This is a genomic window from Fictibacillus phosphorivorans, assembly GCF_007673525.1.
Classification (GTDB): domain Bacteria; phylum Bacillota; class Bacilli; order Bacillales; family Fictibacillaceae; genus Fictibacillus; species Fictibacillus phosphorivorans_C.
Genome location: NZ_VDZU01000001.1, coordinates 1604863 through 1835548 on the forward strand (window position 1 = coordinate 1604863; position 230686 = coordinate 1835548).

Consider the following 230686-nt stretch of genomic DNA (forward strand, 5'->3'; position numbering starts at 1 on the left):
CCATATTTGCGGTGAAAGGAAAATCCATACTAATGATAGATACGCTTTCGTTCGAAGAACTCTTAACGGTTTTTACATCCTCAACTTGCTTCAATTGTGTTTCAAGTTTGTCCGTTACTTGTTCGTTCACATCTTCAGGAGATGCTCCTGGATAAACGGTTTGAACGGTCAGCTGTGGAAACTCAACGTTTGGCAGCAAATCTACTTTCAAGTTCGTGAATGAGAAGACTCCACCAACAATGAGTAAAAATGAAAAGATGAATATTGCTACTGGATTTTTTAAGCTAAATCGTGTTAACCAGTTCATTGTTTCCTCTCCTACGTATGTTTTTATTTTTCATATGTGTATTTTCACATATGTTTATATATAATATAATAGCTGTATGAGATTTATATCAAGTATTAAGAATAAAATATTTGTGAAAAATGTGTTACAATGCAAAGCAGAACAGAAAGAAAGAAGGGTATCAAATGGCGTTAAGGTATGCGCTGTTAGGTTTATTGGCGAAAAATGAAGCAACAGGTTACGAGCTAACACAGCAATTTAAAGAAACAGTTATTCATTTTTGGACAGCCCATCACACGCAGATCTATAGAGAACTCTTAAAGATGGAGGAAGAAGGACTCACACAATCAAAGACTGTACAGCAAAGCGATTACCCTGATAAGAAGATATATGCGATCACGGACAAAGGTTTTGAACAGCTGCTCGAATGGATGCTGAATAAACCTGTAAATGCACCAAAGCTGAAAGATGATTTGTTATTAAGGGTATCCATGTTTCATTTTATCCCGACAGACAAAGCGATTGCTTTTTTAGAAAAGAGTAAAGAACACCATCAGATGGGACTGATGATGACGAAAAAATGGCAAGAAGAGCACTTTCCAAAAGGAACATATGGAAAAAACGAACTTGGCGAATTTTTAACAAGTGAATATGGCATTCGATATATGGAAAGCTGGTTATCATGGTGTAACTGGGCGATTAAAATTCTAAAGAAGAAAGGTGAGTCATAAAACAGTATGGAAATTGTATTTACAGATGCAGCATTAACTCGATTGGAAAAGAAGGTACAGGGAAAAGAAGGGTACCTGAAACTCAAACATGATACAGAAGGCTGTGGCTGCGTTGTGAGCGGTGTAGCTGCCCTTGTTCTCGTCGAGCAAACAGAGGAGAACGATACCAAAATTGAGACGAATGGTCCAGATCTATTCATGGAATACAATACAGCTGTATTCTTTGCTGAAAAGATGACAATCGATGCACCAGCAGGCAACCACTTTTCATTAAAAAGCCCTGGTGAGATGCTGAATCCTTCAATGAAATACTATGATAGAACGAAACAAAACACGGGCTTATAAAATGCCCGTGTTTTGTTTGTTAAGGCTGAGGAACATTTTTTAACAGTTGAAACTGCTTGCTTGAAACAGGTTTGGAAAGAAGAGGAGAAATGTAAGCTGCTGCTTCAAGCAGTTTGTCAAGATGAATACCTGTTGATATTCCCATTTGAGATAGCATGTGTACAACATCTTCAGAAGCCACATTGCCTGAAGCTCCAGGTGCGAACGGACAACCGCCAAGCCCTCCAGCCGATGTATCAAAGCGATCGATTCCAGCTTGCAGACTCGCAAAGATGTTAGCAAGAGCCATTCCCCTTGTATCATGAAAATGAGCGGTTAAAAGTGTTGTTCCACGCAGATGATGTTTTAAGAGTGTAAACAGTTCAAAACACTCTGCTGGATTGGCCATACCGATCGTATCTGCCACACTTAGTTCATCCACACCCATCTCTTCAAAATCAAGACAAATTTTTAAAACATCCTGTTCATCGATCTTTCCTTCGAATGGGCAATAAAAACTAGTAGAGATACAAGCCCTCACAAAGAATCCTCTGCGTTTTAAATCTTGAATCAGAGGTCGTAGTTCATTCATGCTCTCTTCTGTTGATCTATTAATATTCTTCTTATTGAACGTTTCGCTGACACCTACGAATACAGCAATATGCTTCACTCCAGATTCAACAGCTAAGTCAATTCCTTTTTGATTTGGAGCGAGGACAAAATTTCGTTGGTCGTCCAAGCAGTTATCAATAATAACAGAGGCATCTTGCATTTGAGGAACCCATTTCGGTGACACGAATGAGGTGAGCTCCATCTCTTGAAATCCGGCATTTTTTAATAGAGAAATAAATTCTATCTTATTCTTTGCAGGTATTAGATTCTTCTCATTTTGAAGACCATCTCGCGGTCCAACTTCTATAAGCGTAACCCTTTCAGGTAAGTCCACTAGTGTAAACCCCTTTCTTGAAAACGTTTTCTTATGGTTATTTTAACTAAAAAAAATCGTCTGTTGCAACACATTTAAATTGTTATGGTATGATAAAAAGGAATTTTCAGAAATTTAATAGAGATCTACAAGGAGGAGACTAGGAATGGTTTCAAGGGAGAGAGATGCTGTAGTTGTAAGCGCTGTCAGAACACCGATCGGAAGCTTTATGGGAAGCTTTAAAACGGTTGCGGCAACAGAATTAGGAGCAATCGCGATTAAAGATGCATTGAAAAAAGCTGGTGTCCCGCAAGATTCAGTAGATGAAGTCATCATGGGAAATGTTCTGCAAGCTGGACTCGGACAAAACCCGGCCCGACAAGCGGCTATGAAAGCTGGTTTGCCGAACGAGGTATCCAGTATGACGATTAATAAAGTATGCGGTTCAGGTCTCAAGGCAATTCATCTAGCGTGCCAAGCGATCTGGCTAGACGAAGCAGATATTATCGTTTGCGGTGGAATGGAAAACATGAGCCAAGCTCCTTATCTTTTGAACGGAGCGAGAGATGGTCTCCGAATGGGTAATGCTCCTATGGTAGATTCCATGATTCAAGACGGATTATGGTGTGCATTTGGTGATTATCACATGGGAATCACCGCGGAAAACTTATGCGAGACACATTCATTGTCCCGTGAAGAGCTAGATAATTTTGCAGCAGAAAGTCAAAGAAAATGTGCACAAGCACAAGAACAAGGAAAATTTAATGACGAGATCACGCCGGTAGAGATTCCTCAACGTAAAGGTGATCCGATTATTGTTGATATAGATGAATACCCAAAACCAAGTTCAACGGCTGAAAAGTTAGGGAAGCTTCGCCCTGCATTCAAGAAAGATGGAATGGTAACAGCAGGTAACGCGTCAGGCATCAATGATGGTGCTGCAGCACTTGTTGTGATGAGCAGAAAGAAAGCAGAAGAACTAGGGTTGAAACCGATTGCCGTTGTAAAAGCGAATGCAAGCGCTGGTGTTGCACCAGAAGTGATGGGAATCGGACCAGTGGAAGCTGTTAAAAAAGTTTTAAGAAAGACAAAGTTAAGCATGAAGGACTTTGACTTAGTTGAAGCAAATGAAGCATTTGCAAGTCAATCTCTAGCGGTTGGCAAGGATCTTGAGTTTGATAAAGAAAAATTAAACGTAAACGGTGGAGCGATCGCACTTGGACATCCGATCGGAGCAAGCGGTGCAAGAATCGTTGTGACATTGCTTCATGAGATGAAACGCAGAAACGCAAAACGAGGTCTTGCGACGCTTTGTATCGGTGGTGGCCAAGGAGTAGCGTCAGTTTTTGAGAACGAAGCAGAATAAATGACTGTCAAACGATAAAGATCGTATGAAAAGGAGAGAGAAAAATGAAACCAATATTAAACTCAGCACTTGAAGCTGTAGCGGAGATAAAAGATGGATCTACTCTTTTAGTTGGAGGTTTCGGGCTCGTTGGAATTCCAGAAAACTTAATTTTAGCTTTAGTAGAAAAAGGAACAAAAGATCTTACCGTCATCTCAAACAACTGTGGAGTAGACGACTGGGGTCTTGGTCTTCTATTGAAGAACAAACAGATCAAGAAGATGGTTGGTTCCTACGTAGGAGAGAACAAAGAGTTTGAAAGACAAGTGTTATCAGGTGAGATTGAAGTAGATTTGATTCCACAAGGTACACTCGCTGAGAGAATTAGAGCAGGCGGTGCAGGCATTCCTGCGTTTTATACACCTGCTGGAGTAGGAACACCGATTGCTGAAGGAAAAGAAACTCGTACGTTTAACGATAAAGAATATCTGCTCGAAGAGGGGATCGTTGCAGATTTCAGTTTGATTCGCGCTGCAAAAGGAGATAAAGCAGGCAACCTGATCTATAACAAAACAGCTCGTAACTTCAATCCAATGATCGCAGCAGCAGGAAAAGTGACGATTGCTGAAGTAGAAGAGGTTGTTGAGATCGGTGATCTGCACCCCGATTACATACATACACCAGGTGTATATGTTCAAAAGATGATCGTCGGAACTCAAGAGAAACGTATTGAACGACTAACGGTAAAAAAAGGATAAGAGGAGGGAAACCATTATGAATATTAGAGAAAGAATTGCCAAAAGAGCTGAGAAAGAGATCGAATCAGGATTCTACGTAAATTTAGGAATTGGAATGCCGACGATGGTTGCCAATTTTATTTCCGACAATAAAGAGGTTGTTCTACAGTCAGAGAACGGCCTTTTAGGTATCGGCCCTTATCCGCTTGAAAATGAAGTTGATCCAGATCTGATCAATGCAGGGAAAGAAACCGTTACGGCAATTAAAGGTGCTTCTTACTTTGACAGTTCTGAATCGTTTGCGATGATCCGCGGCGGTCACATTGATATCGCGATATTAGGCGGAATGGAAGTTTCAGAGAACGGAGATCTAGCCAACTGGATGATTCCAGGAAAGATGATCAAAGGAATGGGTGGGGCGATGGATCTTGTGCATGGAGCAAAGAAGATCATCGTCATCATGGAACATGTAAACAAAGCAGGTGAAAGTAAGATCTTAAAACAATGCCAGCTTCCACTAACAGGAAAAGGTGTCGTAGAACGAATCATTACAGACCGTGCTGTCATGGATGTATCTGATAAAGGTCTCCTTTTAAGAGAAGTAGCAGAAGGATACTCCGTAGAAGATGTAGTAAGTTCAACAGAGGCTAAACTAACCGTTGCAGAGGATGTTAAACTAAACGCCTATTAACAAAACCCATTCTCCGCTATATGCACTGCACGAAGAAAGTTTATGATCAATACAAAGTTCTTAATCTTTTAAATAAAGAGGTGCAGCCAAATGGCTATCTATATAATAGATGGGGCTAGAACGCCGTTCGGATCATATGGAAAATCATTGACCGGTGTGAGTCCGACAGAATTAGGTGAGATATCTGCCGTAGAGGCGATAAAACGAGCCAATATTTCCCCAGCAGATATAACGGATGTAGTTTATGGTAATGTTATACATTCGAGCAAGAATGCCGCTTATGTAGCGAGACATACTGCTTTAAGAGCAGGAGTGTCAGCGGATGTTCCTGCCATGCTCGTAAACCGCTTATGTGGCTCTGGCCTGCAAGCGGTCGTTTCAGCCACGCAGAACCTACGTGATCAGGAAGAAGGAATTGCGCTTTCTGGAGGCATAGAAAATATGTCACAGTCGCCACACGTTTCTTTTCACCACCGGTTTCATAATCAAAAGTTTGGCCAGATCACGTTTGATGATATGCTTCTTCAGACGTTAAGTGATGAATACATCGGGTGTGGTATGGGTATTACAGCTGAAAATTTAGCTGATCAATACACTATATCAAGAACTGAACAAGATGAGTATGCAAGTCTTAGTCATAGAAAAGCTGCTGAAGCAAGAGAGAGTGGAAGATTTACAAAAGAGATCGTTTCAGTACCTTTAAAAAACGGTGCTCTTTTTACAGAGGATGAAGGAATCAAACCAGAAACATCTGTTTCTTTGCTTGGAGAGTTGAGGCCGTCTTTTCAAAAAGACGGAACAGTTACAGCAGGAAATTCTTCTTCTATTAACGATGGGGCCGTGTCACTTATTCTTGCTCACGAAAAATCGGTTAAAGAGAAAAGGTTAAAACCGCTTGTAGAGATTGTTTCTTGGGCAGTAACAGGCGTCGATCCATCGGTGATGGGAATTGGTCCTGTACCTGCGATTCAGAAACTGCTGCAAAAAACAGGTCTTTCCATCGACGACATTGGGTTGTTTGAAATTAACGAAGCGTTCAGTTCTCAATACTTAGCTGTAGAAAAAGAACTACAATTAGATCGTGAAAAAACGAATGTAAACGGAGGAGCGATTGCGCTAGGTCACCCTGTGGGTGCAAGTGGTGCAAGGCTGTTGCTTACGTTGGGTTATGAAATGAAACAACGTCAAGAAAAGTATGGAATAGCGAGCCTATGTATTGGCGGTGGGCAGGGAATTGCGATGTTATTAAAATTAGTATAAAAAAAGTCCCGTGTAGCGATATCGCTTCAGCGGGACTTTTTCAATTGAATCATGCTCGGTGTGTTTCGTAGATTTCAGCTGGAAAAAGGGAGCGCAAAGACTCTAACTCTGCTTTACTTAAAGGGGTAGATTCAAAGGTTTTAATATTTTCTAAAAGTTGTTCAACAGAACTTGCACCAGCAGCTGCAGTTGCCACCGGCTTTTGACTCAACACATATTGCAGAGCTGCATGTGTGATGTTCTTATCACCTAATACATCTTTAGACATATCGATCCTTTTTTGGATGTCTGGGCCGGTGTAATGAAGAAACTTGCCATCAGCACTCTTTTGAAATGCTTTTTCACTCAACCATCCTTTTGCAACAGGACCTCTTGCGATAACGCTTATATCCTTTGTATCGAGATAAGGAAACAGTTCTTCAGGACGTCTATCCAATAAACTGTATTGCATCATGATACTTTGAATATTCGAGTGCTCTGCAAAATATTTAATGGTGTTAGGCCGTATTGAAGAAATACCATAATAACGGATATATCCTTCAGACACGAGTTCATCAAAAGCTTCGATCGTTTCATCAAGTGGATCATCGATCGTTCCTCCGTGAAGCTGGTAGAGATCAATATAATCGGTTTGTAGACGCTTTAGGCTTTCTTTTAAGGCAGATTTAATATAAGTTTTAGAAGGATTCCATTGCCATCCATCTCCTGGCTGGCTCCAATCGTTCCCACCTTTTGTCGCAAGAATGATATCATGTCTAACGTCTTTTAGTGTTTTCCCAATAAACTCTTCATTCCACCCGAAGCCATATAGATCTGCTGTGTCAAAATAATTAATACCATGATCGAGCGCTGTCTTCACGATTCTCTCGTTCTCGTTGCCAAGCTCAGGAGCAAGTGACATACATCCTAAACTCAGTTCACTCACATAAAGATCAGAAGAACCTAATCTTCTTTTTTTCATCCTTTTCACCTCAATTTCATTCAATTTGTATCTTTTCTAAACCTATCATATTGACCTGAAAAAAGAAAAAAGTCCGCACAAAAAAACGATGCGAAGAATGTTTCGCATCGGTCAGTAACTTTAAAGTTTATTTTTTGGGAGAAGTGGCGTCGATCCAGTCTTGGACAAGTTCATGCTGCTTCATATAATTTTGAAGCATATATTTGATCTGCCATGCCTTACCCACAAGCGTGATTCCTTTAGGTTGAAGATAGATCTTCATCTGTTATGCCTCCTTCAATGTCCTATTAAATGCAGTATTCCAAAGTATGATAGACTTTATGTAGAGAAGAAGTTAAATAGACCATTGGAGTGTGGAAAATGGAAAACCTATACGAAAAAACGATAAGCAAAGAACAGATATACAGCGGTAAAGTTATTGATCTATATATAGAAGAAGTTGAACTGCCGAATAAGAAGATAGGAAAACGAGAGGTTGTTAAACACCCTGGAGCAGTTGCCGTACTAGCAGTAACAGATGAAGGTAAGATGTTAATGGTAGAGCAGTTCCGTAAACCACTCGAAAAGACAATTATCGAAATTCCAGCAGGTAAGCTTGAAAAAGGAGAAGATCCATTAGAATGTGCCAAGCGTGAATTGTTAGAAGAAACAGGTTTTGCTTGCGAATCTATGGAGTCTATCGGTTCTTTCTACACTTCTCCAGGGTTTGCAGATGAACTGATCCATCTCTACTATACGAACACTCTTAAAAAACAAGGTGATCAGATGACAGATGAAGATGAATTCTTAAACGTCCTAGAATTAAGCATAGATGAAGCGAAAGAATTAATGAGAGAAGAAAAGATTCATGATGCAAAAACAGCTTACAGTGTTATGTATATGGAGTTAACTCGTGCACTTAAGAAATAATCTTCTACCGTTCTTTGCAGATATGCATATTCACATCGGAGCATCTCAAACAGGAAAAGCGATTAAGATTACAGGTTCAAGATCCCTGACACTCCGCAATATCTTACATGTAGCCAAACATGTAAAAGGAATGGATGTTGTAGGAATCATCGATTGTCATTCACCTGAAGTAATTCAAGAATTAAAAGAGCTTAAACTAGAAGGTTGCTTGAAAGAGTTAGAAGAAGGCGGCTTATCGATTGATGGATTAACACTCATACCTGGAGCCGAGATCGAAATTAACGACGAAAATTGTAAAGGCCCGATCCACGTTCTTGTATACATGCCTAGCCTTGCTGCGATGGAGAACTTAAGTCTTTGGCTATCGTCTCGAATGAAGAATATACATTTAAGTTCACAGCGGATGTACGGCAGTGCTCTTGACCTACAACACTTCGTGAAAAATTCAGGAGGATTATTTATTCCTGCTCATATTTTTACTCCATTCAAAAGTTTATACGGAAAAGGAGTAGCCATTTCTCTATCCGAAGTGCTAGATCCGACTTTGATAGATGGTGTTGAGTTAGGTTTAAGTTCGAATACTGAGATGGCATCCCGACTAGAAGAGCTTTCATCTTTCACCTTCCTAACAAATTCAGATGCACATTCATTAGAAAAGATCGCACGTGAATATCAGATGCTCTCCTTAAAGGAACCAACTTTTAAAGAATTTAAAATGGCTCTTCAAGGAAAGAACGGTAGAGAGATTATTGCAAATTATGGCCTAAATCCTTATCTCGGAAAATATTATAATTCAGTCTGTGAAACATGTTTGGAAGTTTATCTCCTGAACAGTGAGAAGTGCGATAAATGTGGAAGTAAGAAGTTCGTAAAGGGAGTTAACGATCGGATCAACGAACTTCAAGGAACACAGACAAGTAAAAGTAAAGTCACCAGACCACCTTATAAACATCAAATACCACTCGAGTTCATACCAGGATTAGGTCCAAAATCTTTATTTAAACTTCGTGAAGCGATTGGGACGGACATGGATATCATACATTCTTCTACAGAAAATCAACTTAAAGAAATTGTTAAACCAGCTATAGCAGAACAGATCCTATCTGCTAGAAACGGAGACCTCTCTGTTCAAATGGGCGGTGGTGGAACTTATGGAAAAGTAATTGTAAACCATCCTAGTAAAACGAAAAAATAAGACATACCTTCTCCCCTGATTCATAGAATAGGATTAAGAGATTCGGTGGAGGAGGCTTACATATGGAGAGTGCGCGCTATTACATGCAGCGGCATCTAGAAGAGAATAAGACCTTATATGCGTTTGTTGGTGTTCTCTTTTTAATGGGTGTCATTTTTGGAGCAATTATCGTAAATTCGTTGAGTCTGAATCAAAAACAAGATCTATACACGTACTTATCACGTTTTTTTGTTCAAGCTGCGGAAGGTGGCTTTACGAGCAAAACGGATATGTTCTTTCAAAGTTTTGGCCATTATCTAAAATACATGGGTCTGATGTGGATTCTTGGACTATCCGTTATCGGTCTGCCTGTTATCTTAGTTATGTTGTTCTTAAAAGGAGTGGTAATTGGTTTTACTGTAGGATTCTTAGTAAATCAAATGGGATGGTATGGATTTTTATTATCTTTTGTGTCGGTTCTGCCCCAGAACGTATTATTAATTCCAGCTTTCATCATTGTAACAGTTGCAGCAGTGGCTTTTTCATTTAAGATGATTCGTCAGCTGGCATTTAAAAGGCACCATATGCCTTTTTTGCCACAGCTGTTAAGATATACATTTTTGGTGGCAGGTGTCGGTGTAATGGTTCTGCTTGCCTCAACGATGGAAGCGTTCTTTACCCCAGCTTTAATGGAGCAAGTTATAAAATGGTCGATTTAGTTTCTGAATAATGATTCTTTGTTTATAATAAGTTTAAATCGTTAATTAAAATGAGTTTAAATTGACAACTTTTTTCTCCATGCTTATAATTATCTTGTGCGTACATAAGGAGGAAAAGGGTATGGAAAGCAGAATCGACCGTATCAAAAAACAGCTGCATTCACAAAGCTATAAGCTGACTCCACAGCGTGAGGCGACCGTTAGAGTCCTCCTCGAAAACGAAGAAGATCACTTAAGTGCGGAAGATGTTTATCTGCTCGTAAAAGAAAAGGCGCCAGAAATTGGTTTGGCGACCGTTTACCGTACTCTGGAACTCTTAACCGAGCTTAAAGTAGTAGATAAGATTAACTTTGGTGATGGGGTTTCCCGTTACGATCTTAGAACAGAGGGTGCGGATCATTTTCATCATCATCTCGTTTGTATCGAATGTGGAGCGGTGGATGAAATACAAGAAGACCTTCTTGGCGATGTGGAAAAAGTAGTTGAAGAAGGCTGGAATTTTAAAATTAAAGATCACAGACTGACATTTCATGGAATCTGTCACAGATGTCATCCTAAGGATAATAATGAAGGTGAAGGAAGCGAAGAGTAGCGCTTCCTTTTTGTTTTTTTGCTCAATAATGTCGATCTGGTAGGTATACTTGAAAAGGATTTATACTCATTTAGAAGATATTAGGCAAAGAATATTTACAAAGTCCGAAGAATCGGGTAACGTATGAGTTGTAGATTTAAGTTTTATGTATAATCGGGGAACATGTGGGCATAACCTGTACTATATGAGGACAGGGGTGGACATGATGATTTCCTGGATGAAAATCGTTTGGAATACAACAAAGGTGTTCTTTGCTTTTTCAATTTGCACGCTCGTGTTTTATTTCGGTTTGCTTTGGATTAATTCAGAATATGAAAACTATCATAGATATGACGAACCAAAAGGTAAAGCTGTTAAAGTCTTTAACTTGAGTTCTGATAAGGACTCAAACCCTGTAAAAAGACTTTTTTATTTTTATCAAACGGGTGAGTAAGGAGGGGTAGAGTGAACGAACATGTTCAGGATTTTCTTCAATACATTATTGTAGAACGAGCCCTCTCAAAGAACACAATCGACTCCTATAAGAGAGATTTAACTCAATATGTACGATATCTCGAAAAAGTCGAATCTCTTGAAACTATCCATGAGATTGACCGTAATCATATAATGGGGTATCTTTTATTTTTAAAAGAGAATGGTAAGGCTTCCACGACGCTAGCGCGCAACATTGCGTCTATTCGGTCTTTTCACCAGTTTCTTCTAAGAGAAAAAGTCTCCAGTCAAGACCCTTCTGTACATATTGAAACACCTAAAACAGAGCGAAAGCTTCCTAAAGTATTATCCACAGAAGAGGTTGAGGCATTATTAGACACACCTGCTGCAAACGATCCTTTTTCTCAAAGAGACAAGGGTATGCTCGAGCTATTGTATGCAACAGGGATTCGAGTTTCAGAACTTGTTCAGCTTAATATAGGAGATGTACACCTAGATATGGGATTCATCCGCTGTATAGGTAAAGGGAATAAAGAAAGAATTATCCCTCTTGGAAAAATGGCCCAAACAGCAATCGAACGATATCTGCAAAATGGACGTTCAATCATGTTAAAAAGCAAGAAAACGGATGCACTCTTTCTAAATCATCACGGAAATCGCTTATCTCGACAAGGATTTTGGAAGATATTAAAGCAACTAGCAAGAAAAGCTCATATTGAAAAAGAACTCACGCCGCATACACTTCGTCATTCGTTCGCTACCCATCTATTAGAAAACGGTGCGGATCTTCGTGCAGTGCAAGAGATGTTGGGACATGCTGATATTTCAACCACACAAATATATACGCATGTAACGAAAACGCGATTAAAAGATGTATACTCCGCCTTCCATCCGAGGGCGTGAGCTTTCTTTTTCAAACAAGATGTCAGACTTCTGACATCATGAAGGATTTGTTTGTTGTTTCTGCTAAAAGGAAATAGTAAATAAGTGAATGTACGAATTTCAGGAGGACAAGATGAAACAATCACGTTTTAAGAGAACTTTTTTAGTCGTAATGGATTCTGTAGGAATCGGTGAAGCGCCAGATGCAGAAAAATTTGGAGATAAAGGAGCTCACACGCTTGGCCATATTGCTCGTGAGATGAATGGCCTCAACGTTCCAAATATGGAGAAGCTTGGACTTGGAAATATTGATTCGACGATGGAGGGTGTTGAAAAGGCAACGAATCCAATCGGTCATTACGCGAAACTACCTGAACTTTCAAACGGTAAAGATACGATGACGGGGCACTGGGAGATCATGGGACTTCATATTAAGGAACCTTTTCAAACGTTTCCAGATGGCTTTCCTGATGAATTGATCGATATGCTTACTGAAAAATGGGGCAGAGGAATTCTTGGTAACAAAGCAGCTTCAGGTACAGAAATTATTACTGAACTTGGAGAAGAACATGTACAGACTGGTAAGTTGATCGTGTACACGTCTGCAGATTCAGTACTTCAGATTGCAGCTCATGAAGATGTTGTTCCTCTAGAAGAATTATATGAGATCTGTGAAACGGCAAGAGAAATGACACGTGATGGCAAGTACATGCTGGGAAGAATTATAGCCCGTCCTTTTAAAGGTAAGCCAGGAGCATTTGAAAGAACGTCTAACCGTCATGACTACGCTTTAAAACCTTTCGGAAGAACGGTAATGAACGAGTTAGAAGACGCAGGTTACGACAGCATCGCACTAGGTAAGATCTCTGATATCTTTGATGGTGAAGGTGTGACAAAAGCCATTCGCACGAAATCGAACATGGATGGAATGGACAAGCTTGTGAAATCTATGGATGAAGACTTTACAGGTCTTAACTTTTTGAACTTGGTCGATTTTGATGCATTGTTCGGACATAGAAGAGATCCTAAAGGTTATGGACAAGCATTAGAAGAATTTGATGCTCGATTACCAGAAGTCCTAGAAAAGCTAAGAGAAGATGATTTGCTTATCATCACGGCAGACCATGGAAACGATCCTGTTCATCATGGAACAGATCACACACGTGAATATGTGCCATTGATGGTATATTACAAAGGCATTAAAGAAGGTAAAGAACTTAGCGTAGGTAATACGTTCGCTGATATTGGTGCAACGATCGCTGAGATTTATGATGTGAAAAAACCTACTATCGGTCAAAGCTTTTTAAATCAACTTTAAGGTTAAGTTAAGGGGGAAATGAACATGTCAAAGCAATTACAAACATCTGCTGATTTTATCCAATCAAAACTTACTTCTGCTCCAAAAATAGGTTTGATCTTAGGTTCTGGTCTAGGAATTCTAGCTGAAGAAATTCAAAACCCGGTTATTATTCCATACTCAGATATTCCCGAGTTTCCTGTTTCCACTGTAGAAGGTCACGCGGGTCAGCTTGTTATTGGTGAACTGGCTGGAAAACAAGTAGTAGCGATGCAAGGCCGTTTTCATTATTACGAAGGATACTCTATGGAAAAAGTAACGTTTCCTGTCCGTGTGATGAAACTGATCGGTGTAGAAACAATCGTTGTAACGAACGCTGCAGGCGGGGTGAACAAGGATTTTGAAGCTGGAGACCTTATGCTGATCACAGATCATATCAATAACTTCGGCAACAATCCGCTAATTGGTGCAAATGATGATTCGTTTGGCGTTCGTTTTCCAGATATGAGTGAAGCTTACACGTTATCTCTGCAAGATGTTGCACGCAGTGTAGCAAAAGACTTAAACATCTCATTAAAAGAAGGAGTTTACGCTGGAAATACAGGCCCTTCATATGAAACACCTGCAGAAGTAAGAATGCTTCGTGTATGGGGAGCAGATGCTGTTGGCATGTCTACGGTTCCGGAAGTAATCATCGCTCGCCATGCTGGAATGAAAGTTCTGGGTATTTCTTGTATTTCTAATATGGCTGCAGGTATCTTAGATCAACCGTTAACACATGATGAAGTAATGGAAACAACAGAGATGGTAAAATCCAATTTCCTTTCTTTAGTTAAAGGAATCGTAAAGGAAATCTAACAGTTCAGTAGTATAGATTCAAAAAGTATTTTAATTAACTTTTTAAAAAATATCTTCATATGTAAAGTGATAAGAAAGTGGTGCTATTAACATGAGAATGGTTGACTTGATTCAAAAAAAGCGTGATGGAAAAGAACTAACAAAAGCTGAGATCGATTTTATTATTCAAAACTATACAAACGGTGAAATTCCAGACTATCAAATGTCTGCATTCGCCATGGCTGTATATTTTAAAGATATGACTACTGAAGAACGAGCTCATTTAACAATGGCGATGGTTGAGTCAGGTGATCAGATTGATCTTTCTGCAATCGAGGGGATTAAAGTAGACAAGCACTCAACAGGCGGTGTTGGTGATACAACGACTCTAGTGCTAGCTCCTCTAGTTGCTGCGCTTGATGTACCTGTAGCGAAAATGTCTGGAAGAGGACTTGGCCATACAGGTGGAACGATTGATAAATTGGAAGCTGTTCCTGGATTCCACGTTGAGATCGACAACCAAGAATTCATTGACCTTGTAAATAAAAATAAACTTGCTGTTATCGGACAAAGTGGAAACCTTACACCTGCTGATAAAAAGTTGTATGGCCTTCGTGACGTAACGGCAACGGTTAACTCTATTCCACTGATCGCGAGCTCGATCATGAGTAAAAAGATTGCTGCTGGTGCTGATGCAATCGTGCTTGACGTAAAAACAGGTGCAGGAGCATTCATGAAAACACCAGAAGAAGCAGAAGAACTTGCTAATGCGATGGTGAAAATCGGAAATGCGGTAGGACGTAATACCATGGCAGTTATCTCTGATATGAGCCAGCCTCTAGGTCTTGCGATCGGAAATGCTTTAGAGATCAAAGAAGCGATCGATACGCTTAGTGGCAAGGGACCAAAAGACCTGGAAGAGCTTTGCTTAACATTAGGTTCTCACATGGTATATCTGGCGAAAAAAGCCGATTCATTAGAACAAGCACGTGAGATGTTAAAAGAAGTAATCGCTTCTGGAAAAGCGCTTGAAACGTTAAAAGTATTCTTAAAAGCTCAAGGTGGAGACGAATCCGTAGTAGATCATCCTGAAAGAATGCCACAAGCTGCGCATACTTTTGAGTTGACTGCAGACGAAGACGGCTATGTTTCTGAAATTGTTGCAGATGAGATTGGAACTGCTGCTATGATTTTAGGTGCTGGACGCGCTACTAAGGAATCAGAGATCGATCTTGCTGTTGGTTTGATGCTGAACAAGAAAGTTGGAGATCGCGTTTCAAAAGGTGACTCACTCGTTACGATCTACAGCAACACTGAGAATGTAGAAGATGTGAAGAAGAAGATTCGTGATGCTTATACAATCTCAAAAGATGCTGTAGAAGCTCCTCCACTCGTATACAAAGAAATCAAAAAATAATGGATATGTAAGGTGACTCAAGAGTTCATACTCTTGAGTCATTTTTTTGTCTTCAAGAACTTTGAAATGGTTGGAAGATCCGGTATAAAGTGAAAAATTATGGAAAAAATATAACTATATGAATGGAGGGAACTGTATGAAAGGCGTTATTTCAGGTCTACTAAGTATTTGTTTGCTGGCTTCGTTTGCAATTCCAAAAGCTGATGCAGCAGAAAAAGCAAAAGAAAAAATAAAGCTTGCAGAACAGAGCCACTCAGCCATTTTAATGGAACAAGATAGTGGGAGTGTACTGTTCGAAAAGAATAGCCATGAGAAGCTGCCGCCAGCGAGTATGACAAAAATCATGACGATGATATTGATCATGGAAGCTATCGATAAAGGAAAAATCAGCTGGAACGATAAGATCCGTGTAAGTGAATATGCGGCAAGCATGGGTGGATCTCAAATCTTTCTTGAACCTGGTGAAGAGATGCGTGTAGAAGACATGGTAAAAGGTATAGCGATTGGAAGCGCTAACGATGCATCAGTCGCTATGGCTGAACATATCGCTGGGTCTGTTGATTCTTTCGTGAATCGTATGAACGATAAAGCGAAAGAACTCGGTTTAAACGATACGTTCTTTAAAAATCCTACGGGGCTTCCTGCAGCAGGTCATTACACATCTGCTCATGATATGGCAATCATGGGAAAAGAACTTCTTAAACATGAAGAAGTTACAAAGTTCACGGGACTTTATGAAGATTATTTAAGAGAAGAAACGGAAAAGAAGTTTTGGCTTGTTAATACAAACAGACTTGTAAAATTTTATCCTGGTGTAGATGGATTGAAAACAGGTTTTACGAATGAAGCAAAATATTGTTTAACAGCTACAGCAAACAAGAACGGTATGAGAGTAATCGCAGTTGTTATGGGAGCACCTTCCCCTAAAGATCGTAACGCACAGGTCACGTCAATGCTTGACTATGCTTTTACTCAGTTCTCAACGAAAAAACTCTATGCAAGGCATGAGATTGTGAAAGAAGTTAAAGTTCAGAAAGCAGAAAAATCTAAGCTTCCTGTAGTTACTTCTGAACATATTTCTCTTTTATTGAAAAAAGGCGAGACTGCGAAAAAAGTGAAAACAGAAGTAAACGTGGATAAAGATTTAAAATTACCTGTTAAAAAGGGACAGCAGATTGGTTCTTTAAAAATTTATAACGGGAACAAGCTGATTACTGAAAGTCCAGTTTTGGCATCAGAGACGGTGAAAAAAGCATCTTGGTGGAAACTATTTAAACGAACAGCAGGACAAATGTCAAAATCCTCATAACTTACAAGGTTTCTTGACAGTTATAGGCGAATTCCCACTAGTTTTGTCAAGAGTGAAGGAATTCGTCTTTTTTTATAGAAAATTCACGTTATCCAAAAAAGAAGGAGAGGATAGCGTGGGATTAGCTGTCAATTTGGAACTTAAACACACCGTATTATGCATCCGCTTAGACGGAGAACTTGATCACCATACAGCAGACATGCTTCGGTCACAAGTTGAAGAATATTTGAGGAAGCATACGGTAAATCATATTGTCTTAAATTTAGAAGGTTTGAGTTTCATGGATAGTTCAGGGTTAGGCGTTATATTAGGGCGTTATAAACAGATCAAGAGTCAGAATGGTGAGATGGTGGTATGTGCCATATCTCCAGCGGTAAAACGTCTTTTTGAGATGTCAGGGCTATTTAAGATTATCAAGCTTGAAGAAGATGAAGAGCTTGCCCTTCAGGCTTTGGGGGTGGCTTAAAATGAGAAATGAGATGAAGATTCAGTTTTCAGCGTTAAGTCAGAATGAATCTTTCGCGCGTGTGACGGTTGCTGCGTTTATCGCACAGATCGATCCGACTGTTGATGAACTGACAGAGATCAAAACAGTTGTTTCTGAAGCGGTAACGAATGCGATCATTCACGGGTACGAGAACAAAGCAACTGGCATGGTTTATATTGAAGCCGCTATTGAAGAAGATACGATTCACCTCACGATTCGTGACGAAGGATTAGGGATTCGTGATCTTGATCAAGCAAGGCAGCCCCTTTATACGTCTAAGCCTGAGTTAGAACGCTCAGGCATGGGTTTTACGATCATGGAGAATTTTATGGATAGTGTAGAAGTCATCTCAGAACCGTCTTACGGAACAACGATTCATTTGACAAAATACTTAACCAAAAATAAAGCTATGTGTAATTAAGGGAGTATGTCTATGGATGTCGAGGTGAAAGGCAGCAAAAGTGAACCGTTTCTTAAGGATGAAGAGATTAAGTTATTGATCAAACAGAGTCAGGATGGAGATCAGTCAGCACGTGATACGATTGTTGAAAAGAACATGCGGCTTGTCTGGTCTGTGGTTCAGCGCTTTTTAAACAGAGGTTATGAAGCAGATGACCTCTTTCAAATCGGCTCTATCGGGCTATTAAAATCTGTTGATAAATTTGATCTTTCGTATGATGTTAGGTTCTCCACCTATGCAGTACCTATGATCATCGGTGAGATACAACGCTTCATCAGAGATGATGGAACAGTTAAAGTCAGCAGATCATTAAAAGAGACCGGTAACAAAGTGCGTAAAGCAAAAGATGAACTTTCTAAATCGCTTGGGAGAACACCTACCATTTCAGAAGTGGCAGAATTTCTAGAGATCGCAGTGGAAGATGTTATTATGGCGCAGGATGCTGTGCGAGCACCACAGTCGATTCATGAAACTGTTTATGAGAATGATGGTGATCCCATTACGCTACTCGACCAAATTTCCGATCATTCGGAAAACAAGTGGTTCGATAAGATCGCATTAAAAGATATTATGGATAAACTTGATGAGAGAGAACGGCTGATTGTTTATTTAAGGTATTTCAAAGACCAAACGCAATCCGAAGTAGCCGACCGGCTGGCCATTTCTCAAGTACAGGTATCCAGGCTCGAAAAGAAAATATTATTGTTTATGAAAAACCAGATGGAGACTTAAACGTCCTATCTGGTTTTTTGCTTTTTTCAAGAACTTGTAAGAGAGTTGACCTCCTCCCCAGGTTGCACGCTTTCCATGGGGCGAACGGTGAGCCTCCTGTCTAGTTGCAGTGACTAGCCCCTCGAGGTCAAAAGGTAAACGGTCAAGAAAGCAAAGTGCGCCTTCCAAGCCCATTTCCCTTTTGCTTGTCGGGGCTGAACGAGTCACTTCCACTTTTCGGACTGCGCTTTGCGCCGTTAGGAGTCTCCACCTGCACGCTTCAAGGTTGTCTCTCTGCTCCAGCGTCTACAAGTTTATGCTCACGAAGTGTACTTCCTCGTCGCATGCCTTACGAGAAGCTCCTCATGTGGCAAGCAGGCAATCTTCCTCTACAATCAACTTTCAATGAAGTAGAAAAAAACATCTAAAAGCAAAAACGCTTAGAAAAAGTTTTTTTTCAGGCGTTACATCAAGAGGCCTCGTTCAAGTTATTCCATATTAGTTGAAAATTTCAAATAAAAGTTCCTACAGCCATTAGCGATACCTTATAAACATCATTGATTAAGTTGATTGGAGTGTAAGGTGCGAGACTCCTGCGGGACGAGCGGTCAGGTGAGACACTTAGAGGCGCAAAGCGGCAAGTGGCTCACCGGTCGCCCCGCGGAAAGGGAGCACCTGAAACGGAAATCAACCACTTTCAAATACATCAATGAGCCCCTGAACGTTTTTTTTGTGGTAGTTTTTGGATGCTGTTATATGTGAAGCATGATAAGAATTCCATCATCGCATACTAAACACAAATGCGCTTAGAAAGAGGTGAAGTGAAAATTGGATAAAACAGTATACCTACGTATGCGTCAACGTGTACAGGTCATTCAGCATCAGAAAGTCACAATTGGTGAAGTTGCACAGATTGTAGCATCTGATGAATTAGAAGAAGCCATCAAAGGATATATTATCCACGAAGTAACCCCTGAAGATAAGCATTTGATTGTGATCGATGTCATGCGTGTGATTGCGACGATTCAAAAGAAAAAGCCAGGTTTAGACGTCCAGACCATCGGTCCAGCACAATCGATTCTGGAGATTCAGATGCAACAAAGAAAGCTGGCTCCAGTGTATTTTGTTTTGGTGTGGCTTCTGCTTTTTACAGGCTCGGCTCTTGCAATCATGAATTTTCATGAAGATGTAAGCATGCAGCTTGTTCATCAAAAAATCTATTTCATGATCACGGGGCATTATAAGGAGCAGCCTCTATTACTCCAGATTCCATATTCGTTTGGGCTTGGTCTAGGCATGATTCTTTTCTTTAACCATCTTTTCCGAAAAAGACTTAATGAAGAACCAAGTCCTTTGGAAGTTGAGATGTTTAATTATCAGCAAGACCTTGATCAGTATGTGATCGTTCATGAGAACAAAGAAACTGAGAAGAAGATCAATGGGAATTAAAGTATTGCTCGTTGCCTTTATCGGTTTTGGTGGTGGAATAACAGTAGGTTCTGGTCTTGTCGCTCTTATAACGGTTCTTGGAATCGTACCTAGGCTGATGCAGCTCTCTAAAACGTATCGATACATCAGAGGTTATGAGTTGAGCATCATATTAGGTGCTGTAATCGGAGGTTGGATGAATTTAAGAAACAGTTCGGTAGGGTTTCCCGCTTTCTTTCTAATACCGATCGGACTGTTTACCGGGATCTTTATTGGGATGTTAGCTGCAGCGTTAACTGAAGTATTGAACGTACTTCCGATTCTTGCCAAAAGAGTAGGATTTGGCGAGAAGATCATCATTATACTAATGGCAATTGTACTTGGGAAAATCTCAGGATCTTTGTTTCATTGGATGTACTACATTAATCATTAGGGATGTGATTGTACTTATGGCAACTAAAGAAGAACAACAGGCATATGCCGAAAAAATTAAATCGATACAGCCAAAACCACCGTATGTTCTAAATTGTTTAAAAGCTTTTTTAATAGGTGGAATCATCTGCACGATCGGTCAAGCGATACAAATGTTTTATATGACTTACTTTAATTTTACGGAAGAAACAGCAGGAAATCCGACTGTTGCTACGCTCATTTTAATCGCAGCATTATTAACAGGACTCGGAGTATACGATAAGATCGGTCAATTTGCTGGAGCAGGTTCTGTCGTTCCGGTAACAGGGTTTGCTAACGCCGTTACGAGTGCGGCATTAGAACATAAAAGTGAAGGACTAGTACTTGGGGTCGCGACAAATCTCTTCAAATTAGCTGGAGCTGTTATTGTATTTGGAGCGGTTTCCGCCTACGTTTTCGGTATGATCCGTTACATCTTTCAGCATTTGACATAAGGAGTGAAGGCATGAACTTATTAGGAAGACAAACATGGAAATTTGCAAACAACATTTACTTAAATGCTGCGGGTACTGCAGTAGGACCGATGGAAAGCGAAGGACCTCTAGGCAGCTATTTTGATAAAACGTATAACAACCTTCACTGCGGACAAAAGAATTGGGAACTTGCGGAACGTCAGTTGATGGAAGATGCGATCAATGCATGTTTGCACAAAGTAAAGATGAAGCCAGAAGACATCAACTTCTTGTTGGCGGGTGACTTGTTGAACCAAATTGTTTCGTCAAACTACACAGCTAGAGGAAACGGTATACCGTTCCTAGGTGTATTCGGAGCATGTTCAACATCAATGGAGTCTCTAGCATTAGGTGCAGCTTTAGTGGATGGCGGGTATGCGAATCGAATTGTCGCTGCAGTAAGCTCACACAATGCTACAGCTGAAAGACAGTTTAGATATCCTACTGAATACGGCGGGCAGAAGCCAGATACAGCTACGTTTACCGTAACAGGTGCTGGTGCTGCACTTGTGAGCAAAGAGGTCTCAGATATAAAGATCACATCGGCAACTGTCGGAAAAGTAGTGGACTTAGGAATCAAAGATCCTTTTGACATGGGGTCAGCGATGGCTCCTGCTGCTGCAGACACGATTGCGGCTCATTTTAAAGAGATGGATGTTCAACCAGATGAGTACGATCTAATCGCGACAGGTGATCTATCTGGCGTTGGTGCACCGATCGTTAAAATGTTATTAAAAGAGCAAGGTTATGATGTGTCAGACAATCATCGAGATTGTGGATTGATGATCTATCGAAGCGGGCAGCAAGTTTTTGCAGGTGGAAGTGGCTGTGCGTGCTCTGCAGTCGTTACGTATGGATATATTTTAGACGAGATTCGAAAAGGCAATCTGAAGAAAGTCTTAATGGTCGCTACAGGTGCATTATTGAATCCGGTGATGGTTCAGCAAAAAGAGAGTATTCCAACGGTTGCTCACGGCGTGGTTTTAGAGCGAGCGGAAGGAGGGCAATAAGATGGAATTTTTTTGGGCGTTTGTAGTAGGTGGAGCCATATGTGTTGTCGGCCAGCTGATGATGGATGTAATGAAGTTGACTCCGGCTCATGTAACGACTTCCTTCGTAGTAATCGGTGCACTTCTTGATGCTTTTGGTATCTATGATAACTTGATCAAATTTGCAGGTGCAGGTGCTACGGTTCCGATCACAAGTTTTGGTCACTCCCTTCTACACGGAGCGATGGCTTCAGCTGAAGAACATGGCTTTATCGGAATCGCTATGGGGATCTTTGAGTTAACATCTGCAGGAATCTCATCCGCTGTTTTGTTTGGATTTTTAGTAGCAGTAATCTTCGAACCAAAGGGGTGATCACATGGTGAAGAAACGGGTCATTTTCATAACGGATGGAGATCTGTATGCACTACGAGTCGTCGAGCATGCGGCTAAACAAGTTGGAGGACGTTGTATTTCGCATTCTTGGGGAAATCCAACACGAAAAAGTGGTATAGAGCTTGTGGAGATGATCCGAAAAACACCTCATGACCCTGTACTTGTGATGTTTGATGACTGTGGATATAAAGGAGAAGGTCCTGGCGAACATGCGATGAGGTATATTCATCAGCAGAAGGATATCGATGTGATTGGTGCTGTAGCAGTTGCTTCCAAAACACATTTTACAGAATGGACAAAAGTTCATTGTTCGATGGACCGATATGGAGAATTGACCGAATTTGGTATTGATAAGAGTGGAATTCCGGACCTTGAAACAGGAAGGATTAACGGGGATACCGTCTATATCCTCGATGAATTAAACCTTCCTTTCGTAGTAGGTGTCGGGGACATCGGAAAAATGGCAGGTTTTGATGCAATAGAAAAAGGAGCTCCAATTACTGTAAAAGCAATTCAACTCATTTTAGAAAGGAGCGAATCAATTGGCAACCGAAAAAAATAAAACACCAATCAGTAAAAACATTGAAGATACGGAAAGGTTTCTAAAAGAGCGACTCGGCATTGGTGTAAGTTTTGATGTTGGTGTCAGAAAGATCTTTGTTTTAAAAAAGGAACTTCAGCTGTATTATTGTACGGGACTTTGTGACAGTGAGTTCATTATCATGATCTATCGCGAACTAATGGATATGGATCATGGTCATCGCGCACCAAGTAAAGTAAAAGATCTTGTACATAACCACCTTGCCCATCAGCAAGTAGAGATTACGAAGTCGTTGGATGAAGCTGTAGACCGTATGCTCTCAGGTCTGATCGTTATATTCATTGATGGTGAAGAAGAAGCATTCGTTGTGGATGTAAGAAGTTATCCAGGAAGATCACCAGAAGAGCCAGACATTGAGAAAGTGGTAAGGGGAGCTCGTGATGGATACACGGAGAATATTATCATCAATACTGCTCTTACGAGAAGGCGTATTCGAGATGAACGATTAAGACACGAAATTCTTCAAGTAGGTGAGCGTTCCAAAACGGATGTGTGTCTGGCTTATATTCAAGATGTAGCTGATCCTGGACTCGTTGACCTTATTAGAAAAGAGCTAAACTCTATTGAGATCGACGGAATACCCATGGCCGATAAGACGATAGAAGAATTTGTAGTAAAACAAGGCTGGAATCCGTTTCCTTTAGTCCGTTACACAGAAAGACCCGATGTTGCTGCTCAACACTTGATGGAAGGTCATGTTTTAATCATCACAGATACATCGCCAAGTGTCATCATCACACCTACAACACTTTTTCATCACGTACAACATGCAGAAGAGTTTAGGCAGACACCATTCATAGGTGCATTTTTAAGATGGACCCGTTTTACAGGTATGCTGGCATCGGTATTCTTAGTACCAATGTGGCTATTGTTCTCGATGGAAGAACAGTTGCTGCCACCTTTTATTGATTTTATAGGGCCCAATAAGCACACGAACATACCTTTGTTTCTCCAGATTATTTTTGCAGAGATCGGTATCGATATCTTAAGACTTGCCGCCATTCATACACCTAGTGCACTCTCAACTGCCATGGGTCTAATTGCAGCTGTATTGATCGGCCAAATTGCAATAGATGTAGGTTTATTCGTTCCAGAAGTTATTTTATACGTTGCGATTGCAGCGATCGGAGCGTTCTCTACACCTAGTTATGAGTTAAGTATCGCCAACAGGGTTTTGCGCCTCTTTCTGATAATAATGGTCATGCTTTTCAAAGTTCCTGGGTTTATCGTTGGTTTTACGATTATGATTATTTATATGGCAACGATTAAGAATCTGAACACGCCTTATCTATGGCCGTTCATTCCATTTAATCCTAAAGCATTCCTGCAGATCGTTATTCGAGTAGCCGTTCCACTATCTAAAGTTCGGCCAAGTATCGTACATCCGCAGAACACCAAAAAACAGCCAACTAATTAATCTGTCCCTTGCTGATTGTTGAAAATTGTGTTAAATTCATAACTAATTAAATATGCCTCATATGAGGTAGAGGCGCAAAACGAATGAGTAGCATATGGAGTTTGTGGATGACGATGAAATATGTTGAAAGGTCAATTTGCCGAAGTGTAGAAAGAGCTCCATCTCTTTTTATGCTGGGCCGCTGCTGAACAAGCAACGGACTGTCACTACAACTGTAGTGGAGAGCTATTCCGACATGAGGGTACGGTTATGACAGCCTGCCTTAGTTGCGGCTGTCTTTTGTATTTGTCGGGATTGAATTCTCTATCAACAACGAGAGGGGATTTTTTGTGAATTTACACGGAACATCAAAAATTGGAGATAATCATCATCTATGGATCGGTGGTTTAGATACGGTAGATCTAGCGAAAAAATACGGAACGCCGCTTTATCTGTATGATCTATCCTTAATTAAAAATAGAGCAAGAGGCTTCAAAAAAGCATTCGAGGAAAATGAGGTAGGATATCAAGTCGCTTATGCTTCAAAAGCTTTTTCATCGATCGCTATGTTTCAGCTAATCGAGCAAGAAGGATTGAGTCTCGATGTAGTTTCAGGCGGTGAACTTTACACAGCACTTCAAGCCGAATTTCCACCTGAGAGAATACACTTTCATGGAAACAACAAGAGCTTAGCAGAATTAGAATTTGCACTTACCGCTGGAGTCGGCTGTATTGTAGTGGATAACTTTCATGAGATCTCATTGTTAAAAATGCTGAGCAGTAAGCTGAACAAAAAAGTAAACATCTTACTACGCTTAACTCCGGGAATTGAAGCACACACACATGATTACATCATAACAGGTCAAGAAGATTCTAAATTTGGATTTGATCTAGGAAATGGTCAAGGAGACAAAGCACTTCAAGAAGTACTTGCATTTGAAGGCTTTCGAGTTTTAGGCATTCACTGTCATATTGGCTCTCAAATCTTTGAAACAGAAGGGTTCACCCTTGCGATTGAAAAGTTATTCGGTCACTTTAAGAAATGGGAAGAAAACTATAGCTATTTTCCAAGTGTCGTAAACCTTGGAGGCGGGTTCGGCATTCAATACACATCAGAGGATACACCGCTTTCTCCTGAACAGTACGTTTCGGCGATGATTGTAGAAGTGAAAAAGCAGATGATTCACTTTGAAGGGCAAGAGCTGCCTGAACTTTGGATCGAACCAGGCCGTTCACTCGTAGGTGATGCAGGTACGACGATCTATTCGATCGGCTCACAAAAAGAGATCGAAGGAGTTAGACACTATGTGTCTATTGATGGTGGGATGACAGATAACATTCGTCCTGCACTCTATCAAGCAAAATATGAAGCATTCGTAGCAAATAAGATGAACGCAGAACCAACACAAACGGTATCTATCGCAGGCAAATGCTGTGAGAGTGGCGATATGTTGATCTGGGATATTGAACTTCCAAAAGTTTGTGATAACGACTTCTTGGCCGTTTCCTGTACCGGTGCTTACGGTTATAGTATGGCGAGCAACTATAATAGAATCCAGCGGCCGGCTGTGGTTTTTGTAGAGAACGGTGAAGAACAGCTGGTAGTTAAGCGGGAAACGTATGAAGACCTTATCAAGAACGATGTTCCGTTAAAATCGAATGTTTTTGTGTAAATTAGTTTACGGAGCAGCCATTTAACCGTACAATGGAAGTTGAATGAAGTAGAAGGAGGCCTGTTTTTTATGAAAAAAGGTTCGATTGAATTTGAAAACGGCGAAAAAATTGTATTTGATCTGTATCAGGAGGAAGCACCTGGAACAGTAGAAAACTTTGAAAAACTTGCAAACGAAGGATTTTACAACGGTGTAACGTTCCACCGTGTTATCCCTGGATTTGTTGCTCAAGGTGGAGATCCAACAGGAACTGGAGCTGGCGGCCCTGGTTATTCAATTCCTTGTGAAACAGAAGGAAACCCGCATAAGCACGTAGCGGGATCTCTTTCAATGGCGCATGCTGGCCGTGATACAGGTGGAAGCCAATTCTTTATCGTACACGAGCCACAGCCGCACTTGAACGGTGTTCATACTGTTTTTGGACAAGTTACAGAAGGTTTGGAAACAGTACTTCGTATTAAACAAGGCGATGTAATGAAAGAAGTTAAAGTTTGGGAAGAATAATTTCCAAATAAGAAAAGCTCCGGATTTTTCCGGAGCTTTTTTATGCTTTAGGCAATTATAAATTTCTGTTTTTCATAAGTTTTTGTCTATTTCGTTCATCAATAACAGTGGATCGGTCTCTTAAAAAGTGTTTATTAACGATGTTTTCATCCACTACGGTTGATAAAGACCACTCTTCTTCCGTCACACCAGCTTTTAATAAACATACGCGCATTAGGTCAGTTGAAAGTGGAAGTGCTATCGACTCAAAAGGTTGCTGTTGCACAATTTTTTGTGTAATTCTATCGAGTACTTCATAAAATGGTTCAGCTTCTATCCCGAGTTCTTTCAGTGCTGATTCCTCTTTTTGCAGCTTCACTTTACAACTCAGGATCATTCGTTTAGCTCCGTTATTGTTGCCGCGCCGATGGTGATAAAGAGCTACTGCAAGCTGAATCAATCCAGGCCACAGATCCCCTTTCATTCCCTCGTTCTTCCAATGCTCCTCAAGCACCTCATGACATTCAAAGTAATCTTGATCTCTATGAAAATGCACCAAGTATTCAATCCATGGTTTTGGATAAGTCACTAATCGTTCACGCCCCTTAATAAGCTCAACTTTAAGTTTACCATATGCACAGCATGAATAAAAACAAGCCGCGAGACTCACAAAATATGATATAATTTTATAATACAAAATCGCTTAAAAACTGGGGAAATGTTATGCAATATAGTGTGAAGCTTGATGGATTTGAAGGTCCGCTAGATTTACTGCTTCATTTGATACAAACCTACGAAGTGGATATTTATGATATTCCGGTAGCCATCATAACTGAGCAATACCTTCAATATATACATACGATGAAAGAACTTAAACTTGATGTAGCAAGTGAATTTCTAGTTATGGCAGCTACTCTTCTTGCGATTAAAAGCAAGATGCTGCTACCAAAGCATGAAGAAGAGCTCTTTGAGAACCAAATGGAACTTGAGATGGAAGATGATCCAAGAGATGAGTTAGTAAGAAGACTCGTTGAATATAGAAAGTACAAGCACGCTGCTGATGAACTTAAAGAAAGAGAATCGGCAAGAAGTTTAATATACACCCGTCAGCCAGCTGATCTCTCTCAATTTGAAAAAGAAGAGTCGGCAAAGCAAGTGACGAATGTAACGCTTTATGATATGTTGCAAGCTATGCAAAAAGTCTTTCAAGAAAAGGTCACGCGGGCACCAAGACAAACGACCATTGAACGGCAAGAGATTCCGATCGAAAAAAGGATGGAACAGATAAAAACCTCTCTTCTTTCAGTAGGCGGACGAAAAAAATTCACAGACCTTTTTGATAAGAGTACAAAAGAACATGTTGTTGTTACCTTTCTTGCTATATTAGAACTTATGAAAGTAAAATCAATTAATTGCGAGCAACAAGATCATTTTAGCGAAATATATATAACGATGTTAGAGGAGTAATATGATTTGGAACGAAATGAATATAAAGCGGTTGTTGAGGGTTTGCTTTTTGTCAGTGGAGATGAAGGCATCGACAGAAAACAGATCGCTCAAGTGCTGGAGATCGACAGCAAAGAACTTGATCCCATCATTGAAGAATTAAAACTAAGTTATGCTTCATCAGAGCGAGGGATGTCAATTGTTGAATATGCAGGATCCCTTCAGTTTGTAACAAAGCCTGAACATGCTTCCTTTTACGAACGCCTCGTTGAAACACCTGGTCATGCAACACTTTCTCAAGCTGCCCTTGAAACGCTTGCAATCATTGCTTATAAACAGCCGATTACAAGGTCAGAGATCGAAGAAGTAAGAGGTGTAAAAACGGAGAAACCGCTGCAGACTCTTTCTGCAAAAGGATTAGTAAAAGAAGTGGGAAGAGCAGAAGGAACAGGACGAGCAATATTATATGGTACAACGAAAGCATTCTTAGAACATTTTGGGTTGCAAAGTGTAAAAGAGCTGCCTCCACTTCCAGAGAACATCCAGGAAGAAAATGTAGAACAAGAAGCAGATCTGTTCTTTTCTAAGTTTCAAGAATCACTATCTACCGATGAATAGCAAGGGGGAGTCATGCGTTGTTGATTCAACATATTAGTGGTATGGAGTTAGAAAAAGAAAAGCCGAATACATCAGAAGATTTTTTTAACCGTTCAGAAGTGACCTATGAACTTGGCGGAAAAACTCAAACATTTCATCTTCTTTATGTAAGATACTTTGAAGAAAAACTTCAAGAAGAATTAACGCATCATGACTTTTGGAAAAATTATTTGGACTTCTATAAGATTACAGATATTGCAGCCCTTACCGCATTGCTTAAGGACCCTGCCTATCTAAAACGTAAACGAAGCTATATCAACAACTATGAGGAATTTAGAAAACTATTCATCCAACCAAATGAAGAGTTGCTAAGTTCACACCTCAATACTCTAAAACAAATAACAAAGTAAACAGCCTTTATTCATTTAGGCTGTTTTTTTTTCTTCCTAGGCAAGTTGATTGAAGCGTCAGGCGTAAGGTGGCTGACTCCTAAGCTGGAACGGAAATCAACTCTTCCACTACTGCGACGTTCACTCAAAAAACAAACGAATCTTTTAAGTCTTCGTTTTAAAAGGCTGTTTAAGGGTAAATTACTAAAAAAGGATTTGCAACCGAAGGAGAGAGATCAATTGCCAAGAATAGCAGCAGTAGAAACAATAAATCCACCTCATAAACTTTCTCAAGATCAAACAATGGAATTTGCAAGAAACCTATTTCAAGACGCGTTCTCAGATATTGAACGCTTGCTCAAAGTTTTTCAGAATGGTGAGATTGAATCACGGTATTTCGCGATGCCTATAGAATGGTTTAAAGAAAAAAGAAGTTTTCAAGAAAAAAATGATTTATACATAGATTTTGCAACAAATTTAGGAGCAGAATGTATCGAAAAAGTCATGTCTGATCAAAGATTAAACATGTCATATGAAGACATTGATGCTATTTTTTTCATTTCTAGTTCGGGTTTATCCACTCCGAGTATTGAAGCTAGGATCATGAACATCCTGCCATTTTCATCACATACAAAGAGGATCCCAATCTGGGGATTAGGATGTGCTGGTGGTGCATCAGGTTTTTCAAGAGCTTACGATTATTGTAAAGCATATCCAAAATCAAACGTCCTCGTTTTAAGTGTGGAACTTTGTTCGCTAACATTTCAGCACGAAGATCTTTCTAAGAGCAATTTAGTAGGAACATCTTTGTTTGCGGATGGTGTTGCTTGTGCGCTAATCTGCGGAGATGAGTCTGACACGGCCAAAACATCAGAAGTATCTCCTTACATAAAAGACACGATGTCCACATTGAAGCCGCATTCTGAAGATGTGATGGGTTGGGAAGTAAAGGACACGGGTTTGTATGTTGTCTTTTCAAGAGATATTCCAAACGTCATCCGTACGTGGCTTAAACCAAACGTAGATGAGTTCTTAGACCGAAATCAGCTTGCTGGAGAACAGATCAAACATTTTATTGCACACCCTGGCGGTAAGAAAGTATTACAAGCATACGTGGATGCGCTAGGAATTCCGTTGTCCAAGACAGATGTGTCGAGAGACGTCTTACGGGAAAATGGAAATATGTCATCTGCGACCGTTTTCTATGTCTTAAAAAATTTTATGCAAACAAAAAAAGATGAGGGAGATCTTGGTGTGATGGCTGCTTTAGGACCAGGTTTTTCTTCTGAACTTCTTTTAGTGGAATGGAGGAAGTAGATGAACTGGTTTCTTCTATTTTGGGGTTTTCTTATCGTACAGAGATTAGCAGAAGTAAGGGTCGCTAAATCTAATGAAAAGATGCTTTTGAGTAAAGGTGCTGTAGAAGCTGGGAAAGATCATTATAAATGGATGGTTTCGATGCACGTAGCTTTCTTTGTTGTTTTCTTTATTGAAGTGTATGTGTTTAAAGCACAGCCGCCTAGCTGGTGGACTGTTCCTTTTGTGCTGTTTTTAATGGCGCAAGTGATCCGTGTATGGGCCATTTCATCATTAGGTGAGTTTTGGAATACGAAGATTATTCTATTACCTGGTGCGAATGTAGTGGCAAAAGGTCCATATCGTTTTATGAGACATCCCAACTATACGGTAGTCTCCTTGGAACTTTTAGTCATGCCCCTCATTTTTGGCGCTTATTTTACGGCTATTCTTTTCACGATTTTAAATATCTTCATGTTAAGAGTGCGGATTCCAGCTGAAGAAAAAGCACTCATGGAACTAACAGACTACGAAAAAAGCCATGGTCAAAAACAACGATTTTTTCCTTCTCAATAATTTGCGGAAGTAAATCCCATTCATAACCTGTCCTTGTTTGCATAAACTTTTACAAAACACCTAAAGGGCGGGATTATGAATGAAACGAACCTTAAAACGAAAACCATTGCTGCTCGTTATGATCTGTTTGCTTATCCTTGCTGCATTCCCGCAAGAAGCAAAGGCTGAACCCGGTGTATCAGCAAATGCTGCTGTGTTGATGGAGCAATCATCTGGAAGAGTATTGTATGGGCGCAATGAACATCGCCCCATGAGAATAGCAAGTATCACTAAGATCATGACGGCAATCCTTGCGATAGAATCAGGAAAGATGAACGATACGGTTACCATTACGGAAGCTGCCTCACGAACTGAAGGGTCATCTCTCTATTTAAAACCAGGTGAAAAGATTCCATTAAAAGATTTAGTGTATGGCTTGATGCTTCGATCCGGCAATGATTCAGCTGTTGCGATTGCTGAGCATGTAGGAGGGAGTCTGGATGGCTTTTCCTATTTGATGAATCAAAAAGCAGAAGAGATCGGTATGAAGCACACTCGGTTTAGAAATCCACATGGACTGGATACTCATGAAGATCATTATTCAACCGCTTATGATATGGCTATTTTAACGAAGTATGCGATGAATAATGATACGTTTAAAGATGTGTCATCGACGAAGGTCTATCGATCAGAACAAACCGGTGAAAAGTGGGATAGAGTGTGGCGAAACAAGAATAAGATGTTAAAGCTTTATGAATATTCCACTGGTGGCAAAACTGGATATACTAAACGTGCAAAAAGAACTTTAGTATCAACTGCAGAAAAAGATGGAATGGAACTGATTGCTGTTACACTGAACGATCCAAACGACTGGGATGATCATCGGAATTTGTTTGAGTGGGGCTTTCATTCGTTTAAGATGACAGAACTGATAAAAGAAGGCGAAATTTCCGGCATTAAAGATAAAGGATACAAAGGGAAAGTAGAAGCGGCTCGAACGTTCACTTATCCTTTACAAAAAGAAGAGATCGGTCAGATCTCTTCTTCCATCCAGTTGTATGAACTTCCGAAGTCGGGCAAGTGGGAAAAAGATAAGGTGCCTAAACCCGTTGGCAGGTATTTCGTAGATTTAAAGGAAACGAGAATCGCTGATCTTCCACTTTACTACGATGGCAAAGCATTGATCAAACCTGATCAGGGAGGTCTATGGTCGTCATTTAAGAGCATATTCAACAAATTGTTTTTTGTAGCTAAGGAAGACAATCGCCTATGGTGAATTACATCTGGGTAGGAATGATGGTAATCGGCTTCATTGTGGCAGGAATTAATGGCACGATGGATAAAGTGAACGAAGCGATTTTCACGAGTGCAAAAGAAGCGGTCACGTTAAGTTTTGGAATGATCAGTATTTTAGTATTTTGGTTAGGAATCATGAAGATCGCAGAAAAAGGCGGCTTATTAGAAGTGTTGGCGATCCTGTTTCGCCCAATCGTTAAGCGCCTTTTCCCAGATATACCAAAGGATCACCCTGCTCAAGGCTACATCCTATCAAATATGGCAGCTAACCTGCTTGGACTAGGAAATGCTGCAACACCAATGGGAATTAAAGCGATGGAACAGCTAAAGATATTAAATGGCGGAAAAAACGAAGCAAGCCGGTCGATGATAACGCTTCTTGCGATTAACACTTCAAGCATTACGCTAATCCCTACTACGATTATCGCAATCAGGATGAGCTATAACTCGGCATCGCCGACTGATATTGTTGCGCCTACATTGATTGCAACTGCAATTTCAACGGTGGGTGCTATATTAATAGATCGATATTATTATTACCGCTCTCTACCTAAGGGAGGGAAATAGATGTCGATCGTCCAATCCTTTTCCATTTGGTTTATTCCTTTTTTGATCGGATTTATCCTTTTGTATGGTACTTATAAAAAAGTCCCGACCTATGAGACTTTTGTAGAAGGCGGTAAAGAAGGTTTTTCGATCGCGATCAACATCATCCCTTTTTTAGTCGGTATGCTTGTTGCCATTTCAGTTTTTCGGGCATCAGGAGCTCTGGATTATGTCATGATGGCGATGCGTCCGCTATTTTCATTGTTTCATATTCCAGCAGAAGTTGTTCCGCTAGGGCTTATGAGGACGATTTCAGGAACAGGCGCTCTTGGGATGACATCAGATTTAATCGCTACACACGGTCCTGATTCTTTTATAGGAAGACTCGCTTCTACGATACAAGGAAGCACAGATACAACATTTTATGTGCTGACCGTTTATTTTGGAGCGGTTGGTATAAAAAAGATGAAATACGCGTTAAAAGTAGGATTATTAGCTGATTTGATAGGATTTTTAGCATCGATAGCTGTGATCTCTCTATTGTTTTATTCATAATTCGACAAAAAAGAGCCGTTGAGGCTCTTTTTTACGTTTACTGAGGTTGAGAATTACGAATAATGAAGGTATGATGAGACATGAGGTGAAATCATGGAACGATTGCAAAAAGTAATTGCACAAAGCGGCGTAACTTCCAGAAGAAAAGCGGAGGAGTTAATTCGTGAAGGCAAAGTGAAAGTGAACGGAAATGTAGTGACCGAACTCGGCACAAAAGTAGGTACAAAAGATAAGATTGAAGTGAATGAGATTCAAATTCAACGGGAACAACCCGTTTATTTTTTGATGTATAAACCTTCAGGTGTGATCACGGCAGTTTCGGATGATAAGGGAAGAAAAGTAGTAGCTGACTACTTTAAAGACATTATTGAACAGCGTGTGTTCCCTGTTGGAAGATTGGATTATGATACGACAGGTGCCATCATCATGACGAACGATGGTGAGTTTGCAAACGTACTTATGCATCCACGTTATCAGCTCGATAAAGTATACATTGCAAAAGTAAAAGGAATTCCTTCAAGAGAAAGAATCAAGCAACTTGAAAGAGGAATTCGCTTAGAGGATGGAATGACAGCTCCTGCTAAAGTGAAAGTAACATCGATCGATAAGAAAAAAGGAACAGCGATCATCGAGCTTACGATTCATGAAGGAAAGAACCGTCAAGTTAAGCGTATGTTAGAAGCGATCGGAACCCCTGTTATGAAATTAAAGCGTGAAAGATATGGATATTTAGATCTTAAAGGCCTGAATCCAGGTGAGTTTAGAGAACTTACTCCACATGAAATCAAACAGCTTAGAAATCTGGCTGTCACACAAACGTCAAAAAAAAGCCGTAGATAGGCTTTTTTTTCAAGTTATAGTAAAATGGAAGCGGCTTAAAGGAGCGGATGGATGTTGAAAAAAAACAGGTTTTGGTTTCGCTCTGCTCTGCTTGCCATTTTAGTTGTTGCGGTCGGTTATACGATATACAACAGTATGAATGAAGAGTCAGGTACATACATAAGTAAAGGCGATACGGCTCCAAATTTTGTGCTAACCGATCTGAATGGCAAACAAGTAGAGTTAGAAGATTATCGTGGTAAAGGTGTTTTCTTGAACTTCTGGGGTACGTGGTGTAAACCTTGTGAACGAGAGATGCCCTATATGCAAAGGCAATACGAGAAATACAAAGATCAGGGTGTAGAAATCCTTGCTGTAAACGTTAGCGAAACAAACGTATCCGTAAAAAATTTTGTTGATCGCTATCGCATGAGCTTTCCTGTCCCTATGGATAAACAAAGAGAAGTAACAAAAGCTTACGGCATAGGACCGATTCCTACTACGATTTTGATTGATAAGAACGGAAAAGTAGTGGAACGGACAAGTGAATCATTATCAGAGAAAAAAATTATTTCCTTCATGGAAAAAATAAAGCCGTAACGGGGTGAAATGATGCAAACGATAACATGTGAATGCGGCCACTCTAACCCATACGGAACAAGCCTTTGTCAAGCTTGCGGAAAACCGTTGAAGCAAGATGTTGAAATACTATCAAGCATGAGATACGAAGGAAGCGCGCGGCGATCCCAAACCTATAAACAAACACTTGTAGATAAGATTTGGAACTTCTTTTCGTCTGTTAAAGTCGGAGTATGGCTCATTGTCATTATTTTAGTAGCAGCGGCGATCGGAACCATTTTTCCACAAGAGACGTTCATACCTCCAAATGTTGATCCTGCGACTCATTATGAAAGCGAATACGGTACGCTCGGACTTATCTATTATTTGTTAGGATTTCATAACCTTTATGGTTCTTGGTGGTTCATTCTTCTACTAGGAATGTTAGGACTCTCTATCATTATTGCCAGTCTTGATCGTGGTATACCGCTTTATAAAGCATTAAAGACCCAAAGAGTCACAAGACATGATCAATTCATGAAGAATCAGCGATTGTTCTCAAAAAGCAGTGATGTGGAACTTGATGAGATTAAGTACACGCTTGAATCTCTTCGTTACAAAGTTCGAGAAGAAAATGGCAACCTCTTTGCAGAGAAGGGCCGTTTTTCAAGATGGGGAGCTTATGTAAACCATGTTGGACTGATCATCTTTTTAACGGGGGCAATGCTTCGTTTCTTCCCAGGAATGTACGTTGATGATATCTTATGGGTGCGAGAAGGAGAAAAAGCATCGATTCCAGGCACTTCAAGTGAAGAAGGACAATATTATCTAGAAAACAACGACTTCATTCTTGAGATGTATGATAAGGAAGAAAAGAAGTTTAATAGTGCGCTTAGTTCTGTAGATGGAGAAGTCGCAAAAAACTATCAAAGTAATGTTACTCTCTATAAAACAAAAGAGAACCATACGATCGGAGCCGAGCCAGAGCTTGAAAAAGTTAAGAGTGGTGAGATTCGAGTCAACGAACCGTTTAAGTTCGACTCGTTTGCTCTTTATCAAACAGACTTTAAGCTTAACGAGTTTTACAAGATGAGCTTCGAACTCGAAGAAAAAGCAACAGGTAACAAATTTGGTAAATTAACAGTAGATCTTCATGACCCTAAGAAAGAGTATGATCTAGGCGATGGCTATAAAGTTAAGATCGAAGAATACTTTCCAAACTTCGTCCTAAACGACCAGAACCAGCCATCAACTGTTAATAACTTACCTGATAACCCTGCGTTTGTATTCTCTATGTATTCTCCCAAAACACCAGAAGGAGAAAAAGCATTTGTAGGAATTCAGAAAAATATTGATTCCGGTGAGAATCAGTTTAAAATGACATTCGCTGGTATAGAAACGAAAGATCTAACGGCGCTTACAGTCCGAAAAGACCATACGCTTTGGATTATCGCGCTTGGTGGAATCATCTTTATGATAGGTGTTACACAAGGTTTATATTGGAACTATAGAAGAATTTGGATCAAACAAAATGCAGGTGAAGTATGGGCTGCGGCGCATACGAACAAGAACTGGTATGGCTTGAAAAAAGATGTGGAATTTCTGTCTGATAAGACCAATCTCACACCTTTAGAAGAAAAAGAAACAGCTTCAAAGTAATGCTGTTCAAGCGGGAGGGTTAATGATGGCTGAAATCAGCAGTACACTTTTATATAGTGCATTTATTATTTACTTGTTCTCTACTCTATTCTTTGCAATGTCTATTTCAGATAAAAAAGGAAAAGATGCTGTTCATACAAAAAAGTGGGGAAAAATAGGGTTCATAAGTTCATGTGTAGGTTTTGCAGCTCAACTAGGCTATTTTATTACAAGGTGGATGGCAAGTGGACATGCTCCTGTAAGTAACTTGTTTGAGTTTACTACGTTTTTTGGCATGATGATGGTACTCGCATTTATTATTTTATACATCATCTATCGTACGAACGGCCTTGGTGTTTTTGCGATGCCAATAGCCGTTCTCGTCATCGCGTATGCAAGCATGTTTCCAAGAGATATCTCTCCGCTGATTCCTGCACTTCAAAGTGACTGGCTAAAGATCCATGTTACGACAGCGGCGCTTGGAGAAGGAATCCTTGCGATCTCTTTCGTATCTGGACTGATATATTTGATCCGTACAGTTGATCAGACGGTCTCGTCAAAAAAGACTTTATGGTTAGAGATCATCCTATACAGCTTGATTGCTGTTGTTGGGTTCATTTTTGTTTCCATCGGGTTCAAGGGTGTTGGGTATGAAACAACATTTGAGATGATGGATGATAACAATCAAGCAGTTAAAGTAGTTTACGATATGCCAGCTATCGCTGGACCTAGTAACGGAGAGCAACTTGACGATTCTTTTGGACCATTATTCAGAACTCCATCTTGGATGAACGGTGTCGATGCTTCTATTAAGCTAAATACGTTTATCTGGTCACTATTAGCAGGAGCTGCCCTTTACGGCTTGCTTCGCCTAATTTTAAGAAAACGAATAGCAGCAGCTCTTCAAACAAAAGTTAAGATGAAACCAGATCTTCTTGATGAAATCAGCTACCGAGCAGTTGCAATCGGTTTTCCTATCTTTACACTAGGAGCACTTATCTTTGCTATGATTTGGGCTCAGCAAGCTTGGTCAAGATTTTGGGGATGGGATCCAAAAGAAGTTTGGGCTCTTATCACGTTCTTGTTCTATGCCGCATTTCTTCATTTACGATTATCAAGAGGCTGGCACGGAGAAAAGTCTGCTTGGCTTTGCGTGTTAGGGTTCTGGATCATCACATTTAACTTGATCGCGGTAAACCTTGTTCTTGTAGGATTGCATTCATACGCTTAAAGATTTAAGAAGTCTCTCTTTTATTAGAGAGACTTTTTTAAAAGAGACGAACATGATGAACTACATAATGACCTTTAGGAATTGTTGTTTTAATCATTTTTATTAACTTCATTGATAAGTTTATTGTAGTGGAAGACGCGAGACTCCTACGGGACGAGCGGCCAGGTGGAGACTCCTAAGGGCGCGTAGCGTGCCAGCTACCTGCAATTTCTTCTGGTAAGGCATGCGACGAGAAAACTCGTTTCGATAGGGTTTGCTGGTAGACACAGGAGCACACGTACTTCTTCGAACACCGTTCGCCCCGTGGAAAGCGAGCATCTGTAACGGAAATCAACTACTGAATAAGTTGTATTCAAAACCATCCCTAAGTCAAAAGAAAATAGAGTTACAGCATGTCCGGTTTGTTTAGTGTAGTTGGTTTCATGTATGATAGAGGCAGGAAAAAAATCTTGTTTAACTGATTTTAAGTGGAGGATTGAATATGGATACAGAAGCTAAAATTCTAGTTGTTGATGATGAAGAAAGAATTCGAAAACTATTAACGATGTATCTAGAGCGAGAGAACTACGAAGTTCATGAAGCAGAAAACGGTGAGGATGCGCTACAGATGGCAGTATCCATCAATTTTGATCTGATCTTGCTCGACCTCATGCTTCCGGGTATGGACGGGATTGAGGTTTGTGAGAAATTAAGAGAAAAGAAAGCGACTCCTGTGATCATGTTAACAGCTAAAGGAGAAGAGCTTAATCGCATAGAAGGCTTCGAAGCTGGTACGGACGATTATATCGCGAAGCCGTTCAGTCCAAGAGAAGTTATTCTACGTGTGAAAGCACTGTTAAGACGGTCTTCTCCTACGAAGTTTCTTCAAACTGAGACGGTTGCAAAAAACGTGGTTGTATTTAAACACCTTACGATCGATCACGATGCTCACCGTGTAACAGCTGGCGGAAAAGAAGTTAACTTAACACCAAAAGAATATGAGTTGTTGTACTATTTAGCAAAGACCCCAGATAAAGTCTATGCACGCGAACAACTTCTTAAAGATGTTTGGAACTATGAATTCTTTGGTGACCTTAGAACAGTTGACACACATGTGAAAAGACTTAGAGAGAAGCTTAACAAAGTCTCACCTGATGCAGCATCCATGATTGCAACAGTTTGGGGAGTAGGGTACAAATTTGAGGTTGGGAATGAATGATTTGGAGAAGTGTAGTTGGTAAACTTTGGATCACGATACTCTTATTAGTTTCAGTTGTTTTAACCCTTCTCACCATTCTCCTTACGCAGTTCTTTGAATCGTTTTACGATGATCAAGCGCGAGATCAATTAACGAAGATGGCTGATCGAGTGATGTTGATTATGGAGAGCGATGAGAATAAAGAAGAAGCAATACGCATCACAAGTGAAATGGCCGAAGCATATTCTATGTCGATCATGATCATAGATGAAAATCAGGAATCCTTTATGTCTGAGAATACTTACGATGATGCACCTTATATCCCTGTCTCTGTTTTTAAAGAGAACGATCAGTTATCAACTGTTGCAGAAAGTGGAAAAAAGATCTACGTAAACGGAGAATTTCCCGTTCTGAATAAAAATGATGAGACGATGCAAAGGATGATTATCTATGGTGAACCATATGGATCAGGGGACAATGCAGGAGCTGTTTACGTCTATCAATCCATCGAGAATGTAGAAAAGACGACGAATCATACCAAGTATCTCATCTTTTTAGCAGCAGGGATCGCAATCATTTTAACTACGATTTTTGCGTTCTTCTTATCTACGCGTATTACCGCCCCACTAAGAAGGATGAGGGAAGCGGCGACATCTGTAGCTAAAGGTGAGTTTGATATGAAAGTACCGATTTTAACACATGATGAGATCGGCGAACTTGGCATGACGTTTAACCGGATGGGCAGACAGTTAAAAAACAACATCACTGCGTTGAACCAAGAAAAAGAGCAGCTAACGAGTGTTTTGAGTTCGATGGCAGATGGTGTGATCACTTTTGATAGAAAAATGAACATTCTTGTTACGAATCCTCCTGCTGATCGGTTCCTACAGGCATTCTATTACGAATCAGGCATGAAGACTGAGGTCAACGGAAACGTTCCTGAGACGGTCAAACAGCTCTTTGGACAAGTTGTTGCACTCGAGAGTGAGCAGATGACAGAGATCGCGATACAAGGCCGTTCGTGGGTAGTCGTAATGACGCCGCTGTATGACCAATCTTTAATACGAGGAGCAGTCGCTGTTCTTCGAGATATGACGGAAGAACGTCGTATGGACAAGCTTAGAGAAGACTTTGTTGCGAACGTTTCACATGAATTGAAGACGCCTATTGCGATGCTTCAAGGGTATAGTGAAGCGATCGTAGATGATATTGCAGAATCTGAAGAAGAGAAGAAAGAGTTAGCAGGAATCATCTTAGACGAATCGAAACGAATGGGAAGACTTGTTAACGAACTCCTCGATCTTGCAAGATTAGAGGCGGGTCATATGAAGCTTCACTACAGTTCTCTTCCGATCATTCCTTTCGCAGAAAGAATCGTTCGGAAATTTCAAGGACCTGCTAAAGACAGAGAGATTCAATTAAATCTTGAATTTAAGAAAAATCTCAAAAGTTTGCAAGAGGAGATGGATATCGATCCAGACCGGATTGAGCAAGTCTTAACCAATTTGATCGACAATGCCATTCGTCATACTTCTCAAGGCGGTTTTGTAAACCTTACTATAGAAGTGAGCGAACAGAACGTGAAGTTTTTTGTTAAAGACAATGGAACGGGTATTAAAGAAGAAGATCTGCCATTTGTTTTCGAACGCTTTTATAAAGGTGATAAAGCAAGAACAAGAGGAAAATCAGGCGGAACTGGCCTTGGCCTCGCTATTGCAAGAAACATTGTAGAAGCACATGGTGGTCAGATCAGCGTTCATAGTAAAAATAATGAAGGCACGACATTTTCTTTCGTTATTCCGCGAACGTTGAAATAAATTAGCAATACGTCCCGATTAATCTTGTTTCATAAGGAACAAAAGCAGTTGTTAAAAAAGGATTTCACAAATTTCTCCAATATGTTTATAATAGGAATTGTGATTTCATAAAATTTCATAAGTGTTAAACAGGTGCAGTCCTTTATTGGACGAGCTTAATAGGGAAAACGGTTAGATGCCGTTGCGGTCCCGCCACTGTAATTGTGAGGATCCTATAATATCGCCACTGTGAAAACGGGAAGGTGTTAGGAGACGATGATCAAGAGCCAGGAGACCTGCCTGTTTGTTACATGACATGACCTACGAGGATAGGGGGGTGTTTAACAGTACCGGGGCCGGTTGCTGTTTTCTGCCTGTATACTATTAATCTCCTTCGTAGCCGAAGGGGATTTTTTTAGTTGCGTGAAGTAAATTTAGTATCAAACAAAGTGTTTTTATAACAGAAAGAGGTTAATCATGAAGAAATTACTTTTAGTATTAGCAACAATGATGATGATGTTGGTGGGCTGTGGAACGACTGAAACGAAAGAAAAAGCGGATCAGCCGAAACAAGAAGAAACGAAAAAAGAACAAGTAACGGTTCAGATCACAAAGGATAACGGAAAAGAAAAGGTTACAGAAAAGAAAATAGAGATTGCAAAAGATGCGACCATCATGGACGTGATGCAAGATAACTTTAAGATTGAAACTCAGTACGATGGAGCATTCATAAGCAGTATTGAAGGTGTGGCCGGGAGCGAACAGGACAAAACATCATGGTTTTTCTCTGTAAACGGTGAAGAAGCGATGAAGGGTGCTAAAGAAATCACGTTAAAACCTGGCGATGTCGTAGAATTTGATCTTCACAAGTATGAATAAGCTGACAGTAAAAAGAATTACGATCATTGCCTTACTTGCTGCTATTTTAACTGTTGGAAGAATCGCCTTTGCTATGATACCGAATGTTCAGCCGAATACAACGATCCTCATTCTTGCTTCATTCGTACTCGGTCCAGCTCAAGGGCTCTTACTTGCGATATTAAGTACGATCACAACCAATCTATTTTTAGGACACGGCTTGTGGACGTTCGGTCAGATGTTTGCATGGGGGCTGATTGCCGTAATGAGTGCATACATAGGAAGATACCGACATAATATTCCTTGGTGGTTGCTCACTATCTATGCTGGATTCTGTGGCTTTCTGTTTGGTTTTATCATGTCCGTTCTCTTTGGCGGTATCATCATGCAGAAATTCTGGCCGTATTACTTAGCGAGTCTTCCTTTTGATCTAAATCACGCTATTGGTAACGTAGTATTCTTTATCGTTCTTTACAAACCACTTCTTTATGTGATGGAAAATTATATAAATAAGGATGTTAGTCAAAAAGCTGCCTTTGAATAGGGAGCTTTTTTTCTTTAAAAACCGGTTCAAAAAGTTGAAAAGCTGAATAGGATGATAAAGTTGATTTTACTTTTACCTAGGAGGACCCTATGCGAGATTATCTGAACCGTTTTTTTGCTGTGATTTTTTTAATGATGTGCTTAAGCGTCTTATTTATCGGAGGTAAATTGGGAGCATAAACACTTGAACGTTCAATGATTTCATGGTACATATGGTAAAACGTTTTAAAAAGGAGATTAATATGCTAACAGATTACCATTCTCATCTCGAAAAAGGGACATTGACGATCGATTATCTAAAACAGTTTGTAGACACAGCAAAAGAGAAGGGAATACAAGAGTTTGGGATCTCGGAACACGCTTATCACTTTTATGAAACAAAAAACATCGTATCAAGACCATGGATGGAAGAAAGACGCTATTACAAGATGGATGATTATGTGGATCTCTTTAAACGAGCAGATCAGTTGGAAATGGACGTTCGCATGTCGATCGAAATGGATTATACGCCCGGTAGACACGCTGAGATGAAGGCTTTCATAAAGTCCTATCCTTTCGATTATGTGATCGGTTCTGTGCATTGGGTTGATGATTTTGGGATAGACCTTGCAGAATACCGAAAAGAGTGGGATCGTCGTGATCTTTATGAAACGTATCGTTCGTACTATGATCAAATTGTAACTCTTGCAGAATCAAATCTATTTGATATTGTTGGACATATCGATCTAGTCAAGATCTTTAAATATGTTCCGACTGATCAAGAATTTCTCTTCGAACAGTATGAGCGCGTCACGGATGCGTTACAAAATTCAAAAACATGTGTAGAGATCTCATCTGCGGGTCTAAGAAAACCTGTCGGACGAATCTATCCAGAGCCAGAACTTCTATCACTTTGCTATAAAAAAGGGATACCGATCGTACTCTCTTCAGATGCTCATGAACCTCACCAAGTTGGAGAGAATTATGAGGAGACGATAAAGCTTGCAAAAGAGATTGGTTATACGAAGCTGATGACTTTTCAGGATGGGGAAAGAAAAGAAGTAGATTTAGGATAAACATATATAAAAAAGCTCTGCAATCATCATGCAGAGCTTTTTGCTTTCTCGATATTATAGATCCAAAGGTTTGCACACGAGAAGATCCTCAATGCTCCTGAGCTCTTTCTGAGTAGATTCTGGAAGCTGGGTGTCAAAGGTAAGGACCATCATCGCCTCACCACCTGCTGATTTACGCCCAACGTGCATCGTTGCGATATTGATGTTGCGTTCTCCTAAAAATGCTCCTACTTTTCCGATGATTCCTGGTGTATCACGATGCTCGATGTACAGAAGTGATCCTTGTGGAACAAAATCAACCGTGTAGCCGTTCAATTTGATGATTCGGCCACCAAATCCTTTAACGAGTGTTGCCGAAAGTGTAAATGTTGTGTTCAGACCTGTGACTTTTACATGGATGATATTTGGATAACCGTGATCATCTGTCCCATGCTTTTCACCGACTACAATTCCTTGTTCCTTCGCGGCCACCATGCTGTTTACATCGTTAACAGGGCGATCTAATCTCGTTTTTAAGAAGCCACACAAAAAACTGCGTGTAAGGGAAGAAGTATCGGTTTCAGATAAGGATCCGCCATAACCGATCGAAATCTCTGAAACGGGTTCTTTAAAGAACTGAGTCGTAAAAGAACCAAGAAGATTTGAGAAATCATAATAAGCAATCAGTTTCTCATACGTATCTTTTGATAGTGAAGGGAAGTTCACCGCATGTTTTAATGGTTGATGTAAAAAATGCGATCGAATCTCATCGCTCGCCATATAGGCTACATTTTTTTGCGCTTGCACCGTGGATGCAGCGATATGAGGTGTAACGATCACTTTAGGATGATCGACTAAAGAGCGACTGACGGGCGGTTCTTGTTCAAAAACGTCAAGAGCGCAGCCAGATAGATGTTCGTTATCCAAGTAGTGTAGAAGAGCTTCCTCATCGATGATGCCTCCACGAGCACAGTTTAGGATGAACGCACCTTTTTTAGCGTATTTTAAGTTATCAAGATTTAATAGTTTATGGGTATCTTTTGTAAGCGGGGTATGAACGGTGATCACGTCACTCTGCTGGATTAACGTATCAAGATCAACAGAAGTAACAGATAGTTCTTTTTGTTTTTCTTTCGGAAAATAAGGGTCGAATACGAGTACGTTCATGGAGAAACTTTTCGCGCGCTTTGCAAGCTCTGAGCCGATTCTTCCCATGCCGACTATACCGAGCGTTTTCTGGTAGAGTTCTTGGCCCGTATACTTTTTGCGGTTCCATTCACCTTGTTTTACAGATTGATTTGCTTGTGGAATGTTACGGACTAATGCCATCATCATGGCCCAAGTATGTTCTGCAGTTGAAATAGTGTTTCCTTCAGGTGCATTTACGACGAGTACACCTCTTTTTGTAGCTGCGTTCAGATCGATATTATCTACACCAACACCAGCTCGTGCGATGATCTGAAGCGCTGGCAGTTGATTCAGTACATCTTCAGTAATCTTTGTTGCACTTCTTACCATGATTCCTTGAATGTTTTCTGGTTGAGTGATTTCATCTAGTTTTCCGAATATCAATTCAACGCCTTCAAGTTTTACTAACGGCTCAACACCTTCACTCGTTATTCCATCACAGACTAATACGGTTGCTGTCACAGTTCCACCCCTTGGTTATCTTTATGAATAGCATCAATATTTTGATAATTTATCACATTCTGACGATAGGTACAACTATGATTTTTAAGATAGCGGTTTCAAAATATAAGAAAACTAATTGACAATGAGAATCATCCTTAATAAAATAAATAAAAACCCTCTAATGTAAGAGGGTTCCAGGTAAGATGAAAACTATTCGAATTTTAATGCATCACCATCGAATGACTCATCAGATACTTTAATGGAATCTGTAGGACAGCCTTCGAATGCATCTTGCATATCTTCTAACAATACATCTGGAATTTCAACGATTCCTTGGTTATCGTCTAGAGTTACAAACGCAATTCCTTCGTCGTCATAATCGTAAATGTCTGGTGCTGCAGCTCCGCATGCTCCACATGCGATACATGTTTCTTTGTCAACAATCGTATACTTTGGCATAATGAATACCTCCTAAGGAATTGAAAGAATACCCGCTTACATATTTAACCATTTTAAATTAAGGGTCTACTAATCATATTGTAATAAGTATCCCTCTACTTTTCAATAGAAAATTAGGACCTCGTCATATCTTTTATTCCCAATCTTCCTCTTAATATAACACTTTTACTCTTAAATTTCCTTAATTCTGATAAGATAGATTATATGATAAAGTGTGGTGATTTATTATTGATATTTGTCATGTTGTTTTATTAGATATCTTTCGAAAAATAAACGGTAGTAGAAAAAGCTCAGGCGTCTATTATATGGTTACTGGAAAGAAAACGGCACAATCATTGTCTGACAGTCAATGGTTTGGCATTGAACGATATTATTCCGCTTTTAAAGGCATGGCACATGATACTTTTACTGAAACCATTCATAGCTTGATAAAAGAAAAGTATATGGAGGCTGTAGAAGACCATGTTTATATCCTTACTGAAAAAGGTGAAGAAATTCTAGAGAGTGAGAATGATAGATTATCATACCTAAAGCATTTAAACGGACTTAAGTATGCCTCAATCGAGACTTCTTGTTGGCAAGTGATTACGTTATATGTACAAGCTCTTTCCAACTCGCTTTATGGTAATTTCAATTATTCACCAGTAATAAGGGACTTCTCAGTGATTCAAAAAGTCAAATCTGTTTTTCCTAAATCAAATTCAGAAAGAAAGGTTCAAGCGGAAAAACTCTATTCTGAAGTATCACGAGTACTGTTTGAACATGATAAGGTATCAGCGGATCTATTTGTTAAGAAATTGTCTGGATACAATAGAATTGGCAGTACATTTGAGCAGATATCCCGGGTTGAAGGCATAAGTCTGCAAGAGACTATCCTTCGTTTCAGGGCGGTCTTGCATTCTCTCATACAAAAGGTAACCTCAGAAAAGATTGATCTTCCAATGCTGTACTCCTTAATAGGTTCGTATACAGAAGCTCCAGCATTAACGAATTCAGCATCAATAACTTTTAAAATGTTAAAAAGCAATAAATCGATAGACGAAATCATGAGCGTTAGAAATCTTAAGAGCAGCACACTAGAAGATCATCTTGTCGAGATTGCAAGAGAAGTTCCCGATTTTTCGATAATCCCTTACATTGATGAACAAGAATTTTTGAAGGTAAAACACTATTACAGAAAAACGAATGAAACGAAGCTTCGCCCATTTAAAGATGCCTTTCCACATCTGTCATATTTTCAGATCAGGCTAGTACTTGCAAAAGAGGGTGGTAAACATGCAACTGGAAGCAGCACTTAAAGAATTATATGGATTTTCAACGTTTAGATCTGGCCAAAAAGAGATGATTACTGACCTGCTTTCAGGAAATGATGTGTTAGGTATGCTGCCGACTGGAACCGGAAAAACCTTAATCTATCAGATGACTGCACAACTATTAAAAGGAAGAGCACTTATCGTTTCTCCATTGGTATCGTTGATGGAAGATCAAGTAGATCAGTTCAAACAAGCCGGATTCAAAAGAACGGTCGCACTTAACAGCTTTTTAGACCAGGGTGAGAAACAGATCATCCTAAAAAGAATACAAGATTATCAGTTTGTGTTTGTGAGTCCAGAAATCCTTCAAAACCCATACATCCGTTCTATTCTGCTGTCAGTTAGTTGGTCGTTATTCGTAGTCGATGAAGCACATTGCATCTCAAAATGGGGTCATGAATTTCGTCCCTTTTATCTAGAGTTAGCAGATATGAAAAAAGCGATGAGAAATCCTCTTTGTCTTGCATTAACAGCAACGGCAACAAAAAAAGTACAAGATGATATCCTTCATCATCTAGACATGAAGACTGCAAACGTACATATTCATAGTGTGAACCGTCCGAACATATCTATCTTTGTTGAACGATTTGATGAGCATGATCAGAAAGTGGAGAGAGCAATGGAGCTGGTTCAACAGCTTAAGGGTCCGGGCATCATCTATACGAATACCAGGAATGCGGCAGAACAGCTAGTGAAAAAATTTCAAGATCATGAGATAGAAGGGATCGCTTATTATCATGGTGGCATGAATGCGGATGAGAGACTTCTTGTACAAAAGCAATATCTTGAATCACAGCTGAACATTATTATTTGTACGAATGCTTTTGGAATGGGAATAAATAAACCGGACATCAGATTTGTGATTCATTTTCACACACCCTCTACGATTGAAGGATATATTCAAGAAATAGGGAGAGCGGGCAGAGACTCGAAACCTTCTGCAGCTGTCCTGTTGTATCATCCAGCTGATCTTGAGATACCGTACCATTTTATTGATCAAGAACTGCCTGATCAAGTACAGATTGATTATTTGTTTTCCGATCAAGAACAGTTAAAAGAGAATACCTACAGAGAAAATCTGAAACTCGTAGGTTTATCTGAAACAGGTCAAAGGTTCATGGAATATCACTTGAAAAAAGCAGATGTTCTAGATAAACGAAATCTAGATGTTCACGAAAAAAATGTGCTGATCTCGACAATAAAACTCACGATAGAGAATAGAAAAGCTGATAAAATAGATGCATTGAAGGCGATCGAAAAGTGGGCAACAAGTAATGAGTGTAAACGAAGCGGATTGCTGAGATATTTCGGAGAATCCGGTCATGAACAAAATTCAATGTGCTGTGGTCATTGTGGAACAGACCTTTCTTACTTTTATGGAAAGCAAGCGTCACGCAACACTTGTTATGGATTATGGGAAGATGAACTAAGACGACTTTTAAGACAGGAAGTGTACAACTAAAGGATGAGAAATTCTGTGAAAAACAATTGGATCGACCAGATCACACCGAGAGAACTCTTGTTAAACGTCTATTTTTCACAAAGTTTGTTTATGATAACGGCGATTGGTCTTGCATTCTTCTTTAACGTATCATTTCCATGGGTGTTGCATGACCTTGATCTTTCGATAAACGAATGGCTGCTTGCGATAAGTACAGGGTTGTTCCTTCCATTTTTATCAATTCAGTTAAAAAAGAGGTTGCCGGAAGAAACGTTAGATGATGGCGGAATTAACGAAAAGATTTTTGGTTCTCTCTCGTATATCCATATCTTTTTTCTAACAGGCATAATTGCTTTTGCTGAAGAGTGGCTCTTCCGCGGAGTCCTTCAATCACTTTTAGGTCTATTTTTAACGAGTATTATTTTCGCTGTACTGCATGTTCGTTATATAAAAAAACCTGTTCTATTTAGTATCGTTTGTGGATTAAGCTTTTGGCTAGGTTTGATCTATGAGATGACAGATAACATTTGGGTACCTTTCATAGCTCATTTCTTGATCGATTTTATTTCTGGATGCTGGATAGCTAAACAAAACAATATCATTGACAGCGAGAGTAGGAGTGTGGATCTAGATGAAGAGTGATCAGGCGGAGAGTTTGAGAAATAAAACAGCAGATCATACCACTGCTGCTGTTCAACATGTTCATTCCTTGCCTTCAAGAACAGAAGTGCACGGGAAAAAGAGAGAAAACGAAAGAAAACAAAAAAATGCTAAAAAAGAAAAGAGAAATACAACTTTTTTAGTTACTCGATTACTCTTAGCTGCTTTTATTCTTTTGATCGGAATAACAGTGACTTATAAATTGTGGTCAAAAGATCTTTATATCCCTGTACAGAGTGAAGATCGAGAAGGCGTTGAACAAGTAGAGATCGAGGATTAAAGACCGCCTGGTTATGTATGTCCAGACGGTCTTTTTTTGATTGTAATATTCTTTTATTCGATTCCCTTTAAACGAATTTTGGTGTTTCTTTATCGTCTGCTTAAGAATGAAAGGAATGGCTTGTTACACGGACTAGCAATTATTAAAAAGCATGAATCTGCTTGTATAGGCATAGTTATGTGTACAGGAGGTAATGCGAATGAATGCACTGAATCACTGGAAGATAAAGCCCTTTGTTGATGAATTGACAAGTATAGTGTTAGCACAGCTTGTTGATAAAAAAGCTGAAAAAGACAAGTGGAAAAAAGCCATCAACCAATGGGGATTATCGATGATTTTTGTTGTACTAGCAACCTTCGTCTACCTTTACTACTATAAGCTTCCAACAGCCTCTAGATTTTCAAATCCATTAACGTTATTATTCTCTGATGAAATGGTATGGATCTGTACAGGTTTTATTATTTTTGCGAGCTTTTATATGATCTGGATGAAAAAGAAGTACAAAAAAGCTGATGATGATTTTGAAGCGATCAGAAAAGATTTTATAGATCGTAACGAAGAATGGTGGAGTGATGAGGAACAATGGAACCAGAGGCACGTCGTTTTTGAATTTATGAAACATGAATATAACATAAATATTCTTCACAAATAATGAGATTTACTGACAGGGGCATCCGAAAAATAAACAAGAATCTCGATCGTGGTGCTGACCTTGGATAACAACGGTCATTTCACAAAAATGATCGATTCTTCCAAATGCTAGCGTTTCGTGTTTTTCCATGCAATACACTTCTATAGGAAGACCGAGTCGCATGCTATAAGACAGCTCCGGATCTGTCACGAGAGATTTATTCTTCAATTTAGTTAATGTCATGATGTTTTTCCTCTCCTCTTATTTTGGTTAATCATGTAAATTAATCATACGTGAAATTTACATTTTTTTCAACAAATCTTTTTAAATATTCAAAAAATTAACACAGGGTCCATTCTACTTAGGATGCCGAAAGAAAATATGATATGATCATTTAAATTCATATCAGGAGGACACAATGATCTTTTTATATTTATTCATTTTAGCTGGTATTTCGCTAATACTATATATGTATATTGAAGCGCATCGAAATCGTGTCATTCACGATTCCATCAAGATTGCAAAACTGCCAAAGTCATTTGAAAATTTTAAGATCTTTTTTATTTCTGATGTTCATAAGCGGGAAATATCGGAAAAGATTATTAAAGAATCTGGAAAAGCTGATCTCGTTGTAATAGGTGGTGACCTTGTTGAAAAAGGAGTTTCAATGAAGAAGGTAGAAGATAATATCAAGCGCCTTTCAACGATTGGACCTGTTTTCTTTGTATGGGGTAACAATGATTACGATGTAGATACGAAACAGTTAGCTTTCACGATCGAAAATGAAGGTGCAAAGATTTTAGACAATACTAACGTCTGCATTAAAAGAAACCATGATGTTATCGACTTGGTTGGAGTAAATGATACATCCCTGGGTTTTGCCTCTCTGAAAGATGCACTTAAAGAATGCCAAACTTCTTGCAGGATATTAATTAGTCATAATCCTGATATTTCAAAACAAATCAACGGTGAAGATAACGTCCAGCTTGTTTTAACGGGGCACACGCATGGAGGACAAATCCGTGTTGGACCTTTCGGAATAGCAAAAAGAGGCGGCTGGTATGAAGAGTTAACACATACCTTATTAGTGAGCAACGGATATGGAGCAACACATCTACCTTTACGATTAGGGGCACCTAGTCAAACACATTTGATAACCTTAACGCGGTAAAAAGTTTACATTACAACGTTTTATTCGATATACTCTTCTTAACCTATTTATTGGAGGAAGAACGGATGCCTAGTGAAGGGAAATATAACATTAAAGCGGTTTCGAAGATGCTCGGCATTCAAGCAGGAACTTTAAGAGCTTGGGAAAGACGCTATTCAATCGTAAAGCCAAACAGAAATGAAGCTGGCCATCGACTTTACACCGACGAGCAAGTTTACATACTAAAATGGCTAGTGAATAAAGTAAATCAAGGTTTTACGATCAGTCAAGCGGTTGATGTTGCCCAAAATGGGGAACTTTATAAAGAAGCAGCTCCTTTTTCAATTGAAAATACAGATCGTGCAGCCGAAATGGGTAATTTGATTCTAGATGCTCTTTTATCCTTTCAGGAGAAGAAAGCAAACGATCTTTTGAGCCAAGCTTTCAGTATGTATAATTTGGAAAAAGTCATTATTGATATTTTGGGTACATTATTAGTACGCGTAGGACACCTTTGGGAAGAACAGAAAATTACTGTTGCGCACGAACATTTTACTTCATCCTTTTTACGTAGTAAGATTGGACAACTTATTCAATGGCTGCCTTCTGATCCATATTTACCAAAGGTTATTGCTGCGTGCGGATTAGATGAAGAGCATGAACTAGGGCTTCTGATGTTTACACTGTTCTTAAGAAGAAAAGGATTTGAAGTTATATACTTAGGACATGGAATACCAAAACGAGACTTTGAGGTTGTGATGAAAGAAGTAGAACCTAAGATGGTATTTTTCTCGTGTACGATCGCTGAGAACTCTAATAAAACCTTGGAGTGGGCAAACAGCCTGAAAAAAGAATTTCCGAATACCGCAATTGGTGTTGGAGGTGCAGCGATCAATCATATCTCTTCAGAAACGCAAGAGAAGTACGAGTCATTCTTAATTGGCAATACGAAGTTAGAATGGGACGACTGGATTGCTCAGAAGCTGAAAAATTAATAACCTAGGTTTTATATTTTGTTGGATGTTTATCACCAACTTTTTGCAAACTCATATATTGATATTAAGACATAATAGCGCCGATCGTAAGGGGGACCAGAGATGCGGGTAGAACGGTTAACCTATAACAAAATAAAAATCTTCCTAACTTTTGATGATCTGAATGAACGTGGTATTTCTAAGGAAGAAATATGGCAGGATATTCCTAAAGTACATCAGCTCTTCCGTGACATGATGACTGAAGCTGATGATGAAGTAGGATTTAAAGCTGATGGTCCTATTGCGGTTGAAGTTTTTTCACTTCCAGCTCAAGGTATGGTCGTAATTGTTACAAAAGGAATAAACGAGTATGAACTTGAAGAAGAATATGATGAAGATTATATAGAGATGCAAGTGACGTTAGATGAGAACGATGAGATTTTCTATGAGTTTTCTTCTTTTGAAGACGTTATTTTACTTGCAAAACGCCTACATTCTTTAGAGATTAAAGGTGGTACTCTGTATTCGTTTAATAATCACTTCTATTTAAAGTTTGAAGAAGATGAGGTCCAGCCAGTAGACCTTGATCTGTTCATTGCTCTTCTTGCTGAGTTCGGAAGCTCCTCGACGATTACGAGCTATCGAGTTATTGAGTATGGAAAAGAATTAATGAAGTCCGATGCAATAAGCGAACTGTATCGGTATTTTAAGTAACTGCAAAAGAGAGGGGCGCAAATTTTTGCGTCCTTATTTATTTTTGCGAAAAGCTTTTTTTAAATACTGTTGACTACTCGGTTTTTGTTCCCCTCCAATGCAAGTTGATTGGAGCGCAAGGTTGTCGACTCCTATGGGACGAGCGATCACTTTGAAATGTGGAAGTGGCTCGTTCAGCCCCGACCAGCAAAAGTTGAAGGGTCTATTTACCTTCTTGACCGTTAAACTTTTGACCTCGAAGGGCTAGCCACTGCAACTAGACAGGTGAGACACTTAATGGCGAATAGCGGCAAGGGGCTCACCGATCGCCCCATGGAAAGCGAACAACCTGGAGCAGAAAATAACCATTAGCATAGCTATAATTTAACTTAAAACAGTCTTGAAAACTCAAACAGCTTATAGATTAAACATAAACAAAAATGTCATGTATATATCATTGTGATTTTAGAGACAAAACGTGTTATGATTATTAATATTTTTTACATCCACTGAACCGATATAACGGCAGGGAATATAATATATACATAAACTTTTGGGCTAGGAGTGACCATTAAAATGAAAATAGCAGTATTATATGGCGGTGTTTCTGCTGAGAGAGAAGTATCCTTATCAACAGGAAAGCAGATCATCTCTGCGCTTGAAAGCAAAGGTCATGAAGTAACAGGAATTGACTTTCATCCTTCTCGACTTAAAGATTTGTTAGAACTTGAAGCTGACGTTGTATTTTTAGGTCTTCATGGAAAGTATGGAGAAGATGGAAGGTTACAAGGTCTTTTAGATATGATGGAAATTCCTTACGTAGGTTCAGGTGCTCTAGCATCAGGAATTGCTATGGATAAGGCTAAATCCAAACAGTTCTTTAAAGACGCAAACATCAATATCGCAAAAGAGAAAGTTCTTTACAGAAAGTCTTATGATGAGAACCAGTTGGAACTCTCTTTTGATTTTCCAGCTGTAGTAAAGCCGAATAGAGAAGGATCAACTATCGGTCTTACTATCGCTCAAAATCATGATGAACTATTAAAAGGAATCGCCGAAGCATTCCTTCATGACGATACGATTCTTGTTGAACAATTCGTAAGCGGGAAAGAGGTTACTGTAGCTGTTATGGGGGAACATAACAACTATAAAGCGCTTCCTGTCGTCGAGATCGAACCTAAGAATGCTTTTTATGACTATGAGTCTAAGTACGCAGAAGGTGGAAGTATCCACTATGTTCCTGCAAGACTTGACGAGAGTACAACGGCTAAATTACAAGAACAAGCAGTCCGTGCTCATGAAGTTTTAGGCTGTGAAGTGTATTCGCGAGTTGATTTTATCGTTCCACACGACGGTTCAGAACCAGTTATCTTGGAAGTAAACACGTTACCAGGCATGACACCGACTAGCCTGTTCCCTGATGCAGCGAAAGAGATCGGAATGGACTATCCTTCAATGATTGAAAAATTAATCGAGCTATCTTTAAAAAAGTAATAAAGAAAAATTAACGTGGTCTCCACCTCTGTTAAAGAGGTGGGGATTACATAATAAAAGCAGTGGACAAGCACTATAGGTATATTGGCAGAAAATTAGCTATTTTCTCAACAGTCCGTGACTTAAGAAAGCGTTTACTTTTTAGGTGAAAATCACTAATTTTCTCTTCTCTTTGCTTATACAAAGGTGTATACTGACGATGAAGCTTGACTAAACTCTAGAGGTGACGAATATGGGAGGTAAACAAATGACAGCCCAAAATAACACAGACCAAAAATCCGACAATCATCATGAAAATGACAATGTACTCCAATCCACGCAATCCGTAATCGCGGATGCGCTCGATAAATTAGGATACTCTTCCGAAGTTTATGAGTTATTAAAAGAACCGATTCGTATGTTGACCGTTCGAATTCCGGTCAAGATGGATGATGGAAGTACAAAGATTTTTACAGGATATCGTGCCCAGCATAATGATGCTGTTGGTCCAACCAAGGGCGGCGTTCGTTTTCATCCGAATGTATCAGAAACAGAAGTAAAAGCGCTATCAATCTGGATGAGCTTAAAAGCAGGTATTGTTGATCTGCCATACGGTGGAGGAAAAGGCGGAATCATTTGTGATCCGCGTACAATGTCATTCAGAGAACTAGAAAGATTAAGCCGTGGTTATGTAAGAGCGATCAGTCAGTTAGTAGGACCGACGAAAGATATTCCAGCTCCAGACGTATTTACAAATTCGCAGATCATGGCTTGGATGATGGATGAGTACAGCAGAATCAGAGAGTTTGATTCTCCTGGATTTATTACAGGGAAACCACTTGTACTAGGTGGATCTCATGGCCGTGAAACAGCAACTGCTAAAGGTGTTACGATCTGTATCCGTGAAGCAGCAGTGAAAAAGGGTATCCAGCTTGAAGGTGCTCGTGTAGTCGTACAAGGTTTCGGTAACGCGGGAAGCTTCCTTGCTAAATTCATGCACGATGCTGGTGCAAAAGTAATCGCGATCTCGGATGCATATGGTGGACTATACGATCCAGAAGGATTGGACATCGATTATCTGCTTGAACGCCGTGATAGCTTTGGAACCGTAACAAAGCTTTTCAAAGATACGATAACAAATCAAGAACTGTTAGAGCTTGATTGTGATATTTTAGTACCTGCAGCGATTGAAAACCAGATTACTGAGAAGAATGCTAACCAGATCAAAGCTTCGATCGTTGTTGAAGCAGCGAACGGACCAACTACACTTGAAGCGACTAGAATCTTATCTGAAAGAGGAATTCTTTTAGTACCTGACGTATTGGCAAGTGCTGGTGGAGTAACTGTATCTTACTTTGAGTGGGTACAGAACAACCAAGGTTATTACTGGACAGAAGAAGAAGTAGAAGAGAAGCTTGAACGAGTAATGGTAAAATCGTTTGAGACTGTTTATACAACGGCGATGAACAGAAAAGTAAACATGAGACTAGCCGCTTATATGGTTGGTGTTCGTAAGATGGCTGAAGCATCACGCTTCAGAGGCTGGATTTAAATTTTTGCAAACTCATACCAAATCTCCTATCATATGATGATAGGAGATTTTTTTTGGCATGCTAAGAAAATGAATAACAGTGTCTTTTGGAGTGGTGAAAAAAGTGAATATAGACGTTTGTATTATTGGTGGAGGGCCATGCGGATTAGCTGCAGCTCTTGCACTACAGAAAAAAGGAATTTCTTACTGTGTGATTGAAAAAGGAAACGTAGTTAACACCATCTATCAATATCCAACGCATCAAACATTTTTTAGCTCGAGTGAAAAACTTGAGATCGGCAACTTTCCTTTCGTCCATGAACAACGAAAACCTAAAAGAATTCATGCGCTAACGTACTATCGTGAAGTAGTTAAAAGAAATAACCTTCAAGTTCGAACATTTGAAAAAGCAAAATCTGTGACCAAACAATCTGATGGAACGTTCAAAATTGAAACAACCAATCGTAAAGATGAAACGATGAGTTACGATGCCAAATATGTCATCATCGCAACAGGGTATTATGATAACCCAAATCGATTGAACATCGAAGGAGAAGACCTGCCTCATGTTCATCATTATTTTAAAGAAGGTCATCCATATTATGACCTCGATGTGGCAGTGATCGGTGGGAAAAACTCTGCAATTGACGCAGCGTTAGAACTGCAAAAAGCAGGTGCTCGTCCTCACGTCTTTTACAGAGGAAGTACTTATTCACCGAGCATCAAACCATGGGTACTCCCAGAATTTGAAGCATGTGTGAAAGCAGGCAGCATCAAGATGACATTCGATGTTTGTGTAAATAAAATAACACAAGACGGCATGTATGTTACTGAAGGAGAGAGTGGATCTAAAACGTATCATCCGTTTCATGCCGTGTTTGCCATGATCGGCTATCACCCTGATCATTCGTTTCTATCAAAGATGGGTGTAGACATCGATACAGAAACTGGACGTCCTTCTTTTTCTGAAGAAACGATGGAAACAAATGTGGAAGGTCTATTTATCGCAGGTGTAATTGCTGCAGGTAACAATGCAAATGAGATTTTTATCGAAAATGGAAGGTTTCACGGGGAAGTGATCGGTGAAACGATAGAAAAAAGAGAAAAAAACCGATAACCTTTTTAAGTTATCGGTTTTTTTCGTGAATCACATATCCGATTCCCATGTCTACTAACTAAGTCTGAATTATTCATGGTCAATCATTTGATCAATTGATGAAAATATCCATTATTGAAGAAAAAGTCGTTGCAACTGAAGTGGTTCACTCGTATTTTCTAAAGCGATCATCAGTTTTAATCGTGCTTTTTGTCCGTTTAGTCCGTTTGAGAAGATCGCGCCAATTTCTTTTAAGTGCTTTCCTCCACCTTCATATGAGTAGATGTCTTGAGCGATTCCGTTAAAACATCTTGATACGAGTACAACAGGTATTCCATTTGAAATGAGTTCTTTTATGGCAGGAACTGTTGCAGGAGGCAAGTTCCCTTGACCTAATGCTTCGATGACAACGCCATCTGCTGAATTTGTTGCCGCTTGGATCAAATTACCGTCCATGCCTGCATATGCTTTAAGTAAAACGACGTTCTTAGAAAAGTTCTTCACATGAAAGAAGTCTGATCGAATCGGTGTGTGATGGAACAGAACTCCTCGTTTTGTTACGATTCCGATCGGTCCATATTGAGGACTCTGGAATGTCGCGATGTTGCTCGTGTGAGTCTTCGTAACATTTTTTGCAGCGTGGATCTCGTCGTTAAATACAACAAGTGTTCCTTTGCCTAACGATTGATCTTCACAGGCAACTCGTACAGATGAGATCAGGTTGTATGGTCCATCTGAACCATGTTCGTTACTTGATCGCATTGCACCCGTAACAATTACTGGGATTGATGTTTGAAGTACGAGATCTAATACATAAGCCGTTTCTTCGAGCGTGTCTGTTCCGTGAGTGATGACGATTCCATCGAATTGATCAGAATTTGTTTGTGTAGTAATAAATTGTGCTAACTCCAGCATATGGGAAGGAGTAATATGAGGAGATGGCAGATTCACATAATTTTTAACCGTTATTTCTGCTAGATCAGACAGTTCTCTGAGGGTCGCCTCTAGTGGGTGTGTTTCCTTCGTATTAACGCCGCCTGTGGATTTGTTCTCTTCCATAGCGATCGTGCCGCCAGTATGAATCAATAATATCTTTTTCAAGATTAACGCCCTCCTTATTCTTTGTGTTCGCTATTCCACTTCTTAAAATATCATGTTACGATATAAAAAAACAGTAGAAAAGAGGCAGGACATGCTAGCTGTAATTTCTGCAGCGGTGGCTCCGGCTATTGCTCTATTATCCTTTTTTTATCTAAAAGATAAATATGAGACCGAACCATTATCATTGGTGGTCAAAGTATATATATTTGGCGTTCTTCTCGTCTTTCCAATCATGGTTATTCAGTTTGGAATCAACGAAGAGATGAACGTACCTTCCTTTGTTGAGGCGTTTTTTGTTAGTGGTACATTAGAAGAGTTCTTCAAATGGTTCTTAGTGTTCTATGGAGCTTACCTTCACGAAGAGTTCAACGAGCCATATGATGGTATCGTGTATGCAACAGCGCTATCATTAGGATTTGCATCCTTAGAAAACATCTTTTATCTTTACACGTTTGGGATTGAAGAAGCGTTGGTCCGAGCGCTTCTGCCTGTAAGTGGTCATGCTTTGTTCGGAGTGATCATGGGCTTTTATTTAGGGAAAGGGAAGTTTTCAACAGGAAGAAGGAAGAAGATCTACCTTACTCTGTCACTCCTTTTACCGGTTGTTTTACACGGTACGTTCAACTTCTTATTAGTATCCAGCACAAAATATATTTTCTTCTATATGTTCCCATTTATGATTTTCTTATGGTGGTTCGCTCTTCGGAAAGTAAGAATCGCCAATACGGCTATAACTCCATACACAAATCCAGATGCGAAGACCGGAATATAACCGGTCTTCTTTTATTTCACTATCAGAAAGTATAACTTGTTAGCACGATGTCATTCGACGTGGCAACAAGTTAAGGTAGATAGTATAAGCGCAACTAAGGCAGACCTGAAGAGCTTGGCGTCAGCCAAGTTTTCTTTATTGTGAACCATGAGTCTTTGAAAGCTGAATAAAAAAAAACAGATTACAAATGATATCTGTATAACACGAAAATGGAGATTAAATTACAGGAGGCTTACTTTCTCATGAAAAGAAATTCAGCTTACATAAAGGGAGCATTTTTTGCAATTGCCCTTTGTTTTGGGCTATTAGCTGGATTTGGTCAGAATAATGCACATGCATTTTCAAACCAAGTCGTTCAAGTGGGAGCAACGGGTGAAGATGTAGTTGAACTTCAGTCGAGGCTTCAATATCTAGGTTTTTACACGGGGAACATCGATGGCGTTTTTGGATGGAGAACGTATTGGGCATTACGAAACTTCCAATATGAGTTCGGTCTACCGATCGATGGATTAGCAGGTGGTACGACAAAGAACAAGTTAGCAAAAGCTTCTAAATACGATAAAGCTTGGGTAAATAGACAGATTGACACCGGCAAGAAGTTTTCTTATTACGGCGGTGAAAAGAAAAGTGCAAAGAGTGGAGCGGCTAAAGGCGGCACTGCAAAAAGTGGCACACCAAAAGCTGGAACTGCAAAAGGAGCAGGGAAACCTAAAGCAAAGCCTGCTCAAGTTAAACCGGCAAAAAATATTCCTAATGGCTATTCTCAGAACGATGTGAATTTGATGGCTAACGCTGTTTATGGTGAAGCCCGTGGTGAACCTTACATCGGTCAAGTCGCAGTAGCAGCAGTTATTATCAACCGAGTAAATAGTGCTTCATTTCCAAACACCGTTTCTGGTGTAATCTTCGAACCAGGAGCATTCACAGCAGTTGCGGATGGCCAGATCTATCTAACGCCTAATGCACAAGCGAAAAAAGCGGTCATGGATGCATTGAACGGCTGGGATCCAACAGGAGAAGCTGAATATTATTTTAACCCTGATACAGCTACATCAGGCTGGATATGGACTCGTCCTCAAATCAAAAAAATCGGAAAGCACATTTTCTGTAACTAATAAAGGGGTGAACTGATATGATACGCACGATCCTAATTGTACTGTTGTTCGTGGCAGTAGCAGGAACAGGCTATTGGGGCTACAGTGAACATCAAGAAAAGAATGCTGTACTTCTTCAAGCAGAAAACAACTATCAACGCGCTTTTCATGACTTGAACTTCCATATGGATTCTCTTCATGACAAGATTGGCGAAACAATCGCTATGAATACACGTAATCAGCTATCTCCAGCATTGGCTCAAGTCTGGAGACTAACATCAGAGGCTCATAATGATGTAGGTCAACTGCCTTTAGCGCTATTACCTTTTAATAAAACAGAAGAGTTTTTAACAAAGATGGGCGAATTCAGTTATCGAGCAGCAGTTCGTGATCTAGACAAGAATCCGCTTAGTGATAAAGAATATAATACATTAAAAGAATTGTATGCAAACTCAACTGAAATCCAAAACGAATTAAGAAAAACAGAATCACTCGCGCAAAAGAACAACTTGCGTTGGATGGATGTCGAGATGGCACTAGCTACGAATAAACAGCCAGAAGACAACACGATTATTGATGGATTTAAGACTGTTGATAAATCAGTAGAAGGCTACTCAGACGTAGATTTCGGAACTGAAGTATCCAACATGGAAAAAATGAAAGACCGTGATCTTAGTCAGTTAAAAGGTAAAAAGATCACAAAAGAAGAAGCCAAAAAGATTGCGATCGATTTCTTCCAACTAAAGAAAAACGTGAAGATTACAGTAGAAAGCACTGGAAAAGATGCAAAGTACGACGCATACTCACTAACGTTATATAACCCAGATACAAAAGGCACAACATATATGGACCTAACGAAAAAGGGTGGATATCCACTTTACGTCCTTTACGATCGTAATGTTGGGAAGGCAAAAATCTCACTGAATGAAGCGATGCTTCAAGCTGATGACTTCTTGAAAAAGCATATGGAAAGTCAAATGGAGATGGTAACGAGTGACCAATACGATAACATCGGGGTGTTCACTTATGCTCGACTCGACGATGGTGTAAGGATCTATCCTGAGACCGTGTCTGTAAAAGTAGCATTAGATAATGGAGACATCATGGGGTATGAAGGTACAGACTTCCTTCTAGCACATGTAGACGATAGAACGCCTACGTTTAAGATCTCTGAACAAGAAGCAAGAACAAATCTTAACCCTAAGTTCCAAGTAAAAGAAACAAGCAAGGCATTGATTCGAAACGATATTAACGAAGAAGTGTATTGCTACGAATTCCTAGGAATTCTAGGTAATGATACATTCCGCGTCTTCATTAACGCAGAGAACGGAAACGAAGAAGAAGTAAGAAAGCTTAAAGAAGCAGAGCCATCTTACAACGATATTTAAAAGGGAATTATGGTTATCGTGAAAAAAGGTTTGGATTAATTGCTTCATTGACAAGTTGATTGGAACGGAAGGTGCGAGACTCCTGGGGGATCAGCGGGACAGGTGAGACTCCTAAGGGTGCGGAGCGCCGAGGAGGCTCACCGCACGCCCCCCGGAAAGCGAGCAGCCTGGAGTGGAAATCAACTACTTACTACTATTTCAGATTGATCAAATTTTTTTAAAAGCAAAATTTCGCAACTTGAAATTTTGCTTTTTCTTTTATTTTGAAACTGTCATAATAAGGTAGAAAGATAAGAATGCAATGTATGGGGGAAGTTTGATGATTACAGTGGGTGAACCGTTATATTTAGAGCCGTTGTTTTCGGACAAAAAAGATAAATATCGCTGTAAAGTGTTCGATGTAAAAGAGGATCATCTCTACATTGATTATCCGAGTAACGAGAAAACAAATCGCACGGAATATTTTTTTGATGGAACACAGTTTAAAGCCTCTTTTGTAGATAAAGAGAGAAACGTTTACACATTTCGAACAGAGCTTTTAGGTAGAAAGATTGAAAATATTCCCGTCTTGATGATCACTTCTCCAAAAGAAGAAGAGATCCATAAGATTCAGCGAAGAGAATTTGTAAGAGTTGAAACGATGATAGACACGTCTGTTGTTAACCAAGATGATGCATATCCACCATTTAACTCTGTTATTCTTGATCTAAGTGCAGGAGGAATGCTGCTTTCTCTTCCAGTCGAGCATGCCGTCAGGAGTGAGGATCGGTTGAACTGTTTAGTCGTTTTTCCTATGCAATCTGGAGAAAAACTGTATCTGGACCTAAAATGCACAGTGTTAAGAGTATTCGATGGAGGAGCAGGCGGACGGCAGAAAGCGTCCCTTCAATTTGAGAAGATCACACAAAGAGATCGTCAGCATATTATCCGATTCTGCTTCGAACAGCAACTGCTTAAGAAGAAAAAAGAGAGCGTGGGTCTATAGAAGTGCATAAAGTTTTTCTTTTTGGGAAAAATACTCCCGAAAAGAAGGTGACGTACTTATGAAACGATTTGAACGAATATTGATTCAGCTTGCCGTAGTTCATTTTATTTTACTAGTTGCCGCGCAATTTTTGCTTGAGATTCCTTCCTTTAAGTTATATACAAACAAGAGCATCTATTACGAAGGAGTCATCAAGAATGACCAACAACCAACTTTGGAAACCATAGACCGTTAAACAACATGTATGGTAATATACATATAGATTAAGTCTGATGAATTCAGATTTATACACAGAAAAAAAGCAGGGGATACTCACCTGCTTTTTATTGCTATGTATGCATAGTCATAGGTATGGGGTAGGAGGAAACATGAAAAAATTATTATCGATCGCCATTGATGGACCGGCTGGAGCAGGAAAAAGCACGGTAGCCAAACAAGTAGCTGAACGTCTTTCTTTCATTTACATTGACACGGGTGCTATGTATAGGGCACTTACGTATAAAGCTCTTCTAAAGGGAGCAAATCTTAATGATGGACGCGAACTAGAAATCGTTTTAAATGATACAGATATTAAATTAGTAATCACCGATGGTGGACAAGCTGTACTTCTTGACGGAAAAGACGTATCAGAAGAGATCAGAACTAGTGAAGTAACGAATAATGTATCATTTGTTGCAAGGCAGCAAGAAGTACGAACCGAAATGGTAAAAAGACAGCAGCTACTAGCTGAATCTGGCGGCGTAGTCATGGATGGCCGTGATATCGGTACACACGTTATGCCTAACGCGGAGCTAAAAATTTTCTTGATCGCTTCTGTAGAAGAAAGAGCGCGCAGACGCTATGAAGAAAATATAACAAAAGGGTTTGAAGCAGATTTTGAACTTTTAAAAAGCGAGATTGCTTTAAGAGATAAACGTGACAGTGAAAGAGAAGTAGCTCCACTAAGAAAAGCAGAAGATGCTATCGAACTGGACACAACAAGTATGACGATCGAAGAGGTAGTTTCAAGCATTCTTCATTATGCAAAAGAAAGGGCTTTGTAAAATGATGCTTTATTCTTTCGGAAAATGGCTATGTGGGACCTATTTTAAAGGAACATATAAGCCAGAAATCGTTGGAGCAGAAAATGTGCCGAAAACAGGAGGCATACTTCTATGTTCCAATCACATCCACAACTACGATCCACCGCTTGTAGGGGTCGCTTCACCACGAGATGTGCATTTTATGGCGAAAGCAGAACTCTTCTCGGTACCGGTTTTAAAACATATCCTGCCGAAGATCAACGCATTTCCTGTAAAGCGCGGGATGAGCGACAAAACGGCATTAAAAACAGGGATGAACCTTTTAAAAGAGGGAAAAGTTGTAGGGGTGTTTCCAGAAGGAACCCGCTCAAAGACGGGAGAAATCGGAGAAGGCCTAGCGGGAGCCGGTTTCTTTGCTCTTAAATCAGATGCTCACATCGTTCCATGTGCGATCGTTGGAGAATACCAAAAAGGAAAAAAACTTAAAGTCGTATTCGGTAAACCAATCGACTTTACACATTTTCGGGAGCAAAAAGCTTCCGCAAAAGAAGCGACAGAGCTTATAATGAAACATATAGCTCAGTTAAAAAAAGAGCATGAATAACTTAATCAATTATCTTTAAGAATTTACTTTTGAGTTGTTTTTATAAACTTCTTTGCAAATTGAATGGAGTGTAAGTTGCGAGACTCCTAGGGGATCAGCGGGACAGGTGAGACACCTAAAGGACACAAAGTGTCGAGGCGGCTCACCGCACGCCCCCTGGAAAGCGAGCAACTGTAACGGAATTCGATTTACTTTCATCCTTCTTTAAAAAACAACTCCATGATCGATGTTAATGTTCTTTCATACCGAAAGTTCAATAAATTACTTTTCTAATTTTTGAGGAGGTCACGAACATGACAGACGAAATGAGCACAAGTTTAACAAATGCTTCTATGGCTGAAAAAGGTGAAATCATTAAAGGTACTGTACTAAAAGTGGAAGACAAACACGCGTTAGTGGATATCAGCGCTAAGCAAGATGCGTTTTTACCGATTAATGAAGTATCAAGTCTTTTCATTGAAAAGGTAAGTGACGTGTTGAATGAAGGAGATCAGATCACGGTTAAAGTACTTTCTCATACAGAGGACAAGCTACTTGTTTCAAAGAAAGCTGTGGACACTGAAAAATCATGGAGTGAACTCGAAGAAAAGTTTAATTCTAAAGAAACGTTTGAAGTCGTTGTTCACGATGTAGTAAAAGGTGGACTAGTGGTAGACCTTGGCGTGCGAGCGTTCATTCCGGCTTCTATGGTCGAGTCTCACTTCGTTGAAGATTTTTCAGATTATAAAGGAAAAACACTTTCTGTGAAAATCGTAGAGCTTGATGCAGAAAAAGGTCGCGTTATCTTATCTCATCGGGCAGTTACTGAAGAAGCAGCTGTAGCAAAGAAACAAGAGATTTTAGACCGTTTGGCACCAGGCGAAATCATTGAAGGTAAAGTACAACGTTTGACTGACTTTGGTGCTTTTGTAGATATTGGTGGTGTTGATGGATTAGTCCATGTTTCACAGCTATCACATAACCGTGTTGATAACCCTTCAGAGGTTCTTAGCGAAGGTCAGACGGTAAAAGTAAAAGTTCTATCTGTTGACCGCGATAATGACAGAATTTCATTGTCGATAAAAGAAACGCAGCCTGGTCCTTGGGAAGAAGCAAGTTCGTCCATCCAAGCTGGAAGTGTTATTGAAGGTACGGTTAAGCGCATCGTTACGTTTGGTGCATTCGTGGAAGTGGCACCAGGTATTGAAGGCTTAGTTCACATTTCAGAATTAGCAAACCGTCATATCGGAAATCCGAGTGAGGTTGTTAAAGAAGGTCAACAAGTTTCTGTTAAAGTTCTTGAAGTTAACAGTCAGGATAAGAGAATGAGCTTGAGCATGAAAGCCGTTCAAGATGAAAAGGAAAAAGCTAACCTTAAAGAAAACCTTCCGAAAGAAGAAAAAGGATTTTCATTAGCAGACATGATTGGTGACCAGCTGAAAGGTTATAAATAATACCCCTTTCGACACAGCTCTCGATGATTAGATCGAGGGCTGTTTTTCTTGTGGTTAGAAGTGGACCTAATGTGGCAATAATGCTATCGAGGTGAAAGAGATGAACGATGGCATACTTTTTTATTGGTTCATGTGGATGAGCTGGGTTGTTTCTACCTTTCTTCTGCGTAAAGGAAAGATAAGAAATCAATGTGTACTTATAACATTGTTTGGAATTATATTGTCCGGTATAAATCTTCATTTTTCTGTAGGAAATATGAATGCTGCATTTGCATTCTTCTTGTTGATCGGGTTGATTCATGTTATCAGATTTAGTCATCAGCTCTTTTTTTTCGTTACTAGCAGTTTTATAGTGGCTACAGCTTATGTTTCAATCGAACTTTTTGCTTTATACGACCCCGCAAAACTGTTTCTGAACAAGAAAATAATACTCCTCATATTCCTGACACTTTTAACGATTACGTTAGCAAGAAGTAAAAAAGATCTTTTCAGTTTAATCGCAATAGGTCTTTTTATTGGCGATGCCGCTTATCAATTCATCATTCTCAGGCTCGTTGGCAAGGTCGAGATCGGATCTCTATATGTATTGGATTTGTTTGCCTCAACTTCTATGATGCTCTTATTTATGGTAGTATTGGTAGATATGTTCAAAAAAATAAGACGAACAACTTTTAAAAGGGTTACTTCAGCGAAGCAGATTTAGAAGAGAATCAGTTGTCTAAACCATAAGTAATTTGCTAAAATAAGTGGACTTGTCTAATTACAAGAAAATGATAGAGCATATAAAAAAAGAAAATTTGATGATTGACTTGATCAGGAAAAAAGGGAAGTGTCTACATGACGAAACCAGTTTTAGCCATAGTAGGAAGGCCAAATGTAGGAAAATCTACTATATTTAACAGAATTGCCGGAGATCGTATCTCGATCGTAGAAGATATGCCAGGTGTAACGCGTGACCGTATTTATAGCTCAGCAGAGTGGTTGAACACAGAATTCAACTTAATCGATACAGGCGGTATTGAAATCAGTGATGCACCATTTATGAGTCAGATGAAAGAACAAGCAGAACTTGCGATTGAAGAAGCGGATGTTATTCTATTCCTTGTAGATGGAATGAACGGAATTACAGCTGCTGATGAAGAAGTAGCAAAGATGCTGTTCCGATCTAAAAAGCCTGTTGTATTAGGTGTGAATAAGATCGATAACCCAGAACGTAAAGAATTGTTATATGAGTTCTATAGCTTAGGAATGGGAGAGCCGATCGGTGTATCAGGTACACATGGTATAGGTCTTGGAGACCTTTTAGACCAAGTAGTAAGTCATTTCCCTGAAACAGTTGCTGAGGAGAAAGAAGACGATACGATCTACTTTTCTTTGATCGGTAGACCGAACGTTGGAAAATCTTCTCTTGTAAATGCTATTTTAGGTAAAGAACGAGTTATTGTAAGTAATATTGCTGGAACAACGAGAGATGCGATCGATTCGAGTTTTGAGCGCGAAGATCAGAAGTATGTAATCATCGATACGGCTGGTATGAGAAAGCGCGGAAAAGTATATGAAACAACTGAAAAATATAGCGTTATGCGTGCGATGAAAGCGATCGAACGTTCCGATGTTGTCCTTATGGTCATCGATGCTGAAGAAGGAATCATCGAACAAGATAAGAAAGTCGCTGGTTTTGCGCATGAAGCGGGTAAAGCAGTAGTGATCGTCGTTAATAAATGGGATGCTGTTGAAAAAGACGATAAGACGATGCAGAAGTTTGAGCAAAAGATTCGTGATCATTTCTTATATCTTTCTTATGCTCCGATCGTATTCGTATCTGCATTAACAAAGCAGCGTCTTCATCAGTTGTATCCTGTAATCAATCAGGTTGCAGAAAATCACTCACTTCGTGTTCAAACGAACATCTTGAATGAAGTGATCATGGATGCCGTTGCGATGAACCCAGCACCAATGGATAACGGAAAAAGATTGAAGATCAACTATGCGACACAAGTGGCGTCAAAACCACCTACGTTCGTCATCTTTGTTAATGATCCTGAGCTTTTCCACTTCTCATACAAACGTTTTCTGGAGAACCGTATTCGTGAAACGTTTGGTTTTGTTGGGACACCGATTAAAATCTTTGCTAGAAAGAAAAACGACTAATCTTCCATGATGACGATCGTACTCTTCGTTATTTCTTACTTGATCGGAAGTGTTAGTTTCAGTTATTTGCTGACTAAAGTATTGAGAAATGAAGATATTAGGAATCATGGAAGTGGTAACGCCGGTGCAACGAATACGCTTAGAGTGTTAGGAAAAAAACCGGCGATCGCCGTTTTGCTATTAGACTGCTTCAAGGGTATTTTAGTTGTCTGGGTTGCCTTATGGTTCACAGATTCTTCCTTCATTGCAGTTCTGTGCGGCATGATAGCCGTCATCGGTCACAACTATCCCGTCTTTTATGGATTTAAAGGCGGGAAAGGCGTGGCTACAGCGATTGGTGTTTTTGCTGCGATTGCATTCTTGCCGTCACTTATAGCAGGTGTTATCGCGATCATAACCATTTGGATATCCAGATTTGTTTCATTAGGTTCTATTGTTTTTTTAATTCTTACTCCATTTTTCATGTTGTACCAATTTAATCTGTCACTAGAAGCAGTATTAACTAGCTTCGTTCTTTCGATTGTTTCAATCTGGAAGCATCGTGGAAATATAGCAAGGATCTGGAATGGGAATGAACGTAAAATTTAATAGTGGAGTGTGACACGTATGGATAATGTTGCTGTTTTAGGTGCTGGAAGTTGGGGTACTGCCCTTGCCATCGTTTTGGCTGACAACGGTCATAACGTTTCTCTATGGGGACGTAGAGAAGATCAGGTCAATGAGATCAACAACGATCATAAGAACGAAAAATATCTGCCTGGCGTTGAACTCCCTGAAAACATCCAAGCAACAACTCAGTTGAAAGAATGTGTGAAAGAAGCGGACACGATCGTACTCGTCACGCCAACAAAAGCGATGAGAGAAGTACTCGGACAATTGAAAAAAGAATTGAGCTCTCCTGTTACAATCGTTCATGCTTCTAAAGGCATCGAGCCTGGTACATATAAACGTATTTCTGAAATCATCGAAGAAGAGCTTCCTCTGAGTGTATTGGATTCTGTGGTTGTTCTTTCAGGTCCAAGTCATGCAGAAGAGGTATCTCTAAGGCAGCCAACCACTGTTACGGTATCTTCAGTAAACATGAAGTCTGCTGAAAAAGTACAAGATCTTTTTATTAATCAAAATTTCCGTGTCTACACGAATCCTGATGTTGTCGGTGTGGAGCTTGGTGGTGCTCTAAAGAACATCATCGCTCTAGGTGCGGGACTTTCTGATGGATTAGGTTATGGAGATAACGCAAAGGCGGCTTTAATCACGAGAGGTCTGGCTGAGATCGCCCGACTTGGTACACATATGGGTGCCAATCCTCTAACTTTCTCAGGTCTTACAGGAATTGGAGATTTGATCGTAACGTGTACGAGTGTTCATAGCCGTAACTGGCGTGCTGGAAATATGCTTGGAAAAGGTATGAAGCTGGAAGATGTTCTTGAGAACATGGGCATGGTCGTTGAAGGCGTTAGAACCACACAAGCAGCGTACGAATTGAGTAAACGTGAAGAAGTGGAGATGCCGATCACACAAGTGCTGTATGATGTCTTGTTCAACAACAAGGGTGCAAAACAGGCTGTTGACGATCTGATGCAGCGTTCTCGCACACATGAAGTAGAAGATGTATCTTCTTTAAAGAGCTAAACACACGAAGTCGATAGGCGAATGTCTAAAAAATTTTAGGCAATCGCCTTTTTTTCTTTCACGCTTCCAATCTCCCTGCATACGATAAGGTGAAAAGGAAGTGGGAGGAGGACTTCAGGTGGAACGTGAACAACACTTTTTTGATAAGATCGAGAAGAAAACAAGTGTGAAAAAGGATGATATTTTTAAACTTGCTCAATCCGTAAGCGGGTCAAATCTTCGTGACGAGCGCACGATTCGTATGCTGATTTCCCAAGTATCTTCTATGGCTGGAGTAGCGGTTTCGAAACAAAAAGAAGATCAGATCGTTCAAGCTGTTCTTAACAATAACATACCTCTCGACTTAGCAACATTATCTAAAATGTTTGAAGGTAAGTAGGCTCAATTTTTATAATTGTATAAAGTGGATTAGCACCTAAAAACATGGAAGTGTTCCTTCGGTACAGGAAGTATTTAGTCGAACACCCGGTCACGCCCGGGTGTTTTTTTGTTTGGTTTTTTTTATTGATATTGGCTGTTTCTTTGATGTTTCAAAGGTAATTGATTTCCGTTCCAGGTTGCTCGCTTTTTGCGGGGCAGGCGGTGAGCCACATTCGTACACCTTCAAAAAATGAAACGAAAAGCCCATGCCTTCAAGTTCAAATATAATAAAAAGATCGTCACTCAATCTTGAGGATCAAGTTTTCGATGATCAATATACAAGCCTAGTCTCATACAAAATTCCAACTTCCGAAAAAGTAAAGGAAATACCAAGAATTATGCTATAATGTACGCTGTGGACAAGGAGGATACATATGAGTGAAGGTTTGTTAAAAATGTGGGTGGCTCTATCAGCCATCGGTTTAATGTTTGTTGCTGTTTTCTCTATCATGTTTAGTCGAGCGAAATTATCTGGAATCTTTCAGACGGTCGTTTCACTATTTGCGTGGATCTGTATGATCGTAGCAGGTATTCTAATCATCATCGTTGTGTTCAGCGGACCTGTACAAGGTTAAAGGAGGAAGTCAATATGTCTAAAAAATGGTGGATTCCTTTATGTTTAATTTTATTCACACTTTCAGGATGTTTGTATCCGGAAGAAAGAAAAACACAGAACCGAGTTCCTTATCAAGATCAGATTACTGCGGTTCAGCAAGCCGTTGAGAGTTTTCAAAAAGATACGGGTGTACTGCCGATTAAAACAAAAGAGGCAGATACAGATATCTATCAAAAATACTTGATCGACTTTAATAAACTAGTTCCAAAATATATGCAAGAACCTCCCGGCAATGCTTTTGAAAAGGGTGGAACCTTTCAATACGTATTGATCGATGTAGAGACAAAGCCGACTGTAAAGCTTGCAGATCTTGTATTAACTGATAAGGTTCAGGATATACAGGTTGCTTTAAATATCTATATGGCCGAACACGACTACCCGCCTTTTAAAAAGATAGAAGCATCGGGCAGGCACACTCTTGATTTTAAGAAGTTAGGTTTTAAGGAAGATCCGTACGTCACAAGTCCTTTTACGGGGAAGAAACTGCCATTTATGATCAATGGTGATGCAAAGATTTTTATAGATTACAGGAAAGATCTAAGTGCAGCGATCACAAGCTACCAGGATGAATTGGATAAACACGAAGACATACGTCACCTACTAGCCGTTCATTCGTTTTTTGTGCCTGTCTATTCTGTTCCATATACAGTTGAAAATAATAAACCTATTTTTTTAATAAAATAGGCATGAACTCTCCCTTTTTCTAATACATTCATAGAAAAGGCGGAGAGATTTTTTTTGGAAATCCTTTTAACGAAACAAGCTTTATAGTTTCATCGGTAGGCACTCTAGTGCGCCCTCCCGTTTTTATGGAACTATACAACCGAGAAAAGCGAGGATCCAATAAAAATTTCCGTTCCTTTGTCATAATCAATAGGACAAAATCATACGATGTATTGTCCAAGACTAGCATCCGGAACTTTATTTGGATCGGGAGGGAAATGAATGGAGAAAATCGATATTTTCAAAGATATCGCCGAACGGACAGGCGGAGATATCTACTTGGGTGTAGTAGGAGCAGTTAGAACAGGGAAGTCCACATTTATTAAAAAGTTTATGGAGCTTGTGGTGCTGCCGAACATTGATAATGAAGCAGAACGCCAACGTGCTCAAGATGAATTACCGCAGAGTGCAGCTGGACGCACCATTATGACCACTGAGCCCAAATTTGTTCCAAACAATGCGGTGAAGATCAATGTAGGTGATGGGCTAGATGTTAACATACGTCTCGTTGATTCAGTAGGTTATGCGGTGCCGAGTGCAAAAGGGTACGAAGATGAAAACGGCCCAAGAATGATTCATACACCATGGTATGATGAGCCGATTCCGTTTCATGAAGCCGCTGAGATCGGTACTCGAAAAGTTATTCAAGAACACTCCACGCTTGGAGTAGTAGTAACAACGGATGGAACGATCGGTGAGATTCCAAGATACGATTATGTGGAATCAGAAGAACGAGTGGTCGAAGAGCTGAAAGAAGTTGGAAAGCCGTTTATCATGCTGATCAACTCTACACAGCCGCACCATCCAGACACGCAAAGACTTCGCAACGAGCTTTGTGAAAAATACGATATTCCTGTACTCGCAATGAGTGTTGAAGCGATGACGGAGCATGATATTAACAACGTGTTAAGAGAAGCGTTATACGAGTTTCCGGTGCTTGAGGTCAATGTTAACCTTCCTAGCTGGGTAATGGTCCTTCGTGAGAACCATTGGTTGCGTGAAAGCTATGAAGAAGCAGTTAGAGAAACGGTTCAAGACATCAAACGTTTACGTGATGTAGATAAGGTTGTAGGGTTCTTCGCTGACTATGATTTTATCGATGACGCAAGACTCGCAGGAATCGAAATGGGGCAAGGGATCGCTGAGATCGACTTGTTCGCACCTGATTACCTGTACGACCAGATCTTAAAAGAAGTGGTGGGCGTTGAGATCCGAGGCAAAGACCACTTGCTTCAGCTGATGCAAGAATTTGCATACGCTAAGACGGAATACGATCAAGTGGCAGACGCGCTAAGAATGGTTAAGCAAACAGGATATGGAATCGCGGCACCAGCGATTACTGATATGAGCCTCGATGAGCCTGAGATCATCCGTCAAGGATCTCGATTCGGTGTAAGACTTAAGGCGATCGCACCTTCCATTCATATGATTAAAGTAGATGTAGAATCAGAGTTTGCTCCAATTATCGGTACGGAAAAACAAAGTGAAGAGATGCTTAGATACTTGATGCAAGACTTTGAAGAAGATCCACTATCAATCTGGAATTCTGATATCTTTGGAAGATCGCTAAATTCTATCGTAAGAGAAGGAATCCAAGGGAAGATCTCACTGATGCCAGAGAATGCAAGATATAAATTAAAAGAGACATTAGAACGTATTATAAATGAAGGTTCAGGCGGTTTGATTGCCATTATTTTATAACTTTTGGACTCCTATCATCAGGAGTCTTTTTTTTGTTTTAACGATTAAGGTAACTGTGTATCTCTGTTTGTTTGACTAGAACAAATGACCTGTGCTAAGAGAGTGACTTTATTACCTCGCGAGGATAGTTTTTTTGTAAAAAAAGGTCAAAAAATAAGGAATTTTAAGGGTTGAATAGCGAAAAACGCCTAAAAAAGATTGAATTTCTCAAGGTAATCGTATAATATAAGGCTTGTTACAGATATAATTAGTAAAATCTTGTATATTACATAAATGAAAGAACCATGATTCAAAAGTGTAATGATGGTGAATAGTACCTTGAGAGGAGGTGAATGGAATGAACAAGACTGATCTAATCAATGCAGTATCTGAGCAAGCTGAGCTTTCTAAGAAAGATGCATCTAAAGCAGTTGACGCTGTTTTCGAAGCAATCACTGGTACACTACAAAGCGGTGATAAGGTTCAACTTATCGGATTTGGTAACTTTGAAGTTCGTGAGCGTGCAGCTCGTAAAGGCCGCAACCCACAAACTGGTCAAGAGATCGAGATCTCTGCTAGCAAAGTTCCTGCTTTCAAACCAGGGAAAGCCCTTAAGGACGCTGTTAAATAATTGATACATAGGGCAACTTAAAAAAGACCGTGAATCCATTCACGGTCTTTTTTTTATGGAATGGAAGAAGGGAAAGATATATCGGCAAGAATGAGATTATATCGGCAAGAATTTGAATATATCGGCAAAAATTCAATTTTATCAGCAACTCTACTCAAAGAATCACCCGTCATCCAATTCGAACCTTACTATTCAATCAGATCCACTCCGGACACGGCGTAAGGGTTTTCTCCTTTTGCTATTCTCTCTTCATTATGCTAAAATTTTTCTATTGTGTTAATGGAATTGGAGGACAACCGGCGTGGCAGAAGTTCAAAAAGAAAAAATTGAGTTAGCGGTAAAAATGATATTAGAAGCGATAGGTGAAGACCCTGATCGAGAGGGTTTAATAGATACACCAAAACGTGTTGCAAAAATGTATGAAGAAGTATTCCAAGGATTGAACCAAGATCCTAAAGAGCACTTTGCTACAATTTTTGGAGAAGATCATGAAGAGTTAGTGCTTGTAAAAGATATCCCTTTCTACTCCATGTGTGAGCATCATCTCGTACCTTTCTTCGGAAAAGCTCATATCGGATACATACCTAAAGGAGGCAAAGTAACAGGATTAAGCAAGCTTGCTAGAGCTGTGGAAGCTGTTACAAAACGACCTCAACTTCAAGAAAGAATCACATCGACGATTGCGAACAGCTTGCTAGAGACTCTCGAACCTCATGGTGTGATCGTTGTGATCGAAGCAGAGCATATGTGCATGACGATGCGTGGTGTTAAAAAACCGGGCTCTATGACGGTTACTTCAGCAGTTCGTGGCGTTTTTGAAAAAGATCCTGCTGCTCGTGCAGAAGTACTAAGTTTAATTAGAAACTAAGGAGGTAACTTCATGAAATCAGAATTTGATTTTTTCGTGATTAAAGCGAAAGAGAACGGCGTAAACGTGATCGGCTTGACTCGTGGTACAGAAACAAGATTTCACCATTCTGAAAAGCTTGATAAAGGTGAAGTGATGATCGCTCAGTTCACAGAGCATACTTCAGCTGTAAAAGTAAGAGGGAAAGCTGTGATCTACACGAAACACGGAGAAGTAGATACAGAATCGTAAAGATTACTTTCGGCAGTACATGTGCCAAAAAGCTGGGCTACAGATAAGCCTAGTTTTCTTTATGTCTTTTAAAGAGGTTGAATCCTAATAATTTTGGCGACTATGTTATAATAAGAAAGCACAATTTTGCTGTGTCATTGGAGGGATTTGATGAACACCATGGAACAGATTCAACGTTTAAAACAGCATACACTTTTATTGATGCAGCACAGTTATGTAGAACGATATATCCAACCTCCAGTATTTAATGAATTCAAAGTATTCATCACGTACTGTCTTTTGCGTGAACTAGAATTGGATGAAGCTGTAGAAGCAGAGTACTTCAGTTCGATTACTCTCATTCAGTCTGCATTGGACCGTCATGATGATATTTTGGAAGAGCAAATCAATAAGAACAAAAAGAACCGTCAGCTTGTTGTATTGTCTGGCGATTATTTTAGCAGTCTATACTACTTACTTTTATCTCATTGTGAAAATTTAGATCTGATCTCAAAGTTATCGAGCGCGGTTCAGGAAATTAACGAACTAAAGGCAGATCTGCATATTCATAGCAAGGACAAGTTTTCAACCACGAGTGTAGAATATTTAAAAGCCATACAGAAGATCGACAGTCTATTATTAACAAAAGCCGCTGAATCGTTTGGTCTCTATACATATATACCGTTTATTGAAAGGTACCTAACTGTGTCACGATATCACATTCTTGATAAGAGAAGAAGATTAAGTGAAGAACAGTTGAACTTCCTCGAGACATGCGAGGCTGAACTAAAGAATAAAGAAGTTGAAATGCCGCTGTTGTTTCATAGAGAAGGATACAACATGGTAGATGCTAGCAAAAATGACTTAATGTTAGGAGAGGGTTAATCCGATGTTGAGTAAAGAAGAACGGGTTCACTCTGTATTTGAAAAGATCTCGGATCAGTATGACTATATGAACGATCTGATCTCTTTTAAACAGCATAGTAAATGGCGTAAAGATACGATGAAAAGAATGAATGTACAGCCTGGAAACCAATGTTTAGATGTTTGTTGCGGAACAGGTGAATGGACGTTCGCTCTTGCTGAAAAAGTTGGTACAGAAGGGAAAGTAGTTGGCCTCGATTTCAGTCAGAACATGCTGAACGTTGGGATCGAAAAGCTAAGGAAGCGCCAAGCTCCTGGAGTCAGCTTTATCCATGGCAACGCGATGGAGCTTCCGTTCGAAGATAACAGCTTTGACTTCGTTACGATCGGGTTTGGGCTTAGAAACGTCCCCGATTATCTACAAACACTTAAAGAGATGGCACGCGTAGTGAAACCCGGCGGTAGAGTCGTATGTTTAGAGACTTCGCATCCCACAGTTCCGGTGTTCAAACAGCTCTTTAAATTTTATTTTACGTATATCATGCCAGTATTCGGTAAGTTATTCGCAAAAAGTTACCAAGAATACGCATGGCTTCAAGAATCAACAGAAGCTTTTTTAACAAAAGAAGAACTGAGACAACTTTTTAAACAAGCGGGTTTATCAAACGTTGAGGTTAAATCGTATGCTTTAGGTGCTGCCGCCATGCATACTGGGAAAAAACAGCAATAGAAGAGAGCGTTGCAGTGTGTGGAAGAAAATTAAAATAATTTTAGAAATGATAAAGTTTGAACATACCATCTTTGCTCTACCGTTCGCATTTCTTGGAGCGATCATGGGAAACCTCGTTGAAGAGGGAACAGTTCCATCTTTGATGGAATGGGTTTGGATCACTCTCGCAATGGTCGGGGCACGAAGTTCTGCTATGGCTCTTAACCGTGCGATAGATTCAGAGATTGATGGAGCGAATCCTAGAACGAAAACAAGAGCGATACCAGCTAAGCTTTTAAAAAGAGGCGAAGTCTATCTTTTTATACTCGTCTCACTAGCTTTATTATTTGTAAGTGCTTATCAATTAAACGCCCTATCAGTTAAGCTCTTGCCGCTTGCGGTCTTTTTTCTTGTTATCTATTCCTATACGAAGCGTTTCACGTATTTGTGTCATATCGTCTTAGGTGTGACGATCGCTATCGCGCCACTTGGCGGTTGGGTTGGTGCAACCGGAACATTAAGTCCGGAAGCCTTTTTACTATTTGTAGGGGTATTGTTTTGGACAGCTGGTTTTGACGTGATCTATGCTACACAAGATGCTGAATATGACAAGTCGCATGGGCTGTATTCCATTCCTTCTGCGTTTGGTATTGCTAATGGTCTAATGACTGCTAGATGGCTGCACGTTGCTAGTTTCATAGCGTTTGTCTCTCTTGGCGTTGTATCAGGAATGGGCTGGATCTATTATTTAGGGGTGTTCATATCTGGTGCGATCATGGTGTATGAGCATTCACTCGTTAAGCCTCATGATCTGTCTAAACTGGATGTAGCCTTCTTTACGATGAACGGTGTATTGAGTGTGGTCATGTTTATCTTTTCAGTAGGAGATTTGTTGATATGAAAACTTTTACAATCGGAATAACAGGAGCGAGTGGAGCTGTTTACGGAGTTAGACTTGCTCAAGAGATCTTAAAAAGCGGACACAAGCTACATCTTGTTGTTACTGAAGCAGGTTGGCAAGTGTTTAGAGAAGAATTATTGTGGGATACAGAGGACCGTGAACGCTGTATAGAAGAGAATTTTGCTTCATACGGAAAAGATCGTTTTCATTATCACACGCTTCGCGATTTTAATGCACCGATCGCGAGCGGATCGTATCAGAACGACGGAATGGTCATCATTCCTTGTTCGATGGGAACTCTTTCTGGGATCGCACATGGTGCATCAGGAAACCTGTTAGAACGTACAGCAGATGTTATGCTGAAAGAGAGCAGAAAACTGATCTTAGTACCAAGAGAGACACCACTTCACAAGATTCACCTGGAAAACATGTTAAAAGTAACAGAAGCAGGAGGAAAGATTGTTCCTGCGATGCCTGGTTTTTATCACTTGCCAAAATCGATGGATGATCTAGTGAACTTCTTGGTAGGTAAAGTGCTAGATAACTTAGGTGTACATCACGAATTGTTTACACGCTGGGGAGACTGATAGATTATGAACATCGGGGAAATCAGCTACACGAACATCATACCCCTTTATTTTTATTTGGATAGAGAGCGACTGATGGATCAAGGTGCGACGATTACACAAGCGGTTCCATCACGAGTTAACGCTTTAATGGAGAAACGGCTGGTCGACATAGGAGGCATCTCTTCATTTTCATACGGAAAGAACGCGGAGAACTATAGTTTAGTCCCAGATCTTTCGGTTTCTTCGTTCGGAAAAGTAAACTCTATCTTTCTTTTTTCAAAGTATAAGATGGAAGAGTTGGACGGTAAAAAAATCGCATTAACATCTAGCTCAGAAACATCGGTCGCTCTATTAAAAATCATCTTAGACCGTTTTTATGGTGTAGAGGTTACGTATCAAGTAGAAACACCGAACTTTGAATCCATGCTGAACACATATGATGCATGTCTCTTGATAGGGGACGATGCGATAAGTGCGAACCGTAAACGAGGCTCTTATCACGTATATGATCTTGGAGAGATCTGGTATCAACAGACAGGACTGCCAATGATCTTTGCCGTGATGGCGTATCGAAATGAAATGGAAACCGAACAAGGTGCGCTGTTATCGTATGTGGGTAGAAGTATGATAGAGAGCAAAGAAAGATGTCAGAGAGAAAATTTTGTTCCAGTCATCGAACGAGTGATAGAAGAACACGGAGGCACTTTTCAGTTCTGGAATTCTTATTTTAATGGATTAAATTATCAATTTAGTGGCGAACATGAAAAGGGACTCAACCTTTATTTTCAGCTAGCTGTAGAGTGCGGATTGTTAAATACAATGCCCTCTATCATTAAATATTCGTATAAGTAACGGGCGATAGGGTGAAACAAAAGTGAAGTTAAAGGACTTATACTCATTTCTAAAAAAAGACTTGCAGCAGATTGAAGATCAGCTCGTAGAATCCGTTCGTTCCGATCAGAAACAGATTCATACGGCAGGAGCTGAACTCTTAAAAGCAGGGGGAAAGAGAATCCGCCCTGTGTTTGTTCTGCTTTCCGCTCAGTTCGGCACATATAACATTCACCAAGTGAAAAAGCCAGCTGCAGCTCTTGAACTGATTCATATGGCTTCGCTCGTTCATGATGATGTAGTTGATGATGCGGATATGAGGCGTGGTAGAAAAACAGTAAAAGCAAAATACGATAACAAGATTGCCATGTATACGGGCGATTTTATTTTCGCATCCGCATTAAAACTAATGTCTGAGATCGAAATTCCGCGTGCGCATCAGATTTTGGCACAAGGCATGAAAGAGATGTGTCTTGGGGAGATCGAACAGATCAACGAGCAGTATGATACGGATCAAAACATTCGAAAGTACTTTAAACGAATCAAACGAAAAACCGCACTTTTAATCGCGCTGAGCTGTCAGCTTGGAGCGATTACGTCAAAAGCAGATGTTTCTCTGCAAAAGAAACTGTACGATTTTGGTTTCTCTGTAGGGATGGCTTTTCAGATTACAGACGATATCTTAGACTTTACCGCTTCTGAAAAACAGCTCGGTAAACCAGCAGGAAGTGATCTGAAGCAAGGAAACTTAACATTGCCTGTGCTGTACACGATCTATCAGTACCCAGAGATGAAAGAAAAGCTGGATGCTTATTATGATAAAAAAGAGCCCGCTCAGCTTGCAGAACTGTTAAAAGATATCAAAGAGTTAGGCGGAATTGATTACGCAACGAAGATATCTGATAAATATTTGAAACGCGCTAAATTAGCTGCCGAGTCTTTGCCAGAAACGGATGCCAGAGATAGTTTGTTAAAAGTAGCAGATTATATCGCTGGTCGAAAATTTTGAGTGATTGCTAATTTTTAAAATTTTTGGTACGATTTCTCTGGGGAACTTGTCCCACATATACATAGATGATAGGAGAGGGAATGCATGGAAAAAACGTTTTTAATGGTAAAACCTGATGGTGTTCAACGTGCGTTAATCGGAGAAATCGTATCCCGTTTTGAAAAGAAAGGTTTTCAACTTGTTGGTGCTAAACTAATGAACATTTCTGAAGATCTTGCAAAAGAACATTATGGTGAGCACAAAGAGCGTCCGTTCTTCGGCGAACTTGTTGATTTTATTACATCTGGTCCAGTATTTGCTATGGTTTGGGAAGGAAAGGACGTTATTCTTACAGCTCGTAACATGATGGGCAAAACGAACCCTTCTGAAGCTGCGCCTGGATCAATCCGCGGAGATTATGCTGTACAAGTGAGCAACAATATCATCCATGGTTCTGACTCTGCTGAAAGCGCTGTCCGTGAGATCGGTCTTTTCTTCAAAGAAGAAGAACTTGTTTCTTATGATAAAGCAGTGGCGGTTTGGATTTAATTTTACATGGAAATGAAAGCGTTTTAACCGGCCGATGTGCCGGTTTTTTTGTTATTAAGATAAAATTGAATGTGGTAGCGAAGAAAAAGTGGCTGAGAATGGGTCTATTCGTTCCGAAAATGGAAGTGAGAACGGGTTTTTGAGGCAATACGTTAAAAATTTTGATTATCGCATCAAAAGAGAGCGCCTGTTGTACATTTATCAACCATTTACATGGAGATTTCTTTAAAAAATCCGATGGAGTTTTCGCTTTATATCATCGAGTCGACATCTTAATAATGTCGCTCCGATAACGCAACAATTTAAATTCCGATCCGATATTATACATACATAGACTAAATATGGATAGCAGAAGTGAATTGGAGAGAGAAACATATGGATCGCGACTACGAAAGCTTTAAACAGAGCATTTATGATCAAACAGGAATAGATCTTTCCTTATACAAGGAAGCGCAGATGAAACGCAGACTCATTGCACTGAGGGACAAACGGGGATTTACAACGTTTTCTGAATATTTTCGTGCACTCACAAAAAATCCAGAATTACTTCTTGAATTTCTAGACCGTATGACCATCAACGTTTCTGAATTTTACCGAAATCCTGCTCGTTGGGATGTACTAGAGAAAAAAATCATTCCTCTGTTAGTTGAAGACAGGTCATCTTTAAAAGTATGGAGCGCAGCCTGCTCCACAGGAGAAGAGCCATACAGCTTGTCGATGCTGTTATCCGATTACAAAAAGGACGTATCAAGGTTTTCGATCCTTGCAACAGACTTAGATCAACAAGTGTTAGAGCAAGCCAAAAAAGGGTTTTATTTTGAAAAAGCGATCAAAGATGTTCCGAGCGATAAAATAGCACGATATACAACAAAAGAGGAACTCGGTATCAGCGTTACAGATTCAATCAAAAAACATGTAACGTTTAAGAAGCAGAACTTGCTTTCTGATCGTTTTGAATCTGATTTTGATCTGATCGTTTGCCGAAATGTAATGATCTATTTTACGGAAGAAGCCAAAACAGTCCTGTATCAAAAATTCAGCAAAGCACTTCGAAACGGCGGTGTTCTGTTCGTGGGAAGTACCGAGCAGATCTTCAATCCAGGTTTATACGACTTAGTATCGGTAGAACCGTTCTTTTATCGAAAACTGAGTTAAAAAACAAAAATACAACCATGTAAATCTGTTGACAGATTTCCTACAATGGTTTAATGTAACTGATAAGTTTAGAGCACACGTAACTGTGCACATTAGTATAGAGTTTAGAGCCTAGTTGAGACAAGTTGAGAGAGTTTGAGTGGAGCAGAGCCGAGAATGGATATGTACATATGCCATGCGGGTTATTTCTGCATGGCTTTTTTATATGCTTCGTAAAAGAAGGATGTACATGTTCCCGTAAAAGATCGACCTCTTATATCCCCCTCATTCTCCGTATAAAGCGGAGGTGCAGACATGATCATATCCCATCCGATCCCTCCTTGAACGCTTTTGTTTGTAGACAAAACAACCAAAACGATTAAGGGGTGTTCATATGATTTCAAATATCATTCAAAAAATAATGAAACACGAAACATTAACCGAAAATGAAGCTTTTTATTTTATGGAGAAATTAGCGAATGGTGATGTAACAGATGCGCAAGGAAGTTCTGTTTTAAGCATCATGAGCTTTCGCGGCGAGACGATCGATGAGATCGTTGGTTTCGTTAAGGCGATCAGAAAGCTCTCTAGAGCGGCAGATTCATCCCAGCACGGTGAGCTCATGGACACTTGTGGCACTGGCGGTGATGGAGCATCGACCTTTAACATCTCTACAGCGGTAAGTATCATACTCGCTTCTTTAGGAGTAAAGGTAGCCAAGCATGGTAACAAAGCAATCACATCAAAAAGTGGTAGCTCTGATGTTTTAGAAGCTTTAGGTATTGGAGCAGCCAGCAACCACTTTGAAGCGAACTCTCAACTGAATAAACACGACATCGCGTTTTTACACGCTCCATATTTTCATCCGGCACTAAAAAAAGTAGCGTCGTTGAGAGGGCAACTTCCATTTCGAACGATCTTCAATTGTATCGGTCCATTGTTAAACCCGATGGCACCTGCTTATCAACTGATTGGAGCAAGCAATGAAGAAGTTGCTGAAAAGCTTGCTAAAGTGATTCAGAAGCTCGGGATCAAACGTGCATTGATCGTTACAGGTAAAGATGGATTGGATGAATGTTCGATCACTGGCGAGACACGGATGTATTTAGTGGAGAACAACACGATTAATTCGTTCAACTACACACCTGAAGAAGCAGGGTTACATCGAGGAAATCTAAATGATTTAACTGTTTCAAACAAAAAAGAAAGTGCAGAACTCATACGTTCCATCCTACAAGGAGAAGGAAACGAATCAGCACGAAACATCGTCATCTTGAACGCGGCTGCCGCTCTTTTTGCATCAAAACGAGTCCCGAGTATTCGAGACGGTGTGGAGATCATCAAACAATGTCTACATTCAAAATCTGCATATGATCATCTAGAAGAAATGACGAAAGAAGAGGCGAATGCACATGTTAACTAAAATATTGAAGCAAAAAGAAAGAGAAGTAGCTATTCTTCCTTCGTTCAAAAAAGATGAGTTGGATTTTACTGATAAGGATCATCGCCCTTTTGCTAATAGAATCGCTAACTCTGTGAAAAGACCAGCATTGATCGCCGAAGTGAAAAAAGCTTCACCATCCAAAGGAATTATTAAAGAAAATTTTAATCCAATTGAGATCGCGATAGATTATGAAAAAGCAGGAGCATCTTGCTTATCCGTCTTAACGGACACCAAGTTCTTTCAAGGAGACCTTCAATATTTGAAAGATATTCGAAAACATGTTTCGCTTCCTCTCTTAAGAAAAGATTTCATCATCGATGAAAAGCAGGTTATTGAGAGTGTAGAAAATGGAGCAGATGCGATTCTGCTGATTGCCGCATGTTTGCCGGCTGAACGGTTAGGGACGCTTCACGCACTAGCTCTAGAATGCGGGTTAGAGTGCTTGGTCGAAGTACACTCAATTAGTGAGATCGAGCAAGTTTACGACGTTTGCGACCCTTCTATGATTGGAATAAACAATCGTGACCTAAAAACGTTCACAACAGATATCGAGCATACGTTTTCACTTCTTTCATCTATTAAAAACGAAACCCTCGTGATTAGTGAGAGTGGCATAAAAACAGCTTCAGATGTTAAAAGCCTACTGGATCACCAAGTGAACGGAATGTTGATCGGAGAAACATTGATGAGAGCGGACTCCATAGAAAATAAGATAAGAGAGCTTTATCATGACTGTTCAAATTAAATATTGTGGTTGTCAGTCTGAAGAGGACTATAAGCTGCTCATTGAATCAAAAGCAGATCTGATCGGATTCATATTCGCTGAAAGTAAAAGGAAAGTCGATCCTACAGAAGTGAACAGCTGGATCGAGAAGTACGGAAAACCTAAAAAGCTAGTAGGTGTTTTTCAAAATGCAACTCTACAAAAGATCAAGAATGTTATTAACACAGTACCGATCGATATCATCCAGTGTCACGGAACTGAATCGGTTGATCAGCTCAAGGAAATAAGAGTACATTGCAACAAAGAAATCTATAAAGCACTCCCTTTTAGTGAAAGCATCTTAAAAGAAATAGAGTTACACGGAAAAGTGGCAGATGGACTTATCATAGATTCTGTCTCTCAAGGTCAATTCGGCGGTACCGGCATTCCATTTTCGTGGGAGGAAGTTCCTAACATGATGAAAGCATCAGATGGGATAGGAGTTACGTGTTTCATTGCTGGCGGAATCAAACCAGAAAATGTTTCAGAACTGATGAAACTTCATCCACACGGAATCGATTTAAGTGGTGGTATCGAAGAAAATGGCAAAAAAAGCGTAAAAAGAATAGAAACTCTTGAAAGGATGATGATGAGATGACTACAGCAACAGTACCTGATCATAGAGGAAGATATGGAGTGTTCGGAGGAAAATACGTACCAGAAACAATCATGTTTGCACTCGAAGAGCTTGAGACAGCTTTCAACGAAGCCATCCAAGATCAAGAATTTAATGAGCTTTTTCAAAAAGAACTCGCGATTTATTCAGGACGTCCGACTCCATTAACAAAAGCTGACCGATTGAGTGAGTCGAATGGTGGAGCATCCATCTATTTAAAAAGAGAAGACCTTAACCATACAGGGGCACATAAGATCAATAACGCCATCGGGCAGGCACTCTTAGCTGTAAGGATGGGAAAGAAAAAGATCATCGCTGAAACTGGAGCGGGTCAGCATGGCGTAGCAGCAGCGACAGTAGCTGCTAAGTACGGATTATCTTGTAAAGTTTATATGGGAAAAGAAGATATAAGAAGACAAGCTTTAAATGTGTTTCGCATGAAACTGTTAGGAGCAGAAGTGATTGAGGTAACGAGTGGCAGCCAAACATTAAAAGATGCTACTAATGAGGCGATCCGGGAATGGGTTGCTGCGGTAGAAGACACATTCTATCTCATCGGATCAGCTGTAGGACCTTATCCATACCCGAAGATGGTCAAACAATTTCAACAGGTGATCGGTCATGAAACAGAGAGTCAGTTTAAAGAGATCCAACAAGGGAAGCTTCCTGACGCTGTTGTTGCATGTGTGGGCGGCGGCAGTAATGCGATCGGCATGTTCGCACCGTTTATTGAGAAAGATGTACCTCTGTATGGCATAGAGGCTGCAGGGATGGGCGTTGAGACTGCTCAACATGCGGCAACGTTATCTAAAGGGTCGAATGGTGTGATTCACGGTTCGTTGACAAAGCTTCTTCAAACGAGCGAAGGACAGATTACAGAACCATACTCGATCTCAGCAGGACTTGATTATCCAGGAATAGGACCGGAACATGCTTACTTGCATGAGACAAAAAGAGTAACTTATGAAGCAGTCACAGATGAAGAAGCGTTACACGCTTTGAAGCTTTTATGTGAGAATGAAGGTATTCTATGCGCGTTAGAGAGTGCACACGCCGTAGCATATAGTCTGAAGCTCGCTAAAGAAATGCAAAAAGATCAACATGTAGTCGTCTGTTTATCTGGAAGAGGCGATAAAGATGTTCATACATTGATGGAATTTGAAGAAGGGGGAAATGAGGATGAATAAGAGATGGGAAGTCTTTCAACATTCTTCAGATTATCGCTTCACTCCGTATATCATGGCTGGTGATCCATGTGAAGAAGCAACGATTGAACTGTCACTCGCTCTAGAAGAGTGTGGAGCTCACGCTCTCGAGCTGGGTGTTCCATACTCAGATCCTTTAGCTGATGGACCTGTTATTCAACGCGCGGGTATGAGAGGTTTGGCACAAAACATGAATCTTGAGAAAACGGTAAAGCTCGTTTCAAAGCTTCGTGAAAGAGGATTGAAGATTCCGGTAATTATCTTTACTTATTATAATCTTTTGTTACAATTAGGAGAAAATCGTTTCCTGAAGTTAGCAGAGAACAGTGGTGTAGATGGGGTACTAGTACCTGATCTGCCGTATGAAGAAAGCGGGTATCTACGGAAGATGTGTTCAGAGCATAACCTTGCTCTCGTCTCGCTTGTTTCACCGACAACACGTGAAGAAAAGCTTGCTAGACTCAGTAGAGAGGCAGAAGGGTTTTTGTATTGCATCTCATCTTTAGGTGTGACAGGAATCAGAAGTGAGTTTCGAGCTGGATTGGACGATTTCTTAAAAGCCGCGAAACGAAACAGCCGCGTTCCAGTCTTAGTAGGGTTCGGACTGTCTACACGAGAACAGATCCAGCAGTTTGATGGCAGCAGTGATGGGTTTATCGTAGGCAGTGCGATCGTTAAAAAGATTGAGGAGCTAGAGAGTGACCTGCTAACGAACAGAGAGGAAGCGATCAAAACGTTTAAATCGTATATTGAGTCATTGCTGCCTGTCTATAGTCGTTAAAAAGGAGTGGGAAAATGCAGCCGAAACAGCAGTTGTTATCTTTAAAACCATACAAACCAGGAAAACCAGTAGAAGAAGTGAAGCGTGAACTAGGTCTTGAAAGAATTGTGAAACTTGCTTCAAACGAGAACCCTTATGGATGCTCTGATCTTGCGAAAGAGAAAATAAATGAGGAGTTATCACAGCTTCACGTGTATCCTGACGGCTATTCAGCTGAGCTTAGAGAAAAACTTTCAAACCAACTTCAAGTGAAACAAGACCAGATTATTTTCGGAAACGGCTCAGATGAAGTCGTACAAATTCTTTGCCGAGCCTATCTATCTCCTGAAACGAATACTGTGATGGCCGCTCCTACTTTTCCACAATACAGACATAATGCTGTCATTGAAGGAGCTGAAGTGAGAGAGGTTGAGCTGATCGAAGGCAATCATGATCTAGGTGGTATGCTCGAGGCGATCGATCAAGATACGAGAATCGTCTGGCTTTGCAATCCGAACAACCCGACGGGAAACTATATTCCTGAGTCAGAGTTTGTAAGCTTTATGGAAAAAGTTCCGTCTGATGTAGTCGTAGTAAGTGACGAAGCTTATTATGAATATGTATCAGCTGCTGATTATCCAAACACACTAGATTACTTGGATAAGTATCCGAATCTAGTGATTCTAAGAACGTTCTCAAAAGCTCATGGACTAGCTGCACTTCGAATTGGTTATGGAGTCGCACAGTCTTCTATCATCCAGTCGATTGAGCCTGCTAGAGAGCCTTTCAACACTTCTCGTATCGCTCAAGCTGCAGCGATTGGGGCCTTAGAAGATGATACGTTTATTTCAGAATGCAAAGAAAAGAACAGAAAAGGTCTAGAAATGTTCTATTCATTCTGTGATGAAAAAGGGCTGTTGTACTACCCCTCAGAAGCAAACTTTATTCTGCTCGACGTAAAATCTGATGCTGATCAAGCGTTTGATTATCTTCTACGAAAAGGTTACATCGTGCGCTCAGGAAGTGCATTAGGTTTTCCTACCATGATCCGAGTAACGATCGGTGAAGAAGACCAGAACAAAGAGATCATCGAACACTTAGGTGCGTATATTGATTCTGTAGTAGAGAAAGTAAATAAATAAATGACCCACAACAAAAGCCCGATTATAATTAATTATATCGGGCTATTTTCATAATTTTCAAAAAAGTGTTGCATTTTAAATAAGCTCTATTTATAATGAATGTAATATGGTTTCTCTCCACTCCTATCCATATTATACTTTCCTGACAGCGCTTACATGTCAGGACTTTTTTTGTTCTCTTCTTTAGTTTCCTCTTAAATTTTCTATCATAAAAATAACATCTCTATCATAACTTGTCCTATAGAGAAAAAAAGGAGGCGAGCTATGCGATATATCATTGAGCGCCCGCTGCAATCGCTCGGTACAGACACTGTTCTTTCTTATCTAGTAGACTCTCAGAAAATCTCCTATGTCTCACAGGGCCCTCTTAGAATGAATGTGATGAAGATGTCTCTGCATGGTTTAAAGATGATTCCTGGGCATATCAGTCCTCTTATGTCATTGAATAGATTGCCTATCGAAAAGGTAAGACAGACCCTTAGCGAGAGAGTTAGAAGCGGCACGACTACGCTCTTAGCTTCTGCTGAAGTCAACTATCTGCATGAAGCAGAAACAGAGTTGAAGCGAACGAGGCATCTCTTAATATCCAGTTCAATAGACTATTGCATCGGTCTAAGTATGTCTCCAGAAAAAATCACACCACAAATGATGAGTTTTTGCCGAAAACAGAAAATCCCGTTCATCCAGTTGATCTGTAAAGATTTTGCTCAGTTAACACATGTGATCTGGGAGAGGATCAGTGAAGCTAATTTCAGTTATGGTACTGTAATCTTTCCAACCTTTCCAGCGAACATAGATCAGAAGTTGAAAAACACGTGGCAAAGAAAATGGAACGAGCTATCGGTCAAACATCAGATCCCAACTCTTTTTCATGATCTGTGTGAAACCGAACCAATCTCGTTACCAAGTTTAAAAATGCTTGGTCTATATCCTGTAAAAGGCGGTCTGTTCACAGGAAGTGATGCTGACTATTGCATCTATCGTATAGATGCAATAGGTGATACGCTGCAAGCTGTAATCGTAAGAGGCAAAATCGTTTTTACTAAGAATCTTCCAGAAACTCATCAAGGGTTTGGTAAAGAAATTATCGTAGTAAAGCCTCGTCGTTTTGGAGAATCTCTCGTATCTCGTGTATAATAGGCACAAGAATACAAGGGATAAGGGAGTTTTATCAGTGAACGAAATCCAAGATGCAATAAGGCTTGTTGAACATGGTGACGTAGAAAAAGGAATGTCGCTTTTAGAAAAAATAAAACAAAAAGCTCTAGATCCAGAAAAGTTCGAGATTGCCGAAGTTTATTTGAACTGGGGCCATACAACCGAAGCGATGAACCTTTTTAATGAGTTGCTAGAAAAGTACCCTGGGGACGGCGAACTGCTCGTTTCTATTGCAGAATGCTGCTTAGATGAAGGAATGGATGAGAAAGCGATCGAGTATTTAGATCAAGTAAATGAAGATGATGATGAATATCTTAGAGCACTAATTCTTCAAGCAGATCTGTATGAAAGTCTTGGACTGACAGAAGTAGCAGAACGTAAGCTTACTGAAGCGCATCAAAAGGACCAGAAACATCCTGTACTTGCTTATGCTTTAGGTGATTTTTATTTAAGGCAAGGTAAATTTGATTCAAGTTTGCCACTATTAAAAGTAGCGATCGATGAAAAAGCTGAAATAGAAGATGTTACATTACGATATGCCGAAGCATTAAGCAGAGCAGGTAAATTTGAAGAATCACTTCCATTCTATAGAAAAGGTCTGGATCACCATAAAGATCTTTACAGCTTATTTGGTCATGGAGTAACGGCCTTTAAAGCAGGTGAGTTTAAAGAAGCGATCGCAAGTCTTGAAGAACTAAAAGACATGGATCCTGATTATACGACCCTTTATAGCGTTCTATCTGAAGCATATGAAGAAGAAGGAGCTCTAACAGAGGCGTATGATGTTATCACTGAAGGATTAAAAAGAGATGAACATAACGAAAACATCTATCTACAAGCGGCAAGGTTAGCTTATAAACTCCACAATCCTGATCAAGGAGAACAGTGGGTGAAACAAGCACTTGAAATCAATCCAACACGGATCGAACCACTCTTGCGGTTAGGAGATCAATACATTCGTGAAGAACGATTTGAAGATCTGCTCAGTCTCTACAAGTCTCTGGCTGAAACGAAAGAAGAGATACCGCTCATGTACTGGCATCTAGCTACAGCAAATAAAGAAACCGAGAACTATACAGAGGCTGCAAAATGGTTCGAAAAAGCTTCTCTGTTGTTTACGGAGGACCCGGTGTTCTTAGAAGAATATGCATACTTCCTCATCGAGGAAGGAGAGCAGAAGAAAGCGAAGAGCATTCTGCAGAATTTGTTGAACCAAAGCCCTGAACGAGACGATATTGAGGATGTTTTGAATCGACTGGAAGATTTTTAAAACTTTCTGAAGTGAAGAAGGATTTTACGAGCAGTGAGAGAATATATTTATTATCAAGATGACGTGTTTTTGAATGATGGGGGGATTGCAATGAGCAGCACCGTTTCGGTCCTTGAAAAAAAGGATTTTATCAAATGGTTCCTTAATCATTATCAGTTAAAGAAGCGCGAATGTGTTTGGTTATTAAACTATTTAGTTAGTGATGACCAACTGATGGAGAAGGTACATTTTGTAGAGAAAGCTGAATATTGTCCAAAGGCCATAATCATGTCAACTCAATGCACAGACGGAGTTCCATTCCGTTTTTACAAGCAAAATGTTCTAACGACTGATGCCGAAAAATCATTTCACGACATCCGCTTGAACCAAGAAGAAGAGATCTATCTTGAACTTAATTTTAACGCATCACGTCTGACGCCCGAGTACGCTTCGGTTTTAGAAGAAAATCCACACTTGCCTCAGAATATGTCTATGGACAAAAAATACGGCATATGGGCGGAAATGGTATTAGAAAAGTCGATTGAAACCTACCGTAAGAATGATATTATGGCAAAGATCGATGCCGCACTAGACCAAAAGGATTATGACAGCTTTACAAAATGGACGAATGAACTAAAAAATTTAGAAAAACAGCCATCCTAGTTGTGTGAGGCGACTCTTAAGAAAGAGTCGTCTTTTTTGTGCGTTATATGACTTCTGTGAAAGGGTGCACACACGATATTGTTGGTCTCAGCCAAGCTTGTTTTGCAACCAATCCACAAATTCTTGCTTTGAATCCACGAGTTTTAGCCTGCAATCCTAAAGTTTGGTCACTTTATCCAGAAGTTTTTCGCTTTAATCCGCGAGTCGACATTCCTAGACATATTTCGACATCTGTAAAAATACCTATTTTCATTGAGAATCTCATTACCAGCCAGAGATATATGGTACGATAAGAAGCAGTACATACCAAGTAAGGAGATTTTTTTATGAAATGGAAAACGAAAGACGCAGATGTGTTCTTAAAATCTGGTGAGTATGTGGACTCGATTCTCATTCCGTTAACACCAGTCAGTTTCTCCCACGAGTTCAAATCCAGTGTGACGATGTCTGAGTATACAGAACTGTTAACATCAGAGATCGAGCGTCAGCTGCATGGCAGGTTGTTTTTATCACCTAATTTTACATATGTAAAGGATGAAAGTTCTCTGGATCTATTAACTAGTTTCATAGAGCACGTAAAAAACTCGGGACATTTTAAACATATCTTCCTCATGACAAGTGATGTGTATTGGAAAGAGTTCGAACAGCAACTTTCTGGTCAATTGTTCTGGGTTCCCGCTCTGCCACTAGAAACCATGGACGAGAAGTATAAACTTGAGGTGATAAAAGAGCAGGTAAAACCGTTGTTTCAACTCATTTTCAACGATTGGCAGAGAAGTATAAATTCGTAATATTTACCACATGTCATATTGACATTAAAAGACAACATAAGCTATCATGTTTATGTCCTAGTAATATGTGTGTAAAAGTCCGGATGGACCGTCATTTACAGCATAAGGGGGGGAAAACAATGTCAAAGGAAGATATTTCAAGACGTCAGTTCTTAAACTACACATTAACTGGCGTAGGCGGATTTATGGCTGCCGGCATGCTTATGCCAATGGTCCGTTTCGCCCTTGATCCGATTCTAAAAGAGGGAACAGATCAAGAATTGGTAGCGGTTACGAGCATGGAAGAGATCGCGAACGAACCAAAGCGTTTCGATTTTAAAATCAAACAAAAAGATGGCTGGTACGAGTCTGATGTCACTCAATCTGCCTGGGTTTATAAAGCGAAGAATGGTGATATTATCGCACTTTCTCCAATCTGTAAACATCTAGGTTGTACGGTAGACTGGAATACAGATCCATCGCACCCTAACCAGTTCTTCTGTCCTTGCCACTTAGGCCGTTATACGAAGGATGGAACGAATGTTAAGGGAACTGCACCTCTTGCACCGCTTGATGTATATGACAGCCAGGTGAAAGATGGAAAGCTTTATTTAGGAAAGGCAAAACCAAGAAAGGGGGCGTAATGAATGCTACAAAAGATTTATGACTGGGTAGATGAGCGCCTGGATATTACGCCGCTTTGGAGAGATGTTGCAGACCATGAAGTACCTGAACACGTAAACCCCGCACATCATTTTTCTGCGTTCGTTTACTGTTTCGGTGGATTAACTTTCTTCATCACGGTTATCCAAATTCTTTCAGGTATGTTCTTAACGATGTACTATGTGCCTGATATCGTGAATGCTTGGGAATCCGTATATTACCTGCAAAATGAAGTGGCATTTGGAGTGATCGTACGCGGAATGCACCACTGGGGCGCGAGCCTTGTTATCGTAATGATGTTTCTACATACATTGCGCGTATTTTTCCAGGGAGCTTATAAGAAGCCAAGAGAATTAAACTGGGTTGTTGGAGTACTTATTTTCTTTGTTATGTTAGGTTTAGGTTTTACAGGTTATCTATTGCCTTGGGATATGAAAGCGCTATTTGCGACTAAGGTAGGAATTGAGATCGCTATGACGATTCCTGTTGTTGGTCCGATCGCCAAGACATTCCTTGCCGGCGGAGAGATTATCGGAGCACAGACGCTCACGCGTTTCTTTGCGATTCACGTATTCTTCCTTCCTGCAGCATTGTTAGGCTTGATGGGTGCCCATTTCTTAATGATCCGTAAACAAGGTATTTCCGGACCGTTGTAAGAACAAACATAAGATTAAAAGTTTCATAAGAGCAAAGGAGGGAAATATATGCATCGCGGTAAAGGAATGAAGTTTGTCGGTGACTCACGTGTCCCTGCTGAGCGCAAGCCGAATATTCCTAAAGACTATTCGGAGTTTCCGGGAAAAACGGAAGCGTTCTGGCCAAACTTTCTTTTAAAAGAATGGATGGTAGGAGCCGTATTCTTAATCGGATACCTCATACTAACAATCGTCCATGAATCTCCTTTGGAGAAAAAAGCAGATCCTACCGATGCTGGATATATTCCTCTACCAGACTGGTACTTCCTATTTTTATACCAGCTTCTGAAGTACAAGTATGCGGCAGGGGATTATGTTCTTATCGGTACTGTTATTATACCGGGTCTAGCATTTGGTGCGTTAATGCTTGCGCCATTCTTAGACAAAGGGTTGGAGCGACGTCCTTCTAAACGTCCGATCGCAACTGGATTAATGTTATTAGGTTTGATCTCTGTTACATATTTAACATGGGAATCTGTTGTGACGCACGATTGGGAAAAAGCGAAGACTCAAGGTAAGATCGTTGATGTAAGTTTTGATGAAAACGACCCTGGATACAAGATCTACCAACAGCAGAGTTGCGTAGGCTGCCATGGTAACACGTTATCAGGTGGAGCATCAGGACCTTCATTGATCGGTACAGGATTGAAGCCTGAAGAAATCATGAAAATCGCAAAAGAAGGTAAGCCGCCAGGCATGCCGCCGAATGCGTTTAAAGGTTCTGATGATGAGCTAAAACAATTAGCAGAATTCATCTCAAAACTAGAACAAAAGTAAATGGTAGAAGCCGGCTCGGTATGGGCCGGCTTTTTTTCTGAACTTAGAAAAAGAAGGAGTATGTGATTATGTCTTGGATTCGAACGATCATCATGGATCGAATGTTTTTACTTTCACTTCTTTTAATCAACATACTAGGCACGATCTATGGCTATTATTGGTACCTGTATCAGCTGCAAGAGACACCTTGGTACTTTTTGCCTTTCGTCCCCGATAGTCCGACAGCATCTTTGTTTTTTATTTTTGTTATCATCGGTTTTTTGAGGGATAAACAGCATGGAGTGATCGAGGCGTTGGCTGTTGCGACGCTTTTTAAGTATGGCATATGGGCTGTTGGGATGAATCTTGGTGGAGCTCTTGTTGGAACTCCTCTCGATCTTATTAACTACATGCTTATCTTTTCACACCTTGGCATGGCGGTTCAAGGGCTGCTTTATGCTCCGTTTTATAAGATTAAGGGTTGGCACGTAACACTTGCTGCTCTCGTCCTTTTTCATAACGAGATCATCGACTATGTGTTTGATATGATGCCGAGATATGACATTCTTGATCCGTATCAAGATATGATCGGTTACTTAACCTTTTGGTTGTCTGTACTTTCAATCTTCATTGTTTGGAAAATGAGAAAAGCATAATGCACGCTCCCAATCCTTAATTATAGGTCTATCCTTGTCCCAGCTCTCATACGTTTTAATTATAAGGGTACAGGAGGGACAACGGATGAGAAGGTTTGGATGGGCATTGATGGTTCTTTGTATGGTTTTTGGACTTGCTTTGCCAGCACTTGCGTCAAATCATACAGAAACGAAGGATTGGTCTGAGATCAATGAACTAACGAGTGAGATCTGGGAGCTTGGTAAGATAGAAAGGTATGAAGAAGCTGCGGGTGTGTTGCAGTTTACTTCCGCCAACATCATTCATATTGAAGATGTCTTGTCCTTGAGACCGGAACAGAAGCGTCTCGTTGAATATACGTTCAGAGATGCTGTGTCTTCTCTTCAGAATCCCGAATGGTCAAAAGAAAAAAAGCTAAACAAGCTTACAGAGGTTCGATTATTAGTGGATGCCCTTCAGACTGATTATGAGCCGTTATGGAAAAAAACAGGGCTGATGATGCTAGAGCCTTTTATCACGATGGAAAAAGGAATCAGTGAGGATGATTCAGTAACCTTTCATCAAGCTGCTAACCTTTTACTCGAGAGGTACGAAACGGTCAGACCGGCACTCATGGTCGACCTGAAAGATGAAGATCTTCAAAAGCTGGATGAACACGTTTCTTACGTAGATACTAACCGCAGTCAAATACTTAAGGATACTGCTCATCAAAAACAGCTTGAGACAGCAGCTGCTGACTTTGAAGCACTATTCTTCGCGAAAAAAGATAACTCAGAACCGTCTCTCTTTTGGCTAATATTTTCAATCGGTGGAATCATATCATCAACACTAGCTTACGTAGGATGGAGAAAATACAAAGGTGATCAGCAGGATGAGTTGCGAGTGCCGGATAAACGGTAATGGGTCATGAGTCATGCGTATTCTTTGACAAACTGTGAGCTGAAAACGTAAAATGTGAGTATCAAAAGCTTTTTATATGGAGGAATGCCAACGATGGGTGGATTTTTAATCTACTTCGCAATTTTGCTTATCGTTCCAATCTGGGCTCAGATGCGAGTGAAAAGCACGTACAAAAAGTATTCAAAAGTCAGTAACAGCACAGGTAAGACGGGTGCAGAAGTTGCAAGAGAGATCTTAGACCAAAATGGACTTTACAGTGTTCAAGTAGAGCCAGTTAGAGGGATGTTATCTGATCATTACGACCCTCGCAGCAAAGTAGTTCGTTTATCTGAAGATAACTATTACGGAAGTTCGATTGCAGGTGCAGCGGTTGCAGCCCATGAAGTTGGGCATGCGATTCAAGATGCAGAAGGGTATGCGTTCTTACGCTTCAGACATGCGCTCGTTCCTGTAGCTAACATCGGATCTAACTTTTCGTTTCTATTGATTCTTGGTGGTATGCTTTTAAGCTCTATGAATATGTTCCTTCTAGGGATCATCTTCATGTCAGTAGCTGTATTGTTCCAGTTCGTTACTCTGCCTGTTGAGTTCAATGCAAGCTCTCGTGCGATGGACCAGATCGTTTCAACGGGTCTGATCCGTAACAACGAAGAGCGAGGAGCACGTAAAGTACTAAACGCTGCTGCCTTAACTTATGTAGCTGGTGCGCTAGTAGCATTACTAGAACTAGCACGATTCATCTTCATGTTCTTAGGGATGAACCAAGACGATTAATACAAGACTAACAAAAAAGCTCCCGATACATAATCGGGAGCTTTTTTTCTATCTGCCTATCGGATTCTTATCAGCATCTAAAGTGAAACCTTCTCCTATGACTTCATGAACATCATTTACAGTAACAAATGCATGGGGATCAATGCGCTCTATCACTTGCTTGATGCGGACGATCTCGTTCTTAGCGATAACGCAGTACAGTACTTCCCGGATATTTCCTGTAAAAGAACCTTTACCGTTTAAGATGGTCGCACCACGGTCCAATTCTTTGATAATATCTGCTGCGATCTCGGTATTTTTATCAGAAAAGATCATGACGGCTTTACCAGCATAAGCGCCTTCTTGCATAAAGTCGATCACTCGTGCACCGATGAAAACAGCAACGAGTGTGTACATCGCTTCTTTATAATCTAAGTAGACGAGAGAAATCGCGATAACCACGAAATCAAAGATGAACATCGTCTTACCCATGCTCCAGCCTAAAAATTTATGACCGAGTCTCGCGATGATATCCACACCGCCAGTCGTTCCACCAAAGCGGAAGATGATTCCTAGTCCGACTCCGATAAATACACCAGCAAATAATGCAGCAAGTGTCATGTCCTCTTTAAGGTTGATCGTAACGAATGAGAAACGCTGAAAGATAAACAAAAACACCGATACGGCAACTGTTCCGATGATCGTATAGATAAAGGCGTTTCTGCCAAGCAGCTTCCAGCCGACAAAGAACAATGGAATGTTGAGTGCCAGGTTAGAATAAGAAGGATCGATTGAAAAAAGAAAATAGAGAATAAGCGTGATCCCTGTAAAACCACCTTCTGCTAAATTGTTCGTCATATTAAAGTGAACGATTCCAAACGAGAAGATGGCAGCACCAAGTAAGATGAATAAAATATTTTTTAGTTTGATTGGATAAGTCATAGGAGGCCTACTTTCTACAAAAATACTGAGGTTATTTTTAGTCATGCCTTCCTATTATAAGCGAAATTTCATGAAATTTGTCAAACAGAAAAAATACCGATAACATAAAGAAGACTAATATTGAATGAGGAGTGTCAACATCATGGCCAATCGTACATTAAAAGAGAGTCAGGACGTTGTAGATCAATACATATCACAGTTTAAAGAAGGCTATTTCAGTCCTTTAGCTATGCTTGCACGATTAACAGAAGAATTAGGTGAACTTGCCCGTGAAGTGAATCATCACTATGGAGAGAAACCGAAGAAATCCACAGAGGATAAGAAGACGGTTGAAGAAGAACTTGGAGATATGTTCTTTGTTTTGATCTGTCTTGCGAACTCCTTGAATATAGATCTAGATGATGCGTTGAAAACCGTTATGCATAAGTTTGAAACACGTGACAAAGACAGATGGACAAAAAAAGAAGGAGAGACTACTCATGAATAATATTCGTATCATACTTGCAGGACCAAGAGGAAAGATGGGTCAAGAAGCGTTGAAGATGATCGAGGAAACTCCTCATTTTGAACTTGTGGCAGCTGTAGATTCAAAGAATGACGGTCTTCAAGTAAAAGATCTGTCAGGTGCACCGCAATCTATGGAGGCACCAGTGTATGATGATATGGAAAACTGCTTTGCTTCAATTGAAGCAGATGTCGTTGTTGATCTTACACGACCAGATATCGGCAAAAAACATCTTGAACTTGCTCTAAAGCATGGTCTGCGCACGGTGATCGGAACAACCGGCTTTTCAAATGAAGACCTAGAGCGACTAAAAGCGTTAGCTGAAGAAAAACAAACAGGTGCTATCATTGCGCCAAACTTTGCGATCGGTGCGATCTTAATGATGAAGTTTTCTCAAATGGCAGCGAAATACCTTCCGGATATCGAGATCATTGAAAAGCATCATGATCAAAAGCTGGATGCGCCGTCAGGAACGGCATTAAAAACAGCACAACTGATAACAGAAGTGCGAGATGAAAAGAAACAAGGTCATCCTGATGAAAAAGAGGACCTTAAAGGCGCACGAGGCGCTGAACTAGAAGGGATTCGTATTCATAGTGTAAGATTACCTGGACTGGTCGCGCATCAAGAAGTCATCTTCGGTGGTGAGGGTCAAGTCTTGACGATCCGTCATGATTCTATGAACAGAACATCATTCATGCCAGGGGTTCGACTTGCGGTAGAAAGTGTAATGAACATTGAAGGCCTTGTATACGGTCTTGAAAATATTATGGAATAAGAGGGGATACTATGAAAATAGCTCTTATTGCGCACGATAAGAAAAAGAACGATATGATTAATTTTACCGTCGCATACGCTCCGATCTTAAAGGATCATACACTGTTTGCGACAGGAACAACAGGATTTAAAATAAACGAAGCGACGGGGCTTGATATCAAACGTTTTCAATCGGGTCCACTAGGAGGCGATCAGCAGATCGGAGCGTTGATCGCTGAAAACGATCTTGATCTGGTTCTATTTTTCAGAGATCCTTTGACCGCACAGCCTCATGAGCCTGATGTATCAGCACTGATGCGTTTATGTGATGTGTATCAGATTCCGCTTGCAACGAACTTGGCTTCAGCAGAGCTTTTTATTCGTTCACTTGAACGAGGAGATCTGGATTGGAGAAAAATAATAGATGAAAGAGAGTCAGAGAAAAAATGACCGTAGAAAGCTGGCTTGCTTTTGGCGCACATTCAGATGATGTCGAGATCGGCATGGGTGCGACGATTAAAGCAGAAACAGAGAGAGGCCGTAACGTGATCATCTGCGACTTAACAGAAGCAGAACTGTCATCGAACGGTACTGTCGACATCCGAAAAAAAGAGGCTGAAAGAGCAGCTCGCCTTTTAGGTGTAAGGACAAGAAGTAATTTACAGTTGCCTGACCGTGGACTATACATGCAAGAAGACTATATTCTAAAGCTCGTGTCCGTGATTCGTGAGCATAAGCCGCAATATGTGTTCGCTCCCTATTGGGTCGATCGGCATCCAGACCACGGAAACTGTGCTCGTCTCGTAAAAGAAGCAGTCTTTTCTGCTGGCATAAAAAATATTCAAGATCCGAAACATCTGCCTTCACACAAAGTAAAAAATATATTTTATTACATGATCAACAGTGCAGAGAGACCACAACTCTTTGTCGATGTAACAGGGTCTTACAAAGCGAAGATCGAGGCACTGAAAGCTTATCCGTCTCAGTTTGTGAAAACATTGGATAGCATCGATACACCGCTGACGAATGGTTACATCGAACGTGTGGAATCCCGCGACAAACTGTTTGGTCTTGAAGCTGGTGTCAGTTATGCAGAAGGGTTCATCCCCGAACAAACGTATATAACTAACCATCTATAAGGAGAAAGTCTATGACGTTAAAAATCGGCATCACTTGTTATCCGACCGTAGGCGGATCAGGGGTGGTAGCGACAGAACTAGGAAAACTATTAGCAGAAAAAGGACACGAGATTCATTTTATTACATCAAGTGTTCCTTTTCGTCTAGGAAAATTTTATCCGAACATCTTCTTTCATGAAGTAGAAGTAAACCATTATTCTGTGTTTAAATATCCGCCATATGATCTAGCTTTAGCGAGCAAGATGGCAGAAGTGGCAAAACGAGAAAAGCTTGATCTTCTTCATGTTCATTATGCTGTTCCTCATGCCGTTTGTGCGGTATTAGCCAAACAGATGCTTAACGATGAGATGAAGATCGTTACAACTTTACATGGAACAGACATTACGGTACTTGGCTACGATCCTTCACTTAGTGAAATGATCAAGTTTGGTATCGAGAAATCGGATGTAGTCACATCGGTTTCTCATCAACTGAAAGCAGATACGTTAGAGTTGTTGAATATCAACAAAGATATCATCCCTGTACATAACTTTGTAGACGAAAGAGTGTATTACAGAAGAAGCAACAATGCTGAATTAAGACAAACGTACGGAATTGATGAGAACGAAAAAGTCATCGTTCATATCTCGAATTTTAGAAAAGTAAAAAGGTTAGAAGATGTTATCAAGTCGTTCGCTCTTATCCGAAAAGAGCTTACTTCAAAGCTATTGTTGATCGGAAACGGTCCAGAACTAACAACGGCATGCGAACTTGTGCGTGAGCTCGATATTGAAGATGATGTGTTGTTCTTAGGTAAACAAGAGAATGTCGGTGAACTGTTCTCTATTTGCGATCTGAAGCTCCTTCTTTCTGAAAAAGAAAGCTTTGGGCTCGTACTGCTAGAAGCGATGGCATGCGGTGTACCCGTTATCGGAACCAATATCGGTGGGATTCCAGAGGTGATCGTTGATGGCGAGACTGGTTATATGGTGGAGCTAGGGTGTCCAGAATCAGTAGCCGAAAAAGCGATAGCTCTGTTAAAGGATGAAGAAAAATTAATGGCGTTCAGAGAAAATTCCGTTAGACATGTAAAAGAGAACTTCTTATCTGACAAAATCGTCTCGATCTATGAAGATATTTATTATTCATTGATAGAGGATCGTTCGGTATGAACCAGATGTTCGAAAACGCATTGCCGGTATTAAAGAGGTTGGAAGAAGAAGGTTTCAGCGCTTATTTTGTTGGAGGTTGTGTACGAGACCTCTTACTTCAGCGTCACATCAAAGATATCGATATTGCGAGTTCTGCTAGACCAGAAGACGTTCAACGAATATTTCCTAAGACCATTCCGGTCGGTATCGAACACGGAACGGTTATCGTGAGACACGAATCTGTGTCTTATGAAGTTACAACGTTCAGAAAAGAAGATGAGTATAAGGATTATAGAAGACCGTCTAAAGTGTGGTTTGTCGATGACCTGAAAGAAGATCTCTCTAGAAGAGATTTCACCTTCAATGCAATGGCGATGGATACTTCTTTTCAGTTGATCGATCATTTTGGGGGGCGTGAAGATCTTAAGAGAGAGCAGATTCGGACTGTTGGAGATCCGAATCTGCGCTTTTCAGAAGATCCTCTTCGTATTATGAGAGCTTGCCGGTTCATGAGTGTATTTAACATGGTAATCGAAAAAAAGACCATTGACGCGATCAAAGAAAAAGCTCATTTGTTAAAGCGTATCTCGACAGAACGAATTGCCATCGAATTTATCAAACTGCTTCAAGGTGAACAAGCGGGTAATGTTCTCGAATTTATGAAGAAAACTTCTGTTTTAAATCACTTGCCTACTGAGCTGCAAGAAAAACAGAACGAACTTTATAAGGATTTCTTTTGGAACACGCTAGAATCCGATGAACAACGATGGACAGCGATCTTGTTATTATCTGATGTGAGCGATAGCAGAGCATTCTTAAAAAGTTGGAAACTTCCAAATCATATGATCAAAAAAGTTGGAGAGTTAATGGCCGCTTATCATATTGATGCTTGGAGCAAGTTGGATTTGTACCGCTATGGTTTAGAGACGGCTTTATCAAGCATCACGTTAAAAAGTGCGATGGAAAAGAAAGACTATGCTAACGTGAAAGAACAGCTTCATCAGCGATATAGTGAGATTCCGATCACATCTAGAAAAGATATTCCTCTAGATGGTCAGGATATTTTAGAGATCACCAATCGTGAACCGGGCATCTGGTTAGGAAAGCTTTTAGAAGAGATGGAGACAAAAATCGTTGACGGTGAACTAACACTCAACACATCCACACTAAAGGATTGGGTAAAAAGGTGGGAGCCATGATGAAAGAAGCATTGTTGCACATGCTTACAGAACAAGAAGGAAAGTTTGTTTCAGGTCAAGAGATCTCAAACAAACTGGATTGTTCGAGAACGGCGATCTGGAAACACATATCAGAACTACGTAAGAACGGTTATACGATCGAAGCTGTACAAAAAAGAGGATATCGATTGATCACATCTCCTGATGCAGTAACAGCAGAAGAAGTATCACTATACACAGGTGACGGAACATTCGGTAAGAAGATTACGTACAGAGAATCAGTAAAGAGTACACAAGAGATCGCACATACTCTTGCTAGAGATGGTGCGGTGGAAGGAAGCATTGTACTTGCTGACGAACAGACCGGTGGGAGAGGAAGGTTAGGAAGAGCGTGGCAATCTCCTAAAGGGACAGGAGTTTGGATGAGTTTAATCTTAAAGCCTAACATTCCTCTACAAAAAGCGCCTCAGCTAACATTGTTAATAGCGGTAGCAGTTTCAAAAGCGATTGAAAAAGTATCAGGCATTGAAGCAGCGATCAAATGGCCGAACGACATTTTGATCAGCGGTAAAAAATCGGCTGGTATCTTAACAGAACTTCAAGCTGAAGCTGATTCTATTCATTCGGTCATTGTCGGCATCGGGATTAACGTGAATCAAGAACGACAGCACTTTTCTGATGAAATCGCAGAGATTGCTACAAGTCTAGCTATTGAAGGCGGACAAACATTCAAGCGAGCTGAAGTGGTTGGTGTGCTTCTTCAAGAGATCGAAACCCTATACCATCAATATTTGGAGAATGGTTTTGGTGTGATCAAGCTGTTATGGGAATCTCGTGCGTTCAGTTTAGGCAAACGAATTACAGCAAGATCCATAACAGGAGCGATCACGGGTTATGCAAAAGGAATCACTGAAGAAGGTGTTTTGCTTTTAGAAGACGATCATGGCGTCGTACACTCCATCTATTCAGCTGATATCGAATTTCCTTCTACTTAAGGAAAGTCCGTGATAAAATAATGTTGTAGGCGGTATCCATGTGGAACTGCACTAATCTTGTCTAGTTTTAACCACAAACCTTATATCTGCCTAGATCCAAATTTAGGACCGGGACAGAGGGAGCAAACAATAAAAGTCTAGGATTTTTCCTATGCCTTCTTCCTCTATTTGGAAAGAAGGTTTTTTGCACTTCTGGCCCTGTTAGTTAAAGGCAATTCCGTATGCTTTGTTGCTTTTGAAGGATGTTGATTTCCGTTCCAGGCGCTCGCTTTCCGGGGGGCGTGCGGTGAGCCTCTTAGCGCTTTGCGCTGTTAAGAGTCTCACCTGTCCCGCTGATCCCCCAGGAGTCTCGCGACTTGCACTCCAATCAACTTGCCAAGATGAATCAGGTTCATAGAGGAATAACTCTCTATAAAGAACCCAATAAAAAAATTCAAAAACAACTGCTTATGGAAAAAGCCCAATTAAAAACAGGGAGGCTTTATGATGAAAACGACGAAAAGTTTTCTTAAGATGAAGAGAGATGGCGAAAAGATCACGATGGTAACGGCTTATGATTATCCGACTGCCGTTATCTGTGAAAAAACGGAGATGGATCTTTTATTAGTCGGAGATTCTCTTGGCATGGTCGTGCTTGGGTATGATTCAACGATTCCCGTGACGATGGATGATATGATCCATCATACGAAAGCGGTAAAGCGCGGCGCGCCGAACACGTTTATCGTAACAGATATGCCGTTTATGACGTATCACGGTTCGATCGATGAAACGCTGAACAACGCACGAAGAATTCTTCAAGAAAGCGGTGCATCAGCAGTCAAAGTAGAAGGCGGAAAACAGATCGTTCAAACTGTTGAACGGTTGACTGACGCTGGAGTTCCTGTCATGGGACACCTTGGTCTTACACCTCAGATGGTAGGTGTGATGGGTGGTTATGGTGTTCAAGGAAAAGAAGAAAGAGATGCAGAACGACTGATCGAAGAGAGTCTGTTGCTTGAAAAAGCTGGGGCGTTCGCTATCGTTTTAGAATGCGTTCCGCAACAGCTGGCTGAGATCGTAACAAAAAAATTAAGAATTCCTGTTATCGGAATCGGTGCAGGTAAACATACAGATGGGCAGGTCCTCGTCTACCATGATATGATCGGCTACGGTTTTCACCATGTACCAAAGTTTGTGAAAACGTATGGAAACGTGAAGGATGTCATGGTAGAAGGGCTTTTGAAATATAAAGAAGACGTAAGAACACAGCAGTTTCCTGAAGAAAGTCACAGCTTTAACATGAAGGCTGAAACGCTTCATTCTCTGTACGGAGGAGTTCAATCGTGAAACAGATCAATTCAATAAAAGACATGCAAAAACTGATCGCTGAAGAAAGAAGAGCTGGAAAAGTAATAGGATTCGTACCTACGATGGGGTATCTGCATGACGGCCACTTATCCTTGATCGAACGTGCGAAGAAAGAATCTGATGTGATCGTTGTCAGCATCTTTGTTAATCCGCTGCAATTCGGGCCAAATGAAGATTTTGACAGATATCCCCGTGATCTTGATCGTGATCAGAAATTGGCGTTGAAAGCGGGAGCGGATGTGCTATTTTTCCCTGATACGAAAGAGATGTACCCCCAAGAATCAGTCGTTACGGTTTCTGTAAACAAACGAGTGGATGCGCTATGTGGGGAAAGTCGAGTAGGGCACTTCGACGGTGTGGCGACAGTATTAACGAAGCTTTTTCATATCGTTTCGCCCGATTACGCTTATTTTGGATTGAAAGACGCGCAGCAAGTAGCGGTTATTGAAGGTCTTGTTGAAGACTTTAACTTCCCAATAAAAGTGATCGGCTGTGAGACGAAGCGTGAGACTGATGGTCTTGCGATGAGTTCTAGGAACGTGTATCTGGATGACACGGAAAGGGAAGAAGCGGTACATCTTAGTCAATCTCTTATAAAAGCGAAAAAATGGCTTTTAGAGGGTGATAGTGGTGAGACCGAACAAAAGATGATAAAATACTTGGAGGAACATACGAGCGGTATTGTAGATTATTGCAAGATTCTTTCGTATCCTGAACTTCTTCCTCCTACACCCCAATCGAAAAAGTTGATCGTTGCCGTAGCTGTAAAATTCAGCAGAGCACGTTTGATTGATAATGTCATCATAGACAACATTTTAAGTAGACTAGAAAGCGAGGAAGAAACATGTTCCGTACGTTAATGAAAGGCAAGATCCACCGTGCCACGGTGACTGAATCAAATTTAAACTATGTTGGCAGCATCACGATCGATGAAGATATTTTGGATGCTGTTGATATGATTCCGAACGAAAAAGTTCAGATTGTAAATAATAATAATGGTGCACGTTTTGAAACGTATATTATCCCTGGTAAACGAGGGTCTGGTGTGATGTGCTTAAATGGCGCTGCAGCACGTCTCGTGCAAGAAGGGGATGTTGTTATTGTTATTTCCTATGGAATGTATGATGAGACCGAAGCAAGACATCATGTACCGAAAGTTGCGATTATGGATAAGAACAATCGTGTACAAGAGATGCTCGGAGTTGAACCTGAGGCTACTATTTATTAATTTGATATAAACCAGCCACAGGGGAATGAGGTGAAGGCTATGACACGGCGATTTGTCGTTATCGATTTTGAAACAACAGGAAATTCAGCAGCAAAAGGAGACCGAATTATCCAGATCGGTGCGGTCGCCGTTGAGGCAGGACAGATAACGGACAGATTCTCAACGTTCATCCAGCCAGGCGTTCCCATCCCCCCATTTATTGAGCAATTGACGGGCATCAACGATGAAATGGTGAAAGATGCCCCGTTGTTTGAAGAAGTGGCACCAAAGCTCCTTCAGATGTTAGAAGGAGCTTATTTTGTTGCCCATAATGTTATGTTTGATTATTCGTTTCTGCAAGGTGAACTCGACCATGCTGGCTATTCCAGACTATCCATGCCGCTGATTGATACGGTTGAGATGTCAAGACTGCTTCTTTTAGGAGCAGACGGCTACCAGCTAGGGATGCTTGCCGATTATTTAGGGTTAGAACACCTTAACCCCCATCAAGCTGATAGTGATGCAGAAGTAACGGCGAGACTTTTAATTCATCTACTAGATAAGCTAGAAAATCTTCCGCTCGCAACACTTGAGAGGCTCACACCTTTTCTAAAGAAACTTCAAAGTTCATTAGAAAGCATCGTAGGGGATATGATCGCGGAGAAGTCAGCTTTTTTAGCAGATGAAGACACATATGATTTTTATCGTAAACTCGCTCTTAAAAAGAGACCGGATTTTGTACAATCTTCAGATGATGATTTTACGGAGTTTAAAGACGAAGAAGTTCATGATCAGCTTCAGCAGCATATGCAGCATTATGAAGTGCGAAAAAGTCAGCAGAGAATGGTCGAACTCGTGGACGAGGCGCTTCATACGAATCAGCACCTTGTGATTGAGGCGGGAACCGGTGTAGGAAAATCACTCGGTTATCTCATACCGGGTATACGACATGCGAAGGAAAAAGACCGTCCACTTGTCGTTTCAACACACACAGTCCAGCTGCAGCAACAGCTGTTAGAACGCGATGTTCCTCTCTTAAAGAGGATCATGCCGTTTGATTTTACAGCGACTCTTCTTAAAGGAAGAAATCATTATCTATGTTTGAGAAAATTTGAACATACGCTGATGGATCATCACGATGACAACTACGATATGAACTTCACAAAAGCGCAACTCATCGTATGGCTCACAGAAACGGAGACAGGCGACGTAGAAGAACTGTCGATGGCATCAGGCGGAAAGCTGTTTTGGAACACGGTCAAAAGTGATGCCAACTCTTGCTTGAACCATAGATGTCCTTGGTTCTCCAGATGTTATTATCACAAGCAGCGAAGAGCAGCACATGAATCAGATCTTGTGATCACGAACCATGCGTTGTTGTTTACCGACTTAAAGTCTGATAATCAACTGTTGCCCGCTTATAAAGAAGTCGTCTTAGATGAGGCGCATCATGTAGAAGAAGTTGTGAGCGATCATTTTGGAAAAGAAACCGATTATTTTTCATTCGTTAAGCTCTTAGATCGTCTATCGCAGACGGATGGAGACGGAATGATGAATACGTTTAGGGAGATCTGTGATCTTCTTGAGGTTCCAAAATACGAACATCATCTTGCTAATTGGGATACATTATTTTCTGATGTAAAGAATGAACTTGATGAGATCTTCAAGCAAATCAAGACAATCTGTCTAAAAAAAGCCAGATCATCTCGATCTACAGAGTTAACGAAATTAACGCTTCGTTATACAAAACAGGATATCGAAGCTGCCGCTTGGGAACCAGTTTTAGAGATGGAGGCACGCGCACGTCAGTTTATGGGTGATCTTGTGAAACCTGTAAAACGTGTATTGAAGAGCTTTGATCAGTACGAAGAACATCTAACGGTCCAGCAAAAAGGTTTCTTAGTCGATCTAGAAGGCATCTTAAACGATCTGCAAGATGAGATGGCAGATCTGAATCATTTATTGTCTTGCCCGTTATCTGAAGAAGTGTACTGGATGGAAGCAGAGTCAAAAGGGCCGAGACACGCGGTTACACTCTTTGCGAAGCCGGTTGAGATCGATCAGATTCTAGCTGATAAGTTCTTTGGTAAGAAGAGCTCGGTCGTGCTCACTTCTGCGACGATGAGTGTAAAGAACAGTTTCCGTTATCTGAGTGAGAGACTTGGACTTTTAGACTTTGGTCCGATCAGCGCACAGCTGCCTTCACCATTTCAATATGAACAACAAGCGAAGCTGATGGTTCCAACTGACATTCCGCTCATTAATGAAGTGGATCAAAAAACGTTCGTTAAAAAAATCTCGTCTTCTCTGTACGAGATCGCAAAAGTAACGAAAGGACGCATGCTCGTCCTGTTCACTTCATACGAGATGTTGAGAGAGACTCACGGAGCGTTCAAAAGTTTGATGGATGCCGAAGAGTTCGTATTGATCGCACAAGGCGTTGACTCTGGAAGCCGTGCGCGTCTTACAAAGAACTTCCAGCGATTTGATAACAGCATCCTGTTTGGGACGAACAGTTTTTGGGAGGGAATCGATATCCCGGGTGACGATCTTTCCTGTCTCGTGATCATCCGATTGCCGTTCACACCGCCTGATCAGCCTGTGATGGCCGCGAAAAGCGAGAAGTTGAAAGCAGAAGGCGGGAATCCGTTCTATGATCTTTCCCTTCCGCAAGCGATCATACGCTTTAAGCAAGGGTTCGGACGATTAGTGAGAAGCAGCCGAGATAAAGGAGCCGTGTTCGTGTTCGACCGAAGAATGATCGAGACGAGATACGGAAAATCCTTCATTCAATCACTGCCAAAGCTTCCTGTATCGATCAAACCGATCGATGAACTCGTGTCAGAACTGGATGATTGGATGGAATAAGATGAAAGAAGAAGCAGATTTTTTTGCTTCTTCTTTTTTTTGGCTGATTTCTTATTCATTGTTGTTTTCGACAGTAGCTGATTTCCTTTGCAGATGCTCGCTTTCCGAGGGGCAGGCGGTGAGCCACATTCGTACGTTTCCGAATAAGTGTCTCACCTGCGCACCTTTAGAGGTTTCTTGCTCCTGCGTCTACAAGTTAATACTACGTAGTAAGATTCCTCGTCGCATGCCTTGCAAGAAGTATCTCATGTGGTAGACACGCACCTTCCACTACAATCAAAAAGTCAAAGAAGGAAGAATAATAACTCTAAAGCAACAATCTTTTAGAAAACAGCCTTTTTTGCCCTCAACTCATGTTTCATGCAGAAAAGTGGGAATAGGAGGACATCTTTCTCCCTTTAACGAATCAAATACAACATAAAATATATAGAAGGAGTATCCAGTATGATTCGTGAAGCAGAAAAAAGGGATAAAGATAAATTGGTTGAACTTTACCGGATGTTAGTGCCGAATAGTAAGAAGATGAAAGTTAGAGAAGAACAGATCGAGACAATCAGGCGTGATCGTAACAATTTTCTATTTGTTTATGAGGAAGATGGAGAACTGATAGGAACACTGACATTAAACATATGCCTGCAAGCATTGCATGGTTATCGACCCTACGGAGTCGTTGAAAATATTATCGTACATGAGGATTTTCGTGGTCGAAATATAGGCAGAAAACTTTTACAACATGTTGAAGATTATTGCCGTTCGATCGACTGTCACAGAATCATGCTTTTGAGTAGTTCAAAGCGAGACAGAGCTCATCAGTTCTTTGAACGAGAAGGCTTTGATGGTTCTGTTAGTAGAGGCTTTAAAAAATATTTGTAGGCATTAACTTTAAAAGCAATCATCTCTTTCTACTAGAGATGATTTTCTTTTTGAAACCAAATAGTTACGTTTCTGATTTTTTTAGGGCGTTTTTTGGTTCTTTATATGTTCCTAATAATAATCAAACAAACTTGGCTTATTGCTTTTTGTTGATAGACAAGCTTTCCCTCTTTGGCATGTAACTTGCAATAAATAAAATGAATTTTCAAAAATTATTATAGATTCTCTTGTAGAAGCAGCTTTTTTGAAGAGAGATCTTTATGAATGGAGGAGAAGAAATCCTTGAACAAAAAATGGATGTCTGTAACGTTGGCTATGACGCTTGGCTTATCACTAACTACCTCATCAATAAGTTTTGCTAAGAAAAAGGATGATTGGAAAGGAAACCTTGTGATTGCTGGAGGAGCTCTAGGGAGTAGCAATAAGGAAGTATATAACGAATTTATCAGTTTAGCAGGTGGTAAGAAAACGGCCAAAATTGGGATCATACCTGCAGCAAGTAGTTCCTTAAAATCTTCCCAAAGCTTTAAAAAAGATCTCATTACATATGGTTTAAATGAACATCAGATCGAGATCGTTCCTCTAGCAAATCAAGATTTCAGCGGTACGCCAGAAGATGAATCCAAATGGAGAAAAAACGCAAACAGCAAACGAATAGCAAACAAGATTGAGAATTATAGCGCGATCTGGTTTGTGGGTGGAGATCAGCTGCGAATCACAGATACATTAGTAAAACCGAACGGACATCGGACGAAAGCATTAGACGCGATTTGGAAGATGTATAAGGAAGGTGGTGTCCTTGGAGGAACGAGTGCTGGTGCAGCCATCATGAGCGATGTGATGATTACCGGTGGTGACAGCTTAGGCGCACTAAACAAAGAGTTTGTTATGAAGAATAACCTAAAATCAGGTGAAGAATACGAACCTTTGCATATTGAAAAAGGGCTCGGATTCTTTAAGTATGGTATTGTCGATCAGCATTTTGATGAACGGGCACGTCTTGGGAGATTGGTGATGACGGCACTGAAAGAAAAAACAAAGAATCAATTTGCTTACGGTGTAGATGAAGATACGGCGCTTATTGTGAACAACAAACAACAAACAGTAAAGATCGTCGGAAGAAGCGGCGTATCTGTTGTTGATGTTAGTAAAGCGAAGGTTACCGACCATGAAAAAGCACATTTTCAAAATGTTCAAATCAGTCATCTCGTGTCAGGTGACTACTTAAATGTTTCTACTAAAGAATTTTTCATAAGCGATCATAAAGATGAGACGAACGAATATGAGTATTATGAATTCAAACCACTTGATGCAACAGGAGTTTTTACTTCTTATGGAAGGTTGAAAGAATATCTCTCGTATTCCCTGATTGATAATACGACAACGGATGCTGTGAAAAGTTATTTGTACGATTCTAAAGGTGAAGGATTTCAGCTTACTTTTAGAAAAACGGAAAACACAAAAGGCTATTGGGGTTATAAGGACGGTCAAAAAGACGATTATTCTTTTACAAACGTTGCTTTTGATGTAGCTCCTAAAAAGGTAAGTTTCAAAAAGAACGGTAATGCATTTACTGAGTACAAAAAGTCTTCATTTATCCCTCCAGTCATCGATCGCTCGGAACCGGTTAAAGGAAATCTGTTGATTGCTGGAGGTGCTTTAGGAAGCAGCAATCAGGACGTGTATAATAAGTTTATTGATCTTGCTAAACAAAAAGAAGATTCCAGAGTCGGAATCATACCTGCTGCAAGCTCAAGCTTGTCTTCATCTAAGGCGTTTAAAGAAGACCTTGTCCGATACGGGATGTCTTCAGAAAATATAGAGATTCTTCGCCTCGCTGTAACTGACGACAAAAAAACACCGGAAGATGAATCAAAATGGGCTGATTCTAATAAGAACCATCAAGAACTCGCAGAAAATGTTGAGAAATTAGATGCCGTTTGGTTTGTAGGTGGAGATCAGACAAAGATTACAGATTCGTTATTGAACAAGAACGGAACAAATTCAAGAGTATTAAACGCGATTTGGAAGACGTATAAAAACGGAGCAGCGCTTGGTGGAACGAGTGCTGGGGCAGCGATAATGAGTGATGTAATGATTGCTGGTGGAGGCAGTCATGATACACTAGCATCCGGGTTTACGAATACGTATGACGGAATGCTGCAACAAGAGGGAGGACCAGGTTATCTAGAACGAGGGCTCGGTTTTTTTGAACACGGCATCATTGATCAGCACTTTGATAACAAAGCACGTCTTGGACGCTTGATCGCGGTGGCAGATGAAAAAGGTGAACCTAAGAATTTATCATATGGTATAGATGAAGACACGGCCCTTGTCATATATAACGAAGAGAAAAAAGCTGAAGTTGTTGGAAGAGGTGGCGTAACGTTAGTCGATCTGTCTCAACAGCTAAAAGATCCAGATTTTGGCCAAAGCCAATTTAAGAATATTAAACTATCTTGGATCAATCAAGGAGATATGCTCGATCTAAGAACGAAGAACATAATCATTAACGAGAAGAAAGAAAGCACAAAAGGTTACGAGTATTACGAACATTTCGTCCCGCCTCATTCAGGTGTATTGAGTCCACACGGTATGTTAAACAAATTCATCTCTTACAATCTAGTTGATAATGCTGGAGCGGAGAATGTAAAAAGTTACAGTTTTAATAATGGAAAAGGATTTGAGTTGAACTTTCGTAAGAACGAAGAAACAGAAGGGTATTGGGGATATACGGATGGGCAGAAAGACGATTATTCTTTCGTGAATGTCATTCTTGATATAACTCCGGTAAATGTAAAAATCGATTCAAAAAAATGATCATCTCTATCCGTGACCGACCAACATTTATATCTGGTCGGTTTCATTGTGTTTACCTCTTAATAAAGGAAGCTAGTTTACTAAGTACGCAGAAAACAAAGTCATTTTTCCTTCTTATTAAAGGATTCTAAAGTACCTTTTTCGCTAATTTTCTGCTATAGTAAACAAGGAAAAGATTGATGTAAGAGGAGGAAGAACCGTGGAAAGCAAAATTGAAGTTCTTTCGACGCTAAAGGTGGACAAGTCGAGTGACTTGTATAAAGTAGTATCTGAACTGAACAAAACATTAAAGCATCAAGATTTAATGTTTGGACTCGCGTTAGATGACGAAAATAAAAATAAGATGATTTTTACGATCTATCGCACATAGGAAGGCTTAAATATGGGAAAAAAGTGGATACTTGTTATTATTGGCATTCTAATCTTAGCAAGCTGGCAAGCTTATTATCTGTTTAATGGTGTTCAAGCAAAGCCCGCTAAAAAAGAAGCTGAAGCGGTTGAGATCGCGAAGAAAGAAGAGGACCTCGTTTCTATTACGAATGTGGATCACTTTTATAAGAACGAGACGTATTATGTAGTAGAAGGCAAGAACAAAAAAGGCACAAACAAGATCGTTTGGGTTGATAAAGACAAAAAGGTAACCTCTTTGAACGCGAAAGAAGGACTTTCAGAGAAACAGATCCTGAATTATGTGAAACAGAACCATGATGCGAAGACGATCGTCGACAGCCGTTTAGGGATGGAAGACGGCATTCCGTTATGGGAAGTGGTCTATTATGACACGAAGGATCGATACACGTACTTTTACGGTTATTTTGAAAGTGGTGAACGATACGAGATCTATCGTCTGAAAGAATCAGATCAATAGAAATCAGATAAATAAAAACGTGGAGGGATTTAGTAGTATGAAGCTTGCAAAACGTGTGGAGGCATTAACTCCTTCAACAACTCTGGCAATCACAGCAAAAGCAAACCAATTAAAGGCAGAAGGGCACGATGTAATCGCACTAGGTGCAGGTGAACCTGACTTTAATACACCGATACATATTATCGAAGCGGCTTATGAGTCTATGAAAGAAGGACACACAAAATATACGGCTTCCGGTGGACTTTTATCATTGAAAAAAGCGATCGTGAACAAGTTGAAGCAAGATCAAGGTTTAACGTATGAAACGTCTGAGATCATCGTTAGTACAGGAGCGAAACATTCGTTGTATTCTCTGTTCCAAGCGATCCTTGATGAAGGAGACGAAGTGATCATCCCGATTCCGTATTGGGTGAGCTACCCTGAACAGGTGAAACTTGCAGACGGGACGCCAGTTTACTTAGAAGGAAAAGAAGAGAATGGTTTCAAGATCACGGCAGAAGACTTAAAAAAAGTCATCACAAAACAAACGAAGGCACTGATTCTAAACTCACCGAGCAATCCGACCGGATCTCTGTATTCAGCAGATGAATTGCGCGCGATCGGCGAAGTTTGTCTAGAGCATGGTGTGTTGATCGTGTCTGATGAAATCTATGAAAAGCTCGTTTATGGCGGAGTGAAGCACACGTCGATCGCAGAGCTTTCACCGGAACTTAAGAAACAGACGATCATCATCAACGGTCTCTCTAAATCTCATGCGATGACAGGCTGGAGAATCGGTTTTGCAGCAGGTGACGCTAAGATCATCAAAGCGATGACGAACTTAGACAGCCATAGTACATCGAACCCAACAACAACATCTCAGCACGGTGCACTTGCAGCCTATAACGGCACACAAGAGCCTGTTGAAGAGATGCGCCAAGCGTTTGAAGAACGTATGAACAAAGTGTACGAACGTCTGATCACGATTCCTGGCATCACTTGTGTGAAACCGAACGGAGCGTTCTATCTGTTCCCGAACGCGACAGAAGCGGTTAGAATGACGGGGTACTCTTCGGTAGATGAGTGGGTAGAAGCTCTTCTAGAAGAAGAAAAAGTAGCTTTAGTACCAGGTTCAGGATTTGGTGCGCCTGATAACGTGAGACTTTCATATGCAACGAGCCTTGATACGATCATGGAAGCTTTAGATCGCATCGAACGTTTTATCAACTCAAAACGCAAGTAATGATTGATTTTTAGAAAGTTCTCCTTCATAATTTTTTTGGTAGATATTGATAACGTACAGTGGAGGTACATGTAGTGAAAACAACGATTAATAAGCTTAGTGAACACGTAGGCAAGACCGTTAAGATCGGTGCTTGGCTCTCTAATAAGCGTTCTTCAGGTAAGATCGCTTTCTTACAGCTTCGTGATGGATCTGGATTCGTACAAGGAGTTGTTGTAAAGAGTGAAGTAGGCGATGAGATCTTTGCAAAAGCAAAAGGACTTACGCAAGAGTCGAGTCTTTACGTAACAGGTACGGTTAAAGAGGACGAGCGTTCAGCTCTAGGTGTAGAACTTGAAGTAACAGATGTTGAAGTGCTTCATCAAGCGGTAGACTACCCGATCACACCGAAAGAACACGGAACAGAGTTCTTGATGGACCACCGTCACCTTTGGATTCGTTCTAAGCGTCAGCACGCGATCTTAAAGATTCGTAATGAAATCATTCATGCAGTTAACGAGTTCTTCTACAACAACGACTTTGCAAAGGTAGATCCTCCGATCTTAACAGGAAGTTCTGCTGAAGGAACAACTTCATTATTCCATACGAAGTACTTTGAAGAAGATGCGTATCTTTCACAAAGTGGACAACTCTACATGGAAGCGGCAGCGATGGCACTTGGAAAAGTGTACTCGTTCGGTCCGACTTTCCGCGCAGAAAAATCGAAGACTCGCCGTCATTTGATCGAGTTCTGGATGATCGAGCCTGAGATGGCTTTCGTGGAACACGAAGAATCTCTTGAGATTCAAGAGCAGTTCATCTCACACATCGTTCAATCTGTGATCTCACGCTGTGAGAACGAGCTGAAGACACTTGGACGTGACATCTCTAAACTAGAGAACGTTAAAGTGCCTTTCCCTCGCGTTTCTTATGATGATGCGATCAAGATGCTAAAAGAAAAAGGGTTTGATGATATCGACTGGGGAGATGACTTCGGTGCGCCGCACGAAACAGCGATCGCAGAAAGCTTCGATAAACCAGTTTTCATCACGAACTATCCGAAAGACATCAAAGCGTTCTACATGAAGCCAGATCCTAACCGCGATGATGTTGTACTGTGTGCAGACCTGATCGCTCCTGAAGGATACGGAGAGATCATCGGTGGAAGCCAACGTATCGACGACCTTGCCCTTATGGAGCAGCGTTATGAAGAGCACGGCTTAACTGACGATGCTTACAAATGGTACCTAGAACTTAGAAAATACGGAAGCGTTCCACATTCAGGGTTCGGTCTTGGATTAGAGCGTACAGTAGCATGGATCTCTGGAGCGGAGCACGTTCGTGAGACGATTCCATTCCCTCGTCTATTGAACCGTCTATATCCTTAGTAAAATTAAAATCTCCCTGTTATGCGGGGAGATTTTTTGTTGTGTTAGAAGGTGTCTTAAGTGTTGGAATCGTGCAATTAAGTCGTTTTGAGGAAGAATTAAGTCGGTTTTGGATGCAATTAAGTCTAGAATGAAAAAATTAAGTCAAAATCGAACCTAATTAAGTCGAAAAAAGAAAATAAAGGCCGTTCTGCAAATTTCGACAAGCCCCTAGCCTTAGCTCATGACTTCCAAAACTACTTTTTTCTCAACATTCACCAGTACAGTGAAAATAAAAAAGCTAGTTATTTATGCTATAATGTAGCAAGAGGTGTTTTAGTGATGAACGGTAATTTATTTGAACGATGGATGGCTGAAGGAACAATCAGCATCCCTAATATGTTAATGAAAACGTACAAACAGATCGGTCTATCAGACAACGAATGCATGTTGTTTATTCAGCTTCATGTTTTTATAGAATCAGGAAACTACTTTCCGACACCTGTCGAGCTATCTGAACGAATGTCAGCTTCGAGTGACGAAGTGTCTGCTATGCTGCGAACACTAATCGGCAGAGGTGTACTTGGCATGGATCAGTTCGAAGATAAAGAAAAAGGCGTCTATTTTGAGGCTTACACGCTTCAGCCACTTTGGAACAGACTTCTTCAAAGCTTGAAAGAAGAAGAGCAGGTGAAAAAAGAGGTACATAAGGAGCATCAGGAACAGAACGTGTTTGTTCGATTTGAAAAAGAGTTTGGTCGTCCTTTATCTCCGATGGAGCTTGAAACGCTTAAGATTTGGATGGACGAAGATCATCAGTCTCCAGAGTTGATTCTTTCTGCGTTAAAAGAGTCCGTTTTATCTGGAAAACTGAACTTCCGATATATTGATCGTATTTTGTTTGAGTGGAAGAAAAATGGCATTGCAAGTCCTGAAGCTGCCAAAACGTATGGTGAAAAATTTAGAGTCAGACAGCTGCAAAGAACGGGGAAACAAGAGCAGCCTCGTAACGATACAGGTATCAAACGACCCCAATACAACTGGCTAGAATCGTAATATATACAAAAGTCCTTATATCCTAAGGTCTTTCTTTTTTATAACAGGAGGTAACGTAAACGTGTTAAACAAAGCACAGATTCAATTTTGTTTAGAGCAGATCGAGGATATGTTTCCAGATGCTCATTGTGAACTTCACCACTCGAACCCGTTCGAGCTGACGATCGCGGTGCTTCTGTCTGCGCAATGTACGGATGCGCTCGTTAATAAAGTCACACCAAAACTTTTTGAAAAATATAAAACACCGCAAGATTATCTGAACGTTACGATAGAAGAGCTGCAGGATGATATCCGATCGATCGGATTGTACCGAAACAAGGCAAAGAACATCCAAAAGCTGAGCGAACTCGTTATTAACGAGTATGGAGGAGAGATCCCGAAAGACCGGGATGAACTGACGAAACTGCCGGGCGTAGGACGAAAAACAGCAAACGTTGTAGTATCTGTCGCTTACGACGTTCCTGCTATTGCAGTCGACACGCATGTTGAACGGGTATCGAAGAGGCTCGGGATCTGCAAATGGAAAGATTCTGTACTGCAAGTAGAAGAAACATTGATGAAGAAGATTCCAAAATCGCTTTGGGGCGCTACTCATCACCGTTTGATCTTCTTTGGAAGATATCACTGCAAAGCACAAAATCCAAACTGCCCTGAGTGTCCACTTCTCTCGATCTGCCGAGAAGGCAAGAAGCGGATGAACCAAAAAGAGAAGAAGCTGACTCAGAAAAGATAGCTATGAACCATACCGTAACTCATGCAGTTACGGTTTTTTTATTGTCTTTGAGTTTGGTAGAGTGTGAATGTTATTCGGCACTCATTGGGGTATTTAGTGAGGTAAGGTTGTCTTGATTTGCAGACTCGTTGAAATATAGTGAAAACTCGCCGTATTATTGTCCAATCTCGTGGTATTATCAACAATATTTCGATGGAGGTATACGTGCCCACCCTATAATCAACTATTTTTAAAAAAACTCACAGTATTACTTGCGAAACCTAAATTCTGCACAAAAACCCCATATGTACAAGCAATCACTCTCTTTCTACATACCCTATAGAAAGGAGTGATGTTTTTGTGTCATATTCAATCACATATGACTATATTAAGTTAGGTAATGCAAGACCTGGTACGAAGCTAGACGGGCCATTCTTTGGAGTAGCTCATGATACAGGAAATCCAGGAACTTCGGCCAGAAGCAACCGAAACTATTTTAACAACCAACAACCGAGTGCGAGCGCTCATGTTTTTATAGATGATAAAGAGATCCTTGTGATCATTCCGCTTGATGAAAAAGCATATCATGTTCAGTATGGAACTCAGTTAGAAAACGTGCGTTTTGGCCGAGAATCAAATGATGCAGCGATCGGTGTTGAACTCTGCTGGGGAGGCGGGATCAATTTTCAAGAAGCGTATAGAAGATATGTCTGGTTCTGGGGTTATCTTTGTAAAAGATACAACTGGAGACCACAAGAAAAGATCGCGAGCCACAAACAATTAGACCCAGGGAGAAGAACCGATCCAGATAACGCGTTGAATCGTTATGGAATCACCTTTAATCAGTTCCTAAAAGATGTGGAGAATTCTATATCCAATCAAACAATTCCAACACCAGCACCGAAACCTTCACCTCAACCAACACCAGGGACTAATAATAGTATTCTGAAAAATGGGGACACAGGTCAAAGAGTGAGAGATCTGCAGAACAAACTTAAACGAGCAGGTTACTCTCTTACAGCAGATGGCGTTTACGGTCCAAATACAGAGAACGCCGTTAGATCATTTCAAAGAAAATACAATCTGACGGTTGATGGAATTGCAGGCCCAAACACATTAAATAAACTTAATGCTGTTTTAACGCAACCAACCAAACCAACTCAACCTGCACCGCCAAAATCAAGTAACTCAAACGGAAGTGCTGTAGTTCCTTATCCAGGATATGTAATTAAAATAGGTTCAACGGACTCAGCAAACATAAGCAGAATACAGCGTGCTTTAAATATTTCAGCAGATGGTAACTTTGGTCCACAAACAGAATCAGCTGTAAAAGCTTATCAAAAAAGAAAAGGACTAGCTGTAGACGGAATCGTTGGACATGCCACTTGGAACACACTGTTTTAAAGAGGTACAATAACTGTAGATAAGAGATTATCTTCTTTTGATAAGCTCTTTTTTTTGTATACAGAGCGGAGGCGTTTTAGATGAATGAGAATACGGAAAACATCTTTATAGAGTGGAATGAGAAGTCAAAGGAAATTGCGTTACACTTTAAAAATCGTAATAGACAAAAAGCAAAAGAACCAATGAAATTCTTCTTACAACAGCTTTTGAAAACGATCTATCTCGGAAATGGAGTGCAGCCTGATGAACTGATGAATTTTAGAAACGATCTAAAGGGATTCAAGCATCTACCTGTAAACGCGATCGAGCGGCTTTCGTTCATCGAAGAGCTGCCAGATCACTATCAATCGTACATACAGCTTAGTGAGTTATTTTCTGAATGGGAAAAGAAAAGTGTCATATTAAAAAAGCGCAGTACATAAGGACAAGACACTTGGACATATGATGATGACATGAGACGTTTTTTTAGGAGGGGTATCATGCAGATTCATGTGGTGAAACGGGGCGATTCTCTTTGGAGACTTTCGCAGTACTATAAATTGCCGTGGCAGGAGCTCGCTACGGTTAATCGATTGTCAGAAAAAGACGTGTTAACGGTAGGACAGACACTTTTCATTCCAACACCTTTTACGTATACCGTTCAGCTTGGTGATTCATTAGAGGAGATCGGAAAGAGGATCGGTGTAACTGTCGCCCAGCTACAGCAGGCAAATCCGGGTGTGACGGACAGCAACCTCCGGCCCGGAACGCAATTGAACGTACCGCAGCGTACGAAGAAAACAATCGTAACGAACGCGTTTGCCGAGCCTAATCCAAAGGCTCAAGCCAATTTTGATGCCGCTGCCAGAGCGCTCACGTACATCACGCTATTCAGCTATGAAGTGAACGAGAAAGGTGTATTCAAACCACTGAATGATTCTGAGTTCTTAAAAGATGCAAAAAATAAAAACGTACGCCCGATCATGGCCATCACGAACATTAAAGACGGTGAATTCAGTGAAGAAGTAGGGACAGCGATCCTAACGAAAAAAGAGATTACAGATAAAGTGATAAACGAATCTTTACGTATCATGAAACAAAAAGGATATGAAGGGATCTCGGTAGATTTTGAATACTTAGGAAAACAAAACAAAGAAGCTTACAATCAGTTCCTAAGGACGCTAACAGAGAAGATGCATCAAGAAAATTTTATCGTTATGACTGCGGTCGCGCCAAAAATCTCTGGCACTCAAGAAGGCGAATGGTATGAATCCCATGACTATAAAGCACACGGAGAGATCGTAGATTATGTGATCCTGATGACGTACGAGTGGGGATACAGCGGAGGACCGCCAATGGCAGTTAGCCCACTTCCTTCTGTAAAAAAAGTGCTCGACTATGCAGTGAGTGTGCTCGATCCGAGGAAAATTCTAATGGGCATCAATCTGTACGGTTATGACTGGACTTTACCGTATAAACCGGGCGGTGAGTTTGCGAAAGCATTAAATCCGGTTCAAGCAACCCAGCTAGCAGGAAAGCGGCAGGCTGCCATTAAATACTCAAGAAAAGATGAAGCTCCTTATTTCCGTTATTGGGATAAGCAGAAGAAAGAGCATGTGGTATGGTTTGAAGATCTTCGAAGTATGAGAGCAAAGTTTGACGTAGTCGATCAGTACGGCTTTGCAGGTGTGAGCTTTTGGAACCTATCGTTTGGTTATCCTGTATTTTGGAACTATTTGCTTGATCGGTATAACATAAAATAGGTGTTCTGAAAACAGCAGTAGATTGCTTTACTTATGTGAGAATAAAAAAGATCCGCCAGCTAAAAGTTGCTGACGGATCTTTTTTATTTATTGACCGAGAGGAGGAACGAGGCCTCCACCGTTTCCACCATTTTGTTGTCTGCCTCCGTTTTGACCTGGAGGTGTAGGTGTTGTACCAGGCTCACCTTCTGCAGGTGGCTCCGTTCCAGGCTCTTGACCTGGAGGAGTACCAGGTTGTTCACCTTCACCGCCTCCTTGATCTGGAGGAGTACTAGGTTCACCTTCTGCAGGTGGCTCTGTTCCAGGCTCTTCTCCCGGAGGAGTACCCGGCTGTTCGCCTTCACCCTCACCAGGCGGTGGCTCTTCACCTTCAGGGCCTTCGATTGTAATCGATGTTCCTGCTGGTTCGCTTTCTGTATTGTTCTCACTGTCGATCGCTATGACTTGGAATGAATATTTACCAGGAGCAGGAGCTGGAACAACGAATTTCGTATCGTTGATCGTTGCACGTTCCTGCATCGGACCGTCGTTATAGCTTGCGAGAACTCTAAAGGTTACACCTTTCTTCTTACCATATTTCCATTTTACTTCGATCTCGTTCTTATCTTCCTTGTACTTCGCTTCAAGCCCTTCAATCGAAGAAGGCTTTTCATAGCTATCACTTATACCAGGAAGGTCAGTTCCTTTAACGAAAAGCTCAATGATCTTCTCAGAATCAGGTGTGAACTCACTTGCTCGTTTGCCTGTTCCTTTTTCCATCGCGACTTCTGTTACGGATTTCGGCTTCTTGAAGTCGGTATTCTTATGATCTAACTCGCTCATGATGTCTCGGAAGATCTGTTTCGAATAATCCGCTTCATTGTCGTTTAGATAGAGACCGTTACCTTCTTTGTCTTTGTTCTCAGCATAACCGGTCCAAACAGCTGCTGTATAGGTTGGCGTATATCCTGCCATCCAAGCATCTTTAGTCGCACCATCTGGAAGACCGTACTTATCACGATCTTCTTTAGAGTAGTTAGTTGTACCCGTCTTACCAGCTAAGTTAAGTCCACTAACGTTCGCTTCACGTCCAGTTCCTCTGTCCATCACATCTTTTAGCATATCTGTGATCATATAAGCGGTGTAATCTTTCATAGCTGCTTTCGGCTCTGAATCGACTTCAACTACACGACCATCAGGGAACTCAACTTTACGTACCGTAGTTGGTTTTGAGTATATACCTCCGTTACCAAACGATGTATAAGCACCAGCTAGTGTAAGAGGGGAGATACCACCGTTAAATCCACCGATCGCGTAGGATGGATAAGTTGTATCTGGATCTAAGTCAAACCCTAATTTATTTGCAAAATCTGTTGCTTCTTCAGCACCAACTTCTTGGAACGCACGAACAGCAGTCGTGTTCTTCGATTCAACGAGTGCTTGACGCATCGAGATGTCACCAACGTTGCGATCGTTAAAGTTGTTGATTGTAATGTCTTTCAGTTCTACTGGTTCATCTTTTAGGATGTATCCTGTGTTCCATTTTTTATTCTCGATCGCAGGACCATAATCAAGTATTGGTTTAATTGTAGATCCAGGCTGACGTTTTATCTTAGAAGAGAAGTAGTTACTTAGTTGACCGCCGCGGCCACTTCCGACTGCGCGAATGGACCCTGTCTTCGTATCAACTAATGCAACACCAGATTGTAAGAATTCATGCTCTTCATTTAACTTCGCTTTTAATACATCTTCAGTTGTTTGCTGTGCTTTCGTGTCTAAATTTGTATAAATTTTAAGTCCGGATGAATAGATATCTGCCTCTTCTAGACCTTCAATATCTTTGAGATCATCAATAACCTGTTTAATGTAAGCATCATAAGGGCGAGTCTCAGTCTTAACTTCGCCTTCTTTAATCATGTCTTTAACAGAAATACTTTTTGCTTTTTCTGCTTCTTCTTTTGAGATGAATTTATGCTGAGCCATCAAGTTTAAAACGACGTTACGTCGATGTTCGGCTTCTTTAGGATTTCTTGTAGGATCATAATAACTTGGTGCTTTTGGCAGACCAGCTAAAAGAGCAGCTTCTTGCACTTCAAGTTGATCAACATCCTTGTTGAAATATACTTTAGCTGCTGTTGCAATTCCATAAGCATTGTTTCCAAAATAGATTTTATTTAAATACATCTCTAAGATTTGGTCTTTAGAGTACTTCTGTTCTAATTGAACGGAAAGGTATGCTTCACGAATCTTACGTGTAAGAGATTTTTCATTCGTTAGAACCGTATTCTTGATAACCTGTTGAGAGATCGTACTCGCACCTTCTGCTCCAAAACCTTCTCTAACGTTAGCGAATGCTGCGCCAGCAATACGACGTACATCTATACCGCTATGCTCACGGAAACGCACGTCTTCTGTAGCGATAAAAGCATTTTGTACAGGTTCTGGAATCTCATTAATCTTCACACGAATTCGTTTTTCATCACCGGCAACAAGAGAAACTTCTTTGTCGTTCATATCCATAATCTTAGAGGATACCGGTGTTTCTAGTTTCTTAGGATCTAATTTAGGTGAAGTAGCGGCAATAACGCCGATCGTTAACAGTCCTAAAACGCCTAATATAAGAGCAAGGATCAACAGAGTTTTCTTCCAATTGCGTCCTCGTCTCGGTTTTTTTGTTTTTGATTTATTTGCCAGCTTGGAACTATCACTCGATTGTCTGCGCTCCATACGGCTTCGGTAATCTTTTGACATTGTTTTACCAACCTTTCAACTTCATAAAAAAATGAACACGTTCAATTATTCGACGGCATTTGACAATTTATGAACGACTAAAAATAGACAGAATCTACCACTTGTAAGTAATTAAGCCGAGGTTGATACCCGATATTTATAGAATGTCCTTTTTCCTCGATTTCAGCCTTTGGTATAGATTTTCTGCCTTTTCTCTGTTCGTTCCAAAACGTGATCAAGTGAGAACTGTCGAATAAATAGCTCTCATCTGTTGCAGAGAAACGAAGGATGACGAACGAGATCCCACCATGATCTAAGATGTGCTGCATATGAAGTAACTGATGTTCATGAAAGTTTTTTAGTGGGAAGCTCGTCTTATTCTTTGTTTCTTTTGCCTCAAAGTCAATGTATCTTCCTTTATACACCCCATTGTAATCTGTCGTCGAAGCGAGTTTAAAGTATGCTTCACGAATGACAGCGGCAGATCGTTTTGGATATTCTACATTTACGATCTGAACCGGAGTAGGTTTCTTATGGATGATCGCTTGATTGGTTAAAAGATAATATTCGTTGCTCTGATTGATATCATCTTCTAACGACATTCCTCTGTTGCTGTACGAAATATCCTTTTTGATAGAAGATGAAGATTGTTTTTTCACGATAGAAGTCACTTTCTTACCGTTTGGATAATGAAAGGTACCCATGATTCATCTCCTTTACAACGAAAGATGGCTATGCGCATGAAAAAACGATACACATAGCCGTTGGATGTTTACTTTTTTAGTAGTCGAGAAAGTTCTTCTTCTACAAAGCCCATGACGACTTCTTTTGAGTCCTCCGTTTCAATAACGGTTACAGGAGTTGCAGAAGCGCCGAGGTCGATCACTTCTTTCATATAGGCATCGTTTTTACGAATATCTCGTTCTTCAAAAGGAATCTCGTTTGCTTTTAGCCACTCTTTTTCTGCAAAGCATGGAGGGCATGTTTCTTGTGTATAAAGTATTACTGTCTTCGCCAAAGGTCTATGCCTCCTTTTTCCAAATACATCTTTCATAACCATTAGTTTACTCTTTTTTCTTATATGACACAAATATTTTATAACATGAAAGCAAACGATAGAAAATAGGACAAAAAGCATGGAGGAAGAGCGTGGTACAGCATAATGAGGATATCATTCAACACATTTTGAGACGTACGAATTCACAAAATCGTGACAATATTTCACGTACCGTAAGCTATGCCACATTTTTTAAAAACAACCCTGAGATCAGGTGGGCGATGCTCGCAAGTCTTGTTTCAAGAAATGCAGGTTACAGCATGTGTGACTTAAAAGGGGATTGGTTGCCTAGGCTGTTGTCTAAAGATACTAGAAAGCATTTATTCCTAACGTATGAACGCGCAAACTGGCTGATCTTTCAGGATGCATATCCCCAGCTTTTGATCTATGAGTATTCGAAAAAACAAGATGAGCCATGTTTTCATCTGCTCAGATATTTTGGTGTTTCAACATTTATGGTGATGGAGTGGGAGAGATTTTGGAAAGAGAAAGATTTGAAGCGAATTTGCACGTCCCTAATCATTAATGAACAACACGTGATCGAAAAGCCAGTAATAGAGGATGGATTTTACAAAAAGAGAATTTTTTCAAAGGTGCCGTTTCTCTTACAAGATTATATGCACTTTAGTACTGTGCTTTTTCCTGTAGAGAGTGGCGAAGTGATAGGAATTTCCGTTCATGGATTTAAAAAGACAAGAAATAGGATCGAAACAGGTAAAAAACTGTATACCATCTTGTTTGAGTCAGAGTGGAGTGAAGAGATTCTTTCCTTTGCAGATAAAGTCACTCATACAGGATCAAGACATGATTTTGAAACCTTTATCTATCCCGGTAAAAAAAGAGAGACTCCTTTTTTACGAATCGCGTTTCCAATCATCGAGCACCATAGGTCTAACACAAAGGACTGGTATCGTAAAAAAGTAAACACTGAAAAGTTTTATGAACCGGTTAAACCTTTGCACCGGATTGTATTAACCGATTGGTACAAACAAAAGCAAAGGCAGCTTAAAATAGGAATCCTCTTAAAAGAGTGGATCTTGCATGCATAAAAGAAGACGGCTTTTTTGAGCCGTCTTTACTTGTTTATGTGCTAGGAATATCAGGGCCGTTCAGCTTTTTGTCACCATAGCCTGTGCTGTTCTTTTGTTCTCTCTTTTGAGTACCCGTTTCTTCTTGGGATGTATACTGATCCTGCTGTTTTTGTTGTTTGCTGTCTTGGTTCATGTTGGCACCTCCTTTTTGTATCACCTGAACTGTTCTTAGTTTTGGTGCTGTTGCGACTGAATATACAAACAATCAACAAATTGAGTGTCGAAATTGTAGTGATTACGTTGTATTCCACTTTCTTTGGCGAATGAAAACTAGTTTTGTCAGGTGTGAAGGGGATGGGAATATGATGCTAGAAAATAGTACTCACAAGAAAACGGGGAGGGATTCATGATGGAAATGGTGTTGATGAAAACCAAAACGGTCTCTGAGGAACTTGGGGTGAATCCAACAACAGTTCAGCGTTGGGTCAGACATTTTAACATACAATGTGACAAGAATGAGCATGGTCATTATCTGTTCAAACAAGATGATATCGATCAGCTAAGAGAGATTAAAGCACAGCTTGATAACGGACTTTTGATGAGTGATATTCAAGTTCAGTCCATGCAGTCAACAGAGCAATCAATGGAACTGCCAACCCAATTTGAAGATAAGTTCAATCGTTTGAACGCTGCGATAGAGGCATTGGAAAAGAAAGTGGAAGAAAAAGCAGATGGGGTCGTTTCCTATCAAATGTTACAGCACGCAACAGAGCTTGAAGAACTGATCAAAAAGATGGAGAACATGGAAGCCCGACTGCAAGATCTAGAAGTGGCACTTCTCAAGCAAGATTATCCAGAAGAGCGACTGTATGTAAAAGAAAAATCAAAGAAGAACTGGTTCGTCAGTTTGTTTACTTTATAAATTGCTCTTAATTTAAATGTCTTTCACAACCAAGTGACTACTGCTTTTCGGTTTTATATTACTTCATTGACTAGTTGATTGAAGTGGAAGATGCGAGACTCCTACGGGACGAGCGGTCAGGTGGAGACTCCTAACGGCGCAAAGCGGCAGGAGGCTCACCGTTCGCCCCGTGGAAAGCGAGTATCTGAAACGGAAATCAGCCACTTTCAAACACTCCAAAGAATATCAGAATACAGCTATTTAAAATCAAAAAGTGTAAGTCTCTTCATTCTTTGGTAGGATATAAAGAATGGGGGGACTTTTTTAATGGACCATTTATTTACATTAACAACCGAGCTAATCGCTGATATAGATGAAGCGTTTCATATTTATAAGACAGAAACCAAAACGAGAGAAACAGAAGCGGACTTTTTTACAGAGGTCAAACCTTTTGCCGATCGCATCCATTATCGTGTAAAAGACTGGGAGCCGCTCGCGAGAGACTGGGTGATCGCCAACAAGCCTAAATATCTGTACCCAATTCAGATCAAGACCGCTGCTGAAAACATTGGCTATCTTGGTGTTTACGTCTTTCAAAAGAAAATGAAAGATAAACGAATCACAGAAATGGTGAAATCTGTTCTCTATGTATTGAATCAGCTAAAGAATCAAATGGCGGAAGTCGAGAATAAATAATTTCACGTACCGTATTTAAATATTGTTTTTAAAAATAGGGAGAGAACAAGATGTATCATCCATCTGTTTATGATAATCTAAAGGTTGTGCTCGAAGGAGCAGTATATGACCTAGATTTTTCAGGAGAAATTGAGATCATTAATCGTAAAGACTTAATGGATCAAGCTATTATAGAAAGAAATTATTCGATTGACTTTGTAGTTTCAGCGATCGGAGAAGCGATGAAAGGGACGATCACCTTAACTTCAAATCTAGAAGACTTGGCTATGGAAAAGTTGAACGATAACCCTGAAGGGGCAGGAAGTAAACTTTCCTGCGTGATCGAGACTCCGGTTTATGAAATAGAAACAGATTGTAAACAGCTTCAATCCATACTGAAAAAATGGGGAAGCGGAGATTTAAAAGGTGACATTCAGCAAAAACTTACTTATATATATGGCCAACCAAGACACGTATTCACCAACACGATCTCTATACAACTTCAAAAGCCGGTTTCTGAAGAGGAACCAGAGCGAATTTCATCTGTACTTGAAGAGTTAATAGCGTCAATAAAAGAAATGAATGAATATTTTAAGGGGTATAAAAAATGACACAATCGCTACAGAATTTTCCGGAATTTATCCGAAACGCTTGGGACAAAAGCGGGTTTTCAGCATTTACAGACATTCAAGAACGATCAATTCCTGAACAGCTAGAAAATAAAGATTTAATCATTGAATCTCCAACTGGGACTGGTAAGACTCTTGCTTATGCACTACCAGCACTATCAAAGTTAAACCCAGAAGTAAAGAATGCTCAAGTCCTCTTTTTAGCACCAACACGAGAACTAGCAATGCAAATTTACGATGTATGTCAAAAGTTTACCGAAAACAGCGGACTAAGCGGGGCATCTCTCATCGGTGGAGCTAACATGCAGCGTCAGTTAGATAAATTAAAAAAGAAACCGCAATTTATCGTTGGTACACCTGGGCGAGTAAAGGAATTGATCCAAAACAAAAAACTTAAAGTGCATGAAGTAAAAACCATTGTGATCGATGAAGCTGACCACATTATTGAAGCTGGATTTAACGGTGACGTTGAACAAGTAATCGCAGCAACACTAAAAGATCGTCAGCTAGTATTCGTATCCGCTACGATCAATAACAAGACGGAAGATTGGTCAAGAAAATTAGCCGTTGCACCAGTTATCGTTAAAGTAGAAAAAGACTTGGTGAAGAGCGAAGTCACACATACGTTTATGGTGTCTGATTACCGTGACAAAGTTGAAAACTTACGTAAGCTGATTCGTCACACACCTGGAATTAAAGCGATGGTCTTCATCAATAGTTCGATGAAGATGGATGAGTTCGCAACGAAACTTGAGTATAAAAAGATCAAGCTAGGTGTATTAGCGGGTAATTCAACTAAACAAGATCGTCAAAAAGTAATCAACGACTTTAAGAATGGAAAGATTCCTGTTCTTTTAACAACGGATGTCGCGACGCGTGGATTAGATATTCCTGACGTAACACACGTGGTTCATTTTGAAATGCCAGAAGACGTAAAGCAATACGTCCACCGATCTGGAAGAACAGGGCGTATGGGAAAAGAAGGTACAGTCGTTTCTTTAGTAACGAAAGCAGAACTAACTTCTGTGAAAAAATGGACTGCCAAGATGAACGTACCCCTTCAAAAGCAGCTGCTTGAAAAAGGGCAAGTCATCGTAGAAGAAAGTGCTAGTAAAGGACCATCCACTAAACGCACTGCACCGAAAAATGAAAAAAGCATGCAGCGAAAAACAGACGGATCTAAAAAAAGAAGATAGTCGCAATTAAAGGATATTTCATGAATCGATAGAATTCTTTCTCTAAAGGGGAGAGATACGTTTGGAAATCACTGAATTTTTATATCAGATTAAGCCAGTTAGAGCAGATTTAATGGAAAATCAAATACAAGAGGAACAAGAAAAGCTTCAATCTCATTTTTCGTACCTTCAAGATTTGTTAGAAAAGGGAAAATTGGTATTGGCAGGACCATGTCTGGATGCATCGTTCGGTGTTGTGATTCTTCAAAATACAAATGAAGAAGAAGCACAAGAAATTATGGAAAATGATCCAGCAGTTAAGGGGAAGATTATGACAGCAAACCTGTATCCTTTTCGCGTTTCATTAATAAAGAAATAGCACATCTTAGCACTGTAACCCTCCGATGGTTGCAGTGTTTTTTTATGCTTTTTCACAAAGAATGTTGTTTTTAATGATATACGATTTTATTTACATTTTATGGTATCTTATTTATAAGAATAAAGAAAAGGGGGCAAGAATATTGGAGCCAAGTTTAGAAAAACTCCAAGTTCAAAAGAGAATCCTCACTTGGAAGCAAGTAGTAGGTATTTTAATTGTGATGTTTGGATGTATGGCTTTAGGAGTGGTTCTTTACAAGCAATCAAATATCAGGTTTATCACTTGGTATAATGGTTCTGGAATCATAGAATTGTCTTTTATAATAGGTCTTATATTATATCGCCCAACCCGTGCCTATTTAATGAGCTCTTGGAGCATCAGAGCGTTAATTAAGTGGACCAATTACGCTTGGCTCATTGGAGGATTTGTTTTAATGATCTTCTTATGCAGTTGGTTATTTCAAATCCCACTTGAAAGTACGTGGGACATACTTTCAAGTCCTATTTCTCAATACCCATTAGCCGAAAAATGGCAAATAGTCTTGTTTCTTTTGGGAACTGGAGTAATAGCACCTGTTTTTGAAGAAGCCCTTTTTAGAGGAATTATCTATCGGAAATTGTACGAAACAAGGGGAATGGTTATAGGACTCTTTGTATCTTCACTAACATTTACTTTCGCTCACTTTTCTATGTCCTTGTCTTACACAATAGAAATTTTTGTGTTTGGCATTTTATTGGCTATTATCTATCAATTTACTCGTTCTCTTTCTATTCCTATTTTATTGCACGGAGCTTGGAACATCTTTGCTGCTTTTTATTTCAATACCCTTTAAACAAATAGCAGTAATCTACATGAAAAGCCCCTTATTTTAAGAGGGTTCTCGTTGAATTCATAGAATTTATGTAACGGTAATGAAGTATTTCTGGAGGCGTTGGAAATGTTTGGTTTGTTGAATGTTGGTAGTCTAGTATTAGGGTTAATTGCTTAGATTTTGCCAGTTGTAAATTTATTGCGCAAGAACAGCAATAGTTGGATGACGTTATCCTTGATTAGTATTCGTGCATGCGCGATATCACTATGTTTTCAAATTTTTTATACATACTATAAGGTGACGATAGAGGATTGGAGCGCACTCATGGATACGATGTATACGACTGCGTTTGCTTCAGCTGTGCTTTTACTTATTACTATCGTATTGAATGTAATGACATTGGTTGTTAATCGTGGCAAAACAGCAAATTGAACGATCTTAAAAAGGAAATCAATCATGATTTCCTTTTTCTTTTTGTCTTTTCTTTTCATAATACTCATACCTTATCTTGCGGCTACGAATTTGTTCTACTTGCCAATCCACAACTTTAATAAGAGCTACTATGACAAGAATAGGTATTCCGATATATAAAAATAAAGTTAAGAATAAAATAAAGTATGTTATTTCCATAATTTATACATAACCTCCAGTGATACTTTTATAGATAAAACTTAATATTGTAAGATTAATGGAATTCAATGATGCTTAACCTTTAGAGAATATTTATAAAAACAAAGCAAACCGACTAGTTACTTACTGGTCGGTTTTTAGGCGTTGTTATATCTTAGTTGTTATTGCTCTACCACCAAACATTCCGATAAGGCTTAACGTACGGAGTTTCAGGATGCTGTTGAACATATTGCATCTGCTGATAGGTTTGTTCATGGTTTGCATGGTAGGTATATTCAGCGTTTCGCTGACAGTTCGTGTAAGGCCCTATATAAGTAGAAGGTTGAACAGGGGCAACGGTTTCTTTCCATTGATTCTCGTCAAGACAATAGGTATGCGCCATAACATTGGTAGGGGTGAATCTAAGTATATCTGAACCAAGAATAACTTGTGGAGTGGGTGCATTAAAAATGGCTAGAATATGAGTGTTATCTTCTAAAGCGATTTCATAATGCCACCACCCTTGAGGAATGTTTGCCACTTGGCCGGGTGTGATCTTAAAGTTCAATAACTGTTTGGTAAATGGATTCAGAATCGATACGAGAACAGAACCTGAAATACAGTAGACAAGTTCAGCTGCATTCTGATGATAATGAGGTTCAACTACATTGTTCGTACTCATAAATATGTCTAATAATGATACGTTCTCTAAAGTATTCAACTGGTTGATACCCAATACATTGATATAATTTTGGCTGTCTTTTTTGAATAGAGGACTCGTATTTACATCAAACGTATATTGAGCAGAGGGAGATGTATAATCCATATATGAAACCATAAGGTGCTTCACCTCTTCTTAGGCGTTTGCCAACTTTGTAAGTATGGTATGCAAACGCAAATAATTGGGTGTTTACCGAAAAGCTTCCTTGTATTACTAACGATTGTAGGACTAATTATTTGTAACTACGAATGTGCCTATTATAAACACAATGCCAGTAGAGATCAGTGAAAGGATTAAACCAATAATAGCAAGAATCTTTTTCTCTCTTCTCTTAAATAATGTGTAGCCACAAAGCAGTAATGACAGAGGAGAACCAATAGCAACTGTATAGATCAGAAAGTTGCCTCTTGTACTATACATGGTCAGAATTAATAATAGTGGAACCAATAAAGAAGCATAACTCAACCAAGAAAAACGTTTATTCTTCTCACTTCTATCCCTATACCACGCAAAAATACCTATTAATAATCCTAAAAGCATAAGTAGGATAAAAATTAAATCCAAAAAAATCCCCCCGATTCAGAAAATTTTCAAGCTTTTTCCATCCAGCATTATAGCATATATTGGAAATAATAATTGTAAAATTTTAGTATTTAAATAATAATAGTTTAAGAAGGGTCATTTGTCATAAAAACAAATAAGAATTAGATAACCAATATTTTTAATTAAGGAGGAGTAATGATACTTATAAGAAAAGTGATAGCTGCTATTGTTACTAGCTTCATTATGACCTTGATAAATATTGCGATTCTCGGTTTAGAGTTTAGTATTTTTATAGCGTTTAATTTAGTTCCATTCGTCATCTTATATGGATCTTTTTCGTCCATGTTGTCTGATTACATGATCAAGTGGGTACATCCATCTTTTAAGCTTTTATTATCAGGTGTTATTCATATTCTCTTTGGTTTATTTTTCTTAATTTATATTTTGATACGTGAACAAGGGTATTATGATCTGGAAAACATAGTATGGAATATAATCTTCATGCAATCTATACTTTGTTCTCTATTCTTTTGGATGATTGACGAAGTGTTAAAGAGAAAGGCCATAGTGATATGGTTTAAAGAGAAGTTGACTAGAATTGGTGAGTTGAGGTTATAAATGAAGGGACCAAATCGTGCACTTCTACTTCAAATAAGGATACACTCCTAAAGGACCATGTGAAAAAAGGGGATAGTCACAATGACAAAGACAAAAAAGCTAATTGGAGGCATATTATCGGCAGCTGTTGCTTTAAGTGCCTGCAGTTCTAGAGAAGATATAGCTGTTCAAGATGAATCAACTTACACTGAAGATGAAACCTACTCAACGTCTTATTCAGAAGAGCCTACCTACGATTTAGCTCATGAAGAGGAGATTGACCTAGATCATTTGCAATCTCAATATCCAGATATGGATTTAGAAGCAATGGAAAATTATATAGAAGAAAACGGACTGGAATTTCAAGAGGATGAGCTTATCACGTTCTTAGATGATGTCTATGAAAACGGGGAATCTACTCTGGATTCCAACTATTATGCCAATGAAAGCTCGTTTCCGTGGTGGATATTCTTGTTAGCAAATACAAGCAAAACGAAACCTACAGGTAAAGTTAACTTTACGAAACCAGCTACAACTGCTCCTTCCACAGTTAAACCTGCAACAAAGCCGAGTACGAACGTGACAACAACTCCTTCATCAACAGGTTCAGGCTTTGGATCAGGAAGTAAGTCGTCTGGATCTTAAAATGTCATACTCACTTTACTCACTTTGTAATCTCATACTTATACAAATCTCTTAAACCCATCATTGATGGGTTTTTTATAGTTTTACTTCGTTCAGTGATTGACGGTAATTTTATTAAATGATAGAATTCGATATGTAAATCGTAATGATTACGCTTAAAGTGAAAGTGAGGAGGGCAGCACTTTAATAACAATCAGAAGGGCGAGCATAAGGAACACCTTGTACAAAGGTGTCGTAGATCATAAGATCACTTCGCTTCTTAATGTTCATGATTACTTGATACATAGGTATTATTTCTCCATCTTTCAATAAAACTTCAAGTATTAAATTTTTTTTGATATTTAAACCGTAATGATTACGATTATAAACCAATAGGCAAGGAAGGTAAATGAATGAGAAATTATAAGAATATTTTAGTAGGAATGTTATGTTTGGTTCTTGTATTCATGGCTGGTTGTTCAACCACACAAAATAGCTCAGAAAAACAAGAAGAAAAAGAAAAGAACGTTAATATGATTTTCAGTTTTAAAGCAGCTAACTTAGATCCGCATACTGGCTTTATTCCTATTCGTGCTGGACTTACTGAAACGTTATTAAAACTGGATGATAAATCGAATATTGAAGGCTGGCTAGCTGAAAGATGGGAAACAACAGATAACGAGAAGTGGGTATTTGAAATTCGAGATGATGTAAAATTTCAAGATGGTAAAAAACTTGATGCTGAATCTGTCAAACAATCATTAGAAAGAAGTATTGAAGCTAACGAATCGTTAGGTGATTCTCTCAAGATTAAATCTATGGAAGCAGATGGACAAGCACTTACGATCCATACGACAGAGCCCTATCCTGCACTTCCATCCGAACTTGTAAATCCTTATACATCAATTGTAAACATAGAAGCAGCCAAGAAGGATGGAGAAGAAGCGTTTAGAAATAACCCAATCGGTACAGGTCCATTTAAAGTAAAAGAATTTAAATCCAATCAATTTGTTGAAGTTGAAAAAAACGAAGACTATTGGGCTGGAGAACCGAAACTGGACTCAGCCAAAATAAAGTTTAATGAAGACGCTAACGTAAGAGCACTTGCCCTACAGTCAAAAGAAGCTGATGTTGTGTACAATCTCCCTGCCGAAAGTCTAGATACGATAGAAAAGGATAATAAATTGAGAGTTGAATCCATTCCTGGACTACGAGCGCATTTTGTTCTATATAACAGTCAAAGTAAAAATGTTAAAGATTTAAAGGTTAGACAAGCTCTAGACCTCTTGATTGATCGCAAGAGTGTTGTAAATGACATCATGCTAGGACACGGTCTTGAAGCTAACGGTCCATTTAACAGTACTTTACCGTTTGGGCTAGATGAAGAAGTTTCAGAATTGAACGTGGAAAAAGCTAAAAGCCTTTTAACTCAAGCGGGCTACAAAGAGAATGCAGAAGGTTTAATGGAGAAAGACGGTAAACCGCTAACTCTTGAACTAGTTACGTATAAAGCTCGTCCAGAACTGCCTCTAATCGCGCAGCTACTTCAATCTGACGCAAGTAAAGCAGGAATCAAAATCGATATAAAAACAGTTGAAAATGCAGATACGCATCTAGTTGAGAACAAGGATTGGGATCTAGCGACTTATAGTAACAATACCTCTCCAAGAGGAGACGGAAGCTACTTCTTTAATACTGCTTTCACAGAAACAGGAGCGTTAAATGTTGGGAAGATCAACATTCCTGAACTTAACACTCTAATTGAAAAGTTAAATAGAACGACAGATTTAGATGAGCGTACAAAGCTGACACAAGATGCGTCTAAGGTAATCAACAAAGAAGTTGCCCATAGTTATGCCGTTTATCCAAATATCATTATTGGAATGAACAAACGCATTGTGAACTGGGAGCCTACAGCAGAGGAGTATTATATTCTAACACACAATATGGATGTGAAATAATGTGCTTACGATTATAAAGAATAGGGTTACTCAGCTGGTTGTCGTTTTATTTATTCTATCCCTATTTACGTTCACATTAATGAAGATGGCACCAGGTGATCCGGTTCTTACCATTCTAAATGCCGATGAGATGGTCGTAACAGAAGAAGATCAAGCTGAGCTTAGAAATAAGCTTGGCTTTGATCAGCCTCTGTATGTACAATATGGCAAATGGATGTTCAACCTCATGCAGCTTGATCTAGGAAAATCATACATGTCTGGGAAACCAGTTATTGAAGAACTGTTAACGCGCATACCCATTACGGCTGAACTTACATTTTTTGCAATGACTATCATGCTATGCATTACTGTTCCACTTGGGGTATGGTCTGCAATATATGTTAACAAATGGCCTGACCAATTAAGTCGGATTTTAGCATTGATCGGAGCATCGATACCTAATTTTTGGCTCGGGCTCATCTTAATCTATCTCTTTGCGTTTAAATTAGGTGTTCTACCTTCGTCAGGAATAGGGTCCTATTCTCAGATCATCTTACCTGCCTTTACATTAGGTTTTACGTTTGCAGTAGTTTACGCAAGGCTGCTTCGAGCTGGCCTTTTGCAAAGTTTGTCTGAGGATTATATCTATGCAGCAAGAGCAAGAGGTGTCAAAGAGTGGAGAATTCTATGGTTGCATGCGTTTAGAGCTGCTGTTCTCCCTGTTCTGACCATTTTCGGCTTAAGTTTAGGTAGCTTCTTAGGTGGAGCAGTAGTAGTTGAAATTTTATTTTCTTGGCCAGGATTAGGAAGCCTTGCCGTAGACGCTATATTTAACCGAGACTATCCGGTTATCCAAGGATATATTTTATTAACTGGGGTATTTGTTGTATTAACAAATCTCTTAGTTGATTTATCTTATTATGTGATCGATCCAAGAATGAAACGAAAAGAGGAGGCATTATGAAGATGAATATTCAGATGCCTAGAATAAATCGAATTCCATTTTTCTTTAAAAATCAAAACTTACTGATTCAGTGGGGAATCATATTTTTTCTTATCATCACTTTGATTACATTGATTGGACCGTTTATCGTTCCGAATGATCCCCTCACAGCGAATATGTCTGAACGGCTTGCCCCACCAAGTTCAACTTATCCTCTAGGAACTGACCACATGGGAAGATGTATATTTTCCAGGCTCATAGTCGGTGCTCAGTCAACACTTGGAATAACGGCACTCGTTGTTGCGACGGTTGCAATCATCGGGATTCCGATCGGTCTCGTGATCGGTTATATTGGTGGTCGATTGGATACAGTGTTTATGCGTGTAGCAGATGGTATACTTGCTCTTCCCGAATTTATTCTAGCGATTGCAATTGCTGGATTCTTAGGTCCGAGTTTGACGAATCTTATGATTTCGATTGTTTTTGTTAAGTGGATTGCTTATACAAGGGTCGTAAGAAGTATTGTAATCACTGAACGAAACAAAGATTATGTCCAAGCTGCAAAAGTTGGGGGAAGTTCTAGCTGGAAGATTATACGAAGACATATGTTTCCGCAAATTGTTTCTCCTGTCCTTGTTCTAGCTACTCTGGATATCGGAAAAGTGATCCTTACGATCTCTTCCTTATCTTACCTTGGATTAGGTGCGCAGCCGCCAGCACCAGAATGGGGAGCGATGTTGAATGATGGAAGACCTTATTTTCAGAGTGCGCCAGAATTAATGATCTATCCAGGTTTAGCTATCTTTTTTGTGGTTTTAGCATTTAACTTAATGGGTGAAGGATTGCGAGACAAATGGGATGTTAAAAGTCGTTAGAGAGGAGGTTTGCAATGATTGAGAACAATACGCCAGCAACTTGTGAAAATAATCTGCTCGTTGTGGAAAACCTTTCAGTGATTATCCGTAACAGCAGGGAAAAGTTAATTCGCAATCTGCATTTTTCCATTTCTCAAGGTGAAATATTTGGGTTAGTCGGAGAGAGCGGCAGCGGAAAAAGTTTGACAGCCACCGTGATTTTGGGAATGATTTCTAAGTCTTTGGAAGTTACAAGCGGATCTGTTAAACTTGGTCAATCAGAGATCACATCGTTAAGTGAAAGAGAGTTAAGAAACATTCGTGGTAAAGAGATTGCTTACCTTTCACAAAACTACCAAAGCTTCTTCACTCCATTTATAAAAGTTGGACAGCAGTTTATTGAAATTATAAGATGTCACACTGATATAAGTAGAAAAGAAGCAAAGAAAGTGGCTATTCATTGGCTGAACAAAGTCCACTTACCTGCAGAACGTGTATTTAACAGTTTTCCCGACGAACTAAGTGGCGGACAATTACAGAGAGCTTCAATCGCATCTGCCATTATGTTTCAGCCGAGACTGATTATTGCAGATGAACCAACAACAGCTTTAGACGTGTTAACCGGAGAAAGAATTCTCGATCTACTGTCTGAGCTTAAAGAAGAGTTGAACTGCTCTATTCTCCTAATCTCACACGACTTGAAACATATTATTAACCGAACACAAACAGTAGGCGTTATGTACGGTGGACAAATTGTAGAAATAGGAAAAACCAGTGCTGTATTATCGAATCCTATCCATCCTTATACGAATCTATTACTTCAGTCGAGGCTAAGATTGAATAAGCATATCCAACATGAGTTGCCGACTATGCTAGGTGAACCTGGATCAATGGCTGAAGAGGGGTGTCCTTTTTCTAAAAGGTGTCCAAGTGTTATGAAATCCTGCAGCAACATAGTCCCAATGAGTAGCTTAGGATCACACCATTCGGCGGCTTGTCATCTGATGAATGCAGAAAGGGAAGAACGATATGTTACACGTTAATTCAATCTCGAAGACGTATCACTCAAAAGCAGCTTTAAGTGATATTTCACTAACCGTTCAACCTGGTGAAAGCATAGGGGTAATTGGAGAGAGCGGGAGCGGTAAGAGTACGCTTGGTAAGATCATATTAGGGCTAGAGAAGCCTGAACAAGGAGATGTCCATTTTAGAGGGAGTAACCTGCACACGCTAAAAGGACAAGCTTTAAAAGCATCTAGACGTCACCTTCAAATCGTGTTTCAAGATCCTGCCGGGTCATTAAACCCCAAACTTCTTGTATGGAAGTCTGTGGTTGAACCGTTAGAAAATTTTCCAGACGTTATCCCTTCATTTTTAAAAGAAGTAAGACATGATCGTAAGAAGATGGCCGAAGTCTTGTTTCAAAAAGTGGGTCTATCATCTGAACTTCTGGAGAGATATCCACATCAGCTAAGTGGTGGACAAAAACAAAGAATTGCTGTAGCGAGGGGAATTAGCTTAGAACCAGATTTGCTGGTCTGCGATGAACCTACTTCAAGTCTTGATGTTTCTGTACAAGCACAAGTGCTCAACCTGTTAAAGAAGTTGCAGCGAGACTTGAACCTCTCTCTTCTATTCATCTCACATGATATTGCTGCTGTCCAATTCATGTGTGAACGAATTGTAGTATTAAAAGAAGGACTCGCAGTTGACTCATTTTTAACAGAGGATCTTTTTTCAGAGTCTCGTCATCCCTATACCAGACTATTGGTGGAGATGAGTATGGAACAAGAGTATAAATAGAAGAGAGCCAACACTTTTACACGTGAAGTGCTGGTTTATTTTTTGTGGGGGAGGATGAACGTATTTGAATCATTCAAGATATCTTGGATTGGCACTACCGCTGATTCTAACAACCATAACGACTCCTCTTCTTGGTGCAGTAGATACGGCTGTTGTGGGACAGTTAGATGATTCCTCTTACATAGCTGGAGTAGCTGTCGGCACGATTGTTTTTAATACGATGTATTGGCTGTTTGGATTCTTGAGGGTAAGTACATCTGGATTTGCTGCACAAGCACTTGGAACAAAAAATGAGGACGATCTTATACGTTCCCTAAGTAGGCCATTGCTCTTAGCACTCAGCATAAGTGCCATTTTAGTAGCGCTTCAATACCCGATCAAAGAACAGTTTTTGCCGCTGTTGACATCAGATCCAGCCGTTAAGTCTCTAGCCATAGAATACTTTGCGATTCGTATATGGGGTGTACCATTTGGACTGCTCAATTATGTCATCATAGGATGGATGATGGGACTTGCCATGATTAAGAAGACTTTGTTTCTTCAAATGTATATGAATGTAACGAACATTGTACTTGATATTCTATTTGTTAAAGTCTTCTCATGGGGTGTGGCAGGTGTTGCGGTGGCTACATTGATTTCGGAGGTTTCCACTTTTATAATCGGTCTTTTTATCGTTTGGAAAGCGATCCCCGCAAAGCGGCGTAAGAAGATTTTCCAGATAAAATCAATCGATCTGTCCTCGTATAAAAAAATGATGAGAATGAACAGAGATCTATTCATTCGAACATTATGTTTATTAACTGTGTTTAATGTTTTTACGGCAAAAGGTGGCACTTTCGGGACAGAGATTCTAGCGGCAAACGCCATTTTGATCCAGATCCACTACATTATGGCTTATATGTATGATGGATTTGCCAATGCTTCAAGTATATTAACAGGCAGAGCAATAGGTTCTAATGATAAGGCACTTTATCGATCAACGATTAAGCTTAGTTTTCAATGGGCTGTTATCTCATCACTAAGCATCTCGAGTGTTTATTTTGTATTTAAAAATCAGATACACCTATTGTTTACTTCTTTACCTGAAGTGTTGAATGTCGTTGGAACTTATGAAGCGTGGATTATCCTCTTTCCGATCGTATCCAGCTTTGGTGTCGTCCTTCACGGTATTTTTGTAGGAGCAACAGAAGCGTCTTCGCTACGAAACTCTATGATTCTAGCTTTACTCGTTTTCTTAGTTTCGCTTTATTTAGCAGCACCACGTTTAGATAACCATGGATTATGGTTAGCGTTTATTCTTTTCAGCACCGCCAGATCGTTGTTCCTAATTCTACATGTGCCAAAATTAACACGGACACTAGGATTCCATGAAGTTCATTATGATGGAAAGAATAAGGTATTCAATAGATAAAAGGTAATGGCGCACATAAATATTGGCATAAAAAACTGCACCTCCAATTGTTAGTTGTGTCTAACACATGGGGGGCAGTTAAAATTGTAGTGCTTTTAGCCTGTTAAAATGATATCTTTTCTTAAGATAAAGTTATAAATAAACATAAAAGAAAAGCGATACTTGAAAATGGTGTCATCATACGCCTTTCTTTTTTACTCTGTGACAGTAAGTTCGCTATGGTATTTAAACCGAGAAATATCGTAATAATCCAAACTAAAGTGTTCGTAGGTAAAAAACTAAAACCATATATAACATCAGTATGTTTTAGAAATACAACGCCCATAAATAATAGAATGATAGCATTTATCATACTCATAATACGTAATTTTATCGGTAAAACCTTATAAAAACCTCCCATCGCAAATTCACCTAATGGATAACCGAGCGAAAGTAATACCTGGAAGACCGAGATGCACACAAACATAATGGCAACAATAATCGAAGATAAATAGACAAACTCTGTGCCCATATTTTACCTCCTCACTTATTCCTTCTTAAACTTATATTCAACCTTAATTAAAATTATTTGCATCGGTCTGAACTCAATAGCAGCATACGAAAAAAATCAGATGTTATTGTAACCACTTCGGCACAGACTAGAGCAATTAATGCCATTGTTTTCTATCATAGTTGGAAAAAAATACAACTCACCCTTGTAATACGATGTACATCGTATTAATATACAATTAGAAAATATTGGAGGGTAAACATGGATAAAGAACTATTGAAGGGAAGTATTGAAATTTTGCTTCTTTCACTTTTGGTGGATGGAGATAGTTATGGATACGACATGACAAGGAAGCTGCGAAAATTAAGTAACGAAGAATTCTCTATGAATGAAGGAACCCTTTATCCAGCTTTGAAACGCCTAGAGAAAAAAGAGTGTGTGACTTCGTATTGGGAACATGGACCTGACGGAAATCGTCGTAAATATTATTCTTTAACAACAACTGGACGAAGGATATTAACAGAAAAGCGTAGAGATTGGAAACAAATTAATGACCTGATGGATAAGACGCTGGAGGGGTTGTTATGAAGAATTTAGATCAATATATTAATGTGATCGTAGCGGGCTTGCCAATAGAAGAACAAGAGGACATACGAGAAGAGTTAACACAGCACCTCAACGATCATATGAATGAGTTAATGATAAAAGGATACACAGAGCAAGAATCGTTAAAAATTGCAATAAAGGCGTTCGGAAACGGAAAAAAGATGAATTGGGAAATGAAAAAAGCAGTCTATCCTTTTTATAAGATTACGCGTTTTCTGTGGAACACCGTATTCGTTACCTTCGTCTTTTGTTTACTTTCATATTTTATCATGGAACATTACAACCCCGGAGCGGATAACACTGCACCTCTTTCCAGTGTAATAGGAGGTTTCTTTATCATTCTCTTTATAGCTGGGATGGCTGAACTGGTTTATGAGGCGATACAATTAAGCCAAGTGAAGATGAAATATATAATGAATCCTTGGATATTCTTTTTTACTCCCTCCATTTTTATCGGTGGCATAATGTTTTTAGCTTACTTTCAGCAGCCAGAAAACTATCAAAATGGAATGTGGGTTGATTTATTGGTAGTTCCTATTGGAGCCTTTTTCTACGTGATAGCCAGACAAATTTATAATCAACTTTTTACCGTTCTATCTAAACGGTAAATGGGAGAGGGGAAGGTGCATGAAGAAACAATGTCTACATGTGTTAACAGGGTTTTTGTTCATTCTATTATTAACTGCTTGTATAGCGGAAGACTATGATGCTGGACCGCCAGAGTTAAGACTTAGTGTTGAAGAAGATTTAGATTTATACCCCTTAAAAGAAGCAAACGTTAACTGGAAAACAGAAAACAAGGAATATAAGAATAAAGTAAAGAACTTCATATTGCTAGGCAACGAACAAAGAAAAATCACGCTTCTACCTAATGAATCTGCGCAAATAATTTTACTCGAGAACAAAGAGAATGGTGGAGAATTTACAAAAGAGACAATGGAAATATCTTTATGGAAGGGAAATGAGGAAATAGAGTTGACGACGAAATCATCAAGTGATTACTCCTTTTCCTTCCCAAGTGATCCGGGTCGATATGTGTTAGAAGTTAATTTTCGCACCAGCAATGGTCGTTCGCAATATGTAGGAAATATCACATTAAAATAACGTAAAGAAGGGGCAACCACTAAGTTGCCCCTTCACGTCTATTAATGACAATCCCAGTTAAATAATACGCTAGAAAATTCTTTTTTTCTTAAATCTTCTTTCTTGATAAAGAAGTTACCTACACCAGCATCTCCCCACATGATGTCGTTTTCACCTTCATCATCTGTATCAATCTGAAGCAAAGTAATGCGGTAATCATCAAATTGCGTTCCATAATCACGTGGATCTGTTTGTGAAAAGTACGCGTATCCGCCTATTTTGTGTCCCATGTTCTCAACATGTTCACAGAAAAGGTCATAAAGCGTTTCTTCCCCCCACATATTTTTTTCACCAGTAGCCTGGTCCATATCAATAGGTTCATAACTTTCTTCAAATTGAAAATCACTTACACCAAGGGCTTCTTTTGACAAGGAAAAAGATAAACGGTATTCACCATTAAACGGAAGGTGTTCCTCTTCTGTATCTGAGGGAACATAAGAATCAGAAGTGTGAGACAACGTTATATCCTCATGATAAACCACACGAAAGTTACTTTGATTTGTAGGGTTATCAAAATCCATTCCCATCACATCATCATTTTTAGAAAGAAAGAATTGCAGAATCCCTGTCTTTGGGAAGTGTTCGAGGTGAGGAATTTCATCAAAATTTAGTTGGCAAAGAAGAGCCATTGGTTTTTCAGAAGAATCTAGCGGATAAGAAAATCCTTCAGGCAAGTAAGGTGATCCTCCAATTTTGCTGTCTTTTACCTCTGTAGACTGACGCGTTGCTTGTATAGAAACAAAAGGAACAACTGTGTCCTCAATGTCTTTTCGATAGGGTTCTAATGCTTTTGGAAGTGATAAAGTCATGGTATACGAATCTCCTTTTCTTTTTAGTGTAAGTTTCCTGTAATTGTATTACAATACAAAATACACTGTAGTAACTTAATCTAGAGCTTTTATCTGTATAATTGAGGTGTGAAAATGGGGATAACCCGAAAAAGTTTCTATTATTTTATATCTATTTATTTAACCCTTATTGCGTTCGACTTTTTCAAATATAAAAGTCTACAGTTATTAGAAAATTTAATTATACCTTCTCTTTATGTGCTGGTCATCTTGATACTAGAGTGGTCAAAGCCTAAAAATAAGAGCTAAAGCATCAAGTAAGAGATTTTATTGCAGGTAATTTGACAAATTTCTTGAATGTATGAAGTAAGTTATTCATATTGGAGGGATTTCAATGACAGAGAAGCATTCAGTAATGACTGAAGCTCAACCTTTTTACTTTGAAGGAAACAAAGTGGGTATATTAATTTCTCATGGTTTTACTGGTTCTACCCAAAGTATGCGCCCTTTAGGAGAGGCATACGCTAAGGCAGGATATACAGTATGTGGTCCGAGGCTCAAAGGGCATGGTACCCACTATGAGGATATGGAAAAGACTACATATCATGATTGGATTGCTTCTATTGAAGAAGGTTACCAATGGCTCAATGAACGTTGTGATACCATTTTTGTTACGGGTCTCTCAATGGGAGGAACACTAACGTTATACGTTGCAGAAACGTATCCAAATATTAAAGCAATCATTCCAATCAATGCTGCAATCGACATCCAAGACATGGAAAACATGCAACATTCCAACCAACGATTTCTAGACGCCATAGGTTCAGACTTAAAGAATCCGGATGTGAAAGAACTTGCTTATGACAAAACTCCGGTTCAATCTCTAAAAGAAATTGTATTGTTAATGAAAAAAGTAAAAGAAAGTCTTCATACTGTCACATGTCCCGCACTCATTTTTGTATCAACAGAAGATCATGTTGTACCACCTGAAAACTCTCAAACCATCTATGATTCCATTTCATCCCGTAACAAACAGATTATTTCTTTAAAGAACAGTTACCATGTGGCTACACTCGACAATGACCAACAGCTTATTATCGATGAAACACTGAAGTTCATAGACAAAATATGTAATAAAATTAATGCGTAAGGCATTAAAAGAAACCCGAACGGTAAGCAACAATTCGGGTTTTCTTCGTGTTTAAAACTTAGTATCATTATTCAAATAATGGCGGGATGAATGGGAAGGAGAAAAACTTACAGTATAGGTATCTCCGAGTTCTTTCTGTATTTTTGCTGAAAGAGTTTGACCTAGCTGATTATGCTCAGTTTCCAGCTCTACACCTTTTTCACGTATTCTATCGTTCGCCCAATCTATCCATTCTCCGTATTCTATGGTCCAATTTTGCAATTCCTCTTTTAGTTCTAAGGAAATAGGAAGTTCATCAAGGTCTAGATTAGAGCCGCACAGATTGCACCAAACAGGATCAGTATCAACATCAGCTTCTAATTTTAGTTCATAGATTTTCATATTTTCGCAACAACATTCCATATGCAACACTCCATCAAACGTTCTGTTAGTTTTGTATCCTAATCTATAATAATCATTAATAACCATAAAGGAAAGAAACAGCGTAACGAGAATGGATCGTATAAACTTGAATGAAAAAAGTTAGTCAAAAAGGTAGGAGAGTGAAACGTATGGTTCATGTAAAACATCTATTAGCCGACCAACTGTTAGCCAATGCCAACGACGCTAGCTGGTATCTGCCATTTAATGAATCAGTAGAAAATCTTTCTGAAGAAGAAGCATTTTGGAAACCGAACAATCACTGTCACAGTATCGCTGAAATTGTTCAGCATCTTCTTTATTGGAATAAGACGTGGCAAACCCGTTACATTGAGTCTTATGTTCAAGCAGTGCCTTCCATTGGAGATAACAACAAAAGTTTTGTGATTCCAAAACATCAAAGTTTCTCACATTTAAAAGAAGAACTTCTAGACGTTCTTTTACAATGGCAAAATCTACTTTCAGAAGAGAAGGTAGAAAGTGAAGTAAATGGTTTTCCTGAACCAGCTAAATGGTGGGAAATCATCGGGAATGCGGCTACACACAATGCGTACCACATCGGACAGATTATCATGATTCGAAAGCTGCAGAAAAGCTGGAAAGTGGATACAGTAGAAGCTAAATAGGAATAGTAATTAAGGCTGCATCTCCATCAATAGAAGGGGGATGCAGTTTTTTCATTCCTTAAAACTTAAGAAATCTTAAGGATTATTCCTCTTAATTCTTTAGGTTTGAATTATAGAATGACTATACATTCAAACAATCGGAGTGAATAATCGTGAAATTTTTGTCCTTTTTAGCACAGTATATAAGTAATCCCCGAACAGTGGGAGCCGTACTTCCAAGTTCAAGTTATCTAGCTGATAAAATGGTAGAGAGTATTAATTTTGAGCAGGCAAGATACATTCTAGAATACGGACCGGGAACTGGCGTTTTCACAGAAAAGCTACTTCAGAATCGAAATCCTAACACGGCTATTATCTTATTTGAAAGCAATGAGGAATTCTACAAATTACTTGTACAGAAATACAAAGACGTGGATAATCTCTTCATATACAATGGATCAGCTGAAAAGGTTGACTGGTATCTTGAAAAGTGTGGCATTCCCTATGTAGATTACGTGTTATCAGGACTTCCCTTTGCCAGCTTACCAAAGGCTGTTTCACATCGTATCTTGTTTAAAACTTCAAAAATTTTAAGAAAGAATGGAAAGTTTGTTACGTTTCAATATTCAAACGTAATGAAAACATATATTGAACAGTTCTTTACAAAAGTGGACGTAAGTATCGAAATCAGAAATGTTCCGCCTGCCATGGTATTATGTTGTTCAGTAGAAGAAGAAAAAATGGAGGGAACTTATGCAATCTAGAGTCTTAATCGTTGATGATGATAGTGATATTCGGAATTTGATTTCCGTTTATTTAGAAAATGAAGGAATGTACACCGTTCAGTCAGAAAATGCAATAGATGCGTTAGAACAATTGGAGAAGAAGGATTTTGACCTTATTATATTAGATATTATGATGCCTAAGATGGATGGGATACAAGCGTGTATGAGAATAAGGCAGGAGAGAAATATGCCGATTATTATGCTATCCGCCAAATCTGAGGATATGGACAAGATTCAAGGACTGGCTGCAGGTGCGGATGATTACTTATCCAAACCGTTTAATCCTTTGGAATTAATGGCACGTGTGAAATCACAGCTCAGAAGATATCGAAAATACAACCAGGATACTGATTCAAGTAGGGAGTTCATTGAGATTGGGGATCTGAAGATCAATACAGAAACCCGTCAAGTATGGGTGAGAGGGAAAGATGTCAGACTCACACCGAAAGAGTTTTCTATTTTAGAGCTTCTTGCCCTCAATAAAGGAATCGTTATGAGCATTGAGAAGATATATGAAGCGGTGTGGCAAGAAGAATTCTATAAGTCAGACAGTACGGTCATGGTTCATATAACAAAGATAAGAGAAAAAATTGAAGAAGATCCGAAGAGACCCATCTATATCAAAACGGTTTGGGGAGTCGGCTATAAAATATGAGAATAAAGCGGATAAAAATATCGTTACTTGTAAAACTTCTTGCAGCAGTTGCTGTTAGCTTTTTTGTTTCAACTGTGGTTATGATCATCATCTCTCAAATTATTTTGCATGTCTTTAATCTTCAATATCTTACGATTGAAGATATTGGTGCAACTACCTATAATGTTATCGTTTTTCTGATATTTACTTTTGTTATTTTTTCTTTTATTGTTACCTTCTTAGCATTGATACGAAACAAAATACTTTATATAAAGCGTATTACAGAAAGTATTAATGAAATCGCCAACGGAAAATTGGGATTGACGATTAAAATGGAGGGAAACGATGAATTAAGCAAGCTTGCCGAAGATGTTAATAGTATGTCTAAGGAATTATCAAGTAAGTTTGAATATGAAAGGCAACTTGAGATAGCGAAAAATGAATTGATTACAAATATATCCCATGATTTGCGTTCCCCTTTAACATCCATCATAGGGTATTTGGACTTGCTGAGAAAGGGGAATTATTCGGGCGAAAATCAACTAAAAGAATATCATGATACGACATACTCAAAATCAAAGCAGCTTGAAGCTCTAATTAATGAGCTTTTTGAATATACTCGTTTAACAAGTCCAGATGTAAAATTAGACATTAAAGATGTAGACATGACGGGTTTATTAGAACAATTGATCGGGGAATACGTTCCGATTTTTGAAAAGGAAGACCTAACTGTTGTAAAGAAGATAACAGAAGATGAAGTTCTAACTTCTATGGATATTGAAAAAATGGTCCGTGTTTTTGACAATCTTTTTATGAATGCTATAAAGTACAGCACGAAACCTTCTATTGTCAAAGCTACCTTTGATATACAATCGAATTATGCTGAATTTAGGCTGTCCAATCAAACAGAAAGACCAGAAGTACAAGATATTAATCAATTATTTGAACGGTTTCTAGTAGGAGACAAAGCCCGAAGCGAGCGTGAAGGAACGGGACTTGGACTTGCTATTTCAAAAAGGATTGTAGAACTCCATGGCGGTCATATTAGAGCGGAGTATATGGATGGCTGGCTCACGATTATAATCAAACTTCCAATTTGATCAAAGCTTATGAAGCATGCTTCATAAGCTTTTTTCGTTGGAAAAAGTTAAGAATCGTTAAGAATATTCCTAAGCTTTTCTTAAGATTTGTTTTACATAATAAATGTAACAGAAAGAAAAGGGGTTGGATGTTCATTGAATTTAAAAATGCAACGAAACATGTTTTCATATAAAATCGTTAATCCAGAAAGGTATGGCTTTATAACACATTTAGGAATACTGTTCATTTCTATATTTCTTCTCTCTCAATCGCTAGCTACGTTTGAATCATTGTATAGGACAATTTTATTAATCACAGGGTATAGTGTTATTATCCTTTTGATAACATCTTATATATTCAAACGGGAATTATTTTTCGAAAAAATAAAGACAATTTCTATCGTATATAGCATAGTTATGGCTGCTATTTTTCTCACATATAGTATGAGTCGAATAATGGTTACCATTGATAACAAAGGGTTAGAGACGATCTTAAACGAGAACATGGAGCTTGCCAAGCTTATCTATTTTTCTGTGTGTTATGCTCAACCCATTATCTTGCCCGTTCCAGAAATCGTAACTGTCGTTGCTGGAAGTGCTGCTTTAGGTCCGTTCACCGCTTTTATATTAGGCTTCATGGGAGCTGTACTAGGAATTCTCACGATGTTTTATTTATCTCGAACTTTTGGGATGAAGCTGGTGCAACGATTAGTAAATGAAAAACAATTAGATCAATATCATCGTTTTGTTAAGAAGAATGAAACCTGGATCTTAATTTTGTTGTTCATTGTTCCTGTATTGCCAGATGAAATCATTTGTGTTGGCGCAGGAGTGAGTGGTGTTAAAGTGAAACGCTTTGTGCTCATAGCAGTACTCGGAAAAATTGTTACTACATTCTCTTTAGCTTATTCTTTACGATTGACGGAGTTATTTTAAATTCAAATCAATTTTTTCCTATAAAAAGGCCGATTCATCAAAAATGAATCGGCCTTTTTATAATATTTCTATGGAATTTATATCATGTTTTTGGAAATGTAAATCCTTCTCCAAACACATCTCTAACATCATGGACCACAACAAATGCTTTATCATCTACGCGTTGAATCATTTTCTTTAACAGAAATAGTTCTTGTTTGTTGATTACAACGTAAAGGATGTCTTTAGCTTCATTTGAATAATGACCTCTTGCATTAATAATGGTAACGCCCCGATCCATTTCATCGCTTACTTTTTTAGCGATTTCGTCTGTACTATTAGAAATAATCGTGACTGCTTTTCTTGTGTCAAAGCCATCAATCAAGTAATCCAAAATCTTCGTACTAATATAAATAGATATTCCTGTGTACATCGTATTTTCGATCCCAATAACAAACGCGGAACCAATAACGACCAGAATATCAAAAACAAACATTGTCGTACTAACACCCCAGCCAAAATGCTGATTTAACATTCGAGCAATAATGGTAGAGCCGCCAGTTGTTCCACCTGATCGTAAAACGAGACCTAAACCGATACCGATAAATACACCTGCAAAGACCGTTCCGAGCATGATATCTACAGAATTCCCCATACCTTCTGTTAAATGAATGAAAAGGGAGGTAAAGAAAATCGCAATCATCGTATACCACGTTACTCGTTTGTTTAACACTTTATATCCGATAGCTAAAAGGAAACCGTTCATGATAAAGTTTGTAAGCCCCGGTGACCATCCTAATACATAATACAGAGTCATCGAAATACCGGTAACCCCGCCTTCGCCTAATTCATTGGGGATGGCGAACCAATTTACCCCTAGAGCAAAGAACAGGGATCCTATAATAATTAATGTAATTTCTTTTCCTGTGTGGTTCATAATATCACTCCGTTCAACCTGAATACCTAGGATAATATATCATAGAGAACTATTTCGAACAAGATTGTTCTACAATTTTGTTCGTTAAATGATCATCTATGTTAGAATAAGGGAAAAGGACGGTTAGGCAGGTATTTAAAAATGCGTAAAGAAACAGTTGAACAAAGAGTTTATCATTTGATTAAAAACGCCATCTTAAATAGACAAATTGCGCCTGGAAATCAGTTATTTGAAAATGCGATCGCAGAGAAAGTGAATGCGAGCAGGACGCCAATTCGAAGTGCAATTATGAAGTTAGAATCAGAAGGATTAGTCAATATTATTCCGAATAAAGGGGCATTCATCGTTCAGCCGACGATCGAAGAGATGGTTCAAGCCTTTGAAATGAGAAAATCGCTAGAGGAAATGGCGATTCAAAAAGGGTTCACTCATCTTGCTGCGGAAGAAATCAAACAACTTAAACAACTTCTTAACGAAATGAAGATGGCTTATAAGGAACGTAAGATCGTCCCTTACCAAGAGAAAAATAATGAGTTTCATCTTGTTTTAGCGAATGCCACTGGGAACAGATATTTAATTGAATTTATGAAAAAGATATTGAGTCAGATAACCATCTATATGGTTCTTTATGATGTTTTTAATGGCAAATCGAATAACGAAGAACTCGACATTCTTGAGCACGAGCAGATGATTCTTTACATTGAAAATGGAGAAAAGGAAAAATTAAAAACCTTAATTCTTCAACACCTTGATAACAGTTTAATGAAACTTCAACAGGATAAATTAAATTATCAATCTCTAACAACATTATTTTAAAGGTACCTTAAAAAAGGAGATCTTGTATGAATCAAACAGAAGTGCAGGGAAAAGTTATCATCCTCAATGGTACACCCCGATCAGGAAAATCCAGCATCGCCTCTGTTATTCAAAACAATTTTGAAGGAGTATGGATGAATATCGGGGTGGATCGGATCATGGAAATGACACCAGAGAAGTTTCAACCAAGCATAGGCTTAAGGCCAGGTGGTGAGCGTCCTGATTTAGAGCCCCTCATACAGAAACTTTATCTTGCCATGTACAAATCAATTGTAGCATTCAGTCAAGAAGGGTTGAATGTCGTTGTGGATATAGGGCATCATGATGGATACTCTGTAAAGCGAAAATTTCTATATCAAGCCGCTCAGATTCTTAATGGAACGCCAGCATGGCTGATCGGTGTTCGCTGTCCGATCGAAACGGTGATGAAGCGTCGGATTGAGAGTTGGAAGAAGGGTTATACTCCTGAAGGGAAGGTTCCACCACCTGTAGTACTTTGGCAGCAGCTTGTTCATGAACCTGGTCTGTATGATTTAGAAGTTGATACCTCATTACTCACATCAGAAGAATGTGCAGCTCAAGTGTACGAAAGAGTTTACCAAGGTCCTCCACCTAGAGCACTTCTAAACATACAGAATCTCAAACTTTAGAATAGTTTATCGTTTTTATATTTGAATACACATGATTTATAATAGTAATTATAATAACTTGTAAAATCTGAGGGATGTACAATTGAAAATGAAAGATAACAAATCCAAATATTATGCGAAAATATCATTAGGAATCATGGGTGGAGGTTTTTTGGCTACCTTTCCTTTTCAGGATTCTATTGCTGGTCAAGTTCTTCAAGGAGGATTTGAAGCAGGTTTAGTAGGAGGCTTGGCAGATTGGTTTGCCGTTACGGCACTTTTCCGTCATCCTCTTGGTCTTCCAATACCGCATACCGCGCTGCTTCCTAAAAATCGGGACCGGATGCTTAAAGCAATCATCAATATGCTTGAGAACGATTGGTTAACGAAAGAGAGTATCCAAAATAAAATAAAAGATATGAATATATCAGACAAGGCAGTACACGAATTAGAGCAAAGGTTAGAATCACCTTCCTTTCATAAAGGGGTACAGTCTATAGTTATTCATCTCATAAACGAAATGGATGCTGAAAAACTTTCACCCGTTTTACAAAAAGAGTTAAAAGAATATTTACATGGTGTAGACATTGAGCCTGTTCTAGATAAAATGGTGAACGAAGTACTTAAAAGAGAATTGGATGCAAGAGCATTAGACTTTGTTTTAGCTGAAACTGAAAAATGGTTAAGAAAAGAAGATACAAAGAACAAAATTGGAGTCTTTGCTAAACAATTGTTAGACAATACGAAGGCAGACGGCTTCATGAAGATGGCTATTCAATCTTTTAGTCAAATGATCAATGCAGAGAAGTTAGGAAACATGTTACAACCCTTCTTTCTTAAAAGAATTGTGCTTCTTCAAGAGCCAAATAATTCATATCGAACAGCGATTCTTGATAAAATTCACAGTGAGTTAAAAAATGTGAAAGAGCGAAGAGAACTATTAGCAGAACTTGGAGACTGGAAGAATAATATTGTAGAACAGTGGAGTCCTACTGATCAGTTAAGTTCACTGATCGAAAAAACGAAGATAAAATTCATTCAACTAGCTCAAGATGAAGAATGGATAAAGCGTCATATAATTACAATGATCAAGAACCAAATTCAAGTTCTTAAAGAAGATGCAGGCAGAATGATGAAAATAGAAGGCTGGATTCAAAACCAACTATCACTCATGGTTGAGAAGTATCATGCTAAGATTGGACAACTGGTTAAAGAAAACCTTGAAAAACTGGATAATGAGACACTCATAAACATTATTGAGAATAATGTTGGGAAAGATCTGCAATGGATTAGGGTAAACGGGGCGATCTGTGGATTTTTGATAGGAGTTCTTTTAACTACTTTTAAGATGGTAGTGTAATTTCTGTAGTTACTTATTGAAATCGTAATTTTTCACCAGTTTAAGGTAAAGAAAAGACCGATCAAAGGTTTGTTTGGTAACCATTTGATCGGTCTTTTCTGATGTTTACTTACATTTAACTTAAAGATTTATCCGATACGGGTGATGAAAGTCTCATTAATGTAGAAGGTTGTCCGAATTTCATAGAATCATCTATGAAACATTCTAGAGATTGTACGGAATGAGTGACTACTTTAATGAGATAGTTATATTGTCCAGCTAAACGGTGGCATTCAATCACATCAGGATGTTCTTTGCAGAATTCAACAAAAGGCTTACATTTTGTATTGTCGTACAGAATAAACGCCATAATCGGTTTATTCATTTTTTCAGGATTAATAATCGCCTTATAACCTTCAATAATTTGTTTATCCTCAAGCTTCTTTACGCGTTCATGAACGGCAGGATTCGAAAGACCAATTTTCTTTCCTAATGCCGTTATTGATGTGCGAGCATCTTGCTGCAAGTGTAAAAGGATCTCTTTATCAATTTCGTCCATCTTTTTCTCCTCGACTTTAAATATTCAGGTATAATTCATCTTTTTCCGAGAGTTTTAATGAAAATCATTGGAAATAGCGTAATTATTCCATGTAAAAGCATTTCTGGAAAAAATATAATATATGTAGTGAGTAATTACAACAAAAAGGGGTTATAAGCTATGTTAGAGATGAGAAAGAAATGTGAAAAATGTTCAGTTGAGCTTCATGATCAGTCGGATGCATACATATGTCTTCATGAATGTACGTACTGCGAAACATGTACGTCGGAAATGAATCATATTTGCATGAATTGTAACGGTGAATTAGTTAGACGTCCAAAACCGGGAGCGCAAATTGTAAGTTGTCCATTAACTTAATGATGGGATTTTAAGTATCTCCTTAAGCTATTCATAAAAAAATGACTAGAATGGGTTTAATAGTTTACGAGTTTGGTAATATTACTAATAACAATAAACTCATTTTAGGAGGAACTAAAATGCTAACGACAACTGTAAACTTGACTGAATATGCTGGGAACAAGGATTTTGACTTAAATGGTTACATATCTCAATTAATTTCTACACCTTCACAAAAGAAATAACAAATGGCAGCCTGTAAGGCTGTTTTTTTGTTTTACACAATAAATTCCATAAAACTGTTAGAGAAGAATCATTGGAAAACCCTACCTCTTTAAGTAACATGAAAAAATAAAGTTAAGATATTAGGAGGTAATATGATTCTAGATACAGATTTTAAGTGGTTTATGTTTATTAATGAACGTGTTTCAACCTATCCGTTAATAGATAATTTAATGATTTTCTTTGCCGAATACGTTCAATATGCATTTGTTTTATTATTGATTATGCTGTGGTGGAGAAATAAAAAGAATGATAGGGTAATCGTCTTTCAAGCCTTGTTTGCATTCTCATTATCATACTCAGTGAATCGACTGTTTGAGTTGTTCCTCTATCGAGAGAGGCCATTTATAACTCATGACATCGTACAATTAGTAGAGCATGCTGCGAACTCGTCTTTTCCTAGTGATCACGCATCTTCAGCAATATCAATTGCTGTAACGTTAATGTTGGTAACATTAAGGTATAGATATTTATGGTGTTTGTCCGCTGTCTTAATCACATTTTCAAGGGTATGGGTGGGGGTTCATTATCCATTCGATGTAATGGCTGGCGCATTGAACGGGGTCCTAATCGCACTTGTTACACATTTTTTACTTATTAAAATGAAACCCATCGCTCAATTTCTCAGAAGACCTGTTTTTAATCCATATTAATACACATCCAAAATACCAGAGGCTGAGTTATTATCTTAGCCTCTGGTATTAACTTGTGCTCTAAAGTAAAATCATTTTCTTGTTCCTTTAATAGACACTGTATGAAAACCCCTAGAATCAGGACCTCTTACTAATGAAACATCCTTAAAGCCAGTTTCCATCATGAATGGCATTACTTGATTTTCTGAGAGATTCTTTACACCTTGCCACGTTTCATTTTCCTTACCATTTGAAAAAGTAATAACGACCATTCCACCTGGCATAAGAACTCTATAAATTTCGGAAACAATTGTATTAATATCATCCCAAAAATAGATCGTCTGAATGCTGAACACCTTGTTGAACATCTTATCAGGAAAAGGAAGATCATTAAAATTCGCTTGAATCAGTTTTGTTCTCTCATTATTCATTGTCTTTTTGTTGCGTGAGGTAGCCGACCGTATTGCGGTTGCAGAGAGATCAATACCGACAATTTCCTTTACAAGATATCTATCAGTTATCATTTGTATCGCATAGCCTGCACCACAACCAAGCTCTAAGACATGATCTTGATCTTGCAGTTCTAATAAACCTATGGTCCATTCTGTTTCAGGTTTGTGTTGTCTGACCATCTTTTTTACAATATAAGTACCAACCAACCCTTTTGGCGTTTGATAGTTCTGATCAATAAACTCTTTTATTGAAGTAAGGAATTTCATTGTATTCTCCTTTAATATAAAAGCTTGTAAATTTACTTATTCGCTCTATTCGAAATATAACCCTTTAAACGTAGGTTGAGAAATAGGTAAGGCTAACAAAGCACATTAAACGTAATAGATTGGATAACGGAAAAACTATAATGAATGATTTAGAAAATGAGCAGAGGTGATAGTATGAAAGAAATCATTCAACTTTTTTTGGAAACAGAAATTTCCGATCAAGACTATTATGATGGAATCTTGTCTTTTATCCTTTCTAGTAATATTAGACGTGGCGAGTATGAATGCAACCAGTTTATTATTAAGAAAATGGATTTAAATAACTTTCTGGTATTTGAAGAATTTGAGATAAACAAAAAACGCGAAATTCATAATGCATTTTCTATATCAAAACATGCATTTACAAAAACGATAAATGAATATGCAAAGAAACAAGGAATTACGGTGAAAAAACATATGGGAATTTCTGATTGAAAGGGAAGAGATAATTGGATAATAAACACGTTAAAATCATTCCTTATATACCTGAATACGCGGAACAAACCGTTAAAATGTGGCGCGACAGTAAATTCAAAGCTATCGGCGTGAATGAAATACATAGTTTTGAAAGTCATATCTATTTCCTGAAGAACATCTTAATTAAAGAATTTATTGTTGAGTTAGCGATCGTTAATGAAAAGGTTGCTGGAATGATCGCTTATCATCAATCAGAAATAAGCCAGCTGTATGTACATAATCATTTTCAACAATTAGGGATTGGTAAAATATTGCTACAACGAGCAAAGGAACAATCTACCGGAAGGCTAACTTTACGCACATTTGAAGTGAACAAGAACGCACAACGTTTTTATGAAAAGAATGGGTTTACGGTTATTGGAAGAGGACATGAGAATGAAGAGAATTTGCCTGACCTGCTGTATGAGTGGAAAGCATCAGTATGAATGACTAGAGAAGATGCATAATCTAAAATGTTATTCTTTGTTTCGAAGTACAGAATGTTTTTTAAAATAAAAGTTTGAAAAAAGTGTGCTTTTCAAGAAGTTCACTTTTTTTATAGTTAATTGGAAGAAGAAGGGATTATCGATTGAAGTTTAGAATTAATCCATATACTCATGTCCAACCAATGAGGAGATAAGGAGATGTTCGATAAATTTAGGTTTGATACCATTTATGATGAACAGAATGCGATAACACCTTTAGTCGTGATGATGTGTGGCGTAGCCGGTTCTGGGAAAACTACTTTTTCACAACAGTTAGAGAAGAATGGTTTTGTTCGTCTCTCAATTGATGAAGAAATATGGGCTACCCATGGTCGTTGGGGCATTGACTTTCCTATGGAAAAATTCGAAGAATACAGAAGAGACGCAGAAAATAAATTACGTCAGAGGCTAATTAAGCTCATTTACAATAAACAACAAGTGGTCATCGATTTTAGCTTTTGGGATCAATCAAGAAGGATCGAGTATAAAAAGTTAATTGAAGAAGCTGGAGGCAAATGGATGTTGATCTATTTAAAGGTTCAGCCGGATGAGTTACGAAAGCGCCTAAAGTTACGAAACAAACGCTTTGATGCAAATTCTTTTCCCATTTCTGAGGAACGATTGGCTTCTTATCTTAATGGTTTTGAAGTTCCAAGGAATGAAGGGGAAATCGTAGTAGAAAATTAAACCAAACATTTGGAAAGGAAGTTCATATGTTATCAACTCATTGTTATACCTACAAAACTAAAGGTGTAAGAAAAGTAACAATAAGGAAGGCTTCCATACATGATGCTGAAAGGATATTAATGGCTGCTCCAAAAGCGTTGGTGGATGCTCCTTATATGCTAAGTACCGTGGAAGACATTGAAAAGTTAAGTTTTGAAGATATTAAAAGGGAGTTGAACTACTACTCCACAAACGCGAATTATCTCAAACTCGTGGCTGAATATGAAAATGAGATTGTAGGTGTGATTGATTTTAAAAACGGAAACAAAGAAAAAGTCGCACATCAAGGTTCTTTTGCGATGACCGTGTTACCCCAATATCGAAATCTCGGTGTTGGAAGAGCACTGGTAGAAACAATGATTTCTTGGGCAAGAAACAATGAAACGATTGAAAAGGTTTGTCTAGAGGTCATGGAAGACAACCACGGAGCCATACACTTATATAAATCACTGAATTTTATTGAAGAAGGAAGAAAAGCGAGAGCTGTAAAAATAGATGGCCGATATCAAGATTTAATCCAGATGGCTTTATTTGTTTAATCACTTAAGAGCTTCCATACATCCATAGAGAATATCTTGATAGTTAAGAAAAGGTGGGTGATGAAGTTGGCATTTGTAATAGCTACAGGAATTTTAGTCGTTTTAGTAATTTTGGCAATAAGTCTTACTAAAGGTAAAACAGCAAAAAGAAAACTCATCGTTTGGGGTTCCTTCATTATGGTGGGTTTTAATCCGTTCTTAACTTTTCTCATTTCTATTCAAGTTGGTGCAGCAGTCGGTGATGGGTTTGCTGCTGTGGGTATGATGATGTTATTATTACCTGCTTTCTTTGTCATTGGATTGATAACTTTGTTGGCAGGGATCTTTGCAACAAGTAAGGTTGAAGATGCATAAGAGCATTACGGAACATTGAATGCATTTCATTTGATGATCCTAGATTCAGAGAATGATTATTGGATTTACAAACGAAATGGTACAATAAGAAGAAAGCTAACGGATATTATCTTGAAAACTTCTGAGGGAGTCCCATACATAAAACCAGAAATTCAGCTTTTATATAAGGGTGGAAGTTCGGTGATACGGGATAAAGATATTCTGGATTTAGAGAATGTCTTACCTACATTAAATGATGATAGTAGAGAATGGTTAAGAGATTCATTGACCATTCAGTACCCAAACGGGCATCCATGGATCGAACTAATAAACGCGTACATAGAAAGCTCGCATAATAAGAAACGAGAGTAAGGGTGGTCTATCGCTTCCCTTATTTTCTTTTTCTAGAAGTAAAATTTATCAGTAAATAGGTGAAGTCTTATGAGTAAAATCGTCATTTTAGCAGAAAAACCATCACAAGCTAAGGCTTATTCAGATGCCTTTACAATAAAAATGAAAGATAAAACGTTTATCGAATTAAACCCATGCAGCACCTTTCCAAATGGCGCAACCATTACATGGGGAATCGGGCATTTAGTTGAACTGAAACAACCTAAAGAATATAAATCAGAGTGGGGAACGTGGCGCTTGTCTTCTCTACCGATCTTACCTGAACGCTATGAATTCAAGGTCGCAACGGGAAAATATGAACAGTTTAACGCGGTAAAACGCTTATTTAAAGAAGCGGATATCATCATTAACGGATGTGATGTGGATCGTGAAGGTTCGAACATCTTTTATTCGATCTACCATATGACAGGTGTGAGAGGCAAAACCATTAGACGACTTTGGATTAACTCTCTAGAAGTCGATGAGGTCCGTAAAGGATTTTCTAACCTTCATGATAATGAGAAGGATCTATTGCTTTATGCTGAAGCCAAAACACGTCAGATTTCTGATTGGCTCGTTGGCATGAACGGAAGTCGCCTTTATACGTTACTTTTACAGCAAAAGGGACTCACGGATAGCTTAAGCATTGGTAGGGTGCAGTCGCCAACAACGTACTTGATCTACCAGAGGCACCTCGAGATCGAGAATTTTGTGCCAAAACCTTTTTATGAGATTGAAGGGAACTTTACCGCCGCAAACGGAAAGTATAGAGGCAAAGCGAAAATTAAAAGTGAAAAACAAGAAGAAGTCCAACAGCTGCTAGAAAATCACAAGATTACCGGCAAAGATACGGGTATTATTAAAGCTGTTTCAAAAAAGGAAATGCGAATAAAATCTCCAAAGTTGCATGCCCTCTCAACATTGCAGGCAACAGCGAACAGAAGATGGAAATACAGCCCGAAGAAGGTTTTGGATACCGTTCAGAAGTTGTACGATAAGAAAATCCTATCGTATCCGAGAACAGATACTCAATACATTACCGAAAATGAGTTTGCCTATCTATCGGCGAACCTTGAGTCTTATCAAGATCTTATAGAGAATCGGTTTGATGCAGCTTCCAAACGTCCTAGTAAAAGATATGTAGACGGATCGAAGGTTCAAGAACATTATGCCATCATTCCGACAAAACAGGTTCCAACTCGTGCGAAGATTCAAGGATTATCGATAGAAGAAAAGAACATTTATTTTGAAGTGTTGAACACTACTCTTGCGATGTTTCATCATGATTACGTGTATGAAGAGACAAAAGTAACAACGAGTGTGAACGGCTTGGACTTTGAATCAGTAGGAAAAACAGAGATCAACAAAGGATGGAAAGAACTTTTTAACTATGGATCAAAGGACAAAGAAAACCCAAATGCTAAAAAAGATGAAAACGCAGCACAAGCTCTTCCTAAACTTGAAAAAGGGGAAGAAGTAAAGAGTATTATCAAAATGAAGGAAGGGATGACTAGCCCTCCGAAACCTTATACAGAAGGTCAACTCATCTCGATGATGAAAACGTGTGGTAAGTCAGTCGAGAATGAAGAAGAAATGGAAATTTTGAAAGAAGTAGAAGGCTTAGGTACTGAGGCAACGCGAAGTGGAATCATTGAAACCATTAAAAAGCATCAATACATTGAAGTGAAGAGGAACATTGTACACATTACCGAAAAAGGGAAAATTCTGTGTCAGTCCATAGAAGGCAATCTGCTTTCCAGTCCATCCATGACCGCTAAATGGGAAACCTATTTGAAGAAGATTGGAAACGGAAATGGGACACCTCAAGCTTTCTTAGGAAGTATCGCAAAGTTTCTCAATAAATTGATTGAAGAAGTACCTGGACAATTGAATGCTGCACCTATCCAGCAGAGCATTGATGGAGTGAAGAATGTGAGTCAGAAACCGATTGCTACTTGTCCACGGTGTAAAAAAGGAAAGATTAGCGTAAGTCGGTCTTATTATCGATGCTCGGAACATGATAATGGCTGCAAACAAACTTTTCCAGGGAAATTACTCGGTAAGACGATTAACGAAAAACAGGTGAAGGATCTGTGCACGAAAGGGAAAACAAGTCTTATTAAAGGTTTTAAGCCTAAAGCGAAAGAAAAGAAAAAGTTCAGTGCGACGCTCATTTTGAAAGATGATTTCACGATAGGTTTTGAGTTTGCTAATAATCAGTTTGTAAAGAAGTAAAGATTGATTTAGTTTAGGACAGGTAGAAAGAATATTGCTACTTTCGCTCTCTGTTAAGTTCATCATAATTTGAAGACTCGTCTGAGACGAGTCTTTTATAAACAGTAAAAATTTATTTTTGGAAAACAGTTGACATTTCTGGTACTCAGTCATACAATGTAGAGGTAATAAGTAATACTAAATAGCAATCGTGACTTTAACTCTATTTTTTTTACAACGGTACTAAGTCATACTTATTATAGGTCAGATGAAATAAAGGAGGCTTTTGACATCGAAAATTTAACAGAAATGCTTAAAGGTTCACTTGAAGGCTGCGTGTTGGAAATTATCAGCCGTCATGAGACCTATGGCTATGAGATTACACGCCGCTTAAACGATCTTGGATTTACAGAAGTAGTGGAGGGGACAGTATACACAATCCTCGTCCGATTGGAAAAGAAGAAACTAGTAGACATCGTCAAGAAGCCATCAGATATGGGACCACCTCGAAAGTTTTACACGCTTAATGAAGCTGGCAGACAGGAACTTGAATCATTTTGGAGAAAATGGGATTTCGTTTCATCAAAGATTAATGTATTGAAATCACAATAAACTCATAAAGTGTTTCGGTAGCATGATGAATGGATAAAAGGAGGAAAGAAATATGTTGGAATGGATTAAAAAGATGATCGGTGATAAGAAAGAATACAAAATGATGATGGCTCGTGTTGAAGCTCTTCCAGAGGATTATCAATTTGTATTTAAAAAGATTCAAACGTATATGTGGAACTTTTCATCTGGAAACGGTATGGATATGCTGCACATCCAATATGAGTTAATTGATTTGTTTGAAGCAGGAGCAGCTGAAGGAAGACCCGTGCTCGACATTACTGGAGAAGACGTGGCATCTTTCGCAGATGAACTCCTAGCAAACGCTAAAACCTATTTTGCTAAATATCGTGAAGATCTGAACCAAAGCATTAAGAAGGAATTAGAAAAAGAGTAACATATATGGCTGAATAGCTTGAAATGGGAACTATTCAGTTGTTTTTTTGCACGGTACTAAGTATTACTTATTATAAGTGTTACTGAATAGTGGGAGTCATAATTCATTAGGAGGAAAAACATGAATCAAACAGCGATTTCTATAAAACGCTTGAAAAAGTCTTTCAAAAATAAGGAAGTCTTAAAAGGAGTAGATCTTGAGGTGCAGAGGGGTGAGATCTTCGCATTATTGGGATCAAATGGAGCGGGAAAGACAACGATCGTCAACATTCTTTCTACGTTGATGAAAGCGGATGAAGGGGAGGCGATAATCTGCGGATTCGATGTCGATCGTCAACCCAATGGAGTTCGTCAAAGCATTAGTTTAACAGGGCAGTTTGCAGCCTTAGATGGAATGCTTACGGGGCGGGAAAACCTTATGATGATTGCTAAATTAAGAGGTGTTAACAATCCAGGTGAAGTCGCAGATCATTTACTTGCAAGATTCAGCTTAACGGAAGCTGCGAACAAACGTAGTGACCAATATTCTGGGGGTATGAAACGAAGGCTTGATATTGCCATGAGTCTGATTGGAACACCGGACGTTATTTTTCTTGACGAACCAACAACAGGACTTGATCCTGAAGCACGTATTGAAGTTTGGAATACTGTAGAAGAACTTGCCAATGGTGGAACGACGATATTACTGACCACACAATACTTGGAAGAAGCCGAGCAGCTCGCAGATCGTATCGCGATATTACATGGTGGGAAAATCATCAAGACCGGTACGCTGCAAGAACTAAAAAAGATGTTCCCGAAAGCGAAAGTGGAGTATGTTGAGAAGCAACCATCACTAGAGGATATTTTCCTCAACATCATCGGTAAAAAGGAGAGTGTGTAAATGAAAAGTATAACAGGAACTTTATTAGGTCGATTAATGCGTAATATCATGCGAAGTCCGGATACGATTATCACGGTGGCTATTACCCCGATTATGATGATGTTATTGTTTGTTTATGTATTTGGTGGAGCGATTGAGGCAGGGACAGACAACTATGTGAATTACTTATTACCAGGCATCTTGCTGATGGCGATCGCATCAGGTGTGGCTTATACCTCTGTTCGGCTGTTTACAGATGTGAAGAGCGGGTTAATGGCACGTTTCATTACCATGCCAATCAAAAGATCGTCCGTATTGTGGGCACATGTTTTAACATCACTGGTTTCTAATGCCCTTACGATTTTGATTGTAATCCTAGTCGCCTTGCTGATGGGTTTTCGTTCTAACGCAGGACTTTTAGATTGGCTGTCTGTAGCCGGAATACTTGGACTTTTTACGCTAGCGCTAACATGGCTCGCCGTTATTCCGGGTTTAACAGCAAGCTCAATGGAAGGAGCAACAGCTTATTCGTACCCGCTCGTTTTCCTACCTTTTATTAGTTCAGCATTCGTACCAACAGAAACGATGCCTAAGGTCGTGCGGATCTTTGCTGAAAACCAACCCGTAACATATATTGTGAACGCGATTCGTGCTCTATTGTATGAGGGACCAGTTGGAAATGATATTTGGATTGCGTTTACTTGGTGTATCGGAATTATGGTGGTTGCTTATTTCTTTGCTAGTAAAAAGTTCAAACGACAGTTGGGATAAATGAAGTGAACAATAAAAAGAGACAAAGCGATAGTTGCTTTGTCTCTATTGATATTAGTTTTTAAAAGGAAGGTCATCTTCAGAGGAAGATTGATAACCATCTCCAATGATGTAGATGCTTTGGTTATCTGGACTAGAAACTTTGGTATATAGAACATTTCTAGGAGATAACACCGTGCTAGCTGTACCTGCTTTTATAATATTAGAACTTGATCCTAACGTTGGAGAATATTGATAATAAGTTGTATCTGTATCAATTTCAAAGTGAAGGTGCGGCCCCGTTGAATACAAACCTGTATTTCCATAGTTACCTAATCGCGTATCTTTTGTAACACTTTGTCCTTTAGACACAGCAATTGAAGCTAAGTGATTATAACGGAACACAAGATCTTTCGTTGCTTTCGTTGAATGAATGTATGCTGCAGGATATTTCACAATGACGGTGTTTCCTAAAACGTTATCGTAGCCTGTAGCTAAGACTTTTCCAGATCCACTTGCCCAAACCGCTCTGCTGCTGTTAGAGGATGTTAAGTCCCATCCATAGTGTTTGAAACCAAATTTCTTTTGATAGTTAGCATTTAGAAACCCGGCCGTAATATACGCGTTGTTGATCGGTTGAATCAACTTTTGAGCTGCCGAGGCAAACGATGGAGCAACGAGCACGAGTGAAAAAACAAACAGTGTGACTAGACTTAGAAACTTTTTCATAATAACTCTCCTCCTCTTAATGTGTTCCAATATAATACAGAAAAGGAAATGTGTATATGAATTTAAGAGAGGTTGTTGAAAAATGATCATGTCTTACTATAGAAGCATTTTCGCATGATCCATCTTTAGTAGTTTTAGTATGAATCTATGTAACTACTTAAGTATTTTAAAATAGTTGAAGGGTTTTGTAGGATTTATTTAAACAAAAAGGATAAAGAGAAGTTCAATAGAATATTTCTTATGAGCTAAAATGAACTCTTGGAGGAAGCGATTATGAAGGTGAATAGAATCGATCATGTGAGTATAAATGTAAACAATCTTTCTGAAGCGAAAGCTTTTTTCCTTGATATAGGTCTTGAAGTAAAAGCGGAATGGGAACTTGAGGGAGACCAGTTGGACAGGATTGTTGGACTAAAGAATGTTAGAACACGTTGTGTAGGACTAGGAATGCCTGACGGTCACACTTGGTTAGAGCTCGTCAAATATTATACGCCTGCAGATGAATCTCACCCACAACTACATTCTCCAAATACACTAGGCATTCGGCATATTTGCTTTGCTGTTGAGGATCTTGAGGCTATTATTGCTATTTTGAAAGAGAAAGGCATAGAGACTTTTATTGAGATCGAGCAATATGAAGACAGCTACAGACTTTGCTATGTTCGTGGTCCCGAGGGGATTATTCTAGAGTTAGCGGAGAAAATCTTGTAATTTAAAAGACCAGACTAATAATCTGGTCTATTTTAGCTGGCTAGATTAGGGTTTATTCCAAGTTACGATTAAGAAAAAAACAGTGATTATCACGATTAATCCTGATAAGGTTAGCGTCCGTTTTCCATTTCCCTTTACTAGAGAAAAGTGTTAAGATCCAGGCTACAATATAGCCCCAAAGCGCAAACCATGCATAAGAAGCTGCAAAGAATTCAATGTATTTTCCAAGCCAAGTTGGAATCAAACCCATGATAAAAATGATTATTGCAAATAACCCCATGTACTTTTTCATAAGTGGTTGCACCTCTGTTTATGGTATATGTTACTAAATTACCATATTATGTATGTTAGTGGTGAGAAATTTACTGCCTTTCAAGAATTAATTTGCCTTAGAGTAAAATATAGTCAAATAGTAGTAAGCAACGAAAGGTCTCACATGGTAAAATAAGGTACATTATCAAGCGAGAGGAAATCTACTTATGTCATATGTTATTCAATTTGTTTTAGCAGTTATTGTGTTTCTTGTTTCAACGTTTTCAGCATGGTATGAAGGAAGTGAATTAAGAGATACACAGTGGGAATGGAAGTACTCGGCTATTTTTTCGAAATGGAAACATGGAACGGTAACAAACGTCTCTGAGATATCAGGATTTGATCATTTCATTTATGCCGCAAAATTTAAACCACTGTTTCCAATACTCATGACAATCAGTTTACTGTATATCTTTGTACTACTGGCTACATGGCTTTTAAGTAATCACACAAACAAACTGAGCTTGTTTTTCACAATACTCGGTCTTACATTATTTGTGGCTAGTTCGTTAACCTTTAGATCTCCGACTGTGGGTCTGGAATGGTTTACTTGGCTGTTTCTGTTAGCTGGAATGTCGAGTAGCATTGTTGCAGTAATATTGAGGATAGTATTTACATCGAACAATCAAGAGGCATTTTAAGCATGGATAAACATTAAATGACTGCATTTCCTCTAGAAGAGGAAGTGCTTTTTTGTTATAGAACTAAGTAATTTCGCTATGTAATCTAATGTGATGGTGATAATCTCAGTATGGAAAATAAAGAAAGAATAGCAAATAATATCAAAAAAACAGTTTCTCCTTCTATTATGATAATAGTGAGGTGAGCAGGATGTATAGTGAAGTCAAGAGGGAGACCATTCGTTATACATTCCATTTGCAAGATTACTGGTTCCTAGAACATTATGCAAAGTAGGTTATTCGATACTTAATATTGAAAATTATGGTAAATTAAGAGAGTGACAATACTTTAACGACTGGAGCTGCGGTAAATGATCTTAAATACATACACAGCAGGAGATGGAGAACCTATTGTTTTCATTCATTCAGGAGGTATGACGGGTTTAACAGAGTATGAGGAGCAAAAGGATTATTTTGCAGAAAATCATTTTAAAGTGATAAGACCTGATTTAAGAGGTCATGGAAAATCTGAAGGAACTCTTGAAGATTATTTCAATCAATGTGTGATTGATTTAAAGGACACACTCGATTCGTTAAACATTGATGAGTGCCATATTGCAGGTGTGTCTATTGGTGGAGTTGCAGCATTAATGTTTGCCAAAAGATATCCTTCTAGAGTTCAGACGCTAACATTTTCTGGTGTATTCCCAAAACAACCTGACAACTGGGAAGAACTTAGTAGACAAGAAGCAGAACATCATAAAAATCTATTCGATAATCCAGAGATTGTAGAAGCACTTAATCAAATGCATGGAAACAATGATTGGAAAGCATTGCTTGAATCATTTAATTCAGTTGATTTTTACCCTTTTCACGAAACGGGTGAACTTTCAGATGTGACAGCTCCCATCTTGTATATGGTAGGTGATAGGGAAGAACTCGAAGTGGAAGCAGCGGTTACGTATAAGAAATTACATGCTAACACGCAAATAGCTGTCATCCCATTTGCTGGACACTTGGTACATAGAGAGCAACCGGATTTATATTCAAGAACTTTATCTGCGTTTATAGAGAACAGTAAAGTTTTAATCTAAGAATGAGGATTAGTATATGAAAGAAATCATTTTAGTAGGGACTTATCATTTTGAACAGCAGAAAATAATAGTAGCCGATAAAATAAATGAAATTATAGAACTAGTTGACTATTTAATGAATTTTAATCCATCTAAAATAGCATTAGAGTGGGAAATGACACAGAATGAAGAGTTAAATAGAGAATATGAGCAAACAGATGATAACTACCCCATATGCGAAATTCATCAGATTGGATTTAGATTAGCACAACGACTGCAACACGAAAGGGTATATGCAATAAATTGGACAGGAAATTTAACTGAAGAAGATTTAACTGATCTCAACAAATCAGTTAAGTTTTATCCAAACATTGAAAGTGAGATGTTTAGTTTATTAGAACAAACACCTGAGATAAAATCTGATGTGAGTATACTCCACTCATTTAAAGAGATAAACGATACCAGCTACATTAAAGAGCTAGAGAAATTGTATTTATCTTTTGTGGAAATAGAAGATGAAAAAGGAGAAAAGGTAGGTTTCTCCTTCTTAAATAAATGGTATGAAAGAGAACTCATGATTTTTAAGAATTTGGTTGAGCTCGTGACAAATCATGTTGATGAACGTGTACTTTTGGTAATAGGTGGTGATCACCTTTGGTTGTTAAGAAAATTATTTGAAGGTTGTGGATGGAAAGTGATTAATCCGTTTACAAGTATAGAATAACTACTCATAGAATTTTAAAGACTCGCCAATGACGAGTCTTTTTTTTATCTATCTTTTTTCATAACCTTCCAAAACTCTTTAGCAATTATCTTATATCCCTTAACGTTTAAATGGTTATCCTCAGGATTTGGCATGTATTTCTCAAAATCAGGATCGATAACATGAGCTGTAGGCACATAAGTATCACCGTTTTCTATAGCTCTGACTTCTATTTCATGATTCAAGGACTCAAAAAGGGGAACAAGGAAATCTTGAACTTCTTCTGGATAATAAGCAAAGGGATTGTAATAGCCCATGATATAGATATCTGCTTTAGGATTTAGTTCGTCAATCGTTTGTAAGGTCGTGTTTAGATTTGAACTTGCTGCTGCAATTCCTTGTTGGGCGGTTGATGGATCGGATAATAGTTTTTGAAAGAGATCGTTAGCCCCAATAGTAATTGTAATATGAGTAGCCTTGCGTAGTTCTTTACGAATACGGGAGTTGTTTTCAACATCGTCCTTTAATTGCTCTGAGAGATACCCCGAAATCGAAAAGTTATCATAGTCTTTAAGTTTCGAGTTCGAACGCTGAAACATATTTCTTAACATATCGGGATAACTTTCATCATAGCCACCATAAGGCGTCATTCCTGCAGCTATAGAATCCCCTAATGCAACATATTCTACATGTTTCTGTTTCGAAGGGTGAGCCCAAGTAGATGAACTGCAGCAGAATATTAGACCGAATGTGATCAGACTAGCCATACGTTTCTTCATCGTGATCCCTCTTTTCAATAATTTGTTCGTTCTATTTCATTATAAAAGCAGCGTTGTTAAGTATCCTGTCATTCTATGCTTTCAACGAACAGGTTCGAAAAGAGAATAGTAGCAGGTTTATATGGAAGAGGAGCGAAGATATACCTTTAAATAATTGCCAGGATGATAGAGGTGGTACAGTATGGAATGGATCAAACGGATGGAAGCGGCGCTAGATTATATGGAGAGTACGATGGAGGAACCTTTAAATATCAACGCAATTGCAAAAATAGCATATTCTTCGCCATTCCATTTTCAGCGGATGTTCTTTATGATTTCGGGCATGACAGTAGGGAGTATGTGCGAAAACGCAAATTGACTTTAGCCGCACAAGCATTAGCCTGTGGTTCATCAAAAGTAGTTGATGTTGCATGGAAGTTTGGATATAAAACACCTGAATCTTTTTCTAAATCATTTCGTAAAATTCATGGTATTTCTCCATCAGAAGCTCGTCGATCAGGAGCACCGTTAAAGGCTTTTCCGCGGTTATCGTTTCAATTAACCATTTCTGGTGATCGTGAAGTGGATTATCTAATAGAAAAGAAAGAATCGTTTACAGTGTTTGGCAAAGCGACAACTCTAGCTTGTGGAAATGAAGGAAGAACTCGACAAGATTTCTGGGGAGAGTGTAAGCGCAATGGAACCATTGAGGATATCTATCTAGAATCCATAGACACTTCCTTACTAGGTCTAACTTTAAATTTTGATGAAAATTTCACTTATATGATCGGATGCGAACCAAAGTCAGTTACCGTTTCTGATACGTTTACTATTACGAAGATTCCATCAGCTACTTGGGCTGTTTTCCCGTGCCCAGGACCACGTCCTAAAGCTATATTACATGGGTTTCGTCAAATCTACCGAGAATGGTTTCCTTCAACCGACTTTCAACATGCTGGTTTGCCAGAGATTGAGGTTTATTTTACAGGGGAGATACAGAATAAAGCTGAAATATGGATTCCGGTCGTAAATAATTAATAACGTTTATGTATGTAAGCCTAACTTCATAATTGAAGTTAGGCAATTGGTTGTTAGCCAATTCTTTTCTTGTTCTTTTTACTCTTACGCACTTTTTTATCTGCCAACAAACCGTTTAATAAACTTAAGAAACTTCGCATAAAAGACACCCCATTATCTTTAAATACATTCTAGAGAATGAATACTCTCTATTCCATAGTTTATGATGAACATCTTACAAGGGATTGGACAAACTCATTATCTGTTTTTAAAATTTCTACTCTATAAAACTAGTAAATGTACAAACACTTTAATAGACTTCATCATACTATGAATAATAGGGGTGATGAAAATGGTGAAAATATTTATTGATCCGGGTCATGGTGGTACTGATCCAGGAGGGGTTGCGAATAACCTCACAGAAAAAACGCTAACTTTAAAAATAGGACTTCGAATCAGAGATCTTCTACTAGCGGAATATAACAACGTCTCAATCCTGATGAGCAGGACAACAGATGTTACGAAGTCATTAATAGAACGAACAAATGCTGCAAATGCTTGGGGAGCTGATTTTTTCCTTTCCATTCATACGAATGCGGGTGGGGGAACAGGATATGAAGATTACATCTATCCAGGCTCTACAGCACCCACAACGACGTACCAAGATCTTGTACATGCAGAAATTTTGAAACTCGTGAATTTCAGTGATCGTGGACAAAAGACAGCAGATTTTCATGTGTTACGTGAATCAAACATGCCTGCACTGTTAACAGAGAACGGCTTTATTGATAACGTAAATGATGCAAATAAATTGAAAACAGCTTCGTTTATCGAAAGTATTGCGCGTGGACATGTGAATGGGATTGTGAAGTGCTTTAACCTTCCTAAGAAAGCGATCTATCACACAGTTGTAAGTGGAGATACGGTCTATGCTCTTAGTCAACAATATGGAAGTACCATTCAGCAGATTAAAAGCTGGAACAGTCTTGATAATAACTACAGCATCTATCCGGGTCAGGTTTTGAGAGTGAAGTAATACCAAATACACTGAAGCTAAAGTGTATTTGGTATTTTTTTTTGACAACTACGCCAGCTTTATTCCTTTTCTATAAGCTTCAAAGAATGAGAATGCTAAAAACGTAAAAGCTCCCCATAAGATCCAAGCTGCACCATAACTTACTTGATCTGAATTCGTACCATAAACCTAAGTTCCCCAAGTAAGTACAATTCCATCAAAAAATGTGGCTGTAGCAAGCCCTAAACTGATACCTGGAACAATTTGAGTGGGCTTTAGTCCTGCACCTTTTACAATAAGCAAAACAGATAGCCAAGACAGTGGTAAAGCAAGTATGAAGGAAAATAGACTTCCCGTCTCGCCAAATAACCCAAAGGCATACCCAAATTTAACTGCCATTGCGCCACTAAACCAAAAGACAATTCCGAATGCCATTAAGATTCCAGTTTGTTTCATACTAAAAAGCGTGTTTTCTCTGATTGCATAACTTCTGCTACTGCATTATTCTTCATCATCTAAATCCCTCCTGTATTAAAAATGTAGCACTTGCTACATAATAAAAATGTAGCATATACTACATAAAAAATGCAACGAGGAAAATATGATGAAAAAAGGCGAACTACGTAAACAAGAACTACAAGATAAAATGGCTGAACACATTCTGTCTAGTGGTCTTCAGGCCATAAGTTTAAGAAATTTGGCAAAAGCAGCAGGAACGAGTGATCGGATGCTTCTTCATTATTATCAGGACAAAGAAGAGCTTATGACTGAGGTATTGACACAGATTTCTGATAACCTGATTACCATTCTGGAACAAGCACAAACAACACCCATTCCGTTTAATCAATTGGTGCCGCATCTATATCTATTAATTAAGGAACCTGTAGTAAAACCTTATATTCAGCTGTGGCTTGAACTAATAGCACTTGCTTCCAAAAAAGAAGATCCCTATTTTTCAATTGCAAAACAAATAGGTGATAGCTTTATCCATTATTGCTCTGAACTCATTCAAGCGGATGAGGAAGAAAAAGAGAAGTTAGCACCATTAACATTCATCATTGTTGAAGGCATTGCTATGCTTGATGCGATTGATTTTGATCGAAAAATTGGAAAGGCATTAGAAGGTCTTTCTGATTTTCAGAAATAGTGAGTGTTAATGAACTTCAATTGATGAAGAATGGAGGGTCCTTGACTTGAATAGATTAAAGAGAATTCGTCAAGAAGAAAAAGAATATCATGATTATTGTTATGACAATTATAAACTCTTTGAAAAAGGGTCATGGCTTAACAAACCTGTCAGAACTGTGATGGAACTAGTCCCTATGTTAAATGAATTACATAATATCCAGATATTAGATTTAGGGTGCGGTGTGGGGAGAAATAGCATCCCTTTAGCTCTAGCATTAAAAGAAAATGGTGTTCAATTACATTGTGTAGATTTCTTAGATTCAGCTTTAGAAAAAATAGAGCTGTATAGTACAGCATTTGGAGTGAATGACCAGATCTCCTTGATAAATGCAGACATCGGCTCATATGATATCAAAGATAATAGATATGACCTTATCATAGCTGTTTCAAGTTTAGAGCATGTGGATTCTGTTGAATCCTTAAGGCTTGTTCTTCAACGAATGGAAAAGGGAACTCGAAACGGAGGTGTGAATTGTTTAATTGTAAACTCCGAAGTCACTGAGACTGATTTAGAAACCCAAACGCCACTTGAAGCCCTTATTGAAATAAATTTGAGTACGAATGATATGAGAAATTTGCTAGAGGACACCTATACTGACTGGGAAATTTTAAAAACAACTGTGAATTCATTACATTATCAGATTGTACGCAATCAAAAACCTGTCGTTCTTACGACTAATGCCATTACTTATGTCGTAAAGAAAAAAACAGTGTGAAACCTGCAGCCCATGTGTATGCAGATTTTTATTTTGGGAAAATGTTATAGGGTTATCGACTCATGACAAATATGGAATATCCTTTTTTCACACCATTCACACCAAAATTAGTCCTATCTGCTCATTAAATTAACCCAACTCATATCCTCTTCCTATTTATAAAAGTTTTTGAGATGATTAATTCAACGAAAAAACATAATTTACCAAGTGGTGGAGTAAGGTGATATGCAGTGCAGATTTTACTTCTTCGTTTGGAAAGAAGGAAAAGGAAGGTAGAACATATGAAAAGCACGGGGATTGTGAGAAAAGTAGATGAGTTAGGAAGAATCGTTATTCCAATTGAATTGCGACGAATGATGAATCTAGACATTAAAGATGGTATCGAGATTTTTGTAGAGAATGACCGCATTATTTTAAAGAAATACATACCGAATAACTCGTGCGTGATTACAGGAGAAGTGACAGATCAGAATGCCACGTGTGCAGGCGGAAAATTTGTACTCAGTCCGAATGGTGCAAAAGCACTTTTAGAAGAATTAGAATTAAAGTTTTAAGTGTGGAGGAACACCAGTGACAACAGAACATTCAGTAACCATTTATCTCTTGTCAGGACCTGCAGGAGTCGGGAAATCAACAACGGCAATCGAGCTTGTAAAAAGTCTATCCAATAGCGCATATCTATCTGGTGATGATATAAGTCATATGCACATAAACGGCAGAGTGAAGCCTTGGGAAAGTAAACAGGAGCATGATTTGATCTGGAATAATATTCTGAAACTTACAAGGAACTTCATTGATTATGGCTGTGACGTTGTGATCGATTACATAACCTTTCCAAAGGATGCTGAATGGTTAAGTAACCAGGTGCGCGACCTTGGTGTTACGATTAAATACGTTGTTCTTTGGGCAGAGAAGGATACGTTGGTAAAAAGGGATGCCATGCGTATTGAGAAAGAACGTATGGGTGATAGGTGTTTGGTTCTTTTTGATGAGTTCATACATTCGGGGCTAAATCATAACCAACTTCTTCATACAAGTCTACTTACTCCTCATGACATACAGCATGTCGTTCGTGAGATAAAAACAGATAACCGATTCATACACATATAAAAAAACATGCGGCCAGAAAAGCTGCATGTTTTTTAGTGGAAAGTCGTGCGGAAGATCCTTATTTTTTAAATAATTGTACCCAAGCTCCCTCAAAATAACCTACCCCGATAGAGTCGTAGCTAGAGCTTAAAATGTTCTGGCGGTGTCCAGGACTGTTCATCCAGTCTGTCATAACAGCTTGTGGTGAAGTTTGTCCTTTTGCAATGTTCTCACCTGCAGCAGTGTAATCGATTCCAAAGCTGCGCATCATGTCAAACGGAGATCCGTAAGTCGGTGAGTTATGATCGAAATAGTTATTCTGGATCATGTCTTTAGCTTTTGCTAAAGCAACATTGCTGAGTTCAGCATCAAGTGTTAATGGGGCAAGGCCGGCTTTTTGACGCTCTGCATTTACAAGCTGTGAAACTTGAGTAGCAGTAGAACCGACTGAAGGTTGTGCTGGAGCTGCTGATTTTGGTGCTGGCTGTTGTTTAGCAACAGAAGCTGGGAGCTCGATCACTTGTCCAGGATATACCCAGTTGATCTCTTTGATCTGTGGGTTTGCCTGTTGAATTGCCCATAAACTAACATTTGACGCCGAAGCGATTTTGTTAAGTGTCTCTCCATTTACTACTTTGTGTAGATTTGAAGATGACGGAATGTATAACGTTTGACCAGGATAGATGTTATGGCTCGTCAATCGATTCATTCCGATTACATTTGATACGCTTACATTTTGATGCTGTGCGATCTTCCACAGTGTGTCATTTTGCTGAACCGTATATGGTGTTGAAGCATGTGCTGCAGTTGTCATTACGAGAAAAGCAGCCAATGATAAAGATAATATTTTTAAACGCATAATATCCCCCGAATATCCAGTTCCCCCAACGACTTTCACTATTTAAATGTTCACATAATTTAGACCGCGAAACAACTGGGAATGAGAGAAAAATTTTGTAAATAAATGTATGTAAAAGGGTTTTCGTGTCGGGAAGTCGAAGTAGTCTTACAACAACGATCAGAAAGGGTGGATACTATGAATCTGCACCAAGCAGCAATGGATGGTAATTTGACAGTGGTTGAAGAACTTTTGAAAAACGAAGAAACAAACATAAACGCACTGAGTGAAGGGTGGTCACCTCTTCATCTAGCTGCACACTTTGGACATATGGAGATTGTGAGACTGTTGCTTGAACAAGGAGCTGATGTTCATGTGAAGTCCGGAAATAATATGGCGAATACTCCGCTTCATGCAGCTGCAGCAAATATGAAGAATCGCCAAGAAATGATCAGTCTCCTATTATCACACGGAGCAGACATTAACGAAAAGCAGAGCGGAGGCTGGACCATTCTACATCAAGCCGCTCAGCACAATGATCCTGAGATGATCGCTTACTTTGTTGAAAAAGGAGCAGACCCTTACCTTGCCAAAGAAGACGGGAAAACAGCACTTGAATTGGCAGAGGATGAAGAGGCACATGAGGCAGCTGACATCTTAAGAAACTGCACATTAAATAAAATCTAAAATACAGGATGCTTCCTGTATTTTTCTTTTTCTCATAATTTGTTATTATAGGAAAGGTAGTTTTTTAAGAAGCATAAGTAGGTGGTAATGATGGACTTTCAAGTATTATTGTATTATAAATACGTAACAATCGAGGACCCTGAAGCGTTTAAAGAAGAACATCTTGCTCTTTGTAAAGAAATTGGACTCAAAGGCAGAATCCTTGTAGCGAACGAAGGGATCAACGGAACTGTATCAGGAACGGTGGAACAGACTGAAGCATATATGAAGGTGATGAAGAATGATCCTCGTTTTGCAGATACCGTTTTTAAAATAGAGGGATCGAGCGAACATGCCTTTAAAAAGATGAAGGTTCGTGTCCGTCCAGAGCTCGTACACTTAAGTCTTGAAGATGATGTGAATCCAAACGAACTTACTGGCAAGCATCTATCACCAAAAGAATGGCTGGAAGCAATGGAGTCAGAAGATGTCGTGATTCTGGATGCGCGGAACACGTACGAGTACGATCTCGGTCATTTCAAGAATGCGATCAGACCGGACGTGGAAACTTTTCGCGAGCTGCCACAGTGGGTGAGAGAGAACTTCAGTCAGTTCAAGGATAAAAAAGTCCTTACGTATTGTACGGGCGGCATTCGTTGTGAGAAGTTCTCAGGATTCTTGGTAAAAGAAGGTTTCAAAGACGTTTCGCAACTCGAAGGCGGAATCATCTCTTACGGATATGATGAAGAAGCCAAAGGAAAGCTGTGGGACGGAAAATGTTATGTGTTCGATGAGCGTATCTCTGTACCTGTTAACCGAACAGGTGAAGAGGTTGTGGTCGGAAAATGTTATCACTGCGGAAACCCTGAAGAACGCTATGTAAAATGCGGAAATCCAGAATGCAACGCGCATCTGTTGATGTGTGAAGAGTGTGAGCATGAACATAAACGCTCGTGCAGCAAAGAATGCAGAGAACATCCGTGGAATCGTTATATAAAAGAATGTGAAGCAGAAAGCGAAAGTTCTCCTTTGTAGGAGGGCTTTTTCTTTTTGAAGAGTGAGTTGATAAATTCGCGTGTACTCTCCAGGAGGAAAATGGATGATATGTGCGTTTCAGGGAAACACAGATAAAGAATTCCGTAGTAATCTCAATTAATTACGTAGTAATCGGATTATTATACGAGGTAATTTGAATTAATTACGTAGTAAATTAATTTTTATCCGTAATCCCCCGAATTGTTATTCCTAATATTGGATGACCTGAAGTAATATGAGATGTAGGGGGAATAATAATGAAAATAACTTTGAGTTTATGTATGTTAATCTTTGTCAGTCTTTCATTTTATAGCTCAAGTTTCATAACAACTTTCGATTCGAGTTTGAGAGAGCTTGTTTTAAATCTCCGAAGAGATCGGTTAAATGAAATCGTACTAGCCTTCACTCACGTAGGGGACGCCAAAGTGCTCGCTGGATTCTGTTTACTCGGTGCAATTGTTCTTTTCATAATGAAACAATGGAGAAACAGCTTGTTACTGATCGGAAGTATTCTGGTTTCTTATGGTCTGAACTTGCTAGTGAAATCCATGTTTCAAAGAGAACGGCCGCTAGATTTCCGCCTTCTTGAAGAAGACGGATACAGTTTTCCGAGTGGAAACGCTATGGTAGGGACAACGTTTTACTTATTTGCAGCCGTTCTTCTCTATCAACGGTATCAAAAGCGCTGGATCCTAGTGTCAGGTGCGATTCTTCCGTTCCTACTCGGCTTAAGTCGTGTCTATGTTGGTGTTCATTATCCATCTGATATTTTGGCAGGATTTGCGTTAGGCATCGTTATTGTGATCATTCTTATCAAACTCACAGATAAACGTATCAAACAATCAGAAAGCGTTAACAGAAACAACACAAATAGAGCTGTATAACATATCAATTATTGTTCGGATTTGGTATAATAAGACGGAATTGTTTACCGAAAGGGTGCAAAGATATGTTACCAATCGTATTTCCAGAGAACAAACTTGAGTACATACCGGCTTTGATTACACTTGCCCTCTTTACGATTTTTGCTTGGAGAACGGTAGTCTTTTTTAAGAAACATTCTGCAAAAGAGTTAAAGAGAGCACAATTAATAGAAGAAGATTTGTTGAGCCAAGAGCTGAAAAACAAGGACTTATGACGAGTTCTTGTTTTTTTTTGAAAAAAATTTATATTTCTATGAATAGGTTTTCAGAATTAACCCATACTACATTTAACGGAAAACAATTCAGTTTTTCGTACATATTATCCCAAAGGAGGGAAATCGCATGGCACGTAATAACAGCAACCAAATCGTGGTTCCTGGAGCACAAGGAGCTCTTGACGCAATGAAACAAGAGATCGCTGCTGAGTTCGGAGTACATCTTGGACCAGACACAACTTCTCGTGCAAACGGATCTGTAGGTGGCGAAATCACTAAGCGTCTTGTAGCTCAAGCGCTAGGCGGACTTCGTTAATCAGTAACCTCCTTGTAAGAAGAAACCCGGAATTCGTTCCGGGTTTTATTTTTTTGTCCAAATATAAATCTCAATACACCCCTAAGAATCATGTATAATGAAAGCGGTGACAAAACCAGTAATTTGTCGGGGGAGTGGATTTCAATGACAGAACAGAAAAAATTGGACAGCAAAGAAACAGAAAAAGGACTTCACACGGACTTTATTAATTCAATGACGTATGGCGAGTATCTGAACCTAGATAAGATCTTGTCTGGTCAGAAAAGGCTTTCCGGTCATCATGATGAAATGTTGTTTATCATTATCCACCAAGTTTCAGAGCTATGGATGAAGCTTATTCTTCACGAAACGCGTTCGGCGATTTCTTCTATTGAGAGTGGAAACCTTCATTCGGCGTTTAAAATGCTTGCGCGAGTTTCTAAGATTCAGTCTCAGATCATTGAATCATGGGATGTACTCTCAACCCTAACGCCAGCAGAATATATGGAGTTTCGCGATAAGCTTGGACAAGCATCAGGCTTTCAATCGTATCAATACCGCATGATCGAATTTGCACTCGGTTATAAGACACCGCATATTTTAGAAATCTACAAAAAAGACGCAGATCTTCATGAACAGCTAACGGCTGCTCTTCATACACCAAGTTTGTACGACGTTTCCATTCAGGCACTCGCAAAAGCGGGGCTTCATATCGACGAAGAAGTGCTAAACCGTGATGTAACAAAGCGTTATGAATACAACGCATCAGTAGAAGCAGCTTGGTTAGAAGTGTACCGAAACGTAGAGAAGTATTGGGATCTGTATGAATTAGCAGAAAAGCTTGTAGATATCGAAGACTGGCTGCAACAGTGGCGATTCCGCCATATGAAGACTGTAGAACGCATCATAGGTTTCAAAGTTGGAACAGGCGGATCATCAGGTGTGAACTATCTGAAGAAGGTATTAGATCAACGCTTCTTCCCTGAGCTTTGGGATCTGCGTACGAGCATATAAGTTTTAGGGTATTTTTTTAGGGTCTGAATATTAGAAAAAGCGTACTGTTTTTACACAGTATGCTTTTTTTCTTCTGATCCATTTTTCTTTTTATATAACTTCTCAGTGCCATAGAAAACCCCGGCGCATACTACTCCTACAACAAGTGGTTTCAATATAAAACTTTGCTCGGTCCAGAACAAATGTATAAGAAATACAATCACAAAAGTTATTGAACAATGAATTATGATTTTTATAATGATTCCTCCCCGTTATTAGTTGTTTAGATTTTAACATAATTTGTTAAGTGTTTTTAAATTGCTTGAATGATATCCTTGAATGATATCTGTGTAGTGAAACTACGTCTTGTTAAAATAGAAGTTACATAAAAAGACACATAAATGGATTAAATTTACATAACTAAATGATAAAATGAAGACAAAGAAGAAACACTTTCCTTTATTTTCAAACTAAAAAATGGCTTATGATAAGGGAGATTTATTATGAATGATAGCACCATGATTTTATCTGACGGAAGACGTTTAGGATACTCAGTATATGGTGATCCAGACGGAATTCCATTATTATTATTTCACGGAACACCAGGATCAAGAGTGTGGTTTACAGAAGATGATTCTATCGCAAAAGAATTATCTATTTGTTTGATCGCTACTGATCGCCCTGGTTACGGTTTATCAGATAAGAAAAATAATGGCACATTGTTAGATTATGCTCAGGATATTAAAGAACTTGCCGAGCATTTACAGTTAGATAAGTTCTCGGTTTTAGGTGTTTCGGGAGGTGGAGCATTTGCTGCAGCTGTTACATCTGCTCTTCCTAAAAAAGTCGACACATGTATTTTGGTCTGTACGGCTACACCGTTCAAAAATGGAAAACCTCCGAAAACCATGTCAAAAGAGAATCGTTTGGCCTTTTATCTTACAAACCACTTTCCTTGGTTGCTTAAGTTGATAGAGAAGTCGAAGAAAAAGTTAGTTGATCACAAACCTGAAGTATACAAAGAGAATCTGAAAAAAGGTGGTTCTCATCTCTCGGATTGGGACAACAAAATATTATTAGATGATGATGTGCTTGAAAATGGAGTGCTGCATTCTAAGGAAGCCTATCGTCAAGGAGTAGATGGAGTTATTGATGAAGGAAAATTATTAACGAGAGATTGGGGATTTAAAGTAGAGGACTTAGAAAGACCTGTAATCGTTTGGCATGGCGAGAAAGATACATTTTCACCTATCATTGAAGTGAAAAACATGGCTAACAAGATTCCTTATGTAAAAACCAATTATTTAGAAGAAGCTGGACATTTCTTAACGGAAAGTGAAGAGGTATGGAAGTCGATCTTAGTTAACTTTAGAGAATCACTAATTAAATATTAATTATCTTTAGAGATTAGACTGAAGGAGAAGAGAGAGAAAAAGCAGATTGCAGCACTTATCTTTGGTGGAATGAGGAAAGAACTATGAAAGACACCTTAATCGCTTTTTATATCATTCTATGTGCAGGTATAATAGGTTGTAGCTTTTTGTTGTATTCTATTACGTACGCCCTCTTTCTTTTGTTTGTATTTATCTTTATGTACTCAGATATCTTTAATCAGAACAGATCTAATGTGGCTGTATTTTTAATAGCACTATTAAAATTATGCATTTTTCTGTTAGGAGGATATCTTTACGTAGAAAATGTACCTGTTTATAATTTAATGGGTTTTGATTTCCGATTTCCTTTTTTAGTGTTCTTTCCAGGGGTATTATACTTTGTGTTAGGTTTGCCTTTTTTGTTACTCCGTAGGAAAAAATGAGTTCACAAATTTATGGTTAAAAGAAAGTGACCTTGAATTTAAGGTCACTTTGGAGGAATTGCATCATTTTTTGTGACTTTCAATGTTTTCAAAACTAACATAGTTCCTACTACGTTCAATATAATGCTAGCTCCTAGTAAAAATACCCATAAAATGAATGGCTCAGAAAAAGAAAAAGTGATCATTAAAAAGGTACACCCTATTAAAATACATATCAATCCTGCATTAGCTCTGTTCAAAATTTATCACCCCTCTCTCATTGAATATTACCAAAAATTAACTTTTTGTAAAATGAAAACTTTATATTTATCTGGTGGTGATTAATATTAATACTACTGTAGGTATTTTAGGTATGACTCACGATGAAGAATTACAGAAAAAGTATGACTATCCGTTGTCTCTCGTGAAAGAATTAATTTTAGAATTTGAGCCCGATGTCATTTGCGGGGAAGATCATCCATTAAGTTGGGAGTTATACTTAAACGAAGGAGAAACGAATGGCATTTTAGGAGAAACACAAAACGAATATCCTAGATTAATATTTCCTTTGTGTGAAGAAATGGGTATTGAGTTTGTTCCTGTAAATTGGTTTGAAGAGGATGTTTTTGAAGAAGAGCCTTTTGAACGCTATGATTCTAATGTCAAAAGTGAATTAGAGAACAAACTCGATGATTGGAAAAAGAAGCAGCTTTCATTATGGAAGTATGGAGAGATTCCATTTAACTCCTATGAATACGACGATGTTACAAAAGCTATGTACGAGTGGTTACATACCATAAATCCAGATGTACAAAATATTGAATGGAATGCTCGACACTATATAATGTTTGCGAGAGTAAAACAAGCGATTAAAAAGCATACAGGTAAAAGAATTCTTTGTATACATGGGGCTGATCATAATTATTGGTATTATGAATCCCTCGGGAAACTGAAAGATATAAAGTTGCTCTATCCACTAAGATGAAAAGTTCTTAGAGATTTTTTACGTAGAAATTACGTATCACTATCAGGAGAATTAAGACACCTTAGTAAAGTAATAGGTTCTTTTAAGGAAAAAACAAGAAAAAACAAATCAAATCGCATAGCAAATAACATCAAAACCGTAACTGAATTCTTTGCGGTTTTTTTCTTTAATATATAAGGGTTTATTATACGAAGTTTAAATGAAATATATAAAAGTTATAACGAGTGGATCTTATTCAACATATGAGTAATCAAATGGAATAATATGTTAAAGTTAACGTATGCCGATTTAGGAGGAGATTACTATAGATAGAATTTATATGCTACATGGTTTTATGGGAACTGCAAAGACACATTTTTCTAGCCAAATATCTCATTTTGAAGATAGTCATGAATTAATCTTATTAGATTTACCAGGACACGGCCAATCACCAGTAACTGCATCTGAAAATTATTTTGAAAATGCCGTTGAATTTGTTATATCTCAAATTAAGAAGTATGGCGATGGATTTATATTAGGTTTATCTTTGGGTGCTTCATTAGCAATACACATAGCTCTAAGAGAAGCAGAATTGGTAAAAGGGATTATAGTAACAGGTTATTCACCCTTCATTCCTGAAGATTTGAAACAAGTTATGGAAAACCAATACGAATACTTCTTAAATATTGAAGAAAACGACAAAAATATTGCAACACATTTTAATAATCTCCACGGTGATAAATGGCTTGACACATTAAAAAAAGTCCTTCACACGATGACTTTCAACTATCCTACTATGTCTATGGAGGACATCAAAAAAATTAAGCCTCCTGTATTAATGATAAATGGTAGTATTGAATTGCATGAAGTAGAAGCAGCTATATATTTAAAGAAACAAAATAACGAATTTGAAATTGGACTAATTCCTTTTGCAGGACATACTGCAAACATAGACCAACCTGAAATATATAATAGAATGGTTAGTAGTTTTTTAGAAAAAGCTCGTATTGGGATTACTCCATAACATGGTGCTTTAATTGAATACGGACATATGCTAACGATCAGACGAAAATCTGGTCGTTTTTGATTTTTTTTTATATTCAATTACCAGGCTAATTCACCTGTTAAAAATCTTGAGAATTACGATTTTCTCCTCCAAAAGAGAACCCGTTACAAGAAAAGAGGATGTCTTTTTTTGGTTCGAAGGCTAATCAGTTAAACAACCAATTATTTAAACACATGAACCAAAACACAACTTAAGGTATATGATAATAATCTCTCTAGAACCTAAAGAAAGAGGTGCATGTTTGAAGATATACTTTTGGTTTTTCTTGTTGATTTCCACGTACAACTTTCTGTGGATTGATATGAGCAATTTCCGTGAGTTAATGAATCTTATCATCACGGTGGTCGGCCTTTTAGGTATCTACGGATATGTTTATAAAAGAGAAATCTTTCGAAAGATCTTTTGGAAAATTTTCTTCGTATTTGACCTTCTCTACACAATTGGTTTTATGTTATTGGTTTCGCGAGAGAAATATATACGAATTCATTCAAACGATGAATTCATATTTTCGTCTTTAGTGGTTTTAATTTTTATTTTCGTATACTTCAGAACCCTTTATAAATACGCATTTAAGGAAACAGGTAAATAACTAATGAGAAGAGTACCGCAAGCTGGGTACTCTTTATAAAATTTTTGAGAATTATAGGATCCAACCGTTAAGAACCATCCCTATGTTTATGACAAAATGAAACAGGACCGCGGGATAGATACTCTTTGTCTTTAACACCACCAAAGCATAGAAAAGCCCTCCAAATGAAAAGGAAAGACTCATTAGAATTGGAATGCCTATGGATAGGTGTAACAGACCAAAACCGATGCTAGTAACGAGAACAGCATAAAAGGTTGAAATGTACTTTTTTAAAGAAGATAACAATAACCCTCTCCAAAGCAGTTCCTCCAATACAGCATTAATCAGAGAAAAGACCAGTGCAAAGATAAGAAGAGACCGCGAAATACTTGTACTATTCATAAGAAGTAGGGGTAAGAATATTGTCATGGATCCTAAGAAACCAAATCCTAAAAAGGTTAGAGTCTTAATGGTGTGATTTGGAAATTCGATTCGATCATTCCAGTGTGGCATCACGGTATAAAGATTTACTCCTTGTTTATTCCTTCTAATAGAGATAACGGTTCCTAATATTAGAACGAATAGCAGACTCCTATTAAGGATAATCTTTACTTCTTTAGAAATCCCCAACTGAGCGATTACGTCATTTCCTAAAATGAATAATACAAACCCAGAAAAAAAGAAGACGAAGAGGGATAAGGTAGGTCGATACTGAAAATTGATTCTATAGAGTAGAAACAAAGATAAAACTGTGAGTATGCCTAAACTGAACATCCTGTACGAAAAAAAGATTATGCCTAGTAAAAATAAGCATGTTAAAGCGATGAGTGCATAATTACTTTTCACGAGTTGTATAACTGATCTCTCCTTTATCAATACAAACAAAATATTCAAATACATATATTTCTACATTTTTGCGCAAATACCCTTCCTGTATTTAACAATTGAGTTTCATATCAACTATTTTCTTGGAAGAAATCATAAGCCCAAATATGCTTAAAAATCTTAAGGGTCTATTTATAAAACGTTAGTACAGACTCTGCCATTCTTTTAACCGATTCAATCAATGAGGAAGGAGAAATAATTTTTATCTGATCACCAAAACCGATGATATAAGAAGTTGCTTCTTGTTTTGTATCAAACGACAGTTTGACAGGAATCCACCCGTTTTCATTCGGTGTACTAGTGCTTACTACTTGTGCAAAGCGTCCGCTGAATGATAACCGTTGAATAATAGCGGGAGATGCCTCAACCTCTACCTCAAAGACAGGTAAACTCTGAACAAAATTTTGTTTTGATTTGTTCCAGTAATCAGCAAGTTGAAAGTTAGTTGGCCGGACAAAGGGTTCATTCGTTAATTCTACAGACTTGATTCGAGACACTCTAAAATTCTTAAGATCTGTATTAGATACCGCAACCAGATACCATGTACGTCCTTTAGCAACGAGCCCTAATGGTTCTATAATTCTCTCTGAAAATTCCTTGTTTGCTTTCTCATAAGCTATACGTATTTTTCGTTCTTCCCATATTGCTTGTTGTAACAAACCGAGTGCAGTGGTCTCTTGACTCGATTGTTTCCACGAATCGATATCTATATGGATGCGGTTCCACACGTTATCCGCTTGTGATTGAAGTGTGTTTGGAAGAGAGGCTAACAATTTTTGCCGAGCTTCTTTCCAGTCTTTTGTAATCCCTAGATCACTTAGAAGCTGAAAGGAAGGGGAGAGAAACAACGTTTTTAATTCGTTGTCTTTCAATCCTGTTAAGCGTGTTCTGTACTCATCAACAAGCCGCCATCCACCATGTTTGCCACGTTCGGCTAGTACTGGAATTCCTGCTGCACTCAACGCTTCCATGTCACGATGAATCGTTCGTTCTGTGACTTCTAATTCGTTGGCTAATGCTTTTGTTGTCATCTTTCCGTGATTCTGAAGCAGCAATAAGATGCTGATTAAACGGTCTGCTCTCATTTATATACTCCTATATTTTTAATATGACAATGGATGTCAACTTTAAGGGTTAAACTAAAGATAGATCAATGAAGGAGTGAATGCAAATGAAACCTTTAGAAGGAAAAATTGCACTAGTAGCTGGAGGAACACGAGGAGCTGGACGCGGGATTGCGATGGAGTTAGGAGCAGCAGGAGCAACAGTCTATATCACAGGCAGAACGACACGTAACGCAGTATCAGAATACAACCGACCAGAAACCATAGAGGAAACAGCAGAATTAGTAAACGAACTAGGTGGCATTGGAATTCCCGTTCGTGTCGATCATCTTGTTGCAAAACAAGTACAAGCCTTAGTAGAGCGAATTGAAAACGAACAAGGTAGATTAGATATTCTAGTGAACGATATTTGGGGCGGAGAGAATATCATTGAATGGAGTACACCTGTGTGGGAACATTCACTTGAAAAAGGATTGCGTATGCTACGCCTCGCTGTAGATACCCATCTAATAACAAGCCACTACGCGCTACCATTGTTGATTAAAAACAAAGGTGGGCTCGTGATTGAAATGACAGATGGGACAAAAGAATACAATGATAACAATTATAGAGTGTCCATGTTTTACGATTTAGCCAAAACGTCTGTTATTCGGATGGCCAAAGCTTTGTCACACGAACTATCACCGTATCAATGTTCAGCGGTTTCTCTATCACCAGGCTGGATGCGTTCAGAGATCATGCTTGAAGTCTTTGGGGTAACAGAAGAAAATTGGCAGGATGGTGTTAAGAAAGATCCATATTTCGCAATATCCGAAACACCGCGTTTTGTTGGAAGAGCCGTAGCAGCATTAGCGAAGGATGATAACCGACATGAATTAAACGGACAATCTTTCTCTAGCGGAGAACTCGCTAAGAAATATGACTTCGTTGATATCGATGGATCACAGCCAGATTGTTTCCGTTACTTAGTCGAAGTCGTTGAGACAGGTAAGCCAGCTAATGTAAAGGGATATAAGTAAGAAAATGAGCTATTCTTCTAAGAGGAGAATAGCTTTTGATATCGAAAATTCTCACAAATACAAGACCCTTGAAAACCATGTACAGGATAAATATGGAATGATAAACTGAAAGAACCTCGCAATGGATACAATGCTGTTTTTGGTGAGGAGTACATTTTTTTCACATAGCTTTATTATTTAGAATAAAGGTAGTGATGGTGTTGTTGATTTGGAGAGAAGATATTGAAAATGATATCTATAAGTTAAGTCCGATAAATGATGAAATAATTAAAAAAGCAAAGGTGCAATTCAGGATAGAATTACCCTTAGCATATATAGAAATCTTGAAAGTCCAAAACGGCGGTTATATAGTGGACAATTCCACAATAGCCCTCAACGATTCAATAAGGAACAATGCAAACTGTATTAACATCGATCATATTATGGGGATTGGTACAGACATTGGAATATTGGACACTTATAATTTAATTGATGAATGGGGTTTACCTCAAAATATAGTTCTATTAAGTGGAGATGGACACACATGGGTGGCACTTGACTATAGGAATGTAAAGGAACATCCTCCGGTAATTTATATCAATACTGAATCAGATCAAATAATAGAAATAGCTACTTCTTTCAGTGAATTCTTAGAAAAACTTATTTCAAATAAAGGCATTGAGATTATACAGAAGTGTGATAATCAAAAAGATAAATCCAAAGAGAAGTATTACCGTGAAATTGATGATTTAATGGTAAATGGAAAGCCTAACGACATTGATCGTTTATTCACTAAGATTATTTCAACAGATAAAGATGTAATAAGGTATATGGTAGAAAAAATGAGAAAGCACAATAATCCCAAGGTGCAACTTTACCTTATGTTATTTCTCTCGGAATGTGCTGAAGGTAATAATAAAGGTATTTTAACTAATAATTATTTATTTGAAGTATTAAAAGAAATATCTACTAGTAAAAATAAAGACGCAAAAGATTTAGCGGATTATAGTTTAGAAGAGTATAAGAGAAGAAATAACCTCCAGTAACTTCATACAATTTTTTAATTGTTGTTGTAGATTTGCTCTAACGATGATTTAAATTATAAAATAGAATTCATTCCATAAAAAAGGTACATCTCTACCGAGAGATGTACCTTTTAAAATTATTTAGTGATCGTTACAAAATATGGTAAAATAAGGTTAAAAATTAAAAAGCGAGATGACTATAGGTGTATTTAATTAATGGGGAGTTCTTTATTATTATCGGAGTCATATGTTATTTAGCTATTAGGGGCTTTATGTTCATAAAGAATAAGAAAAAGAAAAAGCCAACAATTTTATTGACCGAAATGACTAAACTTCTTTTTGTTACCTATTGTTTAGTGGTTGTCTCGGTCACTTTGTTTCCTTTTCCTATAGGATTTTCTGTTGAATATGAAAATCTATCAGCTTATTTAAATTTAACCCCACTAGTTTCCATTTTGAAACAAGTAAGTTTAATAGGTACAGCCTATGATGGGGACATACTCTTTATGATTGGGCTGATTATTCGAAATGTTGGAGGCAATATTCTACTATTTGTCCCTTTAGGCTTTTTAGTACCACTCATTTGGAAAAGTGTAATACATTTCAATCATATTTTCTTATATGCGATTGGAATCTCTGTAACGATTGAACTACTACAACTCCTTGAATCAATATTCGGGGGCTGGGGGCGTGTTACAGATATAGACGATGTGATTTGTAATGTTGCTGGAGCAATTCTTGGTTATTATATATACAAATGGTTCAGGTTATTAAGCGGTAAGTATCAATCAAGTTTTGTACATAGATTATTTAGAGTATAAATGTATGGAGGGGGAGTAAATATGGAAATTCTCTTTATTAGCATCATATTGCTCATCTTGGGACTTACTAATGTTATTGCATTTAAATGGGCAGGGAGAGATCGAGTAAGAAGAGTTTTATCTGGAGTTATAGTAATTCTTTTATCACCATTTATTTTTAAGCTTTCATTAGATGTTATAAGTTCATTTGATCCAGGTGGTTTTGGAGCTGCAGCTGTTACTCTAATCTATTCTACTTTGTTTTTTATCAATGGAATCATAATTATCCTTATAGGTATTGCAACGAGTAACGTGAAAAAAAGCACGTAAATATAGGGAGGTTATGAAATCGAATTACAGAAATAAATAGTTACTTATCTTGGAAACTCCGCTTTTAGGAGTTTCCTCTTTTATTTGAAAGATCTCATATATTTACAGCTCACTTATTATGCTAAAATTAAAATAGTTTTGAATGAGAGGGGGGATTAAGAAATTGCGGTTATTTTCTTTATTGGTTTTACTTTGCGTATGTTTAAAAATATCTTTTGTTCCAAATTACTTCCATATGGAAGGCGCAACTTCCGCGCAAGAGTATGAATGGACTGCAAGCTCAATAGCATCGGATGATATATCTATCATAATGACTAAAAACGCTATTGAGAGTAAAAAGGTTCAAAAGGCATTAAATCCGTTTCAGAACAAAAGTGTTAGAAAAGTACATGTTGAAAACAAAAATGATGTAAAACTAATCTTAGAAAATCCTCTAAAGAAAGCAGCGTTTCTTAATCCTTTTCTCTATCAATCCAGTTATCTCTAACCTCTTGAGAAGAATGAAATGATTTAATTTACTTCAAGAGAGAATAGGAGATAACGTAGATGAAAGAGATTACTTTATTTAGTGTTCTAACAATAGTATTGGTACTAATTGCTACACATTTCTTTAATCAGTACATTCCAGAGCATCAATATCCAACTCTATTTAAATTCCTAAAGAACATATAATTTGTATGGACCTGCTAAGCGGGTCTTTTTTTTTACTTATTCTAATATTTGGATTTTTTACCGATCCAACAATATTACCCTATCTTCAGGAAGGATAAGGAAAGTTTATATGGAATGGGATAATGAGAATTAAATGGAAAGGATGTGATCACGTTTATGCTTAAGGGACAAAAAGTAGAACTGCAACCTGTTTCACTAGAGGATTACAAACGAATTTTTGAATGGCGTAATGATGAGGAAACGGCCAAATTGATATCGGGTACAGGATATTACGCCTATTGCCATGTTTCAACAGAAAATGTTGAGGCTGATTACGAGAATGATGTGAAAAAGATAGATAAACGTGAAACCGACAAATTTTCGATTTATACGATGGGAGAGAATCCTCAACATATTGGAGGGATCCAGTATAGTGGATTGAATATTATCTCTAGAAGTTGTTCGGTCGGAATTGGAATTGGTGTGAAAGAATACTGGAGCAAGGGTTATGGAACGGATGCAATGAGAACCCTTATTCATTACTTATTTCAGACCATGAATTTGCAGCGTATCAAACTAGAAACATGGAGTGGGAACGAACAAGCCATCCGTTCCTATGAAAAATGTGGGTTTGTAGTAGAAGGACGTTTAAGAAATGAAGAGTTTATTGACGGAAAATATTATGACACGGTTGTCATGGGACTTCTGAAAGATGAATTTATATCCTAGTCATTATTGAGAGGGCGTTGATCCAAAGGGGATTAATGCCTTTTTTTGCATTTATCAAGCAGAATTGATTGGGCACTGTGATAGGTGTACAAGCACTTTCTGAGGGAATTCATAGAATATCATAATCGAAGGTATACCTTCGGGAACTAAGGGGGGATTAGTTATGGGTTGGATTGGAAATAATTCAGGTCATCGTTCTTGTGGATGTAACAAGCGCGTTGAACGTCACCATCATGAATGTGGATGTAACAAGCGTGTTGAACGTCATGAACATGAATGTGGCTGTCACAAAAAAGTAAAGCGTCACTCAGAAGGTCAGTTAAGAAGAGATATGTGCTGCAGATGTAATTGGGCTGAATCTCGAAATGACAGCGCTTGGAGAAAACTTTGCAGAAACAGAGTAGAAAGTGTTCGAGCGGTTACAGATGCTCCAAACTGTGCTTTGCGCAATCGATTTGGCAATGGAACTGGTCAATAATAACAAAGATTATAAAAAGTTAACGAACAAACACTGAAGAAACAAAAAAAGGACCTTATCACTAAGGTCCTTTTTTGTTGCGGAAGATGCTTAGCTATTCTCGCTTAGGTCACGAATTTCTCTTTCAATCAAATACAGGGAGAGTTCGAATGCATCTATACGTCTTTGCGCTAAGGTGATCTGAGACTTATACCGGTTCGGATTTTCTTTACCTTCCAGCGTTTTAACGGTTTCTTTTAGTTTATGAATCGTTGAGTCAATTTGACGTTTAGCTTCAACTAAGTTGTCCAACATAATCTCCATTTAAATACACCCCCCTATATTAAATTTCAACAATAATGTGCAACCCCGTGAGAAAGATTTGATGATTTGAAATTCAACGTGCAGATTAATTATTCACCCTATACTGTAGCGGCGTGCAGCCTGTAACATTCACAAAATTCCGTTTGTATGTCGATTCTAAACAATTATAAACTATAATAAGGGTACAACTACAATAGGGGGCTACTCCATGTATACGGAAGATCGAGTTGTATTAAAAGTAGAGCAATTTAACAATAATGATGTTTCAAGTCTAATAGAGCTTTCTTCATCTGTCGGATGGGACTATGATGAAAACGAAATAAGAACGATTCTGTCATCAGGAAAAATTTATGGACATAAAAATCCTGAAGGTAAAATCGTTTCAAGTGCTGCGATCATTCCATACGATACGAATCTAGCCTCAATCGGTATGGTTATCGTACATTCAGATTATAGGGGCCATGGATTAGGAAAAGAAGTCACTCAACAATGTATTGCTAGCGTGTCTAAAGAGACATCAATTATGCTAATCTCAACGGATGAAGGGAAACCGTTATATGAAAGCTTAGGCTTTAGAACGGTAGATGTTGTACATAAGTTTTTATGTGAAAATTTTTTCTCCGAATCGCTTGAAGTTAGTAATGAATTTACATTAGATACTTACAAAGTAGATGATTTTCAACAAATGATGGAACTAGACTCAGCGGCATTTGGTGATCAGAGAAGCAAATTTCTGCTCAATCGCATTGAACAATCGAAACAATGTATCGTTGTAAAAGATCAGAACAGCCAGATTATTGGTTTTGGTCTATCTATACAAGGACCTATAAATCTAATAGTAGGACCGATTGTAGCGCCGGACTTTAAAACAGCCGCTTCTATCATGAAAGAGTTAGCTACTAACCATCATGGAAATCTTAGGATTGATGTGCCATCAGGTCATCATGATTTCATGACTTTCTTACGTACATGTGGTTTTAATAAAGTTAATGAGCCTCCAATAATGATGAAGAATTCAAATGCAATGCCAAACAGAAACCAAAAGTTATATGGAATCGCTGCACAAGTATTTGGTTGAAAAAAATAAAGTCAAAATATTATTTCATGGAATAGCTAGGGAAAAGACGAACACGCAAACTAACAGAGCATTTCTTCAAGAAGGAGAAGTGCTCTTTTTTATTGAAGTTAAGAATAAGACTAGTTGTTATGAAACGGAGGTTATTACGATGAGTGATCTGAAGTTAATAGAAACCTATAAAAGCTTTTTACAAAACTATTCAAACGAACAGCTCAGCTATATTCCTGAACAAGGGGTTTGGTCGATCGGTCAAATGTATGACCATTTGATTGTGGTAGCTCATGAATATCTAGATAGTGTAGAAGATTGTGAGAAAGCTGTTGAAGTGCAACATCAGGAAAAATCCGAATTCGGAGAGTACCTATTTAATATCGGTGGATTCCCTCCCATTAAAATTAAACTGCCTGAAGAACTTGATGCCCCACCGGACAATACAAAAAGTAAAGAAGAGATTATGTCAGAGCTCGATCAATTAATGGATAGGATGAAAGACTTGGAATTGAAAGTAGAAGAGATAAACCCAAACTGCAAAATGAAGCATGGTGGCTTTGGGTGGCTGAATGCAAAAGAGTGGTTATCTCTTGTCAGTATGCATTTTCGTCATCACCTGCGTCAGAAGTATGATCTAGATCAGAGGCTTAACTATATAGAAGTTTTGTCTAGGGATTAGTTCGATTATTTCTTAAACTATGCTTTTTAGTGCGTGCAAGGTCATAATTACGGGTACATACCTTCATATACAGAATGCAAGGATAGGAGAGAGTTATTTTGATAAAAGCTGTACTGTTTGATTTGGACGGAACCCTTTTGGACCGCGACACGTCGGTTAAGAAGTTCGTAGAGGACCAACATACTCGTCTGTCATCCGTGTTGTCCCATATACCTAAAAAATTGTTTGCGAAAAGATTTATCGAGTTAGAGGAGAACGGTTATGTGTGGAAGGACAAAGTGTACCAAAAGCTAGCCGAGGAGCTTGCTGTCAGAAGAATGCCTCCAGGAGAACTCCTGGATGATTATTTAACACAGTTCAAGCACCATTGCACACCGTTTCCAAACCTTATCAGCATGTTAGATGAGCTAAAGAAAGAAGGCTATCGCCTCGGTTTGGTCACGAACGGTTACGGTGTGTTTCAGAATGACACGATTCAAGCACTAGAGATAAAAGAGTACTTCGACACAATCCTTATATCTGAGATGGAGGGATTGAGAAAGCCTGATCCACTTGTTTTCGAGAGAGCTGCAGAGCGTCTAAACGTTAAGACGGAAGAGTGCATGTTTGTGGGCGATCACCCCAAAAATGACGTGGAAGCTGCTAGAAATACTGGTATGATTGCCGTCTGGAAAACCAGCCCTCATTGGAAAGAAGCGGAGGCAGCCGATTATACGATAAGCGATCTGGCAGAGCTTAAGCTAATTTTAGAAACCCATGAAAAGGCAATGCAACTTTCAAATTGAAGAGTAGAGTATTGTTCTTTTTTTGGGAGATAAATTTAATACGCAATATGGAGCACTAATCTTTAAAGGATTAATGCTCTTTTTTATTGAATTAAATAACGCAACAGATTGTTTACTGAAAAGACATTTGAGAAATGAAGTGATTGTAAAATGAGATATCATCAAAGAGAGTTTTCACATGAACTAATGCAAAGAATTAAAGATATTGAAGCAGCTTTAGCAGACGATATTGAATATTTGTTATTAAAATACAAACCTCTTCATAATAATAAGAATTTATCTTTTGATGGTGAATTTCACAGAGAAGGTGACCATCCATTTACTCCTGAATACATTTCCACCATTTCGATTGGTATATCAGAAGAAAAAGAACTAATTGATCTACATACAATTAAAATATGGGATTGCTATCGATCATTCTTAGGAATGCCTGTTTCAAAAAAGATTCCAGGCAGTAAAATTTTTGGGGAACTACTAGATGAAACGCTAGAAGAAGTTAAAGAAGAGTTAGTAGACTACATTACCGATCTTTTAGCAGAATGATTATATTCAATAATCGGGTCTAGTTCTTATATCAATAAAGTGTGTTCATTTAAAGGTTAAGAAGGGACAGAAAATGGTGAAACACAATGAAGTATATAATCTTTATCATGTTTTCCTTAGTTAGTTGGTGGATGTTCTTTGTTTGGATTTCTAGCAACATGTATTTTGTGGATCAAATGGAATATGGAGCTTTCCTGTATACTTCTGTTTTTGCTTTTAGTCCCTTTCTATCCGCTACCGTAACTTATTTCACTTATAAGTTTTGTGTAAAATCAAAATCAATCTTACAAGTTCTAACCATGATCTACATACTTACATCCATTTATGGTATTGATCAATTTTTAAAATATTGAGCATTAGTTACCGCTAAGTAAATGTCATTTCAAATAGGGGTTATGTTTTGAAAACAAAACAATTGTTTTTCATAATCGTCATTTTTTTATTTTGCATAACGGGGTGTACAACTTCTTTTGATGGAAATGGTCAGAAAACAGAAGAGAATGAAAATGACTTCCCTCCAACGGTTCCAGGATTCATTAAAATCGAAGGTGTTAGACATGAGATGGAACCAGGAAATTATAGATGGGAAAGAAAAAAGGGATTAGAAACTGAAGCTGTGACAACGGATGCAGCATCACCTTATCAAATTGGTGAGGGGTTTGAAGCTATAGAAGTAAAACCAGGCGCTGATATTGCAATCGAAATAAAAGATAAACCCAAACTATCTGTTTTTCCGTGGAACAGAGATGGTAGCGGTAAAGAAGTCATATTAGATAACAATCGTTTATCCGCTCCGGCAAGTAAAGTCGATACATCTATGAGGTTTTAGCCAAATGGTCCAATGGTGAAATATCTTACACGTTTGTAGTTGAAGTAAACTGATTAACGATGGTAGTTGTGTAAAGTGCAGATTTTCAAGGTTAATGAGTTCATTAATATAAAACTATTAGTCTAGGAGGTTGCACATAAGATGACAGCTAAATTTAAACCTATGACGTTTGAGATGGAAACGGATCGACTGTCCCTTAGTCTATGGAAGGAATCAGATGCATCATGGTATAGAGAACTTGTTGCGGAACGGGGCAAAGGTATGCCGACTATAGTTACTGCTCGTGAGAATGTCACTACTTTACGCAATCGAGCATATGAAAGCGGAATTGCTTTGCAAACTATTCGTCGTCGAGATGAAGGCGATTATATTGGGTACTGCGGATTAATTATTGGTCGTTCTACACTTGAAGAACCGGAGATTGCATACGAGTTGTTCCAAAAAGTACAAGGTAATGGTTATGCGACTGAGGCAGCAACCGTGGTCTTAGATGCTGCAGTTGCAACCGGACGACACAAGCTTTGGTCGACGGTACGGGCTTGGAATGCTGCATCCTTCCGCGTACTTGAAAAGTTGGGGTTTGAACGTGACCACAGTACATGGGACGAGAATGGAGAGATTGTTTGGAGTGTACGAGAACTTTAGAAGATTGAACCCATCCCAAAACTTTTTCAAGCGAATGGATGTTAGATATTCTTTTATAAAGAAAGAACCATAAGTGTACGGAGGATTGTATAAATGCCAGAAATAAATCATAAAACCTATATTAAAGTAACAGTAGAAGACGTGTATCATACAATTTCAACAGCTCAAGGCTGGAATGCATGGTTTACAGATGTAACGTCTTTAGAGATCAATCCAGACGGAACAGGTGAAATTCGAATGCGGTGGCTAAACTTCGGTAGCGAAAATGTAACGATTGAAGATGGGGGAAGTATACTAGAAGCAATTCCAAACCAAAAATTTGTGTTTCAGTGGTCACCAGGAGAACAAAGTTCAACAGTAACCATTAAACTTAAACCTTATAAAGACGGTACATTAGTAGTACTGAATGAGTCTGGTTATACGCATTCACAAAGAGACATACGTGCCTGTATCGGATGTGCTGTTGGATGGGGAGAAGCATTAACCCTGTTAAAAGTCTATTTAGAGCATGGAATAGTATATAAACAGGACTTAGTTCTATAAATGATTAAAGGATTGGAGAAAGTTAATTAAAGAAATAAGGAGGTGTAGATTAGATGCCAAACAAAGAAAACGAAGAAATACTAACTGGAGGAAATGTCTCAACCGTATTTCGACTAGGAGATACGGTTCGACGAGAACTTAAACCAGAAAGTGCTAGAGTTCACAAGCTATTAAAGCACTTAGAAAACAAAGGGTTCACTTATGCGCCAAAGTTTTTAGGTATTGATGAAAAGGATAGAGAGATCTTATCTTATATAGAAGGTGAAGCTGGTCATTACCCGTTAAAAAAGTATATGTGGTCAGATGATGTACTAATGGAGATTGCCAAAATGCTTCGACGCTATCACGATGCTGTAGCAGATTTCCCTATAGAAAAATGTTGGCAGCCCATCGATCACACTCCAGAGCCTTTTGAGGTGCTCTGCCATAATGATTTTGCCATTTATAACATTATCTTTGATCACGAACGACCGGTTGGAATCATTGATTTTGATGTAGCGGGTCCTGGGCCGAAACTTTGGGACATTGCCTATACGCTCTACACGTGCGTGCCTTTAAGCAGATTTTATCTAGATGAAACAGGCAAGACCATAAATTACAATCGTAAGCAGCACGCAGACCGAATCAAACAAAGAGTCCAATGTTTTTTTGAAGCGTACGGTGAAGATGTGGATAGTAGTTATTTGGATATCGTTTTGCGTCGATTAGAAGGGTTATGTAGAACAATAATAAGAAGAGCAAGTGAAGGTGACAAAGCTTTTCAACAAATGATAGAAGAGGGGCATCTTGATCACTATCGAGAAGATATTCGTTTTATTCTGAATCACGGAAAAGAGTGGCTATAAAAGAGATGCACAAAATAAAGCTGATCATTTTGATTCGGCTTTTTTTATTTACATAAATTATCCAACCAACTCAATACTAACAAGAGAGAACGCAATATAAGGAGTTGGGACTATGCCGGAGCTGCCAGAGATGGAAACGTATCGTGAGTTTCTAAATCATAATATCTTACATAAGCCGATTACGAATGTAGAGATTAACAGAGAGAAGTCCATTAACACAGGGGTTCAAACCTTTATCGACTCTGTAAAAGGGTCTAATATCACCTTCGTCAAAAGAAGAGCAAAGCACCTGATCTTTGAGCTAAGTTCGGGGAATTTTCTCCTGCTTCACTTAATGCTTGGAGGACTGATGTTTCTTGGAACTTCAGATAAGAATCCAGATCGAACAAAACAAATCATTCTTTCCTTTGGAGAGCTGCAACTGAACTTTATTGGGCTCCGGTTAGGTTATCTACATTTACTGAGTCAAGTGGAACTGGATGAAAAGCTCAGCGATCTTGGTCCAGAACCATTTGAATTGCAGAGGGATGTGTTCTTAGATAGATTAGAACGGAAAAAGGGTGCACTCAAACCATTGTTAGTCGATCAATCCTTTATCGCTGGAATCGGAAACTGCTATTCCGATGAAATCTGCTTTCAAGCGAGGTTACATCCGTTACGAAAAGCGAGTGACTTAACGGAAGAAGAGAGAAACAATCTGTATGACAGCATCAAACCTGTTCTTTCAAGAGCGGTTCAATTTGGGGGATACATGGATTTCCCGATGTATGAAGGCGACGAGAAGACCGGAAGATATAACGAAAACACGTACGTATATGAACGAGAAGGTGAGAAGTGTCCGAGATGTGGAGGGACGATTGAAAGGGTGGTTCATTCCTCACATAAGTCGTTTTATTGTCCGAGCTGTCAGATGTAAGTATAAAACTCTTATCAACTTAGCTGGGCACTTTTTCGTCACATCAAAAAAAGCAAGCAAGGCAAATGTGCCGCTTGCTCACTCTCAAAAAACTGTGAAACGAAATGCGACTCCGTTTCTTAATAGAAAAGGACAGGTTAGAAGTTACGATGACTTCCGACCTGTCCTTTTTCTTTACAGTTGTTCCTTCGCTTTTGCCTCTTGAATCATTTTATACACATAAAGCGCACCATAACCACCTGCTAAACCAAGTGGGAGGATGATGAAAGGTGCAAAGTTCTTTGTGTGCCATCCTAATAAAAAGAAAATCCCATAAATGATGACCATCGACATGATGCTAAACGCTAACCGGATAAAATAAGCTTTCAAACAAAACGCTCCTTCAATTCTTTATCTTTCACTTGCTTACATTCAATGTTTTTTAGTGGTCCAATAACGATACACATACCACCCAAACCATCCACCACATATTATAGAAAGTACTATGATCAGGTTTGAACTTTCACCGTTATATAAATCAAACATTACTAGAATTCCATACGTAACGAAGCCAGTCAATATCCCAAATAACAACCGAATCAAATAGTTCTTCAGAGATAGCCCTCCCCGTTATTTTCTTTTCATTTTAACACAACACCTATATGATATTCGTTTATATCCGAAATAGAAGGAATTTCTTCAATGACAGAGAACCCCCTTTATAGAGAAGGAGTGTTGAAATATGTCGTATTGCCAAGTACAGAAAGCGAACATCTATTATGAAGAATACGGAAGTGGGACACCGATCGTGATGATCCACGGGTTCTACCCCGATCACCGGTTGATGAAAGGCTGCATGGAACCCATCTTTCAAGAGAGGGAAGGATACAGACGCATCTATATCGACCTGCCAGGAATGGGGCAGACGAAAGACTATGATTCGATTCAAAACTCGGATGAGATGCTTGAAGCTGTTATTCAGTTCATCGATGCTTTATTACCAGACCAATCGTTCTTATTAGCCGGTCAATCGTACGGTGGTTATATCATAAGAGGAATCATTGCGAAGATCCCCGAGCGGGTTTTGGGTGCAGCATTTATCTGTCCGATGATCCTGCCTAATCACAGTGAACGAACACTGCCGAAACAAACAAACATCGAAGTAGATCATGAATTCCTAGCTACACTAACAAAAGAAGAAAAAGAAGATTTCAAAGTCATTCATGTGAAGTTAAATGAATACACGTGGAAAAGGTACAATGAGGAAGTAGTCGTTGGATTGAAGATTGCAGATTCAGTGTTCTTGGAGAAGATATCAGGAGCTTATGGATACACGTTTAAGATCGATCAAGAAGTGTTTGAGAAACCTTGTGTGTTTATAACAGGTAGGCAGGACCATGTTACGGGTAATAAGGATGTTTATAAGTTACTTGATAAGTATTCGAGGGCGACGTTTTCGGTGTTGGATGTTGCGGGGCATAATTTGCAGATTGAGCAGGGTGAGCTGTTAAATGTTCATATAAGTGAGTGGTTGGATCGTTTAAGCTAATTATACTGTTAAAAATAATAGTGTAAGTATAAAAAATAAATTAGAAACTCTGGTTAAAATACTAGTGTTTCTTTTTTTTGTATAGAAAAACGATTTAATATTCGAGTGATTTACTTTGTTTTAGGGGGTTGTTTAAAAGAAAAACACATTTTCGTCGAAAATTTTATTGAAATAATATTAAATAGATATTACTATTAAATTTGGAAATAAATGAAAACGTAACAAAGGGAGATAGGGAACATGGGGAAATATTTAATTTTTTTAATGGCTTTAGTAATTTTAGTTCTACCGCACCAAGGGTATGCTCACTCTGGTAGAACTGACGGTAGTGGAGGACATAACTGTTCAGCAAAGTCTCAGGCAAAAGGATTATGTACAGGGTATCACTATCATAATGGTGGAGGTTCAAGCGGTGGATCAACTCCAGCACCAACGCCGGCACCAAAACCAGCTCCTGCTACACGCAGTGATAAAGACTGCTCGGATTTTTCCAACTATGATGAAGTTGTAGCTTACTGGAATGCAAAAGGTTATTCAGCTACAAATGATCCGGAGAGATTAGATGGATTTGGTAATGTTGTAGATGATGGTATTCCATGTGAAGTTCCAAATGGATATGATACTGCAAAAATTAACGGAAGTCCAAAACAGATCGAACAGCAAGATTCAGCAAAAGGTGAAAAAGCTGGCTATCAAAAAGGTTTGGCTGATGGAACAAAAGGTGCAGAAGAAAACGATTCATCTACTGGTTCAGCAGCTTTCCAATCTGGCTATAGCACGGGTTATTCTAAAGGGTATGCAGAAGGAATGCAAAAGTTTGAAGAGCAGAAAGTAGCTGTTGAGAGGGAAGGATATGAAGTTGGGAAGAAACATGAAAAGTTAGTTCTTCCTGCAAAGTATCAGAATAATGCACTTTTAAAACAAGAATACGAAAATGGTTTTAACAGAGCATTAAAAGAGAAAGAAGAAGCACAGATTGTTAGTTTTCAAGAAAAAGGTTTTGAAGATGGAACAAAGGATACTAAGAATACGCCTAAGAATGTAAGTCAAACTTTAATAAACGCATACCTTTCTGGATATGAGAAAGGTCAGAATGAATTAAGAGAAAAGTATTTAAAAATGGGCTATAATGCTGCCTTTACCATGATTACCTATAAAAAGCCTGCTCTCAAGAAAGAAAAATATATCAGTTGGTATAAAGAAGGATTCAAATCGAATAATGAAATTGGAAAAATTGCAGAAGTAGCATATGAGATGGGTAACAATGAAGAAAAATATGAAGTCCCTCAAAAATACATGAAAGCTGAAACAGTATATGAGTATCATTACGGATTAGGAAAACAAGCTGCCCAGGAAGCTGATGAAGCTAACACAATGATTTTTGGTTTAGGAGTAGCTGCTTGGTTAGGAAGACGATTCTATGTGGCTCGTAAAATGGTAGCTTAAGGAGAGAGTAAGATGGGGATCTATCAAAGAATATGTTATAAAACAGAAGATTTATTCGTAAAGCTTTTAACTAAGAATCAAGATAATGTACTAGTAAAAGAAAAGGTTCAAACTTATCGAAGTAGTAAAGAAGCTGTTAAAGAACAAAAGCGTATGAAAAGAAAACATGCAGCTGAAGAACGCCAGCAACAACTTGAAGCTCAAAAAGCAAAAGAAAAACTAGAGGTTGAAAACCTATTAAAGTCACTAGTAATTGACTCTTACACGACTTACGAATTTAACGAAGTGAAAAATAATATGGCTTTCTTCCAAACTCTCATACGAAATGTGTTTGAGCCAGATGAAAAAGGATTAACCTTTTTATTCTGTGAGTTTGATAAAAGCAGTAAAAAAGAAATTAAAGGTTATTTAATTGCTACCAATAAACGAGTGTGGTTCTTGAATAAATCACTAGACTTCCAACAAAAATTCCGATATCAAACTATTAGAGACATTAAGTGGTTTAACGACGGCATGCTAGAAAAGGGTTTATACATGCAATATGGTGTTAAGCGACTTGAATTTGATGAGATCTTTGAAAAAGAACAGATGATACGTGTTGCGAATAAGATACTTGCAAATATTTAAGGAGCATTAAAATCATTTAACTGGAATTTTAAGAGGCTAGAGCAGTTATTGTACCAGACTCTAGCCTTTTAATTTTTGGTTTTATTGTGTGAATATAGTCATAGATATTCAGGGCTGAGGCATTATTTTATAATTACTACACCCTTAAGGAGTTTTTCTCCTTTAATATCCCTTCCTTAACCATATTCATAATCGTTCCTTTATTTTTGAACTTAAAGTACATAATGAGTCGATCCAGGTCTTTCTTAGACAATTCTATATCATTAGATACCATCTCGTACTGCTCTAACTTATGTATAAGAGATTTCGCGTATTCTTCTTGTTTAGGTGTAAGGGGAACTCTACGTGAGTCAATCGCTTCTTTAATAATTCCTCTATCGTTAATTGTATCTTTAATATATCTTGAATAATTTCCGCTTCTTAACCATGTAAGATCCTCTGAACTAAGGGTATACCATTCACCTTGTACACGTTTGTTAGTGAAATAATCATGAAAGGCAGCTTCTGTTTGATGATGGTTGCCTGACTTTACAAGATAAATCAGCTCATTTTTGAAAGATAAGTTAACAGTGAAACCATTCATTCGTTTATCTATTTGTGTGGTTTTTCCAATCTGGAAATGACCAGTTTGTTGATCTTGTACGAAGAAAACATAACCTGTCGCCTGACCTCCTGGAAATGGGGTATTTATTATTTTCTGTAACTCAGATTGATTTTGTTGATAGAAATGAAGAGATTCAGTACTAGGTGTTGTAGTGCCATTCTTAAATAAGGATTTTAGGTATTTAATCACAATCGTCACTCCGTTTTTACGAGATATGTATAGTTATAGCATAATAAAATTTGGTAAAGTTTACAAACAATAGTTGATTTTTACTAGTTTTTTAAGAAAATGGTAGAAAGATGTCTAATATTGTAAAAAAAATTTTTGAATAAAAATGAGATAGGTGAATGTCATGGCATACATGGTTCCACTTACAATACGATCTTCTGCAACAGCCGGCGAAAGACTATTATTCAATACACTTAAAAACTACTTACCTGATGATTATATTGTGTACTATGAACCAGAAATCCAAGGTCGACGTCCAGACTTTGTTATTTTAGGACCAGATCTAGGGTTAATAGTGTTAGAAGTGAAGGATTATACAAGGAACACGTTATATCAACTTAATTCAGATGACTGGGTTATTTCAGCTGCGAATGGATCGCAAGCAACTGTGAAGAACCCTTTAAAACAAGCTAGAGAATACGCATTTCATATAAGTAATGTATTGAAAAAAGATAAAAGCCTCATTCAAACAGAAGGGAAGTATCAATTTCAGCTGAAGTTTCCTTTTGGTTATGGTGTTGTTTTCACCCGTCTCTATCAAAAAGATATGGTGAGAGATAACTTATATTCAATACTTGAACCAAGCTTAACGTTAGCAAGAGACGAAATTGATCCAGAAAATGAACACTTCTCAGAAGAGTTATTGATGGAGAAAATCCTAGATATGTTTATTGTGCCTTACCGGCTAAAAGAACCATTAACAAATGAAGAGATCGCAGCCATTCGTTATCATTTGTTTCCTGAGGTGCGAATTAGTGCGGAATTTAAACAAGCTGTTCCTTATCAAGATCAACTTTTGTTGTCTTTAAAAGATATTAAAGTTATGGATCTTCATCAGGAGAATCTTGCGAAACAATTAGGAGATAAGAACCGACTCATTCGAGGGGTCGCGGGTAGTGGTAAGACCTTAATCTTAGCCTCAAGAGCGAAGATGATTGTAAAAGAACACCCTGACTGGAAAGTACTGATTCTGTGCTATAACATTTCACTCGCTCAAAGCATCCGCCAAATGGTTCATGCAAAACTTTCAGAGCCTGAGGATCTTTTTGATTTTGTAAAAGATCCTGAAGAAGATAAAGTCAGTGACAACATCATCATTCGCAACTTCCATCAATGGTTGAAACAAGATTTAAAAATTAAAGAATATCAAATTCCGACCATACTTGAAAAGATTGATCAAAACGAAGCTATTTTACCCAAATATAATGCGGTGTTAATAGATGAAGGACAAGACTTTGAACCAGAATGGCTAGGGCTAGTAAGCCGTTTATTAAATCCGAATACACAGTCTTTGTTAATAGTAGAAGATCGAGCACAAAACATTTATAAAAGAAAAACAAGCTATGTCCAAGACACAGGAATGAGTTTCCAAGGGCGATCTAAAATTTTGAATATCAACTATAGAAATTCAGCTCAAATTGTAAAGTTTGCCTGGGATTTTTACCGCGAGCATTCACAATTAAATACAAAGGTAATTCAAGGTCAAACTGAAGGTATTGAAATCATTCATCCACAAGGAACGAAACGTAAAGGACCAGAACCATTTGTGTTGGAAGCTACCAATTTCACTGAAGAAATGGAAAAAGTAGCACGAACCATAAAGAAACTTCATGAAATTCGTAAAGTGCCTTATTCAGAAATGCTGATTCTTTATCGAGTTAAAAAGACGAATAAGCTCGCTGTAACAGATACAATCATTCGCACGTTTAAAAAGCATAATATCCCTTACTATTGGATAACCGAACATGAAGGATCCAAACGGAATTTTGTAAAAGAAGAAGAATCAGTAAAGATTAGTACAATTGAAAGTAGTAAAGGACTAGACTTTCAATCCGTTTTCGTAGTAAACACCGACAGCATGCCTTTCCCACTAGAAGAAAGTAAAGAAAAAGAAGTGTCATTGCTTTATATTGCTATGACAAGAGCACAAAACTACCTTTGTATTTCTTATTCAGGAGAATCAGAGTTTACTAAATACTTTATGAAATCTAAAGATGAAATAATAAGCGCAATTAAAGAAGTTAAATAAACTAAACTAGGGATGATGGAAATGGCATTAGTAAAAGAAGAATCATTAAAGAAAATCGATAAAAATAGAAACAGCGTGCACCAAGAAGTTCAAGCTACATATTCGGTTTTTAAAGATAAGTACAACAATAAATATTTTCAATTAAATACCTATGGATCTGAGGAAAGAAAAGTTAAGGGAGTAACAAGTCAGTCTATTCAACTTGATGAAAAAGCAGCTAGAAAATTGATTGATATTCTATCTAAAGAGTATTTATAAGTTAGGTTATTATTTACAGGCTACTGATTTGGTAGCCTTTTTCATTTTTTATTAAAATCCTTTATGTGTTACTCTGTTACTGAAATAATTTTAAAAATTTCGAATATAATTCTGGGGGTATACCAATGGCTAACTTTGCTACACTTTTTACAGATGATTATTTTCAAATTGCGACCAATGAGTATCAAAGGTTCAAAGAGTATTCTCCGTATTATGATGAAGCTTATAAAAAGGATATTCTAACTAAAACAAATGAATATTTAACCTCAATTACAATCTCCAAAGACAATGTTGTAGAAGTAATTAAATATCTTGATAATAATAATCCGCAATCGGGCAGTTTTGTTCATTGGAATAACTTGAAAGATTTACTTAATTACGCACAAGAAAAGCCTGAAGATGTATCTCTTTTACTTAATCACTTATATGATTCTTCTATACCATTAAATGAGAGAATAAATGAATTTATTGCAAATGGTAAAAAATTCAATCCAAAAATCAAACTTGGGACACCTTTGTTTGGATATTTGCTAGCTGCATATGATTATTTACTCTATCCAATATATAAGGAAGAAGTTTTTAAGGATTTTTTAACTACCTTTGAAATCGATGAAAAAGTGGGTAGTTTTAGTTTAGGAGAGAAATATCAATTTTATGTTAGGTTATGTAAATTGGTGTTAGAAAAAGTTAGCTACTCAAATTGGAATATGCTTGACGTTCAAGACTTCATTTATTGTTTGTCCCAATACTATGACCTAATTACCAATACTGCTGTAAAATTCATTAATTATTTTGCGAAACGCTTAAAATATTTCAAGGATAATCCAAGTGACTTTCTTCAAGAAATTCAAAACCTTGATTATCAATTTCTAGAAAGTTTAAAAAGACAATATTCTAACACTGAAAAAGTAAACAAAATTCGCTATGAAGTACTAGATAGTATTATTGCAAGAAAAGAAATGGATATAACTAAATTTGAAGAATTAAAGACTATAATTAATTCTCAATATGAAACTAATATAATAAATTCTTGGAGTAACTTTACAATATTGTTCCCCCTCTATTATTCAAAATTTAAAAATAAGATTGTATTAGAATTGAGTAAAATTCATAATGCTATTCAACACATTGAAGAGCTAGATGGCTTTGAATTTACACCTAACAAAATTATTAATGACTTTACTTGGAGACAAAACTTTGGGAGTACTGATATCTGGTTGGCGGTATATCCAAAAGATAAAGTAAATCACAAAGTTGCTGGTCAATTGTTCTTTAGAATCGATGAATCCATAATAGAATACGGGCTTTTCGCTGGTACTGAGATGGGAATAGGTGAAACTGTTAACGATATAACTGTTGTTTCAGATGTTAATGAATTCACTTATGAAGAAATGAAAAATAGATTCGTTGAACTAATTCCAAAATATAAAGCATTGAATGAAAAAGAAGCACTGTCTGAAAGTGTTCAGGAAGATGAAAAACCTTATCTTACTAATGATGAATTAAACTATTTCTGGATAACTGCTAAACCATCAATTTGGACGGTGGATAAGATTAAGGACGGTAGCAATATATTTTATACGGCCTATAATCTAAAAGGGAATAAGAGAAGGATATTTACTGCCTTTGAAAAGGTTAAACCAGGGGATAAAATTGTTTTCTATGAATCAACTCCAAGAAAAGAAATAGTTGCATTAGGAGAAGTTGTTCAAAGAATGCATAAAGGAAAAACAGAGGATTATGCTGAGGGAGAAGTTGAAGGGATTACTTTAAGATATGTAGAAGATATTAATCCAATTTCATGGACAAAATTAATTGAAGTAGAAGAATTAAAGGACAGTAATCCAATTAAAAACGGTGCCCAGGGTAGTCTATTTGAACTAACAAAAGAAGAGTTTGAAATAATATTGTCTTTAGAGGAATTAGATGAAATTTCTGATGCTAAAAAACAAATGAAAAATTATTTTATTCCAACCATTAATTTAAACGATGATTTGAATATTGAAAACTTGTATTTCGATAATAAAACAACGATTTTGAGACAAGTAAAAACTGCTCTGAAAAATGGAAAGCACATTATATTTACGGGACCACCAGGAACAGGTAAATCAAAGCTTGCAAAAGAAATTTGTGATTCTATAAATGTGAAATATACAATGTCTACGGCAACTTCTGATTGGTCAACCTTTGAAACAATTGGTGGCTACCGACCAACTAGTGAAGGAAATTTATTGTTTAAACCCGGATTGTTTTTAGAGTGTATTAAAAATAGTTTATCAATGGAACCACAAATGAAGTGGTTAATAATCGATGAACTAAATCGAGCAGATATAGATAAGGCTTTTGGTGCATTATTTTCAGCATTAACAGGAGACCCCATTACATTAAGTTTTGAATCGATCTCTGGTGAAAACATTGTATTAAGACCACAAGGAAAAATGGAAGAAACAATTAGTTTAAATGATTATGAATATGTAATACCTAATGATTGGCGAATTATCGGCACTATGAATACGTATGATAAGTCGTCTTTGTACGAACTTAGTTATGCTTTTATGAGACGTTTCGCATTTATACCTATTACTATACCTTCAGAAATTACTGAGGAATTGGTCCAAAGTTACTTAAATGTGTGGGGAATTGAAAATAACGAGTTATCTGGTAAATTAACAAAACTTTGGGAAGCGATTAATAAATATAAAAAAATCGGTCCAGCAATTCTTAAAGATATTGCACTTCATATTGTTGAGGATGATGATATTACTTCAGCTGTGATCATGTATGTACTTCCTCAATTTGAAGGATTACAAATTGAGGAAATTAATCAATTTATTGAAGATGTTAACATTTTGAGTGATGTTGAAGATGAACGATTATTGCAATTTGCAGGGGATTTTTTCTAAATGAAAGCTGATAAACAACAACTACTAGAAGAAGTTTCTGAATTTTTAGCAGCATATCTAAAATCAGGTAGATTTGGATTCGCATCTTTTATCAAAAAATTAAATTTAAATATAAACAACATAGAACAATTACTTAGAATACATTTCATCTTAAAACCAGAAATAAAACGATTTGCACAAGAGCTTCCGAATCGAATTAGAAAATTCAAAACATCAACTATTGTTAAAAATGAAATCCTAACAGGCCAAGTTAAAGGTCAAATTAATTGGACCAAAACTATAAATTACAGATTAAATACCAATCCTAAGGATAGAACGACATTTTCTTGTAATGAAAAATATCGGAATTATACGATCAAAGAAAATTTAGTTCTAAAAGAAGTAATTGATATCATTTATTCAATTCTTAATGAAATTTCATGGGATAAAGTTTCTAAATATTCTTGGATGAATGAATGGCTGGTAATTAAACCTCAATTTGAAACTCTATATTTAAAGAATGTATATCTGAAAAGAATCAATAATAAAGGTTTATTTGTAACTGACCGAATGATACTAGAAGTATTAAACCATCGAAATCCGTTATACAGAGAGGCAGCAGAGCTTTTGTTGTCCTACAGGAAGATTATGAATTATAAGCTACATCAGAAGGAAGTCGCTAAACTACTTTCTGATACTTTTATAAGTCCAGATAAAGAGGAAGTACTATTTGAACTTTACTGGGTTATTAAGATGATAAAGAGTAATACAAAAGACGCTGAACTAAACATTATTGACGGAAAAAATCAGGTTGTTGCTAGTTGGATAACCGAAAATTACAAGTATGATATCTATCATGATTCAACAGGATCAAATGATTTGAAATTTCTCGTGAAATGGCATGAAGTACAATACAGTAATAATGAATATTTAAATAGAAAAGTTTTAAGTATGCAAGATTCTAAGAGATTAGCAGAAAGCTATTTTAATTTTTCTTTGCATGATTCTATGTGGAGCGGCAGACCGGATTTTTTAGTGGAGGTAAGGGAAATCCATTCAAACAATATGGTGAAAATAGTTATTGGGGAAGTAAAATATACGAAAAATAGGGATTACGCTGTACAAGGTATGAGAGAATTAATTGACTATATTTGGCTAATCAAAGATAGAGAAATGAAGTATATTAATCATGGAGACTATAGTCAGGTGCAAATTAAAGGTATTTTATGCTTAGATGATATTCCAATACAGAAATGCCACAGTAAAGAGCAATCGATTTCTGTGGTAACAATTAATGATGTTAACGACTATTTGAAAATTACTTAGTAAAAGAGAGGAGTTAATTGTTACCACTCTCTATACATACAGGAGATAGATATGATAAAGCAAAAAAGAAGTTGGTCTAAACTAAATAATGAGATGATTGCACGAAAAAAAGTAGACTGGTCCATTTTCTTGAATGGTTCTCATATTCCTCTAGAATTTCATGAGGATTTTGAAGAAGCTAATCGAGGGAGTCATATTAATAGAGGAGAAAAAAGCAAAGTTAAGCTATTAATTAATGACAGAGAGTTCGATGCTCAGTTAGCTAATTTTGATAAGAAAAGTTCTAGTGTAGATTCATTGCAACTTAGGTATGACAGTAACACTGAATTAAAACAAATTCTTAAATCTACTTTTAATTATAGTTATGAGTACATAAAAGAAAGAAAAGTAGAAAATGAAAAACAGTTAGTTCAAGTACCAAAAGAACAAGCAGAATATATGGAGTTTTATAAAACGGAAAACCCGTTCACCTATAAAGTGAAGTTAATTCCAACTAAAAGGAAACTGATGAATGACTTTTGGTGGGTAAACCAGGGGAAAACCCATATACAAGAAAGAAACGGGGGTTATCTTTGGGCTCCCCAAAGAGCAAAGAATGGAACTCAATTAGCTCATCATATTGACTTATTAAAAGCAAAAATAGGGGATATAGTTTTTGTATATAGCAATATGAATATCCGCTGTATTGGGATAGTGAACAAAGAAGCTAAACAACATGGTAAACCAGAAGAAATAAAAACAGATGAATGGCAAGTAGATGGAAATCTATTAGGTGTTACTTATTTTGATTTAGAAAAACCAATCCCCAAAATAGACATTCCTGAAAGATGGAGAATTGAAGAAAGTGGCCCTTTTGATAAGCATGGTGATATTAAACAAGGTTATTTTTATTCTGTATCAAAGGAATTTGCACAGCAAATGTATCATATGTTCGGAGAGGGTTTTCCTATGGAAATTAGAAATTCTTTTTTTGCGGGAAGTAATGATAATAAACAAAAAGTAAATGAATTAGTTAATCATAGTCATTCCTACATACAAAGCAAAGGGTTCTACTACAAAAAAGAAGAAGTCATCAATCTTTACTTGTCATTAAAAACAAAACCTTTTGTTATACTCTCCGGAATATCTGGTACAGGTAAAACGAAAATGGTTCAGTGGTTTGCTGAGAGTTTAGGGGCTACAGAGAGAAATGGTAAGTTCACCTTAATTCCAGTTCGGCCCGACTGGAGTGATGGTTCTGATCTATTAGGATATGTAGATATTAAGGGTGACTTTAAGAAAGGTCCTTTAACTTCAGTTCTAGAAAGGGCAATGGATGAACCGGATAAGCCTTTCTTTGTTTTATTGGATGAAATGAACTTAGCTCGAGTCGAATATTACTTCAGTGATTTATTAAGTGTAATGGAAAGTAGAAGATGGGAAAATGAAGAGATTGTAACGACACCGGTACTACCTTTTAAGGTGGAGGGCAGAGACATTATTCTACCTTCAAATGTTTATATTGTTGGAACGGTAAATATGGACGAGACGACACATCCTTTTAGTAAAAAGGTGTTGGACCGTGCGAATACAATTGAGTTTAATAGAGTTCAATTAGATCACTTTGCTTTCTTAGAAGATCTTGAAGAACAGGAACCTTTGACTATTGAAAATCAGTCTTTAGCGGGAGAATTCTTGCATTTAAAAGATGCATACAAAGATAACTTAGCTTTAATCAAAAAGGTAACGGATGTGTTAGTCGGTATTAACAAACAACTGGAAGGTATTGGTGCACAGGTGGGTTATCGTGTACGGGATGAGGTTTGCTTTTATGTGATTTATAGCGAAAAAGATAACTTACAGACATTTGAAGAAGCAATGGATCAATCGATTCTACAAAAGATACTCCCTAGAATTTCTGGTAGTGATGAACGTGTATGGGATACGCTTAAAGGACTTTATATCATTTGTACAAATCAAGTCTACGATAAAGATGTCCTACCTGATTTCGATAAAGCGATATATCCTAAGTCTGCACAAAAGATTGTGGATATGATTAGGAGGTATCAGCTAGATGGCTTCACTTCCTTCTGGGTTGGTTCGTGAGGATGTTGAACTCGTATTAATCGAAACGGATGAATTTACTCTTTTTATGAAAGGGAAACCTTATCATCAGCGGTTTGAAGGGTTGTCTCAATATAAGAAGAAACTGCAGAATGAAACGATGGAGTTTAAGGTTGAGGGAAAGTCCCTTCAGTTTGTTAAAGTTTTCGATGTAGACCAACAAGTGTTAGCAGCTGGCTCAACATTTAGACCTATCTTTTTTGAAAATGGAAACTATCAAATTATCGTTACATCCAAAATAGATTCAGAGTTAGAATTCTATCACGAACATCATCTTTTACGAAATGCTGTGAGCAGTGTTCCGGTAGGTCCAAAACAGGTTCTGATGGGAAGTCTACAATTTCAAAATGAAGTCGGTTTGTCTTCTTTTGAAATTCGTACCCAAGGAAAAACCTTATTATCTGTAACTTTTGAAATCTTTCCTTCCAAGCTTGATTATAAAGAAGATTATCGAAAGCTACTAGATGAAGTGAATGAAGAAATTTATAATCTAGCTTTTCATTTTTTACGAAAAACGTATCTTGGTGCGAGGACTAGGGTAGAGGGAGAAGCAAGTGCTGTTGAATTTTATCGATTGATTCAACACCATTTCAGATCCTTTTTACAAGCGATTAAAAGGATTGAACAACAGCCGCATCATCAACTGATTACCACTCATCAGAAAGTGAGAGGTGATCAAATTAAGAAAATGGACTCTTACGGTCGAAATCAGCTTAGAAAAAAAGTTTCATTGTTTCAAGAGGTTCCAAATGGTATTCAGTTTGAGAACAAACAACTTATGCCTATTGAAGGTTGGCAAGTTAAAAAAGAGCACTCATTTGATACGATGGAAAACCGTCTTATTAAGTGGTTGATGATTCGCATTGAAGATAAGTTGAAAGATTTGCTTAAAAAGGTAGAAGCTCCTAGTGGAAGATACAAAACAGAACCAGATCAAGAAGTGTTTAAGACGATCAAAGACATGCAGAAGCTACTGCAACAAAGAATTAAAAATCCATTTTGGAAAACCATTAGTAAGTTGGATCGTTCAGTAATGAGTTTAGTCATTCAGATGGCACCAGGATATAGAGAAGCTTTTCAAATCTATGTTTTACTTTCCCGTGGATTAGAACTACATGGTCAAATCTATAAAATGTCAGTTAAAGATGTAGCTCAGCTTTATGAGTATTGGACATATCTTAAGCTTGGTGCTCTCTTAGATAAGAAGTATGTACTCTTATCTCAAGATGTGGTGAAGGTGAATCGAGAAGGACTGTTTGTGAACCTCGACGGTAGTAATTCTGCTAAACGCGTTTATCAACATCCACATACAGGAGAGAAGATTATTCTTCAATATCAAAAGGAAGAAAGGCATCTACCTACAATCACACAGAAACCAGATACGATGCTGAGCATTCAGAAGAAAGGCAAGGACTACAGTTATAACTATATTTTTGATGCCAAGTATCGTATTGATTTTGCAGTAGAAGATAGTTATTACGGAAAAAGATATAAAAGCCCTGGTCCGATGGAGGATGATATAAACACGATGCATCGTTACCGAGATGCGCTAGTTATTCAGCATGATGGGCCATATGAACGTACAGCCTTTGGGGCATATGTGTTATTCCCTTGGTTTGAAGAAGAATTGTATGAGCAGCATGCATTTTATAAAAGCATTGAGACCGTTAATATTGGTGGATTACCTTTCTTACCAAATGCAACAAGGTTAGTTGAGCAATTTGTAGAACACCTCATTGAAAAAAGTCCTGAAGAAATTCAAGAAGAAGGCATACTACCAAGAGGTACATTAGATCGCTGGCAGTCTTCATTAGATGAAACCGTTCTGGTTGGCTTAGTAAGTGATGAGGAAGTTTTTAACGATTGTATCCTACAAACAACGTTTAAAATAGCTGTGAAGGACTTGAAAAAAGGGTGGCAAGAGGCAAAGCATGTTGCCCTTTACCTATCTAGTAAAGTTTCGAAAAATAATGGAGTAAAGTATTACGGTAAGATTGATGACATCATGTTCAGTTCGCCAGGTAGTAATATACAACTGGTTACATTTACAGTGACTGTTTGGAAAGAATTGAAGCAAGTAATTAAACCGGTTGGTTATGGAATATCTTCATACATGCTAACTACACTAAATTCTTTGAAAGAAGCTAAAGAATTACCTGAACTTTATATGAAAAGTAATGATGAGTTAGCGGTTTGGCGAACAATGCGTAGGTTAACTAACAATCCTAAAGTAAACTTAAACCATAAACATGTTGATAGAGCATCAGAGATTGTTCAGATACAATCGGGTGAAATATTGGTTTCTGTAAGCGAGTTTGAAATACAGGTAAAACGTTTAGTGGACTCACAGTTTGAGTCAATAGATAAGGCTGAATTTGTTTTAAATCCAAACAAGCTTTTCAAGAAAGTTATTGATATTTTAAATAAAAAGTAGCTCAAGGAATATTTCCTTGAGCTTTTAAATCTGTTATGAGTTATCTTTTTCAACATAATGCTTCAACATAGCCAACTTATTACACCAAAACTTCTCATAATAAGCTAGCCATTGCTTCACTTCCGTTAAAGGCTCTGGATGCAGCTGATAAATTTTCTCCCGGCCTTCTTTTCGACCTGAAATGAGTTCAGCCTCCGTTAAAATCTGAAGATGCTTCGTCACAGCGGTTCGACTCATATCAAAGTGATTCACAATCTCTGAAATCGGCCGCTCATCTTCAGAAAGAAGCCTTAATACTTCACGTCTTGTTGGATCGGCAATTGCTTTAAAGACATCGTGTTTTTCTGCTGGTGCTGCCATTTAACCCTCAACGACCTTTTTCAGTCTCTCATTTACAATACCAACCCATCCGCCGTTCATGCGGTCACGCACATCTTGCGCTTTTTGATTGGCTTTCCCAACGATCGCGTCTTCTTCTTTCCAGCCGCTGTGGATCAGTGTGTACTCTGTCTGATCTCCTTTTTCCACTAACAAAAACGTAACGACCCAGCCCTCTGTGTCCCATGCAAAGGAAAGCTTATGTGGTTCATTAATCACGAGCACTTTACACGGTGAGGGACCAAAAGGGGACTGGATGTGAAACTCATGTCCTTCTTCTGCTTTAAAGTCATTCGGCATGAACCACGCTGACATGCCTTCTGATGTTGATACAGAATCCCACACTTTTTGAATCGGTGCGTTAAAGGTTGCGGTTTGTTTAATATCTGGTAGTGTTGACACAAGCATTCATCTCCTAATCTGAATATGTAACCATTTGGTTGTACGTTTAGAATATAACACCTTTTGGTTGTATGTCAATTCATTCTGAGGTGATTGGATAAATATGCTAAAATATAGGAATACAACGTGTTCATGAAAAGAGGCTAACGGCATGACCCAAACGCAAACAAGAAATGAACCAAAACGTATACCTGAAGAAGTAAAGGAAGTATTGAATTCTTACTTTGAAAAAATAGAGAAGAAGCTGCCAAACAAGTTAGAGTCACTTTACCTATTCGGCTCTGTTTCCATTGGAGCTTACCAAGAAGGATTAAGTGACATCGACTTTTACGCGGTTACAAAAGAAAAGCTAACACATTCAGAAGTAGAGAAATTAAAAGAAATTCATCATGAGATGAGAAAAGAGTATCCGAAGCCGAGTTTAGATGGCATGTATCTGACGCGAGAAGATCTAGAGAGTGAAAATAACGGTGATTCCTCTTGTCCGTATTTTAATGAAGGAAAGCTTCAAAGTTATCAATCTTTTAACCGTAATTGGATCGACGCGTATCAACTTCAGACATATGGTATCGTCGTTAAAGGACTGCCGATCGAAACATACAATCTATCTGTAGATTGGACAGAATTGAAATCAAACTTGATAGAGAACATTAACGGATATTGGCTGAACTGGGTGAGAAATTGTGAGCGTTTTCCGTCTCTTCAGTTTATAGGACTATATATGAGTGCAAACATGATCGAGTGGGGAGTGCTCGGGGTGACGCGACTTTATTATTCAATAAGAGAAGAAGACATCACTTCAAAAGCGGGAGCTGGTAAATACGCACTTCAAACGGTTCCTGAAGCGTATCATCAAATCATCCGAGAAGCACTGCGGATCCGAAACGGCAATAAGTTCTCGCATTACGGCTCGATGGGGAAGAGAAGAAATGATGCACTCAGCTATATGAAGTATATAATTAGAGAATGTAATAACTTGTAAGACTCATAGAAAAGGATGGGACGAAAATGGCGAAATTAGTGTTTAAGAGAGACAGTCAGTTTATGAACAAGATGAGAAAGTTTGATATCTACTTGAACGAGAGCAAGACAGAACAGATCAAAGACGGAGAAACGAAACAACTGGATGTAGCTCCTGGCGAGTATATCGTAAAGATGCAGATCGACTGGGTAGAGAGCGCAACGCACAAGATTCAGATTGGTGCAGATGACACCGTTCATTTTCAGTGCGGCAGCCGATTGAAGGGCATGAAGATTCTAAAAGCCTCTTCTGCTATGAACACAGTGGATGAATACATCTATTTAGAAAAGAAGTAAGGTGAATGAGGAGAGGATTCCGATGAACAGACTGCAGCATCTGCTTTATGGATTTCTAGTCGGACTTGGGTTTATGTCACTAAGTCTAGTGGATCTGGAGCGTTTTGGTCCATTTGGCGCCTTAATCTGGTTTATCAATACGGTCTTGTATTATGTAGGTTACGGAGTTGTGGTCGTTCTCGGAGTCTGGATCTTATTCTTAGTCATGGGAGAACTGGGGGAACAGTCACAAAAGGAGCGGGAGTAGTGGATAGCAGAATACAAGCATTCTTAGATCAAGCTCAAACAACGTTCGGACTAGGAAACTACTATTTACATCATCATAGTCTATGGCGGGACGTGAACCACTTCAACGAAACGAGTTACACACTTTGTTTGGAGTGGTTTCCGAATGGAACGGTGTCCGATGAAGATGGTTCAAATCCTGATGGTACAGCGGTCATTGAATACAACGTGAACACCGGAAACTTGAAGAATGCGATCTTTGTTATGGGTGAGACTTATGCACAAGATGGAATCACATTTAATGGTGGAACTGAGGAAGTCATTAAGTGGATCGAACAAGAAACCGGATTAACATATAACGAGCAGTTCCAACTACATAACGAAACAGATAATGAAATAGAATTTAGAGCTTTTATAGCCGGTATTCCTGTCTCACCGGCTGGTTACATTGAAGTGAAATGGAATGATAATCGAGAACTGACCTTCTTTTCAGTTCATGGAGAGTTTCCGACAGGTGATCAGGTAATACGTGAAACCAATAGCCTTTCTTTAGAGGAAGAAGAACACATCGCTAAGGAACAAGTAAAAAGAATTGAATATCCGTCGTTTGACCAAAGGAAGCTATTTGCCGTGTATGCGGTGGAAGAGATCTACATAAGAAACAAAGATAAGATGACCAAGTCGTTTGAAATCCTTCAAGATGGCGGGACTTCAAAAAAAGTGAATCGCATTTTGGAGTGGAACAAGCCAATTACTGTAGCTTTTGAACGTAAAGAAATCGATTTGCAAGAAGAGATTACCGTAGATGAAGCCTTTTCCTGCACGCCTTCTCCAACCACCCGACCTATTACGGAGGAAGATGAGAAGAAGTGTGTGGAAGCAGTAGAACGATTGTTGCGGCAGGAATATTCAGAAGACTCTGGGATATGGCGTGTGAACACTCTTCATCGAGACAAAAAGTTTCTAGTTGCGACACTCGGAATGGATCAACATGAAACCCGGGTTTTTAAAAGAAAACTGTCAGTATTCCTTGATCCACATTTGATGGACGTTGTGAACTACATCGACAACCAGTTCATGTTAGAGATGTATGATTCCTTTAAAGCACCTGGTGTAGTAACGATCACACAAGACGAAGCGTATGAGAAATTGAAAGGTTTGATTGAGCTTAAGCCTTTTTATGTGTATGACGATGAAGAGAAGCAGTATATTCTATGCGGTAAATTAGACAGTCATCATGGAGTGAACGCTGAGACGGGTGAAGTGGTTTTGTTAGATGAATTAGGATAAGTTCTATTTTCTCACCAGGTTAAGGTTTATATCATACAGAAAATGGAGGTCTTACATATGTATATAACCATTGCAGACTTTATTCGAGAATGGAATCGCGAAGCAACGCTAACGCAAAAGGTGTTAGATGGTTTAACCGATGTATCGTTGCAACAGAAAGTTTACCCAGAAGGACGTACGTTAGGAAGAATCGCTTGGCATCTAACCACTAATATTCCAGAGTACTTAGCTCATTTTGGATTGAAAGTTGATGAAGTAAAACATACAGAAGAAGTTCCACCATCAGCAAAAGAGATAGCTGACACCTTTAAAGATTTAAGTTCTGCTGCAACGATAGCCATTGAAGAGCAATGGACAGACGAAAGCTTGAAAGAAATGCAAACGGCCTTCGGTAGAGAAGAATCAAACGCTCAGATTCTGATGGGACTCATCAAGCACATTGTTCACCATCGTGGACAATTAACAATCCTAATGCGTCAAGCGGGAATTAAACCTTTTGGGGTTTATGGACCACCGAAAGAAGACTGGATTCATTTGGGTGTAGAAAATCCACCTTTTTAAATTGAAAAAACAAGTAATGGATTGCTAGGAGATGCTATGAACGAGACACAAGTGAAAGTGTACTTCTCCCTTTTTGGCGATGATTTTCCGATAAATGAAGTGACGAGAAGACTAGAAATCACCCCAACAGAAAGCTATAAAAAAGGAGATTCAATTTCAGCCAACTCTTCGCTTCGCAGGAAAGAAACAAGCTGAGATTACGGAACAAACTACCAATACTCGCTCGATGTGAATGAACAGCTTCAGCAAGTGATGGATCAGTTGAGGGATAAATGCTCGATTATTAATGGATTACAAGCGGAGTTTGGCTTAACGAGTATAATCTATATTGTAATCCGAATGGTAAATGGGCAAGCTCCAGCTTTGTATTTAGAGAAAGACATCCTCACATTCGCGGCAAACATCGGAGCAGAGATCGAGGTGGACTTTGTATGAACTGGAACTGGAATGAGACTATAATTAATCTCGAGTATTCGTATGAGAATTTGAAACAGCTGTTAAATGATTTTTGTGAGAATAAGAGTGAGTATTCTCAATACGAACTTACGAAAGGGTGCGATAATTTAACGATGGCGTGGGAAGAAGAAGATCTTGATGAAAAAGGAGATCTTACCTTTTTCATAGCCAGAGATATTGAGTGTCAGTGGGATTTATACCTAGTAAATACGTATACATTTAAACAATTAAAAGTATTAGATTTGAACACAGTATCCATGCCTGAAGATTGGATGCAGGATTGGTTTCAGAAGATGAAAGCTGGAGTATGGATTGAATGAGGTGTATAAATGATTAACTACTCAGGAACTCCCTTAATAGAAACACACCGATTACTTCTTCGTCCTTTGAAACAATACGACACTCAAAGCGTATTTGACCATTGGCTTTCAGACGAACGGGTGGCAGACAATCGGGTGAACGCTGCTCACACGAATGTCGCTCAAACAGAAGAGCGTGTGACAAAGATTGTGAGTCAGTATGAAAATAGGGACTTTTGTTATTGGGGAATCGAGTTGAAAGAATCAGGTGAACTGATTGGAGAAATCGATCTGTACGATTTTGATAGCTCGACAGATAACTGTGAGGTAAGCTATTCGCTTGGGTTCAAGTGGTGGAATCAAGGCTATGGAACCGAGGCGCTACAAGCTATAGTAGAGTTTGGTTTTCGTCAGATGAACATCCATAAGATCTCAGCGGCCCATAATACCGACAATCCTGCTTCAGGTAGGATAATGACCAAAGTTGGAATGGAACAAGAAGGCGTAATCCGTCACATGATTCGTAATGCGAAGAATCAGTATAAGGACTGTGCGGTGTATGGAATACTTCGAGAAGATTACTTAAGCTGATTATTCGTGAATAATCAGCTTTTTTGTTGCTCACTCTGAACCATCTGTTGCTTCTCCAACTTCTTAACTCTGTGCAACACTTGAAATAGAATTGTTGTAATAAAACTGAGTTGAACAAATAGGAAAATTCCTATGAAGAATGCGGTATCCATTGATCCTCCTCCTAAACTTAACAAAAACATGAGAGCATAAAATACGATAATCCCTCCGAAAATATTTGCCATAAACACAAACACCCAGTTGTCCATTTCTTTTCCTCCTCTAACCAAAATTCCATATTTTAACTTTAAGCTTTTACATGTTGATTTTAAAGAACAATTTTTTCTAAATGATGTACTTTTTTCCTAAATATCTTGATATAATTTAATTCTTGGAGAAATGCAAAGCCTTCGTTTAAAATCTTTAAACGGTGTTGCTGATCGGCTTTCTCATTCTTTGGCAACTGGTATACCGCTGTGGAACCAGTTTGGGTTCGAAGCCCTAAATGAAGCCACTCAATGGCTTTTAGGATTGAACAATTTTGCAGGTAAGACCTCCATTGTTTTCTCCTTGTCTGTTGGGTGGTTTTACACGTATTTAAAGTAAGGGGAATTAGGATGGAATCATTTTTAGAATATCTTGTAGTCATTGGGTTTGTGTTTATTGTTGTTTTTGCCATTCTATCTATCATTAAGAAATTTTTTGCTTCGGTTACGGTGTACGAATATGAGCGTGGTGTGAAGTTTAAATATGGGGCTTTTCAGGAGATTGTAGGCCCAGGCAAGCATAAGTATTCTCCAGCCTCTACAGAAATCACGGTTTTTGACATGAGACCGACGATTATGCAGCTGAACGGGCAAGAGTTATTAACGGCTGATCAACTTAGTGTAAAGATTAGTGTTGCCGTAAAATATCAAATTACAGATCCACAAATTCTAATCTCTGAATATGAAGATTATGAAGAGCATGTGTACATGAACGTGCAGCTCAAACTGCGTGATGTAGTATCTTCGTTAGAATTAGATGACCTGTTGAGCAAGCGGAATGAAGTAAATGATTCGCTGCAACAACTTCTTGTTGATAATACGTTTGCTGGATTATTCATCCTCTCAGTAGACATAAAAGATACTATGTTATCTGCTGAACTGAAAAAAGCATTCCTTGAAATAATTAGAGCGAAAAAAGAAGCGCAGTCTTCACTGGAAAGAGCAAGAGGAGAAGCAGCAACGTTAAGAAGTTTAGCAAATACGGCTAAAATGCTGGAGAACAACCCAGAGCTAGCAAAACTTCGCTTGATGAAGACGATCGAGAACGCGAAAGGCAATACGTTTGTAATCGATATGGCAGATGGCAATCACAGTACAAAAGAGAAATCCAACGCGTAACAAAGAAAGTGCATTTCTTCTAGAAGGAGAAGTGCACTTTTTTATGGAAAGAGTTAGAAGGAATACGTGAGGAGTGGTTTGTGTGAATCATCCGTTAGAAGCGGGATTGAAAAAAATCTTACAAGAAGGATTTGAAGGGCCACCAAAGCCAGTGACTGTAAGCTATTTTACGAATACAAAACCAGACTCAGGTATATTTGGAGCTTTGTCGCATCTAACTGGTGCTGATGTATCAAAACAAATCTATGGAACAACACTCGCAGCTCATACCGATCACGTTCGATACCATATGTGGGGAACCAATGAATGGTTGTATGAAGGAACATTTCCTACAATGGATTGGAATAAAAGCTGGGAAATTCAAACAGTTAGCGATGATGAGTGGCTTTCCATACAAGAAGGATTGATAAATGAATATCAACGTCTTTTAGAAAAGATTGATCATATCCAGTGGACTGAAGACTTGGCAAATGAATTAGTAGGTTCGTTGGCGCACTCTGCCTATCACCTTGGTGCAATTCAACAAATGTTAAAATTTATGGAAGGCTAGGTGAACTAAAATGTATATTGCGGGAATTGCAATCATTGTTACCGTGTTTTTTACTTTGCTGGGCATTGATATACAACTTAGAAAGAACAATAAACAAAATGAAGAAATCATAGAGTTGTTGAAAGAGATCAATGAAAAATATTGAATGGTTTAGGTGCGTGTTATGGAGATTAAAGTTCAAGCTGAAATCTATCGTTTAGGTCTCTTTATCGGCTTCTTTCAAGTGAAAAATGTCATCAAGTGGGCAGATCAATTAATTGAGAAGTTGGATCAGCCTCCTTACGAAATCCTTGAAATCTCGTTATCTTCTAAATCAACAATAGCTTCGGTATGTTCAAAGTTAACCGATGTCAAAGGAGAGTGTGATGAGGCGATTCCCATTCAAGGAATTCTGAGTCTACTTCATGACGAACTAATTCACACGAGTGATGTAATGGAAATATGTACATATATGTATCGTCTTGTTGGTCACATCCCAGAGAGCTGTGAGGATATTGAAAGGTCGATTATTAATCTAACAGATAAGTGGGATATGGCAGTTGATGGCTACTATGGGAATGTAGAAGATGCTCGTAACGAGATCTATGAATTTTTAAGTGAGTTTGAGTTGTTTAGAGTTTAAAATAAATAAAAAAGCGAAAAAAGCATATAGCTTTCTTCGCTTCATTACTTATTTCATCTCTGCTAATAATTCTTCCAGCTGGTTCCAAGTCATTGTTACACCTTCGAGCATACCCATGTCTAGAACGGTCTTCACATCATCAGCAGAAGCATATTCTGCACGGTTGATCAGTTTTGTTTGGTTGCCTTCTGAAACAAATGTTAATGTAACTTTTGTTTGAGGCAATTCTTCAGAAATATTACCTTCAGCGTCAGAAAACGCGTCTACGCTCTTGATTTTTTCTGGTGCGACGATCTCATGAAATACCGCTCTGCCCCAAGATTCGTGTCCGAAGTATTCTTGACTCTCATCTGTGCATTTCATGCAATAATGCCAAACGCCTTCAGGACGGAATTCGAACTGTTTGATCGACATTGTCCAGCCACCAGGAGCCCACCAGCGCTTCAAATGTTCTTCTTCAGAAAAAGCTTTAAACACAAGTTCGCGAGGTGCATTAAAGGTGCGTTCTAACACCAATACATTTCCTTCTACTTTAGAAGTTAATTGATTCGTTTTGTTTTCAACAGTCATTTTTAATTCCTCCTTCATTTATGTAGTGCTAAATATCGTTTATTTCATGTCTTTTAAATATTCATCTAAGCGGTCGAACCGATCTTCCCAAATGTTTCGAAAGGTATCAAGCCATTCTTCTAGTTCTAAGAAAGGTTGTGACTGCAGCTTATAGATTCGACGATTCGCAATAGGTTGAACCTCAACAAGCCCAGAATCACTAAGTACACGTAGATGCTTCGATACCTGTGGTTGGCGCAGCTTAAGGCTGTCCGCAATTTCCCCTACAGTAAGAGGACCAACTCTCAAAAGCTCAACAATGTGAAAGCGATTGGGCTCGGCAAGTGCATGCAATGTTGTTAGTTGCTCGCCCATAAACTGTACCTCCTTTCATAATCAATATAACTCATAAGGAATATTCTTGTAAGGGAATATTTAAAATAACCTTTCGATATGATTTGCAAATTGAGGTGTTTTATTAACATGGATCACAGTTTCAGAAGGTAGGTTGGCGTTCATGCTTTGTAAGGTTAAAAGAGGAAGCATTCATTATGAAGTAATCGGTGAAGGGATGCCCTTAATCATTTTACACTCAATGGGAACCGACCATCGTGCTATGATGGGCTGGCTGGAACCCATATTCAAAAACAAGCGTGGTTATCAAAGAGTGTATGTCGATCTACCTGCTCACGGGCACAGTGAGATTGATTCAACAGTTAAATCAACCGATGACATACTTTCAAACGTACTAGAGTTTATAGATATAGTGTTTTCGAATAATGAATTTGCATTGCTTGGTGCTTCATATGGGGGATATCTGGCGCAAGGGATCGTTCACATAAAAAGGAAACATGTAAAAAAAATTGTATTATTAGCTCCAGCTATTCATCATCTAAAAGAGCGAATCGTGCCTGAAAAAGTATTGCTCGAAAAGAACCATTCAATACTAAACGCACTAGATGTGGATACGAGGGTTGCTTTTGAAACCTTAATGATTTATCAAAATGAAGAGAACCTAAAATGCTTTTTAGAAGAAGTTCAACCAGGAAGACTATTAGCAAATCGTAAATTTCTAACCTCGGACTGGAGAGAGAAAGGGTATTTTCTTTCGCAGGAACCGTTTTCTGATGTATCCTGCTTACCGCAAGAAGTACTCCTTATACTCGGAAAACAAGATCATATTTGTGGCTATCAAGATTATCAGTTTATGTTGGACAAGTTCCCTCATTCAAACCGAGTGATATTGGATCTTGCAGGTCACATGCTACATATTGAGCAGCGAAGAACTGTTCAACAACTAGTTGGAGATTGGTTGTACTCAACAAAAGAAACTATAGGAGAGAACCATGGATATTCAAGAGATTATCAGCAAATTAAACAAAGAAAATAAACTGAGTTCGGACATTACTGTATATAAGCCTTTGTCTGGTGGTACCGTCAGCGAATTGTATCTCCTACAAACTTCAAATGGAGAAAAATATGCCTTGAAAATAAATAATCCTAAAATCGTTCAATCAGAGGTTCTATATCTTAAAAGCTATAATCACGTGGAGATCTTACCAGATATTGAATATGTTGAAAATACCAATAAATACTTTGTCTATTCGTTTATTGAGGGAGCTATCACTTATATCAGAGGAAACAAAAGAGAAATACTTGAAAGCTTGGTTCATGAGCTTATAAATCACTATAAGATGGCAACTGATTTTAATGGTTGGGGATGGGCAGATGAACCAACACATTCTTGGAATTCTTTTCTTATCAATAGAACAGAAGAAGCGAGGCTGATCATAGATACATATTTAGAAGAAAATGATCATAAACTTGTGTTTGACCTTATGGAGAAGCATAAGAAAAGTAAGATAAGCCCTTATTTACTGCATGGAGATTTAGGCATCCATAATTTTATTTTTGCTAACGTCGAGCTAACGGGAATAATAGATCCTTGTCCTGTAATCGGAGACCCTCTGTATGATTTAATTTACGCATTTTGTTCTTCACCAGATGACTTAACGATAGAAACGTTTGATGCCGCTGCAGATTGTTTAAGTGTAGGTGTGGAGCATGAAATCTTGGCAATATATGAAAACGTGCTAATTGGCTTATATCATAGGTTGGCAGCATGTAAGAAACATCATCCGAACGATTTTGATGAATACGTAAAAGCTTGGTTTTACTGGAAAGAGATACTGGAGAAGTTTAATTAGGAAGTGAATTATTTTCATTTAACAAATAATGGGCTGTATTCGCGAAACAATAAGTTTACTTTTACGACTAATGATATATAGAGTTTATTAGAGGGGGAGTAAAATGGCTAAAAAAGGTCTCATAGGTCTTGTTCTTACTCTTATACTGATTTCAGGCTTCTTTACGTACTACATCCTGAACGCTAAACCACCATCAGCAAGTGCTAAAACAGAAACAAACATCACGATTCCCGTTAAGCAAGGCAGTTATTGTTGGGATGGATTTTTAAATGGCGAGTGCAGAGATATGGTTGAACCGTTTATGATGAACGATATTGAGCCGGTTACCGTTGCGCCAGGAGAGAAAATTGAGATCTCCTATAATCGCAAGCCTGTTAAAATATCTAAAGAAGTAATGGTTTGGTTTAAAAGTCAGTCAGATCCCAAAAGTGTGAATTTGGAGGATGGAACCATTGTAGCCCCTCAAGAAAGTGGAACCTATGCGGTGAGTACGCACGGAAATTGGAAACGCGGATCAGCAAGCCATGTGTTCTTTATTAAAGTCAAATAGACGTTAAACGAAAAAGTAACCCATCAACGGTCTGTTCAGATGGGTTACTTGTATAGCTTATTTTCGTTATTATTTCTTCTTTTTTCCATTTCTTTTTTTACTAAAGGAACGACTTTGTCTTTAATTCCTTTTTGTACTTTTGGATTGCTTAGAACTTTCTTGATTTGTTCCTTCATAAATCGTGCCCCCTAAAATCGTGATAATCTTATCTTTCCCCTTTTCATATAACGGTTAAACGCGTATGTAAATAAGTAAAGCCGCCCCTAAAGGCAGCTCTTTTATTAACCGATTCTCTTTTTGTTTTTCTTGCTCTTACGTGCTTTCTTGCAAGCCAATAAGCCATCTAAAATGCTAATAAAACTACTCAAAGAAGACACCCCCATCTATCTCATGTTGAGAAAAGAATAAGAATCTCAATAATCCCTATTCTCTATATCTTATGCCAAGCTTGTCTTATTGGATTGGACATTTGGTGAATCTAGTAAAAATGAATGGAGAAGGAATAGTTTGTTGCTTATCGAAATTAATGCTAGATGCTTGTTTTGATAAGTGGGGTGGCAGCAATGGAAGAAGATCTTCAAAAAGTGAAACTACGTATAGAAAAACGGTTAGTACAATTGGATGATCAGAACAAAACTGACGCACCATTTAACGATGCCATGGATCATTATGGAAAGATTGAAGGCTATCCAACTAACAATATTTCCAAAGTGAATTTGCAAGGCTTTCCTATGCCAATCCGTGTTCTCGGCTACTTTTTTCTTGGAACGATGGGTGTGGGGATGATTACGGTTCTACTTTTATCGCTGTTTAAATAATTCATTATATATACTATGGTGAGGTGTTCTGAAATGAATAAACGTGTACAATTCGACTTTGAAATCGACTTTTCGAATGGCGGAGGGTTACAAGGTCAAGAATTCCGTCTAGATCTGCATGGTGAGGATATTTCCGATGAAGAGCTGGCAAAGTATATTGTTGAGGATATGCGACTGCTGATGGTTGGGGAGGTCAGGATCTTAAACAAGAAGATCATTGAAGAAAAGCATAAACGAAAATCGTAAGTGATTTTATTAATTTTCTTAATTCTGGGGGTTACATGTTGAGTACTACCTATGTAAATTGGGGAGAATCATTAGTTAAATTAACTTGGGAAAGGTCGACGATACTTCCTCCATATCACTTAATTACAAGTGTTCACGGATTTTGTTTCAAAGAAGATAAGTTATTATTGGTAGACTTGAAACATAGAGGATGGGACTTTCCCGGAGGTCATATTGAGCCAGGTGAAACCGCTGAAGAGTGTTTCAAAAGAGAAGCACTTGAAGAGGGATATGTTGAAGGTGAGTGTAAGATAGTTGGTTATATTATTGTGAATCACAGTGAGAATCCACACTGGACGGAAAGTAGTAACTATCCCAAAATTGGCTATCAAGTTTTTTACAAAATGGATGTAACAAAAACGCTACACTTTGAGGGGGCTTTTGAAGCTTCTCAACGTACGTTTATAGATTCTAGCAGGATTACATCTAACTATTCTAAATGGAACGCTGTTTATCAAGAGATTTTAGACTGTGCGATTCAACAATAAAGGCCCTCTGATTAGAAGGCCTTTTCTTTTATGTTTTAAAAAAACATCACGAAAATGCTTCCGAATATTGAACAACACCAGTAACATCAGCTAAGGAATTCTCCGTTAACTCAAGAGCCATAAAGACTTCATCAGGAACATCAAAAGGAGCTTGAATTTTCCATGTGCTAGCTCTCTTGAATCCAAACTTCGGATAATAATCTTGATGTCCTAACACGATGACGGATTGATAGCCTAACTCCTTGGCAGAGGTTAGCGCAGCTTTTATGAGTAGACTCCCAATCCCTTTATTTTGATATTCTGGAATAACCGATACAGGTGCAAGTGCCAGTGATTCAACCTCTTTTTTCTCGTTAACAATTTTCACTTTTGAAAGCAGAATATGCCCAATGATCTCTTGTTTGTTGTTCTCAGCGACTAAGGAAAGTTCAGGTACAAATGCTTTTGTCTTCCTAATCCGGTTTACTAATAGATGTTCTTTCTTATCACTGAATTCCTCTGATTCAAATGCACTTCTAACGACTTCTTCCGTCTTTTTATAATTTTCCGTGCGTTCGACGCGAATTTTTATATCCATTTATAGTCTCCTCATCTTTTCTAATACACGCTTATTTTTCTATAAATGGCACCTTCTTCATAGAGGAGAAGGTTTACTTACTCAGCTCTAAACATAAGTTGTTCAAACAAAAACCTCCATATGAAATATGTTCTATCGTATTAAGTTTCTGATCTCCCGTCAACATTAGAAAATGGTTCATGAAGTTAGCTTTTACAAAAGGAAATATTGTGTTTTCATAGAAATGATAGATGTTGATGAATTGTAGAACGTTGTGGGGGTTAAACGATGTCAAAAGATATGTTAAATCCGAAAGTAGATGAGTTTTTGAAAGATGCAAAATCGTGGAGGGAAGAGTTTGAGCAGTTACGAAGAATCGTGTTAGACTGCGGCCTCTCCGAAGACTTTAAGTGGATGCACCCATGCTACACGTTAAACGGAAAGAATATCGTTTTAATACATGGATTCAAAGAATATTGTGCTTTACTGTTTCATAAAGGTGTTCTGTTGAAAGACGAAAAGAAGATCTTGATTCAACAAACAGAGAATGTTCAATCAGCGCGTCAAATTCGATTTACGAATGTTCAAGACATATTAGATATGGAAAGCACACTTAAGGCTTACATCCATGAAGCGATTGAAGTTGAAAAATCAGGATTAACAGTGCAATTGAAGAAAACAGCCGATTACTCAATGCCCGTTGAATTTCAGGATAAAATGGACGAGATCTCTGATTTGAAAGAAGCTTTTGAAGCTTTAACGCCTGGAAGACAAAAAGCGTATATCCGGTATTTTGCTGAAGCCAAACAGTCTAAAACTCGCGAGGCTCGTATTGAAAAATATATGGACCAAATCCTTGATGGAAAAGGGTTAAATGATTGTACATGCGGTTTATCCAAACGTATGCCAAATTGCGATGGCTCACATAAAACTATTCAATAAAAAGGGTATGGTCTGTGAAGTAAAAGGAGCAAACGATATGTCTAAGTGGAAGACGAGATTAGTATTTACATCAAGAGGAACATTTGAAGTATTTATTAAAGGTAAGGGGCGGCCGTTCTGTGTAACTCATCACTATTCGGAGTTTAATGATTCTGGTGATTACTTTGCGGACTCTTTTACCGATCGTTATAAGGTGTATCTTGTTAACCTGAAAGAATCGGGAAACTCTACTAAAATAACTTATCCTCATGAGTTGAGCATGTTTGATGGGGTATATGATCTAGAAGCGATTAGAGAAGCATTAGGTATATCAACTTGGACGTATGGTGGACACTCAACAGGAGGTATGATCGGATTGTTGTATGGCATCCACTTTTCTGCAAGCCTGTCCTCTCTCATTATCGTCGGATCAGCAGCGAGAAAATATGCGAATTCTTCTCCTGCGTGTATCTATCATGGGGAACATCCGAAGTTTAATCTCATGCAGGAGCTTATTGAAGCGCTTAAGGATCCCCATTTGTCTCCAGTCGAAAGGGCTAGGATTTCAAAAGAAAGAACAAAGCTTTCACTACATAAGCCAAAGAAGTATGACGAGTATTTTTCTTTACCTATTTCGAAAAAAATGTCTGCATCTCGTATGAATTTCTTTATTAGAGAAGAAATGATATTCGATGTTACAAGGCAACTACATAACATAACGACACCTACATTAATAATGGGTGGAGAGCATGATGTACAGTGTCCAATCTCGTTTTCGGAGGAAATAAGAGAAGGAATTCCGCATTCCACCTTCGTTCGTTTCAATGAAAGTAATCACTATCCATTTCTTGAGGAAGCACATTTGTTTAAAATGGAAATTCAGCAGTTTATGAATAAGATTTTATAAGAATCGTTAGGAGAGAGTTATGTATTCACATATGCCACCGAATTATACGTGTCCTTTTTGTTTAGTAGTACAAGGATTCGAGGACCCCAACAACAAATTGGTTCAAAGCAAGCAACAAGATATTGTTTATCAGGATGAGCATGTGACCGCACTCGTCGCAACGTTATGGTGGCCGAACAACAAAGGTCATGTGATCATCATCCCGAATGGTCACTATGAGAATATTTTTGATCTGCCACTCGATATTGCTGCTCACATCCATAAGATTGCTCAGCAAGTATCTTATGCACTAAAGGATTGCTACAAGTGTGACGGAATCTCTACAAGGCAGCACAACGAACCAGGTGGAAGTCAGGATGTATGGCATTATCACCTGCATGTGTACCCACGTTATTTTAACGACAATCTATATCTCACCCATGGCAGTCTTAGCGATCCAGCTGCCCGTGCCATTTATGCAGCAAACCTTGGAGAATGGTTTCAGGCACATACATACTTAAAACGCTAGTCATTACATAATAAAAAAGAGGATGTCATTCATGAATACACTTACTGAGTTAAAAGAGATTGAAGCTTATTTACTGAAGAAATATGATTGCCACACCATCATTTTGTACGGATCGTATAGTCGTGGAGATTATACAGAAGAAAGCGATGTTGATCTAATATGCTTTTCAGATTCCATTACCGAGGATACGAATGAGGTTGAATTTATAGATGGAAAGCAGCTAGATGCGTGGATCTATCCGACAGACAAGATGAAGCAGTCTGAACCGTTTTTGCGTGTACATAAGGGAGAAATTCGGATTAACAAAAAAGGGTTAGCGGAAGAGTTCTTAGCTGGAATACATAACACTTTTGAGCAAGGTCCGAAACAATTGACTGATGATGAAAAAGACTTCTTGAAAAGTTGGCTGAAAAAGATGCAGGTGAGATCGGCTAAAAATGATTTAGAAGGAAACTATCGCTTTCATTGGATGCTTAAAGACAGTTTAGAGATCTATTTTGAATTGAAAGGTGAATGGTTTTTAGGTCCTAAAGTATCTTTTCAATGGTTAAAAGAGAACGATCCTAAAGCTTTTGATCTTTTTAATCGTGCATTATCAACGGATGCAAAGGATATAAGTTCTAAAGAATTAATAGATTACCTTTGTGAGTTGTAAAAATGGGTAGATAACAAGAGTAAGATTTATGTAGCAGAACTTTTAAACAAACGACTTGCAGCTTTCGATAACAAATAAGTTGTCATATATTATAATTATGATGATAACAGAAGTAATCTATCTGTATATGTTAATAGTATCATTATAAAGAGGCAACCTACATGTTGCCTCTTTATTGATAAAGGAAGATTTATCCTTCCAGCAAAACAGTAGATAAAACCGCTTAATAATCCATATAATGAGCAACTAAGGAAGCCCATTATATTTGATACTCAAAAATATTTCACTCTTCTACTTTCTCCAAGTAACATCCTAACCTCTATTATCTGCTAAATTAATCTATAATAATTTACTATTTACAATTTTCTAATAATTAGATAATATTCTATATATGTATTTTCACTTTATACCGACCGTTTTTTTTTTTTTTTTTGAATGCGCATTCAAAATGATTTCATTTGAAAAAAGAGTGCGCCAACTGAAGATTTTAAATAACTATGGAGGTGCCTATGACTAGTTACCAAGAAGAAAAATTGCTTGTAAGGAGTTATTTTGAGGCATTAGAGAGGGCTACGCCGAAGCAAGTTAATGATGTTTTAGAGGAGTTTACTGCTGATGGTTATAGTTGGAGAGGGGTGTATCCGTTTCGTGAGCTGAAGGGAGCAGTAGCGGTCGCGGAGACTTTTTGGATACCTTTTTTGACGTCTGTAAAGAAGGTTCAACGCCGTCAGGATATTTTTATGGCAGGGACGAATGAGGTTAGTGGTGAGAAGTGGGTTATGAGTATGGGGCATTTAATGGGCCTGTTTGACGAGGATTGGATGGGGATCCGTAGGACGGGCAAGATGATCAACCTAAGGTATGCGGAGTTTCATTGTGTGGAAGATGGGAAGATTACGCAGACGGGTTTGTTCGTTGATTTAATTGGTTTTATGCTTCAAGCGGGGGTGAATCCTTTGCCACCGTCTACGGGGAGTTACTTTGTGTATCCAGGACCGAGAAATCATGATGGCCTTTTGTTCGAAGATGCTCCAGAAACCGAGGGTGTTAAGACCTTGAATTTAGTGAACCAGATGGTGAATAATTTATCGGAGCTGAATAAGAGCGGGAAGATGGGATGTCCTCCGGAATTATTAGAGCAGACTTGGGAGGAGGATATGATCTGGTATGGACCTGGTGGAATTGGGGCAAGTTATACAATTCCTAGGTATCAGATGCAGCACCAGCTCCCGTTTCGAGAGGGATTGAAGGATAAGAAGTTTAACGGTCATGTTTGTCGTTTTGCTGAAGGGGCATTTGCTTGTTTCTTTGGTTGGCCAAATCTTTCGAATACACCGATTGGTGGATTTCTCGGTTTACCAGGGGGAGAGGTGAAGGCGGATATGCAAGTGGTAGATGTGTATTATCGCCGAGGAGACAAGCTATCTGAAAATTGGGTGCTGATTGATATTCCTTATTGGCTGAAGCAGCAAGGATTGGATATTTTCGAAAGGACACAAGCGGTGATGAATCCGATCCTTTAGAGGGGCTTACGCATTGGTTGATTGAGTAAATAACCCTTTACATAAATGAGCGTGTTAACAAAAATACGGATCATATTGAATGCGCATTCAAAAAGGATATGAAAAGAAAGATAAGGGGGAAGGATCAAGATGAGTTGGATCGATATGACAATTATTGCGGTATACATGATCACTCTAATCATCATGGGGTATAAGCTGGGAAAGGGAAATCATACTCAGGATGATTACTTTGTGGGAGGCAGATCGGTGGCGACGTTGCCTATTGCGCTCTCAATAGCCGCTACGACTGTAAGTGCGAATGGTTTTATTGGGGGACCGGGTTGGTCTTATGAGTCTGGAATGATTGCGTTTATGCTGAACTTTAGTATCCCATTAGTTTTAATTTTAACGCTATCTATATTCCTACCATTTTTTTATAACTTAAGAGTGACGTCCATCTATGAATATATTGAAATGAGGCTCGGAGGGAAAAGTAGACTGCTGGTGGTATTTGGCTTTATTGTTTCGAATGTGATTCAGGTTGGATCTTTTTTATTTATCCCCTCTTTGGTGATTCAAACATTTACGGGGTGGTCGTTGACATTTGTTGTTCCACTTGTAGTGGCAGTGTCGATTCTGTATACGTTGCTGGGTGGGATAAAAGCGGTTATTTGGACGGATGCCGTTCAGATGGTTGTTTTGTGGGGAGCAGTCATTGCGTCGGTCGTGATTATTTTAATCAATCTGGACATTGGTTTTTTTGAGGCGATGAAGGTGGTTAAACAAGAAGGGAAGCTTGATGCACTTGATTTCTCACTTGAAGCTCAATTAGAAAATGGTGTGTGGGTCGGTTTAATCGGGGGACTTTTTATGTGGCTTAAATATTATGCGACCGATCAAACACAGACTCAGCGGATGTTCGCAGCCAAGTCTATTAATGAAGTGAAGCGTTCCATTTGTATAAGTGGATTTGTGATGAATAGTATGTATTTCGTGTTCATGTTCATGGGTGTCTTGCTCTTTGTGTATTTTGGCGGAAGGGAGTTTAGTAACTCAAACAATATTATGATCACGTTCATTGCCAACAATGTACCTGTCGGTGTGTTGGGGTTACTTCTAGCGGGAATCTTTGCTGCGGCCATGTCGAGTATAGACTCTGTGCTCAATTCTGTTACGACAGTGTTTATTAAAGATATTTATGAGAAATTTGTATCAAAAGGAAAGCAGGCATCTTTAAAGGTATCCATGATTTTTACATTCGTATTCGGGTTGTTGCTGATTGTCTTTACGTTGTTAGCATTTAGTGGAACAACTGCATCTATTTTAAAGACGGTAGGGAGTTATCTATCGTATTTTTCAGGGGCGATTCTGGCGATGTTCTTATTGGCTATGTTTACTAAGCGAGCGAATGACAATGGGGTCGCCATTGGGTTTGTTCTTGGAATTATCGTAACTACGTATATCGGGAATCTAGGACTCGTAAATTGGCTATGGAATTATCCGATCGGTTGTGTGATTTCACTCATCATAGGTTACAGTGCTAGTTTACTATTTAGTAAGAATAGAAAACTTGAGGTCGAGGAATTTACGTATCAAGGTCAAAGGTTAAAGCTTATCGCAGACGGAAATACGACAGATGCGAATGGCCATTCCATCTTACCAGGAGGATTTGATCGTTATTCCTATGCTCTTTTGGGATTGTTCATCGCTCAGATTGTTATATTGGGACTTATTCAACTTTAAGGAATGTTGAAGTGAAAATTGACCTAGAGGTGATAGGATGTTCGTCCTAATAAGACAAATTGAAGTTTTCAGAATATTCAACTATAATGAACCTGTGAATCCGGATTCAATCGTTTGAAAAAGTTATCCGGTATCTAATGTTTCGTATTGAAAGGGTTTTGATCAATGAAAGACAGAATTAGTGCTTACGATGTAGCAAGAAAAGCAAGTGTGTCCCAGTCTACCGTATCGAGGGTGCTGAACAATTACCCTCATATTAAAGAGTCAACGAAACAAAAAGTTCTCATCGCGATCGAGGAGCTAGGCTTTACACGGGATGAAATTGCAAGAAGTCTCGCGAGTAATAAAACGAGGACGATCGGTTTAATTGTAGGGGATATAACGAATCCTTTCTTTGCAGAGAGCGCCAAGGTAATCACAGGAAAAGCGCAGGAGAGGCAGTACGATGTAATTCTTTGCAACACCAATCACAACGAAGAAAACTTAAACAAATACATTCAGACGCTGAAAGGCAAGCGCGTCGACGGGATCATCATTGCCTCAGCCGATAAGAACAACGAACGAATCAAAGAGTTATATAATCAAAATTTTCCCGTCATTTTATTTAATAGTATTTTGGAACATGAGAAAGCGAACTATATTGCGGTGAATAACTACAAGGGAGCAAAAATCGCTGTAGAACACCTCTATCAACTAAATCACCGCCGCATCGGATATATTGCCGGCCCATCCAAGTACTTGACGACACACCTAAGAAATCTGGGGTATGAAGAAGTGCTGAAGGAATTGGGAATTGAGAGAAATGACGAGTACATCTACAATAAGGAATTCTCATATGACGAGGTCTACCACTTCACCAAAGCATTACTAAAAAAACGCGACCGTCCCACTAGCTTTTTCGCTGCTTCTGATCAGATGGCTCTCGCAGTCCTAGATGCAGCAGCAAGCGAGAACATCAAGGTACCAGAACAACTATCGGTGATTGGCTTTGATGACATCGATTTAGCAAGGAATCAATACATCGGTTTATCGACAATTACTCAGCCCAAAGAAAAAATGGCTACACTTGCATTGGAGAAGCTGATTTCCCTTATAGAAGACGGGGAAGAGAACGATGCTGGGTTCCAAATTATATTAGAACCCGATTTGATCCAACGAAAAACGACGGGGTTTCTTGTGGAGAAATCGACTTAGAAGGGAGGAAGGGTATTGACCCAATTCGCAGATTTAAAAGGGAAAAAGGTTTTGGTTACTGGAGGCAGTAAAGGGATTGGCAAGGATATTGCTCTTTCTTTTAGTAAGCTAGGATCGATTGTTGTCATCAGTGGGCGGAATGAAGATGACTTGTCCACCGCTGTCGATGAGTTAAAGGAGCACAACCCTCAGTGCTCGTATGTAAAGGCAGATATCAGAAAGATTGATGAGACTTATAAGATGGTAGATAAAGCTGCTGCCCATATGGGGGGACTGGATATCGTGGTGAACAATGCAGGGATCAATCGTCCGAAAGAAGCGATGGATGTGACCGAAGAGGATTGGGATGCCATTTTGGACACGAATCTTAAAGGAAGCTTCTTCTCCTCTCAGCGTGCAGCTCATTATTTTATCCCACAGGCTAGCGGAAAAATCATCAATATCGTGTCACAGATGGCTTTCGTCGGGTATGTGAAACGGGCTGCCTATTGCTCAAGTAAGGGAGGAGCTGTTCAGATGACTAAGGCGCTTGCTGTCGAGTGGGCTCCTCACAATATTAAAGTGAATGCCGTCGCTCCGACGTTCATTGAAACGGAACTCACAT

Annotated in this window: 269 protein-coding genes, 3 pseudogenes and 2 riboswitches (2 of these 274 running past the window's edge); of the genes and pseudogenes, 232 read left to right on the top strand and 40 right to left on the bottom strand. The window is 38.6% G+C overall.

The genetic code is table 11. The features are described from left to right. Positions 1–307, bottom strand: partial view of an efflux RND transporter permease subunit gene (locus tag FS458_RS07785; protein ID WP_144699232.1) — the 5' portion only. It extends 2855 nt beyond the left edge of the window; the window shows 307 of its 3162 coding nt (coding positions 1–307); its start codon is at positions 305–307; the stop codon falls past the left edge of the window. A gap of 164 nt (positions 308–471) precedes the next feature. On the opposite strand from FS458_RS07785, the gene FS458_RS07790 reads away from it, so the two are divergent. Together FS458_RS07790 and FS458_RS07795 are read left to right on the top strand one after the other, a co-directional pair. Further along, positions 472–1017: a PadR family transcriptional regulator gene (locus FS458_RS07790; protein ID WP_144699234.1), complete on the top strand. Its 546-nt coding sequence runs from the start codon at positions 472–474 to the stop codon at positions 1015–1017. 6 nt (positions 1018–1023) lie between these two features. Further along, entirely contained in the window at positions 1024–1362 is a 339-nt protein-coding gene (locus FS458_RS07795) for an iron-sulfur cluster biosynthesis family protein (protein WP_144699236.1), read from the top strand. Positions 1363–1381: 19 nt separating this feature from the next. On the opposite strand, the gene FS458_RS07800 is transcribed toward FS458_RS07795, so the two are convergent. Next, positions 1382–2287 carry a hydroxymethylglutaryl-CoA lyase gene (locus tag FS458_RS07800; RefSeq protein ID WP_144699238.1) on the bottom strand — a complete coding sequence of 302 codons (906 nt, stop codon included), beginning with the start codon at positions 2285–2287 and terminating at the stop codon, positions 1382–1384. Between the two features lie 145 nt (positions 2288–2432). Here FS458_RS07800 and FS458_RS07805 point away from each other — a divergent pair, with 145 nt between their 5' ends. The 4 genes from FS458_RS07805 to FS458_RS07820 all read left to right on the top strand — a co-directional run bounded on the left by FS458_RS07805 (position 2433) and on the right by FS458_RS07820 (position 6299). Then, positions 2433–3632, top strand: a complete 1200-nt coding sequence (locus FS458_RS07805) for an acetyl-CoA C-acetyltransferase (protein ID WP_144699240.1) — start codon at positions 2433–2435, stop codon at positions 3630–3632. Positions 3633–3676: 44 nt separating this feature from the next. Beyond that, positions 3677–4369: a CoA transferase subunit A gene (locus tag FS458_RS07810; protein ID WP_144699242.1), complete on the top strand. Its 693-nt coding sequence runs from the start codon at positions 3677–3679 to the stop codon at positions 4367–4369. Positions 4370–4385: 16 nt separating this feature from the next. Then, positions 4386–5039 (top strand): CoA transferase subunit B, encoded by a 654-nt coding sequence (locus FS458_RS07815; protein ID WP_144699244.1) that lies wholly within the window; start codon positions 4386–4388, stop codon positions 5037–5039. 90 nt (positions 5040–5129) lie between these two features. Beyond that, positions 5130–6299 (top strand): thiolase family protein, encoded by a 1170-nt coding sequence (locus FS458_RS07820; RefSeq protein WP_144699246.1) that lies wholly within the window; start codon positions 5130–5132, stop codon positions 6297–6299. 49 nt (positions 6300–6348) lie between these two features. On the opposite strand, the gene FS458_RS07825 is transcribed toward FS458_RS07820, so the two are convergent. Both FS458_RS07825 and mciZ read right to left on the bottom strand, forming a co-directional pair. Further along, entirely contained in the window at positions 6349–7260 is a 912-nt protein-coding gene (locus FS458_RS07825) for an aldo/keto reductase (RefSeq protein WP_144699249.1), read from the bottom strand. A 127-nt stretch (positions 7261–7387) separates the two neighbouring features. After that, entirely contained in the window at positions 7388–7522 is a 135-nt protein-coding gene (gene mciZ, locus FS458_RS07830) for a Z-ring formation inhibitor MciZ (RefSeq protein WP_144699251.1), read from the bottom strand. A 98-nt stretch (positions 7523–7620) separates the two neighbouring features. Here mciZ and FS458_RS07835 point away from each other — a divergent pair, with 98 nt between their 5' ends. The 22 genes from FS458_RS07835 (at position 7621) to FS458_RS07940 (ending at position 26394) form a co-directional block, all read left to right on the top strand. Continuing rightward, positions 7621–8169, top strand: a complete 549-nt coding sequence (locus FS458_RS07835) for an NUDIX hydrolase (RefSeq protein ID WP_144699253.1) — start codon at positions 7621–7623, stop codon at positions 8167–8169. Between the two features lie 22 nt (positions 8170–8191). Continuing rightward, positions 8192–9364 (top strand): endonuclease Q family protein, encoded by a 1173-nt coding sequence (locus tag FS458_RS07840; RefSeq protein ID WP_144703411.1) that lies wholly within the window; start codon positions 8192–8194, stop codon positions 9362–9364. Between the two features lie 62 nt (positions 9365–9426). Then, positions 9427–10062, top strand: a complete 636-nt coding sequence (spoIIM, locus tag FS458_RS07845) for a stage II sporulation protein M (protein ID WP_144699255.1) — start codon at positions 9427–9429, stop codon at positions 10060–10062. A 121-nt stretch (positions 10063–10183) separates the two neighbouring features. After that, positions 10184–10654, top strand: coding sequence for a Fur family transcriptional regulator (locus tag FS458_RS07850; protein ID WP_144699257.1), 471 nt, complete (start codon positions 10184–10186; stop codon positions 10652–10654). A 202-nt stretch (positions 10655–10856) separates the two neighbouring features. Beyond that, the gene (locus FS458_RS07855) at positions 10857–11087 is read left to right on the top strand and encodes a YqzK family protein (protein ID WP_313957519.1); all 231 of its coding nucleotides are present in this window, start codon (positions 10857–10859) and stop codon (positions 11085–11087) included. 11 nt (positions 11088–11098) lie between these two features. Beyond that, positions 11099–11989, top strand: a complete 891-nt coding sequence (gene xerD, locus FS458_RS07860; RefSeq protein ID WP_144699259.1) for a site-specific tyrosine recombinase XerD — start codon at positions 11099–11101, stop codon at positions 11987–11989. A 112-nt stretch (positions 11990–12101) separates the two neighbouring features. Next, positions 12102–13286: a phosphopentomutase gene (gene deoB, locus FS458_RS07865; protein WP_144699261.1), complete on the top strand. Its 1185-nt coding sequence runs from the start codon at positions 12102–12104 to the stop codon at positions 13284–13286. 24 nt (positions 13287–13310) lie between these two features. Beyond that, positions 13311–14123 (top strand): purine-nucleoside phosphorylase, encoded by an 813-nt coding sequence (locus FS458_RS07870; protein ID WP_144699263.1) that lies wholly within the window; start codon positions 13311–13313, stop codon positions 14121–14123. Positions 14124–14214: 91 nt separating this feature from the next. Then, positions 14215–15519, top strand: a complete 1305-nt coding sequence (locus tag FS458_RS07875) for a pyrimidine-nucleoside phosphorylase (RefSeq protein ID WP_144699265.1) — start codon at positions 14215–14217, stop codon at positions 15517–15519. 136 nt (positions 15520–15655) lie between these two features. Then, positions 15656–16828 (top strand): D-alanyl-D-alanine carboxypeptidase family protein, encoded by a 1173-nt coding sequence (locus FS458_RS07880; RefSeq protein ID WP_144699267.1) that lies wholly within the window; start codon positions 15656–15658, stop codon positions 16826–16828. 115 nt (positions 16829–16943) lie between these two features. Continuing rightward, the gene (spoIIAA, locus tag FS458_RS07885) at positions 16944–17294 is read left to right on the top strand and encodes an anti-sigma F factor antagonist (RefSeq protein ID WP_066395843.1); all 351 of its coding nucleotides are present in this window, start codon (positions 16944–16946) and stop codon (positions 17292–17294) included. 1 nt (position 17295) lies between these two features. Continuing rightward, positions 17296–17736, top strand: coding sequence for an anti-sigma F factor (gene spoIIAB / locus FS458_RS07890; protein ID WP_066395840.1), 441 nt, complete (start codon positions 17296–17298; stop codon positions 17734–17736). 12 nt (positions 17737–17748) lie between these two features. Next, entirely contained in the window at positions 17749–18507 is a 759-nt protein-coding gene (gene sigF, locus FS458_RS07895) for an RNA polymerase sporulation sigma factor SigF (RefSeq protein ID WP_144699269.1), read from the top strand. A gap of 807 nt (positions 18508–19314) precedes the next feature. Then, positions 19315–19935, top strand: a complete 621-nt coding sequence (locus tag FS458_RS07900; RefSeq protein ID WP_144699271.1) for a stage V sporulation protein AA — start codon at positions 19315–19317, stop codon at positions 19933–19935. Beyond that, entirely contained in the window at positions 19925–20347 is a 423-nt protein-coding gene (locus tag FS458_RS07905; RefSeq protein ID WP_144699273.1) for a stage V sporulation protein AB, read from the top strand. The genes FS458_RS07900 and FS458_RS07905 overlap by 11 nt, the downstream gene beginning before the upstream one ends. A gap of 16 nt (positions 20348–20363) precedes the next feature. Then, the gene (gene spoVAC / locus FS458_RS07910) at positions 20364–20819 is read left to right on the top strand and encodes a stage V sporulation protein AC (RefSeq protein ID WP_144699275.1); all 456 of its coding nucleotides are present in this window, start codon (positions 20364–20366) and stop codon (positions 20817–20819) included. 11 nt (positions 20820–20830) lie between these two features. Continuing rightward, a complete protein-coding gene (gene spoVAD, locus FS458_RS07915) occupies positions 20831–21847 on the top strand; it encodes a stage V sporulation protein AD (protein ID WP_144699277.1) in 1017 nt (338 codons plus the stop codon). Between the two features lies 1 nt (position 21848). Then, a complete protein-coding gene (gene spoVAE, locus FS458_RS07920; protein WP_144699279.1) occupies positions 21849–22199 on the top strand; it encodes a stage V sporulation protein AE in 351 nt (116 codons plus the stop codon). Positions 22200–22203: 4 nt separating this feature from the next. Further along, positions 22204–22782 carry a stage V sporulation protein AE gene (locus FS458_RS07925; RefSeq protein ID WP_144699281.1) on the top strand — a complete coding sequence of 193 codons (579 nt, stop codon included), beginning with the start codon at positions 22204–22206 and terminating at the stop codon, positions 22780–22782. Further along, entirely contained in the window at positions 22763–24238 is a 1476-nt protein-coding gene (locus FS458_RS07930; RefSeq protein WP_144699284.1) for a spore germination protein, read from the top strand. The genes FS458_RS07925 and FS458_RS07930 overlap by 20 nt, the downstream gene beginning before the upstream one ends. 59 nt (positions 24239–24297) lie before the next feature. Beyond that, positions 24298–24474: riboswitch (Lysine riboswitch) on the top strand. Between the two features lie 93 nt (positions 24475–24567). Next, positions 24568–25890 (top strand): diaminopimelate decarboxylase, encoded by a 1323-nt coding sequence (lysA, locus tag FS458_RS07935; RefSeq protein WP_144699286.1) that lies wholly within the window; start codon positions 24568–24570, stop codon positions 25888–25890. 69 nt (positions 25891–25959) lie between these two features. Further along, the gene (locus FS458_RS07940; protein WP_066395813.1) at positions 25960–26394 is read left to right on the top strand and encodes a peptidylprolyl isomerase; all 435 of its coding nucleotides are present in this window, start codon (positions 25960–25962) and stop codon (positions 26392–26394) included. A gap of 55 nt (positions 26395–26449) precedes the next feature. Here FS458_RS07940 and FS458_RS07945 read toward each other — a convergent pair whose 3' ends face one another. Then, the gene (locus tag FS458_RS07945) at positions 26450–26962 is read right to left on the bottom strand and encodes a DUF309 domain-containing protein (protein ID WP_144699288.1); all 513 of its coding nucleotides are present in this window, start codon (positions 26960–26962) and stop codon (positions 26450–26452) included. A 134-nt stretch (positions 26963–27096) separates the two neighbouring features. On the opposite strand from FS458_RS07945, the gene FS458_RS07950 reads away from it, so the two are divergent. The 17 genes from FS458_RS07950 (at position 27097) to FS458_RS08030 (ending at position 42728) form a co-directional block, all read left to right on the top strand. Beyond that, positions 27097–27840, top strand: coding sequence for a segregation/condensation protein A (locus FS458_RS07950; RefSeq protein WP_144699290.1), 744 nt, complete (start codon positions 27097–27099; stop codon positions 27838–27840). Between the two features lie 6 nt (positions 27841–27846). Next, positions 27847–28437 (top strand): SMC-Scp complex subunit ScpB, encoded by a 591-nt coding sequence (gene scpB, locus FS458_RS07955; RefSeq protein ID WP_144699292.1) that lies wholly within the window; start codon positions 27847–27849, stop codon positions 28435–28437. A gap of 17 nt (positions 28438–28454) precedes the next feature. Continuing rightward, positions 28455–28826, top strand: coding sequence for a hypothetical protein (locus FS458_RS07960; RefSeq protein WP_144699294.1), 372 nt, complete (start codon positions 28455–28457; stop codon positions 28824–28826). A gap of 219 nt (positions 28827–29045) precedes the next feature. Continuing rightward, complete coding sequence (locus tag FS458_RS07965) at positions 29046–30122, top strand: type III polyketide synthase (RefSeq protein WP_144699296.1); 1077 nt, start codon at positions 29046–29048, stop codon at positions 30120–30122. Beyond that, complete coding sequence (locus tag FS458_RS07970; protein ID WP_144699298.1) at positions 30123–30677, top strand: isoprenylcysteine carboxyl methyltransferase family protein; 555 nt, start codon at positions 30123–30125, stop codon at positions 30675–30677. Positions 30678–30756: 79 nt separating this feature from the next. Then, positions 30757–31932, top strand: a complete 1176-nt coding sequence (locus FS458_RS07975; RefSeq protein WP_144699300.1) for a D-alanyl-D-alanine carboxypeptidase family protein — start codon at positions 30757–30759, stop codon at positions 31930–31932. Next, positions 31926–32519: a nucleoside recognition domain-containing protein gene (locus tag FS458_RS07980; protein WP_144699302.1), complete on the top strand. Its 594-nt coding sequence runs from the start codon at positions 31926–31928 to the stop codon at positions 32517–32519. The genes FS458_RS07975 and FS458_RS07980 overlap by 7 nt, the downstream gene beginning before the upstream one ends. Continuing rightward, complete coding sequence (locus FS458_RS07985; protein WP_066395796.1) at positions 32520–33053, top strand: spore maturation protein; 534 nt, start codon at positions 32520–32522, stop codon at positions 33051–33053. Between the two features lie 93 nt (positions 33054–33146). After that, entirely contained in the window at positions 33147–33893 is a 747-nt protein-coding gene (locus FS458_RS07990) for a pseudouridine synthase (protein WP_144699303.1), read from the top strand. Between the two features lie 54 nt (positions 33894–33947). Then, positions 33948–34472, top strand: coding sequence for a thiol-disulfide oxidoreductase ResA (gene resA / locus FS458_RS07995; RefSeq protein ID WP_144703417.1), 525 nt, complete (start codon positions 33948–33950; stop codon positions 34470–34472). Positions 34473–34484: 12 nt separating this feature from the next. Continuing rightward, positions 34485–36089 carry a cytochrome c biogenesis protein ResB gene (gene resB, locus FS458_RS08000; RefSeq protein WP_144703420.1) on the top strand — a complete coding sequence of 535 codons (1605 nt, stop codon included), beginning with the start codon at positions 34485–34487 and terminating at the stop codon, positions 36087–36089. 25 nt (positions 36090–36114) lie between these two features. Beyond that, entirely contained in the window at positions 36115–37299 is a 1185-nt protein-coding gene (ccsB, locus tag FS458_RS08005; protein ID WP_144699305.1) for a c-type cytochrome biogenesis protein CcsB, read from the top strand. Positions 37300–37780: 481 nt separating this feature from the next. Continuing rightward, positions 37781–38497, top strand: a complete 717-nt coding sequence (locus tag FS458_RS08010) for a response regulator transcription factor (RefSeq protein ID WP_066395787.1) — start codon at positions 37781–37783, stop codon at positions 38495–38497. Next, a complete protein-coding gene (locus tag FS458_RS08015) occupies positions 38494–40293 on the top strand; it encodes an ATP-binding protein (RefSeq protein WP_144699307.1) in 1800 nt (599 codons plus the stop codon). The genes FS458_RS08010 and FS458_RS08015 overlap by 4 nt, the downstream gene beginning before the upstream one ends. 113 nt (positions 40294–40406) lie before the next feature. Next, positions 40407–40590: riboswitch (cobalamin riboswitch) on the top strand. Between the two features lie 159 nt (positions 40591–40749). Further along, entirely contained in the window at positions 40750–41151 is a 402-nt protein-coding gene (locus FS458_RS08020; RefSeq protein WP_144699309.1) for a DUF4430 domain-containing protein, read from the top strand. Then, a complete protein-coding gene (locus FS458_RS08025; protein WP_144699310.1) occupies positions 41144–41674 on the top strand; it encodes an ECF transporter S component in 531 nt (176 codons plus the stop codon). Before FS458_RS08020 ends, FS458_RS08025 begins: the two co-directional genes overlap by 8 nt. Positions 41675–41915: 241 nt before the next feature. Then, positions 41916–42728 (top strand): histidinol-phosphatase, encoded by an 813-nt coding sequence (locus tag FS458_RS08030; protein ID WP_144699312.1) that lies wholly within the window; start codon positions 41916–41918, stop codon positions 42726–42728. A gap of 54 nt (positions 42729–42782) precedes the next feature. Here FS458_RS08030 and serA read toward each other — a convergent pair whose 3' ends face one another. Both serA and FS458_RS08040 read right to left on the bottom strand, forming a co-directional pair. Further along, positions 42783–44357: a phosphoglycerate dehydrogenase gene (serA, locus tag FS458_RS08035; RefSeq protein WP_144699314.1), complete on the bottom strand. Its 1575-nt coding sequence runs from the start codon at positions 44355–44357 to the stop codon at positions 42783–42785. 192 nt (positions 44358–44549) lie between these two features. Continuing rightward, positions 44550–44798, bottom strand: a complete 249-nt coding sequence (locus tag FS458_RS08040; RefSeq protein ID WP_066395765.1) for a ferredoxin — start codon at positions 44796–44798, stop codon at positions 44550–44552. Between the two features lie 305 nt (positions 44799–45103). Between FS458_RS08040 and FS458_RS08045 the strand changes: the two genes are divergently transcribed. From FS458_RS08045 to FS458_RS08065, 5 genes are all read left to right on the top strand, one after another. Then, the gene (locus FS458_RS08045; RefSeq protein ID WP_144699316.1) at positions 45104–46096 is read left to right on the top strand and encodes a helix-turn-helix domain-containing protein; all 993 of its coding nucleotides are present in this window, start codon (positions 45104–45106) and stop codon (positions 46094–46096) included. Then, the gene (locus tag FS458_RS08050) at positions 46074–47573 is read left to right on the top strand and encodes a RecQ family ATP-dependent DNA helicase (protein WP_144699318.1); all 1500 of its coding nucleotides are present in this window, start codon (positions 46074–46076) and stop codon (positions 47571–47573) included. Before FS458_RS08045 ends, FS458_RS08050 begins: the two co-directional genes overlap by 23 nt. A gap of 15 nt (positions 47574–47588) precedes the next feature. Then, positions 47589–48194, top strand: coding sequence for a CPBP family intramembrane glutamic endopeptidase (locus FS458_RS08055; protein ID WP_260858511.1), 606 nt, complete (start codon positions 47589–47591; stop codon positions 48192–48194). Next, the gene (locus FS458_RS08060; protein WP_144699322.1) at positions 48184–48492 is read left to right on the top strand and encodes a hypothetical protein; all 309 of its coding nucleotides are present in this window, start codon (positions 48184–48186) and stop codon (positions 48490–48492) included. Before FS458_RS08055 ends, FS458_RS08060 begins: the two co-directional genes overlap by 11 nt. Positions 48493–48691: 199 nt before the next feature. Further along, on the top strand, positions 48692–49144 hold the full coding sequence (locus tag FS458_RS08065) for a DUF2663 family protein (RefSeq protein ID WP_186320487.1): 453 nt from the start codon (positions 48692–48694) through the stop codon (positions 49142–49144). Between the two features lie 6 nt (positions 49145–49150). On the opposite strand, the gene FS458_RS08070 is transcribed toward FS458_RS08065, so the two are convergent. Further along, entirely contained in the window at positions 49151–49366 is a 216-nt protein-coding gene (locus FS458_RS08070) for a hypothetical protein (RefSeq protein WP_144699326.1), read from the bottom strand. A gap of 175 nt (positions 49367–49541) precedes the next feature. On the opposite strand from FS458_RS08070, the gene FS458_RS08075 reads away from it, so the two are divergent. The 6 genes from FS458_RS08075 (at position 49542) to FS458_RS08100 (ending at position 56061) form a co-directional block, all read left to right on the top strand. After that, positions 49542–50294, top strand: coding sequence for a metallophosphoesterase (locus tag FS458_RS08075; RefSeq protein ID WP_144699328.1), 753 nt, complete (start codon positions 49542–49544; stop codon positions 50292–50294). A 65-nt stretch (positions 50295–50359) separates the two neighbouring features. Continuing rightward, a complete protein-coding gene (locus FS458_RS08080; protein WP_144699330.1) occupies positions 50360–51268 on the top strand; it encodes a MerR family transcriptional regulator in 909 nt (302 codons plus the stop codon). A 102-nt stretch (positions 51269–51370) separates the two neighbouring features. Beyond that, complete coding sequence (locus FS458_RS08085) at positions 51371–51961, top strand: genetic competence negative regulator (RefSeq protein WP_144699332.1); 591 nt, start codon at positions 51371–51373, stop codon at positions 51959–51961. 555 nt (positions 51962–52516) lie between these two features. Then, complete coding sequence (locus FS458_RS08090; RefSeq protein ID WP_144699334.1) at positions 52517–53434, top strand: D-alanine--D-alanine ligase family protein; 918 nt, start codon at positions 52517–52519, stop codon at positions 53432–53434. A 247-nt stretch (positions 53435–53681) separates the two neighbouring features. Continuing rightward, positions 53682–54965 carry a Glu/Leu/Phe/Val family dehydrogenase gene (locus tag FS458_RS08095; protein WP_066395738.1) on the top strand — a complete coding sequence of 428 codons (1284 nt, stop codon included), beginning with the start codon at positions 53682–53684 and terminating at the stop codon, positions 54963–54965. A 94-nt stretch (positions 54966–55059) separates the two neighbouring features. Further along, positions 55060–56061 (top strand): YpdA family putative bacillithiol disulfide reductase, encoded by a 1002-nt coding sequence (locus FS458_RS08100; RefSeq protein ID WP_391503393.1) that lies wholly within the window; start codon positions 55060–55062, stop codon positions 56059–56061. A gap of 111 nt (positions 56062–56172) precedes the next feature. On the opposite strand, the gene FS458_RS08105 is transcribed toward FS458_RS08100, so the two are convergent. Further along, positions 56173–57141, bottom strand: coding sequence for an asparaginase (locus FS458_RS08105; protein WP_144699338.1), 969 nt, complete (start codon positions 57139–57141; stop codon positions 56173–56175). 91 nt (positions 57142–57232) lie between these two features. Here FS458_RS08105 and prsW point away from each other — a divergent pair, with 91 nt between their 5' ends. The 43 genes from prsW to FS458_RS08315 all read left to right on the top strand — a co-directional run bounded on the left by prsW (position 57233) and on the right by FS458_RS08315 (position 94109). Further along, positions 57233–57913, top strand: coding sequence for a glutamic-type intramembrane protease PrsW (gene prsW / locus FS458_RS08110; RefSeq protein ID WP_144699340.1), 681 nt, complete (start codon positions 57233–57235; stop codon positions 57911–57913). Between the two features lie 242 nt (positions 57914–58155). After that, the gene (gene sleB / locus FS458_RS08115; protein WP_144699342.1) at positions 58156–59028 is read left to right on the top strand and encodes a spore cortex-lytic enzyme; all 873 of its coding nucleotides are present in this window, start codon (positions 58156–58158) and stop codon (positions 59026–59028) included. A gap of 17 nt (positions 59029–59045) precedes the next feature. Then, complete coding sequence (gene ypeB / locus FS458_RS08120) at positions 59046–60395, top strand: germination protein YpeB (RefSeq protein ID WP_144699344.1); 1350 nt, start codon at positions 59046–59048, stop codon at positions 60393–60395. A gap of 319 nt (positions 60396–60714) precedes the next feature. Then, positions 60715–61380 (top strand): flagellar brake protein, encoded by a 666-nt coding sequence (locus FS458_RS08125; RefSeq protein ID WP_186320488.1) that lies wholly within the window; start codon positions 60715–60717, stop codon positions 61378–61380. Between the two features lie 58 nt (positions 61381–61438). Next, positions 61439–61615, top strand: coding sequence for a DUF5359 family protein (locus FS458_RS20625; RefSeq protein ID WP_171005421.1), 177 nt, complete (start codon positions 61439–61441; stop codon positions 61613–61615). Between the two features lie 133 nt (positions 61616–61748). After that, entirely contained in the window at positions 61749–62423 is a 675-nt protein-coding gene (cmk, locus tag FS458_RS08130; protein ID WP_144699348.1) for a (d)CMP kinase, read from the top strand. Between the two features lies 1 nt (position 62424). After that, on the top strand, positions 62425–63006 hold the full coding sequence (locus FS458_RS08135; protein WP_144699350.1) for a lysophospholipid acyltransferase family protein: 582 nt from the start codon (positions 62425–62427) through the stop codon (positions 63004–63006). A gap of 293 nt (positions 63007–63299) precedes the next feature. Beyond that, a complete protein-coding gene (gene rpsA, locus FS458_RS08140) occupies positions 63300–64439 on the top strand; it encodes a 30S ribosomal protein S1 (protein WP_144699352.1) in 1140 nt (379 codons plus the stop codon). 100 nt (positions 64440–64539) lie between these two features. Beyond that, positions 64540–65142 carry a YphA family membrane protein gene (locus FS458_RS08145; protein ID WP_144699354.1) on the top strand — a complete coding sequence of 201 codons (603 nt, stop codon included), beginning with the start codon at positions 64540–64542 and terminating at the stop codon, positions 65140–65142. Positions 65143–65276: 134 nt separating this feature from the next. Then, positions 65277–66590, top strand: coding sequence for a ribosome biogenesis GTPase Der (gene der / locus FS458_RS08150; RefSeq protein WP_066395717.1), 1314 nt, complete (start codon positions 65277–65279; stop codon positions 66588–66590). Positions 66591–66596: 6 nt separating this feature from the next. Continuing rightward, complete coding sequence (gene plsY / locus FS458_RS08155) at positions 66597–67178, top strand: glycerol-3-phosphate 1-O-acyltransferase PlsY (RefSeq protein WP_144699355.1); 582 nt, start codon at positions 66597–66599, stop codon at positions 67176–67178. A gap of 18 nt (positions 67179–67196) precedes the next feature. Next, complete coding sequence (locus FS458_RS08160) at positions 67197–68222, top strand: NAD(P)H-dependent glycerol-3-phosphate dehydrogenase (RefSeq protein ID WP_144699357.1); 1026 nt, start codon at positions 67197–67199, stop codon at positions 68220–68222. 118 nt (positions 68223–68340) lie between these two features. Beyond that, positions 68341–68601: a stage VI sporulation protein F gene (locus FS458_RS08165; protein WP_066395705.1), complete on the top strand. Its 261-nt coding sequence runs from the start codon at positions 68341–68343 to the stop codon at positions 68599–68601. Positions 68602–69016: 415 nt separating this feature from the next. Next, positions 69017–69217 (top strand): DUF2768 domain-containing protein, encoded by a 201-nt coding sequence (locus FS458_RS08170; protein ID WP_144699359.1) that lies wholly within the window; start codon positions 69017–69019, stop codon positions 69215–69217. Between the two features lie 14 nt (positions 69218–69231). Continuing rightward, positions 69232–69942 carry a hypothetical protein gene (locus FS458_RS08175; protein ID WP_144699361.1) on the top strand — a complete coding sequence of 237 codons (711 nt, stop codon included), beginning with the start codon at positions 69232–69234 and terminating at the stop codon, positions 69940–69942. Positions 69943–70203: 261 nt separating this feature from the next. Then, entirely contained in the window at positions 70204–71682 is a 1479-nt protein-coding gene (gene spoIVA / locus FS458_RS08180) for a stage IV sporulation protein A (protein WP_137789039.1), read from the top strand. Between the two features lie 337 nt (positions 71683–72019). Then, positions 72020–72292: an HU family DNA-binding protein gene (locus tag FS458_RS08185; RefSeq protein WP_066241877.1), complete on the top strand. Its 273-nt coding sequence runs from the start codon at positions 72020–72022 to the stop codon at positions 72290–72292. A 301-nt stretch (positions 72293–72593) separates the two neighbouring features. Beyond that, positions 72594–73160 (top strand): GTP cyclohydrolase I FolE, encoded by a 567-nt coding sequence (gene folE / locus FS458_RS08190; RefSeq protein ID WP_144699363.1) that lies wholly within the window; start codon positions 72594–72596, stop codon positions 73158–73160. A gap of 12 nt (positions 73161–73172) precedes the next feature. Then, entirely contained in the window at positions 73173–73391 is a 219-nt protein-coding gene (mtrB, locus tag FS458_RS08195; protein ID WP_066241872.1) for a trp RNA-binding attenuation protein MtrB, read from the top strand. Between the two features lie 150 nt (positions 73392–73541). Continuing rightward, positions 73542–74255, top strand: a complete 714-nt coding sequence (locus tag FS458_RS08200) for a heptaprenyl diphosphate synthase component 1 (protein ID WP_144699365.1) — start codon at positions 73542–73544, stop codon at positions 74253–74255. Between the two features lie 4 nt (positions 74256–74259). Next, a complete protein-coding gene (locus FS458_RS08205) occupies positions 74260–74964 on the top strand; it encodes a demethylmenaquinone methyltransferase (protein ID WP_144699367.1) in 705 nt (234 codons plus the stop codon). Between the two features lie 16 nt (positions 74965–74980). Continuing rightward, positions 74981–75844 (top strand): UbiA-like polyprenyltransferase, encoded by an 864-nt coding sequence (locus tag FS458_RS08210; protein ID WP_144699369.1) that lies wholly within the window; start codon positions 74981–74983, stop codon positions 75842–75844. Further along, the gene (locus FS458_RS08215; protein WP_144699371.1) at positions 75841–76431 is read left to right on the top strand and encodes a UbiX family flavin prenyltransferase; all 591 of its coding nucleotides are present in this window, start codon (positions 75841–75843) and stop codon (positions 76429–76431) included. The genes FS458_RS08210 and FS458_RS08215 overlap by 4 nt, the downstream gene beginning before the upstream one ends. A 6-nt stretch (positions 76432–76437) precedes the next feature. Continuing rightward, positions 76438–77265 carry a menaquinone biosynthetic enzyme MqnA/MqnD family protein gene (locus FS458_RS08220; RefSeq protein ID WP_144699374.1) on the top strand — a complete coding sequence of 276 codons (828 nt, stop codon included), beginning with the start codon at positions 76438–76440 and terminating at the stop codon, positions 77263–77265. 22 nt (positions 77266–77287) lie between these two features. Further along, positions 77288–78253: a polyprenyl synthetase family protein gene (locus FS458_RS08225; protein ID WP_144699376.1), complete on the top strand. Its 966-nt coding sequence runs from the start codon at positions 77288–77290 to the stop codon at positions 78251–78253. A gap of 84 nt (positions 78254–78337) precedes the next feature. After that, positions 78338–78781, top strand: a complete 444-nt coding sequence (gene ndk, locus FS458_RS08230) for a nucleoside-diphosphate kinase (RefSeq protein WP_066395665.1) — start codon at positions 78338–78340, stop codon at positions 78779–78781. A 375-nt stretch (positions 78782–79156) separates the two neighbouring features. Beyond that, positions 79157–79936, top strand: coding sequence for a CheR family methyltransferase (locus FS458_RS08235; protein ID WP_144699378.1), 780 nt, complete (start codon positions 79157–79159; stop codon positions 79934–79936). Between the two features lie 373 nt (positions 79937–80309). Further along, positions 80310–81338 (top strand): anthranilate phosphoribosyltransferase, encoded by a 1029-nt coding sequence (gene trpD / locus FS458_RS08240; RefSeq protein ID WP_144699380.1) that lies wholly within the window; start codon positions 80310–80312, stop codon positions 81336–81338. Beyond that, positions 81328–82104 (top strand): indole-3-glycerol phosphate synthase TrpC, encoded by a 777-nt coding sequence (gene trpC / locus FS458_RS08245; RefSeq protein ID WP_144699382.1) that lies wholly within the window; start codon positions 81328–81330, stop codon positions 82102–82104. Before trpD ends, trpC begins: the two co-directional genes overlap by 11 nt. Next, positions 82088–82720 (top strand): phosphoribosylanthranilate isomerase, encoded by a 633-nt coding sequence (locus FS458_RS08250; protein WP_144699384.1) that lies wholly within the window; start codon positions 82088–82090, stop codon positions 82718–82720. The genes trpC and FS458_RS08250 overlap by 17 nt, the downstream gene beginning before the upstream one ends. After that, a complete protein-coding gene (trpB, locus tag FS458_RS08255) occupies positions 82717–83925 on the top strand; it encodes a tryptophan synthase subunit beta (protein ID WP_144699386.1) in 1209 nt (402 codons plus the stop codon). Before FS458_RS08250 ends, trpB begins: the two co-directional genes overlap by 4 nt. Further along, positions 83918–84724 carry a tryptophan synthase subunit alpha gene (gene trpA, locus FS458_RS08260; RefSeq protein ID WP_144699388.1) on the top strand — a complete coding sequence of 269 codons (807 nt, stop codon included), beginning with the start codon at positions 83918–83920 and terminating at the stop codon, positions 84722–84724. The genes trpB and trpA overlap by 8 nt, the downstream gene beginning before the upstream one ends. Positions 84725–84738: 14 nt before the next feature. Further along, positions 84739–85845 carry a histidinol-phosphate transaminase gene (gene hisC / locus FS458_RS08265; RefSeq protein WP_144699390.1) on the top strand — a complete coding sequence of 369 codons (1107 nt, stop codon included), beginning with the start codon at positions 84739–84741 and terminating at the stop codon, positions 85843–85845. A gap of 264 nt (positions 85846–86109) precedes the next feature. Further along, on the top strand, positions 86110–86982 hold the full coding sequence (locus FS458_RS08270; protein WP_144699392.1) for a hypothetical protein: 873 nt from the start codon (positions 86110–86112) through the stop codon (positions 86980–86982). Positions 86983–87019: 37 nt separating this feature from the next. Further along, on the top strand, positions 87020–88273 hold the full coding sequence (locus tag FS458_RS08275) for a tetratricopeptide repeat protein (RefSeq protein WP_144699394.1): 1254 nt from the start codon (positions 87020–87022) through the stop codon (positions 88271–88273). Positions 88274–88363: 90 nt separating this feature from the next. After that, positions 88364–88915, top strand: a complete 552-nt coding sequence (locus FS458_RS08280; protein ID WP_066395641.1) for a ReoY family proteolytic degradation factor — start codon at positions 88364–88366, stop codon at positions 88913–88915. A gap of 326 nt (positions 88916–89241) precedes the next feature. After that, entirely contained in the window at positions 89242–89706 is a 465-nt protein-coding gene (locus tag FS458_RS08285; RefSeq protein WP_144699396.1) for a YpiF family protein, read from the top strand. A 119-nt stretch (positions 89707–89825) separates the two neighbouring features. Next, positions 89826–90329 (top strand): ubiquinol-cytochrome c reductase iron-sulfur subunit, encoded by a 504-nt coding sequence (locus tag FS458_RS08290; RefSeq protein ID WP_066395637.1) that lies wholly within the window; start codon positions 89826–89828, stop codon positions 90327–90329. Positions 90330–90332: 3 nt separating this feature from the next. Then, positions 90333–91004 carry a menaquinol-cytochrome c reductase cytochrome b subunit gene (gene qcrB / locus FS458_RS08295; protein ID WP_066241815.1) on the top strand — a complete coding sequence of 224 codons (672 nt, stop codon included), beginning with the start codon at positions 90333–90335 and terminating at the stop codon, positions 91002–91004. A 48-nt stretch (positions 91005–91052) separates the two neighbouring features. Continuing rightward, complete coding sequence (locus FS458_RS08300; RefSeq protein WP_144699398.1) at positions 91053–91820, top strand: menaquinol-cytochrome c reductase cytochrome b/c subunit; 768 nt, start codon at positions 91053–91055, stop codon at positions 91818–91820. Between the two features lie 68 nt (positions 91821–91888). Continuing rightward, entirely contained in the window at positions 91889–92455 is a 567-nt protein-coding gene (locus FS458_RS08305; protein WP_144699400.1) for a DUF1405 domain-containing protein, read from the top strand. Between the two features lie 85 nt (positions 92456–92540). Further along, entirely contained in the window at positions 92541–93335 is a 795-nt protein-coding gene (locus FS458_RS08310) for a sporulation protein YpjB (RefSeq protein WP_144699402.1), read from the top strand. A 93-nt stretch (positions 93336–93428) separates the two neighbouring features. Next, entirely contained in the window at positions 93429–94109 is a 681-nt protein-coding gene (locus FS458_RS08315) for a zinc metallopeptidase (RefSeq protein ID WP_137789062.1), read from the top strand. Positions 94110–94157: 48 nt separating this feature from the next. On the opposite strand, the gene FS458_RS08320 is transcribed toward FS458_RS08315, so the two are convergent. Then, positions 94158–95030, bottom strand: a complete 873-nt coding sequence (locus FS458_RS08320) for a YitT family protein (protein ID WP_137789063.1) — start codon at positions 95028–95030, stop codon at positions 94158–94160. A 142-nt stretch (positions 95031–95172) separates the two neighbouring features. Between FS458_RS08320 and FS458_RS08325 the strand changes: the two genes are divergently transcribed. The 23 genes and pseudogenes from FS458_RS08325 to FS458_RS08430 all read left to right on the top strand — a co-directional run bounded on the left by FS458_RS08325 (position 95173) and on the right by FS458_RS08430 (position 118198). Then, complete coding sequence (locus FS458_RS08325; RefSeq protein ID WP_144699404.1) at positions 95173–95517, top strand: nucleotide pyrophosphohydrolase; 345 nt, start codon at positions 95173–95175, stop codon at positions 95515–95517. Beyond that, a complete protein-coding gene (gene dapB, locus FS458_RS08330; protein WP_144699406.1) occupies positions 95510–96313 on the top strand; it encodes a 4-hydroxy-tetrahydrodipicolinate reductase in 804 nt (267 codons plus the stop codon). The genes FS458_RS08325 and dapB overlap by 8 nt, the downstream gene beginning before the upstream one ends. Before the next feature lie 11 nt (positions 96314–96324). Further along, positions 96325–96741 carry a methylglyoxal synthase gene (gene mgsA / locus FS458_RS08335; protein ID WP_144699408.1) on the top strand — a complete coding sequence of 139 codons (417 nt, stop codon included), beginning with the start codon at positions 96325–96327 and terminating at the stop codon, positions 96739–96741. Next, complete coding sequence (gene bshB1 / locus FS458_RS08340) at positions 96738–97430, top strand: bacillithiol biosynthesis deacetylase BshB1 (protein WP_144699411.1); 693 nt, start codon at positions 96738–96740, stop codon at positions 97428–97430. Before mgsA ends, bshB1 begins: the two co-directional genes overlap by 4 nt. A gap of 11 nt (positions 97431–97441) precedes the next feature. Continuing rightward, on the top strand, positions 97442–98581 hold the full coding sequence (gene bshA / locus FS458_RS08345) for an N-acetyl-alpha-D-glucosaminyl L-malate synthase BshA (protein WP_144699413.1): 1140 nt from the start codon (positions 97442–97444) through the stop codon (positions 98579–98581). Beyond that, positions 98578–99759, top strand: a complete 1182-nt coding sequence (locus FS458_RS08350; RefSeq protein WP_144699415.1) for a CCA tRNA nucleotidyltransferase — start codon at positions 98578–98580, stop codon at positions 99757–99759. Before bshA ends, FS458_RS08350 begins: the two co-directional genes overlap by 4 nt. Further along, complete coding sequence (locus tag FS458_RS08355; RefSeq protein WP_144699417.1) at positions 99747–100733, top strand: biotin--[acetyl-CoA-carboxylase] ligase; 987 nt, start codon at positions 99747–99749, stop codon at positions 100731–100733. The genes FS458_RS08350 and FS458_RS08355 overlap by 13 nt, the downstream gene beginning before the upstream one ends. A 486-nt stretch (positions 100734–101219) precedes the next feature. Then, entirely contained in the window at positions 101220–102059 is an 840-nt protein-coding gene (gene panB / locus FS458_RS08360; protein ID WP_144699419.1) for a 3-methyl-2-oxobutanoate hydroxymethyltransferase, read from the top strand. Further along, a complete protein-coding gene (gene panC / locus FS458_RS08365; RefSeq protein ID WP_144699421.1) occupies positions 102056–102940 on the top strand; it encodes a pantoate--beta-alanine ligase in 885 nt (294 codons plus the stop codon). Before panB ends, panC begins: the two co-directional genes overlap by 4 nt. Further along, the gene (panD, locus tag FS458_RS08370; RefSeq protein WP_066395605.1) at positions 102925–103308 is read left to right on the top strand and encodes an aspartate 1-decarboxylase; all 384 of its coding nucleotides are present in this window, start codon (positions 102925–102927) and stop codon (positions 103306–103308) included. The genes panC and panD overlap by 16 nt, the downstream gene beginning before the upstream one ends. A 39-nt stretch (positions 103309–103347) precedes the next feature. Further along, positions 103348–106155, top strand: coding sequence for an ATP-dependent DNA helicase DinG (gene dinG / locus FS458_RS08375; protein WP_144699423.1), 2808 nt, complete (start codon positions 103348–103350; stop codon positions 106153–106155). Between the two features lie 444 nt (positions 106156–106599). Beyond that, on the top strand, positions 106600–107028 hold the full coding sequence (locus tag FS458_RS08380; RefSeq protein WP_144699426.1) for a GNAT family N-acetyltransferase: 429 nt from the start codon (positions 106600–106602) through the stop codon (positions 107026–107028). Positions 107029–107310: 282 nt separating this feature from the next. After that, positions 107311–109848 (top strand): cyanophycinase, encoded by a 2538-nt coding sequence (locus FS458_RS08385; RefSeq protein WP_144699428.1) that lies wholly within the window; start codon positions 107311–107313, stop codon positions 109846–109848. Positions 109849–110047: 199 nt separating this feature from the next. Further along, positions 110048–110218 carry a YpmA family protein gene (locus tag FS458_RS08390; protein WP_082820684.1) on the top strand — a complete coding sequence of 57 codons (171 nt, stop codon included), beginning with the start codon at positions 110048–110050 and terminating at the stop codon, positions 110216–110218. 12 nt (positions 110219–110230) lie between these two features. Further along, complete coding sequence (locus tag FS458_RS08395) at positions 110231–110716, top strand: DUF5590 domain-containing protein (protein WP_144699430.1); 486 nt, start codon at positions 110231–110233, stop codon at positions 110714–110716. Positions 110717–110753: 37 nt separating this feature from the next. Next, positions 110754–111938: a pyridoxal phosphate-dependent aminotransferase gene (locus FS458_RS08400; protein WP_144699432.1), complete on the top strand. Its 1185-nt coding sequence runs from the start codon at positions 110754–110756 to the stop codon at positions 111936–111938. Positions 111939–112012: 74 nt separating this feature from the next. Next, a complete protein-coding gene (gene asnS, locus FS458_RS08405) occupies positions 112013–113305 on the top strand; it encodes an asparagine--tRNA ligase (RefSeq protein ID WP_144699434.1) in 1293 nt (430 codons plus the stop codon). Between the two features lie 321 nt (positions 113306–113626). Continuing rightward, positions 113627–114340, top strand: coding sequence for a DnaD domain-containing protein (locus tag FS458_RS08410; protein ID WP_144699436.1), 714 nt, complete (start codon positions 113627–113629; stop codon positions 114338–114340). A gap of 61 nt (positions 114341–114401) precedes the next feature. Further along, the gene (nth, locus tag FS458_RS08415) at positions 114402–115073 is read left to right on the top strand and encodes an endonuclease III (RefSeq protein WP_066395588.1); all 672 of its coding nucleotides are present in this window, start codon (positions 114402–114404) and stop codon (positions 115071–115073) included. 339 nt (positions 115074–115412) lie between these two features. Continuing rightward, a pseudogene (locus FS458_RS20985) lies at positions 115413–115913 on the top strand (peptidoglycan recognition protein family protein); the annotation flags it as partial. Between the two features lie 111 nt (positions 115914–116024). Further along, positions 116025–116456, top strand: coding sequence for a peptidoglycan-binding domain-containing protein (locus tag FS458_RS20990; protein ID WP_260858757.1), 432 nt, complete (start codon positions 116025–116027; stop codon positions 116454–116456). A gap of 80 nt (positions 116457–116536) precedes the next feature. After that, on the top strand, positions 116537–116878 hold the full coding sequence (locus FS458_RS08425; protein ID WP_144699440.1) for a YpoC family protein: 342 nt from the start codon (positions 116537–116539) through the stop codon (positions 116876–116878). A 57-nt stretch (positions 116879–116935) separates the two neighbouring features. Further along, on the top strand, positions 116936–118198 hold the full coding sequence (locus FS458_RS08430) for a glycosyl hydrolase family 18 protein (protein ID WP_186320489.1): 1263 nt from the start codon (positions 116936–116938) through the stop codon (positions 118196–118198). A gap of 87 nt (positions 118199–118285) precedes the next feature. Here the strand turns inward: FS458_RS08430 and FS458_RS21175 are convergent, their stop codons facing one another. The 3 genes from FS458_RS21175 to FS458_RS08445 form a co-directional block, all read right to left on the bottom strand. Beyond that, complete coding sequence (locus tag FS458_RS21175; RefSeq protein WP_144699444.1) at positions 118286–120928, bottom strand: transglycosylase domain-containing protein; 2643 nt, start codon at positions 120926–120928, stop codon at positions 118286–118288. Between the two features lie 77 nt (positions 120929–121005). Further along, positions 121006–121611, bottom strand: coding sequence for a Holliday junction resolvase RecU (recU, locus tag FS458_RS08440; RefSeq protein WP_144699446.1), 606 nt, complete (start codon positions 121609–121611; stop codon positions 121006–121008). Between the two features lie 68 nt (positions 121612–121679). Beyond that, positions 121680–121925, bottom strand: a complete 246-nt coding sequence (locus tag FS458_RS08445; RefSeq protein WP_144699448.1) for a glutaredoxin family protein — start codon at positions 121923–121925, stop codon at positions 121680–121682. A gap of 131 nt (positions 121926–122056) precedes the next feature. Here FS458_RS08445 and FS458_RS08450 point away from each other — a divergent pair, with 131 nt between their 5' ends. Then, positions 122057–123013: a DUF2515 domain-containing protein gene (locus FS458_RS08450; protein ID WP_260858514.1), complete on the top strand. Its 957-nt coding sequence runs from the start codon at positions 122057–122059 to the stop codon at positions 123011–123013. A gap of 34 nt (positions 123014–123047) precedes the next feature. On the opposite strand, the gene FS458_RS20630 is transcribed toward FS458_RS08450, so the two are convergent. Beyond that, on the bottom strand, positions 123048–123188 hold the full coding sequence (locus tag FS458_RS20630) for a hypothetical protein (protein WP_186320490.1): 141 nt from the start codon (positions 123186–123188) through the stop codon (positions 123048–123050). A gap of 213 nt (positions 123189–123401) precedes the next feature. Between FS458_RS20630 and FS458_RS08455 the strand changes: the two genes are divergently transcribed. The 6 genes from FS458_RS08455 (at position 123402) to FS458_RS08480 (ending at position 127586) form a co-directional block, all read left to right on the top strand. Further along, positions 123402–123917 (top strand): MerR family transcriptional regulator, encoded by a 516-nt coding sequence (locus FS458_RS08455; RefSeq protein ID WP_144699452.1) that lies wholly within the window; start codon positions 123402–123404, stop codon positions 123915–123917. A 306-nt stretch (positions 123918–124223) separates the two neighbouring features. Next, positions 124224–124592, top strand: a complete 369-nt coding sequence (locus FS458_RS08460; protein ID WP_144699454.1) for a YppE family protein — start codon at positions 124224–124226, stop codon at positions 124590–124592. Between the two features lie 50 nt (positions 124593–124642). Then, positions 124643–125182 carry a hypothetical protein gene (locus tag FS458_RS08465; RefSeq protein WP_144699456.1) on the top strand — a complete coding sequence of 180 codons (540 nt, stop codon included), beginning with the start codon at positions 124643–124645 and terminating at the stop codon, positions 125180–125182. Then, positions 125179–126396 (top strand): DEAD/DEAH box helicase, encoded by a 1218-nt coding sequence (locus tag FS458_RS08470; protein ID WP_144699458.1) that lies wholly within the window; start codon positions 125179–125181, stop codon positions 126394–126396. The genes FS458_RS08465 and FS458_RS08470 overlap by 4 nt, the downstream gene beginning before the upstream one ends. Positions 126397–126457: 61 nt before the next feature. After that, the gene (locus FS458_RS08475) at positions 126458–126754 is read left to right on the top strand and encodes a YciI family protein (protein WP_144699460.1); all 297 of its coding nucleotides are present in this window, start codon (positions 126458–126460) and stop codon (positions 126752–126754) included. A gap of 142 nt (positions 126755–126896) precedes the next feature. Continuing rightward, positions 126897–127586: a CPBP family intramembrane glutamic endopeptidase gene (locus FS458_RS08480; RefSeq protein ID WP_186320491.1), complete on the top strand. Its 690-nt coding sequence runs from the start codon at positions 126897–126899 to the stop codon at positions 127584–127586. 269 nt (positions 127587–127855) lie between these two features. Here FS458_RS08480 and FS458_RS21180 read toward each other — a convergent pair whose 3' ends face one another. From FS458_RS21180 to FS458_RS08495, 3 genes are all read right to left on the bottom strand, one after another. Further along, positions 127856–128056 carry a hypothetical protein gene (locus FS458_RS21180; protein ID WP_186320492.1) on the bottom strand — a complete coding sequence of 67 codons (201 nt, stop codon included), beginning with the start codon at positions 128054–128056 and terminating at the stop codon, positions 127856–127858. Between the two features lie 308 nt (positions 128057–128364). Beyond that, positions 128365–129012 carry a cupin domain-containing protein gene (locus FS458_RS08490; protein WP_144699465.1) on the bottom strand — a complete coding sequence of 216 codons (648 nt, stop codon included), beginning with the start codon at positions 129010–129012 and terminating at the stop codon, positions 128365–128367. 111 nt (positions 129013–129123) lie between these two features. Further along, positions 129124–129459: a hypothetical protein gene (locus FS458_RS08495; RefSeq protein ID WP_144699467.1), complete on the bottom strand. Its 336-nt coding sequence runs from the start codon at positions 129457–129459 to the stop codon at positions 129124–129126. A 678-nt stretch (positions 129460–130137) separates the two neighbouring features. Between FS458_RS08495 and FS458_RS08500 the strand changes: the two genes are divergently transcribed. From FS458_RS08500 to FS458_RS08530, 7 genes are all read left to right on the top strand, one after another. Continuing rightward, entirely contained in the window at positions 130138–130680 is a 543-nt protein-coding gene (locus FS458_RS08500) for a hypothetical protein (RefSeq protein WP_144699469.1), read from the top strand. Positions 130681–131072: 392 nt separating this feature from the next. Continuing rightward, positions 131073–132620 (top strand): nickel ABC transporter substrate-binding protein, encoded by a 1548-nt coding sequence (nikA, locus tag FS458_RS08505; RefSeq protein ID WP_144699471.1) that lies wholly within the window; start codon positions 131073–131075, stop codon positions 132618–132620. 1 nt (position 132621) lies between these two features. Then, a complete protein-coding gene (nikB, locus tag FS458_RS08510) occupies positions 132622–133563 on the top strand; it encodes a nickel ABC transporter permease (RefSeq protein WP_222122224.1) in 942 nt (313 codons plus the stop codon). A gap of 14 nt (positions 133564–133577) precedes the next feature. Next, positions 133578–134417, top strand: a complete 840-nt coding sequence (gene nikC / locus FS458_RS08515) for a nickel transporter permease (protein ID WP_391503405.1) — start codon at positions 133578–133580, stop codon at positions 134415–134417. Positions 134418–134431: 14 nt separating this feature from the next. Next, positions 134432–135439, top strand: a complete 1008-nt coding sequence (locus FS458_RS08520) for an ABC transporter ATP-binding protein (RefSeq protein ID WP_144699475.1) — start codon at positions 134432–134434, stop codon at positions 135437–135439. Then, a complete protein-coding gene (locus FS458_RS08525) occupies positions 135426–136199 on the top strand; it encodes an ABC transporter ATP-binding protein (RefSeq protein WP_144699477.1) in 774 nt (257 codons plus the stop codon). Before FS458_RS08520 ends, FS458_RS08525 begins: the two co-directional genes overlap by 14 nt. Positions 136200–136263: 64 nt before the next feature. Next, complete coding sequence (locus FS458_RS08530) at positions 136264–137610, top strand: MATE family efflux transporter (protein ID WP_144699479.1); 1347 nt, start codon at positions 136264–136266, stop codon at positions 137608–137610. Between the two features lie 121 nt (positions 137611–137731). Here FS458_RS08530 and FS458_RS08535 read toward each other — a convergent pair whose 3' ends face one another. Beyond that, entirely contained in the window at positions 137732–138121 is a 390-nt protein-coding gene (locus FS458_RS08535) for a hypothetical protein (RefSeq protein ID WP_144699481.1), read from the bottom strand. Positions 138122–138361: 240 nt separating this feature from the next. Between FS458_RS08535 and FS458_RS08540 the strand changes: the two genes are divergently transcribed. Genes FS458_RS08540 through FS458_RS08550 form a run of 3 tightly spaced genes read left to right on the top strand, consistent with a single transcriptional unit; the run spans position 138362 to position 139810 of the window. Continuing rightward, positions 138362–138688, top strand: a complete 327-nt coding sequence (locus tag FS458_RS08540) for a PadR family transcriptional regulator (protein WP_144699483.1) — start codon at positions 138362–138364, stop codon at positions 138686–138688. Beyond that, positions 138685–139314 (top strand): permease prefix domain 1-containing protein, encoded by a 630-nt coding sequence (locus FS458_RS08545; RefSeq protein ID WP_144699485.1) that lies wholly within the window; start codon positions 138685–138687, stop codon positions 139312–139314. Before FS458_RS08540 ends, FS458_RS08545 begins: the two co-directional genes overlap by 4 nt. Positions 139315–139333: 19 nt before the next feature. Further along, positions 139334–139810, top strand: coding sequence for a hypothetical protein (locus tag FS458_RS08550; protein ID WP_144699487.1), 477 nt, complete (start codon positions 139334–139336; stop codon positions 139808–139810). 41 nt (positions 139811–139851) lie between these two features. Here the strand turns inward: FS458_RS08550 and FS458_RS08555 are convergent, their stop codons facing one another. Then, positions 139852–140658, bottom strand: a complete 807-nt coding sequence (locus FS458_RS08555) for a YwqG family protein (protein WP_144699489.1) — start codon at positions 140656–140658, stop codon at positions 139852–139854. A gap of 373 nt (positions 140659–141031) precedes the next feature. Between FS458_RS08555 and FS458_RS08560 the strand changes: the two genes are divergently transcribed. Continuing rightward, positions 141032–141787 carry an alpha/beta hydrolase gene (locus tag FS458_RS08560; RefSeq protein ID WP_144699491.1) on the top strand — a complete coding sequence of 252 codons (756 nt, stop codon included), beginning with the start codon at positions 141032–141034 and terminating at the stop codon, positions 141785–141787. Positions 141788–141838: 51 nt separating this feature from the next. On the opposite strand, the gene FS458_RS08565 is transcribed toward FS458_RS08560, so the two are convergent. After that, complete coding sequence (locus FS458_RS08565) at positions 141839–142189, bottom strand: hypothetical protein (RefSeq protein WP_144699493.1); 351 nt, start codon at positions 142187–142189, stop codon at positions 141839–141841. Between the two features lie 149 nt (positions 142190–142338). Here FS458_RS08565 and FS458_RS08570 point away from each other — a divergent pair, with 149 nt between their 5' ends. From FS458_RS08570 to FS458_RS20640, 5 genes are all read left to right on the top strand, one after another. Then, entirely contained in the window at positions 142339–142833 is a 495-nt protein-coding gene (locus FS458_RS08570) for a DinB family protein (RefSeq protein ID WP_144699495.1), read from the top strand. A 152-nt stretch (positions 142834–142985) separates the two neighbouring features. Next, complete coding sequence (locus FS458_RS08575; RefSeq protein ID WP_144699497.1) at positions 142986–143576, top strand: class I SAM-dependent methyltransferase; 591 nt, start codon at positions 142986–142988, stop codon at positions 143574–143576. After that, the gene (locus FS458_RS08580) at positions 143566–144252 is read left to right on the top strand and encodes a response regulator transcription factor (RefSeq protein WP_144699499.1); all 687 of its coding nucleotides are present in this window, start codon (positions 143566–143568) and stop codon (positions 144250–144252) included. The genes FS458_RS08575 and FS458_RS08580 overlap by 11 nt, the downstream gene beginning before the upstream one ends. After that, positions 144249–145331, top strand: coding sequence for a sensor histidine kinase (locus tag FS458_RS08585; RefSeq protein WP_144699501.1), 1083 nt, complete (start codon positions 144249–144251; stop codon positions 145329–145331). The genes FS458_RS08580 and FS458_RS08585 overlap by 4 nt, the downstream gene beginning before the upstream one ends. 435 nt (positions 145332–145766) lie before the next feature. Further along, complete coding sequence (locus FS458_RS20640) at positions 145767–146246, top strand: TVP38/TMEM64 family protein (protein ID WP_186320493.1); 480 nt, start codon at positions 145767–145769, stop codon at positions 146244–146246. Positions 146247–146328: 82 nt separating this feature from the next. On the opposite strand, the gene FS458_RS08595 is transcribed toward FS458_RS20640, so the two are convergent. Further along, positions 146329–147162: a YitT family protein gene (locus tag FS458_RS08595; RefSeq protein WP_144699505.1), complete on the bottom strand. Its 834-nt coding sequence runs from the start codon at positions 147160–147162 to the stop codon at positions 146329–146331. Positions 147163–147303: 141 nt separating this feature from the next. Between FS458_RS08595 and FS458_RS08600 the strand changes: the two genes are divergently transcribed. The 3 genes from FS458_RS08600 to FS458_RS08610 all read left to right on the top strand — a co-directional run bounded on the left by FS458_RS08600 (position 147304) and on the right by FS458_RS08610 (position 149967). Then, positions 147304–147978, top strand: a complete 675-nt coding sequence (locus FS458_RS08600; protein ID WP_144699507.1) for a GntR family transcriptional regulator — start codon at positions 147304–147306, stop codon at positions 147976–147978. 26 nt (positions 147979–148004) lie between these two features. Beyond that, positions 148005–148628: a chloramphenicol phosphotransferase CPT family protein gene (locus FS458_RS08605; RefSeq protein ID WP_144699509.1), complete on the top strand. Its 624-nt coding sequence runs from the start codon at positions 148005–148007 to the stop codon at positions 148626–148628. Positions 148629–148716: 88 nt separating this feature from the next. Beyond that, positions 148717–149967, top strand: coding sequence for a DUF445 domain-containing protein (locus FS458_RS08610; RefSeq protein WP_144703426.1), 1251 nt, complete (start codon positions 148717–148719; stop codon positions 149965–149967). Positions 149968–150082: 115 nt separating this feature from the next. Here FS458_RS08610 and FS458_RS08615 read toward each other — a convergent pair whose 3' ends face one another. Beyond that, entirely contained in the window at positions 150083–150505 is a 423-nt protein-coding gene (locus FS458_RS08615) for an Lrp/AsnC family transcriptional regulator (RefSeq protein ID WP_144699511.1), read from the bottom strand. 168 nt (positions 150506–150673) lie between these two features. Between FS458_RS08615 and FS458_RS08620 the strand changes: the two genes are divergently transcribed. Then, positions 150674–150862, top strand: coding sequence for a DUF1272 domain-containing protein (locus tag FS458_RS08620; RefSeq protein ID WP_313957534.1), 189 nt, complete (start codon positions 150674–150676; stop codon positions 150860–150862). A gap of 356 nt (positions 150863–151218) precedes the next feature. Next, a complete protein-coding gene (locus FS458_RS08625) occupies positions 151219–151776 on the top strand; it encodes an undecaprenyl-diphosphatase (RefSeq protein ID WP_144699515.1) in 558 nt (185 codons plus the stop codon). 71 nt (positions 151777–151847) lie between these two features. On the opposite strand, the gene FS458_RS08630 is transcribed toward FS458_RS08625, so the two are convergent. Then, the gene (locus FS458_RS08630) at positions 151848–152474 is read right to left on the bottom strand and encodes a class I SAM-dependent methyltransferase (RefSeq protein ID WP_144699517.1); all 627 of its coding nucleotides are present in this window, start codon (positions 152472–152474) and stop codon (positions 151848–151850) included. A 174-nt stretch (positions 152475–152648) separates the two neighbouring features. Here FS458_RS08630 and FS458_RS08635 point away from each other — a divergent pair, with 174 nt between their 5' ends. From FS458_RS08635 to FS458_RS08680, 11 genes are all read left to right on the top strand, one after another. After that, positions 152649–152948: a hypothetical protein gene (locus FS458_RS08635; protein ID WP_144699519.1), complete on the top strand. Its 300-nt coding sequence runs from the start codon at positions 152649–152651 to the stop codon at positions 152946–152948. A gap of 14 nt (positions 152949–152962) precedes the next feature. Continuing rightward, positions 152963–153415, top strand: coding sequence for a GNAT family N-acetyltransferase (locus tag FS458_RS08640; RefSeq protein WP_260858518.1), 453 nt, complete (start codon positions 152963–152965; stop codon positions 153413–153415). A gap of 198 nt (positions 153416–153613) precedes the next feature. Continuing rightward, positions 153614–154141 (top strand): AAA family ATPase, encoded by a 528-nt coding sequence (locus tag FS458_RS08645; RefSeq protein ID WP_144699521.1) that lies wholly within the window; start codon positions 153614–153616, stop codon positions 154139–154141. A 26-nt stretch (positions 154142–154167) separates the two neighbouring features. Beyond that, entirely contained in the window at positions 154168–154719 is a 552-nt protein-coding gene (locus tag FS458_RS08650) for a GNAT family N-acetyltransferase (protein ID WP_144699523.1), read from the top strand. 66 nt (positions 154720–154785) lie between these two features. Beyond that, positions 154786–155073 (top strand): hypothetical protein, encoded by a 288-nt coding sequence (locus tag FS458_RS08655; protein ID WP_144699525.1) that lies wholly within the window; start codon positions 154786–154788, stop codon positions 155071–155073. A gap of 180 nt (positions 155074–155253) precedes the next feature. Beyond that, complete coding sequence (locus FS458_RS20645; protein WP_186320494.1) at positions 155254–155424, top strand: hypothetical protein; 171 nt, start codon at positions 155254–155256, stop codon at positions 155422–155424. 69 nt (positions 155425–155493) lie between these two features. After that, positions 155494–157677: a type IA DNA topoisomerase gene (topB, locus tag FS458_RS08660; protein ID WP_144699527.1), complete on the top strand. Its 2184-nt coding sequence runs from the start codon at positions 155494–155496 to the stop codon at positions 157675–157677. Between the two features lie 270 nt (positions 157678–157947). Next, the gene (locus FS458_RS08665; RefSeq protein WP_137789129.1) at positions 157948–158268 is read left to right on the top strand and encodes a PadR family transcriptional regulator; all 321 of its coding nucleotides are present in this window, start codon (positions 157948–157950) and stop codon (positions 158266–158268) included. A gap of 52 nt (positions 158269–158320) precedes the next feature. Further along, a complete protein-coding gene (locus tag FS458_RS08670; protein WP_144699529.1) occupies positions 158321–158662 on the top strand; it encodes a DUF1048 domain-containing protein in 342 nt (113 codons plus the stop codon). A gap of 120 nt (positions 158663–158782) precedes the next feature. Then, on the top strand, positions 158783–159544 hold the full coding sequence (locus FS458_RS08675; protein WP_144699531.1) for an ABC transporter ATP-binding protein: 762 nt from the start codon (positions 158783–158785) through the stop codon (positions 159542–159544). After that, a complete protein-coding gene (locus tag FS458_RS08680; protein WP_144699533.1) occupies positions 159545–160294 on the top strand; it encodes an ABC transporter permease in 750 nt (249 codons plus the stop codon). A gap of 54 nt (positions 160295–160348) precedes the next feature. Here the strand turns inward: FS458_RS08680 and FS458_RS08685 are convergent, their stop codons facing one another. Beyond that, positions 160349–161002: a M23 family metallopeptidase gene (locus FS458_RS08685; RefSeq protein ID WP_186320495.1), complete on the bottom strand. Its 654-nt coding sequence runs from the start codon at positions 161000–161002 to the stop codon at positions 160349–160351. 273 nt (positions 161003–161275) lie between these two features. Here FS458_RS08685 and FS458_RS08690 point away from each other — a divergent pair, with 273 nt between their 5' ends. Then, positions 161276–161713 (top strand): VOC family protein, encoded by a 438-nt coding sequence (locus tag FS458_RS08690; RefSeq protein ID WP_144699537.1) that lies wholly within the window; start codon positions 161276–161278, stop codon positions 161711–161713. A gap of 52 nt (positions 161714–161765) precedes the next feature. On the opposite strand, the gene FS458_RS08695 is transcribed toward FS458_RS08690, so the two are convergent. Then, a complete protein-coding gene (locus tag FS458_RS08695) occupies positions 161766–162005 on the bottom strand; it encodes a hypothetical protein (RefSeq protein WP_144699539.1) in 240 nt (79 codons plus the stop codon). 187 nt (positions 162006–162192) lie between these two features. Between FS458_RS08695 and FS458_RS08700 the strand changes: the two genes are divergently transcribed. From FS458_RS08700 to FS458_RS08710, 3 genes are all read left to right on the top strand, one after another. Beyond that, positions 162193–162666 carry a YjdJ family protein gene (locus FS458_RS08700; protein ID WP_144699541.1) on the top strand — a complete coding sequence of 158 codons (474 nt, stop codon included), beginning with the start codon at positions 162193–162195 and terminating at the stop codon, positions 162664–162666. Between the two features lie 350 nt (positions 162667–163016). Then, the gene (locus FS458_RS08705) at positions 163017–163739 is read left to right on the top strand and encodes an alpha/beta fold hydrolase (protein ID WP_144699543.1); all 723 of its coding nucleotides are present in this window, start codon (positions 163017–163019) and stop codon (positions 163737–163739) included. Positions 163740–163755: 16 nt separating this feature from the next. Beyond that, on the top strand, positions 163756–164442 hold the full coding sequence (locus tag FS458_RS08710; RefSeq protein ID WP_144699545.1) for a DUF5694 domain-containing protein: 687 nt from the start codon (positions 163756–163758) through the stop codon (positions 164440–164442). A 44-nt stretch (positions 164443–164486) separates the two neighbouring features. Here FS458_RS08710 and FS458_RS08715 read toward each other — a convergent pair whose 3' ends face one another. Beyond that, complete coding sequence (locus FS458_RS08715; protein WP_144699547.1) at positions 164487–165200, bottom strand: SGNH/GDSL hydrolase family protein; 714 nt, start codon at positions 165198–165200, stop codon at positions 164487–164489. 171 nt (positions 165201–165371) lie between these two features. Here FS458_RS08715 and FS458_RS08720 point away from each other — a divergent pair, with 171 nt between their 5' ends. Continuing rightward, on the top strand, positions 165372–166217 hold the full coding sequence (locus FS458_RS08720) for an AraC family transcriptional regulator (protein ID WP_260858520.1): 846 nt from the start codon (positions 165372–165374) through the stop codon (positions 166215–166217). Positions 166218–166548: 331 nt separating this feature from the next. Further along, positions 166549–167232: an N-acetylmuramoyl-L-alanine amidase family protein gene (locus tag FS458_RS08725; RefSeq protein ID WP_144699549.1), complete on the top strand. Its 684-nt coding sequence runs from the start codon at positions 166549–166551 to the stop codon at positions 167230–167232. Between the two features lie 168 nt (positions 167233–167400). On the opposite strand, the gene FS458_RS08730 is transcribed toward FS458_RS08725, so the two are convergent. Next, on the bottom strand, positions 167401–167667 hold the full coding sequence (locus FS458_RS08730; RefSeq protein ID WP_144699551.1) for a hypothetical protein: 267 nt from the start codon (positions 167665–167667) through the stop codon (positions 167401–167403). A gap of 145 nt (positions 167668–167812) precedes the next feature. Here FS458_RS08730 and FS458_RS08735 point away from each other — a divergent pair, with 145 nt between their 5' ends. From FS458_RS08735 to FS458_RS08750, 4 genes are all read left to right on the top strand, one after another. Next, positions 167813–168358, top strand: coding sequence for a TetR/AcrR family transcriptional regulator (locus FS458_RS08735; RefSeq protein WP_144699553.1), 546 nt, complete (start codon positions 167813–167815; stop codon positions 168356–168358). A gap of 46 nt (positions 168359–168404) precedes the next feature. After that, positions 168405–169115 carry a class I SAM-dependent methyltransferase gene (locus tag FS458_RS08740; protein ID WP_144699555.1) on the top strand — a complete coding sequence of 237 codons (711 nt, stop codon included), beginning with the start codon at positions 168405–168407 and terminating at the stop codon, positions 169113–169115. A gap of 281 nt (positions 169116–169396) precedes the next feature. Then, positions 169397–169669 (top strand): AbrB/MazE/SpoVT family DNA-binding domain-containing protein, encoded by a 273-nt coding sequence (locus tag FS458_RS08745; RefSeq protein ID WP_144699557.1) that lies wholly within the window; start codon positions 169397–169399, stop codon positions 169667–169669. A gap of 16 nt (positions 169670–169685) precedes the next feature. Continuing rightward, positions 169686–170225: an AAA family ATPase gene (locus FS458_RS08750; protein WP_144699559.1), complete on the top strand. Its 540-nt coding sequence runs from the start codon at positions 169686–169688 to the stop codon at positions 170223–170225. A 58-nt stretch (positions 170226–170283) separates the two neighbouring features. On the opposite strand, the gene FS458_RS08755 is transcribed toward FS458_RS08750, so the two are convergent. Continuing rightward, the gene (locus FS458_RS08755) at positions 170284–171063 is read right to left on the bottom strand and encodes a LysM peptidoglycan-binding domain-containing protein (RefSeq protein WP_144699561.1); all 780 of its coding nucleotides are present in this window, start codon (positions 171061–171063) and stop codon (positions 170284–170286) included. A gap of 177 nt (positions 171064–171240) precedes the next feature. Between FS458_RS08755 and FS458_RS08760 the strand changes: the two genes are divergently transcribed. The 9 genes from FS458_RS08760 (at position 171241) to FS458_RS08800 (ending at position 178952) form a co-directional block, all read left to right on the top strand. Next, positions 171241–171729: an ankyrin repeat domain-containing protein gene (locus tag FS458_RS08760; protein ID WP_186320496.1), complete on the top strand. Its 489-nt coding sequence runs from the start codon at positions 171241–171243 to the stop codon at positions 171727–171729. 90 nt (positions 171730–171819) lie between these two features. Then, positions 171820–172743, top strand: coding sequence for a rhodanese-related sulfurtransferase (locus FS458_RS08765; RefSeq protein WP_144699565.1), 924 nt, complete (start codon positions 171820–171822; stop codon positions 172741–172743). A 257-nt stretch (positions 172744–173000) separates the two neighbouring features. Next, on the top strand, positions 173001–173627 hold the full coding sequence (locus FS458_RS08770; RefSeq protein WP_144699567.1) for a phosphatase PAP2 family protein: 627 nt from the start codon (positions 173001–173003) through the stop codon (positions 173625–173627). A 65-nt stretch (positions 173628–173692) separates the two neighbouring features. Then, positions 173693–173881: a hypothetical protein gene (locus tag FS458_RS08775; RefSeq protein WP_066395384.1), complete on the top strand. Its 189-nt coding sequence runs from the start codon at positions 173693–173695 to the stop codon at positions 173879–173881. Between the two features lie 127 nt (positions 173882–174008). After that, positions 174009–174197: an alpha/beta-type small acid-soluble spore protein gene (locus tag FS458_RS08780; RefSeq protein WP_066395381.1), complete on the top strand. Its 189-nt coding sequence runs from the start codon at positions 174009–174011 to the stop codon at positions 174195–174197. Between the two features lie 144 nt (positions 174198–174341). After that, positions 174342–175190, top strand: coding sequence for a tryptophan 2,3-dioxygenase (gene kynA / locus FS458_RS08785; protein ID WP_144699569.1), 849 nt, complete (start codon positions 174342–174344; stop codon positions 175188–175190). 482 nt (positions 175191–175672) lie between these two features. Beyond that, a complete protein-coding gene (locus tag FS458_RS08790; RefSeq protein ID WP_144699571.1) occupies positions 175673–176563 on the top strand; it encodes an alpha/beta fold hydrolase in 891 nt (296 codons plus the stop codon). Positions 176564–177337: 774 nt separating this feature from the next. Then, the gene (locus FS458_RS08795; RefSeq protein WP_144699573.1) at positions 177338–177949 is read left to right on the top strand and encodes a hypothetical protein; all 612 of its coding nucleotides are present in this window, start codon (positions 177338–177340) and stop codon (positions 177947–177949) included. 319 nt (positions 177950–178268) lie between these two features. Continuing rightward, complete coding sequence (locus FS458_RS08800) at positions 178269–178952, top strand: alpha/beta fold hydrolase (RefSeq protein ID WP_260858523.1); 684 nt, start codon at positions 178269–178271, stop codon at positions 178950–178952. A 682-nt stretch (positions 178953–179634) separates the two neighbouring features. Here the strand turns inward: FS458_RS08800 and FS458_RS21185 are convergent. Then, positions 179635–180462 (bottom strand): CPBP family intramembrane glutamic endopeptidase, encoded by an 828-nt coding sequence (locus FS458_RS21185; protein WP_313957520.1) that lies wholly within the window; start codon positions 180460–180462, stop codon positions 179635–179637. A 113-nt stretch (positions 180463–180575) separates the two neighbouring features. Beyond that, the gene (locus FS458_RS08810; RefSeq protein ID WP_144699577.1) at positions 180576–181532 is read right to left on the bottom strand and encodes a helix-turn-helix transcriptional regulator; all 957 of its coding nucleotides are present in this window, start codon (positions 181530–181532) and stop codon (positions 180576–180578) included. Between the two features lie 86 nt (positions 181533–181618). Between FS458_RS08810 and FS458_RS08815 the strand changes: the two genes are divergently transcribed. The 7 genes and pseudogenes from FS458_RS08815 (at position 181619) to FS458_RS08845 (ending at position 186522) form a co-directional block, all read left to right on the top strand. Next, a complete protein-coding gene (locus tag FS458_RS08815) occupies positions 181619–182530 on the top strand; it encodes an SDR family oxidoreductase (protein ID WP_144699579.1) in 912 nt (303 codons plus the stop codon). Positions 182531–182724: 194 nt separating this feature from the next. Further along, positions 182725–183171: pseudogene (locus FS458_RS21260) on the top strand (SMI1/KNR4 family protein); the annotation flags it as partial. Between the two features lie 566 nt (positions 183172–183737). Further along, positions 183738–184355 carry a VanZ family protein gene (locus tag FS458_RS08825; RefSeq protein WP_260858525.1) on the top strand — a complete coding sequence of 206 codons (618 nt, stop codon included), beginning with the start codon at positions 183738–183740 and terminating at the stop codon, positions 184353–184355. A gap of 21 nt (positions 184356–184376) precedes the next feature. Beyond that, positions 184377–184664: a hypothetical protein gene (locus FS458_RS08830; RefSeq protein WP_144699581.1), complete on the top strand. Its 288-nt coding sequence runs from the start codon at positions 184377–184379 to the stop codon at positions 184662–184664. A gap of 163 nt (positions 184665–184827) precedes the next feature. Next, positions 184828–185151: a hypothetical protein gene (locus FS458_RS08835; protein ID WP_144699583.1), complete on the top strand. Its 324-nt coding sequence runs from the start codon at positions 184828–184830 to the stop codon at positions 185149–185151. A 341-nt stretch (positions 185152–185492) separates the two neighbouring features. After that, the gene (locus FS458_RS08840) at positions 185493–186044 is read left to right on the top strand and encodes a GNAT family N-acetyltransferase (protein ID WP_144699585.1); all 552 of its coding nucleotides are present in this window, start codon (positions 185493–185495) and stop codon (positions 186042–186044) included. Between the two features lie 163 nt (positions 186045–186207). Further along, positions 186208–186522, top strand: a complete 315-nt coding sequence (locus FS458_RS08845) for a hypothetical protein (protein ID WP_144699587.1) — start codon at positions 186208–186210, stop codon at positions 186520–186522. Positions 186523–186612: 90 nt separating this feature from the next. On the opposite strand, the gene FS458_RS08850 is transcribed toward FS458_RS08845, so the two are convergent. Continuing rightward, a complete protein-coding gene (locus FS458_RS08850) occupies positions 186613–186825 on the bottom strand; it encodes a hypothetical protein (protein WP_144699589.1) in 213 nt (70 codons plus the stop codon). A 208-nt stretch (positions 186826–187033) separates the two neighbouring features. On the opposite strand from FS458_RS08850, the gene FS458_RS08855 reads away from it, so the two are divergent. The 9 genes from FS458_RS08855 (at position 187034) to mutM (ending at position 193679) form a co-directional block, all read left to right on the top strand. Continuing rightward, positions 187034–187903 (top strand): GNAT family N-acetyltransferase, encoded by an 870-nt coding sequence (locus tag FS458_RS08855; RefSeq protein ID WP_144699591.1) that lies wholly within the window; start codon positions 187034–187036, stop codon positions 187901–187903. Between the two features lie 148 nt (positions 187904–188051). Further along, the gene (locus tag FS458_RS08860; protein ID WP_144699593.1) at positions 188052–188573 is read left to right on the top strand and encodes a DinB family protein; all 522 of its coding nucleotides are present in this window, start codon (positions 188052–188054) and stop codon (positions 188571–188573) included. A 98-nt stretch (positions 188574–188671) separates the two neighbouring features. After that, complete coding sequence (locus FS458_RS08865) at positions 188672–189358, top strand: HAD family hydrolase (RefSeq protein WP_144699595.1); 687 nt, start codon at positions 188672–188674, stop codon at positions 189356–189358. A 150-nt stretch (positions 189359–189508) separates the two neighbouring features. Next, positions 189509–189901 carry a hypothetical protein gene (locus FS458_RS08870; RefSeq protein ID WP_144699597.1) on the top strand — a complete coding sequence of 131 codons (393 nt, stop codon included), beginning with the start codon at positions 189509–189511 and terminating at the stop codon, positions 189899–189901. Between the two features lie 400 nt (positions 189902–190301). Further along, positions 190302–190730 carry a hypothetical protein gene (locus tag FS458_RS08875; protein WP_144699599.1) on the top strand — a complete coding sequence of 143 codons (429 nt, stop codon included), beginning with the start codon at positions 190302–190304 and terminating at the stop codon, positions 190728–190730. A 141-nt stretch (positions 190731–190871) separates the two neighbouring features. Continuing rightward, positions 190872–191375, top strand: a complete 504-nt coding sequence (locus FS458_RS08880) for a GNAT family N-acetyltransferase (RefSeq protein ID WP_144699601.1) — start codon at positions 190872–190874, stop codon at positions 191373–191375. A 93-nt stretch (positions 191376–191468) separates the two neighbouring features. After that, positions 191469–191918, top strand: a complete 450-nt coding sequence (locus FS458_RS08885) for an SRPBCC family protein (protein WP_144699603.1) — start codon at positions 191469–191471, stop codon at positions 191916–191918. A gap of 53 nt (positions 191919–191971) precedes the next feature. Further along, positions 191972–192763: an aminoglycoside phosphotransferase family protein gene (locus tag FS458_RS08890; RefSeq protein ID WP_144699605.1), complete on the top strand. Its 792-nt coding sequence runs from the start codon at positions 191972–191974 to the stop codon at positions 192761–192763. Positions 192764–192875: 112 nt separating this feature from the next. Beyond that, complete coding sequence (gene mutM / locus FS458_RS08895) at positions 192876–193679, top strand: DNA-formamidopyrimidine glycosylase (protein ID WP_144699607.1); 804 nt, start codon at positions 192876–192878, stop codon at positions 193677–193679. Between the two features lie 174 nt (positions 193680–193853). On the opposite strand, the gene FS458_RS08905 is transcribed toward mutM, so the two are convergent. Further along, positions 193854–194048: a hypothetical protein gene (locus FS458_RS08905; RefSeq protein ID WP_144699609.1), complete on the bottom strand. Its 195-nt coding sequence runs from the start codon at positions 194046–194048 to the stop codon at positions 193854–193856. 352 nt (positions 194049–194400) lie between these two features. Between FS458_RS08905 and FS458_RS08910 the strand changes: the two genes are divergently transcribed. The 3 genes from FS458_RS08910 (at position 194401) to FS458_RS08920 (ending at position 197280) form a co-directional block, all read left to right on the top strand. Further along, entirely contained in the window at positions 194401–195207 is an 807-nt protein-coding gene (locus FS458_RS08910) for an alpha/beta fold hydrolase (protein WP_144699611.1), read from the top strand. A gap of 240 nt (positions 195208–195447) precedes the next feature. Further along, the gene (locus FS458_RS08915; RefSeq protein ID WP_144699613.1) at positions 195448–196653 is read left to right on the top strand and encodes a hypothetical protein; all 1206 of its coding nucleotides are present in this window, start codon (positions 195448–195450) and stop codon (positions 196651–196653) included. Positions 196654–196665: 12 nt separating this feature from the next. Beyond that, positions 196666–197280, top strand: a complete 615-nt coding sequence (locus FS458_RS08920; protein ID WP_144699615.1) for a hypothetical protein — start codon at positions 196666–196668, stop codon at positions 197278–197280. A gap of 136 nt (positions 197281–197416) precedes the next feature. Here FS458_RS08920 and FS458_RS08925 read toward each other — a convergent pair whose 3' ends face one another. Then, a complete protein-coding gene (locus tag FS458_RS08925) occupies positions 197417–198073 on the bottom strand; it encodes a GIY-YIG nuclease family protein (protein ID WP_186320497.1) in 657 nt (218 codons plus the stop codon). A 163-nt stretch (positions 198074–198236) separates the two neighbouring features. Between FS458_RS08925 and FS458_RS08930 the strand changes: the two genes are divergently transcribed. From FS458_RS08930 to FS458_RS08955, 6 genes are all read left to right on the top strand, one after another. Then, complete coding sequence (locus tag FS458_RS08930; protein ID WP_144699619.1) at positions 198237–200141, top strand: 3'-5' exonuclease; 1905 nt, start codon at positions 198237–198239, stop codon at positions 200139–200141. A gap of 21 nt (positions 200142–200162) precedes the next feature. Continuing rightward, positions 200163–200399 (top strand): methionyl-tRNA formyltransferase, encoded by a 237-nt coding sequence (locus FS458_RS08935; protein ID WP_144699622.1) that lies wholly within the window; start codon positions 200163–200165, stop codon positions 200397–200399. Positions 200400–200524: 125 nt separating this feature from the next. Further along, complete coding sequence (locus tag FS458_RS08940) at positions 200525–203302, top strand: AAA family ATPase (RefSeq protein WP_144699624.1); 2778 nt, start codon at positions 200525–200527, stop codon at positions 203300–203302. Next, positions 203303–204607, top strand: coding sequence for a hypothetical protein (locus FS458_RS08945; RefSeq protein WP_144699626.1), 1305 nt, complete (start codon positions 203303–203305; stop codon positions 204605–204607). Positions 204608–204658: 51 nt separating this feature from the next. After that, the gene (locus FS458_RS08950) at positions 204659–206692 is read left to right on the top strand and encodes an McrB family protein (protein ID WP_144699628.1); all 2034 of its coding nucleotides are present in this window, start codon (positions 204659–204661) and stop codon (positions 206690–206692) included. After that, on the top strand, positions 206661–209144 hold the full coding sequence (locus FS458_RS08955; RefSeq protein ID WP_144699630.1) for a restriction endonuclease-like protein: 2484 nt from the start codon (positions 206661–206663) through the stop codon (positions 209142–209144). Before FS458_RS08950 ends, FS458_RS08955 begins: the two co-directional genes overlap by 32 nt. Before the next feature lie 33 nt (positions 209145–209177). On the opposite strand, the gene FS458_RS08960 is transcribed toward FS458_RS08955, so the two are convergent. Together FS458_RS08960 and FS458_RS08965 are read right to left on the bottom strand one after the other, a co-directional pair. Next, positions 209178–209504 (bottom strand): ArsR/SmtB family transcription factor, encoded by a 327-nt coding sequence (locus FS458_RS08960; protein ID WP_144699632.1) that lies wholly within the window; start codon positions 209502–209504, stop codon positions 209178–209180. Beyond that, a complete protein-coding gene (locus FS458_RS08965; protein WP_260858526.1) occupies positions 209505–209924 on the bottom strand; it encodes an SRPBCC family protein in 420 nt (139 codons plus the stop codon). Between the two features lie 151 nt (positions 209925–210075). Here FS458_RS08965 and FS458_RS08970 point away from each other — a divergent pair, with 151 nt between their 5' ends. From FS458_RS08970 to FS458_RS09005, 8 genes and pseudogenes are all read left to right on the top strand, one after another. Further along, positions 210076–210906: a nucleotidyltransferase domain-containing protein gene (locus tag FS458_RS08970; RefSeq protein ID WP_144699636.1), complete on the top strand. Its 831-nt coding sequence runs from the start codon at positions 210076–210078 to the stop codon at positions 210904–210906. Positions 210907–210932: 26 nt separating this feature from the next. Beyond that, entirely contained in the window at positions 210933–211241 is a 309-nt protein-coding gene (locus tag FS458_RS08975; RefSeq protein WP_144699638.1) for a hypothetical protein, read from the top strand. A 22-nt stretch (positions 211242–211263) separates the two neighbouring features. Continuing rightward, complete coding sequence (locus FS458_RS08980) at positions 211264–211488, top strand: hypothetical protein (RefSeq protein ID WP_144699639.1); 225 nt, start codon at positions 211264–211266, stop codon at positions 211486–211488. Beyond that, positions 211488–212756, top strand: a complete 1269-nt coding sequence (locus tag FS458_RS08985; RefSeq protein ID WP_144699641.1) for a hypothetical protein — start codon at positions 211488–211490, stop codon at positions 212754–212756. The genes FS458_RS08980 and FS458_RS08985 overlap by 1 nt, the downstream gene beginning before the upstream one ends. A 57-nt stretch (positions 212757–212813) precedes the next feature. Beyond that, positions 212814–213317, top strand: a complete 504-nt coding sequence (locus FS458_RS08990; protein ID WP_144699643.1) for a DinB family protein — start codon at positions 212814–212816, stop codon at positions 213315–213317. 36 nt (positions 213318–213353) lie between these two features. After that, positions 213354–213752, top strand: a pseudogene (locus tag FS458_RS08995) (DUF4279 domain-containing protein). Beyond that, positions 213749–214093 carry a hypothetical protein gene (locus FS458_RS09000; protein WP_144699645.1) on the top strand — a complete coding sequence of 115 codons (345 nt, stop codon included), beginning with the start codon at positions 213749–213751 and terminating at the stop codon, positions 214091–214093. Before FS458_RS08995 ends, FS458_RS09000 begins: the two are co-directional and overlap by 4 nt. 9 nt (positions 214094–214102) lie before the next feature. Further along, positions 214103–214663, top strand: coding sequence for a GNAT family N-acetyltransferase (locus tag FS458_RS09005; protein ID WP_144699647.1), 561 nt, complete (start codon positions 214103–214105; stop codon positions 214661–214663). 14 nt (positions 214664–214677) lie between these two features. Here FS458_RS09005 and FS458_RS09010 read toward each other — a convergent pair whose 3' ends face one another. Next, positions 214678–214911 carry a hypothetical protein gene (locus FS458_RS09010; RefSeq protein ID WP_144699649.1) on the bottom strand — a complete coding sequence of 78 codons (234 nt, stop codon included), beginning with the start codon at positions 214909–214911 and terminating at the stop codon, positions 214678–214680. 130 nt (positions 214912–215041) lie between these two features. Between FS458_RS09010 and FS458_RS09015 the strand changes: the two genes are divergently transcribed. From FS458_RS09015 to FS458_RS09030, 5 genes are all read left to right on the top strand, one after another. After that, a complete protein-coding gene (locus FS458_RS09015) occupies positions 215042–215248 on the top strand; it encodes a hypothetical protein (RefSeq protein ID WP_144699651.1) in 207 nt (68 codons plus the stop codon). 11 nt (positions 215249–215259) lie between these two features. After that, entirely contained in the window at positions 215260–216027 is a 768-nt protein-coding gene (locus FS458_RS09020; RefSeq protein ID WP_144699653.1) for a slipin family protein, read from the top strand. Positions 216028–216109: 82 nt separating this feature from the next. After that, the gene (locus FS458_RS09025) at positions 216110–216577 is read left to right on the top strand and encodes a hypothetical protein (RefSeq protein WP_144699655.1); all 468 of its coding nucleotides are present in this window, start codon (positions 216110–216112) and stop codon (positions 216575–216577) included. A gap of 10 nt (positions 216578–216587) precedes the next feature. Beyond that, on the top strand, positions 216588–216722 hold the full coding sequence (locus tag FS458_RS21010) for a hypothetical protein (protein WP_255548949.1): 135 nt from the start codon (positions 216588–216590) through the stop codon (positions 216720–216722). An 18-nt stretch (positions 216723–216740) separates the two neighbouring features. Then, a complete protein-coding gene (locus tag FS458_RS09030; protein ID WP_144699657.1) occupies positions 216741–217199 on the top strand; it encodes a hypothetical protein in 459 nt (152 codons plus the stop codon). A 48-nt stretch (positions 217200–217247) separates the two neighbouring features. Here the strand turns inward: FS458_RS09030 and FS458_RS09035 are convergent, their stop codons facing one another. Together FS458_RS09035 and FS458_RS09040 are read right to left on the bottom strand one after the other, a co-directional pair. Then, the gene (locus FS458_RS09035) at positions 217248–217769 is read right to left on the bottom strand and encodes an SRPBCC domain-containing protein (RefSeq protein WP_144699659.1); all 522 of its coding nucleotides are present in this window, start codon (positions 217767–217769) and stop codon (positions 217248–217250) included. A gap of 39 nt (positions 217770–217808) precedes the next feature. Next, on the bottom strand, positions 217809–218123 hold the full coding sequence (locus FS458_RS09040) for an ArsR/SmtB family transcription factor (protein WP_144699661.1): 315 nt from the start codon (positions 218121–218123) through the stop codon (positions 217809–217811). Positions 218124–218265: 142 nt separating this feature from the next. Here FS458_RS09040 and FS458_RS09045 point away from each other — a divergent pair, with 142 nt between their 5' ends. From FS458_RS09045 to FS458_RS09055, 3 genes are all read left to right on the top strand, one after another. Then, the gene (locus FS458_RS09045; protein ID WP_144699663.1) at positions 218266–219138 is read left to right on the top strand and encodes an alpha/beta fold hydrolase; all 873 of its coding nucleotides are present in this window, start codon (positions 218266–218268) and stop codon (positions 219136–219138) included. Next, positions 219095–219955: an aminoglycoside phosphotransferase family protein gene (locus FS458_RS09050; RefSeq protein WP_144699665.1), complete on the top strand. Its 861-nt coding sequence runs from the start codon at positions 219095–219097 to the stop codon at positions 219953–219955. The genes FS458_RS09045 and FS458_RS09050 overlap by 44 nt, the downstream gene beginning before the upstream one ends. Before the next feature lie 103 nt (positions 219956–220058). Continuing rightward, positions 220059–220505, top strand: coding sequence for a hypothetical protein (locus FS458_RS09055; RefSeq protein WP_144699667.1), 447 nt, complete (start codon positions 220059–220061; stop codon positions 220503–220505). A 44-nt stretch (positions 220506–220549) separates the two neighbouring features. Here the strand turns inward: FS458_RS09055 and FS458_RS21015 are convergent, their stop codons facing one another. Continuing rightward, complete coding sequence (locus FS458_RS21015; RefSeq protein WP_260858528.1) at positions 220550–220681, bottom strand: hypothetical protein; 132 nt, start codon at positions 220679–220681, stop codon at positions 220550–220552. A gap of 387 nt (positions 220682–221068) precedes the next feature. On the opposite strand from FS458_RS21015, the gene FS458_RS09060 reads away from it, so the two are divergent. Genes FS458_RS09060 through FS458_RS09070 form a run of 3 tightly spaced genes read left to right on the top strand, consistent with a single transcriptional unit; the run spans position 221069 to position 222096 of the window. Then, a complete protein-coding gene (locus tag FS458_RS09060) occupies positions 221069–221323 on the top strand; it encodes a hypothetical protein (protein ID WP_260858529.1) in 255 nt (84 codons plus the stop codon). 33 nt (positions 221324–221356) lie between these two features. Beyond that, positions 221357–221569: a cyclase gene (locus FS458_RS09065; protein WP_144699669.1), complete on the top strand. Its 213-nt coding sequence runs from the start codon at positions 221357–221359 to the stop codon at positions 221567–221569. Positions 221570–221607: 38 nt separating this feature from the next. Next, positions 221608–222096 carry an NUDIX hydrolase gene (locus FS458_RS09070; RefSeq protein WP_144699671.1) on the top strand — a complete coding sequence of 163 codons (489 nt, stop codon included), beginning with the start codon at positions 221608–221610 and terminating at the stop codon, positions 222094–222096. Between the two features lie 46 nt (positions 222097–222142). Here the strand turns inward: FS458_RS09070 and FS458_RS09075 are convergent, their stop codons facing one another. After that, a complete protein-coding gene (locus FS458_RS09075) occupies positions 222143–222673 on the bottom strand; it encodes a GNAT family N-acetyltransferase (protein ID WP_144699673.1) in 531 nt (176 codons plus the stop codon). A 267-nt stretch (positions 222674–222940) separates the two neighbouring features. On the opposite strand from FS458_RS09075, the gene FS458_RS09080 reads away from it, so the two are divergent. From FS458_RS09080 to FS458_RS09115, 8 genes are all read left to right on the top strand, one after another. Continuing rightward, positions 222941–223594, top strand: a complete 654-nt coding sequence (locus FS458_RS09080) for a DUF1801 domain-containing protein (protein ID WP_144699675.1) — start codon at positions 222941–222943, stop codon at positions 223592–223594. Between the two features lie 37 nt (positions 223595–223631). Further along, a complete protein-coding gene (locus tag FS458_RS09085; protein ID WP_144699677.1) occupies positions 223632–224480 on the top strand; it encodes an alpha/beta fold hydrolase in 849 nt (282 codons plus the stop codon). A 19-nt stretch (positions 224481–224499) separates the two neighbouring features. Then, entirely contained in the window at positions 224500–224988 is a 489-nt protein-coding gene (locus FS458_RS09090) for an HIT family protein (protein ID WP_144699679.1), read from the top strand. A gap of 31 nt (positions 224989–225019) precedes the next feature. Next, positions 225020–225643, top strand: coding sequence for a nucleotidyltransferase domain-containing protein (locus FS458_RS09095; protein ID WP_144699681.1), 624 nt, complete (start codon positions 225020–225022; stop codon positions 225641–225643). A gap of 509 nt (positions 225644–226152) precedes the next feature. Further along, positions 226153–227166, top strand: a complete 1014-nt coding sequence (locus FS458_RS09100; protein ID WP_144699683.1) for a nuclear transport factor 2 family protein — start codon at positions 226153–226155, stop codon at positions 227164–227166. A 129-nt stretch (positions 227167–227295) separates the two neighbouring features. After that, positions 227296–228888: a sodium:solute symporter family transporter gene (locus FS458_RS09105; RefSeq protein WP_144699685.1), complete on the top strand. Its 1593-nt coding sequence runs from the start codon at positions 227296–227298 to the stop codon at positions 228886–228888. 165 nt (positions 228889–229053) lie between these two features. Further along, positions 229054–230082 carry a LacI family DNA-binding transcriptional regulator gene (locus tag FS458_RS09110; protein ID WP_144699687.1) on the top strand — a complete coding sequence of 343 codons (1029 nt, stop codon included), beginning with the start codon at positions 229054–229056 and terminating at the stop codon, positions 230080–230082. A 15-nt stretch (positions 230083–230097) separates the two neighbouring features. Beyond that, positions 230098–230686 carry the 5' portion of an SDR family NAD(P)-dependent oxidoreductase gene (locus FS458_RS09115; protein ID WP_144699689.1) on the top strand. The gene runs 173 nt beyond the window's last position, so the window shows 589 of its 762 coding nt (coding positions 1–589); it begins with the start codon at positions 230098–230100; its stop codon lies beyond the right edge, outside the window.

Bases quoted from the DNA above. Each gene is read 5' to 3' on its own strand.
- FS458_RS08755 (WP_144699561.1), bottom strand. From the start codon at position 171,063: ATGCGTTTAAAAATATTATCTTTATCATTGGCTGCTTTTCTCGTAATG.
- FS458_RS08025 (WP_144699310.1), top strand. From the start codon at position 41,144: ATGAATAAGCTGACAGTAAAAAGAATTACGATCATTGCCTTACTTGCT.
- FS458_RS08560 (WP_144699491.1), top strand. From the start codon at position 141,032: ATGACAGAGAAGCATTCAGTAATGACTGAAGCTCAACCTTTTTACTTT.
- FS458_RS08015 (WP_144699307.1), top strand. From the start codon at position 38,494: ATGATTTGGAGAAGTGTAGTTGGTAAACTTTGGATCACGATACTCTTA.
- FS458_RS08945 (WP_144699626.1), top strand. From the start codon at position 203,303: ATGAAAGCTGATAAACAACAACTACTAGAAGAAGTTTCTGAATTTTTA.
- FS458_RS08920 (WP_144699615.1), top strand. From the start codon at position 196,666: ATGGGGATCTATCAAAGAATATGTTATAAAACAGAAGATTTATTCGTA.
- FS458_RS07950 (WP_144699290.1), top strand. From the start codon at position 27,097: ATGCAATATAGTGTGAAGCTTGATGGATTTGAAGGTCCGCTAGATTTA.
- FS458_RS08395 (WP_144699430.1), top strand. From the start codon at position 110,231: ATGGGAAAAAAGTGGATACTTGTTATTATTGGCATTCTAATCTTAGCA.
- FS458_RS07985 (WP_066395796.1), top strand. From the start codon at position 32,520: ATGTCGATCGTCCAATCCTTTTCCATTTGGTTTATTCCTTTTTTGATC.
- FS458_RS08630 (WP_144699517.1), bottom strand. From the start codon at position 152,474: ATGAAATTCCTTACTTCAATAAAAGAGTTTATTGATCAGAACTATCAA.
- FS458_RS08010 (WP_066395787.1), top strand. From the start codon at position 37,781: ATGGATACAGAAGCTAAAATTCTAGTTGTTGATGATGAAGAAAGAATT.
- FS458_RS08305 (WP_144699400.1), top strand. From the start codon at position 91,889: ATGTCTTGGATTCGAACGATCATCATGGATCGAATGTTTTTACTTTCA.
- FS458_RS08990 (WP_144699643.1), top strand. From the start codon at position 212,814: ATGTATATAACCATTGCAGACTTTATTCGAGAATGGAATCGCGAAGCA.
- FS458_RS09045 (WP_144699663.1), top strand. From the start codon at position 218,266: ATGCTTTGTAAGGTTAAAAGAGGAAGCATTCATTATGAAGTAATCGGT.
- FS458_RS08880 (WP_144699601.1), top strand. From the start codon at position 190,872: ATGACAGCTAAATTTAAACCTATGACGTTTGAGATGGAAACGGATCGA.
- spoVAD (WP_144699277.1), top strand. From the start codon at position 20,831: ATGAACTTATTAGGAAGACAAACATGGAAATTTGCAAACAACATTTAC.
- FS458_RS08570 (WP_144699495.1), top strand. From the start codon at position 142,339: ATGGTTCATGTAAAACATCTATTAGCCGACCAACTGTTAGCCAATGCC.
- FS458_RS08020 (WP_144699309.1), top strand. From the start codon at position 40,750: ATGAAGAAATTACTTTTAGTATTAGCAACAATGATGATGATGTTGGTG.
- FS458_RS07990 (WP_144699303.1), top strand. From the start codon at position 33,147: ATGGAACGATTGCAAAAAGTAATTGCACAAAGCGGCGTAACTTCCAGA.
- FS458_RS08980 (WP_144699639.1), top strand. From the start codon at position 211,264: ATGAACAGACTGCAGCATCTGCTTTATGGATTTCTAGTCGGACTTGGG.
- FS458_RS08710 (WP_144699545.1), top strand. From the start codon at position 163,756: ATGAAAGAAATCATTTTAGTAGGGACTTATCATTTTGAACAGCAGAAA.
- FS458_RS07820 (WP_144699246.1), top strand. From the start codon at position 5,130: ATGGCTATCTATATAATAGATGGGGCTAGAACGCCGTTCGGATCATAT.
- FS458_RS20630 (WP_186320490.1), bottom strand. From the start codon at position 123,188: ATGAACCAAGACAGCAAACAACAAAAACAGCAGGATCAGTATACATCC.
- FS458_RS08470 (WP_144699458.1), top strand. From the start codon at position 125,179: ATGACACAATCGCTACAGAATTTTCCGGAATTTATCCGAAACGCTTGG.
- FS458_RS08745 (WP_144699557.1), top strand. From the start codon at position 169,397: ATGAAAAGCACGGGGATTGTGAGAAAAGTAGATGAGTTAGGAAGAATC.
- FS458_RS08765 (WP_144699565.1), top strand. From the start codon at position 171,820: ATGGACTTTCAAGTATTATTGTATTATAAATACGTAACAATCGAGGAC.
- FS458_RS08220 (WP_144699374.1), top strand. From the start codon at position 76,438: ATGAACATCGGGGAAATCAGCTACACGAACATCATACCCCTTTATTTT.
- FS458_RS09095 (WP_144699681.1), top strand. From the start codon at position 225,020: ATGAATACACTTACTGAGTTAAAAGAGATTGAAGCTTATTTACTGAAG.
- FS458_RS08595 (WP_144699505.1), bottom strand. From the start codon at position 147,162: ATGAACCACACAGGAAAAGAAATTACATTAATTATTATAGGATCCCTG.
- FS458_RS08080 (WP_144699330.1), top strand. From the start codon at position 50,360: ATGCCTAGTGAAGGGAAATATAACATTAAAGCGGTTTCGAAGATGCTC.
- FS458_RS08500 (WP_144699469.1), top strand. From the start codon at position 130,138: ATGACAAAGACAAAAAAGCTAATTGGAGGCATATTATCGGCAGCTGTT.
- hisC (WP_144699390.1), top strand. From the start codon at position 84,739: ATGCAGCCGAAACAGCAGTTGTTATCTTTAAAACCATACAAACCAGGA.
- FS458_RS08650 (WP_144699523.1), top strand. From the start codon at position 154,168: ATGTTATCAACTCATTGTTATACCTACAAAACTAAAGGTGTAAGAAAA.
- FS458_RS09020 (WP_144699653.1), top strand. From the start codon at position 215,260: ATGGAATCATTTTTAGAATATCTTGTAGTCATTGGGTTTGTGTTTATT.
- FS458_RS08625 (WP_144699515.1), top strand. From the start codon at position 151,219: ATGATTCTAGATACAGATTTTAAGTGGTTTATGTTTATTAATGAACGT.
- FS458_RS08760 (WP_186320496.1), top strand. From the start codon at position 171,241: ATGAATCTGCACCAAGCAGCAATGGATGGTAATTTGACAGTGGTTGAA.
- FS458_RS08380 (WP_144699426.1), top strand. From the start codon at position 106,600: ATGATTCGTGAAGCAGAAAAAAGGGATAAAGATAAATTGGTTGAACTT.
- FS458_RS08565 (WP_144699493.1), bottom strand. From the start codon at position 142,189: ATGGAATGTTGTTGCGAAAATATGAAAATCTATGAACTAAAATTAGAA.
- FS458_RS21185 (WP_313957520.1), bottom strand. From the start codon at position 180,462: ATGTATTTGAATATTTTGTTTGTATTGATAAAGGAGAGATCAGTTATA.
- FS458_RS09015 (WP_144699651.1), top strand. From the start codon at position 215,042: ATGCAAAGCCTTCGTTTAAAATCTTTAAACGGTGTTGCTGATCGGCTT.
- FS458_RS08955 (WP_144699630.1), top strand. From the start codon at position 206,661: ATGGCTTCACTTCCTTCTGGGTTGGTTCGTGAGGATGTTGAACTCGTA.
- FS458_RS08670 (WP_144699529.1), top strand. From the start codon at position 158,321: ATGTTGGAATGGATTAAAAAGATGATCGGTGATAAGAAAGAATACAAA.
- FS458_RS08290 (WP_066395637.1), top strand. From the start codon at position 89,826: ATGTCAAAGGAAGATATTTCAAGACGTCAGTTCTTAAACTACACATTA.
- FS458_RS21015 (WP_260858528.1), bottom strand. From the start codon at position 220,681: ATGAAGGAACAAATCAAGAAAGTTCTAAGCAATCCAAAAGTACAAAAA.
- FS458_RS07905 (WP_144699273.1), top strand. From the start codon at position 19,925: ATGGGAATTAAAGTATTGCTCGTTGCCTTTATCGGTTTTGGTGGTGGA.
- FS458_RS07925 (WP_144699281.1), top strand. From the start codon at position 22,204: ATGGTGAAGAAACGGGTCATTTTCATAACGGATGGAGATCTGTATGCA.
- FS458_RS07980 (WP_144699302.1), top strand. From the start codon at position 31,926: ATGGTGAATTACATCTGGGTAGGAATGATGGTAATCGGCTTCATTGTG.
- FS458_RS20640 (WP_186320493.1), top strand. From the start codon at position 145,767: ATGGTTACCATTGATAACAAAGGGTTAGAGACGATCTTAAACGAGAAC.
- recU (WP_144699446.1), bottom strand. From the start codon at position 121,611: ATGGGTACCTTTCATTATCCAAACGGTAAGAAAGTGACTTCTATCGTG.
- FS458_RS08810 (WP_144699577.1), bottom strand. From the start codon at position 181,532: ATGAGAGCAGACCGTTTAATCAGCATCTTATTGCTGCTTCAGAATCAC.
- FS458_RS08095 (WP_066395738.1), top strand. From the start codon at position 53,682: ATGACAGCCCAAAATAACACAGACCAAAAATCCGACAATCATCATGAA.
- FS458_RS08060 (WP_144699322.1), top strand. From the start codon at position 48,184: ATGAAGAGTGATCAGGCGGAGAGTTTGAGAAATAAAACAGCAGATCAT.
- mutM (WP_144699607.1), top strand. From the start codon at position 192,876: ATGCCGGAGCTGCCAGAGATGGAAACGTATCGTGAGTTTCTAAATCAT.
- spoVAE (WP_144699279.1), top strand. From the start codon at position 21,849: ATGGAATTTTTTTGGGCGTTTGTAGTAGGTGGAGCCATATGTGTTGTC.
- FS458_RS09110 (WP_144699687.1), top strand. From the start codon at position 229,054: ATGAAAGACAGAATTAGTGCTTACGATGTAGCAAGAAAAGCAAGTGTG.
- FS458_RS08610 (WP_144703426.1), top strand. From the start codon at position 148,717: ATGAAAGATAACAAATCCAAATATTATGCGAAAATATCATTAGGAATC.
- FS458_RS08815 (WP_144699579.1), top strand. From the start codon at position 181,619: ATGAAACCTTTAGAAGGAAAAATTGCACTAGTAGCTGGAGGAACACGA.
- topB (WP_144699527.1), top strand. From the start codon at position 155,494: ATGAGTAAAATCGTCATTTTAGCAGAAAAACCATCACAAGCTAAGGCT.
- deoB (WP_144699261.1), top strand. From the start codon at position 12,102: ATGAAACAATCACGTTTTAAGAGAACTTTTTTAGTCGTAATGGATTCT.
- FS458_RS07840 (WP_144703411.1), top strand. From the start codon at position 8,192: ATGCATATTCACATCGGAGCATCTCAAACAGGAAAAGCGATTAAGATT.
- FS458_RS08270 (WP_144699392.1), top strand. From the start codon at position 86,110: ATGCGATATATCATTGAGCGCCCGCTGCAATCGCTCGGTACAGACACT.
- FS458_RS08030 (WP_144699312.1), top strand. From the start codon at position 41,916: ATGCTAACAGATTACCATTCTCATCTCGAAAAAGGGACATTGACGATC.
- ccsB (WP_144699305.1), top strand. From the start codon at position 36,115: ATGGCTGAAATCAGCAGTACACTTTTATATAGTGCATTTATTATTTAC.
- bshB1 (WP_144699411.1), top strand. From the start codon at position 96,738: ATGACCGTAGAAAGCTGGCTTGCTTTTGGCGCACATTCAGATGATGTC.
- FS458_RS08840 (WP_144699585.1), top strand. From the start codon at position 185,493: ATGCTTAAGGGACAAAAAGTAGAACTGCAACCTGTTTCACTAGAGGAT.
- FS458_RS08425 (WP_144699440.1), top strand. From the start codon at position 116,537: ATGAATGAGAATACGGAAAACATCTTTATAGAGTGGAATGAGAAGTCA.
- FS458_RS08045 (WP_144699316.1), top strand. From the start codon at position 45,104: ATGGTTACTGGAAAGAAAACGGCACAATCATTGTCTGACAGTCAATGG.
- FS458_RS07835 (WP_144699253.1), top strand. From the start codon at position 7,621: ATGGAAAACCTATACGAAAAAACGATAAGCAAAGAACAGATATACAGC.
- plsY (WP_144699355.1), top strand. From the start codon at position 66,597: ATGATGACGATCGTACTCTTCGTTATTTCTTACTTGATCGGAAGTGTT.
- rpsA (WP_144699352.1), top strand. From the start codon at position 63,300: ATGACAGACGAAATGAGCACAAGTTTAACAAATGCTTCTATGGCTGAA.
- trpB (WP_144699386.1), top strand. From the start codon at position 82,717: ATGACTACAGCAACAGTACCTGATCATAGAGGAAGATATGGAGTGTTC.
- FS458_RS08950 (WP_144699628.1), top strand. From the start codon at position 204,659: ATGATAAAGCAAAAAAGAAGTTGGTCTAAACTAAATAATGAGATGATT.
- FS458_RS08300 (WP_144699398.1), top strand. From the start codon at position 91,053: ATGCATCGCGGTAAAGGAATGAAGTTTGTCGGTGACTCACGTGTCCCT.
- qcrB (WP_066241815.1), top strand. From the start codon at position 90,333: ATGCTACAAAAGATTTATGACTGGGTAGATGAGCGCCTGGATATTACG.
- mtrB (WP_066241872.1), top strand. From the start codon at position 73,173: ATGAAATCAGAATTTGATTTTTTCGTGATTAAAGCGAAAGAGAACGGC.
- FS458_RS09005 (WP_144699647.1), top strand. From the start codon at position 214,103: ATGATTAACTACTCAGGAACTCCCTTAATAGAAACACACCGATTACTT.
- FS458_RS08770 (WP_144699567.1), top strand. From the start codon at position 173,001: ATGAAAATAACTTTGAGTTTATGTATGTTAATCTTTGTCAGTCTTTCA.
- FS458_RS09055 (WP_144699667.1), top strand. From the start codon at position 220,059: ATGGCTAAAAAAGGTCTCATAGGTCTTGTTCTTACTCTTATACTGATT.
- FS458_RS08860 (WP_144699593.1), top strand. From the start codon at position 188,052: ATGAGTGATCTGAAGTTAATAGAAACCTATAAAAGCTTTTTACAAAAC.
- resB (WP_144703420.1), top strand. From the start codon at position 34,485: ATGCAAACGATAACATGTGAATGCGGCCACTCTAACCCATACGGAACA.
- FS458_RS07795 (WP_144699236.1), top strand. From the start codon at position 1,024: ATGGAAATTGTATTTACAGATGCAGCATTAACTCGATTGGAAAAGAAG.
- FS458_RS08585 (WP_144699501.1), top strand. From the start codon at position 144,249: ATGAGAATAAAGCGGATAAAAATATCGTTACTTGTAAAACTTCTTGCA.
- FS458_RS21175 (WP_144699444.1), bottom strand. From the start codon at position 120,928: ATGTCAAAAGATTACCGAAGCCGTATGGAGCGCAGACAATCGAGTGAT.
- FS458_RS08700 (WP_144699541.1), top strand. From the start codon at position 162,193: ATGTCATATGTTATTCAATTTGTTTTAGCAGTTATTGTGTTTCTTGTT.
- prsW (WP_144699340.1), top strand. From the start codon at position 57,233: ATGCTAGCTGTAATTTCTGCAGCGGTGGCTCCGGCTATTGCTCTATTA.
- FS458_RS08490 (WP_144699465.1), bottom strand. From the start codon at position 129,012: ATGGTTTCATATATGGATTATACATCTCCCTCTGCTCAATATACGTTT.
- spoIVA (WP_137789039.1), top strand. From the start codon at position 70,204: ATGGAGAAAATCGATATTTTCAAAGATATCGCCGAACGGACAGGCGGA.
- FS458_RS08325 (WP_144699404.1), top strand. From the start codon at position 95,173: ATGGCCAATCGTACATTAAAAGAGAGTCAGGACGTTGTAGATCAATAC.
- FS458_RS08465 (WP_144699456.1), top strand. From the start codon at position 124,643: ATGTATCATCCATCTGTTTATGATAATCTAAAGGTTGTGCTCGAAGGA.
- FS458_RS07870 (WP_144699263.1), top strand. From the start codon at position 13,311: ATGTCAAAGCAATTACAAACATCTGCTGATTTTATCCAATCAAAACTT.
- FS458_RS08145 (WP_144699354.1), top strand. From the start codon at position 64,540: ATGAACGATGGCATACTTTTTTATTGGTTCATGTGGATGAGCTGGGTT.
- FS458_RS08675 (WP_144699531.1), top strand. From the start codon at position 158,783: ATGAATCAAACAGCGATTTCTATAAAACGCTTGAAAAAGTCTTTCAAA.
- FS458_RS08970 (WP_144699636.1), top strand. From the start codon at position 210,076: ATGACCCAAACGCAAACAAGAAATGAACCAAAACGTATACCTGAAGAA.
- FS458_RS08525 (WP_144699477.1), top strand. From the start codon at position 135,426: ATGTTACACGTTAATTCAATCTCGAAGACGTATCACTCAAAAGCAGCT.
- FS458_RS08065 (WP_186320487.1), top strand. From the start codon at position 48,692: ATGAATGCACTGAATCACTGGAAGATAAAGCCCTTTGTTGATGAATTG.
- FS458_RS08680 (WP_144699533.1), top strand. From the start codon at position 159,545: ATGAAAAGTATAACAGGAACTTTATTAGGTCGATTAATGCGTAATATC.
- FS458_RS08695 (WP_144699539.1), bottom strand. From the start codon at position 162,005: ATGAAAAAGTACATGGGGTTATTTGCAATAATCATTTTTATCATGGGT.
- FS458_RS09040 (WP_144699661.1), bottom strand. From the start codon at position 218,123: ATGGGCGAGCAACTAACAACATTGCATGCACTTGCCGAGCCCAATCGC.
- FS458_RS08775 (WP_066395384.1), top strand. From the start codon at position 173,693: ATGTTACCAATCGTATTTCCAGAGAACAAACTTGAGTACATACCGGCT.
- FS458_RS08540 (WP_144699483.1), top strand. From the start codon at position 138,362: ATGGATAAAGAACTATTGAAGGGAAGTATTGAAATTTTGCTTCTTTCA.
- FS458_RS07875 (WP_144699265.1), top strand. From the start codon at position 14,215: ATGAGAATGGTTGACTTGATTCAAAAAAAGCGTGATGGAAAAGAACTA.
- FS458_RS08830 (WP_144699581.1), top strand. From the start codon at position 184,377: ATGGAAATTCTCTTTATTAGCATCATATTGCTCATCTTGGGACTTACT.
- FS458_RS08635 (WP_144699519.1), top strand. From the start codon at position 152,649: ATGAAAGAAATCATTCAACTTTTTTTGGAAACAGAAATTTCCGATCAA.
- dapB (WP_144699406.1), top strand. From the start codon at position 95,510: ATGAATAATATTCGTATCATACTTGCAGGACCAAGAGGAAAGATGGGT.
- FS458_RS08535 (WP_144699481.1), bottom strand. From the start codon at position 138,121: ATGGGCACAGAGTTTGTCTATTTATCTTCGATTATTGTTGCCATTATG.
- FS458_RS08285 (WP_144699396.1), top strand. From the start codon at position 89,242: ATGAAATGGAAAACGAAAGACGCAGATGTGTTCTTAAAATCTGGTGAG.
- FS458_RS08430 (WP_186320489.1), top strand. From the start codon at position 116,936: ATGCAGATTCATGTGGTGAAACGGGGCGATTCTCTTTGGAGACTTTCG.
- FS458_RS07805 (WP_144699240.1), top strand. From the start codon at position 2,433: ATGGTTTCAAGGGAGAGAGATGCTGTAGTTGTAAGCGCTGTCAGAACA.
- FS458_RS08940 (WP_144699624.1), top strand. From the start codon at position 200,525: ATGGCTAACTTTGCTACACTTTTTACAGATGATTATTTTCAAATTGCG.
- FS458_RS09030 (WP_144699657.1), top strand. From the start codon at position 216,741: ATGGAGATTAAAGTTCAAGCTGAAATCTATCGTTTAGGTCTCTTTATC.
- nikA (WP_144699471.1), top strand. From the start codon at position 131,073: ATGAGAAATTATAAGAATATTTTAGTAGGAATGTTATGTTTGGTTCTT.
- FS458_RS08400 (WP_144699432.1), top strand. From the start codon at position 110,754: ATGAAGCTTGCAAAACGTGTGGAGGCATTAACTCCTTCAACAACTCTG.
- spoIIM (WP_144699255.1), top strand. From the start codon at position 9,427: ATGGAGAGTGCGCGCTATTACATGCAGCGGCATCTAGAAGAGAATAAG.
- FS458_RS09065 (WP_144699669.1), top strand. From the start codon at position 221,357: ATGAATAAACGTGTACAATTCGACTTTGAAATCGACTTTTCGAATGGC.
- FS458_RS08310 (WP_144699402.1), top strand. From the start codon at position 92,541: ATGAGAAGGTTTGGATGGGCATTGATGGTTCTTTGTATGGTTTTTGGA.
- FS458_RS08135 (WP_144699350.1), top strand. From the start codon at position 62,425: ATGATGCTTTATTCTTTCGGAAAATGGCTATGTGGGACCTATTTTAAA.
- FS458_RS08085 (WP_144699332.1), top strand. From the start codon at position 51,371: ATGCGGGTAGAACGGTTAACCTATAACAAAATAAAAATCTTCCTAACT.
- FS458_RS08550 (WP_144699487.1), top strand. From the start codon at position 139,334: ATGAAGAAACAATGTCTACATGTGTTAACAGGGTTTTTGTTCATTCTA.
- FS458_RS09050 (WP_144699665.1), top strand. From the start codon at position 219,095: ATGGATATTCAAGAGATTATCAGCAAATTAAACAAAGAAAATAAACTG.
- nikC (WP_391503405.1), top strand. From the start codon at position 133,578: ATGCCTAGAATAAATCGAATTCCATTTTTCTTTAAAAATCAAAACTTA.
- FS458_RS08935 (WP_144699622.1), top strand. From the start codon at position 200,163: ATGGCATTAGTAAAAGAAGAATCATTAAAGAAAATCGATAAAAATAGA.
- FS458_RS09085 (WP_144699677.1), top strand. From the start codon at position 223,632: ATGTCTAAGTGGAAGACGAGATTAGTATTTACATCAAGAGGAACATTT.
- sleB (WP_144699342.1), top strand. From the start codon at position 58,156: ATGAAAAGAAATTCAGCTTACATAAAGGGAGCATTTTTTGCAATTGCC.
- FS458_RS08175 (WP_144699361.1), top strand. From the start codon at position 69,232: ATGTCTAAAAAATGGTGGATTCCTTTATGTTTAATTTTATTCACACTT.
- FS458_RS07815 (WP_144699244.1), top strand. From the start codon at position 4,386: ATGAATATTAGAGAAAGAATTGCCAAAAGAGCTGAGAAAGAGATCGAA.
- panB (WP_144699419.1), top strand. From the start codon at position 101,220: ATGAAAACGACGAAAAGTTTTCTTAAGATGAAGAGAGATGGCGAAAAG.
- FS458_RS08910 (WP_144699611.1), top strand. From the start codon at position 194,401: ATGTCGTATTGCCAAGTACAGAAAGCGAACATCTATTATGAAGAATAC.
- FS458_RS08870 (WP_144699597.1), top strand. From the start codon at position 189,509: ATGAGATATCATCAAAGAGAGTTTTCACATGAACTAATGCAAAGAATT.
- FS458_RS07855 (WP_313957519.1), top strand. From the start codon at position 10,857: ATGATGATTTCCTGGATGAAAATCGTTTGGAATACAACAAAGGTGTTC.
- FS458_RS08800 (WP_260858523.1), top strand. From the start codon at position 178,269: ATGCTACATGGTTTTATGGGAACTGCAAAGACACATTTTTCTAGCCAA.
- trpC (WP_144699382.1), top strand. From the start codon at position 81,328: ATGTTAACTAAAATATTGAAGCAAAAAGAAAGAGAAGTAGCTATTCTT.
- FS458_RS08090 (WP_144699334.1), top strand. From the start codon at position 52,517: ATGAAAATAGCAGTATTATATGGCGGTGTTTCTGCTGAGAGAGAAGTA.
- FS458_RS08235 (WP_144699378.1), top strand. From the start codon at position 79,157: ATGGATCGCGACTACGAAAGCTTTAAACAGAGCATTTATGATCAAACA.
- spoIIAB (WP_066395840.1), top strand. From the start codon at position 17,296: ATGAGAAATGAGATGAAGATTCAGTTTTCAGCGTTAAGTCAGAATGAA.
- FS458_RS08075 (WP_144699328.1), top strand. From the start codon at position 49,542: ATGATCTTTTTATATTTATTCATTTTAGCTGGTATTTCGCTAATACTA.
- FS458_RS08580 (WP_144699499.1), top strand. From the start codon at position 143,566: ATGCAATCTAGAGTCTTAATCGTTGATGATGATAGTGATATTCGGAAT.
- FS458_RS09035 (WP_144699659.1), bottom strand. From the start codon at position 217,769: ATGACTGTTGAAAACAAAACGAATCAATTAACTTCTAAAGTAGAAGGA.
- FS458_RS08735 (WP_144699553.1), top strand. From the start codon at position 167,813: ATGATGAAAAAAGGCGAACTACGTAAACAAGAACTACAAGATAAAATG.
- FS458_RS08690 (WP_144699537.1), top strand. From the start codon at position 161,276: ATGAAGGTGAATAGAATCGATCATGTGAGTATAAATGTAAACAATCTT.
- ndk (WP_066395665.1), top strand. From the start codon at position 78,338: ATGGAAAAAACGTTTTTAATGGTAAAACCTGATGGTGTTCAACGTGCG.
- FS458_RS08685 (WP_186320495.1), bottom strand. From the start codon at position 161,002: ATGAAAAAGTTTCTAAGTCTAGTCACACTGTTTGTTTTTTCACTCGTG.
- FS458_RS08615 (WP_144699511.1), bottom strand. From the start codon at position 150,505: ATGGACGAAATTGATAAAGAGATCCTTTTACACTTGCAGCAAGATGCT.
- FS458_RS21010 (WP_255548949.1), top strand. From the start codon at position 216,588: ATGTATATTGCGGGAATTGCAATCATTGTTACCGTGTTTTTTACTTTG.
- trpA (WP_144699388.1), top strand. From the start codon at position 83,918: ATGAATAAGAGATGGGAAGTCTTTCAACATTCTTCAGATTATCGCTTC.
- bshA (WP_144699413.1), top strand. From the start codon at position 97,442: ATGACGTTAAAAATCGGCATCACTTGTTATCCGACCGTAGGCGGATCA.
- FS458_RS08930 (WP_144699619.1), top strand. From the start codon at position 198,237: ATGGCATACATGGTTCCACTTACAATACGATCTTCTGCAACAGCCGGC.
- FS458_RS07975 (WP_144699300.1), top strand. From the start codon at position 30,757: ATGAAACGAACCTTAAAACGAAAACCATTGCTGCTCGTTATGATCTGT.
- dinG (WP_144699423.1), top strand. From the start codon at position 103,348: ATGACACGGCGATTTGTCGTTATCGATTTTGAAACAACAGGAAATTCA.
- FS458_RS08600 (WP_144699507.1), top strand. From the start codon at position 147,304: ATGCGTAAAGAAACAGTTGAACAAAGAGTTTATCATTTGATTAAAAAC.
- mciZ (WP_144699251.1), bottom strand. From the start codon at position 7,522: ATGAAGATCTATCTTCAACCTAAAGGAATCACGCTTGTGGGTAAGGCA.
- FS458_RS08070 (WP_144699326.1), bottom strand. From the start codon at position 49,366: ATGACATTAACTAAATTGAAGAATAAATCTCTCGTGACAGATCCGGAG.
- cmk (WP_144699348.1), top strand. From the start codon at position 61,749: ATGAAAAAATTATTATCGATCGCCATTGATGGACCGGCTGGAGCAGGA.
- FS458_RS08885 (WP_144699603.1), top strand. From the start codon at position 191,469: ATGCCAGAAATAAATCATAAAACCTATATTAAAGTAACAGTAGAAGAC.
- FS458_RS07970 (WP_144699298.1), top strand. From the start codon at position 30,123: ATGAACTGGTTTCTTCTATTTTGGGGTTTTCTTATCGTACAGAGATTA.
- FS458_RS08555 (WP_144699489.1), bottom strand. From the start codon at position 140,658: ATGACTTTATCACTTCCAAAAGCATTAGAACCCTATCGAAAAGACATT.
- FS458_RS07790 (WP_144699234.1), top strand. From the start codon at position 472: ATGGCGTTAAGGTATGCGCTGTTAGGTTTATTGGCGAAAAATGAAGCA.
- der (WP_066395717.1), top strand. From the start codon at position 65,277: ATGACGAAACCAGTTTTAGCCATAGTAGGAAGGCCAAATGTAGGAAAA.
- FS458_RS09075 (WP_144699673.1), bottom strand. From the start codon at position 222,673: ATGGATATAAAAATTCGCGTCGAACGCACGGAAAATTATAAAAAGACG.
- FS458_RS08620 (WP_313957534.1), top strand. From the start codon at position 150,674: ATGAGAAAGAAATGTGAAAAATGTTCAGTTGAGCTTCATGATCAGTCG.
- FS458_RS08050 (WP_144699318.1), top strand. From the start codon at position 46,074: ATGCAACTGGAAGCAGCACTTAAAGAATTATATGGATTTTCAACGTTT.
- FS458_RS08725 (WP_144699549.1), top strand. From the start codon at position 166,549: ATGGTGAAAATATTTATTGATCCGGGTCATGGTGGTACTGATCCAGGA.
- FS458_RS08960 (WP_144699632.1), bottom strand. From the start codon at position 209,504: ATGGCAGCACCAGCAGAAAAACACGATGTCTTTAAAGCAATTGCCGAT.
- FS458_RS08200 (WP_144699365.1), top strand. From the start codon at position 73,542: ATGAACACCATGGAACAGATTCAACGTTTAAAACAGCATACACTTTTA.
- FS458_RS08545 (WP_144699485.1), top strand. From the start codon at position 138,685: ATGAAGAATTTAGATCAATATATTAATGTGATCGTAGCGGGCTTGCCA.
- FS458_RS09080 (WP_144699675.1), top strand. From the start codon at position 222,941: ATGTCAAAAGATATGTTAAATCCGAAAGTAGATGAGTTTTTGAAAGAT.
- FS458_RS09010 (WP_144699649.1), bottom strand. From the start codon at position 214,911: ATGGACAACTGGGTGTTTGTGTTTATGGCAAATATTTTCGGAGGGATT.
- FS458_RS08205 (WP_144699367.1), top strand. From the start codon at position 74,260: ATGTTGAGTAAAGAAGAACGGGTTCACTCTGTATTTGAAAAGATCTCG.
- FS458_RS07825 (WP_144699249.1), bottom strand. From the start codon at position 7,260: ATGAAAAAAAGAAGATTAGGTTCTTCTGATCTTTATGTGAGTGAACTG.
- FS458_RS09105 (WP_144699685.1), top strand. From the start codon at position 227,296: ATGAGTTGGATCGATATGACAATTATTGCGGTATACATGATCACTCTA.
- FS458_RS08780 (WP_066395381.1), top strand. From the start codon at position 174,009: ATGGCACGTAATAACAGCAACCAAATCGTGGTTCCTGGAGCACAAGGA.
- FS458_RS08890 (WP_144699605.1), top strand. From the start codon at position 191,972: ATGCCAAACAAAGAAAACGAAGAAATACTAACTGGAGGAAATGTCTCA.
- FS458_RS09090 (WP_144699679.1), top strand. From the start codon at position 224,500: ATGTATTCACATATGCCACCGAATTATACGTGTCCTTTTTGTTTAGTA.
- FS458_RS07850 (WP_144699257.1), top strand. From the start codon at position 10,184: ATGGAAAGCAGAATCGACCGTATCAAAAAACAGCTGCATTCACAAAGC.
- FS458_RS08350 (WP_144699415.1), top strand. From the start codon at position 98,578: ATGAACCAGATGTTCGAAAACGCATTGCCGGTATTAAAGAGGTTGGAA.
- FS458_RS08915 (WP_144699613.1), top strand. From the start codon at position 195,448: ATGGGGAAATATTTAATTTTTTTAATGGCTTTAGTAATTTTAGTTCTA.
- panD (WP_066395605.1), top strand. From the start codon at position 102,925: ATGTTCCGTACGTTAATGAAAGGCAAGATCCACCGTGCCACGGTGACT.
- FS458_RS07940 (WP_066395813.1), top strand. From the start codon at position 25,960: ATGAAAAAAGGTTCGATTGAATTTGAAAACGGCGAAAAAATTGTATTT.
- mgsA (WP_144699408.1), top strand. From the start codon at position 96,325: ATGAAAATAGCTCTTATTGCGCACGATAAGAAAAAGAACGATATGATT.
- kynA (WP_144699569.1), top strand. From the start codon at position 174,342: ATGACAGAACAGAAAAAATTGGACAGCAAAGAAACAGAAAAAGGACTT.
- sigF (WP_144699269.1), top strand. From the start codon at position 17,749: ATGGATGTCGAGGTGAAAGGCAGCAAAAGTGAACCGTTTCTTAAGGAT.
- FS458_RS08605 (WP_144699509.1), top strand. From the start codon at position 148,005: ATGAATCAAACAGAAGTGCAGGGAAAAGTTATCATCCTCAATGGTACA.
- FS458_RS08790 (WP_144699571.1), top strand. From the start codon at position 175,673: ATGAATGATAGCACCATGATTTTATCTGACGGAAGACGTTTAGGATAC.
- FS458_RS08250 (WP_144699384.1), top strand. From the start codon at position 82,088: ATGACTGTTCAAATTAAATATTGTGGTTGTCAGTCTGAAGAGGACTAT.
- FS458_RS21180 (WP_186320492.1), bottom strand. From the start codon at position 128,056: ATGAAAAGAAAAGACAAAAAGAAAAAGGAAATCATGATTGATTTCCTT.
- FS458_RS08845 (WP_144699587.1), top strand. From the start codon at position 186,208: ATGGGTTGGATTGGAAATAATTCAGGTCATCGTTCTTGTGGATGTAAC.
- FS458_RS08855 (WP_144699591.1), top strand. From the start codon at position 187,034: ATGTATACGGAAGATCGAGTTGTATTAAAAGTAGAGCAATTTAACAAT.
- FS458_RS08315 (WP_137789062.1), top strand. From the start codon at position 93,429: ATGGGTGGATTTTTAATCTACTTCGCAATTTTGCTTATCGTTCCAATC.
- FS458_RS08645 (WP_144699521.1), top strand. From the start codon at position 153,614: ATGTTCGATAAATTTAGGTTTGATACCATTTATGATGAACAGAATGCG.
- FS458_RS08730 (WP_144699551.1), bottom strand. From the start codon at position 167,667: ATGAAACAAACTGGAATCTTAATGGCATTCGGAATTGTCTTTTGGTTT.
- FS458_RS08975 (WP_144699638.1), top strand. From the start codon at position 210,933: ATGGCGAAATTAGTGTTTAAGAGAGACAGTCAGTTTATGAACAAGATG.
- FS458_RS08715 (WP_144699547.1), bottom strand. From the start codon at position 165,200: ATGAAGAAACGTATGGCTAGTCTGATCACATTCGGTCTAATATTCTGC.
- FS458_RS08460 (WP_144699454.1), top strand. From the start codon at position 124,224: ATGGACCATTTATTTACATTAACAACCGAGCTAATCGCTGATATAGAT.
- FS458_RS09060 (WP_260858529.1), top strand. From the start codon at position 221,069: ATGGAAGAAGATCTTCAAAAAGTGAAACTACGTATAGAAAAACGGTTA.
- FS458_RS08705 (WP_144699543.1), top strand. From the start codon at position 163,017: ATGATCTTAAATACATACACAGCAGGAGATGGAGAACCTATTGTTTTC.
- FS458_RS08795 (WP_144699573.1), top strand. From the start codon at position 177,338: ATGACTCACGATGAAGAATTACAGAAAAAGTATGACTATCCGTTGTCT.
- FS458_RS07810 (WP_144699242.1), top strand. From the start codon at position 3,677: ATGAAACCAATATTAAACTCAGCACTTGAAGCTGTAGCGGAGATAAAA.
- spoVAC (WP_144699275.1), top strand. From the start codon at position 20,364: ATGGCAACTAAAGAAGAACAACAGGCATATGCCGAAAAAATTAAATCG.
- FS458_RS08455 (WP_144699452.1), top strand. From the start codon at position 123,402: ATGATGGAAATGGTGTTGATGAAAACCAAAACGGTCTCTGAGGAACTT.
- FS458_RS08410 (WP_144699436.1), top strand. From the start codon at position 113,627: ATGAACGGTAATTTATTTGAACGATGGATGGCTGAAGGAACAATCAGC.
- FS458_RS08185 (WP_066241877.1), top strand. From the start codon at position 72,020: ATGAACAAGACTGATCTAATCAATGCAGTATCTGAGCAAGCTGAGCTT.
- FS458_RS08040 (WP_066395765.1), bottom strand. From the start codon at position 44,798: ATGCCAAAGTATACGATTGTTGACAAAGAAACATGTATCGCATGTGGA.
- FS458_RS09100 (WP_144699683.1), top strand. From the start codon at position 226,153: ATGACTAGTTACCAAGAAGAAAAATTGCTTGTAAGGAGTTATTTTGAG.
- FS458_RS08280 (WP_066395641.1), top strand. From the start codon at position 88,364: ATGAGCAGCACCGTTTCGGTCCTTGAAAAAAAGGATTTTATCAAATGG.
- FS458_RS08215 (WP_144699371.1), top strand. From the start codon at position 75,841: ATGAAAACTTTTACAATCGGAATAACAGGAGCGAGTGGAGCTGTTTAC.
- FS458_RS09000 (WP_144699645.1), top strand. From the start codon at position 213,749: ATGAACTGGAACTGGAATGAGACTATAATTAATCTCGAGTATTCGTAT.
- FS458_RS07880 (WP_144699267.1), top strand. From the start codon at position 15,656: ATGAAAGGCGTTATTTCAGGTCTACTAAGTATTTGTTTGCTGGCTTCG.
- FS458_RS08520 (WP_144699475.1), top strand. From the start codon at position 134,432: ATGATTGAGAACAATACGCCAGCAACTTGTGAAAATAATCTGCTCGTT.
- FS458_RS20625 (WP_171005421.1), top strand. From the start codon at position 61,439: ATGAAACGATTTGAACGAATATTGATTCAGCTTGCCGTAGTTCATTTT.
- FS458_RS08850 (WP_144699589.1), bottom strand. From the start codon at position 186,825: ATGGAGATTATGTTGGACAACTTAGTTGAAGCTAAACGTCAAATTGAC.
- trpD (WP_144699380.1), top strand. From the start codon at position 80,310: ATGATTTCAAATATCATTCAAAAAATAATGAAACACGAAACATTAACC.
- FS458_RS08160 (WP_144699357.1), top strand. From the start codon at position 67,197: ATGGATAATGTTGCTGTTTTAGGTGCTGGAAGTTGGGGTACTGCCCTT.
- ypeB (WP_144699344.1), top strand. From the start codon at position 59,046: ATGATACGCACGATCCTAATTGTACTGTTGTTCGTGGCAGTAGCAGGA.
- FS458_RS08320 (WP_137789063.1), bottom strand. From the start codon at position 95,030: ATGACTTATCCAATCAAACTAAAAAATATTTTATTCATCTTACTTGGT.
- FS458_RS08170 (WP_144699359.1), top strand. From the start codon at position 69,017: ATGAGTGAAGGTTTGTTAAAAATGTGGGTGGCTCTATCAGCCATCGGT.
- FS458_RS08125 (WP_186320488.1), top strand. From the start codon at position 60,715: ATGATTACAGTGGGTGAACCGTTATATTTAGAGCCGTTGTTTTCGGAC.